Genomic DNA, 189,530 nt, shown 5'->3' on the forward strand with positions numbered 1-189,530 from the left:
CCGGAAGTGGGGCGCATTATAGGGGAGTTTCATAGGGCGTCAACAGGTTATTTCAAGATTCTTTCAACGGCCGTCAAAAAGGGCGCCCAAGGTCGAGCTGTCATCCATGCAAGGTAAGATGCCGGCAGACGATGTTTCGAGGACTGCATGACTTCCCTTCTGGCCCGCTACCGAAGACACCTGGCGAACGCCCTTGGCGACTGGTTTCCGCGTACCACGCTGTTCCTCAAGGGAGAGCCGGCGCCCAGCAGCAAGAAGAAGGGACCGCCAGCCAAACCGCGCAAGCCGCCGAACGCGTCCAGGACCGCTCGCGCAGCCACCGCTGGTGACAGACCACACCCCACTCCTGGTGCCACGACGCCCACCCCCTCCCCTGCCGGCATCTATGGCCCTGCCCTTGCGGTAAAACGCTCGCAGGAACAGCGGATGAAGGCGCGGGTCGAGCAGGCGGTCGCCCAGGGCATCATCCAGCCGCCCTCTGCGGAGCAATGGAAGATGATCCTGGCGCGTGCGCCCGCCACCCGCATCTTTGCCGGGGCCGGCTCGGGCAAGACCACGACGCTGGTGCTGCGGGTGGTGTTCATGCTCTGCCATCTGGAGCTACCGCGAGAACAGCTGACGGTTATCTCCTTTACCAAGGCGTCCTGCGATGAATTGAGGGCACAGCTCAAGCGAGTGCTGGCCTTTTGGGACGCCCCGTTGGACGACGACGGCGCCAGGGAACTGGTGCGGACCTTCCACTCCGCTCTGGCGCAACTGGCCCGCGCCGAATTGAGGGTGACGCAGTGGTTCGAGCAGTTGTCGCCGCATGCCCGGCCGGACGAGGAGCCGGACAATGCCTTGCTGGCCGGCGCCACCCTGAACGACAGCCAGCGGCAGTGGCTGCTGCAGGCCTATGAGCACTGCTATAAAGAGGATGCCGGCTTCCGCCGGCGCATCCACCTATTGCTGGAGCTGGCCGCACCAGACGAGGAAGCGCCGCCAGCCGCCGCACCGCTGCAACCCTTCGTGCTCAACGGCGAACGCCAACCCCAGGCGCTACCCGACCTCTTCTACGGCCAGGCGTCCTTCGCCGAGACCTTAGGGCTGCGCGTCGGCTCGATCAAGAGCAGCCAACTGGAATGCTCCACACGAGACCGGATCTTCCTGGAAGCCATGCAGCAATTCTGGCGGCACTTCAACAGGCTACTGAAGGAGCAGCGGCTGATCACCTTCAACACGGCCTTCGCCGTGCTGACCGATCGCCTGGAGAAGAAGCCAAGCCGCGCCTTGATCGCTCGCCTGCAGCCCTTCACCCATCTGCTGATCGACGAATTCCAGGATATCTCGCCCCAGATCGCGCTGTGGCTGCAGCAGGTACAGAGAAGGCTCGCCGAGGAGAAGGTCGCGCCCTCGCTGATGGCTATTGGCGACGACTGGCAATCCATCTATGGCTGGCGGGGCAGCTCACCGGAGCTGTTCATCCATTTCGATCGCTGGTTTCCCGGCCAGACACCCAGCCAGACGCTGCTGCTGGGTACCAACTATCGGTCGTCGCCGCCGATCGTGGCCGACGGTGAGCGGATCCTGACACAGGTGAAGCACAAGCAGGCCAAGCGCACCCAGGCCTCCAGAGCGGCGGATGAGCAGGGACACGGCGTAAAGGTCGTCGCGCAATTCGACATTGGCCGCCAACTGCCGCTGCTGCTGAGCGAGATCGAGACCCAGAGACAGTATGCCGCCGGGCGCGAGCGGCCGGAACGCTGGGCGGTGATGGTGATGAGCCGGATCAATGCCCCCTTGAAGACGCTCAATGAGCAACTGGGCCGTCAGGAGGGCGTGCGGACCTGCACCATCCACCGTGCCAAGGGCCTGCAGGCGGAAGTAGCAATCGTGCTGGACGATGGCCAGCCGCAGCAGCCCCATCCCTTGCGCAATGCGCTCTATGCCGCCAGCGGGCATTTCCAGCAGAGCTACGACGACGCCATGGCCGACGAAGCCTTGCGCCTGAGCTATGTGGCGGTGACCCGCGGCGTCAGCCGGGTGCTGTGGTACACCCGACAGCCGCGTGGCGCGGCAGCGATCCTGGCTGGTTGAATCAGGTATCGCGGCGGGTGGCGTCGTCCAGCGCCAGGATGGTGTGGGCGTTGGTGACGGTGGTGGCGAGGGTATTGATGACGCCGGAACGCAGGGCGCCGAGGATGGCGGCGGCCTTGGTGCTTTCGCTGGCGACGGCGATGACGTCGGGGATGCGGGTCAATTCCTGGACGGTAAGGCCGATCACCCGCCCCTGCAGCACATTGACCGCCGGCCGCCCATGGATGTCGATGAAGTCATAACCCATCATGTCGCCCACAGTGCCGGACAGGCGGGCGGCCGCGATCTCCTGTGGCGAGAACCAGCCCATGCGGACCATGTTGCTGCTCTCGCTCATGTCCCCGATGCCGATCAGCGCAAGGTCGGCGCGACGGGCTCGATCCAGGGTGGCACGCACGGTGTCGTTGGCGATCAGGGTCGCGCGCAGCTCGGGATTGGCCACCATGGCCGGGGCATAGAGGGTCTCACTCTCGCCACCGAAGCGCGCCGCCAGGCGCCGGCAGATGTGGTCCGGATTCATGTATTCCCCGGCACGCAGGGAGCCGCCGATGGCGCAGACGAAGGTGCAGTTGCGGCCATTGGGCAGGAAGACGTTGTCGGCCACCGCCCCGACGTTCCGCCCCATCCCCACCGCGACGATCATGCCGTCGGCCAGCACCCGGTTGAGGTAGTTGGCGACCAGGCTGGCGACCGCCGAGCGCTGGGTGTCCGGATCCGCGTGATCCACGGCGATGAGGGCGCGATCCAGGCGGAAGCGCTCCAGCAGCTTCTGCTCCACCTCGTTGTTCATGGTGGGATGCTGCAGCACCCGCACCTCGACGATACCTTCGTCGCGGGCGCGCTTGAGCAGGCGGCTGACCTTGGCCCGTGACAGCGACAGGCGCTGGGCGATGGCCTCCTGGTTAACGTTATCCAGGTAGTAGAGCATGGCGATGTCGGTCATCAGCTCGAAGTCGCTGGCCCCACGGCTGGCATTGTCATTCATGCAGGATCGACTCCGGTTGCCTGGCAAAGCCGCCATTGTCCCCAGTCCGGGCGGACGGCGTCCAGCGCCTAGCCATCACGACGCTGCTCGAGGGCATTGATGCGCTCGACCTTGGGCCCGGAGCGCCCCGCCTCGAAATCCGAACTGAGAAAGGCCTTGACCAGACTCTTGGCCAGCTCGGGGCCGACCACCCGCGCCCCGATCGAGAGGATCTGGGCGTCGTTGCTCTTACGCGCACGCTCCGCCGAATAGGTGTCATGGGCCTGCGCCGCACGAATGCCCTGCACCTTGTTGGCCGAGATGGCCATGCCGATACCGGTCCCGCAGACCAGCACGCCAAGGCGGTTCCGCCCTTCGCGAATGGCGCTGGCCACCGCGTAGGCGATATCCGGATAGAGCACCGGCTCGGTGGAATGGGAGCCGAAATCCTCCACCTCGAGACCGAGGGAAAGGATGAAGGCCTTGAGCTGCTCCTTGAGTTCGTAGCCGGCTTCGTCACAGCCGATGGCGATGGATTGGGTGGCGTTCATGCACCTGGCGCTCCTAATGAGGGACCAACGCGGTCACGATCATATGATCATCATGTGAAATTCCGATCAAGCGATTTTGCTCATAGTGATGGCGCGGCGTCCGCCGTCCCCTGAATAACTATTCCAGTGATGCCGCCGTCCTGAACCCTTCCAGTGAATATCATCGAACCCTTTCAGAAAATTTGCCGGCGCCAGTTGACTGATCAGATTTTCATGGTTTAAACATATGCTCACTACGAGCTCCATCGCTGCGACAAGACAACAACACCAGCTGAGAGGACGTACCATGGCTTCGCCCTTGCTGCTTCATGCTGGAAAGGTCGCCAAGGCCTATGCCGGGATACCTGCTCTGCGCGACGGTCACCTGAGTCTTGAGGCGGGCTCTGTGCATGCGCTCTGCGGCGGCAACGGTGCCGGCAAATCCACCTTCCTCAGCATCCTCATGGGTATCACCCAGAGGGACGCCGGCAGCATTCGCCTGGAAGGTCGCGAGGTGGTCTTCCAGCGTCCCAGCGAGGCCCTCGCCGCTGGCGTCGCCATGATCACCCAGGAGCTGGAGCCGATCCCCGACCTGACCGTGGCCGAGAACATCTGGCTGGGTCGGGAGCCGCGCCGGCTGGGCTGCCTGCTGGACAACCGCGAGCTGAATCGGCGCACCCGCGTGCTGCTGGAGGATCTCGGCTTCGAGGTCGAGGCCAGCATGCCCATGCGCCGCCTGAGCATCGCCCAGACGCAGCTGGTGGAGATCGCCAAGGCCTTCAGCCATGACTGCCGGGTGATGATCATGGACGAGCCGACCTCGGCCATCGGCGAGCGGGAGACGGAGACGCTGTTCGCCGCGATCCGCCGCCTGACCGCGCGGGGCGCCGGCATCATCTATGTGTCCCACCGCCTGACCGAGCTGGCGCAGATCGCCGACCGCTACACCATCTTCCGCGACGGCGCCTTCGTCGAGACGGGAGCGATGGCCAATGTCGATCGGGCGCATCTGGTGCGGGGCATCGTCGGCCGGGAGTTAACGGCCATCGACCACAAGCAGGGGCGCGTATCGACGGCCGAGCCCTGCCTGACCGTGGCTGGCCTGTGTCGCAAGAACGAATTCCAGGACGTCAGCCTGCAGGTACGCCCGGGCGAGATCCTCGGCATCTATGGCCTGATGGGGTCGGGGCGCAGCGAATTCCTCAACTGCGTCTACGGCCTGACCACACCGGACGCTGGCCAGGTGGCACTCAAGGGAGCCCCGGTGCCGGTGGGTGATCCGGCCGCCACCATCCGCGCCGGGATCTCGCTGGTCACCGAGGACCGCAAGGACACCGGGCTGGTGCTCACTGGCAGCGTCCGCGAGAACGTCGCCCTAGCCGCCTACGACCGCCTCTCCAGCCTGGGCGTGATCAGCGGGCGCAAGGAACGGGCGCTGGCGGAAGAGATGGTGCGCCGGCTGAAGGTCAAGACCGCCTCCCTCGACCTGCCGGTGTCCGCCATGAGCGGCGGCAACCAGCAGAAGGTGGTGCTCGCCAAGTGCCTGTCCACCGAGCCGGTGTGCCTGCTCTGCGACGAACCCACCCGCGGCATCGACGAGGGGGCCAAGCAGGAGATCTATCGCCTGCTCGACGAATTCGTCCGCGCCGGTGGTGCCGCCATCGTGGTGTCCTCCGAAGCCCCGGAACTGCTCCACCTGAGCGATCGCATCGCGGTGTTCAAGGCCGGTCGCCTGGTCACCGTGAGCGACGACCGGTCCCTGTCCCAGGAAGCCTTGCTGAGTCTTGCCTCATGACCATCCAGACCCTCACTCCCAGTATCACCCCCGCTCCGTCGCGCAGCCGGCTGCGCTTCGCCCTCGACCGCTTCGGCCTGCCCGTGGTGTTCGTGCTGCTGTGCGTCGCCCTCGGCTTCAGCAGCGAGTACTTCATGACCTGGCGCAACTGGATGGACATCCTGCGCCAGACCTCCATCAACGGCATCCTCGCGGTGGGCATGACCTACGTCATCCTGACCCGCGGCATCGATCTCTCGGTGGGGTCCATTCTGGCTTTCGCCGGATTGTGCAGCGCCATGGTCGCGGTGCAGGGCTACGGCCTGCTGGCCGCCCTCAGCGCCGGGATGTTCGCCGGGGCGGTGATGGGGGCCCTGAACGGCTTCATGGTGGCCAACCTGTCGATCCCGCCCTTCGTGGCTACCCTGGGGATGCTCAGCGTCGGGCGTGGCCTGACTTTCATCCTCAACGACGGCAGCCCGGTCACCGACCTGCCGGAGGCCTACCTGGCCCTGGGCACCGGCAAGCTCGGACCGATCGGCATGCCCATCGTGATCTTCGCCATCGTGGCGCTGTTCTTCTGGCTGGTGCTCAAGTACACCACCTACGGCCGCTACGTGTACGCGGTGGGCGGCAACGAGAAGAGCGCCCGCACCTCCGGCATCGGCGTGCGCAAGGTGACCTTCTCGGTGTACGTGATCTCCGGGCTGCTGGCTGGCCTGGCCGGCATCGTGCTCTCGGCGCGCACCACCTCCGCCCTGCCCCAGGCCGGCGTGTCCTACGAGCTGGACGCCATCGCCGCGGTGGTCATCGGCGGCACCAGTCTCTCCGGGGGCACCGGCAGCATCGTCGGCACCCTGTTCGGCGCCCTGCTCATCGGCGTCATCAACAACGGCCTGAATCTGCTGGGGGTGTCGTCCTATTACCAGCAGGTGGCCAAGGGCTTGATCATCGTCTTCGCCGTCCTGATCGACGTCTGGCGCAAGCGCCGGGCCTGATCGCGAACCTCTCCGCACGACAACAAGAAAAGGAGTTACCCCATGCACGCTCGCAAATTGCTCTGCGTTCTCGCCGCGTCCCTGCTTGCCAGCAGCCTGGCCCAGGCGGCGCCGTACAAGGTTGGAGCCGCCGTCTACGGCCTCAAGGGCCAGTTCATGCAGGCCTGGGTCCGCGATCTCAAGCAGCACCCGGCGGTCAAGGACGGCTCGGTGCAGATCACGGTGTTCGACGGCAACTATGACGCCCTGACCCAGAACAACCAGATCGAGACGATGGTCACCCAGCACTACGACGCCATCATCTTCGTCCCCATCGACACCAAGGCCAGCGTCGGTGCGGTAGCGCGCGCCATGGAGAGCGAGGTGCCGGTGGTGGCCTCGAATACCAAGGTGGCCAGCGCCAGCGTGCCGTACGTGGGCAACGACGATGTCGAAGGTGGCCGCCTGCAGACCCAGGCGCTGGCGGAAAAGCTCGGCGGCAAGGGCAACGTGGTGATCATCCAGGGGCCCATCGGCCAGTCCGCGCAGATCGACCGCGAGAAGGGCGAGATGGAGGTGCTGCAGAAGCATCCCGAGATAAAGGTGATCGAGAAGAAGACCGCCAATTGGTCGCGGGCCGAGTCCCTCACCCTCACCGAGGACTGGCTCAACGCCCATCCCAAGGGTATCGCCGGCATCATCGCGCAGAACGACGACATGGCCCTCGGCGCGCTGCAGGCGGTGAAGAATCGCGGGCTGTCGGCCAAGGACATCCCGGTCACCTCCATCGATGGCATGCCGGACGCCATCCAGGCGGCGAAGAAAGGCGAGCTGATCACCTACTTCCAGGATGCCCAGGCGCAATCCCAGGGCGCCCTCGACGTGGTCCTGCGCAAGCTGGAGGGCAGCGCCTACCAGCCGCGCTCGGAGATCTGGAAGCGCTACCCCGCCCTGCAATGGGGTGACGGCACCGCGAAGAACTACATCATCCCCTGGGTGGCGGTGACGCCGGAAAACGCCGACGCCCTCTATCAGCAGGTCAGCGGCAAGTAAGCCGCCTCGACGAGGACGGGCGCCCTGCCCGTCCGGGAGATTTCTCTATGTCCGATTTCTGGAATCAGGCGTTCGACCTCAGCGGTCGGTGCGCCCTGGTCACCGGCGGCGCGGCGGGTATCGGCCACGCCTGCGCCACCCTGCTGGCCAGCCGCGGCGCCCGGGTGGCGCTGCTGGATCGCAATCCCGAGGTGGCGCAGATCGCTGCGCAACTGGGCGACGACCACCTGGGCATCGCCCTCGACGTGCGCGACAAGGCGGCCATCGAGGCCGCCGTGGACCAGGCTGCCACGACCTTCGGCCGGCTCGACCTGCTGGTGAACAGCGCCGGGATCGCCCTGCTGGACAAGGCCCTGGACGTCAGCGAAGACGCCTGGGACAGCACCCTCGACATCAATCTCAAGGCCAGCTTCTTCGTCGCCCAGGCCGTGGCCCGTCACCTGCGCGCCAGCGGCGGCGGTCGCATCGTCAATCTGGCCTCCCAGGCGGCGGTGATCGGCCTGGATCGCCACGTCGCCTACTGCGCCAGCAAGGCCGCGGTGGTGGGCATGACCCGGGTCCTGGCCATGGAGTGGGCCGAGTTCGGCATCACCGTGAATGCCATCTCGCCGACCATCGTCGAGACCGAGCTGGGCAAGAAGGCCTGGGCCGGCGAGGTGGGCGAGCGCGCCAAGCGCCTCATCCCGGTGGGCCGCTTCGCCCGCCCCGAGGAGATCGCCGCGGCGGTGCTCTACCTGCTCAGCGACGCCGCCGCCATGATCACCGGGGAGAACCTGGTGATCGACGGCGGCTACAGCATCCAGTGATGCCCACGAACCCGAGGTAATGTCATGTCCAGCGCTGTCGAGAACCTGCCACGCACCATGAATGCGGTGGTCTGCCATGGCCCCGAGGACTATCGCCTGGAACAGGTCCCGGTGCCGGTCCCCGGTCCGGAGGAAATCCTCACCCGCGTCGAGCTGTGCGGCATCTGCATGGGCGATATCAAGACCTACCGTGGCGCGCCCTCCTTCTGGGGCGACGCCGAGCAACCGCGCTACGTGAAGCCGCCGATGATTCCCGGCCACGAATTCGTCTGCCGGGTGGTGGCCCTGGGGCCCGGTGCGGAAAAGCGCGGCGTGCAGGTCGGCGACCGGGTGATTTCCGAGCAGATCGTGCCCTGCTGGGGCTGCCGCTTTTGCAACCACGGCCAGTACTGGATGTGCCAGAAGCACGATCTCTATGGCTTCCAGAACAACGTCCAGGGCGCCATGGCCGAGTACATGATCTTTACCCGCGAGGCCATCGTGCATCCGGTGCCCGACGACATCCCGCCCGAGGAGGCCATCCTCATCGAGCCGCTGTCCTGTTCGCTGCACGCGGCGGATCGCGCCGATGTCGGCCTGGACGACGTGGTGGTAGTGGCCGGCGCCGGCACCCTGGGGCTCGGCATCATCGGCGCAGTGAAGCTGCGTAATCCGAAGAAGCTGATCGTGCTGGACATGAAGCCGGAACGCTTCGAGCTGGCCCTGCGCCTGGGCGCCGACGAGGTGTGGAATCCGTTCTACGAGAACGTGGTGGAGAAGATCCGCGGAATCACCGACGGCTATGGCTGCGACATCTATATCGAGGCCACCGGGCACCACCGGGCGGTGAACCAGGGCCTGGCGATGCTGCGCAAGCTGGGGCGCTTCGTCGAGTTCAGCGTGTTCAACGACGAGGCCACGGTGGACTGGTCGATCATCGGCGATCGCAAGGAGCTGGATGTGCTCGGCTCCCACCTGGGGCCCTACATGTATCCGCGCGCCATCGACTTCATCGGCCAACGCAAGATCGATGTGCGCGGCATCGTCACCCATACCTTCCCGCTAGCCGACTTCAAGGACGCCTTCGCGACCATGGAGCGCGGCGACCAGTCCCTCAAGGTGGTGCTCAAGCCCTGACCGGGCGGGGTGCCGAGAACAAGGAGACGCTATGAATCGAGTGATCAACGATCCGGACTTGGTGGTGGAGGACATGCTGGAGGGCATCCTCCTCGCCCATCCGGAGCTGGCCCAGGCCGGCGACAATCCGCGGGTGATCCGCACCGCGCAGGTGGCGCCGGAGGGTCGCGTCGGCGTGGTGACCGGGGGTGGTTCCGGCCACGAGCCAGCCTTTCTCGGCTATGTGGGCCCGGGCCTGGTGGACGCCGTGGCGGTCGGCGAGATCTTTTCCTCGCCCACCGCCAAGAGCTTCCTCGATGCCTTCCACGCCGCCGACCGCGGCGCCGGGGTGGCTTGCCTGTACGGCAACTATGCCGGCGACAACATGAACGTGAAGCTGGCGATGAAGATGGCCGCCAGCCGCGGCCTGCAGATCAAGACGGTGGTGGCCAACGACGACGTGGCCTCGGCGCCCAGGGAGGACATCGCCAAGCGCCGCGGCGTGGCCGGCGAGATCTTCATGTGGAAGGTCGGTGGCGCCGCCGCGGCCGAGGGCTATGACCTGGACGGCGTCATCCGCGTCGCGCAGAAGGCCGTCGCCAACTGCCGCTCCATCGGGGTGGGGCTGACGCCCTGCACCATCGCCGCCGTGGGCAAGCCCAACTTCCAGATCGCCGACGGCCAGATGGAGCTGGGCATCGGCCACCATGGCGAGCCGGGCATCGCCGTCGTGCCCATCGAGCCGGCGCGGCAGATGGCGGCGCACATGCTGGAACCCATCCTGGCCGATCGCGACTTCCATCAGGACCAGGACGTGGTGGTGCTGGTCTCCGGCCTGGGTGCCACGCCGGTGATGGAGCTGTACATCTTCTATGCCGAGGTGGCGCGGTTGCTGGAGGCTCGCGGGTTGCGCGTGCATCGCCGCTACGTCGGCAACTACTTCACGTCCCTGGAGATGATGGGCGTGACCCTGAGCGTGCTGGGCGTGGACGAGGAACTGGCCCGGCTGATCGATCATCCCTGCCGTTCCATCGGCCTGACCCAGACGGAGTGACGCCATGCAACAGTCCTTCTCCGGTGCCGAGGGCACCCCCATCGTCAATGACCTGGTGGACGTCATCGTCGCCAATCGTGAATACCTCAGCGAGGTGGACGGCGCCATCGGCGACGGCGACCACGGCATCAACATGGCCAAGGGCTTCTCCCGCTGCGGCAAGGCCATGGCCGGCCGCCAGCTGACTCTGGCCGAGGCCCTGGACGAACTGACCCTGGCGCTGATGGAAGGCATCGGCGGCTCCATGGGCCCTCTGTACGGCAGCCTGTTCATCGGCATGGCCGACCAGGTGCGCGGTAAAGCCGAGATCGATGCCGCTACCTTCGCCCGCTTACTGCGTGGCGGCCTGGCCTCGATTCAGGACATCAGCGAGGCTGGCGTCGGCGACAAGTGCCTGATGGACGCCCTGATTCCGGCGGTCGAGACCTTCGAAGACGCCGTGGCTCGGGGCGCCAGCTTCCACGACGCCCTGGAGGCCATGAAGCGCGCCGCCTCCCAGGGCCGCGACTCGACCCGCGACCTGGTGGCCCGCATCGGCCGCGCCAGCCGCCTGGGCGAGCGCTCCCTCGGCGCGCTGGACGCCGGCGCCGTGTCCTGCTGCCTGATCCTCACCCGCCTGGCCGACTCCGTGGAGGCCAGACTGCACTGAATCCGCGCTTCGCGTGGCACCTCGTTGTTCGCACTTGCCATCCTTCGGGGTGGCTTTTTTATGGCCATGAAAAAAGGCCCTGACCATACAGGTACAGGGCCCGACGGGCGACTCAGGGTCGCTACTCGATCACGTCGAAATCCTTGAGATGCTCTTCCGACAGCTCCAGGCCCAGGCCGGGTTTGTCGTCGTCCAGTTGCAGGTAGCCGCCGACCGGCTGGGGTTCGCCCTTGAAGACGTAGTAGAAGAGTTCGTTGCCCACTTCCACGTCGAAGACCGGGAAGAATTCGGCCAGGGGCGAGGCGGTGCTGGCCATGGTCAGGTGGTAGTTGTGCATCTGGCCGGCGTGGGGAATGACCGGCACCGACCAGGCCTCGGCCAGGGCGTTGATCTTGCGCGCGGCGGTGATGCCGCCGACGCGGTTGGTGTCGTACTGGATGACGTCCAGGGCGCGGCGTTCGAGCAGGTCCTTGAAGCCGTAGGAGGTGAATTCGTGCTCGCCGCCGGAGATGGGCATGATGCCCATCTTCTTGAGTTCGACGTAGCCTTCGATGTCGTCGGCGATGACCGGCTCTTCCAGCCAGCGCGGTTCGAACTCGGCCAGCTTGGGCAGCATGCGGCGGGCGTATTCCAGGGTCCAGCCCATATAGCACTCCAGCATGATGTCCACGTCAGGCCCGGTCAGCTCGCGCAGGGCGCGCACCTGCTCGAGGTTGCGTCTCATGCCGGCGGGGCCGTCCTTGGGACCGTAGCCGAATCTCATCTTGACCGCCTCGAAGCCCTGGTTGAGATAGCCCTGGGCCTCTTCCAGGAACAGATCGAGGTTGTCGTTGGCATAGAGCTTGGAGGCGTAGCAGGGGATCTTTTCCTTGGTGCGGCCGCCCAGCAGCTTGAACACCGGCTTGTTCACCGCCTTGCCCATCAGGTCCCAGAGCGCCAGGTCGACCGCGGAAATGGCGGCCATGCCGATGCCCTTGCGGCCCCAGGCGTGGGTGCGGCGGTACATCTTCTGCCAGAGGTATTCGTTGTCGAAGGGGTCCTGGCCCAGGACGATCGGGGTCAGGTAGAAGTCGATGATATCCTTGGCCACCCGCGGGGCCAGGGCGCAGTTACCGAGGCCGACCAGGCCGCTGTCGGTCTCGATCTCCACCACCAGCCAGCCGTGGAAGCGGAAGGAGCCCATGGCGTCCCCGCGCTCGTAGAGGATGTCGGTGGCATTGGTGCAGAAGTGCACCTGGGGCGGGACGACCTTGCCTTTCCATTCGAAGACGCGGGTGCGGACGCTGGTGATTTTCACGATGTGGCTCCTGGATTCTTAGAGGTTCACGCCGGGGCGTGCCCGTTGACTGTAGGAACAAGGTGACGCCGGTACTAATCAATTCCTCGCATGCATCGATAACCTGAGGAAATGGCAAAGCCGCAATATCGGTCTGGACTGTTATGGGGCAGGAGGCGCCAGCGGGATGCGGTAAACCCGCTGGGCCGTCTGCCAGAAGAAGGCTTCGCGTTGGTCCGGGGTGTCCTCGGCGAGGAAAGCCTCGACATGCGCCACCAGCTCGGCATAGCCGATGCGCAGGCTGGCCACCGGGAAATTGCTGGCGAACAGGCAGCGCTGATGGCCGAACAGCTCAAGGGTGTCGCGCACCAGGCGACGGTTCTGCGCCACGTCCCAACCAGGCTCGGGCAAGCCGAATTCCGAGATCTTGACCGCGACCCGCGGCAACCGCGCCAGGGCGCTCATCCCCCGTCGCCAGAGCGCCAGGCCCGTGGGGCTACGATCCCAGGGCAGGCCGGTGTGATTGAGGACGACGCTCAGCTCGGGATGGGCGTCGAGCAAGGCCGCCGCCTCTTCCAGGTGCCACCAGGGCACACGCAGGTCCCAGCTCAGGCCGAGCCGCTGCAGCAGCGCCAGCGCCGGGTGCCAGGCCGGGTCCTGCAGGCTGCCGGGCTGACCGCTGACCTGCTCGATTTCGCCCGGGCTACGGGCGGTCAGCGGCTTGTAGCGGATGCCCCGCAGCAGCGGGGACTGCCGCTGGGCCTCGAGGATGCGTTCCGCCGCGGGCGACAGTAGCGGCGCCCAGGCCACCAGGACGCTGGGCAGCCCAGTATGGGCCTGTTGCCCGGTCAGCCAGCGCGTTTCGGCCACCGGATCATCACGGGAATGCTCGGCTTCGCAGTGCACCGAGGCCAGCAGCCTTACGCTGGCGGTATCGCGGCGGAAGTCTTCGGGCAGGTAGTGGCGGCGCAGGGCCCGATAGTCGCCGAGGAAGAAGCCCGGCTCGCCCTCCCCCTGCAGCCAGGGATAGTCGAGCCGGTCCAGGTCCCAGAGGTGATGGTGGGCATCGATCAGGACCCGCCCGGTCATGCCACTATGACCTGGGAGACGTCGGGCTCCAGCAGGGTCTTGAAGTAGCGCCGCATCTGCCAGGTCTCCAGGTCGAGCATGCCGACGCGCTGGTCCTTGAGGGTGACGAAGGCCAGGTCACGGGTGGGATGCAGGCTCATGGCGATGGCCGTGCTCTCCAGCTCGATGCGCCCGAGCGGTTGCAGGCGCTCGTCGAACACCGACAGCGAGGTTTCGCCGTAGTTGGTGACATAGAGCCGGTCGCGGCGGTCGCGATAGATGCGCGTCGGGTCGCTGCCGGTGCGGCCGCGGGCGACGATCTCCAGGGTCTGGGTGTCGATGGCGACGATGCCGTCGTCGCCCCGGGTGCTGACGTAGAGCAGGCGTTCGTCGCGGCTGAAGCAGTTGCCTTCCGGGCGGCTGCCGGGTTGCAGCGGCTCGGGTGCCCGGGTCGGGTCCTGGGGCGCGAGCCGGGTGACGGTGTTGCTCAGCAAATTGAGGGCGAAGGCCGTCGCGCCATCGCGACTCAGGGCGACCAGATGGCTCTTGTAGCCGCCCGAGGGCACGGCGCGGTCGGGGACGTCGCGGCGCTCCGGCTCATCGAAGATCAGCAGGGTGGAATCGGCTTCGCTGAGCACATAGAGGCGGCCCTGGTCGTCCAGCGCCAGGCCGTGGGGGCGACGATAGGGCCAGATGTCCAGGGTTCGCACCTGCTTGCGCGCCTGGAGGTCGATGACGAATACCGAGCAGCCCCCCTCGCCTTTGTGGCTGGAGGTCTCGATGCCGTAGTGGCCGACGTAGGCGTAGCGATTGGCGGCATCCACCACGAATTCATGGGGAAATTCAGGCAGCTGGATATGTTCGAGGGCATCGCCGCTCTCGACGTCGTAGAAGCTGAAGGTATGGGCGCATTTTTCGACCAGCAAGAGGATTTCGCGACTCATGGGTTCACTCCAGGTGAATTGAGGGATCAGCGTTCGCAACGCTGGGGTAGCAGCAGGGCCAGCAGGGCCGCTGTCGCCAGGGAAATCGCCAGGCAGTACACGCCGGTGCCCTGGTCGTAGCGCACGATGAGCACCCCGACCAGATAGGGTCCGCAGAAGCCGCCGAGGTTGCCCAGGGCATTGATCAGGCCACGGGCGCCGCCGGCGGCCTCGGCGCTGAACAGCCGCGGCGGGATGGTCCAGAACACCCCGGCGGCGGATTGCAGGAAGAAGCCGCAGCCGACCAGGGCCGCATAGGCCAGCCAGAGGTGCTCGCGCAGGATGACGGAGAGGAACAGGCAGGCGGCGAAGCCGGCCAGCGGCAGGCAGACGAAGAGGCGCCGCCGGCCGGTGCGATCCGACAGGTTGGAGAACAGGAACATGCCGGCCAGGGCGGCGAGATACGGCAGGATGGTCAGGACGCCGACCAGGCCCATGCCACTGTGGGTGAGTTCCTTGAGGATGCTGGGTAGCCACAGGGTGTAGCCGTAGATGCCGAACTGATAGAAGAAGTTGACGGCGATCAGGTGCCAGAGGGTGCGCTCGGGCAGGATCTGGCTCAGGGACTGCTTGGCCTCGCCCTGGGTGCGCAGCCGCTCCTGTTCGGCGCTCAAGGTTCGCACCAGGTAGTCACGCTCGGCCGGGGATAGCCATTTGGCTTCCTGCGGGCGGTCGCTCACCGTCAACCACCAGAGCACCATGACCAGAGCCGAGCCGATGCCGGCGCTGATGAACAGCACGCGCCAGTCGAAGACCGCGATGATCCAGCCGGACAGCGGCGCGCTGAGGATGCCCGCCAGGGGGACGAACATGATGACGATGGCGTTGGCCCGGCCGCGTTCGTGATCCGGGAACCAGTTGGCGATCATGGTCAGCACCACTGGCAGCATGCCGCCCTCGGCCACGCCCAGGGCGAAGCGCAGGAACAGCAATTCGTACTCGTTGCGCACCAGGCCGGTGAGTACCGAGATGATGGCCCAGGCCAGCAACGACCAGCCGATGAAGGCCTTGCCGCTGCCGTGCACGGCGATCTTGCCACCGGGGATCTGCAGGAACAGGTAGCCGATGAAGAAGATGCCACCGGCGAAGCCCACCATGCTCGCGGACACGCCCAGGTCGCTGGCCATGCCGCCGGGCATGGCGAAGGCGATGCTGATGCGATCGACGTAGGACATGATGCAGGCGATGAGGATCGGCGGAATGACCCGCCACCAACGCTGCTGGGTGGCCTGCGCCTGGACCTGGGCGGACGCGGGCAGGCCGGATTCTTCGGTGAGACTGCTCATGAGCGGGCCTCCTCGCTCAGCGAGACGGCCAATCGACAGACGATGACAGCCATGGTGACGCTCCTCTGTTGTTGTTATGGAGGACGGAATCCTTAGGGCTTCACGCCACCCAGGCGGCAGGCGATCTCGAAGGCCTGGCGGGTGGCACCGACGTTGGCCCGGCCCTGCCCGGCGATGTCGAAGGCGGTACCGTGGGCCGGGGTGGTGATGGGAATGGGCAGGCCGCCCTGCACGGTGACGCCGCGGGAGAAGCCCATCAGCTTGATCGCGATCTGGCCCTGGTCGTGGTACATGGTCACCACCGCATCGAAGGCACGGGTCTCGCCCTGGACCTTGAGGAAGATGGTGTCGGCCGGATAGGGACCGTCGGCGGCGATGCCCAGGGCCTTGGCGCGCTCCACCGCCGGGCCGATCAGGTCCAGCTCCTCGCGGCCGAAGCTGCCGTTGTCGCCATTGTGCGGATTGAGGCCACAGACGCCGATGCGCGGCCGCGCCAGGCCACTGCGCCGGAGTTCGTTGTCGATCAGCTGGATGGCCTCGATCACCCGCTCCTGGCTGAGCAGGCCGGGGACCTCCTTGAGCGCGACATGGGAGGTCACCCGCGAGGTCCAGAGGTCGTCCAGCACGTTGAATTCGCAGAACGGCCCCCGGTAGCCCAGGTGTTCGGCGAACCAGTGCAACTCGTCGTTATGCCCCATCCCGGCCAGGTGCAGCGAGGTCTTGTTCAGCGGACCGAAGAGGATGGCATCGGTATGGCCGGCCTGGGTCAGGTCGAGGGCGACGGCCAGGGTATCCAGGCTGTAACGACCGCCGACGGCACTGGCTTGGCTGCGCGGAAAGGCGCCTTCGGCACTGCCGCGATAGGGGTACAACAGCGGGACATCGTCCTGGAAATCGAGGGCATCGAGACGGTCGATGCGCCGATAGGGATATTCGCAACCGGCGATGCGCATGCCGGTACGGGCCTCGTCCTCATCGGCGATCAGCACCATCCGGGCGCGGCTGCGCACCGCGGGATCGGCCAGCAGGCGGGCGATGAGTTCGGGGCCGATGCCGGCGGGGTCGCCCAGGACCAGGGCCAGGCGGGGCAGCGATGGGGTGCTCATAGGGAAATCCTCAGGACAGGGAAGGAGACACGAAGGCGCGATGCGCCGTGGTGAAGGTCGCGGTTGGCCGGGCTGGTCGCCGGTGGACGGGCGATAACCCGGGGATATGGCAATCGCACTCTGCAAGCGAGCGCCTGAGCGGACCTGGCGGCGCCGCTGGCCATCGCCCGCTGGCGAGTGCTGATCGTGGCGAGGCTCTGTCTTGTTGTTTTCATGGATCGACTATCGCCAGCGGCTGCGATAACCGTCCAATCAAAGCTGCTCATAGGTGCATAGCCTGGGGTTATGTCTGACAGGGGCCGCGGGCGCTCTAGGCAGGCTGGAAAAAGCCGGCGCATACTCGGCGGACGAGCGCGATAACAAGAAGCCAGCCGATGATCGATCTGCGTCAGATGCGCCAATTCGTGGCCGTGGCCGAGACCCTCAACTTCCGGCGCGCGGCGGAGCGCCTGCACATGGCCCAGCCGCCGCTGAGCGCGGCGATACGCCGGCTCGAGGACGATCTCGGGGTAGCGCTGCTGGAGCGCGATAGCCGTTCCACTCGCCTCACCGCGGCGGGTAGCCTGTTCCTGCTGGAAGTCCGCCGTACCCTGGCCCAGGCCGAGCGTGCCTGCAGCGCGGCGCGCCAGGCGGCAGCGGGCCTGACCGGGTCGTTGCGGATCGGTTGCGTCGACAGCCAGGTCGGTGGCCTGCTGCCGCGCCTGTTGCGCCACTACCAGGCGCAGCACCCTTCCGTCGCCATCCAGCTGCTGGAGGCGACGCCTCCGGAACAGCTCGAGCTGCTGCGCCAGGATCGCCTCGACGCCGGGGTGTTGGTGTTGCCCGTCGCCGATGCCGGCGACATCCAGTTCGATCCGCTGTTCGAGGATCGCCTGGTGGTGGCGTTGCCGCTCGGGCATCACCTGGCCGGGCGCCCTACCCTCGGCCTCGCCAATTGCGCCACCGAGCCCTGGATCCTGTTCGCCCCCCATGATGGCCCGGGCATGTACGCCCGCATCCTGCTCGGCTGTGCCGAGGCCGGCTTCGTGCCGCGGGTGGCCCAGCATTCGCGGCAGATGCAGACCACCGCCGGCCTGGTCGCCGCAGGCCTCGGCATCGCCCTGCTGCCACGCCAGTACGCCCAGCGCCACGCCACGGAATTGGCCTGGCGGGAACTCGAGGGTGCCGGTACGCCGCTGCCCTATGCCTTGGCGCTGGCCTATCGCGCGTCTTCGCCCTGCGTACAGGCCTTGCGCGAGGCAACCCAGGCGCTGTTGGCGCCCGCGGACCAAAGAGCGCTCGCGGACGTTCATCCCAGCGTATGAGCCGGTTGGTCGAAGGCCAGGCGATAGAGCGAGGTGGTCGCCAGGATGTAGAGCGCCCGCTCGTGCTCGTCGAAGGTCAGGTTGCCGACCACCTCGGGAACGCTGACGAGCGCCAGCCGGGTGCCGTCGGGATGATAGACCTGAACGCCACAGGCACTGCTGGTATAGAGCCAGCCATTGCGCGAGACGCGAAAGCCATCCGGCAGGCCGGGCCCTACCTCGGCGAAGATCCGCGGATTGGCCAGCGAGCGACCGGCGACGACGTCGAAGGCGACGATGTGGTGGTGCCCGTTGGCATGCCGCGCGGCCGAGGTGTCGGAGACATAGAGGATGCTTTCGTCCGGCGAGAAGGCCAGGCCGTTGGGGTCCTCGACGAAATCGCTGACCACGTCCAGCTGGCCGTCCGCGGGGTCGTAGCGAAAGACATACTGGTGACGTTGCTCCTGCGGCGCCACCTGACCTTCGCGGTCGGAGAGGATACCGTAGGGCGGATCGCTGAACCAGAGGGTACCGTCGCGCTTGACCACCAGGTCGTTGGGCGAATTCAGGCGACGGCCCTGGTAGCGGTCGACCAGCACCTCTTCGGTGTCGGCCAGGCGACCGGCGCGGCAGGGCGTGCGCAGGATCGCGCGATGACCGTGGGAGCAATGCAGGACCGAACCGTCGGCTGCCAGGGTATGGCCATTGCTGAAGCCGACCGACCGGCGCCAGATGCTCAGGCCATCGCGCTGGCTCCAGCGCAGCATGCGATCGTTGGGGATGTCGCTCCAGAGCAGCGCCTGCTCGGTCGGCAACCAGACCGGGCCCTCGCTCCAGAGGGCGCCGCTGGCGAGACGCTCCAGTGGGCTGCAGGCGTGCTGCAGCGCGGCGGCGCGGTCATCGAACAGGATGATGGTGGATTCCGACATCGTGAAAGCTCCTCGATCGATCAAACGAACGGCCAGATGCAGGCGATGCAGCCCAGGGCGAACAGGCTGGCCAGGGTGGTGAGCAGGGTCCAGCTGCGCAGGCCGTCGGCGACGCTCAAGCCGAGCAGGCGCGTGACGATCCAGAAGCCGGCATCGTTGACGTGGGACAGACCGATGCCACCCGCGCCCATCGCCAGCCCGACCAGCGCGGTCTGGTTGGGGCTCAGCCCCAGGGTCGGGATCAGCGGCAGGACGATACCGGCGGTGGTCATCAGGGCCACGGTGGTCGGGCCCTGGGCGGCTCTGATGGTCAGGGTGATGAGGTAGGCCAGCAGCAGGATCGGCAGTCCGGTGGCCTGCATAGCTGAGGCCAGCGCCGCGCCGATGCCGGTCTGCACCATGATGTTGGCGAAGGCGCCGCCGGCGCCGGTGATGAGGATGATCATGGCGATGCCTGGGACGGCCGCCGCGAGCTGCGCGGACACCTCCCGCAGCGGCATGCCCCGGGCCAGTCCCAGCAACCCCATGGCGAGAAAGACATCCACGAGCAGGGCCACATAGGGCACCCCCAAGACCTCCAGGGTGGCCCGCAGCGCGGGCGGTAGCGGCAGGCCGGGGGCCAGCACGCCCAGCAGGATCAGCACGATGGGGCAGACGATCACCAGCACCACTCGCCCCGGCCCAGCCGGGAGTCGCGCCTCTGCCGGACCGGTCACCGGCGCCTGGGGCTCGCTGGCGAGCGCTCGGGCCTGGTAGGGGCGCTCGAACAGGCGTCGCCCGGTGACCAGCAGTAGCACGCAGGTCGCGGCGGCGATAGGCAGGCCGAAGGCGAGCACCCTGCCCACTTCCACACCGAAGGCCGCGGCGACGGCCACCGCGCCCGGATGCGGCGGCAAGAGCGCGTGCACCACCAGCATGACGCCACACATGGGCAGACCGAGGCGATACAGCGGCCAGCGCCTTTCCATGGCCAGCCCCGCGGCCAGGGGGATGAGCATGATGACGCCCACCTCGAAGAACACCGGCACTCCCACGGCGAAGGCCGCCAGGGCCAGCGCCAGCAGCACCCGCTGACTGCCCAGGCGCATGACCAGCCGGCGTGACAGCGCCGTGGCGCCCCCGGAGATGTCGATCATCCGGCCGATCATGGCACCGAGGGCGATGATCACGGCGATATGCCCGAGCGTCTTACCCAGCCCACCCTCCACGGCCAGTGCCAACTGCGCCGGTGCGACGCCGGATACCAGTGCGGTAGCCGTAGCCACACTGATCAGGGCGATGAAGGGCGGCAGTTTCAAGGGAATGATCAAGATCAACAACGACAGGATCGATAACAGACCGATCAACAGCAGAGTACTGGTGGCCATCGCATGCTCTTTTTATTGTGAGAAGAATGACGTGAACGTTGAAGCCAAGCGTTAATTGCCGCGCGCGAACTTGGCCCCAACCCGAGGGGCCGGCCGTAGGAAGGTGTCTCGCTCCGGGTGGCGGAACACGCCCCAGCCTATGGGCTTCAGATGATTACCGGGATGACAGTTGGCCGGCCCCCAGATGGCCTGGTAGGTATCCAGGCACCCACGCCGCCGCTGCAGGGCGATCACCAGGATGACCAGGGCCGTCCACCAGAGAAGCAGCACCAGGAACATCCAGCGCGGTGCATCGGCCACCACCAGGCCAGCCAGGACGACCGGCACGGACAGCAGCAAGGCCAACCAGCCCAGCGTCTTGTGGACGTATTCGAAGACCAGGCGACGGCGGGTCATGAGGTAGTGATCCCCGGGGATGCCGGGTCCCCCCTTGCTACCCCGCAGGCGACCGCCGATGACCTGGATGACCACCCCGGCGACCAGGCTCCAGCCACCCAGCGCGTGCCAGCGCGCCAGGCTCGTCGCGCCCTGGGCGGCCAGCAGGATGAGCCCTAGTGCCAGCAGCATCAGCAGGCTGCCCAGGCTTTGCAGCAGCAGGTGCAGGCGCCACCAGAGCCTGTTATCCAGTTGCTCCGGCCAGCGTTGCCGAGGCGTGACCTTGGCGTAGCGAGCGATCAGGATGCCGGCGGGAAACAGCAGTCCCCAGGCCAGGACCATGAGGCGCCCATGCCAGGCGGCGAGCAGGCCCAGGTGATGCTCGCCGGTCCCGGATAGCGGCTGCCACAGCCACGCCTCGCCGGACCAGGGAATTGCCAGCGCCAGCCCGACCAGGGCACCGGCCCCGGCGGCGCAGAGAAACGGATGAATACGGGTCACCATCGTTCACCTCGGTGGCGGGTGAGCGGACGCCCTGAGTATTCGGCGTGCACCTACTCGCCATCACGGGATGTCTCCCGTGATATCCCTTGTTTTTATTGTTTGCCGAAGACCGACAGCCTCGCGGCTTATACAAGACGGAGACACTGTCTTGCTGCCTCGAGCATCAGATAAAGCGGGTGACCTGCCCAATACTTTCGAACAGTTGCAGGGATACAAAAAAAGTATCGAGGGTGACGAACGAACGTAGCGGCAAGACCGCCAAGCGGCCTTCAACCGATGCCGTTAAAACAACCAAGGCAAACTTCCGCCGCGGGGTTATATCGCGCCGGAAGTTTGCCTTATAACGAGCGGCAGCGACTGCTCAGGCCGCCGGCACCCGCAGCGAAGGGGCGGCGGCCAGGGGCTGATAGAGGCGCTGGGCGGTGTCGTGGAACAGCTGGCGTTGGCTGGCGGCGGGAAGGTCGGCCACCAGGCGCTTGAAGCCGCTGAAGATCGTATCGAAGCTGCCGCACAGGCGATCCACCGGAAAGTTGCTGGCGAACAGGGCGCGCTCGGCGCCAAAGATGGCGATGGCCTCGCGGACGATCCAGGCGTTGTCCTCGGCGCGCCAGGGCTGGCCGGCGAGGCCCAGGCCGGAGATCTTCAGCGCCACGTTGGGCCATTCGGCCAGCCGGGCCAAGGCGGCGCGCCAAGCGGCCAGGCCCTCGGCGCTGCGGTCGGACGGCAGCCCCGTGTGGTTGAGGATCAGCTGGATGGCCGGGAAGTCCCGCGCCAGGCGGCAGGCCTCGTCGAGATTCCACCAGGGTGTCTGCAGGTCGAAATGCAGGCCGTGACGTTGCAACTCGGCATAGCTGCGGCGCCAGCGGTCATCGCTCATCAGGGTGCGCTGGCGACCCACCTCTTGCGGACGCGTGGGACCGCCAGGCTTGTGGCGGACGCTGCGCACCCGCGCGAAGGCGGCCTGGGCGGCGAGCAGGTCGGCGGCGTCTTCGGCGTCCAGCCAGGCCTGGGCGACCACGGCGTTGGGTACGCCATGGCGACCGGCCAGGTCGTGGATGTAGCGGGTTTCGCCCAGGGGATCGTGCGGATCCCATTCGGTCTCGACGTAGACGGTCTGGACCACGTCGTGGCCGGCGGCGTCGGCGAAGTAATGCTCGGGCAGGTAGTCGCCCCTGATGGCGCTGTAGTCGCCATAACGGAAGGGAATGGCCTCCGCGCCGGACAGCCAGGGATGGAAATTGCGCCTCGGCTCCCAGAAATGGTGATGGGCGTCGATGATGGGGCCGCTATAGAGCTCAGCCATGCTGCACCTCCCGCTCGTCCAGGGCGATCAGCAGGGTGCCGAGGATGAACAGGCCCGAGCAGAGGGCGAAGAAGCCCAGCACCGCCGGATAGCCGCCCAGGTGCTGCAGCAGCAGGCCGACCAGGATGGGCACGGCGATGCCGCCCAGGCTACCGGCCAGGTTCATCACCCCGCCGATCAAGCCAACCCTTGCCGGTGCCGCCAGCAGCGCCGGGAAGCTCCAGTAGAGACTGCCCCACATGAGGAAGAAGGCCGTGAGGGCCAGCAGCGCCACGGCGGCATAGGGATCGCTCAGCCGCGGCAGCAGCAGGAAGGCCGCCAGCGCCACCAGTCCGGAGCAGGACAGCAGCCCCTTGGCGGCGAGGCCGCGACGCACGCCCTGGCGCACCAGCAGGTCGCAGAGGAAGCCACCGACCAGGGAGCCGGCCGCGCCGCAGAGAAAGATGACGAAGGTCGCCGCGCCGATGCCCTTGATGTCGAAGCCCCGGGCCTGGGCCAGATAGCTGGGGCCCCAGGTCAACAGACCGAAGAACACCATCGCCCAGCTGGCGCGACCGAGCAGGATGCCCGCCAGGGAACGCCGGGCGATACCCAGGCCCTGGGCACCGGCCTTGGCCGCCTGGGCCACGGAGGTAGTACGGCCCTCGTTGATCCGCGCCAGCTCGGCGGCGTTGACCCCGGGGTGGGTCGCCGGATCGTCGCGCAAATAGCGCCAGGCCAGCCAGGCCATTGCCAGGGTGGCGATACCGGCGATGAAGAAGGCGGTTCGCCAGGAACCGAAGACGGCGATCAGGTAGGCGATGAGCAGGCCGCCCAGGGCGACGCCCAGCGGGCCACCGCAATCCATCAGCACCGCGCCGCGCCCCCGCTCGCTGGAGGCCAGCCACAGGGAATTGAGCTTGCCGCCGGCCGGGAACAGCGGCGCCTCGGCGGCGCCCAGGGCGACCCGGGCGAAGATCAGTGACAGCCCACCGCTGGCGAAGGCGGCCAAGGTCTGGAAGACGCCCCACAACCCGGTGGACCAGCCGATCACCCGGCGCGAGCCGTAGCGGTCGATCAGCCAGCCGCCGGGAATCTGCAGCAGGGCGTAGGCCCAGAAGAAGCTGCTGAGGATCAGCCCCTGGACGGCCGGCGTCAGCTGGAATTCGCGGGCGATGGTAGGCATGGCGATGGACAGGGACACGCGGTCCACCAGGTTGATGACGGTGAGGCCGAAGATGATGGCGAAGATGCGCCAGCGAACCCGGGAAGCCTGGACTGCCGTAGGGACGGCGGCGGCTTTGGCGAGCGGTGTGGAACGAGACGTCGAGAGCATGGCGTGGACCCCTGGATTGTTGTTATGGGTGTTCAGCTACCGGCGAGCGAGGTCGACTATCCGGCGCAGGGTGATAACCGTCCAATGCAAATCTGCGGATAGGGATATAAGCCCAGGATATAGGCCAGCCGAGGGTGAGTTAGGCAAGCCTTCTAAGACGGGACATTCAGCGGAGCGACCTTCAAGACATAACCCCAGGCTATCGACGCATGCCTATTTTTGAGTGGTCAGGCTCGTCTCGGCCTGCGCAGACTCGCCTCACTCACAACAACGATAAGAAAGAGGACATCCCATGCGCAGATCCGCACTGCTCGCCGCCCTCCCCCTTTGTCTCGCCACCGTCGCTACCCCTCTGGCCCAGGCCGCCTGGCAGCCGGAAGGCAAGGTGGACATCGTGGTCGCCGGCGGCCCCGGTGGCGGCACCGACCAGCTCGGCCGCCTGATCCAGTCGATCATCACCCAGCATAAGCTGCTCGACGCCAGCACCGTGGTGATGAACAAGGGCGGCGGCAACGGTGCCGAGGCCTTCCTGGAAATGAAGCTGGCCAAGGGCGAGGCGGACAAGCTGGTCATCGCCACCAACAACGTCTACCTGCTGCCGCTGACCGCCAAGCTTGGCTACCAGCTCGCCGACCTCACCCCGGTGGCGGCCATTGCCGAGGACGACTTCATCCTCTGGACCTACGCCGACGCGCCCTGGAAGGACGCCCGCGGCTATCTCGACGTCCTCAAGCAGGATCCGGCCGGCAAGCGCATGGGCGGCAGCCAGTCCAAGGACGTCGACCAGACCCTGACCCTGCTGCTCAACCGCACCGAGGGCACCAGGCTCACCTATATCCCCTTCAAGAGTGGCAGCGAGGCGGCCACCCAGCTGGCCGGCAAGCACATCACCTCCAACGTCAACAATCCCAGCGAGAGCCTGAGCCAGTGGCGCGGCGGCCAGGTCGTGCCGCTCTGCGTGTTCAGCCGGGCGCGCATGACCTATACGGCCAAGGTCACCGAGACCCAGGCCTGGTCCGACGTACCCACCTGCAAGGAACAGGGCCTGGGCATCGACCAGTACCGCTTCCCGCGCACCGTGCTCTTGCCGGGCGGGGTCAGCGAGGAGCAGCGCGCCTTCTATGTGGCGCTGTTGCGCAAGGTCAGCCAGACCCCGGAGTTCAAGGCCTACATCGAGCGCAACGCCCTGGTGCCGACCTTCCTCGAAGGCCAGGCGCTGCAGGACTACATCGCCCAGGATACCGCCCGGGTCACCCCGGTGTTCGAGGATGCGGGCTGGCTCAAGCGCTGATCGGCGCACCGACACAGGAGAGACGGCCATGGCCGGAGATTCCCTGATCGCCACCCGCTGGGTGGAACTGGGCCTGGCGGCCTTTACCGCTGGCCTTGGCGGCATCGTGATGGTGGGCAGTCTGGAACAGGGCATCGGTTGGGGCGATGCCGGTCCGGAGCCCGGTTATTTCCCCTTCTACATCGGTCTCTTGCTGACCCTGGCCAGCCTGGCCACGGCGCTGCAGACCCTGTGGCGCTGGCAGGCGCTGCGCACATGCTTCGTCGAGTGCGCCGCCTTCGGCCAGGTGCTACGGGTGTTCCTGCCGATGCTGGCTTTCGTCGTCGCCCTGCCCCTGCTCGGCCTCTATCTCACGGCCTTCCTGTTCATCGCCTGGTTCATGGCGCGGGATCGCCAGCGGCAAAGGCGCTACGGCGTCTGGCAGATCCTGGCCACCGCTGGCGGGGTGAGCCTGGCCAGCTACCTGATCTTCGCCCTCTGGTTCAAGGTGCCGCTGGATGCCGGGCCCCTGGCCGACCTCGCCCGCCTGTTGAGGAGCCTGTCATGAGCGAATTCGATTCCCTGATGCACGGGATGGGCCTGATCCTGTCCTTCCACCATATCGCCCTTATGGTGATCGGCGTGCTGCTCGGCATCCTGGTCGGGGTCTTGCCCGGCCTGGGCGCGCCCAATGGCGTCGCCCTGCTGCTGCCGCTGACCTTCACCATGAGCCCCACCTCGGCCATCATCCTGCTCTCCTGCATGTACTGGGGCGCGCTGTTCGGTGGCTCCATCACCTCCATCCTGTTCAACATCCCGGGCGAACCCTCGTCGGTGGCCACCACCTTCGACGGCTATCCCCTGGCCCGCCAGGGTCGCGCGGGCGAAGCCCTCACCGCGGCCTTCACCTCGGCATTGCTGGGCGCCCTAGTGGGGGTGCTGCTGCTGACCTTCCTCTCCAGCCGCATCGCCGCCTTCGCCATGGAATTCAGCTCGCCGGAATTCTTCGCCGTCTACCTGCTGGCCTTCTGCACCTTCATCGGCATGAGCAAGAATCCACCGCTGAAGACGGTGGCGGCCATGATGATCGGCTTCGCCATGGCGGCGGTGGGCATGGATACGGTGTCCGGCAACCTGCGCCTGACCTTCGACCAGCCGGCGCTGCTCTCGGGCATCAGCTTCGAGGTGGCGGTGATCGGGCTGTTCGGCATCGGCGAGATCCTCTGCACCGTGGAGGAAGGCCTGGTCTTTCGTGGCGAGCAGGCGCGCATCACCCTGCGCACCGTGCTCGCCACCTGGAAGCAACTGCCGCGCTATTGGCTGACCTGGCTGCGCAGCGCCCTGGTCGGTTGCTGGATGGGCGTGACCCCGGGCGGCCCCACCGCCGCTTCCTTCATGAGCTACAGCCTGGCCCGGCGTTTCTCGAAGAATCGCGATGGCTTCGGCAAGGGCGAACTGGAAGGGGTGATCGCCCCCGAGACCGCCGACCACAGCGCCGGTACCAGCGCCCTGCTGCCGATGCTGACCCTGGGCATCCCCGGTTCGGCCACCGCCGCGGTGATGCTCGGCGGCCTGATGATCTGGGGCCTGCACCCTGGGCCGACGCTATTCGCCGAGCAGCACGACTTCGTCTGGAGCCTGATCGCCAGCATGTACCTGGGCAACGTGGTCAGCTTGATCGTGGTGCTGGCGACGGTGCCGCTGTTCGCCGCCATCCTGCGCATCCCCTTCTGCATCATCGCGCCCATCATCTTCACCGTCTGCGTGATCGGCGCCTACTCGGTGCACAACAGCCTGTTCGACGTCTGGCTGATGCTCGGCTTCGGCGTGCTCGGCTATGCCTTCAAGAAACTCGGCTATCCCATCGCCCCGCTGGTGCTGGCGGCGGTGCTGGGCGACAAGGCCGAGGACGCCTTCCGCCAGTCGATGCTGTTCTCCGATGGCCAGCTGGGGATCTTCTGGTCCAACCCCCTGGTCGGCAGCCTGACCACGGCGGCGCTGCTGATGCTCTGCTGGCCACTCTTGGCGCGGGGGCTACAGGCACTGCGCCGGAGCCAACCGCAGACCAAGGTCAGCCCCTCGTGAATGCACCGGTCTGGGATAGGCGCGCCGCGCTCGCGCCAGACGCCGGCTTTTGCGCTAACGTAGCCGGCCATCCCTCCCCTCGGCACGCCCGCATGACCCGCATTCCCGATGCCCACACCATTCACAGCCGCCTGCGCCTGCGCCAGTTGCGGCTGGTGCTGGCCCTGGCCGAATTCGGCTCGCTGCGGCGCGCCGCCGACGACATCGGCATGACCCAGCCGGCGGCCACCAAGATGCTCCACGAGATCGAGAGCCTGCTCGGCGTGGGGCTGTTCGAACGCCTACCACGGGGCATGCGCGCCACGGCCTTCGGCGAGACGGTGCTCTACTACGGGCGCATGGTCTTCGCCGAACTCTCGGGCATGCGCGAGGAATTGGTGGCCCTGGAGTCGGGCAATCTCGGGCGCGTCGCGGTCGGGGCCATCCCGGCGCTGGCCTCGGGGCTGCTGACCCGCACCATCGCCACCCTCAAGCAAAGCCATCCGCGCCTGTCGATGTCGATCCAGGTGGATACCAGCGATGTGCTGGTGCAGGCGCTCCTGCAGGACCAGCTGGACGTGGTGCTGGGCCGCATTCCCACCGGCACCCGCGCCGAGGAGCTGCTGTTCGACAGCCTCGGCGAAGAGGTGCTCTGCGTGATCGCCGGGGCGCAGAATCCCCTGGCACAGGCCACCCACCTCACCTGGGGCGAATTGCAGGAACACACCTGGGTGCTGCAGCAGCATCCCAGTCCGATGAGAGCCATCATCAACCAGGCCTTCCACGATGCCCGGGTCGACATCCCCGGCAGCATCGTCGAGACCACGTCGATCATGACCCTGCTGGCCCTGCTGCAGCAGACCGACATGCTCGGCGTCACGCCGCTCTCGGTGGTCAACGACTATCCCGGCCGCCACCTGCTGGCGGTGCTACCCATCGCCTTCGAGCCGCGACTGCCGCCCTACGGCCTGATCCGCCGCCGCCACCGGGTGCAGTCCTCGGCGATGCAGACCTTCATGGCGGCGGTACGCAGCGAACACGGACGCCTGCGCCCTGACGAGGGCTAGGTGCCGGCGCTGCCGTCCCGCCACTGATCGCTGATCGCTGATCGCCCATAAAGCCAGGCCAGACGCCTCGCTTGGCCCGTGCCTTGCAAAACTCCGCCCAGAGCCGTCCGAGAGCGGCCAAGAACGAGCCCCGTTACCCGATCACTATCCGCTGGCTGCAGTCACTATCCAACTACTGCAGCAGGTGGGGACAAAAGGGTGCAGGGGGCCACGCCTGTGTGCAAGGAGGTAACAATGCTCCACGAGTCCGCACTTTCCACGAGCGGCGAGCGCTTTCGCCAAACCAGCCTGTTCTGTTCGAACAGCCTGCAATTCCTGGTCGCCGACCGGGACGAGGCTTGCCAGGGCGTCAGCAAGGTCTTCAAGCCTCACGAGCTGAAGCCGGTGCACCGCGGCGACAGCGTCAGCGCCAGCCTGCACCATGTCAGCCGCGGGCGGCTGTCGCTCAATCGCCTGGAATACGGCACCGACGTCGACATCGATCCGCAGTGCCTGCAGGACTTCTACCTCATCCAGATCCCCCTCGCCGGTGGCGCCGACATCCACTGCGGCGCGGCGGACTTCCAGTCCTCGCCACAGGTGGCGGCGCTGTTGTCACCCGAGTTGCCGATACGCATGAGATGGTACGCCGGCGCCGCCCAGCTGGTGCTGCGCCTGGAGCGCGCCGACCTGGAGCATCATTGCGCCCAGCACCTGCCGCAGCAGGGGCGCCTACCGCAATTCGATCCGCGCCTGGACCTGCGCCAACCCGGCGGCAGCTATTTCCTGCAATTGCTCGGCCTGCTCATGGAAGGCCTGACGGACCCCGCGCATCCGATCCACCAGCCGCTGGTGCTCAAGCAATTCGAATCGTCCTTGCTCAATGCCCTGCTCTATGGCCAGCCGCATTCCCTGCACGGCCAGCTGGAAGGCACACGGGAGCGCAATGTCTCGCCCTATTTCATCAAGCGTATCGAGGCCTATATCGCCGAGCACCTGCACGAGCCGCTGAGCGTGGAAACCCTCGCCGAGCATGGCGGCGTCAGCGTGCGTACCCTGTTTGCCGGCTTCCGTACCTACCGTAGCACCACGCCGATGCACTACCTGCGCGACCTGCGCCTGGAGCGGGTGCATGAAGAGCTGCGCAGCGGGCGGGTGGAATCGGTGACGGATACCGCCTACAAGTGGGGCTTCGCCCATCTGGGCCGGTTCGCCCAGGAATACAAGCGCCGCTACGGCGAATCCCCCTCGGAGACCCGCCGCTTTCGCGGTGCGCTCTCCGGCTAGTTGAGCCGCCGTCCCGCCAGGGTCTGGGACGGCGTCTCGCCGAACGCCTGACGGTAGTCACTGGCGAAACGCCCCAGGTGCTCGAAGCCCCAATCCAGGGCGATCCGCGAGACGCTGGCCCCTTCGCGGCGCGCCAGCAGCCGGCGCCGTACCTCTTCCAGGCGTAGCCGCTTGAGATAGGCCATGGGCGGCTGGCCGTGATAGCGGCGGAAACTGGCGTAGAGTTTGGCGCGGGATACCCCGGCCACCCGCTCCAGGGCTTCCAGCGAGGGATTCTCCCGTGCATGGGTCTCGAGGTAACGCCGCGCCCGCAGGAGAAATTCGGGATAGCCGGTCCCGACGCCCTCTTCCAGCGCCGCGGAATAGTTGTGCGGTTGGGCCAGCAGCAGGCCCTTGAGCAGCATCACCTCCAGGTCGTTGGCCAAGGCTGGCTGGCCGTAGAGCGCCTGGACCGCGCTCCAGCCGTCCAGCAATTGGCGCACACCCTGCCACCAGGCCGCCACCGCCGGGCGCGCCAGCTCCATCTCGCCAGCGAAGCTCAGGGGCGCCGCCAAGGGCCGGCCCAGCAGACCCTCCGCCACCTCCTGCAGGGCCTCGCGGCGGATCACCACCTGCAGCTTGAGGCAATCGGCGGCCATGTCCAGGCGCTGCCATTCGTGGGGCGCGACGACCATGCCGCACTGGCTGTCGGAACGGATCCGCGCGCCGCGGCTGGCCAGCGACTGGCACCCCTGCAGCGGCAGGCTGAGGCTGTAGGCATCCAGGGCGTCGATGCCAATCTGCACCGCGGCGCCGTAGCCGATCCGTCCCAGCACCGTGGCCCGGCCCGGTAGGCGCAACCCCTGGTGGTGGAAACTCAATTCGGCGCCGCTGCGCGCCTCCAGCCGGTGCGGACCGGCCACCGCGCTCATCCAGCGGCAGGCCTCGGCGACCTGGCCACTGTGCGTCTGCACCTCGAAATTCGTCTGCTGCATGCTGGGGTCCTCCGCTGGCTGGCTCCATGCTGCACGCCGCGTGCCGCCACCACTATCCGCAGAGTGCAGGCCAGTCCGGCGAGCGAAAAAATCCGGCTAGCGATCGGTGAAAAAGCGGCTAGAGGGGGTGCACCGGCGGGGCTTCAATCGAGGCGAGTCTCACCCTAGAGGACACCCCTGATGAGCATCCGCAGCATTGCCCAATGGCAGGACTACATCCAAGGTTGCCTGGACTTCCGTCCAGCCGACGGCGTCTATCGCATCGCCCGCGACCTCTTCACCGAACCCGAGTTGTTCGAGCTGGAAATGGAGCTGATCTTCGAGAAGGTCTGGATCTATGCCTGCCACGAAAGCGAGCTCGCCAAGCCCCATGACTTCGTGACGATGCGCGCCGGCCGCCAGCCGCTGATCATCACCCGCGACGGCAACGGCGAGCTGCATGCGCTGATCAACGCCTGCCAGCACCGCGGCGCCACCCTCACCCGCGTGGCGCGTGGCAACCAGTCCACCTTCACCTGCCCCTTCCATGCCTGGTGCTACAAGAGCGACGGCCGGCTGGTGAAGGTCAAGGCACCGGGCGAATACCCCGACGGCTTCGACAAGGCCACCCGCGGCCTGAAGAAGGCCCGCATCCAGAGCTACAAGGGCTTCGTCTTCGTCAGCCTGGACACCCAGGGCAGCGATTTCCTGGAAGACTACCTGGGCGATGCCAAGCTGTTCTTCGACATGATGGTGGCCCAGTCCCCCACCGGCGAGCTGGAGATCCTGCCGGGCAAGTCCACCTACACCTACGACGGCAACTGGAAGCTGCAGAACGAAAACGGCCTGGACGGGTATCACGTCAGCACCGTGCACTACAACTACGTCTCCACCGTGCAGCACCGCCAGCAGGTCAATGCCGAGAAAGGCGGCGCCAGCAGCACCCTGGACTACAGCAAGCTCGGCGCCGGCGATGCCGAGACCGACGATGGCTGGTTCTCCTTCAACAACGGCCACAGCCTGCTGTTCAGCGACATGCCCAACCCCAGCGTGCGCCCCGGTTATGCCAGCGTGATGCCGCGCCTGGTGGAGGAATACGGCCAGGCCCGCGCCGAGTGGATGATGCATCGCCTGCGCAACCTCAACATCTACCCCAGCCTGTTCTTCATGGACCAGATCAGCTCCCAGCTGCGCATCGTGCGGCCGCTGGCCTGGAACAAGACCGAGATCATCAGCCAGTGCATCGGCGTCAAGGGCGAGGCACCGGCCGACCGCACCAACCGCATCCGCCAGTTCGAGGACTTCTTCAACGTCTCGGGCATGGGCACGCCCGACGACCTGGTGGAATTCCGCGAGGCCCAGCGCGGCTTCCAGGCCCGCCTGGAGCGCTGGAACGACATCTCCCGCGGCCATCACCGCTGGACCGCCGGCCCCACCGTGAACAGTGAAGCCCTGGGCATCCAGCCGGTGCTCACCGGCACCGAATTCACCCACGAAGGCCTCTATGTGAACCAGCACGGCGCCTGGCAGCGCTTCCTGCTCGATGGTCTGGCGCTCAAGGCCCTGCAACCGACGGAGGTTTCGGCATGACTCCTGACCTGCACTACGCCGTGGAGCAATTCCTCTACCGCAAGGCCGCGCTGTGCGATGCCCAGGACTGGGACGCCTACCTGGCGCTGTTCGACGCCGACAGCGTCTTCCATCTGCCGCAGTGGGTCAGCGAGCACGAGTACGTCGCCGATCCCACCCAGGGTCTCTCCTACATCTACTACGCCGATCGCTCGGGCCTGGAGGACCGAGTATTCCGCCTGCGCACCGGCAAATCGGCCGCTTCCACCCCATTGCCGCGCACCCTGCACCAGATCAGCAACGTGCGCGTCACCGGCTGGGAGGATGGCCAACTGGAGGTCCGCGCCGGCTGGCAGACCCTCTACACCCGGCATGGCGTCTCCGAACAGTTCTATGGCCGGGTGACCTATCACCTGCGCGAGGTGGACGGCGATTTCCGCATCACCCGCAAGCACGTGCTGCTGCTCAACGACACCATCAATTCCGTGCTCGACTTCTACCACCTCTGAGGTCACCGCCATGAGCCACAACGTCGCTCTGAGCTTCGCCGACGGCAAGACGCTGTTCATCGCGGTGAAGCCCAACGAACTGCTGCTGGACGCCGCCCTGCGCCAGGGCATCAGCCTGCCGCTGGATTGCCGCGAAGGCGTCTGCGGCACCTGCCAGGGGCGCTGCGAAGCTGGCGCCTACCGCCAGGACTACGTCGACGAGGAAGCCCTCTCCGAACGCGACCTGGCGCAGCGCAAGGTGCTCGCCTGCCAGACCCGGGTGACCTCCGACGCCGCCTTCTACTTCGACCACGATTCCAGCCTCTGCCACGCCGCCGACCCTGAGCGCATCAGCACCCAGGTGACCTCGGTGGAGCTGGTCTCGGCCACCACCGCCATCCTGCATCTGGACGCCAGCGCTGCCCCGCGGCAGCTGCAATTCCTTCCGGGCCAGTACGCGCGGCTGCGCATCCCCGGCACCGAGGAATGGCGCGCCTACTCCTTCGCCAACCGGCCCAATGCGCAGAACCAGTTGCAATTCCTTATCCGCCTGCTGCCGGACGGGGTGATGAGCAACTTCCTGCGCGAGCGCTGCCAACCGGGGCTCACCCTGGAGCTGGAGGCGCCCCTGGGCAGCTTCTACCTGCGGCAGGTGGAACGGCCGCTGGTGCTGGTGGCCGGCGGCACGGGCCTCTCGGCCTTCCTCGGCATGCTCGACGAGATGGCCGAGAAAGGTGGCTGCGGCCAACCGGTGCGGCTGTTCTATGGCGTCACCCAGGAGCAGGACCTCTGCGAAGGCGCCCGCCTGGAGGCCTATCGCAACCGCATCGCCGACTTCGACTACCAGCCGGTGGTGAGCCAGCCGAGCCCGGCCTGGCAGGGCCTCAGCGGCTACATCCCCGAACACTTCGACCGCCGCTTCCTCACCGACCAGGCCTGCGACCTCTACCTCTGCGGCCCGCCGCCCATGGTCGAGGCGGTCAAGACCTGGCTCGACCAGCAGGGCCTGGGCGAGGAGACGCGGCTGTATAGCGAGAAATTCCTGCAGAGTGCGTCCACGCGGTGATTCCGCACGGCGTTATCCACGAAGCCCGACAGCTCCCCTGCCGGGCTACGCTTTTGTAGGTTGGGCTGAGACAGCTTTACCGTCGAAGCCCAACGCCTTCTCTTCCAGCAGCACCAATAGGTGGCCTGATCGCCAGGCGGGACCTCGCTGTTGGGCTTCGCTGCGCTCAACCCAACCTACACCTCGACCCTGACGTAGGTTGGGGTGAGACAGCTCCACCGTCGAAGCCCAACAATCCCCCCTTCCAGCAGCTCCAAACGAGGTCCCCCGCTCGGCCTGATTGCCTGGTAGGAACTCGCTGTTGGGCTTCGCTGCGCTCAACCCAACCTACACCTCGACCCTGGCGTAGGTTGGGCTGAGACGGCTCCACCGTCGAAGCCCAACAATCCCCCCTTCCAGCAGCTCCAAATGAGGTCCCCCGCTCGGCCTGATCGGCAGGCGGGACCTCGCTGTTGGGCTTCGCTGCGCTCAACCCAACCTACACCTCAACCCAGACGTAGGTTGGGCTTAGACAGCTCCACCGTCGAAGCCCAACAATCCCCCCTTCCAGCAGCTCCAAATGAGGTCCCCCGCTCGGCCTGATCGCCAGGCGGGACCTCGCTGTTGGGCTTCGCTGCGCTCAACCCTACCTACACCTCGATCCTGACGTAGGTTGGGCTGAGACAGCTCGACCGTCGACGCCCAACAGCCCCACTTCCGGCGGTATCGAACGGCCTTCGTCGCTTGGCCTGGAGCGCCTGGCGGGCTCTCCCTCTCGCGCTTCGCTGCGCTCAGCCAATGTACCGCGGCTAACGGCAATCACCGCTTTATCACGGCCATGGCGGTCCGCCGTTGCGGCCGCTCCTACGGATAGAGCGAGCGTGGCCCTGATAGCCCTGGACAGTTGTCATCAACATGAGGGTTTGAGGTTGATCGAGAGCTTGCTGGCGCTGAGGGAGACGAACGCCTGCTCGGATAGCCCCCCTTTCCCCTCGGGAGAGGGTTGGGGTGAGGGCACGCCTCACAGCGGATTGCCAGTGGAAAAGGCTGCGCCGTTTTCCACGCTACGGTTAGCGCGAGTGCTAGCTAGACGAGAGCGGTGGTCACCCTAGGAGCGGCCGCAACGGCGAACCGCAATGGCCGCGATGGACCGGAGATTGGAATGAGACGATACGACCATCCTACGCCTCCGGCACCACCCAGCGTCATCTGTCGCTCTGTCTGGATCGCCGGGAAGGCACCCTTTGTTGGGCTTCGCTGCGCTCAGCCCAACCTACCCTACCCGGAATCCCCTCGGCCAAACGCCAGGCAAAAAGAAGCCTGCCATCCCCGGCAGGCTTGAAAAGGACGAAGGGAGCTGAACTCCGTCCGGTCAGAAGTGATGGATGTAGCGCACCTGCACCCGGCTGCCCTCGGGACGGTTCTCCGCGTCCTGCTCGAAATAGGCGTTGGCTACCAGGTGGTCGTTCTTGGAGAAGCTGTACATGCCGCCGGGGCCGATGGCCCAGACCTTCTCCCGGCGCCCGGAGACGTCGTGGCCATCGACCTGGGTATCGGTGATCTGCTTGAGCCAGTAGCCGTTGATGCCCAGGCGCAACTGCGGGGTGACGGCGTATTCGGTGGCGAAGTTGGCATGCAGCGCCTGGCCGGCCTGGATGTCGGAAGCGTCGCCGAAGGCATAGCCGGGCTTGTCGTTCTTGAAGTTGTAGAGGTAGTGGGCGCGCACCGAGACGGTCCAGTCCGGCGTGAACCAGTAGGTGGCGGCCCAGTAGGGATCCAGCGACCAGGCATGGTTACCAGGGTTGATGTCCTTGTCGCGGTCGTACTCGCCGGTGGGCACGTTGATCTGGAATTCGACGCGCTGGACGAAGCGTGGGCCACTGGCGCCCATCACCGGATCGAACTGGATGAAGGGCCCTACCAGCAAGTCGCCCACGCCGCCCTGGTCCTTGAGCGCGGCATTGTTCAGGCCGTCGTCGACCTTCATCCGCGTCACCACCGGCAGCAGCATGTTCAACCCCAGGTTGCCGCTGCCCAGGCGCAGGTCAGATACGTAGCTGAGCTGGGTCACCGATACCTGGTAGTCCAGCTTGGTCTTCGGCAGCCCCAGCTTGTCGCCGTGTTGATCGGTCAGCCGATGGCTGCTGTAGTTCTGGAAATACTGCTGCAGGTACCAGCCGTTGCCCGCGGGCAGACCGCCGTCGAGAAAGCTGGTGAGGCCGAGGTTGACCACCGGCAGGTCATAGGCCTGGGCGGTCCCGGCCACCAGGGCGCCGGCGAGGGAAAGATAGCGAATCCGGGTCATGCAAGGCTCCTTGAATACGGCTGTTCGTGCTCGCGAAAGGCAGATTCGAAAGGGCAGCGCCCGCCGATCGAGTGGAATCGACGGGCGCTGCCGAGGCTCAGGCGCTCAGCGCCGGATGCGCGCTGGCGACCCGGTACTGGCCGGCGTGGAAGACCAGCGGTTCTCCGCCGCTGTGTCGGTAGTGCTCGATCTCGCCGAGGAAGATCAGGTGGTCGCCGCCCTCGTACTGGACGTGGTTACGGCACACCAAGGTGGCCACGGCCTCTTCCAGCAGCGGTACCCCGGCGGTGCCCTCGACGTGGGCAACGTCGGCGAACTTGTCGTCGGCCGGCCGCGCGAAGTGGCCGGAGAGCTGGTGCTGGTCGCTGCCCAGCACGTGGATGGCGAAGTGGCTGGCGGCCAGGAAGTCCGGCAGGCTCGGCGCCTGGCGCGCCAGGCTCCAGAGCACCAGCGGCGGCTCCAGGGACACCGAGGAGAAGGAGTTGGCGGTCATGCCCACCTTGCGGCCATCGCGACCGCGGGTGGTGATCACGGTGACGCCGGTGGCGAATTGCCCCAGCAGGTTGCGCAAGGCGCGCGGATTGGTCGGGTCGGCGGCGATGAGTTCGAGTGCGTCTAGGGTCATGGCGAGTTCCTCAGGCAGCCTGGCTCAGGTGTTCACGGATGAAGGTCTGGCAGGCCTCCGCCTCGAACCACCAGGGCGCGAACCGCCGGGGATCGTCGAAGGCGTTGACGATGTTCGCGGCGATGGCCGGGGACTGGCTGGCGGCGCCGAGCAGGTCGAGGATGTGCGGTGGCGGCGGGGTCAGCAGGCTGTTGGTCCACTTCACCACCTGGCCGGCGTAGTCCCAGTAGCGCTCGAAGGTCTGGTGCATCCAGTCGGGGGTGAAGGCGGCATCGCCCTGGGCGAGGATGGCATCCAGGTAGACCTTGCTGCACTTGGCGGCATTGTTGGAGCCTTGGCCGGTGATGGGATCGTTGACCACCAGGGCATCGGCCATGCCGAACACCGCCCGGCCCGAGGGCAGGCGCAGCACCGGCTTGCGCACCATGGGGGTGAAGCGCCCGGCCAGCACGCCACCGGCGTCGGTGAGCTCCAGGTTCTGGCAGCGCTCGGCCTCCCAGGGCGCGAAGCGGCGGACGATCTCCAGGCTGCGCTCCAGGTGCTGTTCCGGCGAGGTGACGTCCTGCCAGCAGTCCATGGGGCCGCCGGGGATGCCTTCGAAGACCATGATCTCGCAGGGTCCGCTCAGGGTCAGGGCCGGGAAGACGAAGTACTCGCCCACGCCGGGGACGAGGTTGAAGGCCACCCGCGAATAGGGCGACATGGGCGTCATGCCCTTCACGTAGGTCAGCGCCAGGGCGCGTTGCGGCTGCTGGAAGACGGTGCGCTCGGTATCCCGGGGAAACAGATTGACCACCTCGCCCTTGCCGGCGGCCAGCAGGGTCAGGTCGTGGCTGGCGGCGAGGGTTTCCAGCTCGGGCAGGCCGACGTCCTGGATGATCAGCTCACCCCCGCGCCGCTCGAACTCGTCCATCCAGGCCGGCATCTTCAGGCGCTGGTCCACCGCCTGGGCATAGCGCTCCAGGCGGGCGCTCCACTGGAACGCCGGGCGGTCGGGCTGCACGGGATCGGGAACGGCCAGGCCGACGCCCTCCACCGCGGGGCACTGGTCTTCCCAGAAATTCAGCCCCAGGTCGCGCTCGGTCTGTAGCGAGGTGTTGAACATGCATTGGCTGGACATCACCTTGCCGCCGCGCACCTGGTCGCCGGTGCGGTTGGTGGTGAGGGTGACGTGATAACCCTGGGCAAGCAGACCCAGGCCCAGTTGCAGGCCGGCCTGGCCGGCCCCGACGATGGCGATACGACGCATGGAGGTTCTCCGGGGAGTCGAGTTGCGGGTGGGGGTGAAGCCGTTGAACAGCTGCCAGAAGGGGTTGTGCATGGCATCACTCCCGTTCGGCGAGGCGTGGAATGGCCGGTTGGTTGCGCTCCGGTCCCATGACCGAATAACCGCCGTCCACGGCGTAGTCGGCGCCGGTGACGAAACTCGCCGCCGGCGACAAGAGGAAGGCGACCACCTGGGCCACTTCCGCCGGCTCGCCGAGGCGGCCGAGCAGGTGGAAGTCGGCGGCGACCCGGTCGGCGTGGGCCCGATCACCGCCGCTGACCTCGGCGATCACCCGCGACCAGGTCCAGCCCGGCGACACCGAGTTGACGCGGATGCCATCCGGCGCCAGGTCCAGGGCCATGCTGCGGGTCAGTTGCTTGAGCGCGGCCTTGGACACCGGATAGAGCCAGCGCCCGGTCTGGGCGGAGGCGGCGGAAATGGAGGTGAAGTTGACCACCGCGCCGCGTTGCGCCTTGAGATCCGCGTGCAGTGCCTGCGCCAGCATCGCCGCCGAGACCAGGTTCACGTCGAGCGCCTTGAGCCAGTCGCCGCGCGGCGAGGCCAGGCCATCGTCGAGATAGGTGCAGGCCAGGTTGACCAGAAAATCCACCGCGCCGAAGCGTTGGTGAATCCCTGCCACCGCCTTGGCCAGGGCCGCATCGTCGGTCAGGTCCACGGTCTGGAAAAAGGCTGCTTCGCCGAGCGCCTCGGCACAGGCCGCGCCCTGGGGATCGATGTCCAGCAGCGCCACCCGCGCGCCGGCTGCGACCAGCGCCGCGGCCACCGCCTGGCCGATCAGGGTGGCACTGCCACTGATCACCGCCACCTTGCCGTCGAGGGAATGCAGACTCATGGCCTCACTCCTCGATGGACTTGCCGGCGCTGGAAGCCCAGCTCGGCATCAGGGTGTTGGACGGCAGGGTCTCGTCGAGCAGCTTGTGCGCGGTCTCGGCACCGGCCACCGGCAGGCCCTTAGGGTCGAGCAGGCCGATCTGCACCAGCACGCTAGCCTGGTCCCAGTAGATGTGCTCGTGGTAGAGCTTGGGCCCGCGGAACTTCACCACCCCCAGCATCGGGATCTCGACCCGGCGACCGGTCGGCGCCACTCCGGGCAGCATCCAGTCGATGGCCTCGTCGTGGGTGAAGCTCATGACGAATTCGTCGACGATCTGCGAGGCACCCACGGTGCGCGAGATCGGCGTGAGCTGCATGTCCTTGGGGTTGCCGTGCACGAAGTGGTAGCGATAGAAGCGCGCCAGCTCGCGATAGCCAACCCCGCCGGTCATGGTGGGGATATGGTTGACGTAGGGCTCGGGCACCATGGTGGCCATGGTCGCCGGCACGTCGCGGGTCGCGAATTCGTGGCGGATGTGTTCTTCCCACAGCGCCGAGAGGTTGTAGTCCGGACCGATGGTGCGGCGCAGCGCGGCGATGGTGCGCTCATGGGCCAGCAGGGCGGCCGGCTTGTCGTAGTGGTGGCCGGCGGGTCGGGCGAAGGCATGGTCGACGCCCGGGTAGACGTAACCCTCGGTACCTGGCCGGGCAGCCAGGGCCGCCAGGATGGCTTCCCGCGCCGGCGCCGGACAGAACTGGTCGGCTTCGGCGAAGTGCAGCACCAGGCGCCCGCGCAGCCCTTCCAATTCGCCCAGGGCCTGCTCGATACCGACCCCGTAGTAGCCCACGGCGCAAGCCACCTCGGGCAGCCGGCACGCGGCCAGATAGGCGAGCTTGCCACCCAGGCAGTAACCCACCACGCCTAAGCCCGCATCGCTCACCTCGGGCAGGGTGCGCAGATGAGCGAGGGCCGCGCCGATGTCCACGACGCCCAGCTGCTCGTCGAAGGCCTGGTAGTGGCCGAAGGCCTTGTCGAAATCCTCGGGGGTGTAGCCCAGCTCGATGCGCGGCGCCTGGCGCCAGTAGAGGTCGGGCACCAGCACGCTGTAGCCCTCCTCGGCCAGCTGATCGGCCACGGTGCGCATGGCGGCGTTGACGCCGAAGATCTCCTGGCACAGCACGATGCCCGGGCCGCGACCGTCGATGGAGGGTACGAAGTAGGCGTCGAAGGTGCCGGAAGGTGTTGGCACGTGGATATAGGATCCGCTCATCGCAAGAGACTCCAGGTTGCTCAGGTCTGGAATCATCTTCGGCGGGGTCCGGTCTGCGCGGCTGTCCGCAGACTGCCGCGACCATCCCCTTGGCGCAGCTAATTGCGCGTTACCCTCCTCGCCCGCAGCGCCTTTGGCGCCGTCCAGGCCAGGCCCGGTGCGGCGTTCAGGCCTGCTGGGCGGCGGTTTCCCGGACCAGCGCCAGGCAGTGCGCCAGCAACGGCGAGCGATCGCCGGTGCGATAGCTGATGACGATGGGCGAGACCGCCTGGGTATCGCTCAGGGCCACGTAGTCGATATCGTCCCGGTGCAGCCGGCGCACCGAGGCCGGCACCAGGGTGATGCCCAGTCCGGCCGCCACCAGGCCGATGGCGGTCTGCAGCTCATTCGCCCATTGCGCTACCCGGATGGTCAGCCCTTCGCGGGCGAACAACGCCAGCACATGATCGGCATAGCTCGGCCGCGGCGCCGAGGGATAGAGCACGAAGGGCTCCTGCGCCAGCCGCGCCAGGCTCACCGGGGCCCCTAGCAGCGGATGTCCGGCCGGCAGCACGGCCACCAGCGGATCCTCGTGCAGCACCTGCTGCACCACCGCCGCATCCTCGATGTGGATGCGGCCGAAGCCGATATCGATACGCCCGCTCTTCAGCGCCTCCACCTGTTGCAGGGTGATCAGCTCGGACAAGCCCAGCTCCAGCCCGGCGTCGGTGCGCAGGCGGCGGATCAGCTCCGGCAGGGCGCCATAGAGGGTGGACGGGGCGAAACCGATGCCCAGCCAGCGTTTGCGGCCCTCGGCCACCCGGCGGGTGCCGTCGCGCAGCTCCTCCAGCTGCGCCAGCAGCCGACTGCCGTGCTCCTGGAAGTAGCGGCCCGCCTCGGTCAGCCGCAAGGGCCGGCCACGCTCCAGCAGGCTCACCCCCAGCTCCTCCTCCAGTTGTTGGATCTGCCGGCTCAGCGGCGGCTGGGCGATGTGCAGCCGCTCCGCTGCCCGGGTGAAATTGTGGGTTTCCGCCAGGGCCAGGAAATACCTCAGGTGGCGCAGCTCCATCATACCTCCAGGGTATCGTAGAACACGCAAAGGATATTGGACTGCCGAGGAGGCAGCTCGCAAGCTGAAAACACCCCGTACAAGAACGCGCGGATAACCCCGCCCCCAAGGGATTCGGCCCATGATCAGCATCGAACGCCTGGACACCTGCCTCGTCGACCTGCCCACCATTCGCCCGCACAAACTGGCCATGCATACCCTGCAGCAGCAAACGCTGGTGCTGCTGCGTCTGACCTGCAGCGACGGTAGCCAGGGCCTCGGCGAAGCCACCACCATCGGCGGCCTCGCCTACGCCGGGGAAAGCCCGGAAAGCATCAAGACCAACCTGGACACCTACCTGGCGCCCGTGGTGATCGGCCAGGATGCCGACAACCTCAATGCCGTGATGCAGCGCGTCGAGCGCAGCGTGCGCGCCAATACCTTCGCCAAGTCGGCGCTGGAGACCGCCCTGCTCGATGCCCAGGGCCAACGCCGCGGCCTGGGCATCGCCGAGTTGCTCGGCGGTCGGGTGCAACAGGGCCTGGAGGTGGCCTGGACCCTGGCCAGCGGCGACACGGCGAAGGACATCGCCGAGGCCGAGCGGCTGCTCGAGCTACGCCGCCACCGCCATTTCAAGCTCAAGATCGGCGCGGCCGAGCCGGCGCGGGACATCGCCCACGTGGCCGCCATCAAGCGCGCCCTGGGTGATCGCGCCAGCGTCCGGGTCGACGTCAACCAGGCCTGGAGCGAGGGCGTCGCCCTGCGCGCCTGCCAGGCTCTGGCCGACGCCGGGGTGGAGCTGATCGAACAACCGGTGCCGCGGCATGACGTCCAGGCCCTGGCCCGGGTCAGCGCACGCAGCCCGGCGCCGGTGATGGCCGACGAAGCCATCGAAAGCCTCCCCGATGCCTTCGCCCTGGCCCGGGCCGGCGCCGCGCCGGTGTTCGCCCTCAAGATCGCCAAGACCGGCGGCCCGCGCGCGGTGCTCAAGGTGGCTCACCTGGCCCAGGCGGCCGGCATCGGCCTCTATGGCGGCACCATGCTCGAAGGCAGCATCGGCACCCTGGCCTCGGCCCATGCCTTCGCCACCCTGGAGCGGCTGGAGTGGCACAGCGAGCTGTTCGGGCCGCTGCTGCTGACCGAGGACATCCTCACCGAGCCCCCGACCTATCGCGACTTCCAGTTGCTGCTGCCCCAGGGTCCCGGCCTCGGCGTCAGCCTCGACGAAGACCGCCTCGCCCATTTCCGCCGCGATCGCCGCAGTCTCGCCGTCGCCAGCGCCTGATCACGCCCCGTGGAGGATTCACCATGCTGTTCATGGTCCGCATGACCGTCAAACTGCCCCACGACCTGCCCGCCAGCGAAAGCACGCGCCTCAAGCAGGCGGAAAAGGAACTGGCCCAGGAGCTGCAGCGCCAGGGGACCTGGCGCCATCTCTGGCGCATCGCCGGGCTCTACGCCAACGTCAGCGTCTTCGACGTGGCCGATGCCCAGGCGCTGCACGATACCCTGCTGCAACTGCCGCTCTACCCCTACCTGGAGATCGAGGTCACGGCCCTCTGCCGGCACCCCTCTTCCATCCACGACGACGACCGCTGATTGGCCGCGCATAACAACAACACCGAGGATAGCCCCATGACCCTAGCCCTTTCCCAGCACGCCGATGTGCAGAAGTTCTTCGAAGTCGCCAGCGGCTTCGAGCAGGCCGCCGGCAATCCGCGCCTCAAGACCCTGGTGCACCGCATCCTCACCGACAGCATCCGCCTCATCGAGGACCTGGAAGTGACGCCCGAGGAGTTCTGGCAGGCGGTGAACTATTTCAACGACCTGGGCGCCCGCCAGGAAGCCGGCCTGCTGGTCGCCGGCCTGGGCCTGGAGCACTACCTGGACCTGCTGCTGGATGCCCAGGACGCCGCGGCCGGCCGTACCGGCGGCACCCCGCGCACCATCGAGGGCCCGCTCTATGTCGCCGGCGCCCCGCTCTGCGAAGGCGAGGCCCGCCTGGACGATGGCCGGGACGACGGCGTGCCGCTGTTCATGACCGGCCAGGTACGGGATACCGCGGGCCGCCCGCTGGCCGGCGCCCTGGTGGACGTCTGGCACGCCAATACCGGCGGCACCTATTCCTACTTCGACCCGACCCAGTCCGAGTTCAATCTGCGCCGGCGCATCCGCACCGATGCCGAAGGCCGCTACGCCTTCCGCAGCATCGTACCCTCCGGCTACGGCTGCCCGCCGGATGGCCCCACCCAGCGCCTGCTCGACGGCCTCGGCCGCCATGGTCAGCGCCCGGCGCACATCCATTTCTTCATCTCCGCCCCCGGCCATCGCCACCTGACCACCCAGATCAACCTGGCCGGCGACCAGTACCTCCACGATGACTTCGCCTACGCCACCCGCGACGAACTCATCGCCGACATCCGCTTCCACGAGGATGCCGACGCCGCCCGCGCCCGTGGCCTCACCGGTGCACGCTACGCCGAGATCGACTTCGACTTCGAATTGCAGCCCGCCGAGGAAGCCACCGCCGAGCAACGCAGCGCCCGCCCACGCGCCCTCGAGGAGGTCTGAGGTCCTGGCGGCGCGGACCGCACGCCTTGCGTCCAGGCGACTAGCGGGGCGTGCGGTGCGATCGACCTTTCACAGCTGACCCGCGTCGAGCTGCAGGCGCTTGAGCCGCGAGGCCAGCGTCGTAGGCTTCATCCCGAGCAGCTGCGCGGCGCCGTCCTTGCCAAATAGCCGGCCCTGGCAGGCGCGCAACGCCGCCAGGGTGTTCTCCCGCTCCCGTTCACGCAGCTGCGCATCGGTCAGGATGGCTGCACTCGGCTCGGCGACGACCCGCCGTGGCGCCATCGCTCCACCGTCCTCGGGCAAATCGATACTGAGCTGCTGGTCCTGCGCCGTGATCAAGGCCCGCTCGATGACGTTCTGCAACTCGCGGATGTTGCCCGGCCAGGGATAGCGTTGCAGCCGCGCCAGATCCACCGCTCGCAGGCGCCGACCGGGGCGATTCAGGCGCTTGCCGATCTCGCTGATGAAATGCAGCGCCAGGGGCGCTATATCCATCGGCCGCTCCCGCAGCGCGGGTGAATGGATGGGAAAGACATTCAGGCGGAAATACAGGTCCTCGCGAAAATGCTTGGCCTGGACCTCTTCGCGCAGGTTGCGATTGGTCGCCGCCACGATGCGCACGTCCACCTTGCGCGTGCGTTCCTCGCCCACCCGCTCGAACTGGCCTTCCTGCAGGACCCGCAGCAGCTTGCTCTGTAGGTCGAGGGGAATCTCGCCGATCTCGTCGAGAAACAGGGTTCCGCCATCGGCCAGTTCGAAGCGCCCGATCCGGTCACGCACGGCCCCGGTGAAGGCGCCGCGGATATGGCCGAAGAATTCGCTCTCGAACAGTTCGGCCGGGATCGCCGCGCAATTCACCCGGATCAACGGCTGGGCGCTGCGCCGGCTGGCCTGGTGGATGGCCCGGGCGATCAGCTCTTTGCCGGTACCCGATTCACCATGGATCAGGACGCTGGCATCGGTGGGCGCGACCACGTCGATCTGCTTGATGATCTTGAGGATCGGTTCGCTTTGCCCGACGAGCTCGCGGTAGCTGTGCTCGATGTGGATTTCTTCCTGCAGGTAGGCGTTCTGCTCTTCGAGGCGCTGCTTGAGTTGCTGCAGCTCCTCGAGGGCGTGCGTCAGCTGCCGCTCCATGCTGCGCCGCTCGGTGATGTCGCGGAACACCACCACGGCCCCCACCAGCTTGCTGTCGGAGATCACCGGGGTACTGGTGAACTCCACCGGGAAGCAACTGCCGTCCCGCCGCCAGAACACCTCCTGGCGACCCTCGTGCACCACGCCATCGTGCACGGCGCGATAGATCGGGCACTCCTCCACCGGATAGTGCGAACCGTCGGCATGGCTGTGGTGGTGAATCAGATGGATGTTCTTGCCGATCATGTCTTCCGGTTCCCAGCCGAGCATCCGCGCCCCCGCTGGATTGACGAAGGTGGCCAAGCCCTCGCAATTGATGCTGTAGATACCATCGCCGACGGCGCTGAGCAGCAGCTGGTTGTCCCGCTCGGTCTCCTTGAACAGGTTGAGGATGTTGCGCCATTCGATCAGTCCCCCGCGCATGGTACGAGCGGTGTCCGCCTGATCCAGGTGGAAGCGCTGGCGCCGCTGCTCGCGCAGTACCAGGATGAGTTGCTGCCGGCCCTTGAGATGCAGGCTGGTCGCGGTGATCTCCAGCTGCAGGCGTTCGCCGCTTTTGCAGGTACAGGTCAGGTCATCGGTCCAGCCGCGGCCCTTTTCGATCACGGCCTGGCTGAACACGATCAGATCCGCCAGCTGGTGGCCGAACAACTTGCTGACGGGCAGCGTCAGCAAATCCTGGCGGGGATAGCCCAGGAGTTGACAGGCTGCGATGTTCAGGTCGCCGAAGCGATCCGTGTAGGGATCGAGCAGCGCGATGGCATCCGCGCAATGCTCGAACACCATGTGGCGTGAGGAATACGCCAGGTCCGCCCAGTCGGAGAGATAGTCGGTCTCGATCATCTACGGAATCTCGTGACGTTCAGTACGAAAGATCGTAGTTCTACGCCTTTGCGTAGCCTTCGAAAAGGTGCAGAGCGCCCTGAAAAAAACCGGATCAGATCGATAAAATCATAAGAATCAACGACCTGGATATTGGCCAACGATATCTATCGCGCTTGGCACGTCCTTCGCTCCTCCCAGGCAGACCGATTCGCCATCCCGGCAATCGCCCTCGTGACCCTAGTGGAGAGAAACAGCATGCCAACCGTGGACATTGCCCAGTACCAAGATGGTGACTTCCTGGTCAACTACGAAGAGAAGGTCTTCGAAGACGTCAAGGCCGAGCCGGGCGAAAAGGCCTTGTTGACCTTCCATACCATCGCCTTCGAAGGCTCCATCGGCCTGGTCAATCTGCTGCAGGCCAAACGCCTCCTGCGCAAGGGCTTCGAAACCAAGATCCTGCTGTACGGACCCGGCGTGCAGCTCGGCGTCCAACGGGGCTTTCCGACCCTGGGCGCCGAGGCTTTCCCCGGTCACTTGGCCGTCAACAACCAGATCAAGGCCTTCATGAGCGAAGGCGGTGAAGTCTATGCCTGCCGCTTCGCGCTGCAGGCCCTGTACGGCCAGACCGAAAAGGCCTTGATCGAAGGCATTCGCCCGATCAATCCCCTGGATGTGATGGACCTGCGGCTGCTGATGCGGCGTGAAGGGGCGCTGATCATCGACACCTGGACCGCCTGAGGCGGCCGCGGACGCCTCGCGACGGCCCAGGGCGGTCGTCGCGAGTACCTCTCCTCGATTACCAGGACCTCAGCATGACCGTCATCCGCGCCGCCGCCGTCCAGTTCAGTCCCCAGCTCTACTCGCGCCAGGCCACCGTCGACAAGCTCTGCCAGCAACTCTTGGACCTCGGCCGCGACGGGGTGCAATTCGCGGTTTTTCCGGAAACCGTGGTGCCCTACTACCCCTATTTCTCCTTCGTGCAGCCGCCCTTCACCATGGGCAAACAGCATCTGCAGCTGTTGCAGGAATCGGTGACCATTCCCGGTGACGCGACCCAGCAATTGGGCGAGGCCTGTCGCGAGGCGCAGATCGTTGCCTGCATCGGCGTCAACGAGCGCGACGGCGGCACTATTTACAACGCCCAGCTGCTGTTCGATGCCGATGGCCGCCTGATCCAGCACCGGCGCAAGATCACGCCCACCTATCACGAACGCATGGTCTGGGGACAGGGTGACGGCTCCGGATTGCGCGCGACCGACAGCGCCGTGGGGCGCATCGGCGCCCTGGCCTGCTGGGAGCACTACAATCCCCTGGCGCGCTATGCCCTGATGGCCGATGGCGAGCAGATCCACGCCGCCATGTTCCCCGGCTCCCTGGTCGGTCCGATCTTCGCCGAACAGATGGAGGCCACCCTCCGCCACCACGCCCTGGAAAGCGGCTGCTTCGTCGTCAATGCCACCGCCTGGCTGGACTCCGAGCAGCAGGCGCGGATCATGGCTGACACCGGCTGCCCGCTCGAACCGATTTCCGGCGGCTGCTTCAGCGCCATCGTCAGCCCCGAAGGCAAGGTGCTGGCGCAGAAAACCGAGGGCGAAGGCGCGATCATCGCCGACCTCGACTTCGCCCTGATCGACAAGCGCAAGCGCATGATGGATTCGGTGGGGCACTACAGCCGGCCGGAACTGCTGAGCCTGTTGATCGACCGGCGTCCCGCCCCCCATGTCCAGGAGCGGATGGCGGTGACCAGCCATGAATAGCCAGGTGATCGCCAGCGACTTGCTCGCCGAACTGCAGTGCCATGGCGTGCGCTGGCAGGGCGCCGATGGCCTGGCCCGCAAGGGCGGCGCCGGCCCTTCCGACCACAAGGCACTCAGCCTCGGTGAGCACACGGCCATGGTGCCGATGCTCAATACCGCCTCGCTGGGCTCCCCCTACAGTGCCATACCGGACGACAGTGGCGCCCAGGCCCTGATTTTCCGCGAAGGCCTCGAGATCGGCCGGGTCGAACTGCCACGCGTGCCGCGGTTCTACGGGTTGCGCACCGACGACGGCATTCCCTACTGGAAAATCGCCACCCTGCACAGCAAGGATGTGCTGGCCACCACCCTGCTGCAGCATTGCATCCGGATGAACGATGCCGCCAGCGCCTGCCAGTTCTGCGCCATCAACCAATCCCTCGCCGCCGGCAAGACCATCGCCCGCAAGCGTCCCGCGCAACTGGCCGCGGTAGCCAAGGCCGCGGTGGCGCTGGACGGGGTCAAGCACCTGGTGATGACCACCGGCACGCCCCAGACCCCGGATCGCGGCGCGGCGATCCTCTGCGAATCCGCCGCGGCCGTGAGCGCGGCGGTCGAGCTGCCGATCCAGGCGCAATGCGAGCCGCCGGATGACGACCGCTGGTTCACCCGTCTCAAGGACAGCGGCGTGGACTCCCTGGGCATGCACCTGGAAGCGGTCACCGACAGCGTCCGGCAGCGCATCATGCCCGGCAAGGCCGAGGTGCCCCTGTCGCGTTATTTCAGCGCCTTCGAGGCGGCGGTCAGGGTGTTCGGCCACGGCCAGGTCAGCACCTACATCCTGGCGGGCCTGGGCGATAGCGAGGATGCCATCGCCGCCATGAGCGAGCGCCTGGCCGCGCTGGGCGTCTATCCCTTCGTGGTGCCCTTCGTGCCCATCGACGGCACGCCCCTAGCAGGCCACCCCAAGCCCGACAGCGCCTTCATGCAACGCCTGTATCCGCGCGTGGGTGCCAGCCTGCGCCGCCATGGCCTGCACTCCGCCCAGATCAAGGCCGGCTGCGCCAAGTGCGGCGCCTGTTCGGCACTCAAGCGCCACGAATAAGAGGAGACGTCCATGGCCGAACATGCCTTTGCCTTGACCGACGATACCTTCAGCGACTTCCTCGCCGGCGACCTGCTGGTCAAGCCGGCGACCGAGGCCTGGGAGCGCGCCGGCTACTATGCCCTGCGGCGGGCGGTCTTCTCCGACGAGCAGCGTTTGCTGGAGCAGGATCGCGACGCCAGAGACTTCGGCGCCCTCCCCATCGTGGCCGTCACCCATCACTACGGGATGCCCGAGCAGATCGTTGGCGCCGTGCGCATCTACCAGGAGTCGCCTGGCGTCTGGTATGGCGGTCGCCTGTGCGTGGAACGAGCCTATCGCCGCCATAGCATGATCGGCAAGGCGCTGGTCAACGAGGCGGTCGCGCGCGCCCTCGACCTGGGTTGCCAGACCTTCCTCGCCACGGTCCAGCACGCCAATGAAGGCTACTTCCACAAGCTGCACTGGGAAACCCTTTACCCCCTGGAGCTCCTGGGTCAGCCCCATGTCCTGATGCAGGCGCGCCTGGACTGCTATCCCATCCTGCCCCGCCACGTGGCGCTGGTCCCCTCGCGGAGTCGACGTCATGACGGTTGACCTGGCGGTGCTGCTCGACGCGCTGAAGGATAGCGATGCCATGCGCGCCAAGCGGGCGATCCAGCGGCCGGCCTTGGCATTTGCCGCACCGGAGGGCGAAGACGAGGCTCGCTACGCCTTGCCCGGCGACGACACCGCGGCCCTGCGCTGCGGTGATCAGTATCAGTTGCTGGCCATCGAGGGCATGCTGCCGCAGTTCGTCGCCCAGGCGCCCTGGTTCGCTGGTTGGTCGGCGGTGATGGCCAATGTCAGCGACATCACCGCCATGGGCGGCCGCGCCACCGCCGTGGTCAACGCCTACTGGCATCACGACACGGCCGCGGCCGACCAGCTCCTCGCCGGTATGCGGGCGGCCTGCCAGGCCTATGGCGTTTACCTGGCCGGCGGCCATACCAGCGAGGGACCGGAGCACCCGACCGCGCTGGCGGTGGCCATCACCGGCTGGGCGCGTTGCCTGTTGTCGACCCTGCATGTGCGCCCCGGCCAGTGCCTGGCCATGGTGGTCGACCTCGAGGGCCGCTGGCACGGCGACGCTCCCTACTGGAAGGCCTTCGAAAACGTCGCGCCGGCCCACCTGCGCGCCAAGCTCGAGGTCATTCCACGGTTGGCCGAGGCCGGTCTGCTACAGGCCGCCAAGGACATCAGCAACGCCGGCTTGCTGGGCACGCTGCTGATGCTGCTCGAGCCCACGGTCTGCGGCGCCCAGCTCGACCTGGCCAAGGTCCCGCGCCCTGCCGATGCGCCACTGGAGCGCTGGTTGCGCGCCTTCCCGAGCTACGGCTTCCTGCTGACCCTCGCCGATCAGGACCTGGCCGCCGTTACCGCGGCCTTCGCCCGGGAAGGCCTGCAGTGCGCCGCCATCGGCCGGATCGACGCCAGCGCCCGGCTAACCGTCGAATTGGGCCCGCAACGGGCGGAATTCTGGAATCTGCACGACCATTCGTTCACCGGCTTCAGCCCGGCCAAGGAGCTTTGATATGCCCGCCGTGATCATCCGACTGCGCTGGCCCGATGGCCAGGAAAGCACCGCGTATTCCCCCTCGACCAGCATTGGCCGGCACCTGGAAAGCGGGCGGCGCTACCCCCTGAGCGAATTCCTGCAGCGTGCCGAAAGCGGCCTGCACGCCGCCTCCGAACGGGTCAAGGAGGTCAAGGGCTTCTACTGCAGCGCCGCCATGGACAGCCTGAGCGAGTTGCGCCGGCAGGCACGCTCGTACGCCGGCAGCGGCGATCCACAGATCGAGGTGCTCGAACTCCAGCCACAGGGGCGGACCACCGGTAACCCCGCTACCTTCGGCGATATCTGAACGAGGAATTCCCCATGTCCCATTACAGTGCCATTGTCGTCGGCGGTGGCCAGGCCGGGCTGTCCGCCAGCTACTACCTGCAGCAACAGGATATCGATCATCTGGTGCTGGAAAAGCACTCCCTGACCCACACCTGGCGCGACCAGCGCTGGGACAGTTTCTGCCTGGTGACGCCCAACTGGCAGTGCGCCTTGCCGGGCCACTCCTACGACGGCCCCGATCCCCACGGCTTCATGAAGAAGGCCGAAATCATCGCCTACCTGGATGCGTTCATCGCCAAGGTCCAGGCGCCGGTGCGGGAGGGGGTCACGGTCCAGCGCCTGGTGACGCGCCCAGAGGGTGGGTATCGACTCGCCACCAATGCTGGGGAATTCAGCGCCGATCAGGTGATCGTGGCCAGCGGTGGCTATCACACGCCGATCATCCCCCGGCTGGCCGAACGCCTGCCGGCGTCCATCGTCCAGCTGCATTCCGAGCAATACCGCAACGCCGCTTCCTTGCCGCCCGGTGCGGTGCTGGTGGTGGGCTCTGGCCAATCGGGCGCGCAGATTGCCGAGGACCTGCACCTCGCCGGTCGCCAGGTGTACCTCGCCGTTGGCGAGGCGCCACGCTGTGCCCGTCACTATCGCGGCAAGGACGTGGTCGACTGGCTGGCCGAGATGGGCTACTACGAGATCGGGGTCGACGCCCACCCGCTACGGGAGGGCGTGCGCGACAACACCAACCACTACGTCACCGGGCGCGATGGCGGCCGCGACATCGATCTGCGCCGCTTCGCCCTGGAGGGCATGCGCCTCTTCGGACGGCTGAACGGCCTGGAAGGCGGGGTGCTGACGTTCTCCGCGGACCTGGCGGCCAAGCTGGACGCCGCCGATGCCGTCTACAACCGCATCAATGCCAGCATCGACCAGTACGTCGCCCAGCAAGGGATCGATGCACCACCAGGCGTGCCCTACGAGCCCCTGTGGCGTCCCGAGGATGTGCCCACCACCCTGGACCTCGGCAGTGCCGGCATCACCAGCGTCATCTGGTGCATCGGCTTCCAGCCCGACTTCAGTTGGGTCGATGTACCGGTATTCAATGGACGCAGCTATCCCGGCCATACCCGTGGCATTACCGCCCAACCGGGGCTGTATTTCCTCGGACTGCCCTGGCTGCACACCTGGGGCTCCGGGCGTTTCAGTGGTGTGGCCCGTGACGCGGAGTATCTGGTGGCGCACCTGCGCCGACGGCAGGCCGCGAAAGAAGACGCTCGACCGCGCTGAGCCAGCCAGGCCGCCGTCAGGACGTAAATGCCGGCAGCCGTCCTGCACGCGACCCCTGCGCGTCGCTAGACGATGAGCAGCGCCAGGGTGGCGCTGCGGTTCAGCTCGCAGCCCGGTGCTTGCCGCCTTGGGCATCGCCTCTCGCAACACGGATTTCACGACCCAGACGTTCTGGCTGGACGTTTGCGGAATGCTTCTCGACTCGGCATAGTGGATCGGCTGACCAGACGCCGGAGTCACTGCCATGCCCGCCTTGCTAGCCCATGCCCTGGACTGCCGTGCCGCCCCGGGGAGCCAGCCATGACCCAGCGCACCATGCTGCTCACCGGTGCCAGCCGCGGCATCGGCCATGCCACCGTCAAGCTGTTCCGCAACCTGGGCTGGCGGCTGCTCACCGTCTCCCGCCAGCCGTTCTCGGAAGAATGCGCCTGGCCCGAGGCGCGCGACGCCCATATCCAGGCCGACCTCGCCGACCTCGGCCAGATCGACCGCCTGGTGGCCACCGTCCGCGAGCGGCTGCCCAGCGGCAGGCTGGACGCCCTGGTCAACAACGCTGGCATCTCGCCCAAGGGCCCGGACGGCAGCCGCCTCGGGGTCGCCGCCTCGGATGCCGAGACCTGGACCCACGTCCTCAACGTCAACCTGATCTCCACCGCCCTGCTCGCCCGCGCCCTGCTACCGGAGCTGGAAGCGGCGCGCGGCAGCATCGTCAACGTCACCTCCATCGCCGGCTCTCGGGTGCATCCCTTCGCCGGCGTCGCCTATGCCGCCTCCAAGGCCGGCCTCGCCGCCCTCACCCGCGAACTGGCCCATGAATTCGGCCCGCGCGGCGTCCGCGCCAACGCCATAGCCCCCGGCGAGATCGCCACCTCCATCCTCTCCCCCGGCACCGATGGCCTGGTGGAAGCCGAGGTGCCCCTCAAGCGCCTGGGTACTCCCGACGAAGTCGCCGAGACCATCTACTTCCTCTGCAGCGAACGCTCCTGCTACATCAACGGCGCCGAGATCCATATCAACGGCGGCCAGCACGTCTGAGGGTCTTCCCGTTATAGGTCGTTGGCGATAAGGGCGCGTGACGGGTAGCCGCGCCGGTGCTCGTCGCACCCAGTGGTCGTCACCCCGCTCCCTCGAGGCGGCTTAACGACTCCTGTATGCTATGTTATAACATCTTTAAGCGTCCGGCCCCTGTCCCAGAGATGCGCCCTTTCCGACTCTCAGCTACCCGTGATGACCATGACGACCCAACCCGCCCTTACCAGCAAGAAACTCCCCGTCACCGTGCTGTCCGGCTTCCTCGGCGCCGGCAAGACCACCCTGCTCAACCACATCCTCCACAACCGCGAGGGCCGCCGGGTGGCGGTCATCGTCAACGACATGTCCGAGGTCAACATCGACGCCGCCCTGGTGCGCGACGGTGGCGCCGAACTATCGCGCACCGAAGAAAAGCTGGTGGAGATGAGCAACGGCTGCATCTGCTGCACCCTGCGCGAAGACCTCCTGCTGGAGGTGGAGCGCCTCGCCCGGGACGGCCGCTTCGATCAACTGGTCATCGAATCCACCGGCATCTCCGAGCCGCTGCCCGTGGCCGAGACCTTCACCTTCGCCGGGGAAGACGGCCGCTGCCTGGGCGATGTCGCCCAGCTCGACACCCTGGTCACCGTGGTGGACGCCTTCAACTTCCTGCGCGACTACGCCTCCAGCGATTCCCTGGAATCACGCGGCGAATCCCTGGGTGAAGAAGACGAACGCACGGTGGTCGACCTGCTGATCGAGCAGATCGAATTCTGCGACGTCCTGGTGGTGAACAAGCTGGACCTGGTCGAGCCGGCCGACCGCGACCGCCTGCTGGCCATCCTGCGCAGCCTGAATCCCCGTGCCCGCCTGGAACTGGCGAGCTTTGGCGCCGTGCCCCTGGAGCGGGTGCTGCAAACCGGTCTGTTCGATTTCGACGAAGCCGCCAAGGCGCCGGGCTGGCTCCAGGAACTGCGCGGCGAGCACACGCCCGAGACCGAGGAATACGGCATCACCAGCTTCGTCTACCAGGCCCGCCGCCCCTTCCATCCCGAACGCTTCTTTGCTCTGGTCGAGCAGGAATGGCCCGGCGTGGTGCGCTCCAAGGGCTACTTCTGGCTGGCCAGCCATCCCGCCCATGCCGGTACCTGGTCCCAGGCCGGCGCCGTCGCCCGGCACGGCGTGGCGGGTCGCTGGTGGGCGGCGGTACCGCCCGAGCAATGGCCGGACGACGAAGAGACCGTCGCCCTCATCAAGGAAAAATGGCACGAGGGCGTCGGCGACGCGCGCCAGGAACTGGTGCTGATCGGCATGGACATGGACGAAACCGCGCTGCGGGCCCGTCTCGACGCCTGCCTGCTGACCGATAGCGAACTCGCCGCCGGCCCGCGGGCCTGGACGCAGTTGCACAACCCCTTCAGCGACTGGCCCCAGGCCGCCGCTCCCCATTGATTAGAGCCCGCCGATGAATGCCATCCTTCCCGACGTCTCCCTGAGCGAGACCGCCACCCTGCCCGCCGCCCTCGACTGGGTCGGCATGCAGGGTATCGACCTGCCCCTCCACCTGCGGGAGGGTGCGTTCGACGGCCTGCTGCCCGCCAGCGTCGACGTCCAGGTCGACCTGCCCTCGGCCACCAGCAAGGGCATCCACATGTCCCGGCTCTACCAGCTGCTGGATCGCCTGGGGACGGACGCGCCCCTGACGCCCGAGCGCCTGCGGTCACTGCTCGCCGACATGGTCGCCAGCCATCGCAGCTGCGAATCCCGCGCCGCCCGCCTGCGCCTGGACTGCGCCCTGCTGATCCGCCGCCCGGCCCTGGTGACCCCCGAGTTGAGCGGCTGGAAACGCTATCCCGTGCGGCTCGAGGCGCGCTGGGTCGCAGGTGTCTTCCAGCTCGATGCACGGGTCGAAATCGCCTACTCCTCCACCTGCCCCTGCTCGGCGTCCCTGTCCCGGCAACTGATCGAGCACGCCTTCCTAGCCGACCTTGGAACGGATACCCAGCTGGATCCAGCCACGGTCGCCAGCTGGCTGCGCCGCCACGCGTCCCTGGCCACGCCACACAGTCAGCGCAGCCTGGCGCAGGTAAGGGTCGGGCTGTCTGACAGAGCATCCGCCTTCGGTCTGCTGCCCTTGATCGACCGCTGCGAAGCGGCCCTGGGTACCCCGGTGCAGACGGCAGTCAAGCGTGCCGACGAACAGGCCTTCGCCGCCCTCAACGGCAGCAACCTGATGTTCGTCGAAGACGCGGCCCGCCGCCTCCTGGTCGCCCTGCGTGACGACTACCCGGACGCGCACATCCACGTCCGCCACCTGGAAAGCCTGCATCCCCATGATGCGGCAGCCTGGGCCGGTGCGCCCGACTGACTCCGGCCAGCCACCTTCGCCGCTGGCCCCCTGATCGCGACAACGCCGCTTTCAAAACCACTGCTTTGCGGCTTTACTGAAAACGAAGCGGCCCGCCTCGTAGCCGCTCTGCCCCAAGCCTTTCAGGAGAGCTTCTCGATGAAATCACGCCTCACAGCTGCAGTCATGACCGTCCTGCTGACCACCCTAGGCTCCGGCATAGCGCTGGCGGAAAGTCCCGTGGAAAAAAGCGTCCGCCAGGACGGTCGCGATGTGCGCAAGGACGCCAAGCACGATGCCAAGGAAGTCGACAAGGGCGCGGCCCATGCCGCCAACGAAGCCGACCGCACCGACAACCACCTCGACAAGGAAAGACATCGCGAGGACAAGAAGGTCGACAAGGAATACAAGAAGACGCTGTAGTGCTTGGGGTTCGGACAAAGACCGGGGCGCAGCGCGTCCTGGGCTTTGTCCCACACCTGAGACGATGAGAGGACCAATAAAGCCTGGTGGTCCGAGATGGCGCTCAGGAGCGGAAGTGGCGGAAGTATCAATGAGCGCCTGAACAGCGCCCTTCAAACCCCAGTGCTCTGCATACCTGCATTTTCACGGTGCCTGACCACCGCACTGGCGCGCAAACAACCCCCAGTGGCTCCCTAACGAAAGAGCGGGCACGACCAAAACTGCCGAGCGAGCCAAGCTACAAGCTTTGCCACCGCACAGGACCGTCCAGATGAGTGACGCTTACGATTACTTACTGATCGCGGCCAGCTTCGGATCGAATATACGCAAGGAGCTAAAGACCGGTCAGCGTGGCTGGTGCTGGGTGAAGAAATTTCCCCGCGCGGCTTGGTGGATCGCTTTGGGCATGGACCTCGTTTACTGGACCTTGGCCCTAGCGGTGATAACGTCGCTGCTCATGATCGCTATATTGATCTGGCTGCGATCCTAGTTGTGCTTAGAGAAAACCCTTTGCGGATAGCGGTCCCTAGGCGCAGCCTCTGCCGAGATCTTAGTGCCAACCGCGGATGGATGGCGCATTCCGCGAGTTGCCGGGCCTCAAGGGGTCCCGCTTAGGTCTTGGCAGAGGGATAGCATGCCTACCAATCAAGAAATCATGTTGCTCAGCGCTTTGGTATTGGTGTTCACCTACGCCAAAGCCTGGGCATTCAGGCGATGGAAGATTTCGCCGGCTATGCAGCTTTTCATCGATTAGCTCATCTACCTGTTCTTCATGTTCCTGATAACAGCGGTGCTGTACAACATGACTCGCGCGCCGATGAAAACCATTTCGCCCAACACGTCCAACGTCATTGCCGCTCAACCCATAGACGCTCGACAATCATGCAAGGTGTAGCGCCTAAACCTTCCCAACTGGCTGGATGCCTATAGCCGAGTAGTCTTCACGGAGGAACCATGTCTGCCTCGCTGCGCACCTTGAGTCTCGTGCTGGTCATTATTCCCCTCGCTGCCTGCTCCTACCTTCGCCCAGCATGGATGACCGGCGCCTACGGAGAAGGCTATAGCGATGGCTGCCGTGCCAGAGACGTAAGCGAGCGTGATCGCATTCCCCGAGCGCACCTGCAGGCTGAGTATTTCAACGGATGGACAGCGGGCTTCAAGGCCCGCAAGGCAGAAAGGGATCGAGAAAAGTGGCAGAAACCTGCCAACCTTCCAGGCCCTCCGAGCTGCGGCCCTCAGTACAGAAGCTGTTGTGACTGATCGTAACGCGTGCTGGAAACATCAAAGCGAAGCCCGCGCTGGCCGATCGAGATCTAATCAGTGCGTTGCCGTTAACGAGCCCATGTTGGGTAAAACGACCTTGGCTCTCTTGATCGTGCGCTCAAACCCACACCAATCTATGAAGGTGACCAGCAGCCGCGAGAATCGGCCCGCTTGGTAATCTCCCCAAACATAACGATCGCGTTGCCTCCTGATTACCCAGGCCGCCCGGGTCGAAGTCGTCGCCCCAAAATGCCGAATTCGTCGACCTGTTCCCTGACAAGTCATGCAGTACCCAGGTGCGCAGATTGCAGCTCCCTTGCCAGTGACGAACGACAACCAGAGGTAGGCGAACCATTCAGCCTGCCATGTATCCGGCCTGCTACCCGCTCTGCATATTCCCTGCACAGTCGATGGCGATACTTCCTCAGGCAGCCCCCACACTGCACCCGTAGTGGCCTGCCCGGCCAAAACGGGCTTTAGGTTCGCGCCTGTGATCCAGCTGAACCTTCCCGGCACAGGGAGTGCGCCGGCCTTTCTTCTACCCGCGACCTGGCTCGCGATTACCGACGGCTCGAAGCCAATGATCCCTTCCCGACTGGTCACTGCCCTGCGTGATGGGCAGCTGCGAATTCAATCCGAAAGCCTGACCGCTGATGAAAAGCGCGCGCTGTGCGAACAGTTCGCCGCGCTGATGGGGCGGGAGACGGTGGCGTGCAACGACCAAGATCAGCAGAGATGGCTGCTGGCCAAGGCCTGGGCGTCTGCGGCCGGAAAGACAAAGCCGCATTTTCGCCACTCGGGGCCCCGCATGACGACGGGTATCGAGCAGGTCCGCGCCATCCTCGCTGATCTGCCAACCGGGCAATAGGTCGAACCTTCCTACCATCGTATTCATCGGCGATGAGGAACGACTACCAGTTTCCTCTGCGGCAGCCCGCGTTCGCTCCTACCCGGTTCGCTGCCGGTACCAGCAGGGTGTAACGAACAGGATCTACGTTCTCATATAGCAATGCACTGAGCGCTGGCGCCGCATCCGGATAGATCCAGTCCCTAATGGAGTACCTACCGCGCTTCTCCCTAAGGGCCTATGTGGCGTGCCGACCCGGAGCACAAGCGGTGAACGCTTCGATCTCCTGCGGCACTCGCAACCACTACGTCAGAAGCTGTGAGTACCCAAGCAGCAAGCCCCCACTACCTGATACCTCACGGAGGCCCTGACCTGATGCTGCAAACCATCTTTACCTGACACGTGGCGAGCTACTCAAACCACGCGAAATTTCTGGCCGCTGCAACTCGGCTTCCAAGACAGTCGGAGGGCGGTATTGCCAAGCCAAGAAATGCGGCAAGGGCCTTAGGAGCCAGCAGAAAGCGTGCATCCGAGTCTCTGGGGCGAACCGCGAACGCCTTAAAGAGACGATCTACCAGCGCGTCGGCGAAGGCGTCGACGCTACCCACTGATCCGTTAAGGATGGAAATTGGCTTTAAAGTTACGGAAACCAGCCCCATATAGGGATCAGCCGAACTCGTGCGCCCATAAACAGAAAAGCCCCGGCAGGCGGGGCTTTCAGGGTGCTGCAAGTGGCGGAAGCGCAGAGATTCGAACTCTGGGACCCTTGCGAGTCGGCGGTTTTCAAGACCGCTGCCTTAAACCACTCGGCCACACTTCCGTAAGAGGGGCGCATAGTACCTGATGGCAACACACTGTCAAACACTCGCAAGCGATCCTTAAGCAACATTTGCTATCTTCGGGGTCGTACGGTACATCACACCGTCTATCTAGCTTTGGAGTACACCATGAACGAGCGTCAATACGCCTACAACCCTGCTATCGCGCAGCCGCGGGACGTCAGCCGTGTATTGCGCAACACCTACGCCCTGCTGGCCATGACCCTGGCGTTCAGCGGCCTGGTCGCCTTTGTCTCGCAGCAGATGCGGCTGCCCTACCCCAATATCTTCGTGGTCCTGATCGGTTTCTACGGCCTGTTCTTCCTGACCGTGAAGACCCGTGACAGCGGCTGGGGCCTGGTCAGTACCTTCGCCCTCACCGGCTTCATGGGCTATACCCTGGGCCCGATCCTCAATATGTACCTGGGCATGCCCAATGGCGGCAGCGTGATCGCCTCGGCAGCGGCCATGACCGCCCTGGCCTTCTTCGGCCTGTCCGCCTACGCGCTGATCAGCCGCAAGGACATGAGCTTCCTCAGTGGCTTTCTGATGGCGGGCTTCTGGATCCTGCTGGGCGCCGTGGTGCTGTCCTTCTTCGTCCAGATCAGTGGTCTGCAGTTGGCCATCAGCGCGGGCTTCGTGCTGTTCGCCGCCGCGGCCATCCTGTTCCAGACCAGTGCCATCGTGCACGGTGGTGAAGACAACTACATCATGGCTACCATCAGCCTGTACGTCTCGATCTACAATATGTTCATCAGCCTGCTGCAGATCTTCGGATTCGCCAGCAGCAACGATTGATCACCAGCGGTAGCCCAAGAGGCCCGCTTCGGCGGGCCTTTTTACATCCATGAAATTTGCCATCGTTGTCCTTTCCCCTCCCCAGGCGCCCTCGGCGCGGCGGGCCCTGCGCTTCTGCGAAGCCCTGCTGGCCGGCGGCCACCAGCTGTCGCGTCTGTTTCTCTATCGCGACGGTGTCTACAACGCTTCCCATGCCACGGTCAGTGGCCAGGACGAATCGGATCTACCGGCGCGCTGGCGCGAGCTGATCGAGCGCCACCAGGTCGATGCCGTGGTCTGCATCGCCGCCGCCCTCAAGCGCGGCCTGCTCGATGAACAGGAGGCGCGTCGCTACGAGCGCCCAGGTGCGGTGAACGTGCGGGCGCCCTGGCAGCTTTCCGGCCTGGGCCAGCTCCACGAGGCGGTGCAGGACGCCGACCGCCTGCTCTGCTTTGGAGGCGACTGAAATGGCCAAGAGCACCCTCGTCATCACCCGGCAACCGGCGCTGGGCGGTCCCGCCCCGCGTGAAGCCCTGGATATCGTGCTGGCCGGTGGCGCCTTCGAGCTACCCCTGGCGCTGCTGTTCGCCGGTCCCGGGGTGACCCAGTTGCTCACCACCGACAGCGCTGCACTCGAGCAGAAGGACCTGGGCGCCAACCTGTCCGCGCTGCCGCTGTTCGGCGTGGAGGCCATCTATGCGGAGGCCGCTGCCCTCGAGCGCCTGGGCATCCCTCCCGAGCAGCTCCCCACCTGGGTGACGCCCTTGGCGCCTGCGGCCCTGGCGGCGTTGATCCATGACCATGACCAGGTGATTTCCCTGTGACGACCCTGCACCTGTTTTCCCGCTCACCGCTCGCCGACGTCGATGCCCTGGACGCCCTCGCCTGGGTGCGCGGTGAGGATGCCGTCCTCCTCACCGGCGGCGCGGTCGAAGCGCTGCGCCCGGGCAGTGCCGCAGCCCAGTTGCTGGAACGGCTTCCCGCCGGTGCGGCCGTCTATGCCCTGGCGGAAGACGTCCAGGCCCGTTGCCTGCAGCCCGAAGCTGCGGTGCCCCTGATCGACTATCCCTCTTTCGTCGACCTGAGCGTGAACTGCGCCAAGGTCATCAGCTGGACCTGAACATGACGCCCCTCGATCTCGATCCCGAAGGTTATCTGCGCGACCTCTCCCACTGGAGCCCCGCGGTCGCCGAGCAGCTGGCGCAGCGGGAGGGCATCGCGCTGACCGCTCGCCATTGGCAGGTGCTCCAGGCGCTCCGGGACTTCTATCGTCAATTCCAGCTCTCGCCGGCGAACCGGCCGCTGATCAAGTACATCGCCCAGACGCTGGGCCCGGAACTGGGCAACAGCCTGCAGCTCAATCTGTTATTCAAGGGTGCGCCGGCCAAGGTCGGTGCCAAGCTCGCTGGCCTGCCGAAACCGGATAACTGTCTATGACCCTCACCACGCCCGAAGAACATCCCTTCGCCGTCTACGTCCGGGCCCTGGGCAAGGGCAAACGCGGCGCCCGCAGCCTGACCGAGGCCGAGGCCGAGACGGCCATGGGCCTGATCCTCGATGGCCAGGTGACCGACGCCCAGCTCGGCGCCTTCCTCATGCTGCTCAGGCACAAGGAAGAGAGCGCCGAAGAGCTGGCCGGCTTCACCCGCGCGGTCCGGGCCCGCCTGCCGCAGCCGAACCTCGCCGTCGACCTCGACTGGCCCTCCTATGCCGGCAAGAAGCGCCACCTGCCCTGGTACCTGCTGGCGGTGAAGTGCCTGGCCGGCAGCGGCGTGCGGGTGGTCATGCACGGCGGCGGTACCCACACGGCTGGGCGGCTCTATACCGAACAGTGCCTGGCCGACCTCGGCCTGCAGACGGCCCGGGACTGGCAGGCCGTTGGTGCCCTCCTCGACCAGGGCCAGCCGGCCTTCCTGCCGCTGGCGGCCTGGATGCCCGAGCTGCAGCGAATGATCGACCTCAAGGCCGAGCTCGGCCTGCGCTCGCCGATTCACTCCCTGGTGCGGCTGCTCAACCCCAGCGGCGCACGCAGCATCCTGCAGAGCATCTTCCACCCGGGCTACCAGGAGGTGCATCGCGAAGCCAGCCGCCTGCTGGGTGACGACAGCATCGTCATCAAGGGCGAAGGTGGCGAGGTCGAGCGCAATCCCGACGTCATCGCCCACCTCTATGGCACCCGCGGCGGTGAAGCCTGGGACGAGAGCTGGCCGGCGCTCAGCGAACGTCGCCAGGTCAAGCCCGAGCGTCTCGACCCGGCCCTGCTCGCCGCCACCTGGCGCGGCGAACCGGAGGATGCCTACGGACGCCTCGCGGTGATCGCCACCCTGGCGGTGGCGTTGCGGGCGCTGGGCCAGGATCCCGCCAGCGCCCACAGCGAGGCCGAACGGCGCTGGGACGCCCGCGACCGCTCGCTCTGAGGGCGTCATCGGAACCCTGGCCCCGGTCCGGGTTCCTAACCGCAACCTAGCGGAGGATGACGACATGGGCTTGTTGGTCGATGGGCAGTGGCAGGATCGTTGGTACGACAATGGCAAGGATGGTCACTTCAAGCGGGAAGAGGCCCAGCGGCGCGACTGGATCGCACGGCCGGAGCAGCCTATCCCGGACGGTGCGGAACGCTTTGCACCGGAAGCCGGCCGCTATCATCTCTATGTGTCCCTGGCCTGCCCCTGGGCCCACCGTACCCTGATCTATCGCCAGCTGAAGGGGCTGGCGCCGCTGATCGGGGTGTCGGTGGTCAGCTGGCTGATGCGCGAGGAAGGCTGGACCTTCGATCCGGCGCTCGGCTCCACCGGGGACGACCTCTATCACCTCGAACGCCTCTACCAGCTCTACCAGCGCGACCAGGCCGACTACACCGGCCGGGTGACGGTACCGGTACTCTGGGATCGCCAGCAGGAGCGCATCGTCAGCAACGAATCCGCCGAGATCATCCGCATGTTCAACGGCGCCTTCGATGACCTCACCGGCAATCGCCTGGACCTCTACCCGGAGGACCTGCGCGGGCGTATCGACGCGCTCAACGAGCGCATCTATCCGACGGTCAACAACGGCGTCTACCGCGCCGGCTTCGCGACGACCCAGGACGCCTACGAAGAGGCCTTCGACGAGGTCTTCGCCACCCTCGACGATCTCGAAGGACTACTGCAGCAGCAGCGTTATCTCACCGGCGAATGGCTGACCGAAGCCGACTGGCGCCTGTTCACCACCCTGATCCGCTTCGATGCCGTCTATCACGGCCACTTCAAGTGCAACCTGAGGCGCATCCGTGACTATCCGGCGCTGCAGGGCTGGCTGCGCGAGTTGTACCAGTGGCCGGGTGTCGCCGAGACGGCGGACTTCCAGCACATCAAGCACCACTACTACGGCAGCCACGCGCAGATCAATCCGACCGCCATAGTGCCCAAGGGCCCGGCCCTGGAGCTGGACCTGCCCCCTGGCCGCGAAGCCCTGGCCGGCGCCGGGATCCGGGGTTCGGCCTGAGCATCAGGCGGTCTGGGCACCTTCGAACCAGGCCAGCTTCTCCCGGAGCGCCACCACCTCGCCGACGATCACCAGGGTCGGCGCATGGACCTCGTGCTCGGCGACCAGCTGCGGCAGATCCTGCAGGGTACCGGTGAACACCCGCTGGTTGGCCGTGGTGCCCTGCTGGACCAGCGCTGCCGGCGTCGCGGGGTTCTTGCCGTGGGCGATGAGCTGCTCGCAGATGGTCGGCAGGCCGACCAGGCCCATGTAGAACACCAGGGTCTGCCCGGGCGCGACCAGATCGGTCCACGGCAGATCGGCCGAACCATCCTTGAGATGGCCGGTGACGAAGCGGACCGACTGGGCATGATCCCTGTGGGTCAGCGGAATGCCGGCATAGGCCGCGCAACCGCTGGCCGCGGTGATGCCCGGGACCACTTGGAAGGGAATGCCTTCGGCGGCCAATTCCTCGATCTCCTCGCCACCGCGACCGAAGATGAAGGGGTCGCCACCCTTGAGGCGCAGGACCCGCTTGCCCTCCCGCGCCAGAGTAACCAGCAGGCGATTGAGATCTTCCTGAGGTACGGCATGCTCGGCGCGCCGCTTGCCGACATAGATGCGGTCGGCGTCGCGCCGGCACATGTCGAGGATCGTCGGGGCCACCAGCCGGTCGTAAAGCACCACGTCGGCCTGCTGCATCAGGCGCAGCGCGCGGAAGGTCAGCAGGTCCGGATCGCCCGGACCGGCGCCCACCAGGTAGACCTCACCGCGAAAGGTTTCCCCTTCACTCGCCAGCTTGGCTTCCAGCAACTGCTCGGCGGCCTGGGGTTGGCCGGAGAACACCTTCTCGGCGACCTCGCCCTGGAACACCTCTTCCCAGAAGATGCGCCGCGCCTGGATGTCGGCGAAGCGTGCCTTGACCCGGGCACGAAACCGCTGGGCCATTTGCGCCAGCTGGCCATAGGTGGCCGGGATCCAGCTTTCCAGCTTGGCCCGCACCAGCCGCGCCAGCACCGGGGCGTCGCCGCCGCTGGAAATGGCGATCACCAGCGGCGAACGGTCGACGATGGCCGGAAAGATCACGGTGCAGAGGCGAGGCGCGTCCACCGCATTGACCGGCAGACCCAGGGCCTGAGCATCGTGGGACACGGTCTCGTTGACCTCGTCATCGTCGGTGGCGGCGATCACCAGGCAATGCCCGGCGAGCAGGTCCGCGGCATAGCGCTGAACCAGGCACCTGCCGCCCTTCGCCTCGACGAAGGCGCGCACCTCCGGCTCGATCTCCGGTGCGACCAGGGTGATGCGCGCCCCGGCCTCGGCCAGGAGCACGCTCTTGCGCATAGCAATGTCGCCCCCGCCGATCACCAGCACCGGACGGCCGTCGAGCTTGTGGAAGAGCGGCAGGTAGTCCATCAGCCGATGACCTCGAGGCCGCCCATGTAGGGCTTGAGCACCTCGGGCACGCGGATGCTGCCATCGGCCTGCTGGTAGTTTTCCAGCACCGCCACCAGGGTACGGCCGACGGCCAGGCCGGAGCCGTTGAGGGTGTGCACCAGCTCGGGCTTGCCCTCGGCGTTGCGGAAGCGCGCCTGCATGCGCCGCGCCTGGAAATCGCCGCAGTTGGAGCAGGACGAGATCTCGCGGTACTTGCCCTGGCTCGGCACCCACACTTCCAGGTCGTAGGTCTTGGTGGCACCGAAGCCCATGTCGCCGGTGCACAGCGACAGCACGCGGTAAGGCAGCTCCAGCCGCTGCAGCACGGTCTCGGCGTGACCGGTCAGCTCTTCCAAGGCGGCGAACGAGGTGCTCGGCTCGACGATATGGACCATTTCCACTTTGTCGAACTGGTGCTGGCGGATCATGCCACGGGTGTCGCGGCCCGAGGCGCCGGCTTCGCTGCGGAAGCACGGCGTGTGGGCGGTGAACTTGAGCGGCAGGCGCTTGGCATCGAGGATCTGGCCGGCGACCAGGTTGGTCAGGGTGACCTCGGCGGTGGGGATCAGGTAGAGATCGCTCTCCCCTTCGCGGCCGATCTTGAACAGGTCTTCCGCGAACTTGGGCAACTGGCCGGTGCCCTGCAGGGTCTCGGCCTGCACCAGGTAGGGGGTGTAGGTCTCTTCGTAGCCATGCTCGCCGGTGTGCAGGTTCAGCATGAACTGCGCCAGGGCGCGGTGCAGGCGGGCGATGGGGCCACGCATCACGGCGAAACGGGCGCCGGAGAAGCGAGCGGCGGTCTCGAAGTCCAGCCAGCCGTGGGTTTCGCCCATGGCGACGTGATCCTTGATCTCGAACTCGAAGGCACGCGGGGTGCCCCAGCGGCGCACCTCGACGTTGTCGTCCTCATCCTTGCCGACCGGCACCGAGGCGTCGGGCAGATTGGGCAGGCCCAGCAGCAGGGCGTCGAGTTCGCCCTGGACGCCGTCGAGTTCGCGCTTGGCTTCTTCCAGTTCGCCACCCATGCGATCGACCTCGGCCAGCAGCGGCGCGATGTCTTCACCGCGCGCCTTGGCCTGGCCGATCCCCTTGGAGCGGGCATTGCGCTCGGCCTGCAGGGTCTCGGTGCGGGTCTGCACCGCCTTGCGACGAGCTTCCAGCGACTCCACCAGGCTGACGTCGAGGACGTAGCCACGGGTCGCCAGGCGTGCGGCCACCTCCTCGGTTTGGGTGCGAACCAGTTTCGAATCAAGCATGTCCGTGTCTCTTGCTTAGGAATGGGGGCGGCGGCGCGCGCGGCAGATCAGGAACGCCGCCGGCGCTGGCGCGGGCTGGACCGGTCAAGATCCGCCAGGTGCTGCAGTTTATCGCGGATCTTCAACTCCAGCCCACGGGGAACCGGGTCATAGTAGCGCCGGGGTTCGAGCTCTTCGGGAAAGTAGTCTTCCCCTGCGGCGTAGGCTTCCGGTTCATCGTGTGCGTAGCGGTACTCGTCGCCGTAGCCGAGTGTCTTCATCAGCTTGGTCGGCGCGTTGCGCAGGTGCAGCGGCACCTCGCGCGAGCCGTTCTGGCGGACATCGGCCAGGGCGGCCTTGTAGCCCAGGTACACCGCGTTGCTCTTCGGTGCGCAGGCCAGGTAGACCAGCGCCTGGGCGATGGCCAGCTCACCCTCGGGGCTGCCCAGGCGCTCCTGGACGTCCCAGGCATCCAGGCACAGGCTCAGGGCGCGCGGATCGGCATTGCCGATGTCCTCGCTGGCCATGCGCACCACCCGCCGGGCGATGTACAGCGGATCGCAGCCACCGTCGATCATCCGCGCGAACCAATAGAGCGCGCCGTCCGGGCTCGAACCGCGCACCGATTTGTGCAAGGCGGAAATCTGGTCGTAGAAGGCCTCGCCACCCTTGTCGAAGCGCCGGCGCTGGTCACCCAGCAGGCTCTGGAACAGCTCGGCATCCAGCACCCCACCATCCTCGGCCAGGTCCGCGGCGTTCTCCAGCAGGTTGAGCAGGCGCCGGCCATCGCCATCGGCCGCGGCCAGCAACAACGCCAGGGCCTCGTCGGGCAGGCTCAGGTGCCGTTCGCCCAGCCCCTTGGGGCTGGTCAGGGCGCGTCGTGCCAGGCCGCCCAGGGCCTCCTCGTCCAGGCTCTTGAGCACATAGACCCGCGCCCGTGACAGCAGGGCATTGTTCAGCTCGAAGGAGGGATTCTCGGTGGTCGCCCCGATGAAGATCAGGGTGCCGTCCTCGACATAGGGCAGGAAGGCGTCCTGCTGGGACTTGTTGAAGCGGTGCACCTCGTCGACGAAGAGGATGGTGCGCCGGCGGTACTGGGCGGCCTGCTGCTTGGCCACCTCCACCGCGTGACGGATTTCCTTGACCCCGGAGAGCACCGCCGAAAGGGTCTCGAAGTGGGCATCGGAAACCTGCGCCAGCAAGCGCGCCAGGGTGGTCTTGCCCACTCCCGGCGGGCCCCAGAAGATCATCGAATGCAGCGCGCCCTGCTCCAGCGCCTCGCGCAGGGGCTTGCCGCGGGCCAGCAGGTGTTGCTGGCCCGCGTATTCATCGAGGGTCTCCGGACGCATGCGGGCAGCCAAGGGCTGCCCGACGGGTGCGGCGCTGAAGAGATCCATGGGGTGCGATCACTCCTGGATGACGTCGGCTCCCTTGGGCACCTGGAAGGTGAACTGGGACGCGGCCACCGGCTCGTTGAGCTTGACGTTGAAGAAGAGGATGTTGGTTCTCTGACCGGCACCGTCGATCAACTGCATGTCGTTGATCACCCCGTTGCGAAAGGACAGCCGCAGGCTGTCGAACAGGCTGTCCTTGGTCTTGGGCTTGAGCACGAAGTCGACGACGTTGCCGGCGTCCTTGCTGGAGACGTCGAAGCTGCTCTCGATCTTGGAGATGTCACCCGACAGCAGCAACGCCGGCGTCTGGGTCAGGCGCAGGTCCAGCTTGCGGATGGTGACCTGCTCGAGGTCCGGATCGTACAGCCAGACCTGCTTGCCGTCGGAGACCAGCAGTTGCTCCTGGGGCGCATCGGAGTGCCAGCGGAACAGCCCGGGACGCTTGAGGCTCATGTTGCCGGCGGTTTCCTGCAGCCGCGTCCCCGAACCGTCGAGGGTCAGCTGAGAGAAGCGCGCGGTCAGGGTCTGGGCCTTGTCCAGCAGCTGCGACAGGCGCCCCACCGACGCCTGGTCGGCATGGGCGGAGAAGCTTACGGCGGCCAGGGCCGCCAGGGCGAAGCAACGCAAGGTGCGCATCGAGGTCCTCATGGATGTCAGTCTCTCACCGGCGCAGGCGCTATGACTTCGCGCGAGCCGTTGGTGTTCATGGGCGATACGACACCGGCCATTTCCATGGTTTCGATCATCCGTGCCGCCCGGTTGTAACCAATCTTGAGCTTGCGCTGGACCGCCGAGATGGAGGCCCGGCGACTCTCGGTGACGAAGCGCACGGCTTCGTCGTAGAGCGGATCGTCCTCGTCGCTCTCGCCGCCCTCGCCACCGCCGCCTTCGAAGCCCGCCCCGCCGCCCTCGTCCGGGCCGCTGAGGATGTCTTCGATGTAGTCGGGCGCGCCGCGTTCCTTCCAGGCCTCGACCACCCGATGGACCTCGTCGTCGGAGACGAAGGCGCCATGGACGCGGATCGGCAGGCCGGTACCGGGCGGCAGGTAGAGCATGTCACCGTGACCGAGCAGCTGTTCGGCGCCACCCTGGTCGAGAATGGTCCGGGAGTCGATCTTGCTCGACACCTGGAAGGCCATCCGGGTGGGAATGTTGGCCTTGATCAGGCCGGTGATGACATCGACCGAGGGACGCTGGGTCGCCAGGATCAGGTGGATACCAGCGGCCCGGGCCTTCTGGGCGATCCGCGCGATCAGTTCCTCGACCTTCTTGCCGACGATCATCATCATGTCGGCGAATTCGTCCACCACCACCACGATGGTCGGCAGCGTCTTCAGCAGCGGCGCCTCGTCGTCCATGCTCTCGCGCCGGTAGAGCGGATCGGTCAGCGGCGTGCCCGCGTCCTCGGCATCCTTCACCTTGCGGTTGAAGCCCGCCAGGTTACGCACGCCCATGGCCGCCATCAGCTTGTAGCGCCGCTCCATCTCCGCCACGCTCCAGCGCAGGGCGTTGGCGGCTTCCTTCATGTCGGTGACCACCGGGCAGAGCAGGTGCGGGATACCCTCGTAGATGGAGAGCTCCAGCATCTTGGGGTCGATCATGATCAGGCGCGCGTCTTCCGGGCTCGACTTGAATAGGATCGACAGCAGCATGGCGTTCACGCCCACCGACTTACCGGAACCTGTGGTACCGGCGACCAGCAGGTGCGGCATCTTGGCCAGGTCGGTGATGACCGGCTTGCCACCGATGTCGTGCCCCAGCGCCAGGGTGACGGGCGACTTGGCAGCCGCGTACTCGGGCGACTCGAGGACCTCGGAGAAGCGCACCATCTGGCGATCCTCGTTGGGAATCTCGATCCCTACGGTAGTCTTGCCGGGGATGACTTCCACCACCCGCACGCTGAACACGGCGAGCGAACGCGCCAGGTCCTTGGCCAGGTTGGAGATGCGACTGACCTTGACCCCCGCCGCCGGCTGGATCTCGAAGCGGGTGATCACCGGACCGGGATGGACGCTCTCGACCAGCACCTCGACGCCGAACTCCTTGAGCTTGACCTCCAGCAGGCGCGACATGTTTTCGAGGAATTCCGGCGAATAGCTCTGCTGCTTCTTCTCGGCACGATCAAGGATCGACAGCGGTGGCAGGGTGCCTTCCAGGTCGGCGTCGACCCGCGGCACGGCGACCGGCGGCGAATAGGCGGCCGGCGCTGGAGCGGCCTTGCGGGGCGCCGGCGCGGGTATGGCGACGCTGGCCGCGGCAGCCACGGGGGCGGCCGCCAGGGGCGCTGCCGCAGTCGCGGCCGATTCGACCACGACCCGGCTGGGCGCGGGCATCTCGATGCGTGGCGCGGCGCGCTCCACCCGCGGCGGCGGCGCGATGTCGAGCAGGTCGTCCAGCTCCTCGTCGGCGACCGGCACCTCGCGGGGCTTGGCCTTGCGCGCCACTGGTGGCGCCACGGGCGCTTCGAAGTCATCCAGTTCCGGCGCCTGCCGGCGTCCGCCGGCCAGGCGGTTGAAGCCGCCCTGCAGTAGATCCAGCAGATCCAGCACGACCTTGCCGGTGAAATCCATCACCTTGAACCAGGACAGGTCGGTGAAGACCGTCAGCCCGAGCAGGAACAGCGCCAGGAACAGCAGCGTACTGCCCTGGACATTGAGCGCCGTGACCGCCAGTTGCCCGAGGCTTTCACCCAGGGCACCGCCGGCGGACGCCGGCAGGGCCGAGACCGCGTGGAAATGGATATAGGCCAGCACCGAGCCGGAGATCACCAGCAGCACCAGGCCGGTCAGCCGCCAGGAGAACAGCCAGCCGCTCCATTCCCAGGGCAGATGGCGCTTGCGGAAGATCTGCCAGGTCTTCACCGCGAGCAGCACGGGGAACACGAAGGCGAAGTAGCCGAGCGCCATGAACAGGACGTCGGCCAGCCAGGCGCCCGCACGGCCGGCGGTGTTGTGCACCTGGTCGATGCGGCTGGTATGGGTCCAACCCGGATCGGAGGGGTCGTAGCTCAGCAGAGCCATGAGCAGGTACAGGCACAGGGCGGCGAGTGCGATGAGCACCACTTCCTTGAGACGATAATGCAGATGCTCACGCCAATGGTTGACGTGGCTGGCAGAACTGGATTGCTTCAAGCGCGCTTTTCCCGCACACGGAACGTGTGACCGTGAATCTAAAACAGTGCGCCATTCTAGATCGCCCGGACCCTGGTTCTACAGTCCCAGGGCGAAACATGGCACGATAGCGGACGGCAATACCGGAACCGCCTTCAGGCACAACATTGGAGCATTCTTTCGTTGTCCTGACAAAGAGTTATGACGATTTCTTGAGCTTGTTACGCACAAGGCTCTCACCTTTAGCTTCCTGCACCAGAAGGCGCCCTCCCCTACCATGGTGAAATGGCTGACCCGCGAAAGCCCTGACTTCCCGCCCCTGCAGCAGGCCCTGCGCGAACCCAACGGACTGCTGGCGATCGGCGGCGACCTGAGTGCGGCGCGCCTGGTCAGCGCCTACCGCCACGGCTGCTTTCCCTGGTACCAGGCCGGCCAGCCCCTGCTGTGGTGGTCACCCGATCCGCGGACGGTACTCTTCCCCCCGGACCTGCACGTGTCCCGCAGCCTGGCGAAGACCCTGCGCAAGACCCCACTGAGGGTCACCTATGACCAGGCCTTCGACCAGGTCATCCAGGCCTGCGCCGGCCCCCGTCGCGACGCTGACGGCACCTGGATCACCACCGAGATGCGCCAGGCCTATCGCGAGCTGCACGCCCAGGGGTGGGCGCACTCGGTGGAAGTCTGGGAGGATGAGCGCCTGGTCGGCGGCCTCTACGGCATCGCCATGGGCAAGCTGTTCTTCGGCGAATCCATGTTCAGCCAGGCCGACAACGCCTCCAAGATCGGCTTCGTCACCCTGGTACGGGACCTCGCCGCCTGGGGTTTCGTGATGATCGACTGCCAGATGCACACCGCACATCTGGAGAGCCTCGGCGCCAGCAGCCTGTCGCGGGAACGCTTTGCCGAATACCTGGCCAAATACCTCGATCAGGCCAGCATGGCCGCCTGGCCTAGCATCAGCGGGTGACTTACACTCAGGCTAGGCTTATGTAGAGGTTCGACATGACCGAGCTGGCGAGACTCAAGTTTTACGCTACCCAGCCCCACGCGTGCAGTTACCTGCCCAACGAGCAGGCGACTACGCTGTTTCTCGACCCCTCGCAGCCCATGAACGGCCAGATCTATGCCGAGCTGTCGGAGCTGGGCTTCCGGCGCAGCGGCGACCACCTCTACCGACCCCATTGCCAGCTGTGCAAGGCCTGCGTTCCGGCCCGCATCCCGGTCGCCCGCTTCCGCCCCAGCCGCAAGCAGACCCGGGTGCTCAAGCGCAACGCCGACATCAAGGTCACTCGCTGCGAGCCGGGCTTCACCGAGGAGCGCTATCAGCTCTACGCCCGCTACATCAGCGAACGCCATGCCGACGGCGACATGTTCCCGCCGAGCCGGGGTCAGTTCTCCACCTTCCTGGTCAGCAACCTGCCCTACGCCTTCTTCTATGAACTGAGGGTCGCCGACCGGCTGATCGGCATCGCCGTCACCGATGTGCTGCCCAACGGCATGTCGGCGGTCTACACCTTCTACGATCCCAACGAGGAGAAGCGCAGCCTGGGCGTCTTCGGCATCCTCTGGCAGATCGCCGAAACGCGCCGCCTCGGCCTGGACGCGGTTTATCTCGGTTACTGGATCAAAGGATGTCGCAAGATGTCCTATAAGACCGAGTATCGCCCCATCGAGCTCTTCGTCAATCAGCGCTGGGTCGCCCTGGCCTGACGAAATAGCGCTTTTTCTGAATTTCTGTCAGAATATGGGCCTTTTTCGCCCGGACTGCTCTGGGCCTATCTTGTCACCGAGGGCTTTTCTATATATGTCGAAAGAAGACAGCTTCGAAATGGAAGGTACTGTCGTCGACACCCTGCCCAACACCATGTTTCGCGTGGAGTTGGAAAATGGGCACGTCGTCACCGCGCACATCTCCGGAAAGATGCGTAAGAACTACATCCGCATCCTGACCGGCGACAAGGTCCGCGTGGAACTGACGCCTTACGATCTGAGCAAGGGCCGGATCACCTACCGCGCTCGCTAAGCGGATCCTTTCACGAAAAAGCCCGGCTATGCCGGGCTTTTTCGTTAGCGGAAGTAAACCGCAACCTGCCCTCAGGCAGGTTCGGCCGTGGTCTCGAACTCGAACTCCAGCTCGTCGTCGACCGCATCGATGTGGACGATGCCGCCATGGTCGGCCAGATCGCCGAACAGGATCTGCTCGGCCAACGGCCGCTTGATCTTGTCCTGGATGAGCCGCGCCATGGGCCGGGCGCCCATCTGCACGTCGTAGCCTCGCTCGGCCAGCCAGCCGCGCGCGGCGTCGCTGACCTCGAGCTGAACCCGCTTGTCTTCGAGCTGCGCCTGGAGTTCGGTGAGGAACTTGTCGACGATGCTCTTGATGACCTCGGTGCTCAGGCGGCCGAACTGGATGATGGTGTCCAGGCGGTTGCGGAATTCCGGCGTGAAGCTCTTCTTGATGACCTCCATCGCGTCCGTGGTGTGATCCTGCAGCGTGAAGCCGATGGACGCCCGAGACGCGGTTTCGGCACCGGCGTTGGTGGTCAGGATCAGGATCACGTTGCGGAAGTCGGCCTTGCGGCCGTTGTTGTCCGTCAGGGTGCCATGGTCCATGACCTGCAACAGCAGGTTGAACACCTCGGGGTGCGCCTTTTCGATCTCGTCGAGCAGCAATACGCAATGGGGCGTCTTGGTGATCGCCTCGGTCAGCAGACCGCCCTGATCGAAGCCCACATAGCCGGGAGGCGCACCGATCAGGCGCGACACGGTGTGCCGCTCCATGTACTCGGACATGTCGAAGCGCACCAGCTCCACACCCATGGCCTTGGCCAGTTGCCGCGCCACCTCGGTCTTGCCGACACCGGTGGGACCGGCGAACAGGAAGGAACCGACCGGCTTGTCCGGCGACTTGAGACCGGCACGGGACAGCTTGATCGCGGTGGACAGCGACTCGATGGCCAGGTCCTGACCGAAGACGGTCAGCTTGAGATCCCGTTCCAGGTTGCGCAGCAGCTCCTTGTCGGAGCTGTTGACGGTCTTGGGGGGAATCCGCGCGATCTTGGCGACGATGTCCTCGACCTGCTGGACGTCGATGCGCTCGGCACGACGATCTTCGGGCTGCAGACGCTGGTAGGCGCCCGCCTCGTCGATGACGTCGATGGCCTTGTCGGGCATGTGGCGGTCGTTGATGTAGCGGGCGGCCAGCTCGGCAGCCGCACGCAGCGCCTCATCGGTGTACTCGATGTGGTGGTGCTGCTCGAAGCGCCCCTTGAGGCCACGCAGGATGCCGTAGGTATCGTCCACCGAGGGCTCGACGACGTCGACCTTCTGGAAGCGCCGTGCCAGTGCGCGGTCCTTCTCGAAGATGCCGCGGAATTCCTGGAAGGTGGTCGAACCAATGCAGCGGATCTCGCCGGAGGACAGCAGCGGCTTGAGCAGGTTGGAGGCGTCCATGACGCCACCCGAGGCCGCACCGGCGCCGATGATGGTATGGATCTCGTCGATGAAGAGCACCGCGTGGGGCCGCTTCTTCAGCTCGGCCAGCAGCGCCTTGAATCTCTTCTCGAAGTCACCCCGGTACTTGGTACCGGCCAGCAGCGCGCCGAGATCCAGGGAGTAGACCACGCTGTCCGCCAGCAGGTCGGGCACCTGGCCATCGACGATGCGCTTGGCCAGGCCCTCGGCGATGGCGGTCTTGCCGACCCCGGCCTCGCCCACCAGCAGCGGATTGTTCTTGCGCCGGCGGGCCAGGATCTGGGCCACCCGCTCGACTTCGTGCTCGCGACCCACCAGCGGATCGATACGGCCCTGGCGGGCCTGCTCGTTCAGGTTGCTGGCATAGGCTTCGAGCGGATTGTTGGAGGAACTGGGTTCGGCACCCTCTTCCTCGGCGGCTTCCTGGTCCTGCTCGGCATCGGGCGCTGCGCCCGGCACCTTGGAGATGCCATGGGCGATGAAGTTGACGACGTCGATGCGCGCCACGCTCTGCTGCTTGAGCAGGAACACCGCCTGGCTCTCCTGCTCGCTGAAGATGGCGACCAGCACGTTGGCGCCGGTCACTTCGCGCTTGCCGGAACTCTGCACATGGAAGACCGCGCGCTGCAGGACGCGTTGGAAACCCAGCGTCGGCTGCGTCTCGCGCTCGTCATCCTGCTGTGGAATCAATGGCGTGGTGGAATCTATGAATTCCAACAGATCGCGGCGCAGGCGATCGATATTGGCGCCGCAGGCCCTCAACACGGTGGCGGCCGCTTCGTTGTCCAGCAGCGCCAGCAGGAGGTGCTCAACGGTCATGAATTCATGACGCTTCGTCCTCGCCTCCTTGAAGGCGAGATTCAGGGTGACTTCGAGCTCACGATTCAACATAGCTTCACCTCTTAGCCCAAGCAGCACAGTAGCCCAAGCAGCACAGATCTAACCTTCGATTTCGATTTCACACAGCAGCGGGTGGTTGCACTCCCTCGCATATTGATTGACTTGCATGGCCTTGGTTTCAGCGACATCGCGAGTAAATGTTCCACAGACCGCCTTGCCCTGGGTATGCACGGTGAGCATCACCTGGGTGGCCGCTTCGCGGTTCATGCTGAAGTAGCGTTCCAGCACCTCTACGACGAACTCCATGGGGGTGTAGTCATCGTTATACATCAGAACGCGATATCTGGCTGGCCGTTTTAGTGCAGGTTTGGCTTCCTGCACCGCCAGGCCACCGTTGTCGCCGTCCTGATGTTCGTTTTCGTCCGCCGCCAGTCGGATGGGGTCGATTGCACGCATTCTGATCGATTCCGAATTACGGGATGAATAGCAGGAAAAAAGAGCTTGATCCACGTCTCAGCCACCCATTGCCTTACCTTGACTAAGACGGAAAGGGTGTTACAAACATCCTGTACCCGACGGGGTACCAGAGGGTTCCGTCGTAGTGGCGCCTGTGTGGATTCACTGGAACTGTAGTCGAATGATACTCCAGGCTTGGAGTCCTTTGCAGAGGGAGCCGGTATGCTCAGTGGCAAGGTCAAATGGTTTAACAACGCCAAAGGATATGGCTTCATCGTTGCAGATAACAGTGATGAAGACCTATTCGCTCATTACTCGGCCATTCAGATGGACGGCTATCGAACCCTGAAAGCGGGTCAGGCGGTCAACTTCAACATCGTTCAGGGCCCCAAGGGTCTGCATGCCGTGGAAATCCGCGCGGCCGAGGCCGGCGTCGCCACCCCCGCCACCGCCGTGAGCCCGGCGGATACGCGGGAAACGATCAGTTCGGAAGCCTGATCTCACGCCCCTTCGGGGGCGCCACCCCCGCCATCCTCCCGCTTTCCTTCACTGTGCCCCAGCGCTCGCTCCGGGAACAGCCTGTCCCTCACCAGATTCTTCAGCGTCCTCGCATCGGGGAAGCCGCCGTCGCGCTTGCGCTCCCACAGCAGTTCCTCGCCACAGGCGATCTCGAAGACCCCTCCGGTACCCGGTAGCAAGGTCACGCCGCCAAGCTCGGTACCGAAGGTGCTGAGCAGCTCCTGGGCCAGCCAGCCCGAACGCAGCAACCACTGACACTGGATGCAGTACTGGATGGTGATGAGGGGTTTGACGGTGGTCACGCTGCACCTCGCACGGCAGGGATCCCTATAATACGCAGCCCTCGATCCCGTCCGCCATGTGGTCCGACCTATGCGCTCCTTGCTGCTGGTAGCCTGCCTCCTGCTGTCCGCCCTGGCCTGGGGCGCCGAGCCGCCCAAGGTCGGCCTGGTGCTGTCCGGCGGCGCCGCCCGCGGCCTGGCGCACATCGGGGTACTGAAGGCCCTGGAGGAGTAAGGCATCCAGGTCGATGCCATCGCCGGCACCAGCATGGGCGCGGTCATCGGCGGGCTGTACGCCGCTGGCTACAGCGCCGAGGAACTGGAACGCATCGCCCTGGACATGGACTGGGGCCAGGTGCTGTCGGATCAGCCCCCGCGCAAGGACATCCCTTTTCGCCGCAAGCAGGACGACCGCGACTTCCTGGTCAAGCAGAAGCTCAGCTTCCGCGACGACGGCAGCCTGGGTCTGCCCATCGGGGTGATCCAGGGCCAGAACCTCGGGATGATGCTGGAAAAGCTCTTCGTGCATACCAGCGACACCCGGGACTTCGACAAGCTCGCCATCCCCTTCCGCGCGGTCGCCACCGACATCACCACCGGCGACAAGGTGGTCTTCGATCACGGCCACCTGCCGCGCGCCATCCGCGCTAGCATGTCGATCCCGGCGGTGTTCGCACCGGTGGAGATCGACGGCCGCCTGCTGGTGGATGGTGGCATGGTCGACAACATCCCCATCGATGTCGCCCGGGACATGGGCGCGCAACGGGTGGTGGTGGACATCGGCACCCCGCTGCTCAAGCGCAAGGACCTGACCACGGTGCTGGACGTGCTCAACCAGTCCACCACCCTGATGACCCGCAACAACTCCCAGGCGCAGCTGGCGACGCTGGGCAAGCAGGACCTGCTGATCCAGCCGCCGCTGGCCAGCTACACCAGCGCCGACTTCACCGAGGTGAAGGCGCTGATCGATGCCGGTTACCGCGCGACCATGGCCATGGCGAGCGAACTGGCGGTGCTGCGCAAGCCGGCGCGGGACGCAAGATCGTCGGCGGTGGCGGCGGCTCGCTCGCCGAGCAGTCGGACCCCGATCATCGACGCCATCCGCATCGAGAACGACTCCAAGGTCGAGGATGAGGTGATCCGCCACTATATCCGCCAGCGGCTGGGCGAGCCGCTGAACGTCGATCGCCTCCAGGACGACATGAGCACCCTCTATGGCCTGGACTACTTCGACCAGGTGGAATACCGCATCCGCCGCGACGGCCCCCAGGACAACGTGCTGGTCATCTATGCCCGCGGCAAGCGCAGCGGCACGGACTTCCTGCGGCTCGGCCTGAATCTGTCGGACGACCTGCGCGGCGACAGCACCTTCAACTTCGGTGCCAGCTATCGCATCAACGGCCTCAACCGGCTGGGCGGCGAATGGCTGACCCGGGTACAGGTCGGCGATCACCAGGAGCTGTACAGCGAGTTCTACCAGCCGCTGGACGTCGGGTCGCGCTACTTCATCGCGCCCTACCTCGGCGGCGAGGCGCGCAACATCGAACAGCTGGAGCGCAACGATCCCATCGCCGAATACCGGCGCGAGCGCTATGGCTTCGGCCTGAACGTGGGCCGGCAGATCGGCAACAATGCCGAGGTACGCCTGGGCATCGGCCATGACTGGGGCAGCACCAAGGTGCATGTCGGCCCGCGGGACACGCCGGAGGAAACCTTCACCGAAGGCTTCTACGAGCTGCGCTACTCCTTCGACGATCTGGACGACGTCAACTTCCCGCGCGAGGGCCAGGACCTGGCGCTGTCAATCAAGCAGTTCGATCCGAGCCTGGGCTCGGACTCGCGCTATCGACAGCTCGACCTGCACCTGAACAAGGCGCTCAGCTATGGCGCCAACACCTTCGTGCTCGGCGGCGGCCTGGGTCGGACGCTCTCCACCGACAGCGACACCAATGTGGTCACCAGCAGCTTCCTGCTGGGCGGCGCCTGGCAACTCTCGGGTTATCGGCAGGATGCCCTGTCCGGGCAGAACTACGGCCTGGCGCGGCTGATCTATTACCACCAGCTCACCCAGAGATCGCTGTTCCCCCTGGATACCCCCGTCTACCTGGGTGGCAGCCTGGAGCAGGGACGGATCTGGAACCGCGACGACGACTACGACAGTGGCAACATAGGCGCGGCCAGCCTGTTCCTGGGCCTGGACACCCCGCTCGGACCGCTGAAGTTCACCTATGGCCTGAGCGACCAGGGGGAACACGCCTTCTATATCAACCTGGGCAACAGCTTCTGACAAGGGCTTCAGGAAGAGGCGCCAGCAGGAGCGGAGACACCCTGGCGGATCGACTAGGCCAGGCGCGGCGACACCTGGCAGGACAGTGGCGCGGACCGACGCCACGCCAGCCGCCTGGCTCGCTGCCACGGCGGAACAGCTCCGCCGACAGCACCCGGTCGTCTTCCGCGCCACGCCCGCCGTCAGGCGATACGGGCCAGCAGGATCTCGGCGCGCTCGCGCTGGCTGTCGCTACCTTCGCTGACGATTTCCTGCAGCAGCGACGTGGCGTGCTGGACATCGCCCTGGTCGAGGCTGGCCTCGGCCTCGGCGAAGCGCCGGGTGATGTCGTCGGCCATGAAGTGTTCGTCGAGGCTGAGGTCCAGTTCCAGGACGCCCGGCAACTCACCCAGGCCCTCGGGGAAATCGTCTTCCAGAGTGACCTCGAGGGCGTCGGCCTGCTTCCAGCCGGAATCAGCGTCCAGCTCCTCGGTGAGGGCGATGGCTTCGTCGAGACTGAGGTCGGCCAGGTCCAGGTCGTAATGCTCCTCGGTCACCGGCGCAGGCGCCGCTGGGGTCTCGAATTGCAACTCCGCCGACCACTCCCTGGCGGGCGCCTCGAAGGCCGGCAGGTCGAGGTCGAGATCGTCCGCGGCCAGCTCGTCCATCGGGGTGGCGGACATCCCGGGAAACTGCGCGTGCAGGACGACCAGACTCGCCGCGGCCCCACCGAGCGCCAGGAAACGCTGTTCGTGCTCGCCGAACGCCTGGGCTTCACCCAGGGTGGCCAGTACCCGCAGCAGTAACAGGCGCAGATCCTGGCGCCGCTCGTCTTCGGCGAGACCACTTTCCAGAACTTCGCGCGCCTGGCCGTAGCGACCGTAGGCCAGATAGATTTCCGCGCGACCGGCGTGGTCATCGACCGGCGGCGCACCGGCGGCGACCACGGGCTTGGCCCGCGTGGCGGCGGGCTGGGTGGCCACCAGTACCGGTTCGGGCAGGGGTTCGGCCGTCTCGCCCGGGATATCCTCGTCCTCGATGACCATGACCTCGTCATCCGCCTGCCGCCGGCGCCACCAGAGCACCCCGGCCAGGGCCAGCATCACCGCTGCGCCGCCCAGTAACAGCGAGCGCAGGGAAAGCAGCCCCGCGTCGCCGTCCCCCGCAGGGGCAGCGGTGGCGGCGGGTGCCGCGGGCTGAGCAGCCGTGTCGGCGACGGGCGCAGGACTAGGCGCCGGGGGCGCCAGGGCCACCGAACGCGCCTGCTTGAGCTGTTGCTGCAGACCATCACGATCCTGCTCCAGCTGCGCGATGAGGGCTTCCTTCTGCGCCAGCACGGCGTCGTATCTTTCCTGCAGCTGGGTCAGCTGCCCTTCCAGGTCGCCGACCTGGCGGCCCAGGTCCTGGGTCACCAGCAAGGGCTTGGCATCTTCCGGGGTACTGCTCGCCGGCTGGGGGGCAACCGCCGCCGCCGGCGCCGCGACCTCGGGCGTCGGGGCCGGCGAGGCTGCCACCGGGGCGGCAGGTGCCGCGGCGATCGGTGCCGGGGCACTCGTGGTCGGCGGCGCTGGCGGCGGCAGGACGGCGGGTGCAGGCGCAGGCGCGGTTGTCGGCTTGGCGGCGACCGGCGGGGTCGCCGCCGGCTCGCTGACCCCGGCAGGCAAGCGCAGGCGTTGACCCGCCTTGAGGCGGCCGGGATCCTGGTTGGCGAAGGACGTCGGGTTGAGGGCGAAGAGATCGGCCATCAACTGCTCCGCCGAGCGATTGGCCAGTGGGCCCAGGCGCTTGGCGATGCTCCAGAGGGTATCCCGCGGGCGGGTCTGGTAGACGCCTTCGCCCGCGGCGAGACCTGGCGAAGGGGCCAGGTCGGGCTGGCGCGCGGCGGCTGCGGGCTGGCGCTCCACGGCGCGCGCGGCCGGGACGGCCGACGGCGCGGAAACCGGCGCTAGGCGGGCCGGCGCCGTACTGGCGACGCTGGGCGGCAGGCCAGCGGGACGCGGCGGGTCCACCAGCAGGGTGAATTCCCGCAACTGCTTGCCGCCCGGCTGCTCCAGCTGGACGATGAAGCCCAGATAGGGCTCGACCAGGGAGCGGCGGGAGGTCACCTCGATATAGCTTCCCGCGGCGGTGCGCAGGTGCGGCGTGAACGTCAGATCGCTCAGGAACTGGGTGCGGTCGACCCCGGCCTGGTCGAAGGCGTCGTTCGGCGCCAGGTGGATGCGAAAGTCGGCAGCATCGGCGTCGCCGAGGTTGACCAGCTCGATCCGCGCCCGCAGGGGCTCGTTGAGCGAAGACTGAAGCGTGATACCACCCAGGCCGAGTGCCAGCGCCGCTTGGGGAAGACTCGCCAGCGTGGCAGCCGACAGAATGAAAAGGGCAAGGGGACGGCGTTTCGCGACCATGGATACCGCTGCTTCAGGTATTCGTTGAAACCAGTGTTTTAGCGCGGTAGCTCACAAAAATCGCCCCCGCTACGCTGGAACGTAGCATCGATACCGACAGACGGCAAACCGATGGTCGTCGCAGCCCATGGGCGGTGTGGAACGCGGACCGGCGTCAGGCTAGGTGCCAGACGCCTTGCTGCCCTTCCGCGGCGGCTCCTGGTTCCAGCGGGCATGCCAGGCGAGCCGCCAGACGGTGGTCAGCCGCGCTCGAGGTTCGCCAGGACGCGCTGGTGCACCTGCTGGCAGATGGCGATCTCTTCGTCGTCCAGGCCGCTCAACAGCTCCTTGCGCAGGGCCTCGGCGATGGTCTCGATCTTTTCGATCAGCGGGCCGGCCTCCTGGGTGAGCATGATGCGCTTGGCGCGGCGGTCTTCGGTGACCGCCAGCCGCTTGACCAGCCCCTGCTTCTCCAGGCCGTCCAGCAGGCGTGCCAGGGTCGGCCCCTCGATACTGATGCTCTGGGCCAGTTCGCGCTGCGTCGGCTGCACGCCCTTCATCCGCGCCAGGTTCAGCAACACCTGCCAGCGGGCCTGCGACAGCCCCAGGTGGCTCAGGCGGCGGTCGAGCTCGGCGCGCCAGGCACGGGAGACGTGAAAGATCTGTCGGCCGAACAGGTGTGGATCGGTAGTCATTCAGGCTAAACCTTATACTTGGATTTTCTCATTATTCTGGTTGTAGGCACGCCGGAGCAACCGCCATGCCTCACTAGTCAGCCAATTCGGCCTGCAAGGCCGCCCGCACGCAGTAGAGCGCGCCGCTCGCCACGCGTCCGTCGAAGCGGGGCGCGACCTGGGCTACCGGGGGTAATTCGCCCTCGTCCTCAAGGAAGGCGTCCTGGATTTCCGCGAGCAGATCCTCGGGCAGGTCCAGTGCCTGTTCCAGGGCGATCTGCTGCTGGGCGATGGCCTCGGCCAATAGTGCATAGACATTCTTTTCCGAGCAATTGAGCTGACGCGCCGCCTGCTCGGGCGTCATGCCGGCGCGCACCAGGGTCAGCACCTCGTGACGCACGTCGGTGACCGGGGGCGGTGCGGCGTCGCCGCCGGTGAGGGCATCGAGGAAGGCCTGGCCGTAGCGCTCCAGTTTGCGCGCCCCGACGCCGCTGACGTGGCTCATCTCGTCCAGCGAGCGTGGCTGGCTGCGCAGCATCTCCAGCAGGGTGGCATCGGGGAAGATGACGTAGGGCGGCACCGAGTGCTCCTCGGCCAGCTTGCGTCTCAGGGTGCGCAGGACCTCCCACAGTTCGCGCTCGTCGGCGCGCACCAGCTGGCTGGCCGCGCTGGCGGAGGAGCCGCCGCTGGTGCCCCGCCCGCGCTGCGGCTTGGGGTCGCGGCGCAATTCGATGCGGACTTCGCCGCGCAGCAGGGGCCGGCAGCTTTCGGTCAGGCGCAGCCCGCCATAGCCATCGACGTCCACCTCGGCCAGGCCGCGGGCGACCAGCTGGCGGAACAGGGTGCGCCACTCGTCTTCGCCACGCGCCTTGCCCAGGCCGAACACCGCCAGGCGCTGGTGGCCGAGGCTGGTGATCTTTTCGGTCTCGCGCCCCAGCAGGATGTCGACCAGGTGCCCTACCCCATAGCGCTGCCCGCTGCGGTAGATCGCCGAGAGGGCCTGGCGGGCCGGCTCGGTGGCGTCCCAGGTCTCCACGGTGTCGATGCAGTTGTCGCAGTGACCGCACGGCTGCGGCAGGTGCTCGTCGAAATAGGCCAGCAGGACCTGCCGGCGGCAGCGGGTTTCCTCGCAGAGCGCCAGCATGGCTTCGAGCTTGTGCCGCTCGATGCGCTTGTGGCGCTCGTCGCCTTCGGAGTTCTGCATCATCTGCCGCAGCAGCAGCACGTCCTGCAGGCCGTAGGCCATCCAGGCATCCGCCGGCAGGCCATCGCGGCCGGCGCGGCCGGTTTCCTGGTAGTAGGCCTCCAGGCTCTTGGGCAGGTCGAGGTGGGCGACGAAGCGCACGTTGGGCTTGTCGATGCCCATGCCGAAGGCGATGGTGGCGACCATGATCAGCCCTTCCTCGTTGAGGAAGCGCTTCTGGTTGGCAGCGCGGACGTCGTTGGGCAGGCCGGCGTGATAGGGCAACGCCGGGAAGCCCTGGCCGCTGAGCTGCTCGGCCACCTCCTCGACCTTCTTGCGCGACATGCAGTAGACGATGCCGGCATCGCCGCGGCGCTCGGCGAGGAAGGCCAGCAGCTGCTTGCGCGGCGCCTCCTTGGGTACGATGCGGTAGAAGATGTTGGGGCGGTCGAAGCTGGAGAGGAAGCGCTCGGCCTGCTCCAGGTGCAGGCGGGTGGCCATCTCTTCGCGGGTACGGGAGTCCGCCGTGGCGGTGAGCGCCAGGCGCGGCACGCCGGGAAAATGCTCCGCCAGCTGGCCGAGCTGCATGTATTCCGGCCGGAAGTCGTGGCCCCACTGGGACACGCAGTGGGCTTCGTCGATGGCGAACAGGGCGATCGGCAGGCGCTTGAGGAAGTCCAGCATGCGCGGCTGGACCAGCCGCTCGGGCGCGAGATAGAGCAGCTTGATCTCGCCGCGCTCCAGCTGCGCGGCGACCGACCGCTGCTGCTCGCTGGTCATGGTGGAGTTGAGCGCGGTAGCCGCCACCCCTAGCTCCAGGAGGGTGGCGACCTGGTCGTCCATGAGCGCGATCAGGGGCGAGACGACCACCGCCACGCCGGGCCGCAGCAGGGCCGGAACCTGGTAGCACAGCGACTTGCCGCCCCCCGTGGGCATCAGCACCAGCGCATCGCCACCGCTGGCCACGCGCTCGATGATCCGGGCCTGGTTGCCACGGAACGCGTCGTAGCCGAAGACGTCTTTAAGGATGCGCAGCGCGGGTTCTGACATGAAGCCTCCTCGAATGGAAGCGCCATTATACGGATGCCGGGCTCGCTGCGGCGGTGCTTTTCCGCCGGCCGGGCAGCGGTGGCCAGGTTCGACGTGGTTCCGGCGCTCGTCTACAATTCCGGCCGTTCTGCCCTTTCGAATCCTTTCCGAGGTAAGTAGCCGATGTCCTTCGCCGAACAATTGACCCGTCTGCGCGATTTTCTCGATGCAGACGATCTGCACGAAGAAGCGCTCGACTACGTAGCCGCCCACGGCTACCTGACCGCCCTGTCCATCTGCCCGGAAGAGGTACCGGAACGCGAGTGGATCGATGCCCTCTTCGCCGAGCCGCCGCAGTATCGCGACGCCGCCCAGCAGGAAGACATCGAGCGTGCCCTGGTGCAGCTCAAGGCTCATATCCTGCGCATCCTCGGCAGCGATGAAGAGCTGGACCTGCCCTGCGACCTGGAGCTCGGCCCCGACCCGGACGATTCCGAGCTGCGCGGCTGGTGCATCGGCTTCATGGAAGGCGTGTTCCTGCGCGAAGCCGTGTGGTTCGAAGACGCCGAAGACGAAGTCAGCGAGCTGCTGCTACCGATCATGGTCGGTTCCGGCCTGTTCGACGAACAGCCCGAATTCGCCGAGATCGCCCAGGACCGGCGCCTGGTGGATGACATGATGGTGCAGATCCCGGAACTGCTGACCCAGCTGTTCCTGCTCTGTCATTCGCCCGAAGAAAAGCCGGCGCTGCTCAAGCCGCGTCACTGAGCGATGGACAGTGCTACCCCCAGACCTCGCCAGAAGAAGGGCTGGGTCCGCTACCTGCTGCTGGGGCTGGGCTGGCTCAGCGTGGCGCTGGGCATCATTGGCGCCTTCCTGCCGCTGCTGCCCACCACGCCCTTCCTGCTGCTGGCCGCGGCCTGCTTCATGCGCAGCTCGGAGCGTTTCTACCTGTGGCTCATCAACCACAAATGGCTTGGCCCCTGGGTCAAGCCCTACCTGGAAGGCGACGGCATCCCGCTTAAGGGCAAGGTCTACGCCATCGTCGCCATGTGGATCAGCGTGGGGTTTTCCTGCTGGCTGGTGCCCTACGTCTGGGCGCGGGTGGCGGCCTTCGTCAGTTGCGCCGCGGTTACAATCTATCTGCTCAAGCAGAAGACGCGGCGCTAGTCGCCTCCTGACCTGCAAAAAGGGCGATCCAAGAGGATCGCCCTTTTTTGTGGCGCCTTGTCAGGCGGCGCGGGCCATGGGGGTGGGCGGCGCCTGGTCGGGAAGGGTCGGTTCTCCCGGCTCGCCGGGCTGGATGGGCGCGGGATCGGGCTGGTCGGGCTCACCCCCGGCGCGGGGCGCGATGAAGACCGCGAGAGCGGCGACGGGATCGTCCTGATGGGGCGTTAAGCGGGGCATGGCGAGACTCCTCTGCTGACTCCCTCGGTAGAGTCGTGCGCGGCGCGGGTAATTCCCTAGTCGGGCGCCATTCCTCCGCCATGATTGCGTGCAAAGGTTTCCGCACCCATGGCCGCGATCTGGCCATCGATGAGCGCCTCGAAGGGGGCCAGCAGGGCGTCGAAGCACCTTGGCGCCTCCAGGACATTCAGCGCGGCCACTACCGCTTCCACGGTGGACAGGGCCTCCGGCGCCGGCGCCTTGCGCACCCGATAGCGGGAAGCCGGCCCGGTCGGCAGGGTGAGCCTGGGCAAGGCCGCCAGCAGCGGATTGGCGTGCAGCAGCAGCCGCGCCTTGCGCCAGGTACCGTCGGGGATCACCAGCAGCCGCGGCGACTCGGCCGGGGCGGCCGAGGGGAGCTGATCGACGCTGACCGCTGCCGGCCCGGGGAACAGCAGCCAGGGCTCATGACCCTCGAGCCAGCGCGGCAGCTGCGGAAACTTGTCGCCGATCTCGAGCTGGGCATTGACCAGCCCCAGGGCGGCCAGCCGCGCGGTATTCAGCGGATGGCGCCGCTCGCTGGGATGCTGCAACAGCAGCACCCGGGTACGGCTTTCCAGGCGAGGAATCAGGGCGCACAGGCACAGCGACAGGGGTCGTTGGCAGCGGGCGCAGGCGGGACGGGACATCGGGCTTTCCGCAACGGATGACGGCGGCGATCATACCGGATCGCCGCCAGCGGCCCGCAGACACCTCAGAGCCTTTTCATAATATAGCGAGCTAGAGCCAAACAAGGCGAAAAGGCCTGAGGAAGCGGAGTTTACAAGTGGTAAATGAGCATTCCGAAGGCCTTTTCAACGCAGTGTGGCCGACGCGCAGCAGATTATGAAAAGGCTCTCAACGATTGAAGCGGGCGGTGAGGTCGTGCAGGTAGTCGGACATGCCTTCCAGCTCACGGCTGAGTTCCGAGCCGCGGCGGGCCTGGGCCGAGCTATGGTCGGACAACTCCGCGATGCGGCTGATCTGGCGATTGATGTCCTCGGAGACGTGGCTCTGTTCTTCCACGGCGGTGGCCATCTGCTGGCTCATGGCGGTGATGAGGCTGACCGATTCGCTGATGCCCTGCAGCGACTCGCGGACCGCCGCCGAATGGCGCTCGCTCTGGCGCGAGGTCTCCTCGCCGCGGCTGGCGGTGGCCACGGCGCGGTCGGCGCTGGCCTGCAGGTTGGCGATGATCTGGTGGATCTGCTCGGTGGATTCGCGGGTGCGCGAGGCCAGCGAGCGGACTTCGTCGGCCACCACGGCGAAACCGCGACCGGCCTCCCCTGCCCGCGCCGCCTCGATGGCGGCATTCAGCGCCAGCAGGTTGGTCTGCTCGGCGATGGCGGTGATGACGTCGGCGACGCTGCCGATGCTCTGGGTCGAGCTGGCCAGCTCCCCCACGGCCTGGCCGATGTCGCTGACCGCCGCGCCGAGTTCGCGCATGGAGGTCAGGCTTTCCTCGGCCTTGTCGCGCCCGGAATGGACCAGGCTTTCGGCGTTGGCGGCGGCCTGGGCGGTTTCCTGGACGTTCTGCGAGACCTCGTGGATGGTGGAGGTCATCTGGGTGATGGCGGCGGCGGACTGGTCGGTCTCGTGGCGCTGCTGCTCCAGCAGCTCGGCTTCGGACTGGGCCAGTTGGGAGGATTCGCGCGCTTTCTGGCGCACGCTGTCGCCGACGTCGGCCAGGCGGGTCAGGGCGGTCTGCAACCGGGCCGATTCGCTGTGCAGGGCCAGGTCCAGGCGGGCCGCCGCCCCGACCTGATCGCTGTAGGTGGGCGCGACGATGGCGCTGGAGAACAGCTTGGGATGGTCGGCGAGGATGCGCTCGATGCTGGCGCGCTGCCGATGCAGCTGATGGGCGCTGACCCCCAGCAGGGCGGCGATGATGGCCACGGTCTGCACCGGCTCGGCGAACGCGAAATGACCGCCGAGGATGACGCCACCGGCCACCACCGACGACCAGCAGGCGGCGATGGCACTGCCCAGGCGGCGCGTCAGGGCAAGCGGCGCCTGGCCGGCGTTGAGGCGGGCATAGAGTTCGCTGGCGCGACGGATCTCGGCGGCGCTGGGCAGCGAGCGGACGGATTCGTAGCCGCTGACCCGGCCCTGTTCCAGGATGGGGGTGACATAGGCGCTGACCCAGTAGAAGTCGCCGTTCTTGCAGCGATTCTTGACGATGCCCATCCACGGCTTGCCCTCCCTGAGGGTCGCCCACATGTGGCCGAACACCGGCGGCGGCATGTCGGGATGGCGCACCAGATTGTGCGGACTGCCGATCAGCTCCTCCCGGGTGTAGCCACTGATGGCGATGAACGCCTCGTTGCAGTAGGTGATGGTCCCCTGCAGATCGGTGGTGGAGATGAGTCGCTCTTCTTCCTTGAAGGTACGGCCCTGTTGGGTGACCGGCAAATTCGTGCGCATCGCGGGTGCCTTATCTAGCTGGTTATCTACTCCATGCGGCATCGACCGGTTAAATGGTGGCCAACTGCCTGCACAGGCGATGACGGTAACCTCCTGGTTATCGTCATACTAACTATCGGCACGTTGCATCTGGGCTTTAAGAATGCGCTGAAAACTCTGGATCAGCGGCTCGCGCCCGCGTCCGCGGCGGGTGGCGAGGGAGAACGGCGCCTGGTAGCCGAAGGTGGCGGGCTGCAGGGCCTTGAGACGACCCTGGTCGACCCAGGCGTGGACGTAATGCTCGGGCAGATACCCGATGTAGGCGCCCGAGAGGATCAGGATCAGCTGCGCCTCCATGCTCTCCACGGTGGCCGCGCTCTCCTTGAAGCCGTGGCGGGCCAGTTCCGCCTGGCTCCAGTAGCCGCGCCGGACCATGCGCTGGCGGGTGATGACCTCGGCGGGGATGCGCCGCTCCTGGAACAGCGGGTGGCGATCGCTGCAGTAGAGCCAGTGCTGCTCGCGGTACAGCGGCTGGTAGACCACCCCGTTCATGCGGGCGGAAAAGGCCCCCACGGCCAGGTCCAGGCGGCCTTCCAGCACCCCGAGTTGCAATTCGTAGGGGCTGGTCACCGCCAGGTGCAGGTGGACGCCGGGGTAGTCGTGGGTGTAGCTGCCGATCACATCGGCCAGCGGCAGGGCCGGTTCACTGGAAAGCGAATCCAGCACCCCCAGGTTCAGGGTCCCGCTCAGCTCGCCCTTGAGGGTGGTGGCATAGCGTTCGAAGCCTTCGATCTCACCGAGGATGCGCAGGGTTTCCTGGTGGAACAGCTCGCCCTTGCTGGTGAGGGCGAAGCCACCCCGTCCCCGGTGACAGAGGGTGACGCCGAGCTGGCCTTCCAGCTGGCTCATGTAGGTGCTGATGGCCGACGTGGAGAGGTTCAACTCCTGCTGCGCGGCGGCGAAGCCTTGGTGGCGTACCACGCAGGCGAACAGCTTGAGCAGGCGGATATCGTGGAGGGCATTGGCCATGGCGGGCTCCCGAGCGGACGGCCGGGCAGTCTAGCCATTAGTTCAGAAATCTCTGAAGTGATTTTTTGCCGGGGCCGATTCTTCGGCCGAGGCGCGCTTTGCACAATCGACGTATCAGAACGACGAGGACGACCCGTGGAAAAGATCCTGCACCAGCCGCTGGGCGGCAACGAGATGCCGCGCTTTGGCGGCATCGCCAGCATGCTGCGGCTGCCCCACCTCGCCTCGGCCGCCGGCCTGGACGCCGCCTTCATCGGCATCCCGCTGGACATCGGTACCTCGCTGCGCTCCGGTACCCGCTTCGGTCCGCGGCAGATCCGCAGCGAATCGGTGATGATCCGGCCCTACAACATGGCCACCGGCGCGGCGCCCTTCGATTCCCTGAGCGTGGCCGACCTGGGCGACGTGGCCATCAATACCTTCAACCTGCTGGATACCGTGCGGCTGATCGAGGAGCATTACGACCGGGTGCTGGCGCACGACGTCATCCCCCTGACGCTGGGCGGCGACCACACCCTGACGCTGCCCATCCTGCGCGCCCTGAAGAAGAAGTACGGCGCCGTCGGCCTGGTCCACGTGGACGCCCATGCCGACGTCAACGAGCACATGTTCGGCGAGAAGATCGCCCATGGCACCACCTTCCGCCGCGCGGTGGAAGAAGGCCTGCTGGATTGCGACCGGGTGGTGCAGATCGGCCTGCGCGCCCAGGGCTACGCCGCCGACGATTTCGACTGGTGTCGCGAGCAGGGCTTCCGGGTGGTACAGGCCGAGGAATGCTGGCATAAGTCGCTGGCGCCGCTGATGGCCGAGGTGCGCGAGCGGGTCGGCGGCGGGCCGGTGTACCTCTCCTACGATATCGACAGCATCGACCCGGCCTGGGCGCCGGGGACCGGTACCCCGGAGATCGGCGGCCTGACCACCATCCAGGCCTTGGAGATCATCCGCGGCTGCCGTGGCCTGGACCTGGTGGGCTGCGACCTGGTGGAGGTCTCGCCGCCCTACGACACCAGCGGCAACACCGCTCTGCTCGGCGCCAACCTGCTCTACGAGATGCTCTGCGTGCTGCCGGGGGTGACTTACCGCTGAGTCCCGCGAGCCTGTTCCTCCGAGGTGCGGCGACCCGCCATGAAGGTCGCCCACCCGCTGTGCGCTCCACTGCCGAACACCCGGCGGGCTGCCTGGCCTGCCGACAACAAGAACGCGGGCCCGGCCTGCGTATAACCGTGTCGAGGCGTCATCCATGGATCATCCTGACGGCATCACCCGTATCGAAACCTTCGGCGTCGAGCAGATTCCCGCCCACGAGCGCAACGCCACGCCGCTCGATCTGTTCCGCTTGATCTTCGGCGGCGCCAATACCTTCGCCACCGCCGTGCTCGGCAGCTTTCCGATCCTGTTCGGCCTGTCGTTCCAGGCCGGGGTGCTGGCCATCGTCGCCGGGGTCCTCTGCGGCGCCTTGATCCTGGCGCCCATGGGCCTGTTCGGCGCCCTCAACGGCACCAACAACGCCGTCTCCTCCGGCGCGCACTTCGGCGTCCATGGCCGTATCGTCGGCTCCTTTCTCTCCCTGCTCACCGCCATCGCCTTCTTCTCGCTCTCGGTGTGGAGTTCCGGCGATGCCCTGGTGGGCGGTGCCCAGCGCCTGGTCGGCCTGCCGGAGAACGCCCTGACCCTGGGCCTGGCCTATGGGCTGTTCGCCGTGCTGGTGCTGACGGTGTGCCTCTACGGCTTCCGGTTCATGCTCTGGGTCAACAAGATCGCCGTGGTCAGCGCCAGCCTGCTGTTCCTGCTCGGCATCCCGGCCTTCGCCGGGGGCTTCGATGCCGGCTATGCGGGCACCCTGCAACTGGGCCAGCCAGGCTTCTGGGCGGCCTTCGTCGGCGCCGCCCTGGTGGCCATGAGCAACCCGGTGTCCTTCGGCGCCTTCCTGGGCGACTGGTCGCGCTACATCCCCCGGGAGACGCCACGGCTGCGCATCCTGCTGGCGGTGATCGCCGCCCAGGCCGCGACCCTCATCCCCTTCCTCTTCGGCCTGGCCACCGCCTCGCTGGTGGCGGTGCGCGCCCCCGACTACATCGCCCAGAACAACTACGTGGGCGGCCTGCTGGCCATCGCCCCTAGCTGGTACTTCCTGCCGGTCTGCCTGCTGGCGGTGATCGGTGGCCTCTCCACCGGCACCACGGCGCTCTATGGCACCGGCCTGGATCTTTCCAGCGTGCTGCCGCGCCTGCTGACCCGGGTGCGGGCGACCCTGCTGATCGGGCTGGCGGCCATCGCCTTCATCTTCATCGGGCGCTTCAGCTTCAACCTGGTACAGAGCGTCTCTACCTTCGCCGTGCTGATCGTGACCTGCACCAGTCCCTGGATGGTGATCATGATCCTCGGCCTGCTGGTACGGCGCGGCTTCTACTGCCCGGACGACCTGCAGGTGTTCACCCGCGGCGAGCGCGGCGGGCGCTACTGGTTCCACCACGGTTGGAACTGGCGCGGCATGGGCGCCTGGATTCCCAGCGCGCTGCTCGGCCTGGCCTTCGTCAACCTGCCCGGCCAGTTCGTGGGACCCCTGGGTGAACTGGCCGGCGGCATCGACCTGAGCCTGCCGCTCAGCCTGGGCAGCGCCGCCCTGCTCTACCTGGCCCTGCTCCTGCTGTTCCCCGAGCCGGCCGCCGTCTATGGCCCAGCCGGGGCGCGACGCCCGCGGCGCCTGGCCAACAGGCCGCTGGAACGCGCTTCTGCCGCCTGACCACCCTGCGAGGAGAAGACCTGCATGACCACCTGTGGCGAATTCCTGGTCCGGCAACTGGCCGCCTGGGGCGTGGATACCGTCTTCGGCATTCCCGGCGTGCATACCGTCGAGCTCTACCGGGGCCTGCCGGACAGTGGCATCCGCCACGTCACGCCGCGCCATGAACAAGGCGCCGGCTTCATGGCCGATGGCTATGCCCGCGCCAGCGGCCGGCCCGGGGTGTGCTTCGTCATCAGCGGACCGGGGCTGACCAATATCCTCACCGCCATGGCCCAGGCCTATGCCGACTCGGTGCCGATGCTGGTGATCTCCAGCGTCAACGAGCGCGCCCGTCTCGGCCACGGCGCCGGCTATCTGCACGAGCTGCCCGGCCAGCGCAACCTGACCGCCGGGGTCACCGCCTTCAGCCATACCCTGCTGGACGTGAATGGCCTGCCGGCGGTGCTGGCCCGGGCCTTCGCGGTGTTCGACGGCGAACGCCCACGGCCCGTCCACCTGGAATTCCCGCTGGACATCATCACCGCCCCGGCCGACCACCTTGCCCTGGCGCCGCGACCCATCCTGGCGCGCCCGCAGCCGGCCGCCGCCCTGCTCGATCGCGCCGCCGCGCGCCTGGGTAGCGCCAAGCGACCGCTGCTGCTGATCGGTGGCGGCTGCCAGGGCGCAGCGGCGGAGGTACAGGCGCTGGCCGCGGCGCTGGACGCACCCACCGCCACCACCATCAATGCCAAGGGCCTGCTGCCGCCCGGTCATCCCCTGGCGCTGGGCAGCAACCAGGCGCTGCCGCCGGTGCGCGAACTGGCACGGGAGGCGGACGTCATCCTGGCGGTGGGCACCGAATTGGGCGAGACCGACTACGACGTGGTCTTCGATGGCGGCTTCCGCCTCGCAGGCGATCTCATCCGCATCGACCTGGACCCGCGCATGCTGGTGGCCAACCACCAGCCCTGGCTGGGCCTGGTGGGCGATGCCCAGGCCGCGCTGGGCGGCCTGCTCGAACGCCTGCCGGCGAAAGCCCTGGACCCGACCGGCCCGGGCGCCCGGCGTACCGCCGCCGCCCAGGCACTTCTGCCAGAAGCCTTTGCCGGCTGGTCGCACTTCCGCGCCCTGTTCGACCGGCTGCAGGCGGCCCTGCCGGACGCCCGCTATGTGGGCGATTCGACCCAGACCGTCTACGCCGGCAATCACCTGGTGGAGCTGGACGGTCCGCGCCGCTGGTTCAATGCCTCCACCGGCTACGGCACGCTTGGCTATGGCCTGCCGGCGGCCCTCGGCGCGCGCCTGGCGGAACCGACGCGTCCGGTGGTCTGCTTGGTCGGCGATGGCGGCCTGCTGTTCACCCTCAGCGAATTGGCGAGCGCCGTGGAGGCCGGGATCGGCATCGTCGTGCTGCTGTGGAACAACCAGGGTTACGGCGAGATCCGCCGCTACATGGAGCGCCGGGACATCACGCCGCTGGGCGTCGACCTGCTCACCCCCGACTTCATCGCCCTGGCGCACGCCTTCGGCTGCGCGGCCGCGCAGGCGCTTGACCTGGACCATCTACAGGACCTGCTGGCCCAGGCGCCGGACGATCGGCCGCTGCTGATCGAGGTGCGCGAGGAGCCGCCGTTCGCGCCCACTAGGTGACCGAGCTTCGCGCGCGGCGCACGGCCTGGATCTCGTTCAGCACCAAGCCGCTGGCCGGGCGCATGGGGATCCGCGCCAGGTCGATGCGTAGGTCCTGGGTCGGCACCTGGTAGGTCATGGCCTGCAGCAGCAGGCGCAGGGCGGACATCATGAGCTCCAGGGCGATACCCTCTCCCGGACAGCGGTGCTGCAAGGGCACCGAGCCGGCGCCCTGGGGTACGAAGGCCGCCTCCGCCGCCGCGCCGGTGAGGAAACGGCTGGGATCGAATACCTCGGGACGCTCCCAACTGCGCGGATCGCGATTGGTGCCATAGAGATCCAGCAGCACCCGGGCCCCGCGGGGAAAGGTGACCCCCTGCCAGGCGAAGGTCTCCCGCACTCGCGCCACGGTGAAGGGGAAGAAGGCATAGAAGCGCCGCACCTCCTGGGCGAACGGCAGACGTGAAGCCGGATCGGCTCGCAGTCGCTCGCGCCAGGCCGGTTGCTTGTACAGCGCCAGGGCGGCGAAGGTGGAAAAGCGCGCCACGGCGACCGTCGGCCGCAGCACGTTGAGCAGCTCCACCGCGGCCACCTGGGGCGCCAGCGGTTGCCCGTCGGCGTCCTGGTGGGCGGCGATCAGTGCCAGGGCGCTGCCGGCCGGCGCCGGCTGCTGACGCGCATGCTCGACCTGCTGGGCGAGCCAGGGCTCCAGCCGCCGCCTGGCCCGCCGGGCCTTGAGGTTGGCCAGGCCCACGCTGCCGGCCCCTTCGAACAAGGCGACCAGCTCGGCGCACCGCCGCGCCTCGTCGGCGGCCGCCAGGGTCACGCCGGCCCAGTCGCAGACCGCGCGGGTATAGAGCCGATGCAATTCGTCGAGCAGCACGATCTCGCCCCGCGCCTGCCAGCCCGGTAGCCGGGTCCGCCATTCCTGTTCCGTACGGGCGACCAGGGCCTCGACCCGTGCCGGCTGGGTGATGTCGACGAAGAGCGCCTTGCGCTGGCGATGGGCCGCACCATCCAGCCCCTGGACGCCGCCGTCGCCGAACAGTGTCCGCCGCAAGTGGGAGGGCGCGGCCGCCACCCGCGTGAAGCGCTCCTCGCGATAGAACAGCTCCACGGCGGCCGGCCCCCGCAAGCAGAGGGTGGGCTGCAGCAGCAGGCGGGTGGCGAAGACGTCGCTGCCCAGGCGATCACAGCGGTTGCTGATGAAGGCATAGCCTTCGGTCAACAGCGCCACGCTCGAATCGAAGGCCGAGAGCGGTGGCAGGATGGACATCAGCAGTCTCCAGGAAGGATGGGTGTCCTGCCGGTGGACCGCCCCCAAGCGGCGGCGGTGCCTCCGTTGCGCTCGCGGTTTTTCAGGGGTCGCCGCCGCGTCGCCGTGCTTGCACCGGGTGAAGTAGGAATGGCACCGCTCTGGCGCGGGCCTTCGCGGATATGGCGGCACAGCCGGTCGCGCCACGCGGCAAAACGCGGCGACACTCGGCGGCGAACCCCAGGCGCGGGCGATGGGTCGGTGACAGGACACCCTGTGCGAGGTCCGCGCCGTGGCTACCCTGCTTTCCCTTGGCAGCATCAATGCCGACTTTCAGGTCCGCGTCGGCGAGGACCTGGACAGCGCCGAGACGCTGCTGGCCGACGACTTCCATCGACGGCCCGGCGGCAAGGCCGCCAACACCGCTTACCTGGCCGCTCGCTTCGGCCATCGCAGCCGGCTGCTGGGCCGGGTGGGCGACGACGACCTGGCCGCCCAGGCGCTGGAGCCCCTGCGCCGCGCTGGCGTGGACGTGAGCGGGGTGACGCCCGCCATGGCGACCGCCACGGCCGTCTCCATGATCTTGGTGCCGCCCAGCGGCAAGAAACGCATCGTGCTGGCCAACAATGCCAATGACCGCTGGGACGACCAGGCCCGCCAGGCACTGGACGCGAGCCTGGCGGCCGCACCCGCCGACGCCTTGCTGGTACTGGACTGCGAGATTCCCAGGGAGATCGTCCGCCAGGCCGTGGTGGCGGCAGCGGCGCGTGGACTCGCCATCGTGGTAGACCCGTCCTTCCCGGATCGTTTGCCGGCCGAGCTGGCGCAGCGGATCACCGCGCTCACCCCGAACGAAGAAGAGGCCGCGGGTCTGCTCGGTGAAGGCCTCGCCGACCTCTACAGCCTGGGTCGCGCCGCCCGCCGTCTCCAGCAACGAGGCACCCCGCTGGTCTGCATCAAACGGGCCGACGGCGGCTGCGTGCTGGCCGCGGGCGAAGGGCTCTGGCACCTGGCGCCCGCGGCCGTGGACCCGGTGGACGCGACCGGCGCTGGCGATGCCTTCACCGGGGTGTTCGCCATCGGCCTGCTGGAGGGTCGCTCGCCGCGGGAAGCCGCCACCTGGGCCACCGCGGCGGCCAGCCTGGCGGTGACCGGCGCCGGCTCCCAGGAGGCCTATGCCGGGCGTGCCGAGGTATTGGCCCTGGCCGAGCGCCTCAGTGTTCGCTGGCAGGCGCTGGAGGTCGCTGGATGAGCCTGGCCGGCCCGTTGAGCTTCGACCATTTCGACACCCGGGACGAACGCCGTCGCGAGGCGCTCTTCACCCTGGCCAACGGCAGCCTCTCCCTGCGCGGCGCCCTGCCGGAGTTGTCGACCCTGGCGCCTGACGGCACCCATTATCCCGGTCTCTACCTGGCGGGTTGGTACGATCGTTCCCCGCGTCAGGTCGCCGATACCGAGGCGCGGCTGTCCGCCTTGATCCGCCTGCCGGATCCCCTGGGGCTGAATCTGGGCAGCACGCAGCGCTGGTACGATCCCCGGCACCAGCCACCCCAGCGTTACCATTACGAGCTGGACGTGCGGCACGCCTGCCTGATCCGTGACCTGGAAGTAAGGCTGGACGGCCTGGTCGTCGCCGTCAGCGAAAGGCGTTTCGTCAGTGCGGCCGATCCTCAGCTGATCGTGCTGCGCTGGACGCTACGGAACCTCGGACCCAGTGCCGACCTGCGCCTGCGCGCCACCCTGGAGGCCGGGGTGGAAAATGCCCTGATCGAGCGCAACGCAGCCTACGAAGGGCGGCGCCTCACGCTGCTGCAGCAATTGACCAGCGCCACGGGCGCCGCCGTGCGGGTGGCGCCCCTGGCCGGTCACAGTGAAGCCTGCGTCGCGACCCTGTTGCTGAGCGATGTGCCGCTGGCCTGGGCGGCCAGTGAATGGGGCGCGAGACTGCAGCACGACAGCCGCATCACCCTGGCCTCCGGCCAGAGCCTGACCCTGGAAAAACGCATCCTGGTAAAGGTCGAGCCAGAAGCCGGCAGCTGCCAGGCCGCCCTGGACCAGCTCGCCGCCGACACGAAAACCAGCTTCGCCGCGCTGGAGTTCAGCCACGCGGCCGTCTGGGCCGAGCGCTGGGCGGGGCTGCAGCTGGAAACCGCGCCCCGCATGCAGCTCAAGCTGGACTTCGCGGCCTTTCACCTGCTGCAGACGGTGGATCACCCGGGGCGCCGCGACCAGGGCCTGCCGCCACGGGGCTGGCAGGAGGGCTACTTAGGCCAGATCTTCTGGGACGAGATCTTCGCCCTGCCCTGGCTCGCCAGCCACTTCCCCCAGGCCGCCCGGGGCCTGCTGGACTACCGCCACCGCCGCCTGGACCAGGCCCGCGAACGGGCCCGCCGCCAGGACTGGCGTGGCGCGCTCTTTCCCTGGCGCAGTGGCCTGGACGGCGAGGAAGAAACCCCGCCCTACCAGTACTTTCCGCTGTCCGGCCGCTGGGTGCGCGACCATACCCCCTTGCAGTATCACCTGGGCCTGGCGGTGGCCTATAACGCCTGGCAGCTCTACCTGGCCACCGGCGACCTGGACTTTCTCGCCAACGTGGGTGGCGAGCTGATCCTGGAAGTGGCCCGTTGCTGCGCCAGCCAGGCCCGTTTCGACGACAGCCTGCAGCGCTATCGCATCCGCGGCGTCGTCGGGCCGGACGAATACCACGACGCCTATCCCGACGCCGCGGCACCGGGGCTGGACGACAATGCCTACACCACCCTGCTGGCCGCCTGGACCCTGGAGTGCGCCGGCCGGGTGCTGGCCCTGTTGCCCACGGCCCAGGCCCGGGCCCTGGCCGAGCGGCTGGGCCTGGAGGCAGGGGAACCGGCCGCCTGGGCGACCCTCTCCGCTACCCTCCACCTGCCGTTCCGGGAAGACGGCGTGCTCGATCAGTTCAGCGGCTTCGGCGAGCTGCTGCCGGCACCGCCGGCATGGCTGGAGGACCACCAGGGGCCGCGCCTGGATTGGTGGCTGGCGTCCCGCGGCGACAGCGCCAACCGCTACCAGCTCGGCAAGCAGGCCGACATCCTGATGGTCCTGCACCTGCTGCCGCCGGCGGAGCTGCGACGGCTGCTCGACCGCCTGGATTATCGGCTGGACGACGCGGCGCTACGCCGGACGCTGGACTATCACCTCGCCCGCCTGAGTCATGAGTCCAGCCTGTCGAAGACCGTCTGCGCCGGCGCCCTGGCCGCCTACGACAGCGCAGCCTCCTGGGCCTTCTTCAACGACAGCCTGGATACCGACCTGGGCGCCGCCGCGGACAGCGGCGCGCGGGAAGGCATCCACCTGGCAGCCATGGCCGGGACCCTGGACGTCCTGCAGCGCCACTACCTTGGATTCTGGCCGACACCCGACGGCCTGCGGGTGCAGCCAGCGCCGCCGCCCGAGCTGCCGGCCACCCGCCTGCAACTCCTCTACCGGGGGCGCCTGCTGCAGGTCAGCTGGGCACCACCGCGCCTGAGCCTCCGCTTGGCGGACCCGGAGGCCACCCCGGTCAGGCTGCTGACCGACGCGGGGGCTTTCGAGCTCGGGGGTGAGGCGGTCTGGTCCTGGCAGCGAAGCTAGCCCGCGACCTCTGGTTCCAAGGCCTCCAGCCAGCACACCACCGCCACGGCGCCGCCATCGGGGATGCCCAGGGCGCGAGGGCCCAGGTAGCTGGCGCGACCCTGGCCCGGCACCATCTCGGCGGTGGCGTCGGCGCCGGCCCTGGCCTTGGCGAGCGCCGCCTTGAAGGCCTCGGCGGGACTCGATCCGGCCCGAACGGCCGCCAGCAACTCGTCCGCCGCCGGTCGCAAGGCATCGAGCATGGTGCGTTGCCCTGGCTGGGCGCCGCCCAGTTCGGCCAGGGCCTGCACCCCCTGATCGAAGGCCTCGGCCCACTGGGCCAGCGTCGGTCGTTCCACCCCCTCCAGCAGCTGGGCCGCACGGACCAGGGCGCAGGCATAGAAGGGTCCGGAACTGCCGCCAATGGCCCGGCGCAGCGCCTGCCCCGTAGCGGCCAGCGCACTGGCGGGGCTGTACCAGGCGCTGGCCGGCAGCGCACGCATGGCTTCCGCACCGCGGGCCAGGCTGGTGCCCAGGTCGCCGTCGCCGGCACGGCTGTCCAGTTCGGTGAGGCGGGCTTCGTTGGCCAGCAGACTGGCGATCACCGCGTCCGCCGCCGCGCGCAGGCGATCGGCCAGCGGGCCGGGTACGGTAGGGGTCGCCGGGGCGGCAGCCGGGGGCGCGGGCAACAGGCGGGGGGCTGCCGGCACGCGACCGTCGCCCGCCCAGGCACGGGCCTGGGTCGGGGCGTCCAGCAGCGCCAGGCGCGCCTCGTCCACCGGCAGCAAGGACAGCGAACAGCCGGGCATGTCCAGCGCACTGAGGAAGGTGCCGGTCCAGGCGCGCTCCACTTCGAAGCCGCGCCCACGCAGGTCGAGCAGCGCCGCCCGGGCCACCAGGGCCAGCTCCAGCGGCGGGGTGGCGCCCAGACCATTGACCAGCAGCGCTAGGCGCGTCCCGGCGGGATAGCCGCCGTCCTCGACCAGGGTATCCAGCAACCGCGCCACGGTGGCGTCGGCGCCCAACCAGGGGCCGCGCTCGACCCCCTGCTCGCCGTGGATGCCCAGGCCCCATTCCACCTCGTCGGCCGCCAGTTCGAAGCCCGGATGCCCCACCGCCGGTACCGTGCAGGCACCCAGGGCGACGCCCATGCTGCGCAACTCCGTCGCCGCCGCGCGGGCCAGGCTGGCCACCTCGGCCAGGGGGCGCCCCGCTGCCGCGGCCGCCCCGGCGAGCTTGTGGATCAGCACGGTACCGGCGATGCCACGACGTCGCTCCGGCGCCACGGTATGGCGCAGGGCGGCATCGTCCGCCACCAGCACGGTCTCCACCGGGATGCCCTCGCTGCGCGCCAGTTCGGCGGCGAGGCCGAAATTGAGGCGGTCGCCGGTGTAGTTCTTCACCACCAGCAGCGCGCCGGCCGAACCGGCCGCGGCGCGAATGGCCGCCAGCACCGCATCCACGCTGGGCGAGGTGAAGACGTCACCGGCCACGGCGGCGGTCAGCATGCCCTCGCCCACGTAGCCGGCATGGGCCGGTTCGTGGCCGCTGCCGCCACCGGAGATCACCGCCACCGGACGGGCCCGGCCGTCCGCCAGCGGCTGGCGCAAGACGACCTGCTCTGCGGCCAGCAGGGCGAGACCGGGATCAAGGCTCACGAGTCCTTCGAGCAATTCGCGAACCACCGTGGCGGGGCTATTGATCAGCTTCTTCATCGGGCACTCCCAGGCATGAGGGTGGCTGGAGTATGGCATGGCGACCGGCGCCTGCCCTCGCGGCAACCTGAACGGACGCTTCAGCGGAGCGCAACGGCCTTCCGCCGGACCGCCGTGGCAGGCTATCGTCTGGCCCAGGAAGTTTTTCCCGACCGGGATGTCTCACGCTGATAGCCAGCCGCCCCGTCCCGCGCTCCCCCCGTCGAGGTTCGTCATGCCGATCAAGATCGTTCCGCGCTCCGCCTGTCGTGCGTCGGAGATCACCCCCGAAGCCGTCTATCTGTCCCGCCGCCAGTTGCTCGGTGCCGGGGGCACCCTGCTGGCCGGTGCCGCCCTGCCCGGCTGGGCCCTGGCGGCCGCCTCCAGTTATGGCGACGTCGACGCCGCCAAGGGCCCGGACTGGTTCGAGCGCAAGCTGCCGGACACCCGCTGGCAGGCGGCGACCGTCAAGGGCGAGGACATCACCCCGTTCAAGGACGCCACCCACTACAACAACTACTACGAATTCGGCCCGGACAAGAGCGATCCCGCCGCCCATGCCGGCCAGTTGCCGACGCAACCCTGGAGCGTGGTGGTCGATGGCGAGGTGGGCAAGCCCGGCACCTACGGCCTGGAGGACCTGTTCGGCCCCGACACCCTGGAGGAGCGCATCTATCGCATGAGGTGCGTGGAGGCCTGGTCCATGGTCATCCCCTGGCTCGGTTTTCCGCTGGCCAGCCTGCTCAAGCGCGTCGAACCCACCGGCAAGGCCCGCTACGTCAGATTCGAGACGCTCAAGGACCCCCAGCACATGCCGGGCATGAATTCCAGCTTCGCCCTGCTGGACTGGCCCTATGTGGAAGGCCTGCGCCTGGACGAAGCCATGCATCCGCTGACGTTGATGACGGTGGGCATGTACGGCCGGGTGCTGCCCAACCAGAACGGCGCGCCGCTGCGCTTGATCGTGCCCTGGAAGTACGGCTTCAAGGGCATCAAGGCCATCGTCCGCATCAGCCTGGTGGAAGAGCAGCCACGCACCACCTGGCAGGGCATGGCGCCCAACGAATACGGCTTCTATGCCAACGTCAACCCGGAAGTGGACCACCCGCGCTGGAGCCAGGCCCGCGAGCGCCGCCTGCCCAGCGGGTTGTTCAGCCCCAATGTGCGGCCGACGCTGATGTTCAACGGCTATGGCGAGGAAGTGGCCTCGCTCTATGCCGGCATGGACCTGCGGAGAAACTACTGATGGGGTTGCTGCTCTGGCGCCTGGCGGTCTTTTTCGCCGCGCTCTGCCCGCCGCTGTGGTGGCTGTACCAGGCCTGGATCTTCGCCCTCGGCCCGGATCCGGGCAAGGCGCTGGTGGACAAGCTGGGCACCGGCGCCCTGGTGCTGCTGCTGCTGACCCTGAGCCTGACGCCGCTGTCGCGGCTCACCCGCTGGAAGCTCTGGCCGGTGATCCGCCGCCAGCTGGGGCTCTGGACCTTCACCTATGCCCTGCTGCACTTCCTCGGCTACCTGGCCTTCGTGCTGGGCTTCGAGTTGTCGCAGCTGGGCGTGGAGCTGCAGCGTCGCCCCTACATCATCGTCGGGGCAGCGGCTCTGCTGATCCTGCTGGTCCTGGCGGTCACCTCCAATCGTCCGGCCATGCGCCGCCTGGGCAAGCGCTGGAAGGAGCTGCATCGGCTGGCCTACCTGGTGCTGGGCCTGGGCTTGCTGCACTACCTCTGGATCGTGCGCTCGGACATCGAGGAATGGGCCCTCTATGCGGCCATAGGGGCAGGCCTGCTGCTGTTCCGCCTGGTAGATGGCTGGCGCCGTCGGCGCCGCAGCCAGCCGGCGCCTGCCCCCACCCGTTGATCACGGCTTAGCGACGCAGGGAGGTCGAATCCTGCTGGCTCGCCTCTATAGGGGTGGTATTGATTGGCAGCAGGTGCGAGCGGCTCGCCCTACCGGGAGGCTAGCAACTAAAGGGGTGGTATTGTCGGGACGCCCGGCTCCAGCGGCTCGACCGCTGGAGCCTCGCCTGGCGATCAGCGTTGCGCCGCCTGGCGCAGGCCCTTCAGGGTATTAAGCGGAGCGTCCACCACGAAGCTGTTGGCCAGCCAGGAGGGCACGCTGCCGCCCGGCTCGCTCTGGGCTTCATAGGTCACTTCCACACCGCCGTTCTTCGGCACCACCCGCCATTGGCCCTGGAAGCTCGCCACGCGCACATAGCCGTCGGCCGGCGGCCGGTAGTCCGGCACGCCTTCCAGGGTGCGGGTGAAGCCACCGTCGGGGGTCTTCTGCTCGGTCACGTGGAGGACCACGTCACGGGCGGTGACCGGCCAGGGCATGTCGATGCGCATGTAGGTCCAGGCCTGGTTGTCCTGGCGCTTGAGCACCTGCAACGCCTGGCAGCGGAAGATCCACTTGCAGGAGCCCGCCGGGTCGTCCTGCAGGCGGCCGATGGTGGCCGGGTCGGCCTTGATCTGGACCACCCCGCGGTAGGCCTTGTACTTGGAGCCGGCGACGGCGCGGGTATAGACCTGGATACCGTCTTCCTGCTTGGCGAGCTGCCAGTCGTCGGCCTGGGCCAGGCCGGTGGCTGCGAGCAGGGTCAGGGCGAGGATGGAGCGAAGCGGCTGATGCATGGGACGTCCCTTGTTGTTGTGGTTGTCGGAGCCTTGGGTAGAACGAGTCAGGCGGCGGTTTCGCCCTCGAGGCGCAGCAGGATCGCCAGGGCCTCGGCGCTGCTGCTACCGCAGAAGTCCGGTTCGGCCTTGAAGCCGCCGCAGACCGCGGGGCGCAGGGGCGAGCCGAACAGGTCGCAGCGGTTGGTGCTGTCCAGATGGGCGCAGCGCACGCCGGACGGCTTGCCCTGGGGCATGCGTGGCAGCGGTGAGGAGATCGACGGCGCGATACAGCAGGCGCCACAACCCGGACGGCACTCCATGGGTGAAACTCGCAGGGAACAGGCCTCAAGCTTAAGAGCAAGACAGGGGCCTCACAAGCGAATCGTGACCGGACGTCGCCATCGGGTCATGAATGTTACGTTCATTCACCAAGTGCCACGCAACCCCTGGGCGTTTCCACCGTCTTATCTGCGATGATCGAGGCGGCTGGCCCGAGGGCGTGACGATGAAGCATTGGCTGGTGCTGGACCTGGAAGCGACCACCGACGAAGGCGGCTGGCCGATAGAGCTGATGGAGATCATCGAGATCGGTGCGGTGATGGTCGATGCCGAAGGCCGGGAGCTGGATCGCTACCAGACCTTCGTCCAGCCCCAGCGCCTGCCGCTGCTGACGCCCTTCTGCCGCGACCTCACCCACATCAGCCAGGCGGACGTCGACGGTGCCGAGCCGCTGGATGACGCCTGGCCCGCCTTCGAGGGCTGGCTGAGCGGGTACGAGACGACCCTGGCCGGCTGGTGCAGCTGGGGCGACTTCGATCGCCGCCTGCTGGAACGGGCCTGGCGCGAGCACGACCTGCACACCCACCTGGCGCGGGTACCGCACCGCAACCTCAAGCAGGCCTTCGCCAAGGCCCGTGGCCTGGCGCGCCCCCTGGGCCTGACTGCCGCGCTGGAGGCCGCCGGCCTGGCCTTCACCGGCGTGCTGCACCGCGCCGAGACCGACGCGCGCAATACCGCCAAGCTGTTGCCGGCCAGCCTGCCGGCCTTCGCGCGTTGACGAGAACAGGGTGAACCGGTGACAGCCCCGGACCGCCTTGGGCATACTCGCGGACGGTCACACCCGCTCTCGCACAAGGAAATCCCCATGTTCAAGGTCAACGAATATTTCGATGGCACCGTCAAGTCCATCGCCTTCAGCCTCAAGTCCAAGCCCGCCACCCTGGGTGTCATGGCGCCTGGCGACTACGAATTCGGCACCAGCCAGCTGGAAGTCATGCACGTGGTGGCCGGCGCCCTGACCGTCAAGCTGCCGGGCAGCGAGAACTGGGAAACCTTCGCCGCGGGCAGCCAGTTCACCGTCCCCGCCAACGCCAAGTTCCAGCTGAAGGTGGCGGAAGACACCGCCTATCTCTGCGAATACCACTGAGTCCGCGAGGCCCGTCGCTCGGCCCTCAGGGCCGACTGACGGGCGCCAGCCCGCCTGAACGCTTCCCCGTCCTCCCGGTCCTAAGCGACATCACCGCCTTCGGACCCACCGCCATGCCGCCAATCGCAGCCCAGGGCACTCGCCAGCCGAGCCATGCCCGCCCCTTCGAGCACCAGCCCCGGGATCTCCCGACGCATGGGATAGCCCTTGCGCAAGGCGTCGAACGCCTGGGCGCGCGCCAGGGCGGGCAAGCCGAGGGTCGCGCGTAGCGCCGCATCGTCGTCACGCGGATCGTAGACCGCCCGACAGGCGCGCTTGAAGGCCGTGGCTGCGGGCGTTTCCTGGCCGAAGACCAGTCGTTCCAGCTGCTGCGGTGGCAGCAACTCCGCCAGGGTCAGCCGGGGCGCCAGCCCTGCCCAGGCGCAGAACGCCTGGTAGATCATCGCCGTGCCGCGCCACTTGCCCTCCAGGCTGTGCCCGGCGATATGCGGCGTCGCCACCTGGCACAGCCGCGCCAGCTCGGCATCCAGGTCCGGTTCGCCTTCCCAGACATCCAGGGCCACTGCCAGCTCGGCGCCCCCTGCGAGGTGCGCACGCAGCGCCGCATTGTCGATCACCTCGCCGCGACAGGCATTGAGCAGCCAGGTGCCCGGGCGTAGCCGGGCGAGGCGCGCGGCATCGAACAGGTGCAGGGTACGGTGCTCGCCCGCGCGGATCAGCGGGGTATGCAGGCAGAGCACGTCGCAGCGCTCGATCAACTCATCGAGCCCATGAAAGTCGCCCTGCTCCCTGGCCTGCCGGGGCGGATCGCAGACCAGCACCGTCCAGCCCAGGCCGCGCAGCACCTCGGCCAGGCGCCCACCGACCTGGCCGGCGCCGACGATGCCATAGGTGCGCCGGGCGAGGTCCGCCCCCGCGCCTTCGGCCAGCGCCAGCAGCGCACCGAGCACCCAGTCCACCACGCCACGGGCGTTGCAGCCGGGCGCGTTGCTCCAGTGGATGCCGGCCCGCGCGAAATAGTCGAGGTCGAGATGATCGGTGCCTATGGTGCAGGTGCCGACGAAGCCGACCGGCGAATCCGCCAGCAGCGCCTGGTCGACCCGGGTGATGGAGCGCACCAGCAGGGCATCGGCGCGACTCACCGCCGCGCGGTCGAAGGCGCGGCCCGGCAGGCGTTCGAGGGTCGCATGGGGACCGAAGAAGGCCTCCAGCAACGGGATGTTTTCGTCGGCAAGAATGTGCATGCCTGGACACTCGCGGGAACGGGACCGGCACTTTAGCAGGCCACCCAGGCCAGGCAACGCTTACCGCGAGACTTGTCACGCCGGCCATGGGGACTAGACTATCGGCCCCGAAGCTGACCGAACGATCAAGTGACCTCCTCCCTGCCCCGCATCAGACGTGAATTCGGCGCCCTGCTCTCGCTGGCCATGCCCATCGTCATCGCCCAACTCTCCCATTCGGCCATGGGCTTCGTCGACGCCGTGATGGCCGGTCGCGTCGGGCCGCTGGACCTGGCCGCCGTCGCCCTGGGCAATTCGGTGTGGATACCGGTGTTCCTGCTGATGACCGGCATCCTGCTGGCGACCACGCCCAAGGTGGCCGAGCGCCATGGCGGCGGCCGCACCGGCGAGATCGGCCCGCTGATGCGCCAGGCGCTCTGGCTGGCGCTGGGCTGCGGGCTCATCGCCAGCCTGCTGCTGCTCAACGCCCGGCCGCTGCTGGTGGCCATGCACGTCGATGCGCAACTGATCGGCCCGACCCTGCTCTACCTCAAGGGCATCGCCATGGGCCTGCCCGCTACCGCCTTCTACTATGTGCTGCGCTGCTTCAGCGATGGCCTCGGACGCACCCGCCCGGCCATGCTGGTAGGCCTCGCCGGCCTGGCCCTGAACGTACCGCTGAACTGGATCTTCATCCATGGCCATCTCGGCCTGCCGGCCCTGGGCGGCGCCGGTTGTGGCTTCGCCTCGGGCACGGTGATGTGGGCGATGCTGCTGGCCATGCTGGCGATCATCCGCACCGAGCGCTATCGCCCCTGTGCGCTCTTCGCCCGCTTCGAGCGGCCGCACGGCCCGACGCTGCGCGCCCTGCTGGCCATCGGCGTGCCCATCGGCATCGCCGTCTTCGCCGAGTCGAGCATCTTTTCCGTGGTGGCGCTGTTGATCGGCGAGCTGGGCCCGACCGTGGTGGCCGGGCACCAGGTGGCGCTCAACTTCTCCGGGCTGGTGTTCATGGTGCCCCTGGCGCTGGGCATGGCGGTGACGGTCCGGGTCGGCCAGGCGCTGGGCCGTGGCGAACCGCGGGAGGCGCGCTTCGCCGCCGGCGTCGGCATGGCCGCCGGGCTGCTCTGCGCCTGCGTCTCCTGCACCCTGATGCTGACCGCGCGGACCTTCATCGCCGGCCTCTATTCCCAGGACCTGGCGGTGATCCAGCTGGCGGCCTCGCTGCTGGTCTTCGCCGGCATCTTCCAGTTCTCCGACGCCATCCAGGTCACCGCGGCCGGCGCCCTGCGTGGCTACCAGGACACCCGCGCGACCATGATCATCACCCTGCTGGCCTACTGGGGCGTGGGGTTGCCGGTGGGCTGGGCGCTGGGCCTGAGCGACTGGTTCGGCGCGCCACGCGGACCGGCCGGGCTCTGGCAGGGCCTGGTACTGGGCCTGACCTGCGCGGCCATCCTGCTGTCGGTGCGCCTGGCACGCAGCGCCCGCCGACGCATCCGCAGCGTCTAGCCGGCTCACCTTGCTACACTGCCCGCCTCGTCGGACGGCGCCTGGCGCCGCCGACGGGCGTTTCCCCCTTTCGTGAGCGTGCGGCTTCGATGATCCTTCGCCTGCTACAGCTGTTCTGCCTCTGTTTCCTGCTCAGCGGTCCGGTCCAGGCGGCCTTGCCGGGCCTCCCGAGCACCCAGAAGGACCAGGTCGATCCCCAGTTCGGCCAATCCCTCGACCAGGTCATCAAGACCCTGGAAAGCGACCAGCAACGCCATCGCCTCTTGGAAGACCTCAAGCGCCTGCAGGCCGCCCAGGCCAAGGCGGAGCCGAGCGCCTCCCAGGGCGTGATCGGCCTGATCACCGACACCCTGACGGTGGTCGAGCAACAACTGCAGCGCGACAACCTGCGCGAGCGCTGGCAATACCAGCTGGACCAGGCCGGCGCCGAACTGGTCGCGCTGGCGCCGGCGCCCGACCAGCGCCTCAACCTGCTCTCGGGCTTCGTCATCACCCTGGCGTTCTGGACCGGTTGCGCCCTCGGCCTGAAACAGCTGAGCCATCGCCTGAGAATCCGCTTCGGCCTGTCCGAGGAATTGCCGCTGCGGCCGCGCACCCTGGACCTGGTGCGCTTCGCCCTGCGCAAGCTGGCGCCCTGGCTGCTGGCCTTCGTCATCACCCTGGTGGTGTCCCTGTGGCTGCCGGATTCCCTGGGCAAGACCGTCGCCGTCACCCTGGCCTACGCAGCGGTGACCGGTCCGCTGTTCGCCGCCACCGTGGTGGTGATCTGCTCGCTGCCCAGCGGTGCCCACCGCAGCCGCGCGCTGTTGATCCTGCGCCGGCGGGCCTTCCGCCCGCTGTGGATCATCGGCAGCCTGGCGGCGCTCGGCGGCGCGGCCAGCGATCCGCACCTGGCCGAGACGCTGGGCTCCCACCTGGCCGCCATCATCGCCATCGCGGCCAATCTCTGCGCCGCGCTGCTCACCGGGCAGTTCGTCCTCAGATTCCGCCGCCCGGTGGCGCACTTGATCCGCAACCAGCCGCTGGCCAAGCGCCAGGCGCTGCGCGGCCTGCAGGGGGTACGCCAGCTGGTCGCGCGGCTCTGGCACCTGCCGGTGCTGATCCTGGTAGCGGTCTCCCTGGTGGCGACCTTCGTCTCCGCCGGCGATACCAGCGACGCCCTGCGCCGGGCGCTGCTGTGCGCCGTGCTGATGGGCGCGGCGCTCGGGCTCAATGCCCTGGTCCGGGCGCGGCTGCTGCGGCCACGCCACAGCGGGCGCCTGCAGGAGGCCTACGCCGAGCGCCTGCGCGCCTTCTTCGTGGTGGTGCTGGGCATCGTGATCTGGCTGGTGGCCCTCGAACTGTCGTTGCGCGCCTGGAACGTGTCGCTGCTGAGGTTCAGCGAGGGCGATGGCCATGTGGTAGCCGGCAAATTCTTCGGGCTCGGCGGTACCCTGCTGCTGGCCTGGCTGGTGTGGATCCTGGCCGACACCGCCGTCCACCGCGGCCTCAACCTGCATCGGGTCAATCCGAACAACGCCCGTGCCCAGACCATGTTGCCGCTGATCCGCAACGTGCTGTTCCTGACCATCTTCGTCATCGCCCTGATCGTCGCCCTGGCCAACATGGGGGTGAACGTCACCCCGCTGCTGGCCGGCGCCGGCGTCATCGGCCTGGCGGTGGGCTTCGGTGCCCAGAGCCTGGTGGCCGACCTCATCACCGGGCTGTTCATCATCATCGAGGATTCCCTCGCCATCGGCGACTACGTCGACGTGGGCAACCACCTGGGCACCGTGGAAGGCCTGACCATCCGTACTGTGCGGCTGCGGGACATCGACGGCATCGTCCACACCATCCCCTTCAGCGAGATCAAGAGCATCCAGAATTACTCGCGGCAATTCGGCTACGCCATCTTCCGCCTGCCGATTCCCCAGGCACTGTCGGTGGACAAGGCCATCGAGATGGTCCAGGAAGTAGGGCGCTCGCTGCGCCAGGATCCGCTGCAGGGACGCGACATCTGGTCGCCCTTGGAACTGCAGGGGGTGGAGAGTTTCGACTCGGGCATGGCGATCCTGAGATTTCGCTTCAAGACCGCGCCGATCAAGCAGTGGGAGGTGTCGCGGGCCTTCAACCTCAGGCTCAAGCGCTACCTGGACGACGCCGGCATCGAACTGGCCTCACCGCGCATGAACGTGCGCTACGAGGTGGGCGGCTCACCGCTGGACCAGGCGACGCGGGGCGAGGCGCCAGGCGACGGCTAGGGTGGCCGGGACGACTGCCGGTCCTCGCGGCGCGGTGGAAAAGCTTCTAGGGTAGCGAGTCCCCTGCCCTTGCGAGATCCGACATGCCCCCGCGCACCCTGCTCTGCTATGGCGATTCCAACACCCACGGCACCCGCCCCCTGACCCAGCCCGGCGTACTCGAGCGCTTTGGCTGGGACGCACGCTGGACCGGCGTCCTGGCCCGCGGCCTGGGCGACGATTGGCGAGTGATCGAGGAAGGCCTGCCGGCGCGGACCACGGTGCATGACGATCCCATCGACGGCCACCACAAGAACGGCCTGAGCTATCTCAGGCCCTGCCTGGAAAGCCACCTGCCGGTGGACGTCCTGTTGCTGATGCTGGGTACCAACGATCTCAAGACGCGCCTGGCGGTAGGACCGGCGGACATCGCCGGTGCGCTGCAGGTGTTGCTGGAGGAGATCCGGCGCTGCAATGCCGGCCCGGAGGGTGGCCAGCCCAGGCTTATCGTGATGGCGCCGGTCCCCATCGAGGAGGTGGGCTTCCTCGGCGAGATCTTCGTCGGCGGCGCCGCCAAGTCTCACCAGTTGGCGGCGCGCTATCGGCAGGTGGCCGAAGCCCAGGGCGCGACCTTCGTCGATGCCGGGGAGATCATCCAGGTGAGCTCGGTGGACGGCGTGCATTTCGAGGCGGACCAGCATCGCCGGCTGGGGGAGCACCTAGTGGGGGTGGTCAGAGGCCTGGGTGTTGCCTGACCGTAGAGCGTAGGGTGGACAACGGCGCAGCCTTGTCCGCGGATTCCGGGATATGGAGTGGAAAACGCTGCGCGGTTTTCCACGCTACGGCTCCCTTGGCACCGGCCTGTTGGGCTTCGACGATGAAGCCGTCTCAACCCAACCTACGAAAGCCAGGCCCGCGCGCTGGGGCCTTGCCTAGGCATCGTAGGTTGGGTTGAGCGCAAGCGAAGCCCAACAGACCGAACTCGGCATCGCAACCTTGGGCTTCGACGATGAAGCCGTCTCAACCCACCCTACGAAAGCCAGTCCCACGCGGTGGGGCCTTGCCTAAGCATCGTAAGCTGGGTTGAGCGCAAGCGAAACCCAACAGACCGAACTCAGCATCGCAACGTTGGGCTTCGACGATGGAGCCGTCTCAATCCAACCTACGAAAGCCAGTCCCGCGCGGTGGGGTCTTGCCTACGCAACGTAGGTTGGGTTGAGCGCAAGCGAAGCCCAACAGACCGAACTCAGCATCGCAACGTTGGGCTTCGACGATGAAGCCGTCTCAACCCAATCTACGGCTCACTCCCTGTGTAGGAGCGGCCCATGGCCGCGATAGGAGCTCGAAGTGACGGGCTGAGCCCGCTTTATCGCGGCCATGGCGGTCCGCCGATGCGGCCGCTCCTACAGGTAAACGACGGACTGCGGAGCGGTGCCTTGCCTCACTCCACCTTCTTGCGAATCCAATACAGATAACGCCCCTCCCCCTCGCTCTTTTCCACCAGCTCATGGCCGAGGAAGACGCAGAACTTGGGGATGTCACGCTGGGTGGAAGGGTCGGTGGCGATGACCTTGAGCAGGGCGCCGGGGGCGATGTCGCGCACCTTGTTGTGCAGCATCATCACCGGCTCCGGGCAGTTCAGCCCGCTGGCGTCGAGGGTGGCATCGGCTTCGAGGGTCATGGGGTCTCCAAGGGGTAAGACGGTTGCGACGATCTGCATTCAGAGCGTGAAGGCGGACTAGGGTTTCTTGTCCAGTCGCCGCAAATGACAGGTCACTTCCTCGCGGTCGTGGTAGAGCTGCTTGCAGCCGATGACGACGCGCTGGCCGCGGCCTTCAAAGTGGTCGTGCAGGCGCTCGAGGATGCCGGCCACTTCGCGATAGCGCTGTTTCATCGGCAGCTTGAGATTGACCACCGCCTCGCGGCAATGACCCTCGCCGATCCAACGCTCGATCAGCGCCGCGGTGCGCGCGGGCTTTTCGACGATGTCGCAGACCATCCAGTCGACCGGGCGCTTGGGGGCGAAGGCGTAGCCGTCGACCTGCAGGTGTTCCACCAGGCCGGTGTCCATCAGCGCCTCGTTCATGGGGCCGTTGTCCACCGCCGTCACCAGCATCTCGCGAGCCACCAGTTGCCAGGTCCAGCCGCCGGGGGCGGCGCCCAGGTCCACGGCGCGCATTTCCGGCGCCAGACGGGTCTCCCACTCGGCACGCGGGATGAACTGGTGCCAGGCCTCTTCCAGCTTGAGGGTCGAGCGACTGGGCGCCTCGCGGGGAAACTTCAGCCGCGGGATGCCCATCGGCCAGAGCGCGGCATTGCCCGGCTCCACGATGCCGACGAACACCTGGCGACCGCTGAGAAAGGTCAGTTGCAGGCGCGGCGCCCGGGCATCGTCCACCAGCCGGCCGGCCTTGCGCAGCGCCAGGGTCAGGGGGCGCTCGAATTTCTTGCAGAAGGTGGAGAGTGCCTTGCCATCGTTGGTGTCGGGCATCTCCAGGGCCAGGCTGCCGCAGACCGGATAGTCGGCCAACAGCTCCAACAGCGGACCGATACGATCCTGCTCGGGCAGGTCGAGAAAGGCGCCGCGCGACCACTGCCGGGGAAAGACCAGCTCGGCGAAGCTCAGGCTCTGCATGATCTTCGCCGCCCCCGCGGCATCGCCACAGACGAATTCGGCATAGGCCTCGCCCGGCTTACCGCGGGCATAGCCGGCCACGCCGAGCAGCGCCGCCCGCTCACCGAGCTCGGCGCAGACCTCGCCTTCGAAACCGGTACGGCATAGCAGCAACAGGGTATTCACGACGGGGCTTCCTCAGGCGGTCACGCAGGGCGCGCACTATACCCCAGCGCGCCGGACAGGGAACGTAGACGACGCCTATCGGTCCAGTACTACACCTAGAAAAATCAGTCCGCCCAGCGCTGGCACGGGTCTCCCTTACCTTTCGAGGCTCGAACGGCCAGCGGGCAACCGTTGATAAGGAGACCCCTGATGCCAGCCCTGGATAGCCTCAACAGCCTCAAGACCCTGCAGGTCGGTGAGCGCACCTATCACTATTACAGCCTGCCCGATGCCGCCAAGACCCTGGGCACTCTCGATCAGTTGCCCAAGTCGCTCAAGGTGTTGCTGGAGAACCTGCTGCGCTGGGAAGACAACCAGACCGTCACCGGCGAGGACCTCCAGGCCCTGGCCGACTGGACCAAGACCCGCTCCGCCGACCGCGAGATCCAGTACCGCCCAGCGCGGGTGCTGATGCAGGATTTCACCGGCGTACCCGCGGTGGTCGACCTGGCCGCCATGCGCGAAGCCGTGGCCAAGGCTGGCGGCGATCCGCAGCGGATCAACCCGCTGTCCCCCGTCGACCTGGTCATCGACCACTCGGTAATGGTGGACCGCTACGCCAGCGAGAACGCCTACCACGAGAACGTCGAGATCGAGATGGAGCGCAATGGCGAGCGCTATGCCTTCCTGCGCTGGGGCCAGAACGCCTTCGACAACTTCCGCGTGGTGCCGCCGGGTACCGGTATCTGCCACCAAGTCAACCTGGAATACCTGGGTCGCAGCGTCTGGACCAAGGACGAAGACGGCAAGACCTACGCCTTCCCCGACACCCTGGTCGGTACCGATTCCCACACCACCATGATCAACGGCCTGGGCGTGCTGGGCTGGGGCGTGGGCGGCATCGAGGCCGAAGCGGCCATGCTCGGCCAGCCGGTGTCCATGCTGATCCCCGAGGTGGTGGGCTTCAAGCTCACCGGCAAGCTGCGCGAGGGCATCACCGCTACCGACCTGGTGCTGACCGTGACCCAGATGCTGCGCAAGAAGGGCGTGGTGGGCAAGTTCGTCGAGTTCTTCGGTGACGGCCTGGCCACCCTGCCCTTGGCCGACCGCGCCACCATCGGCAACATGGCCCCGGAATACGGCGCCACCTGCGGTTTCTTCCCGGTCGACCAGATCACCCTGGACTACCTGCGCCTGTCCGGCCGGCCCGAGGAAACCGTGCAGCTGGTGGAGGCCTACACCCAGGCCCAGGGCCTGTGGCGCAATCCCGGTGACGAGCCGGTGTTCACCGACGTGCTCGAACTGGACATGGGCGAGGTCCAGTCCAGCCTGGCCGGTCCCAAGCGGCCCCAGGATCGCGTGTTGCTCGGCCAGGTGGCCAAGACCTTCGGCGACTTCACCGCCCTGGCACCGAAGAAGGCCGAGGCACCCAAGGCGGGTAGCGGCGTCGAGGTCCAGCTCGATGGCCAGACCTTCCGCTTGGAAGACGGCGCCGTGGTGATCGCCGCCATCACCTCCTGCACCAACACCTCCAACCCCAGCGTGATGATGGCCGCCGGCCTGCTGGCGAAGAAGGCCGCCGAGAAGGGCCTGATGCGCAAGCCCTGGGTCAAGTCGTCCCTGGCTCCCGGCTCCAAGGTGGTGACCGACTACTACAACGCCGCCGGACTCACCCCTTATCTCAACGACCTCGGCTTCGACCTGGTGGGCTACGGCTGCACCACCTGCATCGGCAACTCGGGCCCGCTACTCGATCCCATCGAGAAAGCCATCCAGGACGCCGATCTCACCGTGGCCTCGGTGCTCTCCGGCAATCGGAACTTCGAAGGCAGGGTGCATCCGCTGGTCAAGACCAACTGGCTGGCCTCGCCGCCGCTGGTGGTAGCCTATGCCCTGGCCGGTAGCGTGAAGGTCGATCTGACCCAGGAGCCGCTGGGCACCGGTAACGATGGCCAGCCGGTCTATCTGAAGGACGTCTGGCCGAGCCAGCAGGAAGTGGCCGACGCCGTGCAGAAGCTCGACACCGCCATGTTCCACAAGCAGTACGGCGCGGTGTTCGATGGCGACGAGAAATGGCAGGCCATCCAGGTGCCGGACGCCGAAACCTACGTCTGGGACGGCGACTCCACCTATATCCAGAATCCGCCGTTCTTCGAAGGCATCGCCGGCGATCCGCCGCGCATCGCCGACATCCACGACGCGCGCATCCTGGCGCTGCTGGGCGATTCGGTGACCACCGACCACATCTCCCCTGCCGGCAACATCAAGAAGGACAGCCCCGCCGGCCGCTACCTGGCCGAGCACGGCGTGGCCTATGCCGACTTCAACTCCTATGGCTCGCGCCGTGGCAACCACGAAGTCATGATGAGAGGCACCTTCGCCAACATCCGCATCAAGAACGAGATGCTCGGTGGCGAGGAAGGTGGCAACACCTTCCACGTCCCCTCCGGTGAAAAGCTGTCGATCTACGACGCGGCCATGAAATACGAGCTGGAGAACACCCCGCTGGTGATCATCGCCGGCAAGGAATACGGCACTGGCTCCTCCCGCGACTGGGCGGCCAAGGGCACCAACCTGCTGGGTGTGAAAGCCGTGGTGGCCGAGAGCTTCGAGCGCATCCACAGATCCAACCTGGTGGGCATGGGCGTGCTGCCGCTGCAGTTCAAGGACGGCGTGGACCGCAAGTCACTGGGGCTGACCGGCAAGGAGAAGATCGCCGTGCTGGGCATCGATGGCGTCGAGCTACGTCCGCGCATGCCGCTGACCCTGGAGATCACCCGCGAGGATGGCAGCCGGGAAAGCGTCGAGGTGCTCTGCCGCATCGATACGGTCAACGAAGTGAGCTACTTCAAGGCTGGCGGCATCCTGCACTATGTGTTGCGGGAGTTCCTGGCCAAGCCGGCGGCGTAGTAGCCCTTGCCCCGGTCCCTGTGACCGGGGCTATCTTTGCTTTCCGCCCTAGGCGCTACCGGTATTCGCATTCGAAGGTCAAGGTGCAACGTGGACACCCACGCTGATGAGGCCTGAACTTTCAGCTAAACTCGGGATAGTTATCCCAGAGGTACCGTCATGCCACAAGCTAGCCTGGATACCAAACGGCGCTACTACGCACGCATACGTCAGGCCAACTATGCCGCCAGCCTGAAGCTAGAAGGCATCGAATTGAAATCCGACGCTCCGGAAGCATTCGAACAGGACAAGCAAACCCTTCTCGCGCACTACCGGCGCCTGAGCAAGTCTCAATGATCGACAAGTACGGAACCGGTCAGGATCCGTACTGCTATCCCGGCACCACGACCCTATGCAACCTGCTAGACATTCGAGATGACGAGCTACTTGCGGAGGCTGAGCGCGATCTGTCTCGCCTCGCTGCCAGCAAGTTGACATTCGAATTACCCCCCTACGACCTGAACTACCTGTGCCGCCTACATCGATGTCTGTTCCAGGATATCTATTCCTGGGCGGGCGAATTGCGCACGCTCGATATCGCCAAGGACAGCACGCGCTTTTGTACGGTGCACCGGCTGATACCGGAGGCCGACAAGCTTTTCGCCCGGTTGCGTGCGAAAGACTGGTTCGAAGGGCAATCTCGTGAGGCCCTGATCGCTCTTAGCTCAGAGCTCTATGGTGACCTGAACATGGTGCACCCCTTCCGCGATGGAAACGGTCGTGCCCAGCGCCTGCTGTTCGAGCATCTCATCATCAATGTGGGCTACCAGATCGATTGGTCACCCGTAGCGCGAGACGAATGGATAGAGGCCAACATTGCCGCCGTCCATTGCGACTATGCAGGGCTGGAGCGGATATTCGCACGCTGTATAGGTACCGCCATCGAGTGAGGTCGCGTCAGCCTTGCAACAAGACCCGCGCCGCTTTCCCAAACCCTTCCACCACCTCCTGCAACGGCCCGAGAAAGCGCGGGTGGATCAGCCATAGCTGGATTTCCGGCTTGAAGTCCTTCAGTGGAATGGCCGCCAGCCGCTCGCGGTGGACGCTGCGCGCCAGCAGTGGCGCCGGGACCAGGCCGAGGCCCTGGCCGTCCGCCACCAGGCCGAGCTGCAGCTCGGTGCCGTAGGTTTCCAGGTTGATGCGCAGCGCCTGGCCCTGGTCGGCCAAGGTGCGCTGCAGGCTGGCGCGGAAGCCGCAGCCGTCGGGGTTGAGCACCCAGCCCTGCCCCTGGATATCGGCCAGGCGCTGGGCCCTGGCCGGCGCCTGGTCGCGCGCGCAGACCACCTGCAAGGGCATGGCGCCCAGGGCTTGGGCCTCGACGCCGTCGGGAAACACCTTGTTGGCCGGAAACAGCACCAGGGCACCATCCAGCTCGCCGTGCTCGATGCGACTCACCAATACGCTGCCCCAGCCGGTCGCCACCTGGGTGCGCAGCTCGGGATAGCGCGCGCGGATCTCGCGTACGGCGTCCAGCAACAGGGCATCGCCCAGGGTCTGGGGCACGCCCAGGCGCAGTACGCCGGAGGGCGGGGCATCGCCCGCCACCCGCTCGCGCAAGGCGTCCATCTCACGCAGGATGGCGCGGCAATGGCCGTAGACCTCCTGGCCAAGGCGCGTCGGCTTGAGCGGCTTGGTGTGGCGGTCGAGCAGCTCGACACCGAGATCCTGTTCCAGGCTTTGCAGCCGCCGGGTAATGGCCGGCTGGGTCAGCCCCAGGGACTGGGCGGCAGCGTTGAGGGATCCGCTGCGGATCACCGCGACAAAGGCTTCGATATCGTCGGTCTTCATGAGGAGGCGTCTGACTTTCCGCTGCTGGACATGCGCTCCAAGCATAACGCAACGCCTCCTCTCCCGCGCCCTGCTCAGCGCTGCGCCGTCTGGGCAGGTGGCGCCAGGCTCTTCGCGAAGCCGTCGTAGAACAGGCGGCTGGCGTCATAGCCTTTCACCAGACCCTCGCCGGCGAAGAAGTCGACGGTGCGCTGCGCCTGGGCGATGGCCGTGGGTGTCACTGGTCCGACACTGGTGCGCGCCCGGGCGAACCAGGCCTGGGCGATGGCGGCGTCGGCACGGGTGCGCTCTGCCCAGGCGGCGGCGTAGCGGCGGGTGTGTTCGGGATCGGCATTGGCCCAGGTACGGGCGCGTTGCAGGCGCTGGAGGAAGTCGGCGATGGCCGAATGCTTGGCGGCGTCGTCCAGGGCACCTTGGCTCGCGACCACGAAGCTCTGCGCCGGGATCAAGCCCTCGGCGGTGGTGAGCACCCGTGCCCCCTGGCGCTGGGCCTGGGTGACATAGGGCTCCCAGGTGGCGATGGCGTCCACCGAGCCGCCTTCCAGGGCATGGGCGGCATCCAGGGCATTGAGGTAGCGGAAGGTCACCTGATCGCGCGGTACGCCGGCGCGGTCCAGCGCGGCCAGCGCCAGTTGCTGGCTCCAGGAGCCTTTCCAGATGGCCACTGTCTTGCCCTTCAGGTCGGCCAGGCGGTGCAGGTTGGAATCACCACGGACCAGGACCGCCACCCCATCGAGGCTCTGGCGACTGATGCCGACCACCTTGATCGGCGCGCCCAGGGCGCCGAGGAACAGCGGTGGCGCATCGCCCAGCAGGCCGAGGTCGAGACTGCCGACATTGAGCGCCTCGGCCACCGGCGAGCCGGCGGTGAATTGCTTCCACTCCAGCTGGTACGGCAGGTCATCCAGGACACCCGCGGCTTCCATCACGGTGTGGGCGTTATAGCTCTGGTCGCCCACGACGAGGCTGGTGGCCAGCGCCTGGGTGGCGGCCAGCAGGCCGAGGGTCAGGCCGACAAGGGTCTTGCGCAGCATAGGAAATCCTAGGGTCAGGTGTAGGCGAGAATGGCGGGATATTGGCCGTTGACGGCATAGCGGCCGACCTCTAGCACCTTGTAGGCCAGGGGGTCGTGCAGGCTGTGGGTGCGGACATCGCGCCAGAAGCGGTCCAGACCCAGGCGGTTGTGGGTAGCGCGGGCGCCCAGGGCATCGAACACCCGGGTGGTGACGTCCAGGGCGGTACGGGCGGCCAGCACCTTGGCGCTGGCCACGGCGATGGCCGTCTCGCCGCGCAGTTCGGCGGTAAAGGCGTCATCGGCCGCCAGCAAGGCATCCACCTGGCGCGCGGCGACATCGGCGAGGGCCACGGCGCCCTGCAAGGCGATCCAGAGGTCACCCACCTGGCTCAACACCAGCTGGTCCTCAGTGGCCGTGACGGCCAGGGAATGCACCCAGGGCCGGGCCTCTTCCTGCAGGTAGCGCCGCGCCTCGCGCAGGGCGCCCTGGGCGGCGCCGAGGTAGTACTGGGTGAACGCCGACTGGTTGACCGGGGTGCGGATCACCGCGGCGAAGTCGCCGTCATCCTCCAGGTCGCAGACCTGGGCTTCCTCGGCGCTGGCCCAGACCTCGGCGAGGGTGAAGCTGCCGCTGTCGCTGCGTGCCACGCCGAAGTGATCCCAGTCGTCGGCATAGGCCAGTCCCGGGCGGTCGGCCGGCAGGGTGACCATCAGCCGCGCCCCGCTTTCCCGGTCACGGGCGCTGATGGTGAGCCGATCGGCGAAGGCGGCGCCGCTGCAGAAACCCTTGCGCCCGGTCAGCCGATAACCGCCGCCAGCGACCGGGGTGGCGAGGATGTCGTCATCCCGTGGATTGACCACCCCGGCCAGCCACAGCCGGCCTTCGGCGATCTCCGCCAGCAACCGGTCCCGCCTGGGCTGGGGCTCGCGACGCAGGTTCACGGTGTTGAGCAGGTGGTAGCCGAAGAGCAACCCCACCGAGCCATCGCCGGCGGCGATCTCGCGCAGCACGCGCATGGCCAGCGACCAGGGCTGGCCGGCGCCGCCGAGGCGCGCGGGAATGACCAGGTTGGTCAGGCCGCTGTCCTTGAGTCTGAGCAACTGGGCATCGGGACGAATCCGGTCGCGTTCGTCGGCGACCACCCGGGCGGCGAATTCGGCACCGATCTCGCGAGCCAGGGCCAGCCAGCCCTCGGCTTCCTTGGATGTACTCATCTAGTCCTCCAGCGGGCCGAGGCCCAGGTGGTCTCTCAGGGTCTCGCCCTGGTACTGGCGCCGGAACAGGCCGCGGCGCTGCAGGTGCGGCACCACGCTCTCGCTGAATTCGACGAAGGAACCCGGCAGGTAGCCGGGGGAAATCACGAAGCCATCGCACCCGCCCGCTTCGAACAGCTCGGCCAGTTGCTCGGCGATCTGGGCGCCGGTGCCTACCAGCTGCGGCACCCGCACGCTGGCGGCGTAGCTGCGGCCCAGTTCGGCCAGGGTGGTCCGCGGGCCCAGCGCCAGCAGCTTCTCGCTGGCGGCCGGCGGCAGGTCGCCGACCGCGGCCACCTCGCCCAACGAGGTATCCAGGGTGAAGCGCGACAGGTCGATATTGAGCTGCGAGCAGAGGGTGATCAGCCCCACCTCGGGCTGCGCCAGGGCGTTGTGTCTTTCCTGCTTGGCGCGGGCCTCGGCTTCGCTGCCGCCGATGAAGGGCATCACCGAGGTGAGGATCTTGCAGCCGTCCGGCGAACGCCCCTGCTCCAGCACCTGGCGGCGCACGTCGTCGCGAAAGGCGCGCATGGCGGCGAGGTTCGGCTGGATGGTGAAGATGGCCTCGGCCCAGCGCGCGCCGAAGCGGCGCCCGCGACCACTGGAGCCGGCCTGGATCAGTACCGGTCGCCCCTGGGGGCTGCGCGGGATATTGAGCGGACCCTCCACCCGGAACCAGTCGCCCTGGTGATCCAGGGCGCGAACCTGCGCCGGATCGGCCAGTACGCCCGCCTCGCGATCCAGGCGCAGGGCCTGCGCTCCCCAGCTGCGCCAGAGCTTGACCGCCACCTCGACGAATTCGTCGGCGCGGTCGTAGCGCAGGTCGTGCTCCAGGTGACGCTCCTTGCCGAACAGCCGACCCTCACTGTCGTTCATCGAGGTGACGATGTTCCAGGCCGCCCGCCCGCGGGAGAGGTGGTCCAGGGTGGCGAAGGCCCGGGCGACGTGAGCCGGTTCGTAATAGGTGGTGGAGCGGGTGCAGCCCAGGCCGAGGTGGCGGGTGTGGGCCACCAGGTAGGAGAGCAGCGGCAAGGGGTCGAGCCGGGTGGCATCCTGGGCACCCAGACGCAGCGCGGTCTCCCGCGAGCCGCCGAGCTGGTCGCCCACGGCCAGGCGGTCGGCGAAGAACAGGAAGTCGAACAGCCCCTCCTCCAACGCCTTGGCCGCGCGCACGTAGTAGTCGGGGTCGAGGAAGTCGCCCTGGGTCTCGGGATGGCGCCAGACGGCGTGGCTATGGATCACCGGGCCGGCCAGCAGGAAGCCGGCGAGGTGCAGTTGACGACTCATCGGCTGGCCTCCCGGGGCGTCTGCAGATAGCGGTTGAAACTCTGGTCATAGAGCGGCTTGACGTCGTAGCGCTGCGGCAGCACCCCGGCCTTGACCAGGAAATCGGCGGTCTTCTGACCGTCGCTGAGGGTCTGGGCACTGATCGGCTCGACCCAGGTGGCGTCGCGGCGGAACCAGCTTTCGGCGATGGCCGGATCGGAGTTGTTGCGCTTGGCCCAGGCCTGGGCATAGACGTCGACGTGATCGCGCGCCCAGCTGCGGGCGCGTTGCAGGCGGGCGACGAAATCACCGATGGCGGCGCGGTTTTCGTCCAAATGGCCGGTGTTGGCCACCACGTAGACCGGGGCCGGCATCAGGTCCTTGGCGGTGACCAGCACCCGCCCGCCCTGGCGCTCCACCATGCTGACGTAAGGTTCCCAGGTGGCGGTGGCGTCCAGGGTGCCCTGGCTCACGGCGGCGACTGCCTCGGTGGGCATCAGGTAGCTGTAGTGCGGCGCATCGCTGGGCAGACCGGCCTGTTCCAGCGCCGAATAGACCAGTTGCTGGCTCCAGGAGCCCTTCCAGATGGCCACCCGCTTGCCGGCGAGATCGGCCACGGTCTTGATCGGCGAATCCTTGCCGACCACGATGGCGGTGCCATCCGGGCGATTGCGGGTCACCGCCACCACCTTGACCGGGCCACCGCGAGCGGCCAGGGCGATCACCGGGGTGTCGCCGACGATGCCCAGGTCGATGGAGCCGACATTGAGCGCTTCCACCACCGGGCCACCGGCGTTGAATCTCTTCCACTCGATCTGGTACGGCAGGTCTTTCAATTCACCAGCCTGCTCCAGCAGGGTGCTGCTGTAGTAGAACTGGTCACCGATGGTGAGGGTGACCGCCTGGGCCAGGCTGGTGAGGGTACCGGCCAACAGGCCGGCGGCGACTAGCAATCCCTTGTTCACGAAGGCGTCTCCTCGAGGGTATCGGGAGCGCTCCGTGGGTACGGTCGCGCCGGTGTTGGAATCTGGTGGTCAACCGGTGCGCCGGGCACCGGCCAGGCGGGCAGCGACCTTCTCCCGAGTCAGGGGGATCAGCTCGCGGCCGTATTCGACGGCATCGTTGAGCGGATCGAAGCCGCGGATCAGGAAGCTGTCGACGCCCAGGTCGTAGTAGTCCAGCAAGGCATCGGCCACCTGTTCGGCGGTACCCACCAGGGCGGTGGAGTTGTGCCCGCCGCCAACCAGGGCGGCGATGCCGGTCCAGAGCCGGCGGTCCACCCGGTCGCCCAGGGCCACGGTGTCGCGCAGGCGCTGGGCGCCCACGGCTTCCGGCTTGGCCGGATGCACCGCGCCCTGGGCATCGAGGCGGGCCTTGGCCTGCTGGCGGATGGCTTCGGCCTTGTCCCAGGCTTCGTCCTCAGTGTCGCCGAGGATCACCCGGAAGGAGACATTGAACTTGGGGGTGCGGCCGTGGCGGGCGGCTTCGGCGCGGACCGCGGCTATAGTCTCGCGGGTCTGGGCCAGGGATTCGCCCCACAGCGCGAAGACATCGGCATGCTTGCCCGCCACCCGCAGCGCCGCCGGCGAGGAACCGCCGAAGTAGACCGGCAGACTCGGTTGCTGCAGCGGCTTGATGGCGGAGAAACCGCCTGCCACCCGGTAATGCTCGCCCTGATGGTCGAAGGGCTGGGCGCTGGTCCACTCCTGGCGCACCACGTCGAGGAATTCCTCGGTGCGGGCATAGCGCTGGTCGTGGTCGAGCCAGTCGCCATCCTTGCGCTGCTCCAGGTCGCTGCCACCGCTGATGATGTGCACCGCCAGGCGGCCGTCGAGCAGGTGGTCGAGGGTCGCCAGCTTGCGCGCCGCCAGGGTCGGGGCGACGAAGCCGGGCCGATGGGCCAGCAGGAATTTGAGCTTTTGCGTCGCCTGGCCCGCCAGGGCGGTGACCAGGAAGCCGTCGGGCTGATCGGACCAGTAGCCGACCAGGATACGGTCGAAGCCAGCCTGCTCGTGGGCCTGGGCGAAGCGGGTGACATAGCCCTTGTCGAAGATGGGACCGGAGGGGGCGATGATCTCCGAGGTGAGGCGATGGCCGATCATGCCGAGGAATTGGACGCTCATGGATGGATCCCGTGCCGAGGTGAAGGGGCGCCTTGCGGGAAGGCGTTGGCTGGGGTCCACCTTAGGCAGGCGGGGCATAAGAAGGAAATTCCTTATGCGCATATCCTAATGCGAGATTTATTTACTGCGCGCATCTAATGAATTGGCAGCCCTGTCGCGGCCATGGCGGTCCGCCGACGCAGCCGCGATCAGCCAAGCGATCCCAGGGCACCGTCGCGTGGAAAACGGCGTGGCCTTTTCCACTGGGGAAGTCTGCTGCGAAGGGCGCCCTCACCCCAGCCCTCTCCCAGAGGGAGAGGGGGTGGTCCGCGCGGGTCGATATGCGTTGTCACCCGGCCAAGCCCGGACGTTGGGCTTTGACGGACGCCGTCGCGTGGAAAGCGGCGTAGCCTTTTCCACTGGGGAAGTTCGCTGCGAAGGGCGCCCTCACCCCAGCCCTCTCCCAGAGGGAGAGTGGGTGGTCCGCGCGGGTCGATATACGCTCAAGCCCGGACGTTGGGCTTCGAAGGAAGCCGTAGCCTGGAAAACGGCGCGGCCTTTTCCACTAGGGAAGTTCTCTGCGAAGGGCGCCCTCACCCCAGCCCTCTCCACAGGGAAAGGGAGTGGTCCGCGCGAGGGTTGAATGCTGCTGTTCCCGGGGCGAAGTCGGTGGCCTGTTGGGCTTCGACGATAAGGCCGCCTCAGCCCAACCTACAGTGCTGTTTCGTAGGTTGGGTTGAGCGCAGCGAAGCCCAACGAAAAGCCTCAGCCCCTACCGCTGCATCCCCCACTTCTTCACCGTCAGCCGCTCCAGGGTGGCGAATACCAGGCCTTCCACCAGCAGGCCGATGATGATCACCGCGGCGAGGCCGGCGAAGACGCGGTCGGTGTAGAGTTCGTTGCGGTTCTGGAAGATGTACCAGCCGAGGCCGCCCTTGCCGCTGGAGGCGCCGAACACCAGCTCGGCGGCGATCAGGGTGCGCCAGGCGAAGGCCCAGCCGATCTTCAGGCCCGAGACGATGGCCGGCAGCGCCGCCGGAATGAGGATCAGACCGACGTATCTCAGCCCCCTGAGGCCATAGTTGCGGCCACCCATGCGCAGGGTGTCGGAGACGCCGAGAAAGCCCGAATAGGTGTTCAGCGCCATGGGCCAGAGCACCGAGTGCACCAGCACGAAGACCAGGCTGTTCTCACCCAGGCCGAACCAGAGCAGTGCCAGCGGCAGCAGGGCGATGGCCGGCAGCGGGTTGAACATGGAGGTCAGGGTATCGAGCAGGTCGCGGCCGAACTGGGTGGAGACGGCCAGGGCGCTCAGCGCCAGGGCCAGGACCACGCCCAGCAGGTAGCCCTTGAGCAAGGTGCCGAGGGAGATGGCCACCTTGGCCGGCAATTCTCCGGTCACCAGGCCGTCCCAGAAGGCGGCGGCGGTCTGCAGGAAGCTGGGCAGCAGCAGGTCGTTGCCCTGCCAGCGCGCCGCCACTTCCCAGACCAGCATGAGGATCGCCAGGATCACCAGCTTGCGTACCCAGGCCTGGCTCCACAGGCGGGTGGCCAGGGGCAGTTCGACCGCCAGCGGCAGGTCGTTTAGGGGCGCGAGCTCGCGCTGGTATTCGGCCCGCACCGGGGGCTGTCGTGTCATGGGTCTACCTCAGGACTAATAGGAAATACGGCCCTGGACGATGGCCTGCTGCAGGCGCAGGCGTTCGTCGGCCACCTCGGGCGGCAGGGTCTGGACGTCGTCCGGGAACAGCAGGTTGTGGATGCGCAGCGCGGTGCTCTGGAAGTCGGCACCGCCGAAATCCTCGAGGCCGAACTGATGGCAGTTGAGTTCGGCGCGCACCCGCCCCGGATGGGGCGACAGCAGCAGGATGCGATTGCCCACCACCAGCGCCTCCTCGATGGAGTGGGTGACGAACAGCAGGGTGAAGCGCACCTCGTCCCAGAGCGTGAGCAGTTCTTCCTGCATCTTGCGCCGGGTCAGGGCGTCCAGGGCGGCGAAGGGCTCGTCCATCAGCAGCACCTTGGGCTGCATGGCCAGGGCGCGGGCGATGGCCACCCGCTGCTTCATGCCGCCGGACAGATGGTGCGGATAGGCATCGACGAAGCGCGCCAGGCCGACCTTGTCCAGGTAGTGCAGGGCCCGCTCGCGGGCTTCGCCGCGACTGGCCTGGCGGCTGGCGAGCAGCGGGAACATGGTGTTTTCCAGCACCGTCTTCCACGGCGGCAGCTGGTCGAATTCCTGGAACACCACGATGCGATCCGGCCCCGGGCCCTTGATCGGCTTGCCCTCCAGGCGGATCTCACCCTGCAGCGGCGGCAGGAAGCCCGCCACCGACTTGAGCAGGCTGGACTTGCCGCAACCGGAGGGGCCGAGCAGGACGAAACGGTCGGCGCCGTAGACCTCGAAGGACACCTGGTGGGTGGCCCGCACCCGGCGGTCGCGGGTGCGGTATTCGAGGTCGAGGTCCTGCACCTGCAGCAGCGGCTGGGTCTGCGCCAGGGCCAGGTGCGGACGGGAAGCGAGAGGAGCGTTCATGGTCGTCTCCTCCCTCAAAAAGGCGCATCGCCCTGGATGGTGGTGCGATACAGCTTGCGTCTCATGTGGTTAGGGCAGCCGGCGGCCAGGTGCAGCAGCGAGCGGTTGTCCCAGAACACCAGGTCGTGGGGTTGCCACTGGTGACGATAGAGGTGCTCGGGCTTGACGCTGTGGGCATGCAGCTCGGCCAGCAGGTCACGGCTCTCGTCTTCCGGCAGGCCGACGATATGGGTGGTGAAACCCTCGCTGACGAACAGCGCCTTGCGACCGTTCTCCGGATGGGTGCGCACCACCGGATGCACCACCGCCTTGACCTCGGCCAGTTGCGCCGCGGTCAGGGTCGGCCGCCAGTTACCCTCGAACTTCGGCTTGGCGTAGGTGGCGGTGTAGGAATGCTCGGCCTGCAAGCCGTCGAGCTGGCGCTTGAGCGCCTCGGGCAGGGTGTCGTAGGCCAGGTGCATGTTGGCGAAGATCGTATCGCCGCCCTCCTCCGGCAACTCCTGGGCATGCAGCATGGAGCCCAGGCTCGGCAGCTCCTTGTAGGACAGGTCCGAGTGCCAGAACTTGCCGGCGTCGCCGAGGCCGATGGGTTGGCCGTCTTCGACGATGTTGGAGACGATGAGGATTTCCGGATGGCCGGCCAGGTGGAATTGCTTGAGCACATGGATCTGCAACTCACCGAAGCGCCGGCTGAAGGCGATCTGCTCGTCGGGGGTGATGCGCTGGTCGCGGAACACCACCACGTGGTGGTCCAGGTGGGCGCGATGGACCCGGGCGAAGTCCTCGGCATTCAATGGCTGGGCCAGGTCGATACCGAGGATCTCGGCGCCCAGGTTGCCGAAGGGACGGATCTCGAAAGCCTGGGCAGCGGCCGGGCGGGGTGCGGCGAGGGTCATGGAGTTTTCTCCTTTGGGGTCCGGCTCAGCTGCCGGGACGCTGGTGGGCTTCGGGGAAGAAATAGTCCTGCCAGGAGGCGGCCTGGTGTTTCAGCACGCCTAGCTCGTGCAGCTTCTGGGCGTAGACGAAGGTGCGCTGCGGCTCGACGGTGAAGTCGATCTCCGGGTCCTCGACGATGCGCTGCACCAGGGCCAGCGGCAGCTTGGAATTCTCCACGCGGAGATAGGCCTCGGCCGCGGCCGCCTTGTTGGCGCGGATGAAGGCCGCGGCTTCCACCAGGGCGTCATAGAAGGCGCGATAGGTCTTGGGATTCTCGTCGTGGAATTTCTCGGTGGTGTAGAGCACGTTGAAGGTGCCCGGCCCGCCGAGGACGTCGTAGCTGCTGAGGATGCGATGGACCTTGGGATTCTCCAGCGCCTGGTACTGGAAGGGCGGGCTGGAGAAGTGGGTGGTGATCTCCGAGCCACCGGCCATCAGGGCAGCGCTGGCATCGGGGTGCGGCAGACTCACGCTGATGGCGTCGAATTTCTTGAACTGGGCGTCGCCGAAGACCTTGGCCGTCTGGATCTGCAGGGTGCGCGACTGGAAGCCCACGCCGGCCGCCGGTACGGCGATGCGATCCTGGTCGGTCAGATCCTTGATGGTCTTTACCTCGGCGCGATTGCTCAGCAGGTAGTTGGGCATGGCGCCCAGGGCGGCGATGGCCTTGACGTTCTGCCGGCCGCGGGTACGGTCCCAGACGGTCAGCATCGGCGGCACCCCGGCCGAGACCACGTCCAGCGAGCCGGCCAGCAGGGCTTCGTTCATGGCGGTGGCGCCGGAGATGCTGTTCCAGTCCACCTGGATGTCCAGCCCGGCGGCCTTGCCATGCTTCTCGATCAACTGCTGATCGCGCACCACGTCGAGGATCAGGTAGCCGATGCCGAACTGCTGGGCGATGCCGATCTTGCCCTCGGCGGCGGCGTTGCCCGCGAAGCCCACGCCCAGCGCGCCGATCAAGGCGGCGATTCCGCCCCATCCCTTCCCTATCCTGCTCATCCACCACGCTCCGTGCCGATCGGCTATCCGAAAGCGTTATAGGCTAATGAGTTGTTATAACCTTTGGTAAAGACGGAATTTGTCTAACCATATGCAGCCAAGGCAGGTAGGCGTCCCCCGCATGTGGGTCCTGGTGCCCTCCTGCCAAATCGGATCCGGCGGTCTCAGGCCGTGGCCGTGCGTCGCGACAGCAGCTGGCCCACCGCCAGGACGAACAGGACACCGAGGACGCCGGCGGCATAGGGTGCCCAGGGCCAGTCGGCGGTGCCGAGCCAGCCTTGCAGCAGTTCGTCGCTGGCGATGAGCTTGCCGGCGATCCAGCCCAGCAGCCCCGCGCCGGCCACTACCAGCCAGCGAAACCTTTCCATGAGCTTCAGGATGAGTTGGCTGCCAAAGATGATGATGGGAATGCTGATGAGCACCCCGGTGATGGCCAGGCCCAGATGCCCCTGGGCCGCACCCGCCACGGCGATGACATTGTCCAGGCTCATCACCACATCGGCCACCATGATGATCCAGATCGCCTTGCCCAGGGTGGTACCGGCCTTGACATCGGCCTCGTCCTCTTCGGGCAGCAACAGCTTGATGCCGATCCACAGCAGCAACACGCCACCGACCACCTTGAGCAGCGGCCAGCCCAGCACGTAGCTGGCGACGAACAGCAGCAGGATGCGCAGGATCACGGCACCGGCGACACCGCCGAGGATGGCCTTGCGCCGTTGCGCCTCGGGCAGGCGCCGGCAAGCCAGGGCGATGACCACGGCGTTGTCGCCGCCGAGCAGGATATCGATGATGACGATCTGCAAGAGACCGGCGAGAAAGGCGGGATCGGACAGGGTGGCGAGCAAGGAACGACCTCGGATCGAAGGGGCTGGGACAGGTCTTTGGCAGCGAAAGGCGTGGATGATTGCATCCAGCCCTCGGCGAGGCGCCAAGAATAGCGCCCCAAGCTGTCATCTTCCCGACGAACCGGCGGCCGGGGCGTATCCCGGCGGCCAGCGCCCGGACGCCCGGCGGCCGCCTCAGGCGCTGGTTGCCGGCACGCCCAGGCGGACGTCGCCCTGACCGCTGGCGGCCAGCTCCCGGGCGACGAAGCCGTTGCGAAGCTGCTCGTCGAGGAAAGCCTGGACGAAGACGGCCGCCGCCGAGCGGCCCTTGGGCACGGCCATGGCCTGGCGGATCTCGGTGAAGCTGTCCGCCAGCACGCGATAGCCGGGATGGACAGCGGCGTAGGTCTCCAGCGGCTGACGCACGCCCGCCACGGCGTCCAGCCCCTGCTCGACGAACCAGCCGATGGCGGCCGACGAGGTGCTCGCCCGCACCAGTTCCGCCTGGGTCAGGGTGCGGCTCAGGTAGAGGTCGTAGGCGGCGCCCTGCCCTACGGCGATACGCCGTCCCGCGCGATCCAGTTCGGCGACCTGGCGGGCGGGATCCTCCTCGCGCAGCAGATAGGTACCCTCGATGATGACGTAGGGCTCGCTGAAGTCGATCTGCGCGGCCCTCACCGGTTCGATGGCCAGGAACGCCAGGTCCCAGGCACCTTGCTCCAGGGCGGCAAAGACCTTGCCGGCGGCATCGTAGGTGATCAGTTGCAGCGGCACGCCCAGGCGCTCGGCCAGGGCGCGGGCCAAGGCCACCGAGACGCCGGTCGGTGCACCATCCGCGCCTCGTTGCGCAAGGACCGGATTGCCATAGTTGATGGCCGCACGCAGGGTGCCCTGGGGGGCCAACTCGGCCATTACCGCTGCAGATGGGATCATAGGAGTTCCTCGGGATCGTCGACGGGAGGGGCGGTGTTGCCGCACCGCTGCCTCCCGATACTGCCCGCTCCGGCCGGATTGCGCACGCCTCCGTTCGGCCATAGCGAAGCCGCTGGGATCACCCCCGCAGCCGCTGCAACGCCTCATAGGCCTCGGCGGCCTGGGCCAGCAGGGCGGGCGCGCGCCGCTCGCGGGGATGGGCTGCGGTGACGGCGAAGCGCTGCTGGACGCGGGACGGCTCGCCGCCCAGGACCAGCACCCGGTCGCCCAGGTAGAAGGCTTCGTCCAGGTCGTGGGTCACCAGCAGTACACCGATGTGATACTGGGCCACCAGGCGTAGCACCAGGTCCTGCAGCTGCCAGCGAGTGAAGGCATCCACCGCGCTGAAGGGCTCGTCGAGCAGCAGCAGCCGAGGGCGGCCATAGAGTCCGCGGGCAATGGCGACGCGCTGGGCCATGCCGCCGGAGAGTTGCTTGGGCAGCAAGGCGCCCTGCCCCTCCAGACCGACGTCGCGCAGCAACTGCGCGATCCAGGCGCGATCGGCCCGCGCACCATCGGCGAAGCCGACATTGGCGGCCACGTCCAGCCAGGGCATCAGCCGCGGTTCCTGGAAGACCACGCCGACGCCGTGGCTGGCGTCGGCGAGGCTCATGCGGCCACTGAAGTCGTCGTCCAGCCCGGCGGCGATGCGCAGCAGGGTGCTCTTGCCGCAACCGCTGGCGCCGAGCAGGCTGACCACCTCGCCGGCGCCCAGCGCCAGGTCGACCCCCTCCAGCACCCGGCGCCCACCGAAGGCCTTGGCGATGCCTTGCAGGGATAACAGCGCCTCGCTCATGACTGGACTCCGTCATAGGTATCGCGCCAGGCCAATGCGCGGCGCTCCAGGCGCAGCAGCAGCTCGTCGCTGAGCTTGCCGAGGATCGCCAGCACCAGGATGGCGGCGATGACGATATCGGGTCGCGAGGTCTCGCGGCCATCGCTGAGCAGATAGCCAAGGCCGGCGGTGGCGGCGATCAATTCGGCCGCCACCAGGAACATCCAGCTCATGCTCAGGGCGCCGCGCAGCCCGGTGAACAGGCTGGGCAAGGCGGCGGGCAGCAGGATGCGGCGGATCAGCGCCGGGCGCGACAGGCGATAGAGTCGCCCCACCTCCACCAGGCGGCGATCCACGTCGCGGATGCCACTGACCAGCGCCAGGTACAGTGGAAAGAAGGCGCCCAGGGCGATCAGCACGATCTTGGGTGTTTCGTCGATGCCCAGCCAGAGCAGCAGCAGGGGTACCCAGGCCAGGCTGGGAATGGCCCGCAGCGCCTGGAACAGCGGATCCAGATAGGCCTCGGCGCGGCGCGACAGGCCCACCCAGGCACCGATCAGCAGGGCCAGGCCCGCGCCGAGGGCGAAGCCGCTGGCGACCCGCGCCAGGCTGGCCGCCAGGTGCCGCCACAACTCGCCCTCCCCCAGCACCCAGAGCGTCCGCAGCACCTCGCTGGGTGGCGGCATCTGGTAGGCCGGCAACCAGCCCAGGCGCACCACGACTTCGAGCACCACGACCAGGCCCAGGGGCAGCACGGCGCCCCGCCAGCGGCCGCTGCCGCTGCGTGCGGGGCGTTGGGCCTGGCCGAGCGGCGCGGCCTGGGTCAGGTCGTCGGTCACGGCGCGGCCACCTTGGCCACCGGCTGCTCAGCCTTGATCACAGCCTGGGCCAGGGCCGGCTGCACCAGCGCATCGACCGCCGCGACGGCGTCCACCCCGGGGCGGACCAGACCCTCTTCCCTCAACAGCGGCGCGGCGCCCTTGAGCGCGGCGACGAACTGCGGCCCCGGCAGCGGCTGGCTGAAATCGGTGCGGGCGAGTTGGCGCTGGGCCACCGCCAGCGGCAGGCCGGAGGCGTTGGCCAGCAGCTCGGCGGTCTCCTGGGGATGGGCCAGGGTCCAGTGACGGGCGTCCTCGTAGGCCCCCAGCACCGCCTTGACCAGCTCCGGCTGCGCCTTGGCGAAGGCTTCGGTGGTGCTCAGCACGCCATAGCTGTTGAAGTCGAGATTGCGATAGAGCAACCGCGAACCCGCCTGCAATTCGCTGGCGGCCATGTGCGGATCGAGACCGGCCCAGGCGTCCACCTGGCCGCGCTCCAGGGCGACACGGCCATCCGGGTGCTGCAGGTGGACGATCTCCACGTCGCTCTTCTTCAGCCCGGCCTCGCGCAGGCTGCGCAAGAGGAACAGGTAGGGATCGGTGCCCTTGGTGGCGGCGATCTTCTTGCCCTTGAGATCGGCGAGGGACTTCAGCGGCGAATCCTTCGGCACCACCAGCGCCGTCCATTCCGGGCGGCTGGCCAGGTACAGCGTTTCGATGGGCGCGCCATTGGCGCGGCTGAGCAGCGCGGCCAGACCCGCGGTGGAGGCGAAGTCGGTGCTGCCACTGTTGAGGTATTCCAGCGAGCGGTTGCTGCCCTGGCTGAACACCCAACGCACGGCAATGCCCTGGTCGGCCAGGCGCTGTTCCAGCAACCCCTGCTCTTTGAGCACCAGGCTGGTGGGCGCGTAGTAGGCGTAGTCCAGGCGGACTTCCTTGGGCAGCGCGGCCTGGGCCAGCAGGGCGCTACCCAGGAGGGCGAGGCCCGCGGCCCAGCGCGGGGTGGTCTTGTGCATGGTGAACTCCTTGTCGTCTAGCGTGCGGTCACGGGGGTGGCGGGGGTCCAGAGCTCCACGGCGGCGGTGTCCACGGCGGTGGGCAGCAGCTTGGCGCGGTAGAAGGCGTCGGCGATGCGTTGCTGCTCGCCGAGGGCGGCGCGATTCACCGGCTGGACGTCGTAGGTGCGGCGGCTGTTGGCCAGCTCGACGGTCGTCTGGTCCAGGCGGCCCCACTGGGGTCCGAGAATACGCGCCGCCTCGGCCGGGTGCTGTTTCACCCACTGCCCGGTCCGCTGCAATTCGGCGAACACCAGGGCCAGCACCTCGGGATGGGCCTGGGCATAGGGCGTGGCGGCCAGGTAATAGCGCTGGTAGCTGGCCAAGCCCTCGCCCGAGGCGAGGATGCGCACCTGCTGCTGGCGCTGGGCGCTGGCGACGAAGGGCTCCCAGGTGACCCAGGCGTCCACCTTGCCATTCTCCAGGGCGGCGCGGCCGTCGGCCGGGGTGAGATAGGCCGGCTGGATGTCGGCGAAGGTCAGGCCGGCCTGCTGCAGGGCAGCGATCAGCAGGTAGTGGCTGCCGGCGGCCTTGGTCACGGCAACCCGCTTGCCCTTGAGATCGGCCAGCGACTTCAAGGACGAACCCTCCGGGACCAGGATGGCCTGGGCCTGGGGTGACGGCGTCTCGCGAGCGAAGTAGGTGAGCTTGGCACCCGCCGCCTGGGCGAATACCGGCACGGTGTCGGCCACGTCGGCGGACAGATCCACGTTGCCGACGTTAAGCGATTCCAGCAGCGGCAGGCCGCTGGAGAATTCGTGCCAGCTCAGGGTGATGCCCTTGGCTGCCAGATCCCGCTCCAGGGTGCCCTGCTCCTTGAGCAGCACCAGCAGGGTGGACGACTTCTGGTAGCCGATCCGCAAGGCGGTATCGGCCTGGACGGCGCCGGCGAGTCCCAGCAGACCCAGGGCGAACAGGCCCTGCCGCAGGCAGGAGCCGAGGGAGAACCGAATGGCGGGCATGGATTCCTCAAAGCATGGCGAACTGATATCCGACCACGATAAGGAATATGCAAAGCGCCTCTTAATATCGATTTGGAATTTGGTTAGAGATCGCCGACGAGGACGCCGCCCTAACGTTATTACCAAAGGCTATTTAAGACATGCCGGTGACTGAGGCTAAGGTATAACGACCGGACCACCGGATCTCTCCCTTCGCCTTGAACCCCGAGGATCCCATGGCTGTGCTCCGGACTCCGTCACCCGCTCAGGCGCCCGCCCCATGAGCGCCCCCGCCAAACAGTTGCTGCTCAACGCCTTCAACATGAACACCGTGGGCCACATCAACCATGGCCTCTGGACCCATCCGCGCGACACGTCCAGCAGCTACCACAGCTTGGGCTACTGGACCGAGCTGGCCCAGTTGCTGGAACGCGGCCTGTTCGACGGCCTGTTCATCGCCGACATCCTCGGCGTCTACGACGTCTATGGCGGCAATGTCGACCTGACCCTGCGCGAATCCATCCAGCTGCCGGTCAACGATCCCTTCCTGCTGGTCTCGGCCATGGCCGCGGCGACCCGGCACCTGGGATTCGGCCTCACCGCCAACCTCACCTACGAGCCGCCCTACCCCTTCGCGCGGCGCCTCTCCACCCTGGACCACCTGAGCGAAGGCCGGGTCGGCTGGAACATCGTCACCGGCTACCTGGACAGCGCCGCGCGGGCCATGGGCCTGGACCGGCAGATCGCCCACGACCGCCGCTACGACCAGGCCGACGAATACCTGGACGTACTCTACAAACTCCTCGAAGGCAGCTGGGCCGATGACGCGGTGGTCCGCGACCGCGCCAACCGCACCTACGCGCGCCCCGAGAGAGTGCGCAAGGTGGTACACCACGGCGAATTCTTCGACGTCGAGGGCTACCACCTCTGCGAACCCTCGCGCCAGCGCACCCCGGTGCTGTTCCAGGCCGGCTCCTCGGATCGCGGCCTGGCCTTCGCCGGACGCCATGCCGAGTGCGTGTTCATCTCCGGGCAGGACCAGGCCGCCACCCGCGCCCAGGTCGAGCGGGTGCGCGGCGCGGCCGTAGCCGCCGGCCGCGACGCGGCGGACGTCAAGCTGTTCATGGGCATCACGGTGATCGTCGCACCCACCGCCGCCGAAGCCCGCGACAAGCACGCCGACTACCTGCGCCATGCCAGCCCCGAGGCCGGCGTCGCCCACCATGCCGCCTCGGTGGGGATCGACCTCGCCGCCTACGGCCTGGATGAACCCATTCGCCCGCAGCGCACCGAGGCCATCGAATCGGCGCTCAAGCGCCTGGTGGCCAAGGACGCCGGCTGGACCCGCCGCAAGCTGCTGGAGCAGCACGCCCTGGGCGGCCGCTACACCGCCATCGTCGGCGATCCCCAGCAGGTGGCCGATGCCCTGCTCGGCTGGATCGACGAGACCGGCCTGGATGGCTTCAACCTGGCCCGCACCGTCACCCCCGAGTGCTACGCCGACTTCATCGACCTGGTGATCCCGGAGTTGCAGAGCCGGGGTCGCTACAAGACCGCCTACGCCGAAGGCAGCTTCAGGCAGAAGCTGTTCGGCCGTGGTGATCGCCTCGATCCCCGCCATTACGGCACCCGCTTCCGCCAGGACTGACCCTTCAAGGACGCCCCATGACCCACCTGAAACCCCTGCTCCTCGCCCTCGGCCTCGTCAGTACCCTGGCCAGCGCCGATCCCCTCAAGATCGGTACCACCGCCGCCTTCGCGCCCCCACTGGAAGTGGCGGTGCAGGAAGCCAAGGCGGCTGGCGTGGACGTGGAGATCGTCGAATTCAGCGACTGGATCGCCCCCAACACCAGCCTCGCCAACCACGACATCGACGCCAACTACTACCAGCACATCCCCTTCCTGGAGAACGCCAAGCGCACCGCCGGCTACGACCTGGTGGCGGTGGCACCGGGGATCATCAACAACGTCGGTCTCTACTCGAAGAAATACCAGACGCTGGCCGCGGTGCCCAAGGGCGCGCGGGTGGCCATCGCCAACGACGCCATCAACGGCGGGCGCGGCCTGTTGCTGTTGGAAAAAGCCGGCTTCATCACCCTCAAGCCCGGCGTCGGCTACCACGCGACGCTGGCGGACATCACCAGCAACCCTCGCGACATCCAGATCGTCGAGCTGGAAGCCGTGCAGCTGGCGCGCTCGCTGGACGACGTCGACGTGGCCCAGGGCTATCCGCACTACCTGCGCCTGGCCAAGACCATCGACCCCAACCAGGCACTGCTCTTCGATGGCCTCGACCATCCCGAGTACGTCATCCAGTTCGTCGCCCGGCCGGACAACAAGGACGACCCGCGCCTGGCCAAGCTGATCGATCTCTACCAGCACTCGCCCAAGGTCCGCGCCGCCCTGGACCAGGCCCACGGCAAGCTCTACCAGCCGGGCTGGAAGCAATGATTCCCGACTCGCCCAAGGAATTGCCATGACAACCATGCCCTGGGGCGCCGCCCCCTCCCCCCGCTATGACGAACTGGTCGCCCCCCTGCGCCCGCTGCTGGCGCGGATCCGCGCCGGGGCGGTCGAGCGCGAGCTCGAACGGCGTCTGCCGGTCGCGGAAATCCGCTGGCTCGTGGACGGCGGCATCGGTGCCCTGCGCGTACCCCTGGACCAGGGCGGCGCCGGTGCCAACCTGCCCGAGCAGTTCGAGCTGCTCATCGAGGTCGCCGCCGCCGACTCCAACCTGGCGCAGGCGCTGCGTGGCCATCTCGGCTTCGCCGAGGACGTGCTGGGCAGCCCCGCGAGCGCGCGCCGTGACCGCTGGCTGCGGCGCCTGGCTGCCGGCGAGCTGGTAGGCCCCGCCTGGAGCGAGGCCGGGCCCCAGGCCGCGCGCGATGAATTCGCCACTCGCCTGGTAGCCCAGGGCGATGGTTGGCAACTGGACGGTACCAAGTTCTATACTACCGGCTCACTGTATGCCGACTGGATCGACGTCGGGGTCACCGGCCCGAACGGTGAATTCCTGTCGGCCACGGTCCGCCGGGACGCCCCGGGCGTAACGGTGGTCGACGATTGGAACGGCTTCGGCCAGACCCTCACCGCCAGCGGCACCGCGCATTTCAGCGCCGTGGCGGTGGCCGCCGAGGACGTCATCGACGCCACGGGACGCTGGCGCTATGCACCGGCCTTCTATCAGCTGGTACACCTAGCGACGCTCGCCGGGATCGGGCGCGCCCTGGCCAGCGAGGTCGCCGCGGAAGTCGCCCGCCGCACCCGCAGTTACAGCAACGGCAATGCCCCGCGCGTGGCCCAGGACCCGCAGATTCTGCAGGTGGTGGGCCGCCTGCAGGGTGCGGCCTACGCCGCCGGGGCGCTAGTCGCGCAGAATGCCCGTACCCTGCAGCTGGCCTACGAGGCGCGGCTGACCCGCGACGAAGCCCAGGAGGAAGCGGCGCGCATCCGCGCCGAACTGGAAACCGCCCAGGCGCAAACCGTCGTCAGCGACCTCATCCTGCAAGCCTGTACCGAAGGCTTCGACGCCCTGGGTGCCTCGGCCACCCTCAAGCCGCTCGCCCTCGACCGCTTCTGGCGTAACGCCCGCACCCTCGCTTCCCATAATCCGAGGGTATACAAGCAACGCATCGTTGGCGACTTCGCGGTGAACGGCACGCCCCCGCCCGAGCAATGGCGTATTGGCGTCGCCTGAAGCGCCAGGATCAGGCCACCTGGTTGTGGCCTATCCGCTGATCGCCGTCCTGGGGCGGGCACCGCCTGGCGAAGCCCGCCGGGACGCCCGGTCGTTCCTCAGCGAGGCGCCGACCGACGTCAGGATACTCAGCCCCGGCCCAGATAGGCCGCCTTCAGCGCTGCGGTGTCGAAGCCTGCAGCAGGCCCGGACTGAACCACTCTGCCGCTTTCCAGTACATAGGCATGCTGGGCGTACTTGAGCGCCACCGCGGTGTTCTGTTCGGCGATGAGAAAGCCCACCCCCTCCCGACGATTCAGGTCGGCGACGATCTCGAAGATCTCCCGCACGATCAGCGGCGCCAACCCCATGGACGGCTCATCGAGCAGGACCAGCCGCGGCTGAGTCATCAGCGCGCGGCCCAGGGCGATCATCTGCTGCTCACCCCCCGAGGTCAGGCCGGCGAGGGTGGCGCGCTTGGTCTTCAGCCGCGGGAACCAGGCATACACCCGCTCCAGGGCCATGGCCAGGACGCGCCGATCCGGGCGGCGCAGGAAGGCACCGCTGCAGAGATTTTCCTCGACGCTCAACTGGGCGAACACGTGACGTCCCTCGAGGACCTGGACGATACCCTGCTGGACCAGCAGATTCGCGGCGCTCTGGGAGATATCACGGCCGCCATAGCGCACTCGACCGCGACTGAGCTGGGCGCGCTCGGCACGGATCAGTCCGGAGATGGCCTTGAGCGTGGTGCTCTTGCCGGCGCCATTGGCCCCCAGGAGCGCGACGATGCCGCCCGCGGGCACCGTCAGCGACACGTCCGCTACCGCCAGGATGCTGCCGTCGTAGACCACTTCGATGGCGTCTACCACCAGCGCCGCGGCGGCGTCCCGAGCCAGCGGCGCGCTCATGGCGCCGCCTCGGCGCCATCCGGGCCGCAGTCGCGCGGCACGACGCCCTGCTCCCTGGCGTAGGCCGCGGCCTTGGCGTCGATCAACGGCCGCAGCAGCGGCCGGTCGGCCTGGATCCAGTCGGTCAGCAAATTCCAGCGCTGGCCGTCCCATTGCTGCACCTTGGCGGCCCCACCCCCCTCGTGGTCACGGCAGGACAAGGCCAGCGGCTGCAGCAAGCCGAGGAAGCCAATGGCCTTGAGGCGTGCATCGTCGAGCCGCAGGTGTTCCAGGCCCCAGCGGCCCTCCTCGCCGGTGAGCGGCCGGTGCCCGAAGTGCCCCTGGGCGGTACGGATCGCCTCCACGGCGATGGCGGCATTCACCAGGCCGGAGTTGTAGTAGACGCTACCGAAGCTGCGCGGGTCCTTGAGGTCGCTCTTGCCCGCCTCGAGGATGTACTTCTTCAAGCGCTGGTGGATATCGAAGGTGGCGCCGCCCGGATAGGGGGTCAAGGCCAGGTAGCCCTTGCCGACGGCGCCAGTGGGCAGCACGTCCTCGTCGGAACTGGCCCAGATGTCGCCGACGATATGGTCCACCGGGAAGCCGAAGCGCGCGGCGGTCTTGATCGCCACCGGGGTGGATACGCCCCAGGTGCGCAGGAAGATCCAATCGGGTCGTACCTGGCGCACCTGGCGCCATTGCGCCGCCTGTTCGTTGCCCGGGTCGGCGACCGGGATCTGGATGTTCTCGAATCCGTACCGCTCCGCCAGCAACGCCAGCGGCGCCTGGGTCTCCCGGCCATAGGCCGAGTCATGGTAGACGGTGGCGATCTTCCTGCCGCGCAGTTTGTCCAGCCCGCCTTCGCGCTCGGCCACGTAGTTGATGAAGGCCGACGCCTCGCTGTAGAACGTCAGCATCACCGGGAAGTTGTAGGGGAAGACCCGGCCGTCGGTAGCCTCGGTGCGGCCATAGCCCAGGGTGATGAGCGGAATGCGATCGGCTTCGGCCTTGCTCGCCAAGGCGTAGGCGGCCGGAGCGCCATTGGGCTGGTAGAGCGCCACCGGGGCGCCATCCAGGCCCTGCTTGAACCGCTCGTAGCACTCGATGCCCTTTTCCGCCGTCCATTCGGTCTCGCATTCGCGCCAGACCAGCTTGACGCCGTTGATGCCGCCCTCCACGTCGTTGATGTAACGCAGGTAGTCGATCATGCCGGCCCAGACCGGGATGCCGCTGGAGGCATAGGCCCCGACCCGGTAGGTGGCCAGCGGGAAGAACTGCTCGGTAGCGGCAGCCTGGGTAGGCAGGCTCTGGGCGAGACCCAGGACGGCCAGCACGGCGGCCAGGGTGCGTTGTACGGGTCGGGTCATACGGGATGCTTCCTTGATTGAAGGTGATGAACCTGTCCCGTGGCCGGGTCGAGGGATGCGCCCCACGCCGTCGCCTGGGTGCGCGGCGTGAAGCGGTCTGTCCTGGGTTGGGTGGCGGCTGCCAGCCGCTGAAGCCGACGACCGACCGGACGACGCCCGCCGGGTCGGCCGGGAGCCGTCGGGCAAATCGCCCTAGCTAAAAGCGCAACGGCCACACCTTGAGGCGGCCGCGGAGTCGTTCGAACAGGCGAACCAGGCCCTCGGGCTCCTTGATGAGAAAGCCGATGATGGCCACGCCGAAGATGATCTTCTGCAGGTTCTGCAATTGCCCGGCATCGATACGACCGCCGAACAGCCATTGGCCCAGGTGATCCAGCAACAGCGGCAGCAAGCTGATGAAGGCGGCGCCGATGAAGTTGCCGGCGATACTGCCGAGCCCCCCGATGATGATGATGAAGAGGATCTGGAAGGAGCGATTGATGTCGAAACTGGCCGCGCTGGCGGTGCCCAGATAGGCGAAGGCCCAGAGCGCGCCGGCGATACCCAGATAGAAGGCGCTGACGGCGAACGCCAGGCGCTTGTCCCGGGCGACCTGGATGCCGATCACCGCCGCGGCGGTATCCATGTCGCGGATGGCCATCCAGTTGCGGCCGATCCGACTGCGTACCAGGTTGACCGCGACCCAGGTCAGCAGCACGACGCAGCTGAGCACCAGCAGGTAGCGCCCCACCGGACCACTCAGATCCCAGCCGAGGAACGCCAGGCGCGGCGCGCTGATGGTGCCGGACGAGGCGTAGTTGTAGAACCAGGGGAACTTGGCGAACAGCCATTCGAGGAAGAACTGCGCCGCAAGGGTGGTCACCATCAGGTAGAAGCCCTTGATGCGTCCGCTGGGAATCCCGAACACCAGTCCGGTCGCGGCCGCTATCACACCGCCTCCGAGCAGCGCCAGCGGCAGCGGAAGCTCCGGTAGCCGCAGCAACACGCCATAGCTGGCGAAGGCGCCCACGGCCATGAAGCCGGCGGCACCCACCGAGGTCTGACCGGCGTAGCCAGTGAGCAGATTGAGGCCGAGCGCTGCCAGCGACAGGACCAGGAAGGGAATCAGGATGGCGTTGAGCCAATAGTCGCTGCCGAGCAGCGGCACCATGACGAAGGCCACCGCCAACAGTGTCCAGAGCGCCGGCGCGCGACGCGGGGCGTGCAGGCGCACGGGCCCGGCAGCCAGCGGAAAGGAAGCGGGAAAAAGGCGGTCCATGCGATTACACCCGTTCGATGGCGCGCTCGCCGAACAGGCCGGCGGGGCGCAGGTAGAGGAAGACGACGGCCAGGACGTAGGCGAACCAGGGGGTGATGCCACCGCCGACCAGCGGACCGAGGTAGGCCTCGGCGAGATTTTCCGCGGCGCCCACGATCAGCCCACCGACGATGGCACCGCCAATGGAAGTGAAGCCGCCGATGATCAATACCGGCAGGGCCTTGAGCACCACCAGCGACAGGGAGAACTGCACCCCCTGGCGAGCACCCCAGAGCAGCCCCGCCACCAGCCCCACCAGCCCGGCCACGGCCCAGACGATGCGCCAGATGCGATTGAGGTCGATGCCGATGGAAAGCGCGGCGCGGGTGTCGTCAGCCACCGCCCGCAGGGCGATGCCCAGCCGCGTGCGGTTGAACAGCAGGCCGAGCACGACCACCAGCAGGCCCGCGACGCCGGCCGCGATGAGGTCGAACTCGCTGACCATGATCTCGCCGAGGAACAGCGGGACGTCGTCGATGCCCAGGTCGAGGGCCCTTACCTGGGCCCCCATCAACCCCTGGGCCAGCCCCTCGAGGATGAAAGACAGGCCCAGGGTCGCCATGAACAGGGTGATCTGCGAGCGATTGGCCAGAGGCCGCAGCACCAGGCGCTCGATGAGCACGGCAGCCACGACCATGACCGCGGCCGCGCCCAGTAGCGCCATGGCGAAGGACCAGCCGTGCTCGTGGAGACTGGCGAACGTCAGGGCGGCGAATAGCAGCATGGCGCCCTGGGCGAAGTTGAAGACGCCGCTGGCCTTGTAGATCAGGACGAAGCCCAACGCCACCAGCGAATAGAGCGTGCCTGCCAGCAGGCCACCGATCAGGGTTTCCAGGAAGAAATTCACGCGGCGGTCTCCTCGGCGCTACCCAGGTAGGCGGCGATCACGTCCGGATTGGCGCGAACCTCGGCGGGCGTGCCATCGCCGACCTTGCGACCGTAGTCGAGCACCACCACGTGGCTGGCGAGGTCCATGACCACGCCGATATCGTGCTCGATGAGCACCACGGTGCTGCCCAGCTCGCGGTTGGCCTCGGCGATGAAGCGGCTCATGGCCTGCTTTTCCTCGCTGTTCATGCCTGCCATGGGTTCGTCGAGCAACAGCAGGCGCGGTCCCGCGATCAGTGCCCTGCCCAGCTCGACCCGCTTCTGCAGGCCATAGGCGAGAGTGCCGACCGCGGTCTCCCGCCAGGGCTGCAACTCGAGCAATTCCAGAATTTCCTCGGCGCGCGCCTGGAAGCGGCTGGCCTCGCGTCGCGCCCGCGGCAGGCCCAGTGCTTGCTCCAGCAGCGTTGCCCGGCCATGGCGCGACAGGCCGGTGAGGAGGTTGTCGCTCACGCTCATACGCTTGAACAGGGCATTGTTCTGGAAGGTGCGGCCGATCCCCTGGCGCGCGGCGGCCAAGGGATGCACCTGCCGCCAGCGCTGGCCGGCGAACACCACTTCGCCGACATCCGGCCGATAGACGCCGTTGAGGATATTGAGCAGCGAACTCTTGCCCGCGCCGTTGGGCCCGATCAAGGCGCAGATCTCCCCTTGAGCGACCCTGAAGCTCAGGCGGTCGAGGGCCTTGACCCCCTTGAACGAAAGCGAGATGTCACGTACCTCCAGCAGAGGTCCAGGCGGCTGCGCCCGACTCATGCTACCCGCTCCAGTTCCGCCAGCCACACACTGTCGCCCGCGGCGGCCAGCTGTTCCACCGCCACCAGGCGCTGAAACCCCAGCAAGCGGCGGATCCGGCGGCGCAATACGCCGCGTACGCCAATCGCCGGGCCCTGGCGTGACCAATCGGCCAGGCGGCGTGCTAGGCTACCGGGCAACGGCAGACGTGCCTCGATTTCCGCCGCCAGCGCCGCCAGTCGCGTGCTGGACAGCAGGAGGCGGGTCGGGGCCACCTCGTGACGATCGCGTACCGCGGCTGCGGGGGTTTCCGGCAGCGCCAACGCCAGCCCCTCCACCAGCCAGAAACGCAGCAGCCGCTGTAGCCCTTCGGGCCATTCACTGCCCTCTTCGTACCACAGCAGTCCGGCCCCCGCAGCGGGATGATCCGCCAGGGTCATCACCACCGACTGTGACGGATGCAGGGTCTGCAGGGCGATCCGGTTGCCGGCGCCGTGCACTGGCAGGGGCGCGCACAGCAGCCCCTCACCGTTCCGGCCGACGGACGACTGCCAGGCTCGTGCCTGGGCCCGGTCATTGGTCCAGAACACCGAGGCCTGGGGCAGCGTAGCCGCGCCCTGGCCGTCGGCGAGCGGAACCAGCAGTACCCGCGCCTCCAGCGTCTGGGCAGCCAGCAGCGTGAATAACAGCCGTGGCTCGCACGCCCCGCTCACCGCCAGTCGCGTACCCTTGCCCACGCCAACGTCCGCCAGGCGCTGACTCAGCGCCTTGACCTCCGCCGCCACGTCGTCCCAGCGCCAAGCCCGCCACTGGCCCCGCTGCTTATGGCGTAGCGCCAGCGCCGTGCCGTCATCCTGCAGGCGGCGGCGCAGCAAGCCCAGCACGTCCAGGGGCTTTACCCAGGCGGGTGCGACGAAGGCGTCGGAAGTGTCGAAGGCGGTCACGAAGAGTACCTGGTCAGTGGTTGGGACGCAGTACCCTTAACAACAACCATGCCATCTTTTGGTTCTTACAGATCAGGCACTTATACCAGCCAACCACAGGAATATCCTACCTCCAGGGCGACAATTGCTGAAGCGCTGTTGGCGGACGGACAGTGGGTACCGGTCGCAAGCCGTCAGCACCGCGCTTGGCAGAGGCCTTGGGGTCGCGCTAATGATGGGAGCCCGGTCCGGGCTCCTGCGGCGGTTCAGTAGCGCCTCGAGGTTTCCACCGAGCAGACGCGCCCCGGGCAGGCGCGCCCGGCTAGAATACAACCGCCTGGGTCACCATTCTCTTCAGAACTGGAAGCGCTGCAGCATTCGCTGCAATTCAGCCGAGGTGCCGTTCAGCTCCTCGATGGCGCTGCCGACCTGGGACGAGGCGTCCGAGTTGCGCACCGACAGGTCGCGGATGTTCACCAGGTTGCGGTCGATTTCCCGGGCGACCTGGGCCTGTTCCTCGGCGGCGCTGGCGATCACCAGGTTACGCTCGTGGATGCCGAGGATCGCCTGGTCGATCTCTTCCAGCGCCTGGCCACTGGCCTCGGCGCTGGCGAGACTGTCGCCCACCTGGCGCGTGCCGCTCTGCATGGCGTCCACCGCCTGGCGGGTGCCGTGCTGGATCCGCGAGACCATCTGCTCGATCTCGGCGGTGGAGCTCTGGGTCCGGCCGGCCAGGGCCCGCACCTCGTCGGCGACCACCGCGAAGCCGCGACCGGCCTCACCGGCGCGGGCCGCCTCGATGGCCGCATTGAGCGCCAGCAGGTTGGTCTGTTCGGCGATGGCGCGGATCACGTCCAGCACCGTCCCGATTTTCTGGGATTCCTCGGCCAGCTCGCCGATGTCGCTTGACGCCTGGTCCATCCCCTGCCCCAGCACGCGAATGGTGGTCAGGGTGTGCCGCACCTGCTGGGTCCCCTTCTGCACCAGCAGCTGCGACTGGTCCGATGCCGCCGACGTGGAGACGGCGTTGCCGGCCACCTCTTCCACCGCGGCGGTCATCTGGTTCACCGCGGTGGCGGCCTGCTGGATCTCGTCATGTTGCTGGGCGACCTCGCCCAGGTTGCGCTGGGTGATGCGACTCACCTCGCCGCAGGCCCCACCCAGCTGATCCGCGGTGGCGTTGATCAACCCCAGCGCCTGGCGCAGGCTGGCCTGCATCCCGGCCAAGGCCTCGAGCAACTGCGAGGGCTCGTCGCGCCCCCTCACCTCCAGGGTCTGCCGCAGATCGCCAGCGGCCATGGCCCGCGCCGCCACGATGGCGGAACGCAGCGGCTGGACGATGCTACGGGTCAGCCCCCAGGCCAGCAGGATCGTCAGCAGCAAGGCCAGGCCCAGCACCCCCAGCGAGCCGATCCAGAGGGTCTGGTAGCGGGCGGCCGCGTCCGCCGTATAGGCGTTGCTTTCTTCGACGTTGACCTTGAGCAGGGCATTGAACAGGTCGCCGGTCTTGTTGGAAGCCTCCTGGATACCCGTGTTGAGCAAGGTCCGCATGGCCTCCACCTCGCCCCGGTCGGACAGGGTCCGATACTGGGCCAGCAGAGTCCGGTAGTCGGCGATGGTGGCGTCCAGTTGTTCGAAGCCGGCGCGGCCCCGGTCGGTGACCACCTGGCGGTAGTCCTGCATCGCCTTATCCAGCAGGCCGATCAAGACCTCGAGCCTGGCCACGGTGGGGGTCAGCACCGCCGGCTCGCGGTTGAGCATCATGCGCAGGGTGATGACGCGGATGCCCAGCTGGTTGTCCCTGATCTGCGCCAGGGCGCGACTGCCCCCCAGCGCGACCGCTTCGGTATGCACCAGGGCGCCACGCAGCGCCTGGGCGTTGTAGATACCTGACAGCCCCAGGAGCAGTACCAGCGCGGCGATGACCGCGAAGCTCACTCCAGCCCGTGTCCCTATGGTGTAGTTGTTCAGATTCATGGAGGCTCTCAGCGACGGAAGAAAGGGTGTCCCTCTCATCTCGACTCCGGCCGAGCGGACTTGAGGGACCCGGGCTCTGGAAGTGGTCATTCCGGGCGGTTATCGCCCGGAATGACCATCGGCACGGAGGCAGCGAACTCAGCGCCCCCATTCGCCTTCAGCCCACCCCCAGGTAAGCGGCCTGCACCGCCTCTCGCGACAGACTCTCGCCCGGCACGCCGGCCTGCACCACCTGGCCGCTTTCCAGCACATAGGCCTGGTGGGCAAAGTCCAGGGCGATGGCACTGTTCTGCTCGGCCATCAGTACGCTCAGGCCCTCTTCGCGATTCAAGCGGGCGACGCTTGCGAAGATCTCCTCAACGAGCAACGGCGCCAGGCCCATGGACGGCTCGTCCAGCAACAGCAGCCGCGGCCGCGCCATGAGCGCGCGGCCCAGGGCGATCATCTGCTGCTCGCCGCCCGAAGTCAGACCCGCCAGCTGCCGGCGCTTGGCGGCCAGGCGCGGAAACCAGGCGTAGATGCGCTCCAGCTCGGTGCGCTGCGCGCCGCGCCCCAGGCGCCGGACGAAGCCGCCACTGAGCAGGTTTTCCTCCACGCTCAGCCGGCCGAAGCAGTGGCGGCCTTCCAGCACCTGGACCAGTCCGGCACGCACCCGGGCATCCGGCGCCTGGCCGGCCAGATCCCTACCCTCATAGCGGATGGCGCCGCGGACCAGCTCGCCGCGACCGGCGCCGAGCAAGCCGGAGATGGCCTTGAGCGTGGTGCTCTTGCCCGCGCCATTGGCGCCCAGCAGGGCCACCACCTGCCCCTGCCGGACCTCCAGGCTGACCCCGCTGACGGCCAGGATGGCGCCGTCGTAGCGGACTTCGATGGCGTCGACCGCCAGCAGGGGGGTGGTCATCCTCAACTCTCCTTGCTGCAATCGCGCGGGGTGATGCCCTTTTCCTTGGCGTACTGCTTGGCCGAGGCCTCGATGATCGGCCGCAGGAAGGCACGGTCGGCCTGCACCCAGCCGCTCACCAGCTGCCACTTCTCGCCATCCCATTGCTGCATGCGGATGGCGCCACCGCCTTCATGGTCGGCGCAGGAGAGTTTGAGCGGCTGCACCAGCCCCTTGGCGCCCAGCGCCTGCAAGCGGGCGTCATCTAGGTTCAGGTGCTCGAAACCCCAGCGTACCTGCTCGCCGGTGAGGGGTTTGTCACCATACTTGGCCTGGGCCACGCGCAGCGCCTCGACGTTGAGGATGCCGTTGACCACCCCGAGGTTGTAGTAGACGGTGCCGAAGCGCTTGGGATCGGCCAGATCGCTCTGCCCCTTGGCCACCACGTCGCGCTCGATGCCCTGCAGCACCGGGAAGTCGGTCCCCGAGGGGTGGGTGGTGATGGCCAGGAAGCCCTTGGCCGCCGCCCCGGCCGGGCGGACGTCTTCCTCGGAGTTGCTCCAGATGTTGCCGATGATGTGGTCGACCGGATAGCCGACCTTCTGCGCGGTCTTGATCGCCACCGGATTCATCACGCCCCAGCCGCGCAGGATCACCCAGTCCGGCTTGAGCCGGCGGATGTTGAGCCACTGGGATTGCTGCTCGTTGCCCGGATGGGGCACCTCCAGCAGGGTCAGCTCGAAGCCATAGCGATCCGCCAGTTTCTGCAGCACCTCATTGGTCTCCTTGCCGTAGGGCGAGCCGTGGTAGAGGGTGACGATCTTCTTGCCCTTGAGGCTGTCGACCCCGCCGCCCTGCTGGGCGATCCAGTTGAGGATAGCCGAGACCTCCGAATAGGGATTGAGCTGCAGCGGGAAGACATAGGGGAAAACGCTGCCGTCGGTGGAATCGGTACGGCCGTGGTTGATGGTGATCAGCGGCAGGTGGTCGGCGGTGGAGCGCTCCAGGGTGGCATAGGCGATGCCCACCGACAGCGGATTGGTCGCCGCCGCGGGCGCGCCGTCATGGCCGTTCTTCAGGCGCTCGTAGCATTCCACGCCCTTCTCGACGATGTACTCGGTCTCGCACTCGCTCCACACCAGCTTGACGCCATTCACGCCGCCGTTGGCATTGACGTACTTCAGGTAGTCGATGAAACCGCCGAAGAAGCCGGTGCCGCCCGCCGCATAGGGACCGACGCGATAGCTCTGCAGCGGGAAATATTGCTCGCCCGCGGCCTGGGCGGGACCGAAGGTGGTGAGGCCCAGGGCCAGGACGAGGCTGCCGAGCAGATGACGTTTGAACATAGGGACTTTCCTTGTAGGGATGGAGCGCCAGCGGGCTTTCCCGCCGGCAGGGAATGAAGTCAGCGCCGGTACAGGCGTTGCCAGGCGCGGGTGGCGAGGCGGGCCAGGCCCTCGGGTTCCTTGATCAGCACCAGGATGATCAGGGCGCCGAAGACCATCTTTTGCAGGTTCTCCAACTGACCCGCGGCGATGAGATCGCCCGGCAACCAGCCGGCCAGGTTGGAGAGCAACAGCGGGAACAGCACGATGAAGGCCGCGCCGTAGAGGCTGCCAGCCAGGCTGCCCAGGCCGCCGAGAATGACGATGAAGAGAATCTGGAAGGAGCGACTCAGGTCGAAACCATTGGGCTCCACGGTACCCAGGTAGGTGAAGGCCCAGAGCGCCCCGGCGACGCCGAGGTAGAAGCCGCTGAAGGCGAAGGCCAACAGTTTGGCTCGCACCACCGAGAGGCCCATCACCGCGGCGGCCGTCTCGCGGTCGCGCACCGCCATCCAGGTGCGGCCCAGCTCGCCCTGCACCAGTCGCGCGGCCAAGGCGAACAGCACCAGCACCACGATCAGGGTGGCCAGATAGCGACCCAGCGGCCCGCCGAAGTCCTGGCCCAGCAGCACCAGCGGTGGCGCGCTGATGACCCCCGAGGCGTTGCCATGGGAGAACCAGTCGAAACGGGTCAGCGCCCAGAGGATGAAGAATTGTGCGGCCAGGCTGGAGACGATCAGGTAGAAGCCGCGAATCCTCAGGCTGGGCAGGCCGAACAGCAAGGAGACCAGGGCTGCCAGCAGGCCACCGGCGAACAGGCACAGGGGCAGGGGCAGCCCCAGGCGTACCTGCAGGTTGTAGGTGGCGAAGGCGCCCACCGCCATGAAGGCGGCCGAGCCCAGCGACAGCTGCCCGGCGTAGCCGGTGAGAAGATTCAATCCCAGCCCGGCCAGGGCCAGCACCAGGAAGGGAATCAGCAGAGCATTGAACAGGTAGTCGTTGCCGAGCCAGGGCAGCAGGCCGAAAGCCAGAGCCAGGAGGCCGGCCACTACCAGGCGTGCCGGCCGAATCGCAGGCGCACGGGGAGACAGCGGACGCGCAGCGAGCGCGTCGACGGAGGTGGTCATGGTGAATCCTCTAGACGCGCTCGACCGTGGGTTCGCCGAACAGGCCGACCGGTCGAATCAGCAGAAAGACCAGGGCGAAGGCATAGGGAAACCAGTTCTCGATGCCGCTGCCGATGAAGGGACCGAGATAGACCTCGGCGAGCTTTTCACTGGCCCCGATCAACAGCCCGCCGACGATGGCGCCGGTGATCGAGGAGAAGCCGCCGATGATCAGCACCGGCAGCGCCTTGAGCACGATCAGCGACAGCGAGAATTGCACGCCGAGCCGCGCGCCCCAGAGCAGTCCGGCCACCAGGCCGACACAGCCCGCCACCGCCCACACCAGCGCCCAGATCCGCGGCAGGCGGATGCCCACCGCCTGGGCCGCCAGCGGATCGTCGGCCACGGCGCGCAGCGAGATGCCCAGCCGCGTCCGTTCGAACAGCAGCGACAGGCCCACCACCAGGAGCGCCGCCACCGCGGCGGCGAACAGATCGAAGGACGACAGCAACAGGTCGCCCACTTCCAGCGGACTGTCCTCGATGCCGAGGTCGAGGCCGTGCACCTGGGCCCCCCACAGCGCCTGGGCGGCACCCTCGAGGAAATAGGCCAGCCCCAGGGTGGCCATGAACAGCACCAGCGGCGAGCGATTCACCAGCGGCCGCAGCACCGTGTGCTCCACTGCCACCGCCAGCAGCACCATGACGCCCGCCGTGATCAGCAGCGCCAGCCAACCAGGCAGGCCGCGCTCCACCAGGCTGACATAGGTCAGGGCGGCGAACAGCAGCATGGCGCCTTGAGCGAAATTGAACACGCCCGACGCCCGGTAGATGAGCACGAAGCCCAGCGCCACCAGGGCATACATCACCCCGGCGAGCAGGCCGCCGAGCAAGACTTCCAAGAAAAACGCCATGGTTTTCTCCCTGTGGCGTGCTTATTCCCTAGTGGCGAGTGCCCAGGTAGGCGGCTATCACCGCCGGGTCCTGCCGTACCACAGCGGGTGCGCCGTCGGCGATGAGGCGCCCGTAGTCCAGCACCACCACGTGATCCGCCAGTTGCATCACCACCTGGATGTCGTGCTCGATCAGCACCACGGTGACGCCGCGCTCGCGGTTGATGGCCTGGATGTAGCCGCTCAATTCCTGCTTCTCCCCGGCGTTCATCCCGGCCATGGGCTCGTCGAGCAACAGCAGGCGGGGCTCGGCCGCCAGCGCCCGGGCCAGTTCCACCCGCTTCTGCAAGCCATAGGGCAGGCTGCCCACGGGGGTCTCGCGCCAGGGGCCCAGGTGCAGGAAGTCCAGCGCCCACTCGGCCACCGCGCGCTGCGCCCGCTCTTCCGCTGGGCCCCGGCCCAGGGCGAAGACCTGTTCCGGCCAGGAGGCCCGGCGATGGCGCCCACGCCCGGTAAGTACGTTGTCCAGCACGCTCATGCCCTTGAACAGCGCCAGGTTCTGGAAGGTGCGAGCAACCCCGGCGTGGGCGGCAGCCTGGGGCCGACGCAAGGCCTTGGGGCTACCGGCCAGCCGCACCCTGCCCTGCTGGGGTCGGTAGAGTCCGTTGATCACATTGAGCAGCGAACTCTTGCCGGCGCCATTGGGCCCGATGAGGGCGCAGATCTCGCCCTCGCGGACCTGGAAGCTGACCCCGGTGAAGGCCGTGACCCCACCGAAAGCCAGCGCCAGGTCGCTGACCTCCAGCACTACCGGCGGTCGCGCGCTGGCCGTCGCCAGGCTCGCCCCCATGGCCTAGGCCGCCGCCTGCGCCGCGGCGCGGGCTTCCAGTTCGCGTACCAGCGGCAGTACCCGCTTGCCGAAGTACTCCACCTCCTCCTGGAAGTGCAGGAAGCCGGCCAGCACCAGGTCCACGCCCTCCGCCTTGAGCGCCACGATACGCTCGGCGATCTGCTCGGGGGTGCCGATCAGATTGGGCTTGAAGCCATCGTTGTACTGCACCAGGTCCTCGAAGCTGGAATTGGCCCAGTTGCCCTTGCCTTCCGGGCTGGCGGCACCGGCCTGGCGCGCGGCATCGCCAAAGGCCTTGACCGCCTCGGGATTGGCCTGGGCGACGATGTCCTGCAGCACCTCGCGCGCCTCGGCCTCGGTGTCGCGGGCGATGACGAAGGCGTTGACGCCGATCTTGACCTCGCGCCCCTCCGCCGCCGCCTTGGCGCGCAGGTCCTGCACCTGGGCGCGGATGTCCTCGCGGGTGCCGCCGTTGGTGAAGTACCAGTCCGAGACCCGCGCGGCCATGTCCCGCGCCGCCCGCGAACTACCGCCCTGGAAGATCTCCGGGTGCGGCTGCTGCAGCGGCTTGGGCTTCAGGGTGTAGTCGCGGAAGCGATAGAAGTCACCGGCGAAGGTGAAGTTGTCCTGGGTCCAGATGCCCTTGAGGGCGCGGATGAATTCCTCGGAGCGGCGATAGCGCTCGTCGTGCTCCAGCCAGGGTTCGCCGATGCCGTGGAATTCACCCTTGAACCAGCCGGACACCAGGTTGATGGCGATGCGGCCGTTGGTGAGCTGGTCGATGGTCGCCAGCTGCTTGGCCGCCAGCGCCGGATTCCACGGCCCGGGCAGGATGGCGGCGATCACCTTGAGCCGCTCGGTGGCGGCCAGCAGAGCATGGCTGAAGGCCACGGATTCGTGCTGGTACTCGGCGCCGTAGCCGGCGGTGAAGCGGATCTGCGTCAGGGCGTAGTCGAAGCCGGCCTGCTCGGCGAGCTGGGCCAGCTTGCGGTTGTAGTCGATACCCCAGTGGGTGCGCTGCTCGATGTTGCTGACGACCAGGCCGCCGCTGACGTTGGGGACCCAATAGGCGAATTTGACGGGATTCTGCGACATGCAAAGGTGCTCCGGGTTGGGCTCGCCGTACCGGCCGAGCGAAACTGTTACCCCGAGTGCCAATCAAGAACCGAACCAAGTCTGTAATTCTTTAAAAATCAATCAGTTGCATAAAAAAGCAAGACGATTTCAGCTGTGCCCTCAGCCACAGCTGTCCAACCGCTGTTGCCTGGGCAACAGCTCGCCAAAGCGTCTGCGCCGGGCTTCTCGCCCGGTGATACGGACTCAGGCCGCCGTGGTACGCAGGAATTCGCTCCAGCGCCTTACCAGGTAGTTGTGCTCGTCCATCACCGAATTCCAGACGCCGATATGTCCCATCCGCTCGGCGTAGGAGCCGCCCTCGCGGCGCTGCCCCACCTCGATCAACGGCAGGCCGTCACTGCCTAGCAGCTGTTCCCGGGCCGGCAGGCCGCCGTACCAGAAGTCCCACTCGGCGGCGCTCAGGTGGTCGCGCGCCCGCACCGGATTGGCGATGTAGAACCCCTGGCGGGCCATGACCGCGCCGGGCCAACCGGCCAGCCACCAGTTGAGGTAGGCATAGGCGGCATCGCGCACCCGCCCTTCGGCGCAGCGCGACAACGACAGACCACCGAACCAGGCGCGATAGCCTTCCCGCGGCACCGCCACCCGGTAGTCCACTCCGGCCCGATGCAGGGCCATGAGCATGGGTGACCAGAGACTCTGGATATCCACCCCGGCGGCCAGGGTCAGCTCGCCCGCGCTACGGTCATCGGACCAGAAGGCGGCGAAATGCCGATGCCGCTGGCGCTCCACCAGCAACTCGGCCAGGCGGTCGATCTCGTCCAGGCGCAGGTTGCCAATGTCGTCGAAACGCGCGAGGCCGGCGGCCTGGATCGCCAGGGCGGCATCCAGGGCACCAATGGCCGCGTCGCTCTGCAAGGCACTGTGGCCGCACCAGCCTTCGTCGATCAGCCAGGCCCAGCTTTCCTCCTCGCCGACCAGGCCGGCAGGCAGGCTCTCCGGGCGATAGGCGAAGCTGTCGGCGTTGTGGGTCAGCGGCAGCATGCTGATGCGCTCGCTGGGCTGGCCGCCCAAGCTGCCGTCGTGCTGCACATAGAGCCGGTCGCAGGGCCGGCAGCCTGGTGCCAGGCGATCCGTGGCATGCAGCCGGCCGCGCTTGGGCAGGTCGTTGATCTCCTCCCACAGGGCGAGGCGACGCGTGTCGATGGGCTGGATGGCCCGCGCCGGCCAGACGAAGTCGACGTTGTGGAACCACTGGTCGTAGAGGTCGTAGCTGCCCGGCTCCAGCACGGCGATGCGCTGGGCGGTCTGGACGTCGTGGATCTGGTAGACCAGGCGGATGCCCAGTTCCGCCTCCGCGCGCTGGCGGATGGGTTCGAGCAGGGTCACCGAGGTGCCCAGCACCCGCAGCGTCAGCGGCGTGCTCATGCCGCCCGCCCCAGGCCGCCCATGAAGGCGGCGAAGGAGCGCCGGAGCAGCGCGGTGTCCAGGTCGCGGACGATGAACACCAGCCGCGAGCGGCGGGCGCCGGCCGGCCAGGCCGGCAGGTGCACCGGCGGATGCAGGCTGTGCTGCACGCCATGGATGACGATGGGTTGGCTGGCGTCGATCACGTCGAGGATACCCTTGACTCGCAGGATGCGTTGCCCGTGGCATCTTAGCAGCATCGACAGCCACACCCCGAAGGCCATCCAGTCCAGTGGCCGGTCGAACTCCAGGCAGCAGACCTCGGCGCTGCCGTGGCGGCCCTCGGCGACGGCGGCGAACAGTCGCCAGCGACCGACCTCGGCGGCCGGATCGGCAGCGCGCAGTCCCTCGCCCAGCAGCAGGTCGTCACCACTGGCCACGCTGGCCGCCAGGGCGCGGCTGGCGGTGGGATTGAAGCGCGCCAGGTGGCAGTCGAGTGCTTCCAGGATGGCGGGGGTGACGCGGTCGGCCTTGCTCAGCAGCAGCCGGTCGGCGGCGGTGACCTGGTTGAGCCATTCCGCGTGCAGGCCTTCCTGCAAGGCGGCGTGCTCGGCGTCCACCACCGTCACCAGCAACCCCAGGTGGAAGCGTCCGCGCAGTTGCGGATCGAGGTTGAGGGTCGCGAGGATGGGGCCGGGATCGGCCAGCCCGGTGGTCTCCAGCAGCACCCGGCGGAAGGCCGGGATCTCGCCGCGGCTGCGACGGCCGTGCAGGGTCAGCAGCGCAGCCTTGAGATCGCCGCGCACCGAGCAGCAGACGCAGCCGCTGGGCAGCAGCACGGTATCGGGCGCCACCTCTTCCACCAGCAGGTGATCGATGCCCACCTCGCCGAATTCGTTGATCAGCAGCGCCGTCTCGCCCAGCGCCTCCTCGGCCAGCAAGCGCCGCAACAAAGTGGTCTTGCCGCTGCCGAGAAAGCCGGTGATGACGTTGACCGCTAGGCTCATGGCGCCGCCTCCAGTGGCGCCAGCACCCGCGGGTCCAGCGGATCGAGCGGACGCCCCAGCACCGTCTCGGCCTGGCGCCAGAGGTCGTCCAGCCCTTCGGCCAGGGCCTGGCGCCCGGTCGGTCCCTGGATCAGGTAGGAGGCGCCCTGGACGTCGCTCACCGTGAGCCGGAACGGCGCCACCACCCGGTTGATGGCGGCGACCCGGCGTAGCCGCTCGCGCCGCCGGGGCAGGTCGTCGGCCAACGGATCGCTCCAATGGAGATCCGGTCCGAGCAGGCCGCAGAGTCCGCACATGGTTACCTCCTAGGGCATGACGTCGCCGGAATTGGGGCCCAGGGTCTGGCCGACGAAGAGATTGCCACCCGGATCGCTGGCCAGCAGCAGCGCCACCGGCGCCACCTCTTCCGCCCGGCCGAAGCGGCCCAGCGGCAATTCGCGAGCCTTGGCCGCCTTCCAGTCAGCGCTGATGCCCTCCACCAGCGGCGTTTCGATAGGCCCGGGGGCGATGGCGTTGACCAGCACGTTGTCGCGCCCCACCTCCAGCGCCAGCGACTTGGTGAAGCCGATCACCCCGGCCTTGGCCGCGGCATAGTGGCAGAGCTCGGCGCCGCCCTTGATGCCGAGCTGGGAGGCGACATTGATGATGCGTCCCCAGCGCTGCGCCTGCATGAACGGCAAGGCGCGCTGGCTGGCGAGGAAGACGCTGGTGAGGTCGACGCGCAGCATGTCGTTCCACTGCGTCAGGGTCAGGTCGACGCAGGGCGCCTGGGTCAGCATCCCGGCGTTGTTGACCAGGATGTCGATGCCGCCATGGGCCGCCACGCAGGCGTCCACCCCGGCCCAGGCGCCTTCCGGCTGGCCGACGTCGGCGACGGTCTCGATCACCGCGGCCCCCAGGGCGCGACATTCCGCGACGATTCGCGCCAGCCGCGCGGCGTCGCGGTCGGCAAGTACCAGGCGGGCTCCCGCCCCGGCATAGGCGCGGGCGATGGCGGCGCCGATGCCGCTGGCGGCACCGGTCACCAGGGCGCGGCGGTCGGTCAGCTCGAACATGTTCTGCTCCTCAGTCCGGCCAACGGACGGTGAGGCCGCCGTCGACGATCAGGCTCTGCCCGGTGATGTAGCTGGCCTCGGCGCTGGTCAGGAAACGCACCAGCGCCGCCACCTCCGCGGGGCGGCCGACGCGCCCCAGCGGAATGCCGCGGGCGGCCTTGGCCAGGCCTTCCGGACCCAGTGAATGCTTCGCATCCAGCGACTGCGGCGTCTCGATCAGGCCGGGGATCACCGCATTGCAGCGGATGCCGCGCGGCGCCAGTTCGACGGCGACCGAGCGGCAGAGGCCCGGCACCCCGGCCTTGGCCGCGGCGTAGTGGGCGTGGTCCTGCCAGCCGTAGACGCCGCCGGCGATGGAGGAAATGGCCACCAGCGCGCCACCCTCCCCCAGGTGCCGGGCGGCGGCGCGAAAGGTGCGCATCACCCCGGTGAGGTCGACGTCGAGCATCTCGTGCCAGCGCGCGTCGCTCATCTCCAGCAGCGGCGCGGCGCGCAGCAGACCGGCATTGGCCACCGCGTAGTCGAGCCGGCCGAAGTGCGCCAGGGCGGCATCGGCCAGGGCATCCACCGAGGCGCTGTCGCTGACATCCAGGGGTTCGAGCAGGCAGTCGCCACCCACGGCGGCGACCAGCCGGCGCGTCTCGTCGGGATCGTGGGGGTCGCCAGGATAGTAGCCGCCGACCACCCGCACCCCCTGCTGGGCATAGGCGACGGCCAGAGCCTGGCCGATGCCACTGGCGGCACCGGTGATCAAGGCGACGGGGGAAGTCTGAGCGTTCATCGGGACTCCGGTCATTTCAGGCTGGTGGGTTCGACGTGGCGGGCGGCCCACATCACCAGGCCGGAAAGAAAGCACGGCAAGGCACCGAACCAGAGCGCGGCGCTGTGCCACTGGCCGCCGCTGCCGAGCACGCTGGTGATGCCGAGGCCGGCGAGGATGGCGCCGATCGGCCCCATGGCATGGACGATGGCGCCGCCGGTGGCGCGAATGCTGGTGGGAAAGCTTTCGCCCATGAAGAACAGCAGCGCCGAATAGGGACCGGTGAGAAAGAACAGGCCGAGGCTGTAGAGCGCCACCACCGGCACCAGCTGGCTGGGCGCCTGCAGCATGGCGAAGAAGGCCAGGCCGCCGCACATCCAGCCGAGGGCCACGGTGTTGCGCCGACCGATGCGGTCGCCCAGCCAGCCATGGAACAGGTAGCCGATGAAGCCGACCGCGTTGGACAGCACCAGGATCCACAGCGAATTCTCGAAGCTGAGCTTGTGCACGCTGACGATCACCGAGGTCCCCAGCACGCTGAACACTTGGATCGCCGACCAGTTCAGCAACAGCGCCAGGCTCAGCACCAGGGTCGGGCGTAGCGCCTGGCCCTGGAAGGCCATGGCCACGCCGGCCTTGGCGTGTTCTTCGTAGTCCACCCCGTACTGGCGCGCCAGCCCGCGGGCTTCCTGTTCTTCGCCGGCCTGGCGCAGCCGCTGGAGGCGAGCGTGCACCTGGAACTGCGGACTCTCCTTGAGCTTGCGCGCCAGCACGGCGATGACGAAGGCCGGCACGGCGGCGAACACGAAGCAGCCCTGCCAGCCGATGTGCGGCAGCAGCAAGGCGGTGAGGCCGGCGGCGATCAGAGCACCGATGGGCCAGCCACTCTGCACCAGGCTGTAGACGAAGCCCCGCCGGCGCACCAGCCGCGGATCGTCGGAGGCGGCATAGACCTCGGTCAGGTAGGTGGCGTTGACCCCCTCCTCCGCATAGCCCAGGCCGGCCACCGAGCGCACCAGCACCAGCGGCACCTTGCCCATGCCGGCGCAGAGCGCGGTAAGGGCCGAGCACAGGGCGGTGCCACCGATGGTGACGATGATGCCGCCACGGCGGCCGATGCGATCCACCAGCGGGCCGATGGCGAAGGCGATCAGGGCCCCGCCCAGCGCCACCCAGGTGGCGAGTTGCGCCTGCTCGGCCTCGCTCCAGTTGAAATGGCCACCCATCACCGGCAGCAGGGTGCCGAACAGGATGAAGTCGTAGACGGCGAACACCCAGGCGAAGAAGGCGATCCAGGTGGCGTAGCGGACATCGCCGGAAGACAGCGGTTGCGGCTTCCAGGCAGCGGTGGTTTCGGTGTGGAGCGTAGGGGCGGCAGGGAGGGTCATGGTCCTGTACCTTCGGTGGGGGCGCTTAGCGCTGGCGCGGCTGGCGCCGCAGGAAGTCGTCGGCGATCTCGTCCATGGTGGCGAAGCGCACCCCGGCGTGACCGCGGATGTGCTCGATCAGGCGCTCGAGCATCAGCAGCACCTGCGGCCGCCCCGAGACGTCGGGGTGGATGGTGATGGGGAAGACGGCGTAGTCCATTTCGCGGTAGACCCAGTCGAACTGGTCACGCCACATCTCTTCCAGATGGCGCGGATTGACGAAGCCGTGGCTGTTGGGCGCCTTCTTGATGAACATCATCGGCGGCAGGTCGTCGAGGTACCAGTTGGCCGGGATTTCCACCAGGTCGGTCTCCTGGCCACGCACCAGCGGCTTCATCCAGCTCTCGGGCTGCTGGCTGTAGTCGATCTTGGTCCAGTTGTCGCCGACCCTCACGTAGTAGGGACTGAAGTCGTTGTGCATCAGGCTGTGGTCGTACTTGATGCCCTTCTTCAGCAGCAGCTCGTTGGTCACCCGGCTGAACTCCCACCAGGGCGCCACGTAACCGGTGGGTCGCTTGCCGGCCAGGGCGGTGATCAATTCGATGGAGCGATCCAGCACCGCCTCCTCCTGCTCGGGAGTCATGGCGATGGGATTCTCGTGGCTGTAGCCATGGATGCCGATCTCGTGGCCGGCCGCGGCGACCGCCTGCATCTGCTCGGGAAAGGTCTCCACCGAGTGGCCGGGGATGAACCAGGTGGTCTTGAGCCCGTAGCGCTCGAACAGCTTGAGCAGCCGCGGCGCGCCGACCTCGCCGGCGAACAGGCCGCGCGAGATGTCGTCGGGCGAATCCTCGCCGCCGTAGGATCCGAGCCAGCCCGCCACCGCGTCGACGTCGACGCCGATGGAGACGAAGATTTCTTTGGCCATCGTTACAACCTCCAGTACCCGGAAGAACAGACGGCGGTGGCGGGGCCGGGCCCCCGCCACCGCGGAACGTCAGGCGTCGAGCAGGGCTTCCACCACGCTGGCGGTATCGAGCAGGCGTTCGTCCGCCACGGCCGGAGCCACCAGCAGCAGGCCGGTGGGCAAGCCCTGGTCAGCGCGGCCGCTGGGCAGGGACACCCCGGGCGCACCGAGCAGGCTGCCGGCCATGGTCAGGCGCAGCAGTTCCAGGTTGGTGGCGGCGAAGAGCTCAGCGTCGGCTGCCAGCGGCGCCAGTGGCGGCGCCACCCGGCTCACGGTGGGCACCAGCAGCACGGCGTCGGCGAATTCCACGGCGAAGCGCACGCGCAACTCATCCCGGCGTTGCCGCAGACCCGCAGCCCGCTCGGGCGACAGGCCGCGGCTCCGCTCCAGACGATGGCGCACCCGCGGGTCCAGCCGTACCGCCAGGGGACTGTCGAGCAGCCCGCGATGCAGCTCAAAGGCTTCCTGGGCGCCTGGCCAGCCCTCTTCGGCGAGAACATCCAGGGCCTCGGCGAAGACCGTACGGGTGCGGCGCTCCACCGTCACCCCGGCGTTGGCCAGGCGCTCGGCGGCGGCCAGCAGATTGGCCCGCACGGCCGGCTCCACCCGAGGGTCTTCCAGCACGCTCAGGTCCAGCACCAGGCGCACGGCGCTCGCCGCCGGCAGGGGACGCTCGGCGCCGCCCACCAGCAACCGATCCAGCAGCCGTACATCGCGCAGACTGCGCGCCAGCGGGCCAGGGACGTCATAGGAAGCGGCCAGCGGAAAGATGCCGGCAGCCGGATAGCGGCCCAGGCTGGGGCGATAGCCGACCAGGCCGTTGAGCGCGGCCGGCAGGCGTACCGAGCCGGCGGTGTCGGTGCCCAGCGCCAGAGGCACGATGCCCGCGGCGACGGCCACCGCCGAGCCCGACGAAGAGCCCCCGGGAATGCGCACTTCGCCGCGCACGCACGGATTGGCGGGCGTGCCGAAGTGAGGATTGAGACCCACGCCCGAATAGGCGAACTCGCTAAGATTGAGCTTGCCCAGGCTGACCAGGCCGGCCTGGCCCAGGCGCTGCACCAGCTCGGCATCGCGCTCGGCCGGCGGCGCGAAACGCCGCAGCTCGGCGCCACAGGTGGTGACCTCACCCTGCAGATCGAACAAGTCCTTCCAGGCCAGGGGTACCCCGTCCAGCGGCGACCAAGGGGTGCCGGACCGCCAGCGCTCCCGCGCGGCCAGGGCCTCGGCGCGACCCCGTTCCGCCGTCAGGGTGATGAATACCGCCGCAGACGCCTGGGCGCGCGCCAGGCACGCCTCGAACACCGTCAAGGGATCGAGGGTACCGGCGGCATAGGCCTCCCCGAGACCAACCGCATCCAGTGCCAGGGCTTGGGATGGTGCCACGACCCCTCCTTAAACGTATATTTTATAAATAGATACGTTTAACAGAGCAGGCTTTGTGCCAGTTTCGCGGCGATAACTGAAAAGCGCGCGCGGCTTGGCACTTCCAGGCACCCCGCGCAGCCAAAAGCCCTGAAAGTAAAAATGTACTTAAATTAAATAGATCCATTTTTGTGCAAAGAAGTAACGCCCGCCCCGTTACCGTGCGCGGGGCCTGCCAGCCCGGTAACGCGCGAAAGCCCGCTGGCCTGTGCCACAATTCTCATCTCCCCCTCGGAAGGCCCCTGATGTCGGCAGAAGTCCCCGCCCCCACCGATGACAGCCGTACCGCCGCGCGCTACGTGATGATCCGCAGCACCCTGCGCGAAGCCATCCTGGCGGGGCGGGCGGCGCCGGGGCTGGTGCTGGTGGAAGCGCCCCTGGCCCAGTTGTTCGGTACCAGCCGGGTGCCGGTACGCCAGGCGTTGACGCTGCTGCAGGATGAGGGCCTGATCCGCCGCTTCGAGGGCCGTGGCTATCTGATCGATCCGGCCGGTACCGCGGGCGAACCCCAGCGGCAACCGCTGACCCGGCAATTGCTGGGGCTGGACGACGAGGAGGCGCTGATCGACACCCGTTCCCTGGGTGAGCGGGTCGGCGACGAGATCGCCGCCTGCGTCAGCCATGCCATGCTCTTCGGCCATTTCCGCCTGGACGAGCAGCAGGCGGCCGACCACCTGGGGGTCAGCCGCAGCGTGGTGCGCGAAGCCCTGATGCGCCTGCGCGATCGCGGCCTGGTGGAAAAGGAGCCCTATGGGCAGTGGCTGGCCGGCCCCCTCACCGCCCAGGCCATCCGCGACGACTACGAGATCCGCGCGCTGCTGGAACCCGAGGCGCTGCTGCAGACCGCACCCGGGCTGCCGCGCGCGGAGCTGCTGGCCATGCTCGAACGCCTGGAGGCGCTGGCCGGCCAGCCGGCGCCCTCTTCCTGGGCCGCCGTGGAGCGGATCGAGGCGGACCTGCACGGCCGCTGCCTGTCCGGTCTGCGCAACCGCAAGCTGGCCCAGCTGATCACCCACAGCCAGAGCCCGCTGAACGTGTCGCGCATCTTCCACCAGTCGCTCGGTACGCCACTGGACGAGGCGGTCCTGGTGGAGCACCGCCTGGTGCTGGAGTCCCTGCTGGTGGGCAGCCCCGAGTCGGCCGCCAGCCAGTTGCGCAATCACCTGCTGCGCGGCCGTGACCGCACCCTGCAACGGCTCAAGGTGCTGTCGGTGCTCGCCGACCCGGAACTGCCGCCCTATCTCACGCGCCTGAGCTAGCGCGCCCGCAGGTGCCGCACGTAGCGGTCGCCGATGAACTGGATGCCACACACCAGCACCACCAGGATGGCGATCACCACGGCCATCACCTGGGTGTCGTAGCGCTGGTAACCGTAGCGGATCGCCAGGTCGCCCAGGCCGCCGGCACCGATGGCACCGGCCATGGCCGAGGCGCCGATCATGGCCACCAGGGTCACGGTGAAACCGCCGATGATCCCCGGCAACGCCTCGGGCAGCAGCACGTTGAAGACGATGTGGCGGCGCTCGCAACCCAGTGCCTGGGCCGCTTCGATCACGCCGCCGCCGACTTCGCGCAGACTGACCTCGGCGATGCGGGCGAAGAACGGCGTGGCGCTGAGGGTGATGGGTACCACCGCCGCCCAGACGCCGATGGTGGTGCCGGTGATCAGCCGCGTCAGCGGGATCAGCGCCACCAGCAGGATGATGAAGGGCGTGGCGCGAAAGGCGTTGATCACCGTGCCCAGCACCCGGTTGAGGGTGGGTGCTGCGAAGATGGCGCCGCGCCCGGTGGTGACCAGCACCACCGCCAGGGCGATGCCGGCGAACCAGACGATGGCCGCCGATACGCTGACCATGGTCAGCGTATCAAGGAAGGCCTTCCACAGCGCCTTGAGCATGAACTCAGACATAGCCCAGCACCTCCGCACGGGCGAACAGCCCGCCCTGGGTGAGGAAGGCGGCCAGCCGCCGCTCGGGCGCCGTGGTGGCCACCAGCAGGCGGCCCAGCGCATGGCCCTGGATCCGGTCGATGCCGCCATGCAGCAGCTCCACCGGCGCGCCGAGGGCCTGGCCCAGCGCCTGGAAGTCGGGTTCCACACCCTGGCCGTCGTAGTGGAGTTCCAGCACCGCCCGGGCACCTGGTTGCCGGGTGGTGCCGAGCTGCCGGGCGAGGTCCGCCGGCAACTGGGCGGCCAGCGAGGCCAGCAGCGCCTGGGTGGCTTCGGCCTGGGGCGCACCGAACAGCTGCCACACCGGCCCCTGCTCGACGATGCGCCCATGCTCCAGCACCACCACCCGGTCACAGATCTGGCGGATCACCGCCATCTCGTGGGTGATGAGGACGATGGTCAGCCCCAGGCGACGATTGATGTCCTGCAACAGCGCCAGGATCGACTGGGTAGTCTCCGGATCCAGCGCCGAGGTCGCCTCGTCGCAGAGCAGGATCTCGGGTTTCAGCATCAGGGCGCGGGCGATGCCCACCCGCTGCTTCTGGCCGCCCGACAGCCGCGAGGGATAGACCCGCTCCTTGCCTTGCAGACCCACCAGCTCCAGCAGTTCCCGGGCACGCGCCTCGATCTCGTCACGGCGAAACCCGGCCGCCTTGAGCGGCAGGGCCAGGTTCTCCAGTACCGTCTGGGAAGCCAGCAGGTTGAAGTGCTGGAAGATCATGCCGATGCGACGGCGCAGCGCGACGAGCTGACTGCCTCCCAGGGTGCCGATGTCGACGCCGTCGATCAGCACCTGGCCGGCGCTGACGTCCTCCAGGCGATTGAGGGTGCGGATCAGGCTGGACTTGCCGGCGCCGCTGCGGCCGATGATGCCGAAGATCTCGCCGCGGGCGATGCTGAGGTCGATGTCCGCCAGCGCGGTGACCGGCAACGCGCCGCCGGTGTAGACCTTCTGCACGCCGCTCAGGCGCAGGTGCTCCCGGGCGGCGATGGCCTGGGGTTCGACCGGCGTGTGTGGCTCCCGGGTTTTCAGCAAGGCGTTGCTCATCGGGCGGCCTCCTGGCGGTTCAGCCAGGCCAGGCTGTAGAGCTGCGGATTGCCATAGGCCTTGGCGATGGCCTCACGCACCCGCGGGTCATTCTGGAACACCTGGATGAAGGCGAGGATCGCCGGATCCTTGGCCTTGGCCGGCTGGGTCACGAACCTCAGGGCATAGAGGTGACCATTGGCCTCGTCATCGCTGAACAGCAGGGCACTGTTGGGATCCGTGGTGCCGGCGGCGAGGATGTGCGAGGGATAGCTCTGCGCCAGGGTCACATCATCCAGGACCCGCGCCAGTTGCGGACCGGGCAGCTCGATGAATTTCAGGTGCTTGGGATTGGCGACGATGTCCTGCAGGCTGGCCTTGGGCCCGGTATCGGGCTTGAGCTGGATCAGGCCGGCGCGGGCATAGAGGTGCAGTCCGCGGCCCTGGTTGACCGGATCGTCGGCCACCGCCACGGTGGCGCCGTCCGGTACCTCGGCGAAGCTCTTCACCCGCTTGGAATAGAGGCCGACCTTGTTCTCCACGCCATAGGCGATGGGCACCAGGCCATAGCCATTCTGGGCGTTGGCATTCTCCAGGAACGGCTGGTGCTGGAAGTAGTTGACGTCGATGTCGCCGTGGGCGAGCGCCAGGTTCGGGGTGTTCCAGTCGCTGAAGGCGACGATTTCCACCTCCACGCCCTGTTCCCGGGCCACTTCGGCGGCGCGCTCAAGGGCGGCGTTCTGGGGGCTGTCGTTGATGCCCAGGCGGATCTTCTGCAACTCGGCGGCCTGGGCGGTCAGCGCCAGGGTGGCGGTCGCCAGCACCAGCGCCAGGCACTGGACAATCGGGGGAATAGCCATGGAGACCTCGAGGTGTCGAGGGCTCGTCCGGTGGTCCGGTGGAACCCTTGGGAAAAGGATCAGCTGCCCTTCTGGTCGGGCGTGTCGACGAAGAAATAGTCCTGCCAGGAGCTGGGCTGGTTGCGGATGGCACCGATGCGGTACATGAAGTCCGCCAGCTTCAGGGTGTTCTGCGGCGCGGTGTCGAAATTGACCTCGGGGCTTTCGATGATCTTCTGAATCAGCGCCGGGTCGAGCCTGGAATTCTCCACCTTCACGTAGGTACGGGCGGCGGCGGCCTTGTCCTTGGCGATGATCTGCCCGGCCTCGACCAGCGCCTCGCGGAAGGCCTTGTAGGTCTTGGGGTTGTCCTGGCGGAATTTCTCGGTGACGAACACCAGGGTCGGCGAATTGGCACCCCCCAGCACGTCATAGGAACTCAGCACCTTGTGCGCCTTGCCGCTGGCCAGTTCCTGGTCCTGGAACGGCGGGTTGGCGAAGTGGCTGTTGATCTCGGTGCCGCCGGAGATCACCGCCGCGGTGGCATCCGGGTGCGGCACCGCCACGGTCAGGGGGTCCAGGCGATTCCAGTTCTTCTCGCCGAAGGCCTGGGCGGCGGCGTATTGCAGGAAGCGCGACTGCACCGAGACATTGACCGCCGGCACGGCGATGCGGTCCTTGGCGGTGAAGTCGGCCAGGGTCTTCACCGCTGGATTGTTGGTCACCAGGTAGTAGGGGAAGGCACCGAGGCCGGCCACCGCCTTGACGTTCTGCCGGCCATGGGTACGGTCCCAAAGGGTCAGCAGCGGACCGAGCCCGGCCGAACCGACATCCACCGCCCCGGACAGCACCGCCTCGTTGACCGCCGCACCGCCGGAGAGCTTGGTCCAGCTGACCTTGATGTCGACGCCCTCCTCCTTGCCATGCTTCTCGATCAGCCCCTGGTCGCGCGCCACGTGCAGCAGCAGGTAGACGACGCCGAACTGTTCGGAAATGCGCAGGGTGCCCTCGGCCTGGGCGGCCTGGGGCGCGACGGCCAATCCGGCGAGCAGACTGGCAGCGAGTCCCAGGACCAGGGGACGGCGGGTAAAGGGAAGACGTGGGGGCATCGTGGAACGCTCATCCATAAATTTGGCTTATAGCCTACTAAGGGTGTTCCGTATTTTTGAAATAAGGAGGAGTTATATGGATAGGTCGGGCATGGGTGCGACTGTTCCCTCACCCCAGCCCTCTCCCACAGGGAGAGGGAGCACTCCGCCGTCCACCCTCCTCCGGGTTCTCACCCATCACCGTAGGTTGGCGCCGAGCACAGCGAAACCCAGCACCACCCTACTCCGAACTCTCAACTCATCATCGTAGGTTGGCGCTGAGCAACGCGAAGCCCAACATCACTCCGGGCTCTCACCCGTCATCGTAGGTTGGCGCTGAGCACAGCGAAGCCCAACACCGCGCGCTATCCCTCTGGCACCCCCCTACTCCCGCGCCGCCTGCCGTGACGCGTCCGGCTTCGCTACCCGGAAACCCTGGGCGAAGGTCGCCTGGGCATCCAGCCGCTGCGGGATGAGGCCGCTGCGATGGTAGAAGTCCGCCGCCGCCTGCTGATCGGTCACCACCTGGGCATCGATCGGCTCCCAATGCAGCTGGCGGCGCTCGAACTGCAACCGCGCCACAGCCTCGGGAAAGCCGATGATCTGCGCCAGGGTCTTGGCATAGCTGTCCAGGTGGCTGTAGCCCCACCGCTGGGCCGCAGCCAGGCGATCGAGATAGTCCTGCAGCGCCGCGCGCCGGGCCGGATCGGCCAGGGCGCTGTCGGTGGCGGCCAGGAAGCTGTTGCCCGCCCAGAGCCCGCGGCCGCTGACCAGCACCCGCGCCCCATCCACCTGCTCGGCCTGGGCGGTATAGGGCTCCCAGGTCGCCCAGGCATCCACCGAACCATTGGCCAGGGCCATCTTGGCGTCCACCGGGCCGAGGAAGCGGAAACTCACGTCCTGGGCGGTCAGGCCCACCGAATCCAGCGCCTTGAGGGCGATGTAGTGGCCGATGGACCCGCGTCCGGTGGCGATGCGCTTGCCCTTGAGGTCCGCCGCCGAGCGCAACGGCGAATCGCGGGGCACGATCACCGCCGTGCCATAGGGATCGGATTTGTCCACGGCGATGGCCTTCACCGGCGCGCCAGCGGCCAGGGCGAACAGCAGGGGCCCGTCACCGATGATGCCGGCGTCCACCGCGCCGGCATTGAGCGCCTCGGCCAGGGGCGCGGCGGCGGGAAACTCCGCCCACTGGATGCGATAACCCGGCAGGTCACGCAGGCCGTCGGCGGCTTCCAGCTGGGCGCGCATGTTGCCCTTCTGGTCGGCGATGCGCAGGGTGAGCGTCTCGGCGGCCAGGGCCGCGCTGGCGGCGAGCAGCAGCGGTAGCGCCAGCAGGGTACGGCGGATGAGGGTCATGGTTTGGCTTCCTGGGTAAAGACACTGGCATCGGCCAGGGCGGCGACGTCGACCGGCTTGGGCAACACCTGGAGTTCGCTGAAGAGATCGGCCACCTTCTGCACCGCGGCCAGGTCGGCCGGTTGCACGGGACGCAGGCCACGGGAGGTGCGGGTGGAAATGGCCACCGCAGCGCCTTCCGGCAGGCGCGTCAGCTCGGCGTAGACCCGCGCGTAGTCCTGTGGATGGGCCACCGCCCAGGCCCGCGCCTGGGCCAGGCGACCGGCGAAATCGGCGATGGCGGCGCGCTTGGCGGGATCGTCCAGGGAGGTCGGCGTGGCGGTCAGAAAGCCCAGCGCGGTGGTCAGCCCCTGGCCATCGCGCAGCAGCCGGGCACCGTGTTGCTCGGCGATGCCGAGGTAGGGATCGAAGGTGGCCCAGGCGTCGATCTGGCCGGCATTGAAGGCGGCGCTGGCGTCGGTGGGCAGCACGAACTTGACCGTGACGTCGTCGCGCCTGAGACCGGCTTCCTCCAGGGCGGCATAGAGCAGATGCTGGGAAATGCTGCCCTTAGCCGAGGACACCACCACGGTGCGCCCCTTGAGATCCCGCACCGAGTGGATCGGTGAATCCTTTTGCACCAGCAGGCCATTGGCCTGGGGGAAGCCGACGTTGGTGGCGATCAGCTTGAGCGGCACCCCGCCGGAGGCGGCCATCAGCACCGGCAGGTCGCCGGCGTAGGAGGTATCCACCGCGCCGACGCGCTGCGCCTCGAACAGCGGCGCGGCGCCCTGGAAGTTGGCCCAGCGATAGTGGTAAGGCACGCCTTCGAGGCTGCCGGCGGCTTCCATCATGGCACGCAGACCGCGGGCCTGGTCGCCCAGTACCAGGGTCACCCCGGAGAGATCCGGCGCCGCCTGGGCCTGGCCCAGCAACAACGCCAGGCCCAGGCTGGCGAGCAGTCGCTTCATTGGGCGTACTCCCGGCCTTCGTGACGCTCCAGCTGGCGCACCGCCGCCTCCCAGTGACGAACATGGGCCCCGCGCGCCAGGTTGCCGGGAATGAGATCGCTGACCTTCCGCGCCACCGCATCCGGGGCGATCACCAGCTCGGCGCCGCCACTCTGGGCCGCCAGTTGCGCGGCGCAGGAGCGCTCCAGGTAGTAGAGGTGCCAGAAGGCTTCCTCCAGGCTCTGGCCGGCGGTGAGCAGCCCATGGTTGCAGAGGATCATGGCCTGGTGCGGACCGAGGTCGGCCACCAGGCGGCTCTGCTCGTCCAGGTCCAGGGCCACGCCTTCGTAGCCGTGATAGGCCAGGCGGCCGAAGAACCTCATGGCATGCTGGGAAATCATCAGCAGCCCGCCGCGCTGGGCGGAGACGCCGATGCCCGCGGCGGTATGGGTGTGCAGCACCGCATGGGTCTCGGGCTGGGCCCGGTGGATGGCGCTGTGGATCACGTAGCCGGCCGGGTTGATGCCAAACCCGGCGGGGTCGAGGACGATCTCGCCGTCGATATCCACCTTCACCAGCGAGGACGCGGTGATCTCGTCGAAGGTCTGGCCAAAGGGATTGATCAGGAAATGCTCGTCCGGCCCCGGCACCCGCAGGGAGAAGTGGGTGTAGATATGGTCGGTCCAGCGTTCGCGGGCGGCCAGCCGGTAGGCGGCGGCGAGCTTGACCCGCGCCTCCCATTCGGCGGCGGACACCTGGGCGCGAACGCTGGCGGGCGAGTGGACGAAGGCGGTCATGCGGCGGCTCCGAAAGCGAAAGAGGGCGCCAGGGCGAGAGTATTGCCCTGGTCTGCTTAGAACCTAACCCCGCCCGCACGTCATCCATAAATATCGATTACGCATAACCTAATATGCTCGAAACGGATTTATAACCGATCTAATTATGCGTATTTAGGTTTTCAGTTCAGAACCAATGGATCTAAGGGAGAAGGCTCGAGCCCTGGTTTAATGGCTGCCAACGCCCACCCGCCGTCCTTCGCGGAGCCCCACCATGCCCCCTAGGCTCGATCGCCTGCGTCTCTTCCTGCACGACCTCGCCACCCTGGTCGAGGAGCAGCCCGCCGAACCCGAGCTGTTGGCGCGTGGCGCCGCCCTGCTCGGCGAGCTGGTCCGCCACGACGACTGGCTGCCCGAGGACTGCGCCCAACCACGGCCCGACCGCTACAGCCAGTACCTGCTGCATGCCGACGCCCGCCAGCGCTTTTCCGTGGTGAGCTTCGTCTGGGGTCCGGGCCAGGCCACCCCGGTGCACGATCACCGCACCTGGGGCCTGATCGGCATGCTGCGCGGCGCCGAGACGGCCCAGGGTTTCGCCCGCTCCCCGGATGGCCGCCTGCTGCCGGAGGGCGCGCCGGTGCGCCTGGAGCCGGGCCAGGTGGAAGCGGTGTCACCGCAGGTGGGCGATATCCATCAGGTCAGTAACGCCTATGCCGACCGCACCTCCATCAGCATTCACGTCTATGGCGGCAACATCGGCGCCGTGCGCCGCGCCGTCTATGCCGACGATGGCCAGGAGAAGCCCTTCATCTCCGGCTACACCAACCGCCAGCTGCCCAACCTGTGGGACCTGTCCCAGGAGACCGCCACACCATGACCGCCGTCCGCACGCCCGAAGACATCCGCCAGGCCCTGCTCGCCGGCGCGGAAGTCGCCCTGCTCGATGTCCGCGAGGAAGCTCCCTTCGCCGCCGGCCATCCCCTGTGGGCAGCCAACCTGCCGCTGTCGCGCCTGGAACTGGAGGCCTGGTCCCGCCTGCCCCGCCGCGACGTGGCCATCACCCTCTATGACAATGGCGAAGGCCTGGCCGAGCGCGCCGCCGAGCGCCTGCGGGCCCTGGGCTACACCGACGTGGCCCTGCTCGCCGGCGGCCTGGCCGGCTGGCAAGCCAGCGCTGGCGAACTGTTCATCGACGTCAACGTCCCGAGCAAGGCCTTCGGCGAGCTGGTGGAAAGTCGCCGCCACACCCCCTCGCTGCCGGCCGAGGAGGTCAAGGCGCTGCTGGATCAGGACGCCGACGTGGTGATCCTCGACGCCCGTCGCTTCGAGGAATACCAGACCATGAGCATTCCCGGCGGGGTCAGCGTGCCGGGCGCCGAACTGGTGCTGCGCGTCGCCGAGCTGGCACCCGATCCGCGGACGCGGGTCATCGTCAACTGCGCCGGCCGTACCCGCAGCCTGATCGGTGCCCAGTCGCTGATCAACGCCGGCATACCCAATCCGGTCGCGGCCTTGAGAAACGGCACCATCGGCTGGACCCTGGCCGGGCAGCAACTGGAACATGGCCAGGCACGCCGCTTCGGCGAGGTGAGCCCGGCGACCCGGGCGACCGCCGCCACCCGTGCGCGCCAGGTGGCGGACCGCGCTGGCGTCGCCCGCCTCCCCTTCAGCGAGCTGGATGCCTGGCGGGCCGACGCCCAGCGGACCCACTACCTGATCGATGTGCGGACCCCCGAGGAATTCGCCGCCGGCCACCTGCCCGGCGCCCGCTCCACCCCGGGTGGCCAGCTGGTGCAGGAAACCGACCACAGCGCCCCGGTGCGCGGTGCGCGCCTGGCCCTGGTGGACGACGATGGCGTGCGCGCCAACATGAGCGCCTCCTGGCTGGCGCAGATGGGCTGGGAGGTGGCCGTGGTGGACGACATCCCGCCCGCTGCCCTGAGCGCCACCGGTCCCTGGCAGGCGCCCGCTCCCACCCCTGGACCGGTGGAGCGCATTTCCGTAGCCCGCCTGCAGGAACTGCTGGCCGAGCCGGGCACCCTGGTACTGGACGTCACCGCCAGTGCCAACTACGTACAGCGTCATATCCCCGGTGCAGCCTGGGTGCTGCGCGCCGATCTGCCCACGCAACTACCACTGGCCGAGCGTTATGTCTTCACCTGTGGCAGCGGCCAGCTGGCCGCCTTCGCCGCCGTCGACGTCCAGGCCAGCACCGACCGGCCCGTCCTGCTGCTGGAGGGTGGCACCGCCGCCTGGCTGGCCGCCGGCTTGCCGGTGGAAAGCGGCGAGACGCGGCTGCTGTCGAGCCGCCGTGATCGCTATCGTCGGCCCTATGAAGGGACCGAGGCCCCGCGGGAAGCCATGCAAGCCTACCTGGACTGGGAGTTCGGCCTGGTCGAACAGCTGCGCCGCGATGGCACCAGTGGTTTCCGGGTTCTCTAGCCGCTGGCCCGCACGAAAGCGGCGATCCACGCCGCCGTTTCCGCCAGCACCTGGCTCTGGCTCAGGCCGCTGCGCTTGAGCGGCTTGAGATCATGGTCCGCGGTGGCGATCCACTGCACCTCGATGGCCGGCGCCAGCGCATAGCCGGCCACCTCCTCCCGGTTGCCCAGGGCGTCCCGTTCGCCCTGAACGATCAGCGTCGGCGTGGCCAGGGTCGCCAGGTGCTCGGTGCGCAGCCGCTCGGGATTGCCGGCCGGATGAAAGGGATAGCCCAGGCAGACCAGCCCGGCAGCTCCCAGTTCATCAGCCAGCAGACTGGCCATCCGCCCGCCCATGGACTTGCCTGCCAGCCACAGTGGTCCGCTTTCCGCCGCACGCCAGCCGGCGACCACGGCCCGCCAATGCTCCAGCAATACCGGCGCCGGATTCGGTGGGCGCCGCCTGCCCTCGGCGCGGGCCCGGGCCATGTAGGGAAATTCGAACCTCAGGCTGCGGATCTCGCGGAGCGCCAGCTCCTCGGCCAGTCGCTGCAGGAAGGGGCTGTCCATCCCCGCCCCGGCGCCGTGCGCCAGCAGCAGCGTCGCCAGGGGCACCCCGGTGGGCCGGCAGTCGCGAAAGGTCCCCAGGTACAGCTCGTCCGCCATGGGCCACTCCTCGTCAAAACCGCCAAGCTTACCCTGGCATTCATTGATCTGGATCAATAAAGCCCGGACCGGGCCCCTCACACTGGGCGCCTCGAAACCATTGGAGCCCGGCATGACAGCCGCCCTCGCCTGGGACGCCGACCTCATCGCCCGCTACGATCGCGCCGGCCCCCGCTACACCTCCTACCCCACCGCCGTGCAATTCCACGACGGCATCGGCCCCTTCGACCTGCTCGGCGCCCTGCGCCTGAGCCGGCAGGCCGGACGCCCGCTGTCGCTCTACGTCCACGTCCCCTTCTGCGCCAACATCTGCTACTACTGCGCCTGCAACAAGGTCATCACCAAGGACCGCAGCCGCAGCGTCGCCTACCTGGCAGCCCTGCGCCAGGAGATGGCCCTGGTCGGTCGCCACCTGGACGGTGGGCAGCGGGTGGAGCAACTGCACCTCGGCGGCGGTACCCCGACCTTCCTCAATCCGCTGCAACTGCGCGAGTTGATGGCCGACCTGCGCCGCCATTTCACCCTAGCCGACGACGACCGTGGCGACTATTCCATCGAGATCGATCCCCGCGAGGCCGACTGGAGCACCATGGGGCTGCTGCGCGAACTGGGCTTCAATCGGGTCAGCTTCGGCGTCCAGGACCTGGACCTGCAGGTGCAACTGGCGGTCAATCGCCTGCAGCCGTTCGACGATACCCGCACCCTGGTGGAGGCCGCCCGCGCCCTCGACTACCGCTCCATCAACCTGGATCTCATCTACGGCCTGCCGCGGCAGACCCCGGCCAGCTTCGCCCACACCCTGGACCGGGTGCTGGAGCTGCAGCCGCATCGGCTATCGGTGTTCAACTACGCCCACCTGCCGCAACGCTTTCCACCGCAACGGCGGATCGAGGCCAGCGAACTGCCGACCCCCGCGGCCAAGCTGGAGATGCTGCAGGCCACCGTGGCGCAGCTGACTGCCGCCGGCTACCGCTACATCGGCATGGACCACTTCGCCCTGCCCGACGACGACCTGGCCATCGCCCAGGAAGACGGCACCCTGCAACGCAACTTCCAGGGCTACACCACCCACGGTCACTGCGACCTGCTAGGCCTGGGCGTGTCCGCCATCAGCCAGGTCGGCGAGGTGCTCTGCCAGAACAGCCCCGACCTCGCCCACTATCAGCAGCGCCTGGCCCACGGCGAGCTGGCGGTGGCGCGCGGCCTGCGCCGCTCGCGGGACGACCGCATCCGCGGGGCGGTGATCGCCCAGCTGGTCTGCCATTTCCAGCTGGACTTCGCCGGCATCGAACGCAGTTGCGAACTGGACTTCCGCCAGTACTTCGCCGACGCCTGGCCGCGCCTCAGGGCCATGGCCGCCGACGGCCTGATCCGCCTCGACGAACGCGGCATCCAGGTATTGCCGCCGGGGCGGCTGCTGATCCGCACCCTGTGCATGCTGTTCGACCGCTACCTGCCCGGTGGCGACCCCCAGCGCTTTTCCCGGGTGATATGACCCATGCCTGCCATGACTGCTAAAGTTAGACTTTTGGAACCAGACGAGAAGCGATCCTCCGCCATGACCGAGCCCCTCAAGCTGCGCACCGCCCAGGCCCATTGCAAGGATTGCAGCCTCGCCTCGCTGTGCCTGCCGCTGTCGCTCGATCTGGAAGACCTCGACGCCCTCGACCAGATCGTCAAGCGCGGCCGCCCGCTGGCCAAGGGGGACCATCTGTTCCGCCAGGGCGACACCTTCGGCTCGGTCTATGCGGTGCGCTCCGGCGCCCTGCGCACCAGCAGCCTGAGCGACGCCGGCGAGGAGCAGATCACTGGATTCCACCTGCCCAGCGAACTGGTCGGGCTATCGGGCATGGACAGCGAGCGCTATCCGGTCTCGGCCCGGGCGCTGGAGACCACCACCGTCTGCGAGATTCCCTTCGAGCGCCTCGACGAACTCTCCGAGCAACTGCCACAGCTGCGCCGCCAACTGCTGCGGGTGATGAGCCGGGAGATCCGCGACGACCAGCAGATGATGGTGCTGCTGTCGAAGAAGAGCGCCGACGAGCGCATCGCCACCTTCCTGGTCAATCTCTCGGCGCGCTTCCATGCCCGCGGCTTTTCCGCCCAGCAATTCCGCCTGAGCATGTCGCGCAACGAGATCGGCAACTTCCTCGGCCTGGCCGTGGAAACGGTGTCGCGGGTGTTCACCCGCTTCCAGCAGAGCGGCGTATTGGCGGCCGAAGGCAAGGAAGTCCGCATCCTCGACTCCGCCCGGCTCTGCGCCCTGGCCGGCGGCCAGCTGGAGGGCTGAGTCCGCGGGTCCCGCCAGCCATAGCAGGCGGGATCCTACCCCGGCCTAGAAGCTGTAGCTGACCGTCGCGGTCACGTTGCGCTCCTCGCCGAAGTAGCAGAAGTCCAGGCTGTAGCAGGACGCCACGTAGTCCTTGCCCATGAGGTTGTTGGCATTGACCCGCGCCGTGAGCCCCGGCAGTCCCAGCCGGGTGAAGTCGTAGGCGAGCATGGCGTCCACCAGGGCGTAGGCCGGTACCTTCCGGGTATTGGCCTTGTCCGCCCAGCTGGTCCCCACGTAGCGCGCCCCGGCGCCGACGCTGAAGCCCGCCAGCGGCCCCGCCAGCTCGTACTCCCCCCACAACGATGCCTGGTGCCGCGGCGCCTGGTTCGGGGTATTGCCCTGGGTGCCGTCCAGCGCCTGGGTGTACTCGATGTCGGTGAAGGTGTAGCTGCCCAGCAACTTGAGCCGCTCGGCCAGTTGCAGATGGCCCTCCAGTTCCAGGCCACGCGAACGGATCTCGCCGACCGAGGAATAGAAGTTGTCCTGGGGCAGCTTGGTCGCCACGTTTTCCTGGGTGATGTGGAACAGCGAGGCGGTGTAGAAGCTCGAGCTACCCGGTGGCTGGTACTTCAGGCCCAGCTCCCACTGCTTGCCCTCGGTGGGCTCCAGCGGCTTGCCCGCCGCGTCGTTGTAGGCATTGGGATTGAAGGAGGTCGAATAGCTCAGGTAGGGCGCCAGGCCGTTGTCGAACAGATAGAGCAGCCCCGCGCGCCCGCTGGCCTGGCTACGGCGCTCGCTGCTGCCGGTACCCGAGCTGCGATCCTCGATGCCGATCTTCACCCAGTCCTGGCGCAACCCCAGGGAAAGCCGCCAGCGATCCAGCTCGATGAGATCCTGCAGATAGACGCCGGTCTGCTCCAGTTCGCGGCGGTATTCGCTGCCCGGGTAGATGGTCACCTGGCCGCCATAGCTCGGCTCGAAGGCGTCCAGTGGATCGGCCGTGCCACTGGGCCAGTCGACATGCGTCCAGCGGCGCTGGTAGTCGACGCCGGCGAGCAGGGTGTGGCGGGTCCCGGCCCAGTCGAAGTCCGCCTGGACCAGGTTGTCCAGGGTATAGGCGTGCAGGTTCTCGCGGCCGCCGGAGTAGTAGCGATTGAGCAGGTTGCTGTCCCCGACGTAACCATAGCCGTAGACCTGCTCCAACTCGACCCGCGACTTGGCGTAGCGGAAATTCTGCCGCGCGCTCCAGACGTCGTTGAATCTGTGTTCGAGCCGGTAGCCGACCATCTGCTGGGTTCGCTCGAATGTGTCGTGCTCGGGCTCGCCATCGAAGAAATGGTTACTGATGTAGCGACCATTGCGACGATAGAGGCTGCCCGCGGCCGGCACCCCGCTGTGGTAGCCCCCATCCGGATCCTTCTGCAGATAGGCCTGCAGGGTCAGGGTGGTGGCTTCGCTCAGATCGATGGCCAGGCTCGGCGCCAGGGCATAGCGCTCTTCCTCCACATGGTCGAACTGGGTATCGCTGTGCTGGGCCAGCCCGACCAGGCGGTAGGCGATGCGCCCCTCCTCGTCCAGCGGTCCACCGAAATCGAAGCCCGCGCCGCGCTGGCCGAGATTGCCCAGGGTCGCCTGGACCTGGTGATAGGGCTGGTACAGCGGCTGCTTGCTGGTCAGGGCCACCAGGCCGCCCGGCAGGCTGCGACCATAGAGCACCGAGGCCGGCCCCTTCACCACGTCGATGCGCTCGAGGAAGTAGGGATCCACCTGCAGCGAGCTGAAGGTCCCGCTGTCGCCCATGGTCTTGAGGCCGTCGAGGAAGACGTTGTCGACGCTGTTGTCGGCGAAGCCGCGCATCACCACATAGTCGTAGCGGTTGGAGGCCCCGACCTGGCCGGTGAAGATGCCCGGAGTATACCTCATGGCCTGCTGGACGGTCTTGGCACCCTGGTCGTCGATCTGCTCGCGGGTGACCACCGAGACCGCCTGGGAGGTTTCCAGCAGGGATTTGCTGGTTTTGGTCGCCACATCGCTATGGGTCGCCAGGTAGCCATCGGTTTCCCCCAGGGCGTTGCCCAGGCTGAAGCCGGTGACCGTGGTGTCGCTCAGGGAGGTCACCCCCGCCGCGGCAGCAGCAGCTTCCAGCCGATAGCTGCCGTCCGCCTGGCGTACCGCCTGGAAGCCGCTGTCCTGGAGGATCTCCCGGAAGCCTTCGGCCGGCGAATAGCGCCCTTGCAGGCCCGGACTGCGGCGGCCCTCCAGGCCCTGGGCCGGTGCCGACAGCAGCACCTCGCTCTGGGCGGCGAAGGTGCTGAGGACCGTCGCCAGGCTGCCCGGCGCGATACGGTACTCCTGGGTCAGGGGAGCGGCCTGGAGGGCGCCGAGGGGCACGGCCAGCGCGGTCATGCCGAGCGGTAGCGCCAGGGCGAAGGCGCGCGCCGCGCGGCGGAGGGGATGGAGGGTGAAGCGGGAAGAACGCTGCATGGGTGCCTCGCGAGTGGGAATCCTTGTTCCCCTAAGCCCCGCGAGTGGGCGAAAGGGGAACCGCCCTCCCGACTTTTTTTCAGGCGGGCACGACCTGCACCCACCAGGGCAGGCGCCGCTCCACCCGCACCGGCAGGCTGTCGGCCAGGGCCGCCAGGGCGCGGTCGGTATCGTCCAGGGGATAGCTACCCACCACCCGCAGGTTGGCGACCGTGGCGGCGCAACTCAGCAGGCCAGGGCGATAGCGCCCCAATTCCGCCACCAGCGCCGCCAACGGCCAGTCGTCCACCGCCAGCCGCCCCTGCCGCCACAGCTGACGGCCAGGATCGACGCGTCCCAGGGGCAGTACCGCAACGGGGGTCAGCCAGGCCCGCGCGCCCTCGGCCAGGGTCTGGGGGCGGGCCTGGCGCGGCAAGAGCTGGAAGGTCCCGGCATAGGCCGCCACCTCCACGCCCTCGTCGCGACCGCGGACGCCACAGCAGCCCGGGCCCAGGCGTACCCGCCCCGCCACGGTTTCCAGCGTCAGCGGCGCGGCGCCGCCTTGACCTTCGAACAGCGCCTCGCCACGCAGCAGGCGCCAGCCATCCGGGGCCTCCTGCGCCAGCTGGCTATCGGTGTTGAGCCAGACCCGCACCCCGGCAGCCAGGTCGAAGGCGCGGATCTCGCCAACCGCCGTGCTCAGGTCGGCGCCCTGCCCCCACCGCCAGTCATCGCCTCGATCCCAACCCAGCGCGAGGCCCCCGAACACCAGGCCGAGCACCTTAAGGGCCCGGCGGCGCTCCAGGGTCTCGCGCCGGGCGAGGGCCACCCGTCCCGACACGGGCAGCCCGGAGAAACGCGCGCTGATCTCCTCCACCCGGGCCCAGGCCACGCCGTGCCGCGGATCCGCCTGCAGCCAGCACTCCCAGGCACTGCGGGTGGCGGGATCGACCTCTCCGGCGGCCAGCTCGGCGAACCATTGGGCGGCCTCTTCCAGAGGCACCCCGGGGTCGCGCCCCAGGACCGTCAAGACACCAGCTCCAGGCAATGCAGCATGGCCTGGGCCATGTATTTCTTGACCATCCGCTCCGACACGCCCAGGCGCTCGGCGATGACGGCATAGGTCAGGCCTTCCAACTGCGCCAGCAGGAAGGCCTGCCGTACCCGGCTGGGCAGGCGGTCGAGCAAGGCATCGAGTTCGGTGAGGGTTTCCAGGATAAGCGCCTGGGCCTCCGGCGAGGGCTGCAGCTCTTCCGGCCGGGCGGCCAGCGCCTCGAGATAGGCCCGCTCCAAGGCCTGGCGCCGCCAATGATTGGCCAGCAGCCCCTGGGCGACAGTGGCGAGGAAGGCGCGCGGTTCACGTAGCCGCTCCAGCTCGCCCTCCCGGGCCAGGAGGCGCAGGAAGGTGTCCTGGGCGAGATCGGCCGCCTGCCCAAGGCACCCCAGCCGCCGGTGGAGGCGCTCGCGCAACCAGCCATGGTGGTCGAGATAAAGGGTCCGGATATGTCCGTGCCGGTCGGACTCGAGCGTCTGCATCACCATCCTCGGAAGCAGCTGACTTCCGAGGATGATAATGCTTCTCGATCACGAGATACAGGCTTGTCGGCGTTCCAGAGCCTTTGCCCGGAGACCGGGTCGCTAGAGACTGATCGGCTTGCGCCCGGCGAAGGCGTGGGTCAGGGTGCCGCCGTCGACCAGATCCAGCTCGCCACCCAGGGGCACGCCATGGGCGATCCGCGAGATGATCAGGCCCTTGGGTGCGAGCAGCTGGGCGATGTAGTAGGCGGTCGCCTCGCCTTCCACCGTGGGGTTGGTGGCGATGATCATTTCGGTGAAGCCACCGTCGCTGACGCGGCGCTCCAGCTCGGGCACGCCGATGGCGTCCGGGCCCAGGCCGTCGATGGGCGACAGGTGTCCCTTGAGCACGAAGTAGCGTCCGCGGTAGCCGGTCTGCTCCACGGCGAAGACGTCCATGGGGCCTTCCACCACGCAGAGCAGGCTGTCGTCGCGGCGGCTATCGGCGCAGAACCCGCAGATCTCGTCCTCGCTCAGGGTACGGCACTGGCGGCAGTAGCCTACCCCTTCCATGGCCGCGCTGAGGGCGCTGGCCAGGCGCAGGCCACCCTGGCGTTCACGCTCGAGCAGTTGCAGGGCCATGCGCTGGGCGGACTTCTGGCCGACCCCGGGCAAGACCCGGAGCGCATCGATCAATTGGCGAATCAGGGGACTGAAGCTCATGGACTACCGTAGTGGGGAGCGGGAAAGACGGGCGCCCGCCGGGCACCCGTGGCAAGCGCCCAGGCTCGTTGCCACGCTGGCCGAGCCTGAACGCTTTCCGGACGAGACTTAGAAGGGCATCTTGAAGCCGGGCGGCAACTGCATGCCGGAGGTCATGCCGGACATCTTGTCCTGGCTGTTCTGCTCGATCTTGCGCACGGCATCGTTCACCGCGGCGGCGATCAGGTCTTCGAGGATTTCCTTGTCTTCCTGCATCAGGCTGTCGTCCAGGCTGACGCGCTTGACGTCGTGCCGGCCCGTCATGACGACGCTGACCAGGCCGGCGCCGGATTGACCGGTCACTTCGGCGTTCGCCAGCTCTTCCTGCATCTTCTGCATCTTTTCCTGCATCTGCTGGGCCTGCTTCATCAGGCCGGCCATGCCACCTTTCATCATGTCTGCTACCTCGAACTATGAATTGGAAGCCGGTCAGGCTTGGGTGTCGACCGGCTCGATGGTACCCGCGCGCACCGTGGCGGCGAACTGTTGAATCATCTGGCGGATCAGCGGATCGTCCTGGATGGACTGTTCCGCCTGCCGCTGACGCTCCGCCCGGCGCCGCGCGGCGGCCTGGGCGGGGGTCTCCTGCTCGGGGGTCTGGATGGTCACCTCGAGCGTGATGGTACGTCCCTGCTGCTGGTTCAGCGCATCGTTGAGGCGGCGCTGCTGGTTGGCGTTGAACAGCGCACTCTGCGCCGGATCCAGGTGCAGGTGCCAGCGATCGCCGTCCACCGCCACCAGGGTGCAGTTGGCGGCGATGCTGGCGGTCAGGCCGCCCAGCTTGAGCTCGGGAAACAGCGCCTGCCAGTCGGCGGCCAGGCCGGTCGCCGGCTGAACCGCGGGCGCCGGCGCTGCGGCGACTTCGTCGGCGGCAGGCTCACCGAGGCTGTCCAGGTAGTCGTCCAGCCCCACCTCGTAGTAATCCTCGGCCGGCGGCGGCTCTTCGTCACCGTCCAGATCGTCACCGGAGGTGTCCGCCGGCAACTCGGCGATCACCGTGGCCGCAGGCGTAGTCTCTACCCGCGGCGTGGGCAGCGCGCTCGGCGGCGCCTGGACGGCAACCGGGCTGGCCCGCTCGACCGCTGCCGGAGCCGGTGCCGGTGCCGGTGCCGGCTTGACCTCTACGGGTGCAGGCTCCTCCCAGGGAACATCGACCGCCTCCTCTTCAGGGGTGGTATTGTCCGGAAGTGGCGGCACGGGAATGGATGCGGCTTCCGCCTTGGGCACAGGCGCAGGTGCCGGCGGCACGGGAGCCGCCGCGGCCACCGGACGCCTGTCGGAGTCAGCCGTGGCCGGGCTGGCTCCCGTCGTCTTTAATGCCGGCCGCTCGGGGACGGCCACGTCTGCCGGCCGGAAGGCCAGCATGCGCAGCAACACCATCTCGAAGCCGTGCCGCGGGTCCGGCGCCAGGGGCAGATCCCGCCGCCCCACCAAGCCGAGCTGGTAGTAGTACTGGACGTCTTCCGCCGGCAGGGTCTGCGCCAGGGTCAGCACCCGCTCGCGATCACCCTGGCCATTGTCCACCGCCTCGGGCAGCACCTGGGCGATGGCTACCCGGTGCAGCACATTGAGCAGCTCGGCCAGTACGCCGCTCCAGTCGGGCCCCTGTTCGGCCAGGTGACGCACCGCGTCCAGGACGGCGCGGCCATCCCCTTCCAGCAGCGCCTGGAGGACGTCGTAGACCTGGCCATGGTCGAGGGTCCCGAGCATGGCGCGCACATCGGCGGCCAATACCTTGCCCTCGCCGAAAGCGATCGCCTGGTCGGTCAGGCTCATGGCATCGCGCATGGAGCCGTCGGCCGCGCGCCCCAGCAGCCAGAGGGCATCGTCCTCGAAGGAGATGCTTTCCGCCGCCAATACCTGCTGCAGGTGCGCGACGACGCGCTCCGGCGGCATATTCTTCAGGGCGAATTGCAGGCAGCGCGAGAGGATGGTGACCGGCAGCTTCTGCGGATCGGTGGTGGCGAGCAGGAACTTGACGTGGGGCGGCGGCTCTTCCAGCGTCTTGAGCAGGGCGTTGAAGCTGTGGGTGGAGAGCATGTGCACCTCGTCGATGAGGTACACCTTGTAGCGCCCGCGGGACGGCGCGTATTGCACGTTCTCCAGCAGTTCGCGGGTGTCTTCCACCTTGGTGCGGCTGGCGGCGTCCACCTCGATGAGATCGACGAAACGGCCTTCGTCGATCTCGCGGCAGACCGAGCAGCTGCCACAGGGCGTCGAGCTGATGCCGGTCTCGCAGTTCAGGCACTTGGCCAGGATCCGCGCGATGGTGGTCTTGCCCACCCCGCGGGTGCCGGTGAAGAGATAGGCGTGGTGCAGCCGCTCGTTGTCCAGCGCATTGATCAGCGCCTTGAGCACATGGGTCTGGCCGACCATTTCGCGGAACGACCGCGGGCGCCATTTGCGCGCAAGAACCTGGTAACTCATCGAGACCTGATCAGGAGAAGACTGGGGGAGCACATGCTAACGAAGAGGGGCGGCGAATGCATCCCGCAGCGTTGCCGCGGGGCAACGCCATGCGGGTTCGCCTACCCGCTCAGATGAGGGCGACCCGGGGTGTTTTCAAGCGATCAGGCCCCGTTTGGGGCAGGACGGCGTGGCGTCAGGCGCGCAGGCAGTGGTCTTCGCCATCGGCCAGCACGACGCTGGAGACGTAGGCCGCCAGGGCATCCAGCTGGGCGCGCAGGCCGGCCACGGTGGCGTTCAGCTTGAAGGGATTGTTCGCTTCCTCGTTGCTCAGGGTGAACCTGATCAACAGCAGCGGCTCGCTGGGATGGTAGATCTGGGCGATCAGCGTCGCGTCGCTTTCGCGTCGGCAATCGACGCGGTAGGGATGGAGGCCGTAGCTGAGGGCGCGTCCTGCGCTTTCGAGTCCGTTCTTCACGAGGGTTCCTTGGACCTGGGTCCAGCAGTGATGAGTCAGCACGCATGATGGCACGCGGCCATGTGCATAAACAGTGCAGCTCGTCACTCTTTACTGCGCTAAGGAGTTCACAGGCACGAAAGGCGCTGCGTAAGGGACGAACGGAAGGAGTGGGGGGAAAAGCGGGGGGCAGAAATGGAGGTGGCCCCGCCAGCCACACCCCGGCACACGACATCACCGCTGCGGCTGCTCCCTTCCGGGCCTGACCGGGTTCACGGTTGATCGTTGCGGGGGGACCGACAGAGCCACCATAACGCCTCACCCTGAGGTGAGGTGCGTCATTCTACGCGGTTGAGGCGAAGTTGCAAGCCATACAAGGACTTAGCCGCCGTCGTGCGCGCCCTAAAATACTATTGGCCCATCCCGCCGAAGCCCTGGAGTCCCTCCCCTCGCTTCATCGCGGCGGTAAAGGCTCCCCGGCAATACCGCCCGGCACCATGACCAAGGGCGCCTTGGTCAACCCGCGCCTTGCGCCTCGAGGATCTGCAGGAAGGCCTCCTGGTCCAGTACCTTGACCCCCAGCTCGTTGGCCTTGGTCAGTTTGGACCCCGCCCCTGGACCGGCGACCACCACGGCGGTCTTGGCAGATACCGACCCCGAGACCTTGGCGCCGAGGGCTTCCAAACGCTCCTTCGCCTCGTCGCGACTCATGGCCTCCAGGGTGCCGGTGAGCACCCAGGTCTGGCCGGCGAAGGGCAGCCCCTGCACGGCTTGCCGGGTACTCTCCCAGTGCATGCCGAAGGCCTTGAGCTGCGCCTCGATGGCCAGCGCCTTGGCGACGTTGTCCGCCGCGGCGAAGTATTCGCGCAGGCCCTGCTTGGCCCTCTCGTTGAGTCCGGCCAGGGTCTTGAAGGTCAGCCAGTCCTGGGAGCCTTCGATCAGTGCGGCCAGGCTGGGAAAGGCCGCGGCCAGCGTCTTGGCGCCGGTCTTGCCGAGGTAGGGAATGTGCAGCTGGTCGAGGAAGTCGGCGAAGGCGGCGTAGCCGGAGAACTCCGCGTGGACCTCGCCTTCGTCGGCCAGCTGGATGCCGTTGGCCAGCAGCGCCTCCAGCACGTCGCGATTGTGCGCGGACTGGAAGAAATTATGGATCTCGAAGGCCACCTCCGGCCCTATGTCCGGCAGATAGACCAATACCTCGGGCAACGCTTCGCGGATGCGCTGCAGGCTGCCCAGGGCGCGCGCCAGGCGCTTGGCGGTCTCCTCCCCTACCTCTGGGATGCCGAGGGCGAAGATGAAGCGTGCCAGGCTCGGCGTGCGGCTCGCCTCGATGGCGGCCAGCAGGTTACGACTCGATACCTCGGCGAAGCCTTCGAGCTCGATGACCTGTTCGTAGGCCAGGGTGTAGAGATCCGCCGGCGACTTCACCAGCTCACGGTCCACCAGTTGCTCGACGATGCGATCACCCAGGCCGTCGATGTCCATGGCGCGGCGCGAAGCGAAATGGATGATCGCCTGCTTGAGCTGGGCCTGGCAGGCCAGGCGACCGACGCAGCGATAGACCGCGCCCTCGCTCACCGACTCCTTGCCCTTGCCGCGCTTCACCAGCTGGGTGCGCTCCACCGCCGACCCGCACACCGGGCAATGGGTGGGGATTTCCACCGGACGGGCATCCGCCGGCCGCCGCTCCGGCACCACCTGCATGATCTGCGGAATGACATCGCCGGCGCGACGCACGATCACGCTGTCGCCGATCATCACGCCCAGGCGAGCGATCTCGTCCATGTTGTGCAGGGTGGCGTTGGTTACGGTGACCCCCGCCACCTGCACCGGCTTGAGGCGGGCCACCGGGGTGATGGCACCAGTGCGCCCCACCTGGAATTCGACGTTGAGCAGTTCAGTCAGCTCTTCGCGGGCGGGAAACTTGTGCGCCAGCGCCCAGCGCGGCTCCCGCGCCCGGAAGCCCAGCTCACCCTGCCAATCCAGGCGATTGACCTTGTAGACCACCCCATCGATCTCGTAGGCCAGGGCATCGCGGCGCTGGCCGATGTCCTGGTAGTAGGCCCGGCACCCCTCCGCGCCGCGCACCTTGCGCAGCTCGCGGCTGATGGGAATGCCCCACTCGCGGAGCTGCTGGAGAATGTCGTACTGGGTGTCCGGCAGCGCACCGCCCTCGACCCGCCCGAACCCGTAGCAGCAGAACTCCAGCGGCCGCTGGGCGGTGATGCGCGAATCCAGCTGGCGCAGGCTGCCGGCCGCGGCGTTGCGCGGATTGGCGAAGGTCTTGCCGCCGCTTTCCATGGCCCGGGCGTTCAGCGCCTCGAAGCCGGCGCGTGACATGAACACCTCGCCACGCACCTCCAGCACCGCCGGCCACCCTTCGCCTTGCAGGCGCAACGGCACGTTGCGGACGGTGCGCACGTTGGTGGTGATGTCTTCACCGGTGGTGCCATCGCCCCGGGTCGCGCCCCGTACCAGCAGGCCATCTTCATACAGCAGGCTGACCGCCAGGCCGTCGAGCTTGGGCTCGCAGGTGTATTCCACCCCCGAATCCGGTCCGGTGAAGTCGGTCTCGCCGAATTCCTCGCGTAGGCGCTTGCCCACGCTGCGGTCGAAATCCTGCAGGTTCTCGTCGGCGAAGGCATTGCCCAGGCTGAGCATGGGCACCTCGTGACGGATGGTGCCGAAGGCGGCCAGGGCCGAGCCACTGACCCTCTGGGTGGGCGAATCGGGCGTCACCAGCTCGGGGTGCTCGGCCTCCAGCGTCTTGAGTTCGCCGAACAGCCGGTCGTACTCGGCATCGGGCACGCTCGGCTCGTCCAGCACGTAGTAGCGGTAGTTGTGGGCATCGATCTCGCTGCGCAGGGCGGCGATGCGGGTGACGGCATTCTGGGCGTCGGTCATGGCGGTCTCTCACTGTCGCCACCCCGGGGTGGCCCTGGCGGCACCCATGGTGCCGCGGCAAAACGTACAAACAAAAAGAGCAGCCGAGGCTGCTCTTGGTTCGCTCCGGCGCGATCAACGCTTGAGCATCAGGCTCTTGCGCTCGAAGTCGACGATGCGCTGGCGATAGTGCTCGATGGTCTGGGCGGTCATGACACTGCGCTGCTCGTCCTTCAGCTCGCCATTGAGTTCGGACGACAGCTTGCGCGCCGCGGCCACCATCAGGTCGAAGGCCTGCTTGGGATGCCGCGGACCGGGCAGGCCGAGGAAGAAGCTCACCGCCGGGGTATGGAAGTCGTCGATGGCATCCAGGTCGAAGGTGCCCGGGCGCACGGCGTTGGCCATGGAGAACAGCACCTCGCCATTGCCGGACATGCTCTCGTGCCGATGGAAGATGTCCATGTCACCGAATCTCAGCCCGCTCTCGAGGATGTTCTGCAGCAGCGCCGGACCTGAGAAGCCCTTCTCGTCACGGGAGATGACGTTGATCACCAGCACCTCGTCGACCGGCGCCATGGCGGCACTGCCGCCGGCGCTACCGGTCGGCTCGCTGACCGGCTCGCGCTCGGGCGCCTTGGCGCTCAGCGGCTTTTCCTTGCGCGGCTTGTCGCGACCCCGCAGCGGGACTTCGTCGGCATCGGCCGCCAGGCCGCCCAGGCTCTCGTCACCGGCGGACAGGTCGAAATCGTCGGCCTTGGGTTCCTCGCGCCGCTCTTCACGCCGCTTGCGCTGGGTGGCACGCGGTGGCGTGGGCTCGCCCGGATCGTCCAGCGAAGGCTCCTTCGGCTCTATCACGCGCGTCGGACCGACGATTTCCGGATCCCCGTCCTCGTGTTCCGGATGATTGCTCAGCGACTGGTCAAGCTTGAACTTGAGCTTGCCCTTGCCACTCATGCGACGCCAACCATCGAAAAGAATACCGGCGATGACGATGACGCCGATGATGATCAGCCACTCGCGCAGACCCATATCCATGAAAAAGACATACCCCTGTGAAAATAATGAACCGACATCCGTCGGGAAACTTTGGAAAGTCATCGCCTGCGAGGCCTTTCCAAAACGTCCGGAACCTACGCCAAGTCAGTGTTCTTGCTCGCTTTTTCCACTTAACAGACAAGCGGCCATAAGCTAGCACGACTGCCGCCAACTTTACACCGCCACACCGCCAGGCTGTGGGGCACTACGCGTCGACCATGGCCACCGCCTCTTCCACATCCACCGCCACCAGACGCGAGCACCCGGGCTCATGCATCGTCACGCCCAATAGCTGATCGGCCATTTCCATGGCGATCTTGTTGTGCGTGATGTAAATGAACTGCACCTTCTCCGCCATGCTCTTGACCAACCGCGCGTAGCGGCCGACGTTGGCATCGTCCAGGGGTGCGTCCACCTCATCGAGCATGCAGAAGGGTGCTGGGTTGAGTTGGAAGATGGCGAAGACCAGCGCCAGGGCCGTCAAGGCCTTTTCCCCACCCGAGAGCAAATGGATGGTGCTGTTCTTCTTACCCGGCGGCCGCGCCATGATCGCAACCCCGGTATCGAGTAGATCTTCCCCGGTAAGTTCCAAGTAGGCGCTGCCGCCACCGAAAACTTTCGGAAACAGCACCTGCAGGCCGTGGTTGATCTGGTCGAAGGTATCCTTGAAGCGATTGCGCGTTTCCCGGTCGATCTTGCGGATCACGCTTTCCAGGGTCTCCAATGCCTCGACCAAGTCAGCGTTCTGGGCATCCAGGTAGGTCTTGCGCTCGGCCTGCTGCTGATACTCGTCGATGGCCGCCAGGTTGATCGGTCCGAGCCGGGCAATACGGGCCGCGAGGGCTTCCAGCTCCTGCTCCCAGGCCGCCTCGCTGGCATCGGCCGGCAAGCTGGCAATCACCGTCGGCAGGTCGTAGCCGTCGGCCGCCAGTTGCTCGGCGAAGCCGCTGCGGCGCGTGGCCAGGCCCTGCCACTCCAGCCGATGCTGTTCCAGCTGACCGCGCAGCACCGTCGCCTGCTGCTCCGCCTGCAGGCGCCGCCGCTCGAAGTCGCGCAGCTCGCGATCAGCGTCCTCCAGCGCCAGCCGCGCCGTACGCATCTCCTCATCCACCTGCAGCCGCCGCTCGAGCAGCTCCTCCAGGCGCAGACGCAGCTCGTCGAGCGGTTCGCCGCCCTCGTCCAGGTTGAGCGTGAGCTGCTCGCAGCGCTCGCCGAGACGCGCGGTCTGCAATTCGAGGCGCTCCAGTGCCTGGAGCGTCGACTGACGCTGGGCTCTTAAGGTGGTCAGCCGGACGGTGAGCTGATGCTGCTGCTCCTGGGCCTGCCGCTGCCGCTGCCGCGCCGACTCCACCGCTTGCCGGTGGCGGTCGCGCTGCTCCTGCAACTGCGCCCGCTGCTCGGTATCCACGGCCATGGCGTCGAGCGCGTCCTGCAGCCGCAAGCGGCATTCGCCCAGTTCTTCCTGCTCCCGCGCCAGTAGCTCCTCGACATCCTTGAGGTCGGCCTCCAACTGGCGCCGGCGGATGCTCAACTGCTCGGCCCGCGCCTGCTGGGCGGAAAGCTGGGCGCGAGACTCGGCCAGGCGCTGCTGCTCCTGCTGCTGCCGGCGCCGGGCGTCGTCACGTTCGCCTTCCAGCCGCTGCTGGGTAGCGCGCCTATCGTCCAGACGCTCCTGCTGCTGCGCGAGCCCTTCGCTCAACTCAAGGCGGCGCTCCTGCAATTCCTCCAGCTCGCGACCACGGGCCAGCACGCTGCCCTCGGCGGCCTGGGCGCGACGCACGCGCAGGAAATGCCGGGAGATCCAATAGCCTTCCGGGGTGATCAGACTCTGCCCCGGCGCCAGGTCAGCCCGCCGGGCCAAGGCCTCGTCGTAGCCACTCGCGACCAGCACCTGCCCGAGCCAGGGCGACAGGTCCCGCGGCGCCTGCACCTTTTCCAGCAGGCTGCCCGCTGCCACGGGCACCGCGCCGGGCAGCGCCAGGCTCAGGGCGCCGCTGGCGAAGGTATCGAGGCGCAGGGCGGCCAGGTCATCCAGGCAAACCGCCTGCAGGTCACTGCCGAGCACGGTCTCCACCGCCAGCTCCCACCCGGACTCGACCTGCACGTCGTCCGCCAGCTGCGGCGCCTGCAGGAGCCCTTCGGCGTCGAGCCACTGGGCCGCACCGGTGTCGGGCGCCAGGGCCGCCTGCTGCAGGGCCTCCAGCGAGGCGATGCGTCCTTCCAGGCGCTGCAGCTCACCCTGGCGCTGGCTCTGCTCGTTGGCCAGCGTCAACAAGTCTTCGCGGAGCCGCTGCAGGCCATCGGCGATCTGCATCTCCTGTTCCGCCAGGCCTTCCAGCAGGAGTTCGTCTTCGGCGATCTGCTCTTCGAGGGCGACCAGGCGGTCGGACGGCCCGTCCTCGCCGAGCAGGGTGCGCTCGTCACGCAGTCGTCGCTGCCGCTCCACGCCGCGCTCCAGGCTCTGTTCCAGGGACCGGATGCGCGCCTGCTGCACGTCCGCTTCCCGTTGCGGCTCGACACTGGCCGCGCTGAGTGCTTCCCAGCGCTGCTGCCAGTCGGCCAGGGCCATTTCGGCCTCCTCCAGGGCAGCGCTCCCCTCCTCGCCCAGGTCACGCGCCGCCTCTTCCTCCGGTTCGAGCATCGCCAGCTCCTCCTCGAAGGTGGCGAGCAGCACCCGGTCGTGCTCCAGGTGGGATTCCGCCTCGCTGCGCGCCTGTTCGGCCTCGCGCAGGTCATCCTGCAGTTGGCGCTGGCGCTGCTGGCCGTGCTGGATGGTCTGCTCCAGGCGGGCGATGTCGCCACCCAAGGAGTAGAAACGCCCCTGCACCTGGTTAAACGCCTCGCTCAGCTCGTGATGACCGTCGCGCAGCCGCTCAATGCCGGCATCCGCCTGGCGCTGCTCGGCGGTCAGGGCTTCGAGGGCGGTCTCCTGGTCGCGGATCACCTTCTCGCGCTGCACGACGCGGCCATCTAGCTCGCGCCAGCGGACCGCCTGCAATTGCGCCTTGAGTTGCCGCTCTTCCTGCTTGAAGGCCTGGAAGCGCTCGGCCGACTGCGCCTGGCGATGCAGTCGCTCCAGCTGGCGCTCCAGCTCCTCGCGCAAGTCGGTCAGGCGGGCGAGATTCTCCTGGGTACGACGAATGCGACTCTCGGTCTCGCGCCGGCGCTCCTTGTACTTGGAGATCCCCGCGGCCTCCTCGATGTAGTGCCGCAGGTCCTCGGGGCGCGCCTCGATGAGCTTGGAGATCATCCCCTGCTCGATGATCGAATAGCTGCGCGGCCCCAGGCCTGTGCCCAGGAAGATGTCGGTGATGTCGCGCCGGCGGCACTTGGTGCCGTTGAGGAAATAGGTGTTCTGGCCTTCGCGGGTCACCCGGCGGCGGATGGAGATTTCCGCGTAGCTGGCGTATTCGCCCACCAGCGTGTGGTCGGAGTTGTCGAAGATCAGCTCGATGGAGGCCTGGGACACCGGCTTGCGGCTGTTGGAGCCATTGAAGATGACGTCGGTCATCGACTCGCCGCGCAGGTTCTTGGCCGAGCTCTCGCCCATCACCCAGCGCACGGCATCGATGATGTTCGACTTGCCGCAACCATTGGGGCCGACCACCGCTGCCATGTTGCTCGGGAAATTCACCGTCGTCGGATCGACGAAGGATTTGAATCCCGCCAGCTTGATCGACCTCAACCGCATCTCAGGAGCCCTTGTCCACCGCGCCGTGCCCAACCGCGGGCCAAAAGCTGGGAGTCTACCATCGGCGGGCCCTGCTGCCGTCGCCGTGCATTACCTTATTTCCAGCCGTTCTGCACGGGCGCCGGGGCGACAGGCTATAGTCCTGCACCTTCCCACCGCAGGATGCCCCCATGAAGAGATTTCGCCTCCCCCTGCTCGCCGCCGCCCTGGCGGCCAGCGCCCAGGTCCTGGCCGCCCCGCCGCTGCTCAACGTCTCCTACGACGTCATGCGCGACTTCTACAAGGACTACAACCCGGCCTTCCAAGCCCGTTGGAAAGCCGAGCATGGGGATACCCCGGTGATCCAGATGTCCCACGGCGGCTCCAGCAAGCAGGCCCGCGCGGTCATCGACGGCCTGCAGGCCGATGTCATCACCATGAACCAGGCCACCGACATCCAGGCCCTGGCCGACCGCGGCCTGGTGCCCAAGGACTGGGAAAACCGCCTGCCGGATCGCAGCGCGCCCTTCACCTCCGCCACGGTGCTGATCGTGCGCCAGGGCAATCCCAAGGGCATCCACGACTGGTCCGACCTGCTCAAGGACGGCGTCCAGGTGATCGTGCCCAATCCCAAGACCTCCGGAAACGGTCGCTACACCTATCTCTCGGCATGGGCCTACGCCCTGCGCCAGCCGGGCGGCGACGAGCAGACGGCTCGCAGCTTCGTCGGCGAGCTATTCAAGCACGTGCCCATCCTCGACACCGGCGGTCGCGCCGCCACCACTACCTTCATGAAGAACCAGCAGGGCGATGTCCTGGTGACCTTCGAGAACGAAGCCGAGATGATCGCGCGGGAATTCGGCCGTGGCGGCTTCGAGGTGGTCTACCCGAGCCTCTCGGTGCAGGCCGAGCCGCCGGTGAGCGTGGTGGACAGTGTCGTCGACAAGAAAGGCACCCGCGCCGAGGCCGAGGAGTACCTCAAGTACCTCTGGTCCGAGGAAGGCCAGAAGATCGCCGCGGACAACTTCCTCCGCCCGCGCAACGCCAGCGTACTGGCCCGCTACGCCGACCGTTTCCCCAAGCTCGAACTGATCGATGCCCAGCAGGAATTCGGTCCCTGGGCCAGCATCCAGAAGACCCACTTCGCCGACGGCGGTGTCTTCGACCAGCTCTATATGCCCCAGTGAAACGCCCGCGCCCGCGCCCGGCCAGGTGCCGGGCGTCTGGCAGGCATAAAAGACGCGCGCACAAAAACACCGCCCGGAGGCGGTGTTTTCGTTTATTTGGAGCGGGAAACGAGACTCGAACTCGCGACCCCGACCTTGGCAAGGTCGTGCGCTCCAAACCGAGGTCTTTCCATACCGAATCCTGAAGGCGTAGACGCACGAAAAAATAGTGCCGTTCAGCCCTAAATACGGCGCGTTCCGAATCGTTGAATTTTAGAGCCTTGCGTCTTCACAGGATGATATTGAGTCCACTCACGCAGCCTCGACTCGCTGGATGACTCAGGGCAGCACAGACCGCGCACGCCGTCCTGGTAGCCGCGAAGTCGCCAAGCTTTCAAGCCGACTGTTAGTGCCCTCAGAAGCCGATATTCGATAAGGAATTCATATCGGGAGCCAGGACTCGGCAGGTACGCCGGACTGGCGCCAAACCCCATGAGCCCCGCTCTTGCCAGGGTCGATGACAAAGCCCAGCGGGGGTGAATCTGCCCTAGGCCAAGGGCGTAGCCGTCGACCGCAATGGCCGTGTGCGGGACCTCGCAAAGATGCAGTGGAGCAAGGATGCCGAACACTCACCAGACCGATCTGGTCAGGCTCGAAACTGTCACCCATACCTATCCGTTGGAGCAGTCTGCACAGCCGGTTTTACACGCTGTGTCCTTGTCGGTTCCCACCGGCCAAAGTTGCGCCATCATCGGCGCCTCCGGCTCTGGAAAAAGCACGCTGCTCAATTTGATCGGCCTGCTCGACCAACCGACCTCGGGACGTACCTGCTCGCCGGCGAAGATCACCACTCCTTACGCAGTCATTCAGAGATGGGCTTATAGCCCTCTCCGTCTTATCGGAGCACACCCATGAACTTCACGATAAAAAATCCTAGTACAACCACACTTACAAAAATACCCAACAAAGAAAGCCTGCCATTACAAAACAAAAAAGAATACAACATAGAACACACATACAGCACTAAGGACACGACTGTATCGATCTCCAACGCCGGCCAAGCCCTCTATATTCAAAACAGCGCAACCGCGCGCCAGGCTACAATGACCAAGGGAGAGCTGAACCAGCTGTACGCAAACACCTGGTCTGATGTATACAACTTCAGCCTGATGCTTGCTAGCAAAAATTACAATAAAGACGACTATCTGCCAAAGACAAATGAACCGGCTCGACTAGAGCTTGGGCAGAGATCCTTGGAATACGCCATATCACTTCACCAATCGCCACAGGGAAATACACCCAATCCCTTTACCGGAATGGCCAGAAACAACTTGAGCGCCGTAGTCTACGATGACTCCGGCACCTATACCATGGCTGAGCGCTACGCTGCATCCGTAGAACTTCGAGATCAGGATAACGCCTACTTTTCCAAGCTCGCAACCAAGCTCACCAACGGGGGCGACAACCGAGAATTCTTCAAAGGTATTTTGGATTATTTCGATGACCTACCGCCGGTGGAAAAGTCGCCTTATCCTGACAGCTATAGAGCCAGCATCGACAGTCTGTATCAAGAACAACTGGATCTTTGGGGACCCCTTGATCAAGTCAAGCAACCTACCGGGGAGCGTGACAAAAGATTATCCGAAAGCTTGTTCAAGCCAGGGCAGTCACCGCAGGAAATGCTGCAAATCGTCTTGGAGAAAGCGCTCGAGAGCGTTAGATCATGAACCTATCGATCAAACCCTATCTGTCCGGCGTTGTCGCGGTCGCGAAAACACCTACCAAAGAAGAATCATCTGCGCCCAGTAAAAACGAGGGCGCTAGCGCAAACCCCAGCACCACCAAGAAGCAAAGCATATTGATCTCCAGCACTGCTCAGGTGCGCTACATTCAAAGCAGTGCCGCAGAAAGACAGTCGAAGATATCGAAAGGAGAATTAAATAGCTTACATTCAAAAAGCCAAAGCGAACTCTACAACTTCAGCCTGCTAATCTACAAAAAAAACTATAACAGAGAAAGCTTGTTAGCCAAGACGGATGACCCAGAACGACTTGCAATCTCCGAAAGATCCTTGGACTATGCCATCGGCCTATCTCTCTCCCCACCTCAATTTATCAAGAACCCCTTCGAGGGCATGGCACGAAATGATGTGAGCGCCATAGTCTATGACGACACCGGGACCTTTACAGATGCTGAGCGCTATGCAGCTTACGGAGAGCTAAGCAGACAGGACGAGGAATACTTTTCCAAACTCTCAACCAGGCTCACCAACGGGGGCGACAACCGTGAATTCTTCAAAGGTATTTTGGATTATTTCGATGACCTAACGCCGGTGGAAAAGTCGCCTTATCCTGACAGCTATAGAGCCAGCATCGACAGTCTGCATCAAGATCAACTGGATCTCTGGGGACCTCTTGATCAAGTCAAGCAACCTACTGGGGAGCGTGACGAAAGATTATCCGAAAGTTTGTTCAAGCTAGGGCAGTCACCGCAGGAAATGCTGCAAGCCGTCTTGGAGAAAGCGCTCGAGAGCGTTAAATCATGAATCTATCGATCAAACCCTATCTGTCCGGCATTGTCCCGAAAACATCTACCAAGGAAGAATCACGCGCGCCCAACAAAAACGAGGGCACCAGCGCAAACCCCAGCACCCATAAGACGAAAACCCTGTCAATCTCCCTCGCGGCACAGGCACGCTATTTTCAAAGCGCCGCTATCGAACGCCAAACAGCCATGTCAAAAAGCCAGCTACAAGGCCTGCATGAAAAATCAAACCAGGACATCGTGAAATTTTCACAGATTATTGTGAGCGGAAAGTTTGACAAGGAAGATTACCTTCCAAAAACAAAGGACCCAGAGCGACTGGCATTAGGACAAAAAGCGCTAGACTTCGCGATCGCACGCGCTCAACTCCCACCAACATCTGCTCCCAACCCTTTCTCAGGCATGGCGCGTAATGATCTTAGCGCTATTTTTTACGACGACACTCAGAGCTACACAGTAGCTGAGCGAAAGGCCGCCTTCACGGAGCTTAGCAAGCAGGACAACGAGTATTTTTCGCAATTATCTCTCAAATTGACGAACGGTGGAGATAACCGTGAGTTCTTTAAAAGTCTCTTGGATTACTTTGCTGACCTACCCCCTGTAGAACAGTCGGTTTATCCGGACGGGCATAAGACTCGCATGAGCAGCCTCTATCAAGAACAGCTGGAGCTGTGGGGTCCGCTCAACCTGATCAAGCATCCTAGCAAGAAAGATCATGAGAAATTCTCCGGAGGCCTATTCCAAGAGGGGCGGTCGCCACAGAAGATGCTGGAGGCCGTCTTCGAGGAAGCGCTGGCGCTCATCAGGCGACGGTAGATACCTGTCCTACCTTGATTCGCCTGGATACGGATGGCGGCAGTTTCATGACAGACCCTGAAGGCTTCCGGACGACCCGAGCGATAGTACCTGCTGAGCCCAGTCGCTACGGAGCATTCGAGAAGACGCCTCGAGCATACCCGGCCCACGCAGGAGGCGCCCAAACGAAAACACCGCCCGGAGGCGGTGTTTTCGTTTATTTGGAGCGGGAAACGAGACTCGAACTCGCGACCCCGACCTTGGCAAGGTCGTGCTCTACC

General features: G+C 67.1%; 171 protein-coding genes, 1 tRNA gene, 1 other RNA gene and 3 pseudogenes. 76 read left to right on the plus strand and 100 right to left on the minus strand.

What is annotated here, in order from left to right:
• Positions 1-147: 147 nt before the first annotated feature.
• Positions 148-2,076, plus strand: a complete 1,929-nt coding sequence (locus tag FSV73_RS20660) for a UvrD-helicase domain-containing protein (protein ID WP_145010768.1) — start codon at positions 148-150, stop codon at positions 2,074-2,076.
• A gap of 1 nt (position 2,077) precedes the next feature.
• On the opposite strand, the gene FSV73_RS20665 is transcribed toward FSV73_RS20660, so the two are convergent.
• Positions 2,078-3,061 (minus strand): sugar-binding transcriptional regulator, encoded by a 984-nt coding sequence (locus tag FSV73_RS20665; protein ID WP_145010772.1) that lies wholly within the window; start codon positions 3,059-3,061, stop codon positions 2,078-2,080.
• Between the two features lie 68 nt (positions 3,062-3,129).
• Positions 3,130-3,591, minus strand: a complete 462-nt coding sequence (gene rpiB, locus FSV73_RS20670; protein WP_145010775.1) for a ribose 5-phosphate isomerase B — start codon at positions 3,589-3,591, stop codon at positions 3,130-3,132.
• Between the two features lie 286 nt (positions 3,592-3,877).
• Between rpiB and FSV73_RS20675 the strand changes: the two genes are divergently transcribed.
• Genes FSV73_RS20675 through dhaL form a run of 7 tightly spaced genes read left to right on the plus strand, consistent with a single transcriptional unit; the run spans position 3,878 to position 10,978 of the window.
• Entirely contained in the window at positions 3,878-5,365 is a 1,488-nt protein-coding gene (locus FSV73_RS20675; protein WP_145010778.1) for a sugar ABC transporter ATP-binding protein, read from the plus strand.
• Positions 5,362-6,342, plus strand: coding sequence for an ABC transporter permease (locus FSV73_RS20680; RefSeq protein WP_145010781.1), 981 nt, complete (start codon positions 5,362-5,364; stop codon positions 6,340-6,342). Before FSV73_RS20675 ends, FSV73_RS20680 begins: the two co-directional genes overlap by 4 nt.
• A gap of 42 nt (positions 6,343-6,384) precedes the next feature.
• A complete protein-coding gene (locus tag FSV73_RS20685; RefSeq protein ID WP_145010784.1) occupies positions 6,385-7,374 on the plus strand; it encodes a substrate-binding domain-containing protein in 990 nt (329 codons plus the stop codon).
• A 47-nt stretch (positions 7,375-7,421) separates the two neighbouring features.
• The gene (locus tag FSV73_RS20690) at positions 7,422-8,180 is read left to right on the plus strand and encodes an SDR family oxidoreductase (protein ID WP_145010788.1); all 759 of its coding nucleotides are present in this window, start codon (positions 7,422-7,424) and stop codon (positions 8,178-8,180) included.
• A 24-nt stretch (positions 8,181-8,204) separates the two neighbouring features.
• The gene (locus FSV73_RS20695) at positions 8,205-9,296 is read left to right on the plus strand and encodes an MDR/zinc-dependent alcohol dehydrogenase-like family protein (RefSeq protein ID WP_145010791.1); all 1,092 of its coding nucleotides are present in this window, start codon (positions 8,205-8,207) and stop codon (positions 9,294-9,296) included.
• Between the two features lie 31 nt (positions 9,297-9,327).
• The gene (locus tag FSV73_RS20700) at positions 9,328-10,329 is read left to right on the plus strand and encodes a dihydroxyacetone kinase subunit DhaK (protein WP_145010794.1); all 1,002 of its coding nucleotides are present in this window, start codon (positions 9,328-9,330) and stop codon (positions 10,327-10,329) included.
• 4 nt (positions 10,330-10,333) lie between these two features.
• The gene (gene dhaL, locus FSV73_RS20705; RefSeq protein ID WP_145010797.1) at positions 10,334-10,978 is read left to right on the plus strand and encodes a dihydroxyacetone kinase subunit DhaL; all 645 of its coding nucleotides are present in this window, start codon (positions 10,334-10,336) and stop codon (positions 10,976-10,978) included.
• A gap of 121 nt (positions 10,979-11,099) precedes the next feature.
• Here dhaL and FSV73_RS20710 read toward each other — a convergent pair whose 3' ends face one another.
• The 5 genes from FSV73_RS20710 to FSV73_RS20730 all read right to left on the minus strand — a co-directional run bounded on the left by FSV73_RS20710 (position 11,100) and on the right by FSV73_RS20730 (position 16,697).
• The gene (locus tag FSV73_RS20710; protein ID WP_145010800.1) at positions 11,100-12,275 is read right to left on the minus strand and encodes an L-rhamnonate dehydratase; all 1,176 of its coding nucleotides are present in this window, start codon (positions 12,273-12,275) and stop codon (positions 11,100-11,102) included.
• Positions 12,276-12,416: 141 nt separating this feature from the next.
• Positions 12,417-13,343, minus strand: coding sequence for an amidohydrolase family protein (locus FSV73_RS20715; protein WP_145010803.1), 927 nt, complete (start codon positions 13,341-13,343; stop codon positions 12,417-12,419).
• On the minus strand, positions 13,340-14,266 hold the full coding sequence (locus tag FSV73_RS20720) for a YncE family protein (protein WP_145010806.1): 927 nt from the start codon (positions 14,264-14,266) through the stop codon (positions 13,340-13,342). Before FSV73_RS20720 ends, FSV73_RS20715 begins: the two co-directional genes overlap by 4 nt.
• A 26-nt stretch (positions 14,267-14,292) precedes the next feature.
• Positions 14,293-15,591: an MFS transporter gene (locus FSV73_RS20725; protein ID WP_145010810.1), complete on the minus strand. Its 1,299-nt coding sequence runs from the start codon at positions 15,589-15,591 to the stop codon at positions 14,293-14,295.
• A gap of 92 nt (positions 15,592-15,683) precedes the next feature.
• Positions 15,684-16,697, minus strand: coding sequence for a 4-hydroxythreonine-4-phosphate dehydrogenase PdxA (locus tag FSV73_RS20730; protein ID WP_145010813.1), 1,014 nt, complete (start codon positions 16,695-16,697; stop codon positions 15,684-15,686).
• A 374-nt stretch (positions 16,698-17,071) separates the two neighbouring features.
• Here FSV73_RS20730 and FSV73_RS20735 point away from each other — a divergent pair, with 374 nt between their 5' ends.
• Entirely contained in the window at positions 17,072-18,001 is a 930-nt protein-coding gene (locus tag FSV73_RS20735) for a LysR family transcriptional regulator (RefSeq protein WP_145010816.1), read from the plus strand.
• Here the strand turns inward: FSV73_RS20735 and FSV73_RS20740 are convergent.
• The 5 genes from FSV73_RS20740 to FSV73_RS20760 all read right to left on the minus strand — a co-directional run bounded on the left by FSV73_RS20740 (position 17,986) and on the right by FSV73_RS20760 (position 23,773).
• A complete protein-coding gene (locus FSV73_RS20740; protein ID WP_145010819.1) occupies positions 17,986-18,909 on the minus strand; it encodes an SMP-30/gluconolactonase/LRE family protein in 924 nt (307 codons plus the stop codon). The genes FSV73_RS20735 and FSV73_RS20740 overlap by 16 nt on opposite strands.
• Before the next feature lie 20 nt (positions 18,910-18,929).
• Positions 18,930-20,276, minus strand: coding sequence for a GntT/GntP/DsdX family permease (locus tag FSV73_RS20745; protein WP_145010822.1), 1,347 nt, complete (start codon positions 20,274-20,276; stop codon positions 18,930-18,932).
• A 51-nt stretch (positions 20,277-20,327) separates the two neighbouring features.
• Positions 20,328-21,155 (minus strand): cytochrome b561 domain-containing protein, encoded by an 828-nt coding sequence (locus FSV73_RS20750; RefSeq protein ID WP_222119462.1) that lies wholly within the window; start codon positions 21,153-21,155, stop codon positions 20,328-20,330.
• Between the two features lie 361 nt (positions 21,156-21,516).
• Positions 21,517-22,458, minus strand: coding sequence for an amidohydrolase family protein (locus tag FSV73_RS20755; RefSeq protein ID WP_145010825.1), 942 nt, complete (start codon positions 22,456-22,458; stop codon positions 21,517-21,519).
• Entirely contained in the window at positions 22,451-23,773 is a 1,323-nt protein-coding gene (locus FSV73_RS20760; protein ID WP_145010829.1) for an MFS transporter, read from the minus strand. Before FSV73_RS20760 ends, FSV73_RS20755 begins: the two co-directional genes overlap by 8 nt.
• Before the next feature lie 292 nt (positions 23,774-24,065).
• Between FSV73_RS20760 and FSV73_RS20765 the strand changes: the two genes are divergently transcribed.
• The 5 genes from FSV73_RS20765 to FSV73_RS20785 all read left to right on the plus strand — a co-directional run bounded on the left by FSV73_RS20765 (position 24,066) and on the right by FSV73_RS20785 (position 29,440).
• The gene (locus tag FSV73_RS20765) at positions 24,066-25,064 is read left to right on the plus strand and encodes a tripartite tricarboxylate transporter substrate binding protein (protein ID WP_145010832.1); all 999 of its coding nucleotides are present in this window, start codon (positions 24,066-24,068) and stop codon (positions 25,062-25,064) included.
• Positions 25,065-25,092: 28 nt separating this feature from the next.
• Complete coding sequence (locus tag FSV73_RS20770; RefSeq protein WP_145010835.1) at positions 25,093-25,611, plus strand: tripartite tricarboxylate transporter TctB family protein; 519 nt, start codon at positions 25,093-25,095, stop codon at positions 25,609-25,611.
• Positions 25,608-27,128 carry a tripartite tricarboxylate transporter permease gene (locus FSV73_RS20775; RefSeq protein ID WP_145010838.1) on the plus strand — a complete coding sequence of 507 codons (1,521 nt, stop codon included), beginning with the start codon at positions 25,608-25,610 and terminating at the stop codon, positions 27,126-27,128. Before FSV73_RS20770 ends, FSV73_RS20775 begins: the two co-directional genes overlap by 4 nt.
• A gap of 92 nt (positions 27,129-27,220) precedes the next feature.
• Positions 27,221-28,174 (plus strand): LysR family transcriptional regulator, encoded by a 954-nt coding sequence (locus FSV73_RS20780; RefSeq protein WP_145010841.1) that lies wholly within the window; start codon positions 27,221-27,223, stop codon positions 28,172-28,174.
• A gap of 234 nt (positions 28,175-28,408) precedes the next feature.
• On the plus strand, positions 28,409-29,440 hold the full coding sequence (locus tag FSV73_RS20785; RefSeq protein ID WP_145010844.1) for an AraC family transcriptional regulator: 1,032 nt from the start codon (positions 28,409-28,411) through the stop codon (positions 29,438-29,440).
• On the opposite strand, the gene FSV73_RS20790 is transcribed toward FSV73_RS20785, so the two are convergent.
• Positions 29,437-30,414: an AraC family transcriptional regulator gene (locus FSV73_RS20790; protein WP_145010859.1), complete on the minus strand. Its 978-nt coding sequence runs from the start codon at positions 30,412-30,414 to the stop codon at positions 29,437-29,439. The genes FSV73_RS20785 and FSV73_RS20790 overlap by 4 nt on opposite strands.
• 180 nt (positions 30,415-30,594) lie before the next feature.
• Here FSV73_RS20790 and antA point away from each other — a divergent pair, with 180 nt between their 5' ends.
• The 3 genes from antA to antC are packed head-to-tail and all read left to right on the plus strand — an operon-like array spanning position 30,595 to position 33,516.
• Positions 30,595-31,983 (plus strand): anthranilate 1,2-dioxygenase large subunit, encoded by a 1,389-nt coding sequence (gene antA / locus FSV73_RS20795; RefSeq protein ID WP_145010862.1) that lies wholly within the window; start codon positions 30,595-30,597, stop codon positions 31,981-31,983.
• Positions 31,980-32,471 carry an anthranilate 1,2-dioxygenase small subunit gene (antB, locus tag FSV73_RS20800; RefSeq protein WP_145010865.1) on the plus strand — a complete coding sequence of 164 codons (492 nt, stop codon included), beginning with the start codon at positions 31,980-31,982 and terminating at the stop codon, positions 32,469-32,471. The genes antA and antB overlap by 4 nt, the downstream gene beginning before the upstream one ends.
• Before the next feature lie 10 nt (positions 32,472-32,481).
• On the plus strand, positions 32,482-33,516 hold the full coding sequence (gene antC, locus FSV73_RS20805; RefSeq protein WP_145010868.1) for an anthranilate 1,2-dioxygenase electron transfer component AntC: 1,035 nt from the start codon (positions 32,482-32,484) through the stop codon (positions 33,514-33,516).
• Positions 33,517-34,867: 1,351 nt separating this feature from the next.
• On the opposite strand, the gene FSV73_RS20810 is transcribed toward antC, so the two are convergent.
• The 6 genes from FSV73_RS20810 to FSV73_RS20835 form a co-directional block, all read right to left on the minus strand.
• Positions 34,868-35,800, minus strand: a complete 933-nt coding sequence (locus FSV73_RS20810) for a SphA family protein (protein ID WP_145010871.1) — start codon at positions 35,798-35,800, stop codon at positions 34,868-34,870.
• A gap of 97 nt (positions 35,801-35,897) precedes the next feature.
• Entirely contained in the window at positions 35,898-36,425 is a 528-nt protein-coding gene (locus FSV73_RS20815; protein WP_145010874.1) for a flavin reductase family protein, read from the minus strand.
• A gap of 10 nt (positions 36,426-36,435) precedes the next feature.
• On the minus strand, positions 36,436-37,674 hold the full coding sequence (locus tag FSV73_RS20820; protein ID WP_145011251.1) for a styrene monooxygenase/indole monooxygenase family protein: 1,239 nt from the start codon (positions 37,672-37,674) through the stop codon (positions 36,436-36,438).
• Positions 37,675-37,750: 76 nt separating this feature from the next.
• Positions 37,751-38,545: an SDR family oxidoreductase gene (locus FSV73_RS20825; RefSeq protein ID WP_145010879.1), complete on the minus strand. Its 795-nt coding sequence runs from the start codon at positions 38,543-38,545 to the stop codon at positions 37,751-37,753.
• 4 nt (positions 38,546-38,549) lie between these two features.
• Positions 38,550-39,797 carry a dienelactone hydrolase family protein gene (locus FSV73_RS20830; RefSeq protein ID WP_145010882.1) on the minus strand — a complete coding sequence of 416 codons (1,248 nt, stop codon included), beginning with the start codon at positions 39,795-39,797 and terminating at the stop codon, positions 38,550-38,552.
• 166 nt (positions 39,798-39,963) lie between these two features.
• The gene (locus tag FSV73_RS20835; protein WP_145010885.1) at positions 39,964-40,845 is read right to left on the minus strand and encodes a LysR family transcriptional regulator; all 882 of its coding nucleotides are present in this window, start codon (positions 40,843-40,845) and stop codon (positions 39,964-39,966) included.
• Between the two features lie 121 nt (positions 40,846-40,966).
• Between FSV73_RS20835 and FSV73_RS20840 the strand changes: the two genes are divergently transcribed.
• Genes FSV73_RS20840 through catA form a run of 3 tightly spaced genes read left to right on the plus strand, consistent with a single transcriptional unit; the run spans position 40,967 to position 43,395 of the window.
• On the plus strand, positions 40,967-42,109 hold the full coding sequence (locus FSV73_RS20840; RefSeq protein WP_145010887.1) for a muconate cycloisomerase family protein: 1,143 nt from the start codon (positions 40,967-40,969) through the stop codon (positions 42,107-42,109).
• Between the two features lie 23 nt (positions 42,110-42,132).
• Positions 42,133-42,423, plus strand: a complete 291-nt coding sequence (catC, locus tag FSV73_RS20845) for a muconolactone Delta-isomerase (protein WP_145010890.1) — start codon at positions 42,133-42,135, stop codon at positions 42,421-42,423.
• Between the two features lie 36 nt (positions 42,424-42,459).
• Entirely contained in the window at positions 42,460-43,395 is a 936-nt protein-coding gene (gene catA / locus FSV73_RS20850; RefSeq protein WP_145010894.1) for a catechol 1,2-dioxygenase, read from the plus strand.
• Positions 43,396-43,464: 69 nt separating this feature from the next.
• On the opposite strand, the gene FSV73_RS20855 is transcribed toward catA, so the two are convergent.
• On the minus strand, positions 43,465-45,375 hold the full coding sequence (locus FSV73_RS20855; protein ID WP_145010897.1) for a sigma 54-interacting transcriptional regulator: 1,911 nt from the start codon (positions 45,373-45,375) through the stop codon (positions 43,465-43,467).
• A 237-nt stretch (positions 45,376-45,612) separates the two neighbouring features.
• Here FSV73_RS20855 and FSV73_RS20860 point away from each other — a divergent pair, with 237 nt between their 5' ends.
• The 13 genes from FSV73_RS20860 (at position 45,613) to FSV73_RS20920 (ending at position 57,297) form a co-directional block, all read left to right on the plus strand.
• On the plus strand, positions 45,613-46,095 hold the full coding sequence (locus FSV73_RS20860; protein WP_140214992.1) for an MSMEG_0572/Sll0783 family nitrogen starvation response protein: 483 nt from the start codon (positions 45,613-45,615) through the stop codon (positions 46,093-46,095).
• A gap of 74 nt (positions 46,096-46,169) precedes the next feature.
• Complete coding sequence (locus FSV73_RS20865; RefSeq protein WP_145010900.1) at positions 46,170-47,114, plus strand: Nit6803 family nitrilase; 945 nt, start codon at positions 46,170-46,172, stop codon at positions 47,112-47,114.
• Complete coding sequence (locus tag FSV73_RS20870) at positions 47,107-48,198, plus strand: MSMEG_0568 family radical SAM protein (RefSeq protein WP_260856131.1); 1,092 nt, start codon at positions 47,107-47,109, stop codon at positions 48,196-48,198. Before FSV73_RS20865 ends, FSV73_RS20870 begins: the two co-directional genes overlap by 8 nt.
• Before the next feature lie 12 nt (positions 48,199-48,210).
• The gene (locus FSV73_RS20875; protein WP_145010903.1) at positions 48,211-48,774 is read left to right on the plus strand and encodes an MSMEG_0567/Sll0786 family nitrogen starvation N-acetyltransferase; all 564 of its coding nucleotides are present in this window, start codon (positions 48,211-48,213) and stop codon (positions 48,772-48,774) included.
• Complete coding sequence (locus FSV73_RS20880) at positions 48,764-49,750, plus strand: sll0787 family AIR synthase-like protein (protein WP_145010906.1); 987 nt, start codon at positions 48,764-48,766, stop codon at positions 49,748-49,750. The genes FSV73_RS20875 and FSV73_RS20880 overlap by 11 nt, the downstream gene beginning before the upstream one ends.
• A 1-nt stretch (position 49,751) precedes the next feature.
• Positions 49,752-50,081 carry an MSMEG_0570 family nitrogen starvation response protein gene (locus tag FSV73_RS20885; RefSeq protein WP_145010909.1) on the plus strand — a complete coding sequence of 110 codons (330 nt, stop codon included), beginning with the start codon at positions 49,752-49,754 and terminating at the stop codon, positions 50,079-50,081.
• A 14-nt stretch (positions 50,082-50,095) separates the two neighbouring features.
• Positions 50,096-51,346: an MSMEG_0569 family flavin-dependent oxidoreductase gene (locus FSV73_RS20890; RefSeq protein WP_145010912.1), complete on the plus strand. Its 1,251-nt coding sequence runs from the start codon at positions 50,096-50,098 to the stop codon at positions 51,344-51,346.
• Between the two features lie 300 nt (positions 51,347-51,646).
• Entirely contained in the window at positions 51,647-52,381 is a 735-nt protein-coding gene (locus FSV73_RS20895; protein WP_145010915.1) for an SDR family NAD(P)-dependent oxidoreductase, read from the plus strand.
• A 192-nt stretch (positions 52,382-52,573) separates the two neighbouring features.
• On the plus strand, positions 52,574-53,809 hold the full coding sequence (zigA, locus tag FSV73_RS20900; RefSeq protein WP_145010918.1) for a zinc metallochaperone GTPase ZigA: 1,236 nt from the start codon (positions 52,574-52,576) through the stop codon (positions 53,807-53,809).
• Positions 53,810-53,822: 13 nt separating this feature from the next.
• Positions 53,823-54,725: a GTP cyclohydrolase FolE2 gene (gene folE2 / locus FSV73_RS20905; RefSeq protein WP_145010921.1), complete on the plus strand. Its 903-nt coding sequence runs from the start codon at positions 53,823-53,825 to the stop codon at positions 54,723-54,725.
• Between the two features lie 138 nt (positions 54,726-54,863).
• Entirely contained in the window at positions 54,864-55,127 is a 264-nt protein-coding gene (locus FSV73_RS20910; RefSeq protein ID WP_145010924.1) for a hypothetical protein, read from the plus strand.
• 310 nt (positions 55,128-55,437) lie between these two features.
• Positions 55,438-55,656, plus strand: a complete 219-nt coding sequence (locus tag FSV73_RS20915) for a hypothetical protein (protein ID WP_145010926.1) — start codon at positions 55,438-55,440, stop codon at positions 55,654-55,656.
• Positions 55,657-56,919: 1,263 nt separating this feature from the next.
• Positions 56,920-57,297, plus strand: a complete 378-nt coding sequence (locus tag FSV73_RS20920) for a hypothetical protein (RefSeq protein WP_145010929.1) — start codon at positions 56,920-56,922, stop codon at positions 57,295-57,297.
• A 711-nt stretch (positions 57,298-58,008) separates the two neighbouring features.
• Here the strand turns inward: FSV73_RS20920 and FSV73_RS20925 are convergent.
• Positions 58,009-58,096 (minus strand) — tRNA-Ser (locus tag FSV73_RS20925).
• A gap of 127 nt (positions 58,097-58,223) precedes the next feature.
• Between FSV73_RS20925 and FSV73_RS20930 the strand changes: the two genes are divergently transcribed.
• The 7 genes from FSV73_RS20930 to FSV73_RS20960 all read left to right on the plus strand — a co-directional run bounded on the left by FSV73_RS20930 (position 58,224) and on the right by FSV73_RS20960 (position 62,354).
• Positions 58,224-58,892 (plus strand): Bax inhibitor-1/YccA family protein, encoded by a 669-nt coding sequence (locus FSV73_RS20930; protein WP_145010932.1) that lies wholly within the window; start codon positions 58,224-58,226, stop codon positions 58,890-58,892.
• Between the two features lie 49 nt (positions 58,893-58,941).
• Complete coding sequence (gene tusD / locus FSV73_RS20935; protein ID WP_145010935.1) at positions 58,942-59,337, plus strand: sulfurtransferase complex subunit TusD; 396 nt, start codon at positions 58,942-58,944, stop codon at positions 59,335-59,337.
• A gap of 1 nt (position 59,338) precedes the next feature.
• The gene (gene tusC, locus FSV73_RS20940; RefSeq protein WP_145010938.1) at positions 59,339-59,695 is read left to right on the plus strand and encodes a sulfurtransferase complex subunit TusC; all 357 of its coding nucleotides are present in this window, start codon (positions 59,339-59,341) and stop codon (positions 59,693-59,695) included.
• The gene (tusB, locus tag FSV73_RS20945; protein ID WP_145010941.1) at positions 59,692-59,991 is read left to right on the plus strand and encodes a sulfurtransferase complex subunit TusB; all 300 of its coding nucleotides are present in this window, start codon (positions 59,692-59,694) and stop codon (positions 59,989-59,991) included. The genes tusC and tusB overlap by 4 nt, the downstream gene beginning before the upstream one ends.
• A gap of 2 nt (positions 59,992-59,993) precedes the next feature.
• Positions 59,994-60,308, plus strand: coding sequence for a TusE/DsrC/DsvC family sulfur relay protein (locus FSV73_RS20950; RefSeq protein ID WP_145010943.1), 315 nt, complete (start codon positions 59,994-59,996; stop codon positions 60,306-60,308).
• Positions 60,305-61,288, plus strand: a complete 984-nt coding sequence (locus FSV73_RS20955) for a glycosyl transferase family protein (RefSeq protein ID WP_145010946.1) — start codon at positions 60,305-60,307, stop codon at positions 61,286-61,288. The genes FSV73_RS20950 and FSV73_RS20955 overlap by 4 nt, the downstream gene beginning before the upstream one ends.
• A gap of 64 nt (positions 61,289-61,352) precedes the next feature.
• Positions 61,353-62,354: a glutathione S-transferase family protein gene (locus FSV73_RS20960; RefSeq protein WP_145010949.1), complete on the plus strand. Its 1,002-nt coding sequence runs from the start codon at positions 61,353-61,355 to the stop codon at positions 62,352-62,354.
• 3 nt (positions 62,355-62,357) lie between these two features.
• On the opposite strand, the gene cysG is transcribed toward FSV73_RS20960, so the two are convergent.
• From cysG to FSV73_RS20985, 5 genes are read right to left on the minus strand one after another with little or no spacing between them, the layout of a single operon-like run.
• Positions 62,358-63,749, minus strand: a complete 1,392-nt coding sequence (cysG, locus tag FSV73_RS20965) for a siroheme synthase CysG (protein ID WP_145010952.1) — start codon at positions 63,747-63,749, stop codon at positions 62,358-62,360.
• Entirely contained in the window at positions 63,749-65,026 is a 1,278-nt protein-coding gene (gene serS / locus FSV73_RS20970) for a serine--tRNA ligase (RefSeq protein WP_145010955.1), read from the minus strand. Before serS ends, cysG begins: the two co-directional genes overlap by 1 nt.
• Before the next feature lie 47 nt (positions 65,027-65,073).
• Positions 65,074-66,402 carry a replication-associated recombination protein A gene (locus tag FSV73_RS20975; protein WP_145010958.1) on the minus strand — a complete coding sequence of 443 codons (1,329 nt, stop codon included), beginning with the start codon at positions 66,400-66,402 and terminating at the stop codon, positions 65,074-65,076.
• A 9-nt stretch (positions 66,403-66,411) separates the two neighbouring features.
• Positions 66,412-67,035, minus strand: coding sequence for an outer membrane lipoprotein chaperone LolA (gene lolA / locus FSV73_RS20980; protein ID WP_145010961.1), 624 nt, complete (start codon positions 67,033-67,035; stop codon positions 66,412-66,414).
• Positions 67,036-67,052: 17 nt separating this feature from the next.
• On the minus strand, positions 67,053-69,530 hold the full coding sequence (locus FSV73_RS20985) for a DNA translocase FtsK (RefSeq protein ID WP_145010964.1): 2,478 nt from the start codon (positions 69,528-69,530) through the stop codon (positions 67,053-67,055).
• Positions 69,531-69,786: 256 nt separating this feature from the next.
• Between FSV73_RS20985 and aat the strand changes: the two genes are divergently transcribed.
• From aat to infA, 3 genes are all read left to right on the plus strand, one after another.
• Positions 69,787-70,476 (plus strand): leucyl/phenylalanyl-tRNA--protein transferase, encoded by a 690-nt coding sequence (aat, locus tag FSV73_RS20990; protein WP_145010967.1) that lies wholly within the window; start codon positions 69,787-69,789, stop codon positions 70,474-70,476.
• Positions 70,477-70,511: 35 nt separating this feature from the next.
• Positions 70,512-71,219 (plus strand): arginyltransferase, encoded by a 708-nt coding sequence (locus tag FSV73_RS20995; RefSeq protein ID WP_145010971.1) that lies wholly within the window; start codon positions 70,512-70,514, stop codon positions 71,217-71,219.
• Between the two features lie 94 nt (positions 71,220-71,313).
• Entirely contained in the window at positions 71,314-71,532 is a 219-nt protein-coding gene (gene infA / locus FSV73_RS21000) for a translation initiation factor IF-1 (protein ID WP_002553999.1), read from the plus strand.
• Positions 71,533-71,603: 71 nt separating this feature from the next.
• On the opposite strand, the gene clpA is transcribed toward infA, so the two are convergent.
• Together clpA and clpS are read right to left on the minus strand one after the other, a co-directional pair.
• The gene (gene clpA / locus FSV73_RS21005) at positions 71,604-73,874 is read right to left on the minus strand and encodes an ATP-dependent Clp protease ATP-binding subunit ClpA (RefSeq protein ID WP_145010974.1); all 2,271 of its coding nucleotides are present in this window, start codon (positions 73,872-73,874) and stop codon (positions 71,604-71,606) included.
• A gap of 48 nt (positions 73,875-73,922) precedes the next feature.
• Positions 73,923-74,279, minus strand: a complete 357-nt coding sequence (gene clpS / locus FSV73_RS21010) for an ATP-dependent Clp protease adapter ClpS (protein ID WP_145010977.1) — start codon at positions 74,277-74,279, stop codon at positions 73,923-73,925.
• A 222-nt stretch (positions 74,280-74,501) separates the two neighbouring features.
• Between clpS and cspD the strand changes: the two genes are divergently transcribed.
• Positions 74,502-74,777, plus strand: a complete 276-nt coding sequence (gene cspD, locus FSV73_RS25935; protein ID WP_145010980.1) for a cold shock domain-containing protein CspD — start codon at positions 74,502-74,504, stop codon at positions 74,775-74,777.
• 2 nt (positions 74,778-74,779) lie between these two features.
• Here cspD and FSV73_RS21020 read toward each other — a convergent pair whose 3' ends face one another.
• Entirely contained in the window at positions 74,780-75,100 is a 321-nt protein-coding gene (locus FSV73_RS21020) for a SelT/SelW/SelH family protein (protein WP_145010983.1), read from the minus strand.
• Between the two features lie 70 nt (positions 75,101-75,170).
• On the opposite strand from FSV73_RS21020, the gene FSV73_RS25860 reads away from it, so the two are divergent.
• Entirely contained in the window at positions 75,171-75,314 is a 144-nt protein-coding gene (locus tag FSV73_RS25860; protein ID WP_260856132.1) for a hypothetical protein, read from the plus strand.
• Between the two features lie 3 nt (positions 75,315-75,317).
• Complete coding sequence (locus FSV73_RS21025; protein ID WP_260856136.1) at positions 75,318-77,366, plus strand: patatin-like phospholipase family protein; 2,049 nt, start codon at positions 75,318-75,320, stop codon at positions 77,364-77,366.
• Positions 77,367-77,548: 182 nt separating this feature from the next.
• On the opposite strand, the gene FSV73_RS21030 is transcribed toward FSV73_RS21025, so the two are convergent.
• From FSV73_RS21030 to recQ, 3 genes are all read right to left on the minus strand, one after another.
• Entirely contained in the window at positions 77,549-79,747 is a 2,199-nt protein-coding gene (locus tag FSV73_RS21030; protein ID WP_145010986.1) for a LysM peptidoglycan-binding domain-containing protein, read from the minus strand.
• Positions 79,748-79,986: 239 nt separating this feature from the next.
• Complete coding sequence (locus FSV73_RS21035) at positions 79,987-80,421, minus strand: MarR family transcriptional regulator (protein ID WP_017641756.1); 435 nt, start codon at positions 80,419-80,421, stop codon at positions 79,987-79,989.
• A 73-nt stretch (positions 80,422-80,494) separates the two neighbouring features.
• Positions 80,495-82,633: a DNA helicase RecQ gene (gene recQ, locus FSV73_RS21040; protein ID WP_145010989.1), complete on the minus strand. Its 2,139-nt coding sequence runs from the start codon at positions 82,631-82,633 to the stop codon at positions 80,495-80,497.
• A gap of 162 nt (positions 82,634-82,795) precedes the next feature.
• Here recQ and FSV73_RS21045 point away from each other — a divergent pair, with 162 nt between their 5' ends.
• Together FSV73_RS21045 and FSV73_RS21050 are read left to right on the plus strand one after the other, a co-directional pair.
• Positions 82,796-83,380, plus strand: coding sequence for a YecA family protein (locus FSV73_RS21045; protein WP_145010992.1), 585 nt, complete (start codon positions 82,796-82,798; stop codon positions 83,378-83,380).
• A 3-nt stretch (positions 83,381-83,383) separates the two neighbouring features.
• Positions 83,384-83,782, plus strand: coding sequence for a YbaN family protein (locus FSV73_RS21050; protein ID WP_145010994.1), 399 nt, complete (start codon positions 83,384-83,386; stop codon positions 83,780-83,782).
• 60 nt (positions 83,783-83,842) lie between these two features.
• Here the strand turns inward: FSV73_RS21050 and FSV73_RS25635 are convergent, their stop codons facing one another.
• The 5 genes and pseudogenes from FSV73_RS25635 to FSV73_RS21065 all read right to left on the minus strand — a co-directional run bounded on the left by FSV73_RS25635 (position 83,843) and on the right by FSV73_RS21065 (position 87,469).
• The gene (locus tag FSV73_RS25635; protein WP_186309302.1) at positions 83,843-84,019 is read right to left on the minus strand and encodes a hypothetical protein; all 177 of its coding nucleotides are present in this window, start codon (positions 84,017-84,019) and stop codon (positions 83,843-83,845) included.
• A 56-nt stretch (positions 84,020-84,075) separates the two neighbouring features.
• Positions 84,076-84,687: a tRNA-uridine aminocarboxypropyltransferase gene (locus tag FSV73_RS21055; protein WP_145010997.1), complete on the minus strand. Its 612-nt coding sequence runs from the start codon at positions 84,685-84,687 to the stop codon at positions 84,076-84,078.
• Positions 84,688-84,895: 208 nt separating this feature from the next.
• Positions 84,896-85,894: pseudogene (locus FSV73_RS26230) on the minus strand (methyl-accepting chemotaxis protein); the annotation flags it as partial.
• 288 nt (positions 85,895-86,182) lie between these two features.
• Positions 86,183-86,503 (minus strand): annotated as a pseudogene (locus FSV73_RS26235) (PAS domain-containing protein); the annotation flags it as partial.
• A gap of 66 nt (positions 86,504-86,569) precedes the next feature.
• Positions 86,570-87,469 (minus strand): LysR family transcriptional regulator, encoded by a 900-nt coding sequence (locus tag FSV73_RS21065; RefSeq protein ID WP_145011002.1) that lies wholly within the window; start codon positions 87,467-87,469, stop codon positions 86,570-86,572.
• A 135-nt stretch (positions 87,470-87,604) separates the two neighbouring features.
• Here FSV73_RS21065 and speB point away from each other — a divergent pair, with 135 nt between their 5' ends.
• The 3 genes from speB to FSV73_RS21080 all read left to right on the plus strand — a co-directional run bounded on the left by speB (position 87,605) and on the right by FSV73_RS21080 (position 91,844).
• Positions 87,605-88,555, plus strand: a complete 951-nt coding sequence (gene speB, locus FSV73_RS21070) for an agmatinase (RefSeq protein WP_145011005.1) — start codon at positions 87,605-87,607, stop codon at positions 88,553-88,555.
• 154 nt (positions 88,556-88,709) lie between these two features.
• Entirely contained in the window at positions 88,710-90,212 is a 1,503-nt protein-coding gene (locus tag FSV73_RS21075; RefSeq protein ID WP_145011008.1) for a purine-cytosine permease family protein, read from the plus strand.
• A gap of 24 nt (positions 90,213-90,236) precedes the next feature.
• Positions 90,237-91,844, plus strand: coding sequence for a 5-guanidino-2-oxopentanoate decarboxylase (locus tag FSV73_RS21080; protein ID WP_145011011.1), 1,608 nt, complete (start codon positions 90,237-90,239; stop codon positions 91,842-91,844).
• On the opposite strand, the gene FSV73_RS21085 is transcribed toward FSV73_RS21080, so the two are convergent.
• The gene (locus FSV73_RS21085) at positions 91,837-93,099 is read right to left on the minus strand and encodes a cytochrome P450 (RefSeq protein WP_145011014.1); all 1,263 of its coding nucleotides are present in this window, start codon (positions 93,097-93,099) and stop codon (positions 91,837-91,839) included. The two genes, FSV73_RS21080 and FSV73_RS21085, sit on opposite strands and share 8 nt — an antisense overlap.
• 271 nt (positions 93,100-93,370) lie before the next feature.
• Between FSV73_RS21085 and FSV73_RS21090 the strand changes: the two genes are divergently transcribed.
• On the plus strand, positions 93,371-94,330 hold the full coding sequence (locus FSV73_RS21090) for a carbohydrate kinase family protein (protein ID WP_145011017.1): 960 nt from the start codon (positions 93,371-93,373) through the stop codon (positions 94,328-94,330).
• On the plus strand, positions 94,327-96,687 hold the full coding sequence (locus FSV73_RS21095) for a glycosyl hydrolase family 65 protein (protein ID WP_145011020.1): 2,361 nt from the start codon (positions 94,327-94,329) through the stop codon (positions 96,685-96,687). Before FSV73_RS21090 ends, FSV73_RS21095 begins: the two co-directional genes overlap by 4 nt.
• On the opposite strand, the gene FSV73_RS21100 is transcribed toward FSV73_RS21095, so the two are convergent.
• Positions 96,684-98,381, minus strand: a complete 1,698-nt coding sequence (locus FSV73_RS21100; protein WP_145011022.1) for a dihydroxyacetone kinase family protein — start codon at positions 98,379-98,381, stop codon at positions 96,684-96,686. The genes FSV73_RS21095 and FSV73_RS21100 overlap by 4 nt on opposite strands.
• Positions 98,382-98,595: 214 nt before the next feature.
• Here FSV73_RS21100 and msrP point away from each other — a divergent pair, with 214 nt between their 5' ends.
• Together msrP and msrQ are read left to right on the plus strand one after the other, a co-directional pair.
• Entirely contained in the window at positions 98,596-99,606 is a 1,011-nt protein-coding gene (msrP, locus tag FSV73_RS21105) for a protein-methionine-sulfoxide reductase catalytic subunit MsrP (RefSeq protein WP_145011024.1), read from the plus strand.
• Positions 99,606-100,217 carry a protein-methionine-sulfoxide reductase heme-binding subunit MsrQ gene (gene msrQ / locus FSV73_RS21110; RefSeq protein WP_145011028.1) on the plus strand — a complete coding sequence of 204 codons (612 nt, stop codon included), beginning with the start codon at positions 99,606-99,608 and terminating at the stop codon, positions 100,215-100,217. Before msrP ends, msrQ begins: the two co-directional genes overlap by 1 nt.
• Positions 100,218-100,390: 173 nt before the next feature.
• Here msrQ and FSV73_RS21115 read toward each other — a convergent pair whose 3' ends face one another.
• Positions 100,391-100,990 (minus strand): START domain-containing protein, encoded by a 600-nt coding sequence (locus FSV73_RS21115; protein ID WP_145011031.1) that lies wholly within the window; start codon positions 100,988-100,990, stop codon positions 100,391-100,393.
• A 47-nt stretch (positions 100,991-101,037) separates the two neighbouring features.
• Positions 101,038-101,292: a YkgJ family cysteine cluster protein gene (locus FSV73_RS21120; protein WP_145011034.1), complete on the minus strand. Its 255-nt coding sequence runs from the start codon at positions 101,290-101,292 to the stop codon at positions 101,038-101,040.
• Between the two features lie 185 nt (positions 101,293-101,477).
• Here FSV73_RS21120 and FSV73_RS21125 point away from each other — a divergent pair, with 185 nt between their 5' ends.
• Positions 101,478-102,029 (plus strand): exonuclease domain-containing protein, encoded by a 552-nt coding sequence (locus FSV73_RS21125; protein WP_145011037.1) that lies wholly within the window; start codon positions 101,478-101,480, stop codon positions 102,027-102,029.
• Between the two features lie 87 nt (positions 102,030-102,116).
• Positions 102,117-102,398 (plus strand): pyrimidine/purine nucleoside phosphorylase, encoded by a 282-nt coding sequence (locus tag FSV73_RS21130; protein ID WP_145011040.1) that lies wholly within the window; start codon positions 102,117-102,119, stop codon positions 102,396-102,398.
• Positions 102,399-102,478: 80 nt separating this feature from the next.
• Here FSV73_RS21130 and pdxB read toward each other — a convergent pair whose 3' ends face one another.
• Positions 102,479-103,642, minus strand: a complete 1,164-nt coding sequence (pdxB, locus tag FSV73_RS21135; RefSeq protein ID WP_145011043.1) for a 4-phosphoerythronate dehydrogenase PdxB — start codon at positions 103,640-103,642, stop codon at positions 102,479-102,481.
• 186 nt (positions 103,643-103,828) lie between these two features.
• Here pdxB and FSV73_RS21140 point away from each other — a divergent pair, with 186 nt between their 5' ends.
• From FSV73_RS21140 to FSV73_RS21150, 3 genes are all read left to right on the plus strand, one after another.
• Positions 103,829-105,133: an MATE family efflux transporter gene (locus FSV73_RS21140; RefSeq protein WP_260856137.1), complete on the plus strand. Its 1,305-nt coding sequence runs from the start codon at positions 103,829-103,831 to the stop codon at positions 105,131-105,133.
• Between the two features lie 89 nt (positions 105,134-105,222).
• Positions 105,223-107,373 carry a mechanosensitive ion channel family protein gene (locus FSV73_RS21145; RefSeq protein WP_145011049.1) on the plus strand — a complete coding sequence of 717 codons (2,151 nt, stop codon included), beginning with the start codon at positions 105,223-105,225 and terminating at the stop codon, positions 107,371-107,373.
• Positions 107,374-107,456: 83 nt separating this feature from the next.
• Positions 107,457-108,107 (plus strand): SGNH/GDSL hydrolase family protein, encoded by a 651-nt coding sequence (locus FSV73_RS21150; RefSeq protein ID WP_145011052.1) that lies wholly within the window; start codon positions 107,457-107,459, stop codon positions 108,105-108,107.
• Positions 108,108-108,793: 686 nt separating this feature from the next.
• On the opposite strand, the gene tusA is transcribed toward FSV73_RS21150, so the two are convergent.
• Together tusA and rlmM are read right to left on the minus strand one after the other, a co-directional pair.
• Complete coding sequence (gene tusA / locus FSV73_RS21155) at positions 108,794-109,033, minus strand: sulfurtransferase TusA (RefSeq protein ID WP_027597771.1); 240 nt, start codon at positions 109,031-109,033, stop codon at positions 108,794-108,796.
• 57 nt (positions 109,034-109,090) lie between these two features.
• On the minus strand, positions 109,091-110,152 hold the full coding sequence (gene rlmM, locus FSV73_RS21160) for a 23S rRNA (cytidine(2498)-2'-O)-methyltransferase RlmM (RefSeq protein WP_145011055.1): 1,062 nt from the start codon (positions 110,150-110,152) through the stop codon (positions 109,091-109,093).
• Positions 110,153-110,341: 189 nt separating this feature from the next.
• Here rlmM and acnA point away from each other — a divergent pair, with 189 nt between their 5' ends.
• From acnA to FSV73_RS21175, 3 genes are all read left to right on the plus strand, one after another.
• Positions 110,342-113,041: an aconitate hydratase AcnA gene (acnA, locus tag FSV73_RS21165; protein WP_145011058.1), complete on the plus strand. Its 2,700-nt coding sequence runs from the start codon at positions 110,342-110,344 to the stop codon at positions 113,039-113,041.
• Positions 113,042-113,200: 159 nt separating this feature from the next.
• Positions 113,201-113,377 (plus strand): YhfG family protein, encoded by a 177-nt coding sequence (locus FSV73_RS25640; protein ID WP_186309304.1) that lies wholly within the window; start codon positions 113,201-113,203, stop codon positions 113,375-113,377.
• Complete coding sequence (locus FSV73_RS21175) at positions 113,374-113,970, plus strand: Fic/DOC family protein (protein WP_145011061.1); 597 nt, start codon at positions 113,374-113,376, stop codon at positions 113,968-113,970. The genes FSV73_RS25640 and FSV73_RS21175 overlap by 4 nt, the downstream gene beginning before the upstream one ends.
• A gap of 7 nt (positions 113,971-113,977) precedes the next feature.
• On the opposite strand, the gene FSV73_RS21180 is transcribed toward FSV73_RS21175, so the two are convergent.
• The 16 genes from FSV73_RS21180 to FSV73_RS21255 form a co-directional block, all read right to left on the minus strand.
• The gene (locus FSV73_RS21180; protein ID WP_145011064.1) at positions 113,978-114,868 is read right to left on the minus strand and encodes a LysR family transcriptional regulator; all 891 of its coding nucleotides are present in this window, start codon (positions 114,866-114,868) and stop codon (positions 113,978-113,980) included.
• A 74-nt stretch (positions 114,869-114,942) separates the two neighbouring features.
• The gene (locus tag FSV73_RS21185) at positions 114,943-115,902 is read right to left on the minus strand and encodes an ABC transporter substrate-binding protein (protein ID WP_145011067.1); all 960 of its coding nucleotides are present in this window, start codon (positions 115,900-115,902) and stop codon (positions 114,943-114,945) included.
• A gap of 14 nt (positions 115,903-115,916) precedes the next feature.
• Positions 115,917-117,098, minus strand: coding sequence for an acyl-CoA dehydrogenase family protein (locus FSV73_RS21190; RefSeq protein WP_145011070.1), 1,182 nt, complete (start codon positions 117,096-117,098; stop codon positions 115,917-115,919).
• Positions 117,099-118,424 carry an LLM class flavin-dependent oxidoreductase gene (locus tag FSV73_RS21195; protein ID WP_145011073.1) on the minus strand — a complete coding sequence of 442 codons (1,326 nt, stop codon included), beginning with the start codon at positions 118,422-118,424 and terminating at the stop codon, positions 117,099-117,101.
• Entirely contained in the window at positions 118,421-119,368 is a 948-nt protein-coding gene (locus tag FSV73_RS21200; RefSeq protein WP_145011076.1) for an ABC transporter substrate-binding protein, read from the minus strand. Before FSV73_RS21200 ends, FSV73_RS21195 begins: the two co-directional genes overlap by 4 nt.
• A gap of 69 nt (positions 119,369-119,437) precedes the next feature.
• Complete coding sequence (locus tag FSV73_RS21205; protein ID WP_145011079.1) at positions 119,438-120,526, minus strand: LLM class flavin-dependent oxidoreductase; 1,089 nt, start codon at positions 120,524-120,526, stop codon at positions 119,438-119,440.
• Positions 120,527-121,277: 751 nt separating this feature from the next.
• On the minus strand, positions 121,278-122,144 hold the full coding sequence (locus tag FSV73_RS21210) for an ABC transporter permease (RefSeq protein WP_145011082.1): 867 nt from the start codon (positions 122,142-122,144) through the stop codon (positions 121,278-121,280).
• 15 nt (positions 122,145-122,159) lie between these two features.
• Positions 122,160-123,041: an ABC transporter ATP-binding protein gene (locus tag FSV73_RS21215; RefSeq protein WP_145011085.1), complete on the minus strand. Its 882-nt coding sequence runs from the start codon at positions 123,039-123,041 to the stop codon at positions 122,160-122,162.
• A 14-nt stretch (positions 123,042-123,055) separates the two neighbouring features.
• Positions 123,056-123,937, minus strand: a complete 882-nt coding sequence (locus tag FSV73_RS21220) for a TauD/TfdA dioxygenase family protein (RefSeq protein WP_145011089.1) — start codon at positions 123,935-123,937, stop codon at positions 123,056-123,058.
• A gap of 25 nt (positions 123,938-123,962) precedes the next feature.
• A complete protein-coding gene (locus FSV73_RS21225) occupies positions 123,963-124,976 on the minus strand; it encodes an ABC transporter substrate-binding protein (protein ID WP_145011092.1) in 1,014 nt (337 codons plus the stop codon).
• Between the two features lie 164 nt (positions 124,977-125,140).
• Positions 125,141-125,824: a TerC family protein gene (locus tag FSV73_RS21230; protein WP_145011095.1), complete on the minus strand. Its 684-nt coding sequence runs from the start codon at positions 125,822-125,824 to the stop codon at positions 125,141-125,143.
• Between the two features lie 174 nt (positions 125,825-125,998).
• Positions 125,999-126,736: an ABC transporter substrate-binding protein gene (locus tag FSV73_RS21235; protein WP_145011099.1), complete on the minus strand. Its 738-nt coding sequence runs from the start codon at positions 126,734-126,736 to the stop codon at positions 125,999-126,001.
• Positions 126,737-126,854: 118 nt separating this feature from the next.
• Complete coding sequence (locus FSV73_RS21240; RefSeq protein WP_145011102.1) at positions 126,855-127,571, minus strand: ABC transporter ATP-binding protein; 717 nt, start codon at positions 127,569-127,571, stop codon at positions 126,855-126,857.
• Positions 127,568-128,377: an ABC transporter permease gene (locus FSV73_RS21245; protein ID WP_260856138.1), complete on the minus strand. Its 810-nt coding sequence runs from the start codon at positions 128,375-128,377 to the stop codon at positions 127,568-127,570. Before FSV73_RS21245 ends, FSV73_RS21240 begins: the two co-directional genes overlap by 4 nt.
• An 8-nt stretch (positions 128,378-128,385) precedes the next feature.
• A complete protein-coding gene (locus FSV73_RS21250) occupies positions 128,386-129,384 on the minus strand; it encodes an aliphatic sulfonate ABC transporter substrate-binding protein (RefSeq protein WP_145011105.1) in 999 nt (332 codons plus the stop codon).
• A gap of 17 nt (positions 129,385-129,401) precedes the next feature.
• Positions 129,402-130,385 (minus strand): aliphatic sulfonate ABC transporter substrate-binding protein, encoded by a 984-nt coding sequence (locus FSV73_RS21255; RefSeq protein ID WP_260856133.1) that lies wholly within the window; start codon positions 130,383-130,385, stop codon positions 129,402-129,404.
• Positions 130,386-130,644: 259 nt separating this feature from the next.
• On the opposite strand from FSV73_RS21255, the gene FSV73_RS21260 reads away from it, so the two are divergent.
• The 3 genes from FSV73_RS21260 to FSV73_RS21270 are packed head-to-tail and all read left to right on the plus strand — an operon-like array spanning position 130,645 to position 134,061.
• The gene (locus FSV73_RS21260; protein WP_145011108.1) at positions 130,645-132,012 is read left to right on the plus strand and encodes an LLM class flavin-dependent oxidoreductase; all 1,368 of its coding nucleotides are present in this window, start codon (positions 130,645-130,647) and stop codon (positions 132,010-132,012) included.
• A 17-nt stretch (positions 132,013-132,029) separates the two neighbouring features.
• Positions 132,030-132,815, plus strand: coding sequence for a MetQ/NlpA family ABC transporter substrate-binding protein (locus tag FSV73_RS21265; RefSeq protein ID WP_145011111.1), 786 nt, complete (start codon positions 132,030-132,032; stop codon positions 132,813-132,815).
• A 25-nt stretch (positions 132,816-132,840) separates the two neighbouring features.
• On the plus strand, positions 132,841-134,061 hold the full coding sequence (locus FSV73_RS21270; RefSeq protein ID WP_145011114.1) for a monooxygenase: 1,221 nt from the start codon (positions 132,841-132,843) through the stop codon (positions 134,059-134,061).
• 128 nt (positions 134,062-134,189) lie between these two features.
• On the opposite strand, the gene FSV73_RS21275 is transcribed toward FSV73_RS21270, so the two are convergent.
• From FSV73_RS21275 to FSV73_RS21375, 21 genes are all read right to left on the minus strand, one after another.
• Positions 134,190-134,951: an ABC transporter ATP-binding protein gene (locus tag FSV73_RS21275; protein WP_145011117.1), complete on the minus strand. Its 762-nt coding sequence runs from the start codon at positions 134,949-134,951 to the stop codon at positions 134,190-134,192.
• Positions 134,948-136,297, minus strand: coding sequence for an ABC transporter substrate-binding protein (locus FSV73_RS21280; RefSeq protein ID WP_145011120.1), 1,350 nt, complete (start codon positions 136,295-136,297; stop codon positions 134,948-134,950). Before FSV73_RS21280 ends, FSV73_RS21275 begins: the two co-directional genes overlap by 4 nt.
• Before the next feature lie 196 nt (positions 136,298-136,493).
• Positions 136,494-137,447: a branched-chain amino acid ABC transporter permease gene (locus FSV73_RS21285; RefSeq protein ID WP_260856139.1), complete on the minus strand. Its 954-nt coding sequence runs from the start codon at positions 137,445-137,447 to the stop codon at positions 136,494-136,496.
• Between the two features lie 112 nt (positions 137,448-137,559).
• A complete protein-coding gene (locus FSV73_RS21290) occupies positions 137,560-138,441 on the minus strand; it encodes a branched-chain amino acid ABC transporter permease (RefSeq protein ID WP_145011126.1) in 882 nt (293 codons plus the stop codon).
• Complete coding sequence (locus tag FSV73_RS21295) at positions 138,438-139,235, minus strand: ABC transporter ATP-binding protein (protein ID WP_145011130.1); 798 nt, start codon at positions 139,233-139,235, stop codon at positions 138,438-138,440. The genes FSV73_RS21290 and FSV73_RS21295 overlap by 4 nt, the downstream gene beginning before the upstream one ends.
• Complete coding sequence (locus FSV73_RS21300) at positions 139,232-140,158, minus strand: long-chain fatty acid--CoA ligase (RefSeq protein ID WP_145011132.1); 927 nt, start codon at positions 140,156-140,158, stop codon at positions 139,232-139,234. Before FSV73_RS21300 ends, FSV73_RS21295 begins: the two co-directional genes overlap by 4 nt.
• 333 nt (positions 140,159-140,491) lie before the next feature.
• The gene (locus FSV73_RS21305) at positions 140,492-142,114 is read right to left on the minus strand and encodes a methyl-accepting chemotaxis protein (RefSeq protein ID WP_145011134.1); all 1,623 of its coding nucleotides are present in this window, start codon (positions 142,112-142,114) and stop codon (positions 140,492-140,494) included.
• Positions 142,115-142,271: 157 nt separating this feature from the next.
• Positions 142,272-143,015: an ABC transporter ATP-binding protein gene (locus FSV73_RS21310; protein ID WP_145011137.1), complete on the minus strand. Its 744-nt coding sequence runs from the start codon at positions 143,013-143,015 to the stop codon at positions 142,272-142,274.
• Between the two features lie 2 nt (positions 143,016-143,017).
• A complete protein-coding gene (locus tag FSV73_RS21315; protein WP_145011140.1) occupies positions 143,018-144,340 on the minus strand; it encodes an ABC transporter substrate-binding protein in 1,323 nt (440 codons plus the stop codon).
• A 59-nt stretch (positions 144,341-144,399) separates the two neighbouring features.
• The gene (locus tag FSV73_RS21320; RefSeq protein WP_145011143.1) at positions 144,400-145,446 is read right to left on the minus strand and encodes a branched-chain amino acid ABC transporter permease; all 1,047 of its coding nucleotides are present in this window, start codon (positions 145,444-145,446) and stop codon (positions 144,400-144,402) included.
• Between the two features lie 10 nt (positions 145,447-145,456).
• The gene (locus FSV73_RS21325) at positions 145,457-146,338 is read right to left on the minus strand and encodes a branched-chain amino acid ABC transporter permease (RefSeq protein ID WP_145011146.1); all 882 of its coding nucleotides are present in this window, start codon (positions 146,336-146,338) and stop codon (positions 145,457-145,459) included.
• Between the two features lie 28 nt (positions 146,339-146,366).
• Complete coding sequence (locus tag FSV73_RS21330) at positions 146,367-147,167, minus strand: ABC transporter ATP-binding protein (RefSeq protein WP_145011149.1); 801 nt, start codon at positions 147,165-147,167, stop codon at positions 146,367-146,369.
• A 3-nt stretch (positions 147,168-147,170) separates the two neighbouring features.
• Positions 147,171-148,262 carry a dimethylsulfone monooxygenase SfnG gene (gene sfnG, locus FSV73_RS21335; protein ID WP_145011152.1) on the minus strand — a complete coding sequence of 364 codons (1,092 nt, stop codon included), beginning with the start codon at positions 148,260-148,262 and terminating at the stop codon, positions 147,171-147,173.
• A gap of 225 nt (positions 148,263-148,487) precedes the next feature.
• Entirely contained in the window at positions 148,488-149,672 is a 1,185-nt protein-coding gene (locus FSV73_RS21340; protein ID WP_145011155.1) for an ABC transporter substrate-binding protein, read from the minus strand.
• Complete coding sequence (locus tag FSV73_RS21345; RefSeq protein ID WP_145011158.1) at positions 149,669-150,658, minus strand: CobW family GTP-binding protein; 990 nt, start codon at positions 150,656-150,658, stop codon at positions 149,669-149,671. Before FSV73_RS21345 ends, FSV73_RS21340 begins: the two co-directional genes overlap by 4 nt.
• Positions 150,655-150,954: a hypothetical protein gene (locus tag FSV73_RS21350; RefSeq protein ID WP_145011161.1), complete on the minus strand. Its 300-nt coding sequence runs from the start codon at positions 150,952-150,954 to the stop codon at positions 150,655-150,657. Before FSV73_RS21350 ends, FSV73_RS21345 begins: the two co-directional genes overlap by 4 nt.
• Before the next feature lie 9 nt (positions 150,955-150,963).
• On the minus strand, positions 150,964-151,713 hold the full coding sequence (locus FSV73_RS21355) for an SDR family NAD(P)-dependent oxidoreductase (RefSeq protein WP_145011164.1): 750 nt from the start codon (positions 151,711-151,713) through the stop codon (positions 150,964-150,966).
• A 10-nt stretch (positions 151,714-151,723) separates the two neighbouring features.
• Positions 151,724-152,494, minus strand: a complete 771-nt coding sequence (locus FSV73_RS21360; protein ID WP_145011166.1) for an SDR family NAD(P)-dependent oxidoreductase — start codon at positions 152,492-152,494, stop codon at positions 151,724-151,726.
• A gap of 11 nt (positions 152,495-152,505) precedes the next feature.
• Positions 152,506-153,861: an MFS transporter gene (locus FSV73_RS21365; RefSeq protein ID WP_145011169.1), complete on the minus strand. Its 1,356-nt coding sequence runs from the start codon at positions 153,859-153,861 to the stop codon at positions 152,506-152,508.
• 25 nt (positions 153,862-153,886) lie between these two features.
• Positions 153,887-154,768, minus strand: coding sequence for a polysaccharide deacetylase family protein (locus tag FSV73_RS21370; protein WP_145011172.1), 882 nt, complete (start codon positions 154,766-154,768; stop codon positions 153,887-153,889).
• 69 nt (positions 154,769-154,837) lie between these two features.
• Complete coding sequence (locus FSV73_RS21375; protein ID WP_145011175.1) at positions 154,838-156,193, minus strand: amidase family protein; 1,356 nt, start codon at positions 156,191-156,193, stop codon at positions 154,838-154,840.
• A gap of 284 nt (positions 156,194-156,477) precedes the next feature.
• Between FSV73_RS21375 and FSV73_RS21380 the strand changes: the two genes are divergently transcribed.
• Positions 156,478-157,491 carry a GntR family transcriptional regulator gene (locus FSV73_RS21380; RefSeq protein WP_145011178.1) on the plus strand — a complete coding sequence of 338 codons (1,014 nt, stop codon included), beginning with the start codon at positions 156,478-156,480 and terminating at the stop codon, positions 157,489-157,491.
• Here the strand turns inward: FSV73_RS21380 and FSV73_RS21385 are convergent.
• The 7 genes from FSV73_RS21385 to FSV73_RS21415 form a co-directional block, all read right to left on the minus strand.
• Positions 157,488-158,141, minus strand: coding sequence for a methionine ABC transporter permease (locus FSV73_RS21385; RefSeq protein WP_145011181.1), 654 nt, complete (start codon positions 158,139-158,141; stop codon positions 157,488-157,490). The genes FSV73_RS21380 and FSV73_RS21385 overlap by 4 nt on opposite strands.
• A complete protein-coding gene (locus FSV73_RS21390; RefSeq protein ID WP_145011184.1) occupies positions 158,134-159,228 on the minus strand; it encodes a methionine ABC transporter ATP-binding protein in 1,095 nt (364 codons plus the stop codon). The genes FSV73_RS21385 and FSV73_RS21390 overlap by 8 nt, the downstream gene beginning before the upstream one ends.
• Positions 159,225-160,067 carry a MetQ/NlpA family ABC transporter substrate-binding protein gene (locus FSV73_RS21395; protein ID WP_145011187.1) on the minus strand — a complete coding sequence of 281 codons (843 nt, stop codon included), beginning with the start codon at positions 160,065-160,067 and terminating at the stop codon, positions 159,225-159,227. The genes FSV73_RS21390 and FSV73_RS21395 overlap by 4 nt, the downstream gene beginning before the upstream one ends.
• Positions 160,068-160,126: 59 nt before the next feature.
• Positions 160,127-161,155: an ABC transporter substrate-binding protein gene (locus tag FSV73_RS21400; protein WP_145011189.1), complete on the minus strand. Its 1,029-nt coding sequence runs from the start codon at positions 161,153-161,155 to the stop codon at positions 160,127-160,129.
• 363 nt (positions 161,156-161,518) lie between these two features.
• Positions 161,519-162,484 (minus strand): ABC transporter substrate-binding protein, encoded by a 966-nt coding sequence (locus FSV73_RS21405; RefSeq protein WP_145011263.1) that lies wholly within the window; start codon positions 162,482-162,484, stop codon positions 161,519-161,521.
• A gap of 5 nt (positions 162,485-162,489) precedes the next feature.
• A complete protein-coding gene (locus FSV73_RS21410; protein ID WP_145011192.1) occupies positions 162,490-163,443 on the minus strand; it encodes an ABC transporter substrate-binding protein in 954 nt (317 codons plus the stop codon).
• Positions 163,440-164,219 (minus strand): class II aldolase/adducin family protein, encoded by a 780-nt coding sequence (locus tag FSV73_RS21415; RefSeq protein WP_145011195.1) that lies wholly within the window; start codon positions 164,217-164,219, stop codon positions 163,440-163,442. The genes FSV73_RS21410 and FSV73_RS21415 overlap by 4 nt, the downstream gene beginning before the upstream one ends.
• 253 nt (positions 164,220-164,472) lie before the next feature.
• On the opposite strand from FSV73_RS21415, the gene FSV73_RS21420 reads away from it, so the two are divergent.
• On the plus strand, positions 164,473-165,075 hold the full coding sequence (locus tag FSV73_RS21420) for a cysteine dioxygenase (RefSeq protein WP_145011198.1): 603 nt from the start codon (positions 164,473-164,475) through the stop codon (positions 165,073-165,075).
• Entirely contained in the window at positions 165,072-166,640 is a 1,569-nt protein-coding gene (locus tag FSV73_RS21425) for a rhodanese homology domain-containing protein (RefSeq protein WP_145011201.1), read from the plus strand. The genes FSV73_RS21420 and FSV73_RS21425 overlap by 4 nt, the downstream gene beginning before the upstream one ends.
• Here the strand turns inward: FSV73_RS21425 and FSV73_RS21430 are convergent.
• Positions 166,637-167,284: an alpha/beta family hydrolase gene (locus tag FSV73_RS21430; RefSeq protein WP_145011204.1), complete on the minus strand. Its 648-nt coding sequence runs from the start codon at positions 167,282-167,284 to the stop codon at positions 166,637-166,639. The genes FSV73_RS21425 and FSV73_RS21430 overlap by 4 nt on opposite strands.
• 112 nt (positions 167,285-167,396) lie before the next feature.
• Between FSV73_RS21430 and hemN the strand changes: the two genes are divergently transcribed.
• Positions 167,397-168,779 (plus strand): oxygen-independent coproporphyrinogen III oxidase, encoded by a 1,383-nt coding sequence (hemN, locus tag FSV73_RS21435; protein ID WP_145011208.1) that lies wholly within the window; start codon positions 167,397-167,399, stop codon positions 168,777-168,779.
• A 63-nt stretch (positions 168,780-168,842) separates the two neighbouring features.
• Positions 168,843-169,574: a fumarate/nitrate reduction transcriptional regulator Fnr gene (gene fnr / locus FSV73_RS21440; protein ID WP_145011211.1), complete on the plus strand. Its 732-nt coding sequence runs from the start codon at positions 168,843-168,845 to the stop codon at positions 169,572-169,574.
• Between the two features lie 45 nt (positions 169,575-169,619).
• Here fnr and FSV73_RS21445 read toward each other — a convergent pair whose 3' ends face one another.
• The 11 genes from FSV73_RS21445 to smc all read right to left on the minus strand — a co-directional run bounded on the left by FSV73_RS21445 (position 169,620) and on the right by smc (position 184,765).
• Positions 169,620-172,040, minus strand: coding sequence for a TonB-dependent siderophore receptor (locus FSV73_RS21445; RefSeq protein WP_145011215.1), 2,421 nt, complete (start codon positions 172,038-172,040; stop codon positions 169,620-169,622).
• A 79-nt stretch (positions 172,041-172,119) separates the two neighbouring features.
• Positions 172,120-173,049 (minus strand): DUF4880 domain-containing protein, encoded by a 930-nt coding sequence (locus FSV73_RS21450; protein ID WP_145011218.1) that lies wholly within the window; start codon positions 173,047-173,049, stop codon positions 172,120-172,122.
• Positions 173,046-173,555: a sigma-70 family RNA polymerase sigma factor gene (locus FSV73_RS21455; protein ID WP_186309306.1), complete on the minus strand. Its 510-nt coding sequence runs from the start codon at positions 173,553-173,555 to the stop codon at positions 173,046-173,048. Before FSV73_RS21455 ends, FSV73_RS21450 begins: the two co-directional genes overlap by 4 nt.
• Before the next feature lie 102 nt (positions 173,556-173,657).
• The gene (recR, locus tag FSV73_RS21460) at positions 173,658-174,257 is read right to left on the minus strand and encodes a recombination mediator RecR (protein WP_145011224.1); all 600 of its coding nucleotides are present in this window, start codon (positions 174,255-174,257) and stop codon (positions 173,658-173,660) included.
• A 108-nt stretch (positions 174,258-174,365) separates the two neighbouring features.
• Complete coding sequence (locus FSV73_RS21465) at positions 174,366-174,692, minus strand: YbaB/EbfC family nucleoid-associated protein (RefSeq protein WP_007162246.1); 327 nt, start codon at positions 174,690-174,692, stop codon at positions 174,366-174,368.
• 33 nt (positions 174,693-174,725) lie between these two features.
• Positions 174,726-176,723, minus strand: a complete 1,998-nt coding sequence (dnaX, locus tag FSV73_RS21470; protein ID WP_145011227.1) for a DNA polymerase III subunit gamma/tau — start codon at positions 176,721-176,723, stop codon at positions 174,726-174,728.
• 175 nt (positions 176,724-176,898) lie between these two features.
• Positions 176,899-177,180, minus strand: coding sequence for a hypothetical protein (locus FSV73_RS21475; protein WP_145011230.1), 282 nt, complete (start codon positions 177,178-177,180; stop codon positions 176,899-176,901).
• Between the two features lie 184 nt (positions 177,181-177,364).
• Positions 177,365-177,461, minus strand: an RNA gene (gene ffs / locus FSV73_RS21480) — signal recognition particle sRNA small type.
• A 214-nt stretch (positions 177,462-177,675) separates the two neighbouring features.
• A complete protein-coding gene (gene ligA, locus FSV73_RS21485) occupies positions 177,676-180,060 on the minus strand; it encodes an NAD-dependent DNA ligase LigA (protein WP_145011233.1) in 2,385 nt (794 codons plus the stop codon).
• A gap of 114 nt (positions 180,061-180,174) precedes the next feature.
• Complete coding sequence (zipA, locus tag FSV73_RS21490; RefSeq protein ID WP_145011236.1) at positions 180,175-181,074, minus strand: cell division protein ZipA; 900 nt, start codon at positions 181,072-181,074, stop codon at positions 180,175-180,177.
• A gap of 205 nt (positions 181,075-181,279) precedes the next feature.
• On the minus strand, positions 181,280-184,765 hold the full coding sequence (gene smc / locus FSV73_RS21495; protein WP_145011239.1) for a chromosome segregation protein SMC: 3,486 nt from the start codon (positions 184,763-184,765) through the stop codon (positions 181,280-181,282).
• Between the two features lie 170 nt (positions 184,766-184,935).
• Here smc and FSV73_RS21500 point away from each other — a divergent pair, with 170 nt between their 5' ends.
• From FSV73_RS21500 to FSV73_RS21525, 5 genes and pseudogenes are all read left to right on the plus strand, one after another.
• Positions 184,936-185,931 (plus strand): sulfate ABC transporter substrate-binding protein, encoded by a 996-nt coding sequence (locus FSV73_RS21500; protein WP_145011242.1) that lies wholly within the window; start codon positions 184,936-184,938, stop codon positions 185,929-185,931.
• 657 nt (positions 185,932-186,588) lie between these two features.
• Positions 186,589-186,732 (plus strand): annotated as a pseudogene (locus tag FSV73_RS26240) (ATP-binding cassette domain-containing protein); the annotation flags it as partial.
• Between the two features lie 89 nt (positions 186,733-186,821).
• Positions 186,822-187,637, plus strand: a complete 816-nt coding sequence (locus FSV73_RS21515) for a hypothetical protein (RefSeq protein ID WP_186309308.1) — start codon at positions 186,822-186,824, stop codon at positions 187,635-187,637.
• Positions 187,634-188,455: a hypothetical protein gene (locus tag FSV73_RS21520; RefSeq protein WP_260856134.1), complete on the plus strand. Its 822-nt coding sequence runs from the start codon at positions 187,634-187,636 to the stop codon at positions 188,453-188,455. The genes FSV73_RS21515 and FSV73_RS21520 overlap by 4 nt, the downstream gene beginning before the upstream one ends.
• Positions 188,452-189,270: a hypothetical protein gene (locus tag FSV73_RS21525; RefSeq protein ID WP_260856135.1), complete on the plus strand. Its 819-nt coding sequence runs from the start codon at positions 188,452-188,454 to the stop codon at positions 189,268-189,270. Before FSV73_RS21520 ends, FSV73_RS21525 begins: the two co-directional genes overlap by 4 nt.
• The last annotated feature ends 260 nt before the right edge of the window (positions 189,271-189,530 follow it).

The sequence above is a fragment of the Pseudomonas oryzihabitans genome (assembly GCF_007665395.1).
GTDB classification, from domain to species: Bacteria; Pseudomonadota; Gammaproteobacteria; order Pseudomonadales; family Pseudomonadaceae; genus Chryseomonas; species Chryseomonas psychrotolerans_C.

Coding starts and splice junctions, on each gene's coding strand:
- FSV73_RS20660 (WP_145010768.1), top strand. CDS start 148: ATGACTTCCCTTCTGGCCCGCTACCGAAGACACCTGGCGAACGCCCTT.
- FSV73_RS20665 (WP_145010772.1), bottom strand. CDS start 3,061: ATGAATGACAATGCCAGCCGTGGGGCCAGCGACTTCGAGCTGATGACC.
- rpiB (WP_145010775.1), bottom strand. CDS start 3,591: ATGAACGCCACCCAATCCATCGCCATCGGCTGTGACGAAGCCGGCTAC.
- FSV73_RS20675 (WP_145010778.1), top strand. CDS start 3,878: ATGGCTTCGCCCTTGCTGCTTCATGCTGGAAAGGTCGCCAAGGCCTAT.
- FSV73_RS20680 (WP_145010781.1), top strand. CDS start 5,362: ATGACCATCCAGACCCTCACTCCCAGTATCACCCCCGCTCCGTCGCGC.
- FSV73_RS20685 (WP_145010784.1), top strand. CDS start 6,385: ATGCACGCTCGCAAATTGCTCTGCGTTCTCGCCGCGTCCCTGCTTGCC.
- FSV73_RS20690 (WP_145010788.1), top strand. CDS start 7,422: ATGTCCGATTTCTGGAATCAGGCGTTCGACCTCAGCGGTCGGTGCGCC.
- FSV73_RS20695 (WP_145010791.1), top strand. CDS start 8,205: ATGTCCAGCGCTGTCGAGAACCTGCCACGCACCATGAATGCGGTGGTC.
- FSV73_RS20700 (WP_145010794.1), top strand. CDS start 9,328: ATGAATCGAGTGATCAACGATCCGGACTTGGTGGTGGAGGACATGCTG.
- dhaL (WP_145010797.1), top strand. CDS start 10,334: ATGCAACAGTCCTTCTCCGGTGCCGAGGGCACCCCCATCGTCAATGAC.
- FSV73_RS20715 (WP_145010803.1), bottom strand. CDS start 13,343: ATGACCGGGCGGGTCCTGATCGATGCCCACCATCACCTCTGGGACCTG.
- FSV73_RS20720 (WP_145010806.1), bottom strand. CDS start 14,266: ATGAGTCGCGAAATCCTCTTGCTGGTCGAAAAATGCGCCCATACCTTC.
- FSV73_RS20725 (WP_145010810.1), bottom strand. CDS start 15,591: ATGAGCAGTCTCACCGAAGAATCCGGCCTGCCCGCGTCCGCCCAGGTC.
- FSV73_RS20730 (WP_145010813.1), bottom strand. CDS start 16,697: ATGAGCACCCCATCGCTGCCCCGCCTGGCCCTGGTCCTGGGCGACCCC.
- FSV73_RS20735 (WP_145010816.1), top strand. CDS start 17,072: ATGATCGATCTGCGTCAGATGCGCCAATTCGTGGCCGTGGCCGAGACC.
- FSV73_RS20740 (WP_145010819.1), bottom strand. CDS start 18,909: ATGTCGGAATCCACCATCATCCTGTTCGATGACCGCGCCGCCGCGCTG.
- FSV73_RS20745 (WP_145010822.1), bottom strand. CDS start 20,276: ATGGCCACCAGTACTCTGCTGTTGATCGGTCTGTTATCGATCCTGTCG.
- FSV73_RS20750 (WP_222119462.1), bottom strand. CDS start 21,155: ATGGTGACCCGTATTCATCCGTTTCTCTGCGCCGCCGGGGCCGGTGCC.
- FSV73_RS20755 (WP_145010825.1), bottom strand. CDS start 22,458: ATGGCTGAGCTCTATAGCGGCCCCATCATCGACGCCCATCACCATTTC.
- FSV73_RS20760 (WP_145010829.1), bottom strand. CDS start 23,773: ATGCTCTCGACGTCTCGTTCCACACCGCTCGCCAAAGCCGCCGCCGTC.
- FSV73_RS20765 (WP_145010832.1), top strand. CDS start 24,066: ATGCGCAGATCCGCACTGCTCGCCGCCCTCCCCCTTTGTCTCGCCACC.
- FSV73_RS20770 (WP_145010835.1), top strand. CDS start 25,093: ATGGCCGGAGATTCCCTGATCGCCACCCGCTGGGTGGAACTGGGCCTG.
- FSV73_RS20775 (WP_145010838.1), top strand. CDS start 25,608: ATGAGCGAATTCGATTCCCTGATGCACGGGATGGGCCTGATCCTGTCC.
- FSV73_RS20780 (WP_145010841.1), top strand. CDS start 27,221: ATGACCCGCATTCCCGATGCCCACACCATTCACAGCCGCCTGCGCCTG.
- FSV73_RS20785 (WP_145010844.1), top strand. CDS start 28,409: ATGCTCCACGAGTCCGCACTTTCCACGAGCGGCGAGCGCTTTCGCCAA.
- FSV73_RS20790 (WP_145010859.1), bottom strand. CDS start 30,414: ATGCAGCAGACGAATTTCGAGGTGCAGACGCACAGTGGCCAGGTCGCC.
- antA (WP_145010862.1), top strand. CDS start 30,595: ATGAGCATCCGCAGCATTGCCCAATGGCAGGACTACATCCAAGGTTGC.
- antB (WP_145010865.1), top strand. CDS start 31,980: ATGACTCCTGACCTGCACTACGCCGTGGAGCAATTCCTCTACCGCAAG.
- antC (WP_145010868.1), top strand. CDS start 32,482: ATGAGCCACAACGTCGCTCTGAGCTTCGCCGACGGCAAGACGCTGTTC.
- FSV73_RS20810 (WP_145010871.1), bottom strand. CDS start 35,800: ATGACCCGGATTCGCTATCTTTCCCTCGCCGGCGCCCTGGTGGCCGGG.
- FSV73_RS20815 (WP_145010874.1), bottom strand. CDS start 36,425: ATGACCCTAGACGCACTCGAACTCATCGCCGCCGACCCGACCAATCCG.
- FSV73_RS20820 (WP_145011251.1), bottom strand. CDS start 37,674: ATGCGTCGTATCGCCATCGTCGGGGCCGGCCAGGCCGGCCTGCAACTG.
- FSV73_RS20825 (WP_145010879.1), bottom strand. CDS start 38,545: ATGAGTCTGCATTCCCTCGACGGCAAGGTGGCGGTGATCAGTGGCAGT.
- FSV73_RS20830 (WP_145010882.1), bottom strand. CDS start 39,797: ATGAGCGGATCCTATATCCACGTGCCAACACCTTCCGGCACCTTCGAC.
- FSV73_RS20835 (WP_145010885.1), bottom strand. CDS start 40,845: ATGGAGCTGCGCCACCTGAGGTATTTCCTGGCCCTGGCGGAAACCCAC.
- FSV73_RS20840 (WP_145010887.1), top strand. CDS start 40,967: ATGATCAGCATCGAACGCCTGGACACCTGCCTCGTCGACCTGCCCACC.
- catC (WP_145010890.1), top strand. CDS start 42,133: ATGCTGTTCATGGTCCGCATGACCGTCAAACTGCCCCACGACCTGCCC.
- catA (WP_145010894.1), top strand. CDS start 42,460: ATGACCCTAGCCCTTTCCCAGCACGCCGATGTGCAGAAGTTCTTCGAA.
- FSV73_RS20855 (WP_145010897.1), bottom strand. CDS start 45,375: ATGATCGAGACCGACTATCTCTCCGACTGGGCGGACCTGGCGTATTCC.
- FSV73_RS20860 (WP_140214992.1), top strand. CDS start 45,613: ATGCCAACCGTGGACATTGCCCAGTACCAAGATGGTGACTTCCTGGTC.
- FSV73_RS20865 (WP_145010900.1), top strand. CDS start 46,170: ATGACCGTCATCCGCGCCGCCGCCGTCCAGTTCAGTCCCCAGCTCTAC.
- FSV73_RS20870 (WP_260856131.1), top strand. CDS start 47,107: ATGAATAGCCAGGTGATCGCCAGCGACTTGCTCGCCGAACTGCAGTGC.
- FSV73_RS20875 (WP_145010903.1), top strand. CDS start 48,211: ATGGCCGAACATGCCTTTGCCTTGACCGACGATACCTTCAGCGACTTC.
- FSV73_RS20880 (WP_145010906.1), top strand. CDS start 48,764: ATGACGGTTGACCTGGCGGTGCTGCTCGACGCGCTGAAGGATAGCGAT.
- FSV73_RS20885 (WP_145010909.1), top strand. CDS start 49,752: ATGCCCGCCGTGATCATCCGACTGCGCTGGCCCGATGGCCAGGAAAGC.
- FSV73_RS20890 (WP_145010912.1), top strand. CDS start 50,096: ATGTCCCATTACAGTGCCATTGTCGTCGGCGGTGGCCAGGCCGGGCTG.
- FSV73_RS20895 (WP_145010915.1), top strand. CDS start 51,647: ATGACCCAGCGCACCATGCTGCTCACCGGTGCCAGCCGCGGCATCGGC.
- zigA (WP_145010918.1), top strand. CDS start 52,574: ATGACCATGACGACCCAACCCGCCCTTACCAGCAAGAAACTCCCCGTC.
- folE2 (WP_145010921.1), top strand. CDS start 53,823: ATGAATGCCATCCTTCCCGACGTCTCCCTGAGCGAGACCGCCACCCTG.
- FSV73_RS20910 (WP_145010924.1), top strand. CDS start 54,864: ATGAAATCACGCCTCACAGCTGCAGTCATGACCGTCCTGCTGACCACC.
- FSV73_RS20915 (WP_145010926.1), top strand. CDS start 55,438: ATGAGTGACGCTTACGATTACTTACTGATCGCGGCCAGCTTCGGATCG.
- FSV73_RS20930 (WP_145010932.1), top strand. CDS start 58,224: ATGAACGAGCGTCAATACGCCTACAACCCTGCTATCGCGCAGCCGCGG.
- tusD (WP_145010935.1), top strand. CDS start 58,942: ATGAAATTTGCCATCGTTGTCCTTTCCCCTCCCCAGGCGCCCTCGGCG.
- tusC (WP_145010938.1), top strand. CDS start 59,339: ATGGCCAAGAGCACCCTCGTCATCACCCGGCAACCGGCGCTGGGCGGT.
- FSV73_RS20950 (WP_145010943.1), top strand. CDS start 59,994: ATGACGCCCCTCGATCTCGATCCCGAAGGTTATCTGCGCGACCTCTCC.
- FSV73_RS20955 (WP_145010946.1), top strand. CDS start 60,305: ATGACCCTCACCACGCCCGAAGAACATCCCTTCGCCGTCTACGTCCGG.
- FSV73_RS20960 (WP_145010949.1), top strand. CDS start 61,353: ATGGGCTTGTTGGTCGATGGGCAGTGGCAGGATCGTTGGTACGACAAT.
- cysG (WP_145010952.1), bottom strand. CDS start 63,749: ATGGACTACCTGCCGCTCTTCCACAAGCTCGACGGCCGTCCGGTGCTG.
- serS (WP_145010955.1), bottom strand. CDS start 65,026: ATGCTTGATTCGAAACTGGTTCGCACCCAAACCGAGGAGGTGGCCGCA.
- FSV73_RS20975 (WP_145010958.1), bottom strand. CDS start 66,402: ATGGATCTCTTCAGCGCCGCACCCGTCGGGCAGCCCTTGGCTGCCCGC.
- lolA (WP_145010961.1), bottom strand. CDS start 67,035: ATGCGCACCTTGCGTTGCTTCGCCCTGGCGGCCCTGGCCGCCGTAAGC.
- aat (WP_145010967.1), top strand. CDS start 69,787: ATGGTGAAATGGCTGACCCGCGAAAGCCCTGACTTCCCGCCCCTGCAG.
- FSV73_RS20995 (WP_145010971.1), top strand. CDS start 70,512: ATGACCGAGCTGGCGAGACTCAAGTTTTACGCTACCCAGCCCCACGCG.
- infA (WP_002553999.1), top strand. CDS start 71,314: ATGTCGAAAGAAGACAGCTTCGAAATGGAAGGTACTGTCGTCGACACC.
- clpA (WP_145010974.1), bottom strand. CDS start 73,874: ATGTTGAATCGTGAGCTCGAAGTCACCCTGAATCTCGCCTTCAAGGAG.
- clpS (WP_145010977.1), bottom strand. CDS start 74,279: ATGCGTGCAATCGACCCCATCCGACTGGCGGCGGACGAAAACGAACAT.
- cspD (WP_145010980.1), top strand. CDS start 74,502: ATGCTCAGTGGCAAGGTCAAATGGTTTAACAACGCCAAAGGATATGGC.
- FSV73_RS25860 (WP_260856132.1), top strand. CDS start 75,171: ATGCGCTCCTTGCTGCTGGTAGCCTGCCTCCTGCTGTCCGCCCTGGCC.
- FSV73_RS21030 (WP_145010986.1), bottom strand. CDS start 79,747: ATGGTCGCGAAACGCCGTCCCCTTGCCCTTTTCATTCTGTCGGCTGCC.
- FSV73_RS21035 (WP_017641756.1), bottom strand. CDS start 80,421: ATGACTACCGATCCACACCTGTTCGGCCGACAGATCTTTCACGTCTCC.
- recQ (WP_145010989.1), bottom strand. CDS start 82,633: ATGTCAGAACCCGCGCTGCGCATCCTTAAAGACGTCTTCGGCTACGAC.
- FSV73_RS21045 (WP_145010992.1), top strand. CDS start 82,796: ATGTCCTTCGCCGAACAATTGACCCGTCTGCGCGATTTTCTCGATGCA.
- FSV73_RS21050 (WP_145010994.1), top strand. CDS start 83,384: ATGGACAGTGCTACCCCCAGACCTCGCCAGAAGAAGGGCTGGGTCCGC.
- FSV73_RS25635 (WP_186309302.1), bottom strand. CDS start 84,019: ATGCCCCGCTTAACGCCCCATCAGGACGATCCCGTCGCCGCTCTCGCG.
- FSV73_RS21055 (WP_145010997.1), bottom strand. CDS start 84,687: ATGTCCCGTCCCGCCTGCGCCCGCTGCCAACGACCCCTGTCGCTGTGC.
- FSV73_RS21065 (WP_145011002.1), bottom strand. CDS start 87,469: ATGGCCAATGCCCTCCACGATATCCGCCTGCTCAAGCTGTTCGCCTGC.
- FSV73_RS21075 (WP_145011008.1), top strand. CDS start 88,710: ATGGATCATCCTGACGGCATCACCCGTATCGAAACCTTCGGCGTCGAG.
- FSV73_RS21080 (WP_145011011.1), top strand. CDS start 90,237: ATGACCACCTGTGGCGAATTCCTGGTCCGGCAACTGGCCGCCTGGGGC.
- FSV73_RS21085 (WP_145011014.1), bottom strand. CDS start 93,099: ATGTCCATCCTGCCACCGCTCTCGGCCTTCGATTCGAGCGTGGCGCTG.
- FSV73_RS21095 (WP_145011020.1), top strand. CDS start 94,327: ATGAGCCTGGCCGGCCCGTTGAGCTTCGACCATTTCGACACCCGGGAC.
- FSV73_RS21100 (WP_145011022.1), bottom strand. CDS start 98,381: ATGAAGAAGCTGATCAATAGCCCCGCCACGGTGGTTCGCGAATTGCTC.
- msrP (WP_145011024.1), top strand. CDS start 98,596: ATGCCGATCAAGATCGTTCCGCGCTCCGCCTGTCGTGCGTCGGAGATC.
- msrQ (WP_145011028.1), top strand. CDS start 99,606: ATGGGGTTGCTGCTCTGGCGCCTGGCGGTCTTTTTCGCCGCGCTCTGC.
- FSV73_RS21115 (WP_145011031.1), bottom strand. CDS start 100,990: ATGCATCAGCCGCTTCGCTCCATCCTCGCCCTGACCCTGCTCGCAGCC.
- FSV73_RS21120 (WP_145011034.1), bottom strand. CDS start 101,292: ATGGAGTGCCGTCCGGGTTGTGGCGCCTGCTGTATCGCGCCGTCGATC.
- FSV73_RS21125 (WP_145011037.1), top strand. CDS start 101,478: ATGAAGCATTGGCTGGTGCTGGACCTGGAAGCGACCACCGACGAAGGC.
- FSV73_RS21130 (WP_145011040.1), top strand. CDS start 102,117: ATGTTCAAGGTCAACGAATATTTCGATGGCACCGTCAAGTCCATCGCC.
- pdxB (WP_145011043.1), bottom strand. CDS start 103,642: ATGCACATTCTTGCCGACGAAAACATCCCGTTGCTGGAGGCCTTCTTC.
- FSV73_RS21140 (WP_260856137.1), top strand. CDS start 103,829: ATGCCCATCGTCATCGCCCAACTCTCCCATTCGGCCATGGGCTTCGTC.
- FSV73_RS21145 (WP_145011049.1), top strand. CDS start 105,223: ATGATCCTTCGCCTGCTACAGCTGTTCTGCCTCTGTTTCCTGCTCAGC.
- FSV73_RS21150 (WP_145011052.1), top strand. CDS start 107,457: ATGCCCCCGCGCACCCTGCTCTGCTATGGCGATTCCAACACCCACGGC.
- tusA (WP_027597771.1), bottom strand. CDS start 109,033: ATGACCCTCGAAGCCGATGCCACCCTCGACGCCAGCGGGCTGAACTGC.
- acnA (WP_145011058.1), top strand. CDS start 110,342: ATGCCAGCCCTGGATAGCCTCAACAGCCTCAAGACCCTGCAGGTCGGT.
- FSV73_RS25640 (WP_186309304.1), top strand. CDS start 113,201: ATGCCACAAGCTAGCCTGGATACCAAACGGCGCTACTACGCACGCATA.
- FSV73_RS21175 (WP_145011061.1), top strand. CDS start 113,374: ATGATCGACAAGTACGGAACCGGTCAGGATCCGTACTGCTATCCCGGC.
- FSV73_RS21180 (WP_145011064.1), bottom strand. CDS start 114,868: ATGAAGACCGACGATATCGAAGCCTTTGTCGCGGTGATCCGCAGCGGA.
- FSV73_RS21185 (WP_145011067.1), bottom strand. CDS start 115,902: ATGCTGCGCAAGACCCTTGTCGGCCTGACCCTCGGCCTGCTGGCCGCC.
- FSV73_RS21190 (WP_145011070.1), bottom strand. CDS start 117,098: ATGAGTACATCCAAGGAAGCCGAGGGCTGGCTGGCCCTGGCTCGCGAG.
- FSV73_RS21195 (WP_145011073.1), bottom strand. CDS start 118,424: ATGAGTCGTCAACTGCACCTCGCCGGCTTCCTGCTGGCCGGCCCGGTG.
- FSV73_RS21205 (WP_145011079.1), bottom strand. CDS start 120,526: ATGAGCGTCCAATTCCTCGGCATGATCGGCCATCGCCTCACCTCGGAG.
- FSV73_RS21210 (WP_145011082.1), bottom strand. CDS start 122,144: ATGACACGACAGCCCCCGGTGCGGGCCGAATACCAGCGCGAGCTCGCG.
- FSV73_RS21215 (WP_145011085.1), bottom strand. CDS start 123,041: ATGAACGCTCCTCTCGCTTCCCGTCCGCACCTGGCCCTGGCGCAGACC.
- FSV73_RS21220 (WP_145011089.1), bottom strand. CDS start 123,937: ATGACCCTCGCCGCACCCCGCCCGGCCGCTGCCCAGGCTTTCGAGATC.
- FSV73_RS21225 (WP_145011092.1), bottom strand. CDS start 124,976: ATGAGCAGGATAGGGAAGGGATGGGGCGGAATCGCCGCCTTGATCGGC.
- FSV73_RS21235 (WP_145011099.1), bottom strand. CDS start 126,736: ATGATCCCATCTGCAGCGGTAATGGCCGAGTTGGCCCCCCAGGGCACC.
- FSV73_RS21240 (WP_145011102.1), bottom strand. CDS start 127,571: ATGAGCGAGGCGCTGTTATCCCTGCAAGGCATCGCCAAGGCCTTCGGT.
- FSV73_RS21250 (WP_145011105.1), bottom strand. CDS start 129,384: ATGCACAAGACCACCCCGCGCTGGGCCGCGGGCCTCGCCCTCCTGGGT.
- FSV73_RS21255 (WP_260856133.1), bottom strand. CDS start 130,385: ATGCCCGCCATTCGGTTCTCCCTCGGCTCCTGCCTGCGGCAGGGCCTG.
- FSV73_RS21260 (WP_145011108.1), top strand. CDS start 130,645: ATGAGCGCCCCCGCCAAACAGTTGCTGCTCAACGCCTTCAACATGAAC.
- FSV73_RS21265 (WP_145011111.1), top strand. CDS start 132,030: ATGACCCACCTGAAACCCCTGCTCCTCGCCCTCGGCCTCGTCAGTACC.
- FSV73_RS21270 (WP_145011114.1), top strand. CDS start 132,841: ATGACAACCATGCCCTGGGGCGCCGCCCCCTCCCCCCGCTATGACGAA.
- FSV73_RS21275 (WP_145011117.1), bottom strand. CDS start 134,951: ATGAGCGCGCCGCTGGCTCGGGACGCCGCCGCGGCGCTGGTGGTAGAC.
- FSV73_RS21280 (WP_145011120.1), bottom strand. CDS start 136,297: ATGACCCGACCCGTACAACGCACCCTGGCCGCCGTGCTGGCCGTCCTG.
- FSV73_RS21285 (WP_260856139.1), bottom strand. CDS start 137,447: ATGGTGCCGCTGCTCGGCAGCGACTATTGGCTCAACGCCATCCTGATT.
- FSV73_RS21295 (WP_145011130.1), bottom strand. CDS start 139,235: ATGAGTCGGGCGCAGCCGCCTGGACCTCTGCTGGAGGTACGTGACATC.
- FSV73_RS21305 (WP_145011134.1), bottom strand. CDS start 142,114: ATGAATCTGAACAACTACACCATAGGGACACGGGCTGGAGTGAGCTTC.
- FSV73_RS21310 (WP_145011137.1), bottom strand. CDS start 143,015: ATGACCACCCCCCTGCTGGCGGTCGACGCCATCGAAGTCCGCTACGAC.
- FSV73_RS21315 (WP_145011140.1), bottom strand. CDS start 144,340: ATGTTCAAACGTCATCTGCTCGGCAGCCTCGTCCTGGCCCTGGGCCTC.
- FSV73_RS21320 (WP_145011143.1), bottom strand. CDS start 145,446: ATGACCACCTCCGTCGACGCGCTCGCTGCGCGTCCGCTGTCTCCCCGT.
- FSV73_RS21325 (WP_145011146.1), bottom strand. CDS start 146,338: ATGGCGTTTTTCTTGGAAGTCTTGCTCGGCGGCCTGCTCGCCGGGGTG.
- FSV73_RS21330 (WP_145011149.1), bottom strand. CDS start 147,167: ATGGGGGCGAGCCTGGCGACGGCCAGCGCGCGACCGCCGGTAGTGCTG.
- sfnG (WP_145011152.1), bottom strand. CDS start 148,262: ATGTCGCAGAATCCCGTCAAATTCGCCTATTGGGTCCCCAACGTCAGC.
- FSV73_RS21340 (WP_145011155.1), bottom strand. CDS start 149,672: ATGAGCACGCCGCTGACGCTGCGGGTGCTGGGCACCTCGGTGACCCTG.
- FSV73_RS21345 (WP_145011158.1), bottom strand. CDS start 150,658: ATGAGCCTAGCGGTCAACGTCATCACCGGCTTTCTCGGCAGCGGCAAG.
- FSV73_RS21350 (WP_145011161.1), bottom strand. CDS start 150,954: ATGTGCGGACTCTGCGGCCTGCTCGGACCGGATCTCCATTGGAGCGAT.
- FSV73_RS21355 (WP_145011164.1), bottom strand. CDS start 151,713: ATGTTCGAGCTGACCGACCGCCGCGCCCTGGTGACCGGTGCCGCCAGC.
- FSV73_RS21360 (WP_145011166.1), bottom strand. CDS start 152,494: ATGAACGCTCAGACTTCCCCCGTCGCCTTGATCACCGGTGCCGCCAGT.
- FSV73_RS21365 (WP_145011169.1), bottom strand. CDS start 153,861: ATGACCCTCCCTGCCGCCCCTACGCTCCACACCGAAACCACCGCTGCC.
- FSV73_RS21370 (WP_145011172.1), bottom strand. CDS start 154,768: ATGGCCAAAGAAATCTTCGTCTCCATCGGCGTCGACGTCGACGCGGTG.
- FSV73_RS21380 (WP_145011178.1), top strand. CDS start 156,478: ATGTCGGCAGAAGTCCCCGCCCCCACCGATGACAGCCGTACCGCCGCG.
- FSV73_RS21385 (WP_145011181.1), bottom strand. CDS start 158,141: ATGTCTGAGTTCATGCTCAAGGCGCTGTGGAAGGCCTTCCTTGATACG.
- FSV73_RS21390 (WP_145011184.1), bottom strand. CDS start 159,228: ATGAGCAACGCCTTGCTGAAAACCCGGGAGCCACACACGCCGGTCGAA.
- FSV73_RS21395 (WP_145011187.1), bottom strand. CDS start 160,067: ATGGCTATTCCCCCGATTGTCCAGTGCCTGGCGCTGGTGCTGGCGACC.
- FSV73_RS21400 (WP_145011189.1), bottom strand. CDS start 161,155: ATGCCCCCACGTCTTCCCTTTACCCGCCGTCCCCTGGTCCTGGGACTC.
- FSV73_RS21410 (WP_145011192.1), bottom strand. CDS start 163,443: ATGAAGCGACTGCTCGCCAGCCTGGGCCTGGCGTTGTTGCTGGGCCAG.
- FSV73_RS21415 (WP_145011195.1), bottom strand. CDS start 164,219: ATGACCGCCTTCGTCCACTCGCCCGCCAGCGTTCGCGCCCAGGTGTCC.
- FSV73_RS21420 (WP_145011198.1), top strand. CDS start 164,473: ATGCCCCCTAGGCTCGATCGCCTGCGTCTCTTCCTGCACGACCTCGCC.
- FSV73_RS21425 (WP_145011201.1), top strand. CDS start 165,072: ATGACCGCCGTCCGCACGCCCGAAGACATCCGCCAGGCCCTGCTCGCC.
- FSV73_RS21430 (WP_145011204.1), bottom strand. CDS start 167,284: ATGGCGGACGAGCTGTACCTGGGGACCTTTCGCGACTGCCGGCCCACC.
- hemN (WP_145011208.1), top strand. CDS start 167,397: ATGACAGCCGCCCTCGCCTGGGACGCCGACCTCATCGCCCGCTACGAT.
- fnr (WP_145011211.1), top strand. CDS start 168,843: ATGACCGAGCCCCTCAAGCTGCGCACCGCCCAGGCCCATTGCAAGGAT.
- FSV73_RS21445 (WP_145011215.1), bottom strand. CDS start 172,040: ATGCAGCGTTCTTCCCGCTTCACCCTCCATCCCCTCCGCCGCGCGGCG.
- FSV73_RS21455 (WP_186309306.1), bottom strand. CDS start 173,555: ATGCAGACGCTCGAGTCCGACCGGCACGGACATATCCGGACCCTTTAT.
- recR (WP_145011224.1), bottom strand. CDS start 174,257: ATGAGCTTCAGTCCCCTGATTCGCCAATTGATCGATGCGCTCCGGGTC.
- FSV73_RS21465 (WP_007162246.1), bottom strand. CDS start 174,692: ATGATGAAAGGTGGCATGGCCGGCCTGATGAAGCAGGCCCAGCAGATG.
- dnaX (WP_145011227.1), bottom strand. CDS start 176,723: ATGAGTTACCAGGTTCTTGCGCGCAAATGGCGCCCGCGGTCGTTCCGC.
- ligA (WP_145011233.1), bottom strand. CDS start 180,060: ATGACCGACGCCCAGAATGCCGTCACCCGCATCGCCGCCCTGCGCAGC.
- zipA (WP_145011236.1), bottom strand. CDS start 181,074: ATGGATATGGGTCTGCGCGAGTGGCTGATCATCATCGGCGTCATCGTC.
- smc (WP_145011239.1), bottom strand. CDS start 184,765: ATGCGGTTGAGGTCGATCAAGCTGGCGGGATTCAAATCCTTCGTCGAT.
- FSV73_RS21500 (WP_145011242.1), top strand. CDS start 184,936: ATGAAGAGATTTCGCCTCCCCCTGCTCGCCGCCGCCCTGGCGGCCAGC.
- FSV73_RS21515 (WP_186309308.1), top strand. CDS start 186,822: ATGAACTTCACGATAAAAAATCCTAGTACAACCACACTTACAAAAATA.
- FSV73_RS21520 (WP_260856134.1), top strand. CDS start 187,634: ATGAACCTATCGATCAAACCCTATCTGTCCGGCGTTGTCGCGGTCGCG.
- FSV73_RS21525 (WP_260856135.1), top strand. CDS start 188,452: ATGAATCTATCGATCAAACCCTATCTGTCCGGCATTGTCCCGAAAACA.